This is a genomic window from Methylobacterium sp. 2A (assembly GCF_009806555.1).
GTDB lineage: Bacteria > Pseudomonadota > Alphaproteobacteria > Rhizobiales > Beijerinckiaceae > Methylobacterium.
On sequence record NZ_VUOK01000034.1, the window covers coordinates 57,672 to 246,059 of the forward strand.

Sequence of the window (188,388 nt, forward strand, 5' to 3'; positions counted from 1 at the left end):
CGGCGGCCGGGCGCTCGCCAAGGACGTGCGCGCCAAGTACCTGAACTCGCCGGAGACCCCGCTCTTCCACAAGGGCCGGACGCTCTACAACCTCCACGGTGCCCGCAAGGCGGCGCACGAGCGCGGCTCGATCATCGCGGTGGAGGGCTACGTCGACGTCATCGCCATGACGCTCGCGGGCCATCCCGAGACGGTGGCGCCCCTCGGGACGGCCCTCACCGAGGACCAGCTCGGCCTGCTCTGGCGCCACGCCGACGAGCCGATCCTGTGCTTCGACGGCGACAAGGCCGGCCAGCGCGCGGCCTTCCGGGCGCTGGACCTCGCGCTGCCGCTCGTGACGGCGGAGAAATCAGTCCGCTTCGCCGCATTTCCGGCCGGTCAGGATCCGGACGATCTCTACCGCTCAGGCGGCGCAGACCGGATCCACGAGATAGTTCAGAATGCCATAAGCTTCTTCGACGTGCTCATCGCGAAGGCACTGTTCAGCAACGCCCGGGAAACGCCTGAGCAAAAGGCGCGCTTCGCTCAGGATGTCCGCGCCGACATCGAAAAGATCAACGACCGCGATCTGAAATTTTCATACCATCAAGAACTTCGGGAGCGTCTAAAGGCTCTCAATAGCTCGCCGACCGCCGCCGGTTGGAAGGGGCAGCCACGCGATCGTCGGCAGTCCCAACCGAGTCGCACGTTCATTCGTGAAAAACCAAGCGTCTCGGTCACGGCTTCGGTTGGGTTCACGGGTGCTGCTTCGATACGCGAAGCACTGATCGTCGGCACGCTGCTGGTTCAGCCCGAGATGCTCGCCGACTTTGCCGAGGAGATCGCCGAGCTCGACTTCGAGGATCCGGATGCCAAGGCGCTCCTGTCGGTTCTGCTCGCCTGCGCGGCCGAGGACGAGCGTACGGATCCGGACGTGTTGCAGAACCGCATCACTCGCGCCGGACTGAGCGCCGCCGCAGAGCGCATCCTGGCCCTGGCCCGCTCGCGGGACCGCAATACCGTCGCCCCACATGCCGATCCCGCGCAGCGCGCAGACGCGCTCAGACAGGCGATGATCTTGCACCGGCAGGCAGGAGCGCTACATAGCGAACTTCGCGAAGCACGGCAGGCGTTTGAGAACGATCCGACCGATGCCGGTTGGGCATGGCTCTGCGAAGTGAAGGCGAGGCTGGACACCGTCATCGCCGCCGAGGCTGAGGCCGACTTGCCGGTGTCGAGCGACTCGACGGCCGCCTGACGGCTGTGTCATGGCGGTATGGCTGGCGGTGGCGATGGGGAGCGGCCCGCCATAGTTAACAATCGGTCAAGCCTCAGGCTTGCATACGGATACCGACGACTCAAGGCGACGGAGCGATCCGGCGCCGATCCCGTACCGCGGTGCCGCTGGCGTGGACCGGCCTCTCAAGGGCCTCCGCAGCGCGCCGCCCACGAAACAATAGGCTGATCATGGCGACGAAGGCAACGGAACGGGACGAGACGGACGCTGCCCCCGAGCAGCAGACCGACGGGCCGCTCCTCGACCTGACGGATGCTTCGGTCAAGCGGATGGTGAAGCTCGCCAAGAAGCGCGGCTACGTGACCTACGAGGAGGTCAACGAGGTGCTGCCCGAGGGCCAGTCCGATCCGGACCAGCTCGAGGACGTGCTGTCGCAGCTCTCCGAGATGGGCATCAACGTCGTCGAGGCCGAGGAGACCGACGAGGCGGCCGCCGGCGAGAAGGGCGCCGAGGGCGAGGAGGAGGAGGCCGAGGGCGGCGAGGTCGCCGAGGTCGCGCCGACGCGCGCCGTCGCGGTCGCCACCACCACCAAGGAGCCGACCGACCGCACCGACGATCCCGTGCGGATGTACCTGCGCGAGATGGGCTCGGTGGAGCTCCTGTCCCGTGAGGGCGAGATCGCGATCGCCAAGCGGATCGAGGCCGGCCGCGAGGCGATGATCGCGGGCCTCTGCGAGAGCCCGCTGACCTTCCAGGCGATCATCATCTGGCGCGACGAGCTCGTCGAGGGCAAGGTCCTCCTGCGCGACATCATCGATCTGGAGGCGACCTACGCCGGGCCGGACGGCAAGAACGCGCCGCAACTCGCCGAGGGCGAGGAATCCGAGGACGGCGAGCCGCCGGCGCCCCCCGAGGGCGGCGACGACGAGGACGACCTGGAGAACAACGTCTCGCTCGCCGCCATGGAGGCGGAGATCAAGCCGCGCGTGCTGGAGACCTTCGACTCCATCGCGGCGAATTACCGGAAGCTGCGCAAGCTCCAGACCGAGGGGACGGAGCGCAAGGCCGCCGGCACGCAGAACACCCCCGCCCAGGACCAGAAGCAGGCCGAGCTGAAGGACATCGTCGTCGCCGACGTGAAGTCCCTCTCGCTCAACAACAACCGCATCGAGGCGCTGGTCGGCCAGCTCTACTCGATCAACAAGCAGCTGATCGGCCACGAGGGCCGGCTGATGCGCTTCGCCGAGAGCCACGGCGTCGCCCGCGACGAGTTCCTGCGCCACTATCAGGGCTACGAGCTCGATCCGAACTGGATGGAGCGCGTCGGCACGCTCGGCGGCAAGGGCTGGAAGAACCTCGTCGAGAAGGGCTCGCGGCAAGTCGCTGAGCTGCGCGCGCAGATCCTCGACCTCGCCTCCGAGACGGGCCTGGAGATCGGCGAGTACCGCCGCATCGTCAACATGGTCCAGAAGGGCGAGCGCGAGGCGAGGCAGGCCAAGAAGGAGATGATCGAGGCGAACCTGCGCCTCGTGATCTCGATCGCCAAGAAGTACACGAACCGCGGCCTGCAGTTCCTGGACCTGATCCAGGAGGGGAACATCGGCCTGATGAAGGCCGTGGACAAGTTCGAGTACCGCCGCGGCTACAAGTTCTCGACCTACGCCACGTGGTGGATCCGGCAGGCGATCACCCGCTCGATCGCCGATCAGGCGCGCACGATCCGCATCCCGGTGCACATGATCGAGACGATCAACAAGATCGTCAGGACCTCGCGCCAGATGCTGCACGAGATCGGGCGCGAGCCGACCCCGGAGGAGCTGGCCGAGAAGCTGGCCATGCCGCTGGAGAAGGTGCGCAAGGTGCTCAAGATCGCCAAGGAGCCGATCTCCCTCGAAACGCCGATCGGCGACGAGGAGGACAGCCACCTCGGCGACTTCATCGAGGACAAGAACGTCGTCCTGCCGATCGACGCGGCGATCCAGAGCAATCTTCGCGAAACGACGACGCGCGTCCTCGCGTCTCTGACCCCGCGCGAAGAACGCGTGCTGCGCATGCGCTTCGGCATCGGCATGAACACCGACCACACCCTCGAGGAGGTCGGCCAGCAATTCTCGGTGACCCGCGAGCGCATCCGCCAGATCGAGGCGAAGGCGCTGCGCAAGCTGAAGCACCCCTCGCGCAGCCGGAAGCTGAGGAGCTTCCTGGACAACTGAGCCCCCGCCGCGGCACGGACCGCGGCGCTCCCCCGTCGACCGCGTTGCCACGGTGCTGCGCGGCATCCAGTCTGGCGCCATGCTCGAACGCCGCCCGCCAACGCCCGGTCTGCCGACGGCCTTCGCGGACGGCACCGAGGCCGATGACGTCCCCTTCGGCGCGATCCAGCCCTCCGTGGGCATCCGCGACTGGCTGCTCGGCGAGGCGGCCCGGATGCCGAACGCCGAGGACATGCTGGCCGGCCTCGCCGAGCGGCTGATCGCGATCGGCGTGCCGGTGGACCGCGCCTCCACGGCGATCGACACCCTGCACTCGGAATATGCCGGCGTCGGCCGGATCTGGACCCGGGGCGGCGGCACCACGGTCCGGCTGTTCCCGCACGGCGCCCGCGCGACGGACGCCTACCTGAACAGCCCGTTCCACACGGTCCACGAGACCGGGGAATGGCTGATCCTCGACCTCGCCGAGACCCCGGACGATGCCTATGCGATCATCCCGGACCTGAAGGCCTGCGGCTACACCGCCTATGTCGTGGCGCCCTTGTTCTTCACCAACGGCACCAAGAACGGCATCACCTTCGCGACCCGGGCTCCAGGGGGGTTCCGCGACGACGACATCGCGATCCTGCGCTTCGTCATGCCGGCGCTCGCGGCCGTGATGGAGATGCGCGTCCTCAACAAGCAGCTCGACCACGTGCTGCGGCTCTATGTCGGCGACGAGCCCCACCGCGCGATCCTGGCGGGCGACATCCGCCGCGGGCAGGTGACGCGGATCCGCTCGGCGATCCTGTTCGCCGACATGCGCGACTACACCCGCACCTCCGCCGATATGACGCCCGAGGAGGCAGTGGGCCTGCTCAACGTGTTTTTCGACTGCCTCGTGCCGCCGATCGAGCGGGAGGGCGGCGAGGTGCTGAAGTATCTGGGCGACGGGCTGCTGGCGATCTTCCGCGAATCCGGCGACGATCTCGGTGGCGCCGCCAAGGGCGCGCTCACGGCGGCCCAGCTCGCCCTGGAGGCCCTCGACGAGGCCAATGCCCTGCATCAGTTCCCGGTGCCGGTCGCGGCCGGCATCGCGCTCCATCACGGCGAGGCCGCCTACGGCAATGTCGGCTCGGGCGCCCGGCTCGATTTCACGGTGATCGGCCGCGACGTGAATCTCGCGAGCCGGCTAGCCCAGCTCAACCGCATCCTGGGCGAGCCGCTGCTGATGTCGAAGCCGTTCGTCGATTTCCTCTGGGGGGACCCGATCCCCCTCGGCGAGCATCCGCTCGACGGTTTCCGGGAGCCGATGGCGGTGTTCCGGCCGAAGTTCTTGCGGCCACGCAAACCCAGCTGACTGTGTCGCCGGTGGGCAGGGCTCTACGCGCTCAATCGCTCCCATTCCGGCGCGAACGCCGAACTGTAGGGGGCTTGCTGCAAGCCCCAGACCGGATCGATCATCTTCTCCGTCACCTCCCGGGCCAGGATGCCGGCGCGGGAAAAGACGTCTCTCGGGACATTGCGGCGCCCCAGGATCTTCAGGCAGGCGTATCCGCACGCGCCATACTGGCCGATGTGGTAGGCGTTGACGGCGAACTCATCGAGCAATCCATATTCGTAGACCCACGGATTCAACGATATGCCCTCGCTCGGGAGCTCAAGCTCCAGGCCCGCCTCGGCATAGCGATAGCCCTCCGCGAAGCGCTTCCGTTCCCTGCAATAGCGGCTGGCCCCGTGGCGCGCTTCCGCCCGCGCCGGAAGGACGTGGATGGCCTGCTCGTAGAGAGGCAGCACCGTGTCGGCGGGCTCACCCACGCGCTCCGCGTTGACGGCGGCCATGAGCAGATTGAAATAGACTTCCTCATCCCAGCCGCCCAGATCGGCCCGCTTCAGAAAGCAATCAAACGCCTTCCGGTATTCGCCGGCCGCATCGTAGGTGATCCCGAGATACATCGTGTACCGCGCGATCATGAAGCGATCGGTCTCGACCGCCAGCGCTTGTTCGAGAACGGCGATGTCGCGTGCATTCGCCGTCTTGTCGCGATGGCGCGCGCCGTCCTCGCCCCGGCGCATCGCGAGAGGAAGGATCGGCGTCTCGTCGATGTCGGGGCAGGAGAGGAACTCGTGCAGGACGCCCCGATACCGCCAGTTCTTCCGGCTGCTGACGAGCTGGTTGCGCCAGTATCGCGTCTGCGCGTCGATGATCTCGAACCGGTAGCCGGGCTCGCGCAACTTCGGCATCGTGAAGCCGTCCGGAATGATCAGCTCGTCATCGGCGTCGATGATCAGCACGTAATCCGCGTGGCGCCGCGCGAGCTTCAGGGCCTCGTTCCGGTTCGTGGCGAAATCCACCCAGGGCCGCTCCTTGAGGGCGCCCGGCAGATCGGCCATCGCCGTGCGGATGATGTCCTGCGTCCCGTCCGTGGATCCGGTATCCACGATGATCCAGTGATCGATGATCGGGCGGACCGAATCCAGACACCGGCGGATAACGTGGGCCTCGTTCTTGACGATCATCGACAAACAGATCGAAGAGCCAGTTTTCTTCGCCATCGAACCGCCCTGAACGGCAAATTTGAATTTTCAGTCGCAACCACCACCGCGCATAGCACGACTCATCGACCGCGAAAAGAGATCCGATAAGCTCATATGTCCTGATAATATACTTGAACACTTAAGTTCAAATACCCGGCCAGGTCTGTCGATCGACATATAACGTGAGAAACATCTTTTCTCTTCGATCCCGTCGCGGGCGCCTTCGGGCAATCTTCACGCCGACGCAGATCGGAAGATGCGGGGCGGACAGGCTTCGAAGCCGCTCAGCCCCGGAGCGTCATCGTGCGGCCGGACACGCTGAAATCGCGCAGGCGCCCGAGGAACGACATCCCCAGCAGGCTGGTCGAGAGGAGCCCCCGCGGGATCACCACGGCCTCCACGTCGCGCACCGTGATCGAGCCGATCTGCATGACCGCAATCCGGATCGGCGCGACCCGAACCCGCCCGTTGGCCGTGTTCCAGACGCGCGTGAAGTCCGTCGGACCAACCCGGATCCCGATCCGTGCGGCGTCCTCCTCGGAGAAGGCGCAGGCGCTCGCACCGGTATCGACCATCATCGACAGCGAACGGCCATCCAGCAGCGCGCTGACGAAGAAGTGGCCGTTGCGGCCCGCCTGCAGCGCCACGCCCGCGGTCGCGCCGGCTGCGGCAACCGGCTCCGCCTGTGGCGCGATGAGCAGGGCGGCCGGGGCCGGTCGCTGGCCCTGACGCAACTTCTGGACGGCCGTCACCCCCACGAAACCCAGCGTGCAGACGAGCAGGATGGTGCGCACGCGGATTCATGTCCGAGTTCGGGCTGCCGATGGGCCGATGACACCGCGGACCCATGAAGGGATCGTGCGCGGCCATCGACGGGCCGATCCTGAGCTCGCCCATTCCGCTCGGCTTGGTGTCCAGACCGTGACTGCGGCCCACCACTTTTCCCGCGAACGGCGCTGATGGACTCGCCGCGGGGTTGACCGGCGTCCCTCGGGCGACCAAATCTGTGTCCGTTCCAGGGAGATCCCCGGCAAGGGGCTGAGAAACCGCTGGCACGTCCGTCAGGACCTGCGGCGCGGAAATCCTTCGAACCTGATCCGGCTCATACCGGCGTAGGGATTGGACCTCGGCCGCCCGCAGGGCAGGCCACAGCTTCTCACCGAAGCCTCCGGCCCGATCTCCACGTTGGAACCCTGTGGAGAGACGCGTGTCCCTGGACCGCCCCCCGTCACCGATCGGACAACGCCGCGGCCCCGCGGTGACGATCGCGCAGGCCCCTTGTCCTGAACGCTCCGACATCGCGATCGTCGGCGGCGGGCTGATCGGCCTGTCGATCGCGTGGCGGCTTGCCCGCGCGGGCCGCTCCGTCACCGTGCTGGAGCGCGAGACGATCGGCGCGGGGGCGAGCCTCGCGGCCACCGGCATGCTGGCGCCGGCCGCCGAGCACGAGCCGGGCTCCGATCCGCTGCTGCCGCTCGCCCTCGACTCGCTCCGGCGCTGGCCGGCCTTCCGCGATGCGCTGGAGGCCGAGTCCGGCCGGTCGATCGATTACCGGGCGGACGGCACGCTGGTGCTGGCGATCGGCCGCGACGAGGTCGAGCGCCTGCGCTTCCGCTACGATCTCCAGCGCCGTTCCGGGCTCGACGCGGCCTGGCTGCCGGGCAGCGAGGTCCGGCGCCTGGAGCCGGGCCTGCGCCCCTCGGTCACCGCCGGAATCCAGTGCCCGCTGGATCATCAGGTCGATCCGTGCCGCGTGATGGCCGCCCTGGCAGAGGCCTGCCGACGCGCCGGCGTCACCCTGATCGAGCACGCCCCGGTCAGTGCCCTCGACTGGTCGGGGGGCCGCGTCGCGGGCCTGCGCGTTGGCGAGCACGCCATCGCGGCCGGGACCGTGATCCTGGCCACCGGCGCCTGGAGCGGGGAGGGGGGCCTGCTCCCCGAGACGCTATCGCTGCCGGTGCGGCCCCTGAAGGGCCAATCGCTCGCCCTGCGCACCACCGCCCGGACCGGCACGCTTGCCCGGATGGTCTGGACCGAGCAGGTCCACATGGCGCCGAAGAGCGACGGCCAGCTCATCGTCGGCGCCACCGTGGAAGATTGCGGCTTCCGACCCGGCATCACCGCGGGCGGCCTCTACGCGCTGCTCGAAGGCGCGCGCCGGGTGCTGCCCGGGATCGAAGAGATGGAGGTGGCCTCCGTGTGGAGCGGCTACCGGCCGACCTCGGACGACGACGCGCCGATCATCGACACGCTGGCCCCCGGGCTCGTCGCCGCCACGGGCCATCACCGCAACGGCTATCTGCTCGCCCCCGCGACCGCCGACGCCGTGGCCGAACTGGTGACCGCGGGCGCCTTGCCGGAGGTGGCCCGCCCCTTCACCCGGGCGCGGTTCGCGCAGGTCCAGCCCCGGAGGGCCATGGCATGAAGCTCTTCATCAACGGCGAGCCGCGCGAGCGCGACGCCGAGACCGTGGACGCCCTGTTCCGCCAGGAGGCGGAGGAGGGGGGCATCGAGAGCCCGCAGGGCGTCGCCATCGCGCTGAACGGCCGGGTGCTGCGCCGCCGGGACTGGGGCGAGACCCCGGTCGCCGAGGGCGACCGCGTCGAGATCGTCCGCGCCATGCAGGGAGGTTGAGCATGGATCACACCGTCACGCCGCTGCGCCCCGAGACGGGGGCCGACAGCTTCACGATCGCCGGGGTGAGCCTGTCCTCCCGGCTGTTCATCGGCACCGCCGGCTATCCCACGCAGGCGATCATGCGCGACGCCGTCGCGGCGAGCGGGGCCGAGGTGGTGACCGCCTCGATCCGCCGGGTCTCGCTCCAGGGCCACGGCTCCGACACGGTGACGCTGCTGAAGGGCAAGCGCTTCCTGCCGAACACCGCCGGCTGCGAGACCGCCCGCGACGCGATCATGACCGCCGAACTCGCCCGCGAGGCGCTGGAGACCAACTGGATCAAGGTGGAGGTGATCGGCGACCGCGAGACGCTGTACCCGGACGTGACCGAGCTGATCGAGGCCTGCCGCCACCTCGTGGACGACGGCTTCGTGGTCCTGCCCTATTGCAACGACGACCCGATCGTCTGTCAGCGCCTGGAAGACCTCGGCTGCGCCGCCGTGATGCCGATGGGGTCGCTGATCGGCTCCGGGATGGGCGTGGCGAATCCCGCCAATCTCGAACTGATCTGCCGCCGGGCCACGGTGCCGGTGGTGGTCGATGCCGGGATCGGCACCGCCTCGGACGCGGTGATCGCCATGGAGCTCGGCGCCTCCGCCTGCCTGATCAACACCGCGGTGGCCAAGGCCGATGATCCCATCCGCATGGCCCGCGCCATGGGCCGGGCGGTCGAGGCGGGACGCGACGCGTATCTGGCGGGGCGCATCCCGCGCCGCGGCCGGGCCGAGCCGTCGAGCCCGCAGCTCGGCCTCGTCGGCTCGTGAGGGCGCTGCCGTCGCCGCTGCTGGCGGTGACGGACCGGCACGGCCACGCGCGGCCGCTGGCCGAGACCGTGCAGGCGATCCTGGACGGCGGCGGTCGCTGGATCTGGTTCCGCGATCGCGACCTGGAGCCGGAGGCGCGGCTTCGCCTGGGTGAGGCCGTGGCGGCGCGCGTGCGGGGCGCGGGCGGAATCCTGACGGTCGGCGGCGACGTGGCCCTGGCTCGGGCGCTCGGCGCCGACGGGGTGCATCTCGGCGGCGGATCGGGGCCGGAGGCGATCGCAGCGGCGCGGGACGCGCTGGGGGCGAAGGTACTGATCGGGGTGTCGGCCCATGCGCCGCAGGAGGTCGCGCAGGCCGCGGCGGCCGGCGCCGATTACGTGACGCTGAGCCCGATCTTTCCGACGGCGAGCAAGCCGGGCTACGGGCCGGCGCTCGGTCCCGAGGGCATCGTCGCCGCACGGACGGTCGGCCTTCCCCTGGTGGCGCTCGGCGGAGTCGGATCCGACACGGTCGCTGAATGCCGGGGGGCCGGGGCGGCGGCCGTCGCCATCATGGGCGGCTTAATGCGGGACGGCGACCCGGCTGGCGCCGCGCGGGCTCTGCTGAAGGCCTTTGAGGAAAAAATACCGTGCCATCTGCTGCGGCCTGTGCGTACGGCGTGAAGCATTCCACCCCGCCGCTCCTCCCAAGAGTCCCACGGCGGCCGTAGCGTCGCTCCGCTGGCGTCGAACCACCTCGCCAAGACGCGGAAAAAAGGCCTTCATCCCGACATGAGTCGGAAAGACGCTTCGCGGCGGCCCAATCGAACCGCCTTCGGCTGGCACTGGCTGGCGCGCGCCCTGGCCCTGCGCCGAGGCAAGGCGATCCGCCTGATACTTGCCATCGCGGCCGGCTACGGCGCCGGTCTGGTCTTCCCAATCGCCACACAGCGGATCGTCGATGCTGTTGTGGCCGGCCGGGTCGATCTGTACCTCTTCGGCCTCGGTGTTCTGGCCGTCCTATCGATCGGCCTGGAAGTGGCGCTATTCTCCCTGCGCCAGATTCTCATCATCGATCTGGCCGTATTTCTCGATAGAAGGATCTCACATCGGGTTTTCATCCATCTGATGCGCGTGCGGATCGACGAGACGGCCTTCCAATCCGGTCAGGTCTTGAACCACTTCCAGCAGATCACGAAGATCCGCGACTTCATCCTGTTCCAGTTGCCGAACACGGTCATCGATGCCGGAGGCGCACTCGTTTCCCTGGGCCTCGTACTGGCCTACGATCCGATCGTCGGCTTCGCTCTGCTCGCCGCGCTGCCGGCCCTCATCCTGGTATCGGGCAACCGAATGATGGGTATCCGCAGCACGGCGCGGGCCTTCTACGACGCCTTGAGCGTCCGCGACGGGACGCTCGCCGAGACCGTCACTGGGTTGGCGACGGTGAAGGCACTGGCCCTTGAGGGTCCGCGCTTCCGACGCTGGAGCAGCGTCACGGATGGTGCGCTGAAAGAACTCCACACGCTGATGAACCGGCAGCGCCGTTTCAGTGAGCGGACTCAGCCCTTCTCACGCGCCATGACGCTCCTCGTGATCGGTGTCGGCTGCTGGCGTATCTACGGCGGTCACCTGACCGTCGGAGAATTCTTCGCGATCCAAGTGGTCTCGGCCCGGATCACTGCACCGCTCATGAGCAGCGCCGATATCCTGCGCATGACACAGGAGGTGAGCGTCGCCCTGCGCCAGATCGGCGGGTTCCTCGACCTACCGCGCGAGCGTGCGGCTCGGATCCCGCCGCTCCGCCATATCAGCCCAGGCGGCATCCGGTTTATCGATGTCTCGCTGACCTATCCGAACGCCGCGCGCCCGGCCCTTCAGAGTGTGAGCATCACGCTGCCCGAGCGTGGCATCGTGGCGATCGTCGGCCGCAACGGCTCCGGCAAGTCGACCCTGCTGCGCATCTTGCTCGGCCTGCAGCGCGGTTACACCGGCCGCGTCGAGGTCGGCGGGGCGGATCTTCGGGACTACGATCCGCGCTGGCTCCGCGGCCGGATCGGCACGGTCGATCAGGACACGGTGCTCTTCTCCGGAAACGTGCGCGACAATCTGGCGGCCGGGCATTCGGATCCCGACGCGCTCGATGCGGCCCTGCGATTCGCGGGCGTGCGCGACCTCGTCGACAGCCTGCCGGACGGGCTGGCGACCGACCTCGGCGAGGGGGGCCGAACCCTGTCGGGCGGCCAGCGCCAGCGCCTCTCCGTCGCCCGCGCGGTGGTCCGCGACCCTCCGATCGCGCTGCTCGATGAACCGACGGCCTTCCTCGACCCGGAGGCCGCGCTGGCGCTGGAGCGGAACCTGATCGCCTGGGGCCGGAACCGCCTGCTGATCCTGGTAACCCACCATCTCGCGGCGGCGCGCCAGGCCGATCGCATCCTGGTGCTGGACGCGGGCCGCCTCGTCGGCGCGGGCGCGCACGAGGAGTTGCTGAGGACGGTGCCGGTCTACGCCAAGCTCTGGGCGGATTACGATCGCAGCCGGAGCCAAGATGCGGTGACGGCCTGAGCGCTACTTCTCCGAAGGCCCATAGGGCGGCCGCGGGATCGCCCGGTGTGCGGCCCGGAGCGCCGCCGACCAGCGCTCGCGCAGGTCGTGAAAATAGCCCTCGCCGGCCTCGATCCGGTGGTTCACCTCCGTGGTGAGGGCGTTCCGGCGGGCCACCGCGATGTCGATCGGCAGGCCGACCCCCAAGTTCGACCGCATGGTCGAATCCATCGAGACGAGGCTCACCTTCAGGGCGTCGTACAGGTCGGTCCGGTAGGTCACCGCCCGGTCGAGGATCGGCTTGCCGTATTTGTGCTCGCCGATCTGGAGGAACGGAGCATCCATGCTGCACTCGATGAAGTTGCCGGCCGAGTAGATCAGGTACAGCCGCATCTCACCGGTGCCGATCTGGCCGCCGAACAGCAGCGAGATCGAGAAGCGGATGTTGGCCGCCTCGAACCCGTCCTTCTCGATCATCCGGACCCGGCGGATCGCCCGGCCGATGAGCTGCGCCGCCTGGAACATGGTCGGCGCCTCGACCAGCCGCTGGGGCGGCTCGTCCCCCTCGCCGGGGACGCCCTCCTGCAGCAGGCTCAGCACCGATTGGGTGATCGACAGGTTGCCGGCCGAGGCCAGCATCATCACCCGCTCGCCCGGCACGTTGAAGTGGTGGAGCTTGCGATAGGTCGAGATGTCGTCGAGCCCCGCATTGGTGCGGGTATCGGCGACCATCACCAGCCCCTCCTCGACAAGCACACCGACGCAGTAGGTCATCGTCTTCGGGCTCTCGTGCGGCCGGGGCCGGTGTCGCGGGAATCAGGACTGGATCGCGGCCCTGCCTTGCTCGACGCGAAGCTTCACGTCCAGTGTCTCGGTGCCGCCGCCGGTGCGGCTGCCGCGGATCGGCGCGGCGCCGAGATAGTCGAGACCCGTGGCGACGCGGATGTAGCTGTCGGACGGGCTCATGCCGAAGCACGGGTCGAACGCGACCCATCCGAGATCCGGCACCAAGGCCTCGGCCCAGCCGTGCGGCGCCTCGACCGCGGCCTCGCCGTCGTCCCGGGCGCGGTAGCCCGCCACGTAGCGCGCCGGGATGCCGATATGCCGCGCCGCCGCGATGAAGACGTGCGTCAGGTCCTGGCAGATGCCCCGCCCGGCCTCGAATGCCTTTCCGGCCGGGACGGCGTTCGCGGCCGGACCGGGCTCGAACGCCACCGCCTCGGGGACGGCACCCATCAGCCGATGGAGCAGGGCAAGCGGCGCGCCGTCGCCCTCCGTGGCGATGCGCTCGGCGAAGATGTGCAGGTCGGGGCTCGCCGCACAGAGGTCCGTGTCGCGCAGGTAGAAGGGATCCGGCAGGCGCTCGACCGTGCCGCGCACGACGCCCTGGGTGTCCTCGGTATCGACCGCACCGGTGACGCGGATGATCAGGGCTTCGGCCGGCTCGTCCGGGGTGAACCAGTGGACGATGTTGCCGAACCCGTCCTCCCGCGCGGTCAGCCGCCCGTCGACCGTGGTGTCGATCCGCCAGTTCCGGACATACTGCCCGTCATGGTCCCGGGGCGTCATGCGCAGGACCTGCACGAGCCCGCGGGCGGGCTGCTCGTAGGTGTAGATGGTCTCGTGGACCACGCGGATGCGCATGCGCCGTCCTGTCCGTCTCGTTCAGCCGACCAGATACTGCTTGGCGATGGCCTCGCCCACCCTGTTGTTCTCGGCGATGAACGCCTCGACGAACTCGTGCAGGCCGGAAGCGAAGACCCGGTCGATATCCTCGCCCTCGAGCTTGGCCAGCATGTTGCCCGCGAGCCGCTGGCTCGGCCCCCGGCGGCCATAGGCATCGGCGATCAGGTCGAGATACTCGACGATCACGCCGTAGCAATTGGCGAAGGAGCGCGGCATCTGCTTGTTGAGCATCAGGAGATCCGCCACCAGCAGGGGCTTCACGCTCTCCCGATACACCCAGTGATAGGCGTTGAAGGCCGAGACCTCGCGCAGGATCGTGGTCCATTGGAAGTAGTCGAGGCTGCCGCCGATCGTCTCGTCGTGGGGCAGCAGGATCTGGTACTTCACGTCGAGGATGCGGGCGGTGTTGTCGGCCCGCTCGATCGCGGTGCCGAGCCGCGTGAACCAGAACGCGTCGTTGCGCAGCATCGTCCGGAAGGCCGAGCCGTCGAAGGTCAGCGAGACGGTCTTCACCCAGTCGAGGAAGCGGCCGAACTCGTCGCGGTTGAGCTCCTTGCCGGCATAGTTGCGCAGCTCCAGCCACGCGCCGTTGATCGCGTCCCACATCTCGGTGGTGAGCGCCGTGCGCACCGAGCGGGCATTCTCGCGGGCCGCCTCGATGCAGGAGCGGATCGAGGACGGGTTGTGCGGGCTGAAGGCCAGGAAATCGCAGACCGTGTCGGCGTTGACCGCGCTGTAATGGGTGCGGAACGCCTCCGGATCGCCCGCCGAGGCGAGGGCGGAGTCCCACTCGTTGCCCTCGCCGCCGCCGTAGCTCGTCGGCAGCGAGGCGAAGCGGTGCGCCGCGTCGAGGATGCGGGCGACGAAATCGGCCCGCTCGACGTAGCGCGAGAGCCAGAAGAGGTTGTCGGCGGTCCTGGAAAGCATCGGTCTTCAGCCAAGTCGTGCGGACCACGATGTCCGCGCCTCGGAACGTCCGGATGGCGTGGGGCTCAGGCGTCGAGCACCCAGGTGTCCTTCGTACCACCGCCCTGGCTGGAATTGACCACCAGGGAGCCCTCCTTCAGCGCCACCCGGGTCAGCCCGCCCGGCACGATGCGGATCTGGTCGGCGCCGCACAGCACGAAGGGCCGCAGATCCACGTGCCGGGGCGCGACCCCGGAGGCCACGAAGGTCGGGCAGGTGGAGAGCGAGAGGGTCGGCTGGGCGATGAAGCCGTCCGGGGCGTGCTTGAGCTTCCTGGCGAAATCATCGAGCTCGCGCTTGCTGGCATGCGGCCCGACCAGCATGCCGTAGCCGCCCGAGCCGTTGACCTCCTTCACGACCAGTTCGGAGAGGTTGTCCATCACGTACGCGAAGGCGTCCTTCTCGCGGCAGCGATAGGTCGGCACGTTGTGCAGGATCGGCTCCTCGCCGGTGAAGAATTTCACGATCTCCGGCATGTAGCTGTAGACCGCCTTGTCGTCCGAGATGCCGGTGCCGACCGCGTTGGCCAGGGTCACGGAGCCGCGCTCGTAGGCGTTCATCAGGCCGGGCACGCCGAGCACGGAATCCGGCCGGAAGACCAGCGGATCCAGGAAGTCGTCGTCGAGGCGGCGGTAGATCACGTCGACCTTCCGCGGACCCTCGGTGGTGCGCATGTAGACCACGTCGTCCCGGGTGAAGAGGTCGGAGGCCTCCACCAGCTCGACGCCGAGCTTGTCGGCCAGGAACGAGTGCTCGTAGAAGGCCGAGTTGTAGCGCCCGGGCGTCAGCAGCACGACCGTGGGGTCGCGGGTCGCCGAGCCCGGTGCGAGGCTGCGGAGCGTGGCGAGCAGCGCGTCGGGATAATTCTCCACCGGAGCGACCCGGTGCTTGGAGAACAGGTCCGGGAACAGGCGCAGCATCACCTCCCGGTTCTCAAGCATGTAGGAGACGCCCGACGGAATGCGGGCATTGTCCTCCAAGACAAAGAAATCGTTCTCGCCGGTGCGCACGATATCGATGCCGGCGATGTGGACGTAGAGGTCGTGCGGCACCCGGAACGAGCGCATCTCCATACGGTAATGGGCGTTCCGATAGACGAGGTCGGCCGGGATGATGCCGGCCTTGATGCATTCCTGGGCGCCGTAGACGTCCTTCAGGAACAGGTTGATGGCGGTGACCCGCTGCTTCAGCCCGCGCTCGAGGAACGACCATTCCGGCTTGGTGATCACCCGCGGGATGATGTCGAACGGGATCAGGCGCTCGGTCGATTCGTTGTCGCCGTAGACCGCGAAGGTGATGCCGATCCGGCGGAACAGCAATTCGGCCTGGCTGCGGCGGGTGTTGAAATGCTCCGGCGGCGTCGCGTCCAGCCACGCCTTGAGCTGGCCATAGGCGTCGCGGACGGCGGCCGGATCGGCGGCGCCAATGCCGTGCCCGTTCATCTCGTCGAAGGCCGTCACCGCCATCTCGCTCCTCCCGTACGCTCCCGCTTCTGAGGCAAGAGGCGCGCCATTCCGCCATGGCTATAGCCGCGGGCGATAACGCTCAAGGCGGCCGAAGGATCAGATCAGCTTCAGACCTTTCAGGCTGGCATGTCCGTTTCGTCCCAGGATGACATGATCGTGTACGACGATCTTGAGCGGGGTCAGGACCGTCACGATCTCGCGGGTCATCGCCACGTCGGCGGAGGAGGGTGTCGGGTCGCCGGACGGGTGGTTGTGGGCCAGGATGATGGCGGTCGCCGAGAGCTCCAGCGCGCGCCGGGCGACCTCCCGGGGATAGACCGGCGTGTGATCGACCGTGCCGCGCCCCTGCACCTCGTCGGCGATGAGGTGGTTGCGCTTGTCGAGGAACAGGATCCGGAATTCCTCCCGCGGCGCGAAGGCCATGGTGGCGCGCAGGTATTCGTGCAGCGCTCCCCACGAGGTGAGCAGTTCGCGCTCGCGGATCGCCCCGCGGGCGAGGCGCCGCCCGGCCGCCTCGATGACCTTGAGGTCCGAGGCCACGCCGGCGCTCACGCCCGGCACTTCCATCAGCCGCGCCGGCTCCGCACTCAAGACCTCCGCGAAGCTGCCGAACCGGGCGACCAGCGCTTTCGCCAGCGGCTTCACATCCCGCCGGGGAATCGCGCGGAACAGGACCAGTTCCAGCAGCTCGTAATCCGGCAGGGCGTCACCCGCCGCCGCGAACTTTTCCCGAAGGCGGTCGCGGTGGCCGTGATAGTGCGGCGTTTCCTTGGCGAGCGCGGCCGTCTCGGCGCTGTCGGCGAAAAGCCCCGCCTCGGCGTCGTCCGGCGGCGGCGCCATGGGCGTTCAGGCGGCTGGGTTGACGGGCTGGTGCAGCCCCTTCGGCGAGATCGTGAAGATCTCCACGCCCGTCTCGGTCACCGCCACCGTGTGCTCGAACTGCGCCGAGAGCGACCGGTCGCGGGTCACCGCCGTCCAGCCGTCGCCCAGCACCTTCACGGCCGGACGGCCGAGATTGATCATCGGCTCCACGGTGAAGAACTGGCCCGGCTTGAACGGCACGTCGTAGCTCGCCTCGACGTAGTGCAGGATCGTCGGCGCGTCGTGATAGGTGCGGCCGAGGCCATGGCCGCAGAAATCCCGCACCACCGAGCAGCGCTCACCCTCCGCGTAGGCCTGGATCGCCCGGCCGATATCGTTGGTGGAACCGCCGGGCTTCACCGCCGCGATGCCGCGCATCAGCGCCTCGTAGGTGATCTCGCACAGGCGCTGCGCCTTGCGGGGCACCTCGCCGACATAGGCCATCCGGCTCGTATCCCCGTGCCAGCCGTCGAGGATCAGGCAGATATCGAGGTTGACGATGTCGCCCTCGCGCAGCGGCTTGTCGTTGGGGATGCCGTGGCAGACCACGTGATTGATCGAGGTGCAGATCGACTTCGGATAGCCGCGATAGAGCAGCGAGGCCGGATAGGCGCCGTGGTCCATGGCGAATTCGTAGGCGAGCTTGTCCAGCGCCTCGGTGGTGACGCCGGGCTGCGTCGCCTCCATGAGCAGATCGAGGGCCTCGGCCGTGAGGCGCCCCGCGCGGCGCATGCCTTCAAAATCCTCCGGGCCGTGGATCGGGGGCTCGGGGGCGCGGCGCGTCCCCTGCGCGGTGGCCTGTTCCTGCTGCATGGGCGTGACTTTTCGCGGGCGTCATCAATCGGGTGTGCGACGTATGTACGGTGCGCGGCGCGGCAGGCCAAGCGGCGTCCCACGGACGGTTGGGCGAGGCTTGCGCCGGCCGCGGGGCTGGCGGCATAAGCGGCCGCGAGGCGCCCGGGGGCGCGCGGGCAGATTCGCCGCGCGGTCGGTTGCGGGTCAGGCGAGGGCCGGATGGCAGGCAAGGCGGTACCCCACTTCCACAACGAGCCGGGCGTCCCGGTGGTCGCCGTGGGGGTGAAGGAGTTCATGTGCATCGGCGCATTGCCGCCGTTCGACCATCCGCATGTCTTCCTCGACATGGGCGCGGATACCGAGATCATCTGCCAGTACTGCTCGACGCTCTACCGCTACCGCGCCGGGCTGAAGCCGGATCAGGCCGATCCCCAGGCCTGCGTCTGGCAGGACGACGCCAAGCTCGCCGCGGAGTAGGCGCGCCGGCCGTGTCGTCCGAGAATCGAGCCCTGCGGATCGGAATCGTCGGGGCCGGGATCGGCGGCCTGACGGCGGCCCTGGCGCTGTCCGATGCCGGCCATGCCGTCACGGTGATCGAGCGCCGCACCGGCTTCAGCGAGGTCGGGGCCGGGATCCAGATCTCGCCCAACGCGTCCCGCGTGCTGGCCGCCCTCGGCCTCTCGACGGCCCTGCGCCGGGCCGCGAGCGAGCCGCCGGGCGTCGCGGTGCGTGCCCTGGACAGTGGCCGCAGCCTCGGCGGCGTCGCCCTCGGCGCCGAAGCGCGGGCGCGGTTCGGCGCCCCCTACTACGTGATTCATCGGGCCGACCTGCAGACCCTCCTGCTCGATGCCCTGCGCGGGCGGCCCGCGATCCGCCTGATGATGGGCCGCACCGCCACGGGCTTTACCGAGACGGACGATGAGATCCGGGTCGCCGCCGAGAGCGCCGGGGGCATGCAGGACCTGGCCTTCGATCTGCTGATCGGGGCCGACGGGCTGCGCTCGCGCTTGCGCGGCCGGTTCGATTCGGCGCCGCTCCGGCCGAGCCATGCGGCGGCGTGGCGGGCGCTGGTTCCGATCGATGCCGCGCCGGAGCCCCTGCGCGGCCCCGCGACGGGCCTGTGGCTCGGCCGGAACCGACACGTGGTGCATTATCCGGTGCGGGACGGCCAGTTCCTCAACGTCGTTGCGGTCGTGCCCGAGGCGGTGGGTGACGAGGACTGGGGCCGTCTCGGCGAGCCCGCCGTGCTGCGGAAGTTTTTTCGCACCTGCGCCGAACCGCTGCGCGAGCTTCTGGGCGTGCCCGATTCCTGGCTGGTCTGGTCGCTGGCCGACCGGGCAGCGGCACGGCCGCTCGCCCGCGGGCGAATCGCCCTGCTCGGGGACGCGGCACATCCGGTCCTGCCCTACCTCGCGCAGGGGGCCGCGCTCGCCATCGAGGATGCCGCGGTGCTGACGCACGTCCTCGCGGCCCATCCAGGCGTACCGGCGGCGCTCGCCGCCTACGCGGCGGAGCGGTCGGCCCGCGTGCGGCGCGTGCAGAAGGCCGCCCGCGCCAACGGCCGCACCTACCACGCGCGGGGCCTCATGGCGCTCGCCCGCAACGCGGTGATGACCCGGCTCGGGCCGGACGGCATGCGCGACCGCTATGCCTGGCTCTACGGCTGGACGCCCCCGGCTTGATCGCGGGGGCGTGCGCCGCTACCGAGGGCCACGGAGCCGCGCCCTCCATTTCGCCGAACCGGTACCCACTTCGGCGGAGGGCGCTCATGCGGACGTGGCGGAACCGGTAGACGCACGAGACTTAAAATCTTGCGGCCGCAAGGCCGTGCGGGTTCGAGTCCCGCCGTCCGCACCAGAGCTGCGCAGCGGTCCTCATATGGACCATTCGCGGTGGTTCGCGCTCGATCTCGATCGGCAAGCCGAAGCATGTTGCGCGGATGCCGAAGCTGCGCTCATAAAGAAGCATGGCGAGCGACGCACCAACGCCCGAGAACAATCTGATCCTGCGTCAGATGAACGGCATGCGCCGGGACATGGTCGCCGTGTCGGAGACGAACGCGCGCGTGGTCGAGCTGCTTGGGCGCATGAATATGCGGCTCGACGAGATGTCCGAGCGCTTCGACGGAGCCTTCTCCCGCATTGATCGCCGCATTCAAGACCTGCACGGCGACGTGATCTTGATGGAAAATCGTGTCCTCGATGCGATCACGGAGGTTCGAAACCTCAGAATTCGTATCGACGAAGACCGCCCCGAAGCCGCCTTCGCGGGACCGGCTGACTCACGATCGTAGAGCCCCGCCCTGACGAGGCGGCGGCCTTCCGTGTGGATGCGCTGAATCGAACCCACGCGTTCGTTCGAAAACCTCTTCGCGACGCCGCGACATCGCCGATCCCTCGCATTTGAGCGATCACCGCAACACAACCGCAGCCTGAGTCCGGCACAATCATCGGCCGGAGGTACCGCATGATCGACGCCCTTCAGACCGCCTTTACAGGCATGGCCCGCGCCACCGACCGCCTCGACACGGCCGCCCAGACCGTCGCATCCGCCGGCGCCCCCGTCTCCGGCACCACACTGGAGCCCGCCGCGCAGGTGGACCTGTCCGGCGCCGCCGTCGAATTGCTCGGCGCCAAATCCGCCTTCGCGCTGAACGCCGCCGTGGCGCGGACCGCCGACCGGATGACCGGCCAGCTCCTCGACATCAACGCCTGAGCGCCGGCAGCGCCAAGGCGGCCAGGATCGCGGCCGCCACGAACAGCAGCGCAACCCCCACGGCGCGGTAGGCGATGACGCCCACCAGCCCGCCCGCGAGGAACGATCCGACCGTCAGCAGGTGGAGGTGCAGCCGCACCGGATCGTGGCGCTTCAGCGGGACCTGATCGGGCGCGCCGCGGTCGAGCCAGCGCGCCAGCTCGATGCCGATATCGGTGACCATCCCGGTGACATGCGTGGTGCGCACCCGGGCCTCGGAGATCTTGGTCACCGCCGCGTTCTGCAGGCCCATCGTGAAGCTCAGGCCCAGAACCAGGGCGTGGCCCCGGATCGGCTCAGCGAGCGGTAGCGCCACGAGCCCGAGGATGACGAGGCAGAACGCCTCCGCGCAGACGCTGTAGGCGTGGGAGCCCTGAACCGAACTGCGGCGGCGGTACCGGATCAGCAGCGTCGAGGTGGCGGAGCCGAGGACGAACAGCAGGACGAGCAGCAGCGCCTCGCCGGCCAGCGCGAAGTCGCCGGTGCCGGTCCGGTCTGAGATCGCCGAGACGTTGCCGGTCATGTTCGAGGCGTAGAGGCCGACCGCGTAGAACCCCGCTGTGTTCAGCGCGCCGGCCACCGCGGCCAGGGACAGGCCGAGCTTCCGGTCGGCTTCGGGGGTACGGGTTACGCCTTCGTGGACCAGCATCGAATCGTCTTACTGCGCGGGTGCTGAACCGACGGTTCACGCCCTGCGCGTCCGGCCCTGGCTTCGCATCGGCCGAGAACGCTTGCGAGGGCCAGGTGTGCTTGCGAGGGCAAACGAGCGCTTGCGAGAGCGCTTTAGAGCGGTTTCCGACCGCGCTGCAATCGGGAACCGCGCCAAGACTTTGTCGGTATGCGCGGCCTGTCGCGGGACCGGAGAGGCGACCGCCCTCAGGCGCCGCCCACCGGGCCCGCGCTCGACTCACCAGCCGTAATAGGCGCGGCGGTAGCCGTAGCCGCGGTCTCCACCGTCCCAGTCATGATGCCAGTGACGGTCGTAGCCGACCGGCACCCGCTCGTAGGTGACGGTCCGGCGGGTGGCGTAGACCGGCACGTCCTCCTCGTAGACGCGGTAGGCCGGCGCCGGTCGCACCACCACGGGGGCCGGCGCGTAACCGTAGCCGCCATAGCCGTAATCATACCCGTAGGCGGGCGCCGCATGGGCCTGGGTCGCGGCGCCGATCAGGGCGCCGGCCGCGAGGCCGCCGATGATGCCGGCCGCGATGGCGCCGCCGCGCGCCTCCGCGGCCGAAGAGGCCAGAGTGCCCGCGCCGATCAGCGCGGCGGCCGAAAGCAAAGCGAAGCGTTTCATGACCTGCCTCCGAATGAAGCGGGCGGTTCGAACCGTCCCGGATCATGAAACAGATCATGTCACCGCCGCGCTGCATCAAGCCTGAACTGCGTTTGCAGCAACCGTTCAGCTTGCAGGACTATGCCCGGACTCGGGCGCCCCGCGGATGTAGCCCCGGGAGATCAGGCGACTGCGCTCGCGGGTCCGCCGCTCGGCCTCCATCAGATCAGACAGCGCGTCGGCGATCGCGCAGCGGAGCGCGATCCCGGCATCGCCGCCCGCGAACCCGAGATAGGCGCTGCTGATCGCCTCGACGGGACAGGCGTGATCGTCGCGCACGGCATCGGCTGCAATCCGCATCGTGTTCTCCTCCTCGCGCTGGGAACGGAAAGAGAACAAGCCATAAAGGTTAACGCTTCGTCAACGCGCCCGCAGCGGCTCCATTCGGAGCCGCCATAGCCTGTGGACAACGGGGTTTTGCCTCCCCGAGCGCTGTGGATAAGCCGGCTTACTCCGGCAGACGGGGCAGGGGTTGGCCATCCTTGGGAATCGGATAGCGGGCCGCGTTCAACTCCATGGCCAGCAGCGTGTAGTAGCCCGAGATCGCCGCGAGATCGACGAGCGCCGGCTTGCCGAACCGGGCCTCGGCGCGGGCGAAGGTCGCGTCCGAGACGCGCTTCGTGTCCTGCAACTCGGCGGTGAAGTCGTACACGATGGTCTCGTCATCGCTCATCCGGGCGGGGCGGCGTCCGTCGCGGATCGCCGCGATGATGTCGGCCGCGATCCCCGCCTTCTCGGCGATCGGGGCGTGGACATACCATTCGTAATCCTGGGTCCAGCGCCTTGCGGTCATCAGGATCACCAGCTCCGACAGGGTGGTGCCGATCTTCGGCTTGAAGCGCAGGTAGTCGCCCATCGAGCGCGCGAGCGTCATGACCTCCGGCGAGTACATCAGCGGCTCGAACGGCCCGAAGGGGGGCTTGCCCCGGGCCTGCGCGAAGGATTCGGCCGCCTGCTTCTGCTCGGGCGAGTAGTCCTGCGGCGGGATCGTCGGCAGCCTGTCCTGCGCGCGGGCAGCGCCCAGCGCGAAGGGCAGGGCGGCCAGGGCCAGGACGGTCCGGCGAAAACGCATCGTTTCACTCCCGATTATTTTTAATACGCCCGAACTACGCGTTTGGCCGGCGCGCAGGCCAGTGTCCGCGGGTTCAATCGGTATCGAACGCGGCTCAGCGTCACCGGAAGGCTGGACTGTTGCGCGCGGCGCCGCTCCGCGCCATCAGCGGCACCGATGCCCGATCCCCAGACCGCATTGCCGATCGAGGCGGCGCTCCCCGCCCTGCGCGAAGCCCTTGCCGGACGGAACGCCGCCGTGCTGGTGGCCCCGCCGGGGGCCGGCAAGACCACGCGCGTGCCGCTCGATCTCTTGGACGCGCCGTGGCTCGACAGTCGAAAAATCATCCTGCTGGAGCCCCGCCGGCTCGCGGCCCGGGCCGCCGCCGCCCGGATGGCGCAGACGCTCGGCGAGCCGGTCGGCGGCACGGTCGGCCTGCGCGTGCGGCTCGGCTCGAAGATCACGGCCCGGACGCGGATCGAGGTGGTGACCGAGGGCGTGTTCACGCGGATGATCCTCGACGATCCGGAACTCGCCGGCATCGGCGCGGTGCTGTTCGACGAGTTCCACGAGCGCTCCCTCGACGCCGATCTCGGCCTCGCCCTGGCGCTCGACGCGCAGGGCGGCCTGCGGGAGGATCTGCGCCTGCTCGTCATGTCGGCGACCCTCGACGGCGCCCGGGTGGCCCGGCTGATGGGCGACGCGCCGGTGGTCGCCTCGGAGGGCCGCGCCTTCCCGGTGGAGACCCGCCACGTCGAGCGTGACCCGAATCGCCGGATCGAGGAGGCCGTGGCCGAAGTGACGCTGCGCGCCCTCCGGGCGGATCCGGGCTCGGTGCTGGTGTTCCTGCCCGGACAGGCGGAGATCCGCCGGACTGCCGATCTGCTGGCCGAGCGCCTCGATCCCGGCGTGGTGCTCGCCCCTCTCTACGGCGCCCTCCCGCCTGCCGAGCAGGACCGGGCCGTCGCCCCGGCGCCGCCCGGGACCCGCAAGGTGGTGCTGGCCACCAGCATCGCCGAGACCTCGCTGACCATCGAGGGCGTCCGGATCGTGGTCGATTCCGGACTCGCCCGGGTGCCGGTCTACGAGCCCGGCCTCGGCCTGACGCGGTTTGTCACGGCGCGCGCCTCGCGGGCCTCCGTCGATCAGCGGCGGGGCCGCGCCGGCCGGACGGAGCCGGGCATCTGCTGGCGGCTCTGGTCCGAGGCCGCCACCAACGCGCTTGAACAATTCTCGCGGCCCGAGATCCTTTCGGCGGATCTGGCGGGCCTGCTCCTCGATTGCGCCGCCTGGGGCGTGGCCGATCCGAAAAAACTCGCCTTCCTGGACCCGCCGCCGGCCCCCGCTCTGGCGGAGGCCCGCACGCTGCTGGACGAACTCGGCGCCCTCGATCCGGACGGTCGGCTCACCGAGACGGGCGCCCGCCTGCGCGCCCTGCCGCTGCCGCCGCGGCTCGCCCGGATGGTGACGGTCGCGGCCAGCTCCGGCGAAGCCCGGGCCGCCGCCGACCTCGCGGCCGTGCTGGTCGAACGCGGGCTCGGCGGTGACGATGTCGATCTCGATACGCGCGTCGAGCGGTTCCGCCGCGACCGGGGCGGCCGGTCCGCGGACATGCGCCGGCTCGCCGAGGGTTGGGCGCGGATCGCGGGCGGCGGCCCGGATGCCGGGCCGGTTCCGGCCGGCCGGCTCCTGGCGCTCGCCTATCCGGACCGCGTGGCGCGGGCGCGGGGCCGCGACGGCGAGTTCGTGATGGCGAGCGGGCGCGCCGGCCGCCTCGACCCGACGAGCGCGCTTGCCCGGGCAACCCATCTGGTCGTCGCCGACCTCGTCGGTTCTGCCGGCAACGCCCGCATCCTGGCCGCGGCGGCGATCGACGGCCCGACCATCGAGGCGCTGTTCGCCGACAGGATCGAATCGCGCACCGAGATCACCTTCGATCCGCAGGCCGCCGCCCTCCGAGCCCGGGCCGTCCGGCGGCTCGGAGCCGTCAATCTCGGTGCGCGGCCCCTGCCGGTCCCGAGCGACCTGGAGAGCGCAACGATCCTGGCCCAGGGCATCGCGGGCCTCGGGCTCGACCGGCTGCCCTGGACGCCCGCCCTGACGCAATGGCGTGCCCGAGTGCGCTTCCTGCATGCGGCGGAGGGCGAGGCCTGGCCCGATCTCTCGGACGCTGCGCTGGCCGAGACGGTGGATGCGTGGCTCGCGCCATCCCTCGTCGGGCGCACGTCGCTCGCTTCGGTCACCGCCGACGACCTCGCGGGCGCTCTCCAGGGCCTGCTGCCCTGGGACCTGCGCGCCCGGCTCGACGCGGAGGCGCCGACCCACGTGGAGGTGCCCACCGGCTCGCGCATCGCGGTGGATTACGCCGCCGACGAGCCGGCCCTCTCGGTGCGGGTGCAGGAGCTGTTCGGCCTTGACCGCCATCCCCGGGCCGGCGGCCGGCCGCTCGTCCTGCACCTGCTGTCGCCGGCCCAGCGGCCGATCCAGATCACCCGCGACCTTCCGGGCTTCTGGCGCGGATCCTGGGCGGCGGTGCGCGCCGAGATGCGCGGGCGCTATCCCCGCCATCCCTGGCCGGAGGACCCGGTCGCCGAGGCGCCGACGCGCCGGGCCAAGCCGCGGGGAACCTGACAGCAGATTCTGGTTTGCAACGCCGCGAGAGCCACGGACGGTACAATGACCCCGGACACCGACTCCTTCGACCCGAACGACGCCGGCTGGGAGCCCGTCATCGACGAGGGCTTCATCGCCCATGTCGGCCCGCTGCACCGCCGCGCCTCCGACGGCGCCTACGCGTTCCGGGCCGAGCAGAAGCACGCCAACCTGATCGGCGTGGTCCATGGCGGCATGCTGATGAGCTTCGCCGACCGCGCACTCGGCGAGACGGCCATGCGGGCAGCCGACGGCGCCAATTGCGTGACGATCCAGCTCGAGATGAAGTTCATCGATGTCGGCCGGCTCGGGGACTGGATCGGCATCCGCCCACAGGTGGTCAAGCGGACCGGATCGCTCGTGTTCATGCGCGGCGACCTGCGGGCGGGAGGCCGGCTGGTGGCCTCGGCGGACGGGGTGTGGAAGATCCTCCGGCGCCGGCCCGGTTGACGCGAACAGGATATTCATCCCAGGATCGGAACGGATTCGCGCGGTGTTCTCGTGCGGACGCGACCTGGGGGGATCGCATGCGTCAGATGGAAACAGACCAACCCGAATATGCGGCGTCACGCGGGTTTGCTCCACCTTCACGCCGTTCGGTCCTTGCCGGGGTCGGCGCCATCCTTGGCTCGGCCGGTCTGGCCGCCGCGGATCCCGTGCCACCCAGCACGATCACAAACCCGCCGCGCGACTTCCGCCCCGGCGCCGCCCCCACCACCTACTTCACCGATCCCGACGTGCTCGCGGTCGATCCCGCCTTCGAGGCCTACATCGTGCCCAATAGCGCGATCCGCCGCCTCTGGACCGGGGCGCTCTGGGCCGAGGGCCCGGCCTGGAGCGCGGTCGGCCGGTTCCTGATCTGGAGCGACATCCCCAACAACCGTCAGCTGCGCTGGCTGGAGGAGGACGGGCACGTCTCCACCTTCCGGGCGCCCAGCAACAATGCGAACGGCAACAGCTTCGACTGGCAGGGGCGCCAACTCTCCTGCGAGCATGCCGGCCGACGCGTCGTCCGCTACGAGCTCGACGGCTCCGCGACGGTGCTGGCCGACCGCTTCGAGGGCAAGCCGCTCAACTCGCCGAACGACGTGGTCCAGCACGTCGACGGCTCGTACTGGTTCACCGATCCGCCCTATGGCGGCCAGCTCTACGAGGGCCTGCCGGACGAGGCGGGCGGCCCCTCGAACCCGAAGGGCCATCTCAACCCGCGCCTCGGGCAGCCGGCCGGAATCGTGACGGCGCGGCGGGAGCTGCCGAATGCGGTCTACCGAATCGACCCCTCGGGCCGGATCGACCGGATCCTCACGGACGAGCAGGTGCCGGACCCGAACGGCCTGTGCTTCTCGCCCGACCACCGCATCCTCTACGTGTGCTCGACCGGCAAGGGTCCGGGCGATTCCGGCCCGGGCGGCAAGGGCGAGATCTACGCGTTCGATGTCGCCGAGGGCGGCAAGCTCTCGAACCGGCGCCTGTTCGCGGATTGCGTGGTGGACGGCATCAAGTGCGGGCCGGATGGGTTGCGGGCCGATGTCGACGGCAATGTCTGGGCGTCGAGCAATGCGGGCCGGGCGGTCGGCTACAACGGCGTCACGGTCTGGAGCCCCGCGGGCAAGCTGATCGGTCGGATCCGCCTGCCGGAAGTCTGCGGCAACATCACCTTCGGCGGCCCGAAGCGGAACCGCCTGTTCATGGCGGCCAGCCAGTCGCTCTACGCGGTGACGGTGAACACGCAAGGGGCCGGGCCAGCATGAGGCTCTGACGGCCGCATCCACACTCACGTCGGGTTGGTCGGGTACCCGCCATGGCTGTCGGGCCGCGGGGACGCTATCTGTAGCGGGCATGAGCGAGGATTCCGCCGACCCGACCCTGAACCGCCTCAGCGCCGCCCTCGGGGATCTGCCGACCCGGGGGCCGCCGCCGGTGGAGCGCTGGAACCCGCCCTATTGCGGCGCGATCGACATGCGCATCGCTGCGGACGGGACGTGGTATCACAATGGCACGCCGATCCGCCGGCCGAAGCTCGTCCGGCTGTTCTCCAGCATCCTGCGGCGCGAGCCGGACGGGCGCATCGTGCTGGTCACGCCGGTGGAATGCGTCGGCATCACCGTCGAGGACGCGCCCTTCGTGGCGGTCGAGATGGCGGTGGACGGGTCCGGACAGGACAGGCGCATCAGCTTCCGGACCAATGTCGACGATCTCGTCCCGGTCGATGCGGAACATACCCTGCGCTTCGAGGAAGCGGCGGACGGCGCGTTGAAGCCCTATCTCCATGTCCGCGGTGGCCTCTGGGCGCTCGTTTCCCGGGCGCTCACCTACGACCTCGTGGATCTGGCCGAGGAGGAAACCCTCGACGGAGAAACCTGGCTCGGTCTCTGGGCCGGCGGCCTGTTCCACCCGATCGCGCCGGCCGCCGCCGCGTGAGCGACGCCATCGCCGATTTCCTCGCCCGCGCCTCAGCGGGCCTGTCGCCGAACCCGCCCGGGCCGGACGATCCGACCTCGAACCCACGCGGCGACCACAGCCTCGATCCGGACGGTTCGGCGGTGATCCCGCCGCCGCCGCACAGGCGGGCCGCCGTGCTTGTGCCGGTGGTGTTCCGGCCGGAAGGGCCGACCCTGATCCTGACGCAGCGGGCCGCAAACCTGCGCGACCATTCCGGTCAGGTCGCGCTGCCGGGGGGCAAGATCGACCCGTCCGACCCGGATCCCGCCGCCGCGGCCCTGCGCGAGGCCGACGAGGAGATCGGCCTGGACCCGGCTTCGGTGCGTCTCGTCGGCTATCTCGATCCTTACCTGTCGGGGACCGGCTTCCTGGTCACGCCGGTGATCGGCCTCGTGGCGCCGCAGGCGACGTTCCGTCCGAATCCCGCCGAGGTGGCCGACCTGTTCGAGGTGCCGCTGCCGGTGCTGATGGACCAGGAGCGCTACCGCCTGCGCTCGCGGGTTTGGCAGGGGCGGACCCGCTACTTCTACGCCCTGACCTTCGGCGAGCGGCTGATCTGGGGCGTCACGGCCGGGATCCTGAACAATCTCCGCGAGCGGCTCTATCCGGATACCGATCCGGACCGGGTCCGCCGCTCGGCCGGGTAGGTGCGAATCGCCATGCTGCGTCGCGTCCTCGAAGAGTTCGGCCTCTTCCTCATCCCCTTCGCGCTGTTCCTCGTCTACCTCGTGCTGGCGGGACGCAATCCGCTGCGCCGAATCCATTGGGACGCCCATCTCTTCCGCCTCGTGCTCGCCGGATTGACCCTCGTGATCGCGACCCTCGTCTACGAAGGCCTGTTTTCCGAGCGCCGCGCCGGCGGCTACGTGCCGACCCATATGGAGAACGGCCGCCTCGTCCCGGGCGGCTTCCGGTGAGGCGGGATCTCGATCCGGGCGGCCTGACGGCGCTGCTCGACCGTCCGGGCGTGCGCCAGGCGTTCGCGGCCCTGGACGAGCCGGGCGCCGAAACCCGCCTGATCGGCGGCTGCGTCCGCGATGCCCTGCTCGGCATCGCCGCCGCCGATATCGACCTCGCCACGACGCTGGTGCCGGAGGCCGTCCTGGCGCGCGCCCGCACGGCGGGGCTCAAGGCGGTGCCGACCGGAATCGAACACGGCACGATCACCCTGATCACCGGGGACGGGCCGATCGAGGTCACCACGCTGCGCGAGGATGTCGAGACCGACGGACGCCACGCCGTCGTCCGGTTCGGCAGCGATTTCGCCAGGGATGCGGAGCGCCGCGACTTCACGGTCAATGCCCTGTCGCTCGATCGCGCCGGCCACCTGCACGACACCGTCAGCGGTCTGGCGGATCTGGAGCACGGGCGGGTGCGCTTCATCGGCGATCCCGCGACCCGGATCCGGGAGGATGCGCTCCGAATCCTGCGCTTCTTCCGCTTCCACGCGCGCTTCGGGAGCGGCGCGCCTGACCCGGAGGCGCTCGCCGCCTGCGTAGCCGCGCGGGACAGCCTCGGCCGGCTCTCGCGGGAGCGCATTCGCGACGAGTTCTTGAAGCTTCTGGCGGCGACCGGCGGCCCGGCGATGATCTCGATCGTGAGCGCGACGGGCCTGCTCCAGCGGATCACCGGCGGCGTCGGGGAACTCGGACGGCTTGAACGCGCCGCCCAGGCGGACCTGCCGCCCGTGATGCGGCTCGCGGCGCTGGCGGTCGGCGCGCGGCACGATGCAGATCGCCTGCGCGACCGGCTCCGGCTGTCGAACCAGGAGCACGGCCGCCTCACCGCCTATGCCGACGCGCTGGCGGCCCTGCACGGCCGGGCGACGGTCGATGCGTCCGCAGCCCGGTCTCTCGCGGCCGAGCACGGCCTGCCATCGCTGACGGAAGCGCTGGCGATCCTGGCGGGCGAGCCACGGCCCAACGTCACGGACAGGGCGCGTCAGGAATTGCTGGCCTTGGGCGGCGAGGGCGGCGCCCCATCTTTCCCGCTCGCGGGGGCCGATCTGGTCGCCGCAGGGATCCCGCCGGGCCCGGCCATCGGACGCGCTCTGGCGGCGGCGCGCCGCCTGTGGCTGGAGCGCGGCTGTCCGACCGGGGCGGAGAAGCGCGCGGCCCTGTTGAAACACGCGCTGGACCACGCCTACACAGCTGAGTAACCAGTAAAGTCTGGGTTTCCAAAGGGCCACGCCCTTTGGCGGGTTCTCAGGGCAGCGCCCTGAGCTGTTGTCCAGGGCTCTGCCCTGGACCCGCGAAAGGTTTCGACCGTTCGAAACCATGCCTTGATCAATTGAAGCGGCGCCGGCGCTCGTTCGTGCGCGTCAAACGCTCTCAGAGCTTCAGCAGCGCCTTGGTCTCTTGCAGCTGAACGATCTGACCGTTCAGCTCCTCGCGCTTCTGAAGATCCTCGGTGGCGTCGCGCTGCATCTCGACCGCCTCGATATCCCGGTCGAGGGATTCGTGCGTCAGCTCCTCGATCGGAGCGGCGCGCTCGGCCAGCACGGTCACGGCGGTCGGGCCGATATCCGCGAAGCCGCCGCGGACATAGATCCGCTTGCCGCTGCCCTGGCTCTCGGTGACGACGATCACGCCGACCCGGAGCGAGGTCAGCACGGGCGCGTGGCCCGGCATCACGGTCATCTCGCCCTCGGTGCCGGGCAGCTGAACGGCGGTCACCTCGCCGGAATACAGCGTCCGCTCGGGGCCGACGAAATCGAAGTGGAAGGTGGCCATCTCAGGACGATCCGGGATCCGCAACAGGCTCTCCTCCCCCTTGCGGGGAGGAGATGGAGGTGGGGGTGGTGCAGGATCGAGCGCAGCGGTTCCTTCTGCGCCACCCCCACCCCCGGCCCCTCCCCGCAAGGGGGAGGGGAGGGAGGGCGCAGTCTTACGCGGCCTTGAGCTTCTTGGCCTTCTCCTGGGCCTCCTCGATGGTGCCGACCATGTAGAAGGCCGCCTCCGGGAGGTCGTCGTAGTCGCCGTTCACCAGGCCCTTGAAGCCCTTGATGGTGTCTTCCAGCGCGACCTGCTTGCCCGGCGAGCCGGTGAACACCTCGGCCACCGAGAAGGGCTGCGAGAAGAAGCGCTCGATCTTGCGGGCGCGGGCGACCGTCAGCTTGTCCTCCTCGGACAGCTCGTCCATGCCCAGGATCGCGATGATGTCCTGGAGCGCCTTGTAGCGCTGCAGGGTCTGCTGGACGCGGCGGGCGACGTCGTAATGCTCCTCACCGAGGATCGCCGGCGAGAGCATGCGCGAGGTCGAGTCCAGCGGATCCACCGCCGGGTAGATGCCTTTCTCGGCGATCGAGCGCGACAGCACGGTCGTGGCGTCGAGGTGGGCGAAGGAGGCGGCCGGGGCCGGATCGGTCAGATCGTCGGCCGGCACGTAGATCGCCTGCACCGAGGTGATCGAGCCCTTGGTCGTGGTGGTGATGCGCTCCTGCAGGGCGCCCATGTCGGTGGCCAGCGTCGGCTGGTAGCCCACCGCCGAGGGGATGCGGCCGAGAAGCGCCGACACCTCGGAGCCCGCCTGCGTGAAGCGGAAGATGTTGTCGACGAAGAACAGCACGTCCTGACCGTCGTCGCGGAACTGCTCGGCGATCGTCAGGCCGGTGAGCGCGACGCGCGAGCGGGCACCGGGCGACTCGTTCATCTGGCCGTAGACCAGGGCGCACTTCGAACCCTCGGCGGAGCCGTGCTCCTTCGGGTCGACGTTCACCTTGGACTCGATCATCTCGTGGTAGAGGTCGTTGCCCTCGCGGGTGCGCTCACCCACGCCGGCGAAGACCGAGTAGCCCGAGTGCACCTTCGCGATGTTGTTGATCAGCTCCATGATCAGCACGGTCTTGCCGACGCCGGCGCCACCGAACAGGCCGATCTTGCCGCCCTTGGCGTAGGGGGCGAGCAGGTCGACCACCTTGATGCCGGTGACGAGAATCTGCGCCTCGGTCGACTGCTCGGCATAGGAGGGGGCCGGCTGGTGGATGGCGCGGAAGGTGGTGGCCTGGACCGGGCCGGCCTCGTCGATCGGCTCACCGATGACGTTCATGATGCGGCCGAGCGTGTTCATGCCGACCGGAACCTTGATCGGCTCGCCGGTGTCGGTGCATTCCTGGCCGCGGGTCAGGCCCTCGGACGTGTCCATGGCGATGCAGCGGACGGTGTTCTCGCCGAGCTGCTGGGCCACCTCGAGGACGAGGCGGGCGCCGTTGTTCCTGGTCTCGAGTGCGTTCAGGATCTCGGGCAGATGGCCCTCGAACTGCACGTCGACCACGGGGCCGATGACCTGGGTGATCTTGCCGACCTTGTTGGAGCCGGTGCCGGGGAGTGCGGTGTTCGCCATCGTGTCCTCGCTGTCGGTGCCAGCGCGCGGCGCGCGGGCGGTATCTTCAAAAACCGGATCGGGCTCAAGCGTCTCTCAGATCGAGCCGGACTTCGACACGGGCCATCCGCTCATCGAAGCGATCCATGCGGCCGTTCATGGTCGCGACCTGCATCTCGACGGCCGTCAGTCGCGCCTTCACGTCCCTCAGATCGAGACGCACCTCGGAGACGTCATGCCGCAGAGCACGCAGATGCTCCGAGACCAGGTTCTCAACCTCTGTCGTCATCGTCCGACGCCTCCAGCGCCCCCTTATCACAGAGCCTCGGCGCCCGAGATGATCTCGATGAGTTCCTTGGTGATCATGGCCTGACGCGTCCGGTTGTAGATCAGCGTCTGCTTCTTGATCATCTCGCCCGCGTTGCGGGTCGCCGAGTCCATGGCGCTCATGCGCGCGCCCTGCTCGGAGGCGGCGTTCTCCAAGAGCGCCCGGTAGATCTGCACCGTCAGGTTCTTCGGCAGCAGCGTCTCCAGGATCGCCTCCTCGGAGGGCTCGAATTCCAGGGCGGCGTTGCCGGCGGTCGCCTTCGCGGTCGTGTCGGCCGCGGGCAGCTCGGCCGGGATGAGGCGCTGCGCGGTCGGGATCTGCGAGATGACCGAGCGGAACTCGGAATAGAACAGGGTCGCGACGTCGAACTCACCGGCCTCGAAGCGGGTGAGGATCTTGTCGGCGATCTCGGCGGCGAAGGGATAATCCACCGGCCGGTTCCCGCGGATATCCATGCTCTCGACGATCTGGTCGCGATACTGCCGGCGCAGCATGTCGAGACCCTTCTTGCCGACCGTCATGATCTTGACGGTCTTGCCCTCGGCGGTCAGCTTCTGCGCGTATTCGCGCACGGCAAGGCGGACGATCGAGGAATTGAAGGCACCGGCAAGGCCGCGGTCGCCGGTGCAGACCACCAGCAGGTGCGTCTGCTCGGAGCCCGTTCCCGACAGCAGCTTAGGCGCGCCGACGCCGCCCACGAGGTTGCCGGCGAGATTGCCCAGCACCGCCGACATCTTCTCGGCATAGGGGCGGCCCGCCTCGGCGGCCATCTGCGCCCGGCGCAGCTTGGCGGCGGCGACCATCTGCATGGCCTTGGTGATCTTCTGCGTCGCCTTCACCGAGGTGATGCGGTTGCGCAGATCCTTCAAACTCGCCATCGGGTGAGGTCCAGGTCCATTTGAAAGGGCCTCTCCTCGCCCTTGCGGGGAGGAGCCGGAGGTGGGGGTGGCTCAGGATGGAGCGGTACGGTGCCTCCTGCACCACCCCCACCCCTAACCCCTCCCCACCTAGATCGAGCTCGCCCGATCTAGGCAAGCCCGGTCCTGATCCCGGGCAAGCCCGAGATCAGCGGGGAGGGGACTTGGATCAGGCGATCGACTTGGCGACGCTCTCGACGACGCTCTTCAGCTTGCCGGCATTCTCGTCCGACAGGTCCTTGGAGGCGGCGATGGAGTCGAGCAGGTCCTTGTGCCGCGAGCGGAGCGTGCTGAGCAGCGCGTCCTCGAACGGGCGGACCTTGCTGACCGGGAGCTTGTCCAGGTAGCCGTTCACGCCGGCGTAGATCACCGCGACCTGCTCTTCCATCTTCAGCGGCGAGAATTGCGGCTGCTTCAGGAGCTCGGTGAGCCGCGAGCCGCGGTTCAGCAGGGCCTGGGTCGAGGCGTCGAGGTCGGAGCCGAACTGTGCGAAGGCCGCCATCTCGCGGTACTGCGCCAGCTCACCCTTGATCTTGCCGGCGACCTTCTTCATCGCCTTGGTCTGGGCGGAGGAGCCCACCCGCGACACCGAGAGGCCGACATTCACCGCCGGGCGCACGCCCTGGTAGAACAGATCGGTCTCAAGGAAGATCTGGCCATCGGTGATCGAGATCACGTTGGTCGGGATGTAGGCCGAGACGTCGTTGGCCTGGGTCTCGATGACCGGAAGCGCGGTCAGCGAGCCGGCGCCGGCCGCGTCGCCCATCTTGGCGGCGCGCTCCAGCAGGCGGCTGTGCAGGTAGAACACGTCGCCCGGGTAAGCCTCGCGACCCGGCGGGCGGCGCAGCAGCAGCGACATCTGGCGGTAGGCCACGGCCTGCTTGGACAGATCGTCGTACACGATCACGGCGTGCATGCCGTTGTCGCGGAAATACTCGCCCATGGCGCAGCCGGCGAACGGCGCGATGAACTGCATCGGCGCGGCGTCCGAGGCGGTAGCGGCGATGACGATGGAGTATTCCAGGGCGCCCTGGTCCTCCAGCACCTTCACGAACTGGGCCACCGTCGAGCGCTTCTGACCGATCGCGACGTAGATGCAGTAGAGCTTGGCCTTCTCGTCACCGCCGGCGACGTGGCCCGGCTTCTGGTTCAGGATCGTGTCGAGGGCGATGGCGGTCTTGCCGGTCTGGCGGTCGCCGATGATCAGCTCGCGCTGGCCGCGGCCCACCGGGATCAGGGCGTCGATCGCCTTCAGGCCGGTCGCCATCGGCTCGTGCACCGACTTGCGCGGGATGATGCCCGGCGCCTTCACGTCGACGCGGCGGCGCTCGGTGAACTGGATCGGGCCCTTGCCGTCGATCGGGTTGCCGAGGCCGTCGACCACGCGGCCGAGCAGGCCCTTGCCGACCGGCACATCCACGATGGCGCCGGTGCGCTTGACGGTCTGGCCTTCCTTGATCTCGCGGTCGGACCCGAAGATCACGATGCCGACATTGTCCTGCTCGAGGTTCAGGGCCATGCCGCGCACGCCCGACTCGAACTCGACCATCTCGCCGGCCTGGACGTTGTCGAGGCCGTAGGCGCGGGCGATGCCGTCGCCGACGGACAGGACCTGCCCGACCTCGGAAACTTCGGCCTCTTCGCCGAAGTTCTTGATCTGCTCTTTCAGGATCGCGGAGATCTCGGCGGCGCGGATGTCCATACTCGGGCCTCTGTCGCTGATGCGTCTATAAGTGTTCGGGTCGGATGGGGGCGCTTACGGCGCGGCCCGCATCGCGAGGCGGATACCGTTGAGCTTGGTCCGGAGGGAGGCGTCGACCATGCGCGAGCCCATCTTCACGACGAGGCCGCCGATCAGGCTCGGATCGACCACGAGGTCGACGTCGACCTCGGCCTTGGCGATATCGCGGAGCGACGCCTTGATCTCCTCGATCACGGCGTCGGAGGGCTTCTCGGCCACCCGCACCTCGGCGCGCACGATGCCCTTCGAGTCCTGCACCAGGGCGCGGAAGGCGGCGATCATGTCGGGCAGGGCGAACAGCCGGCGGTTCGAGGCCGCCAGCCGGATGAAGTTGCCGGCAAGGCCGCCGATCCCGGCCTTGTCGAGCACGGCGCCGATGGCGGCTTCCTGCTCCTCGGCGCTGAAGACCGGGCTGCGGACGAGGCGGCGGAGATCCGCGCTCTCCTTCAACAGCGTATCGAATTGATTGAGGGATTCGGCGACCGCGTCGACCTGGCGCTCGTCGCGCGCGAGCTCGAACAGGGCGGAAGCGTACCGGCCCGCCACGCCTGCGACCAGGGGACCAGCCTCGGAACCGTTCTGCGCCACCCGTCGCTCTCTTCTCTGGTTGCCCGCCCGTTCCGCGCGCTCCGGCGGGGAGCGCGGTGCGAGACCGTTCGGGACGTGGGATCGCGCCGACGGGGGACAGGGTCGAGAACCGTCCTATCGGCGCGGCGACCGCCTAGCATGTCAGCATGGCCGCGCGCAACACGGACAGACGCGTCCGCTGCGCGATAGGACGGCAGAAATGTGACGCGGCGCGTCGTTCAGCAGGCCAGCCGGTCGCAGCGCCGCACGCTGGCGATCATCTTCGCCATGGCGCGGGCGCCGGGATGGCCGAGGATGCCGCTGTTGCCGAGTACGTAGGACGGGGTGGCGTAAAGCCCGAGATCGGCGGCCATCCGCATCTGGCTCTTGAGCGCTGCGCGGACCTCCTCGCTGTCGGCGATCTCCTCCAGCTCGGCCTGCGGGATCCCGAGGGCGGACGCGGCCGTCAGCGCGCCCGGCCCGTCGATGCGGCCGGGCTTGCCGAGCAGCGTCTGGTAAAAGCCCCAGGCGGCCTGCGCGCCGAGCCGGCGCTGGACCGCCAGCATCACCTTGGCGGCCTGGGCCGATTGCGGCGACAGGATCGGGTTGTGGACAAGGCCGATCCGCAGTTCTGAATCGCTGTCGTGCAGCGCCACCACGTCGGCGGCGGCCTTCCGGCAGAACGGGCAGTTGAAGTCGAAGAATTCGTAGAGCGTGGTCCCGGCATCCCGCGGCCCGGCATAGGTGACGCCGCGCAGGGCGGGGATCTGGCCGGTGATCTCACCGGGCAGGATCGAGTTGGCGACCGCCTTGCCGTCGTCGCCGTTGACCGCGACGCGCTGGCCGTAGGACTGCGCGGTCGCGCCGCCCAAACCTGAACCCAGCGCGGCGCCAGCGGCTGCGAGGAGAAGACGTCGGGAAACCAGCATGGGACTTGTCCGGGGCATCGCGGCTTCACCCGGTCCTTGCCGGGGGCCTGAGCGAAACCAGCGGCTCGCGTCGGATTCATGGCCGATCGGCGTGAACGCGGCCCTACCGCAGACCCTTGGGCCGATCGCCGGTCGCCCAGGCCAGGGCCTGGTCCAGGCGGTCGTTGCCCCAGAACAATTCGCCATCGTCGGCCAGGAAGGTCGGCGCCCCGTAGATGCCGCGGGAGCGCGCTTCCTCGACGCTGACCCGCAGCTTGGTCTTGTTGGCCTCCGCGGCGGCGGCACGCACCGTCTGCGTCCCGTCGAGTCCGAGCGAATCGAGGATCTCGGCGACGGCCGCGGGCTCCGCGATGGAGCGGCCCTCGGCGAAGCTCGCTTTGAACACCGCCTTGGAGAACGGCACCAGCCAGTCCTGGTCCTGGCCGAGAACGGCGACGCGGACGGCGCTGAGGCTGTTCTGCGGGAATTGCGCGGGCTTGGTCAGCGGCGGCAGCCCGAGGCGCGCGGCCTCGCGCTCGACGTCCCGCCACATGTTCTTGCCCTTGGCCGGGTAGAGGTTGAACGGCGACGTGGTCCAACCCTGGGACGCGAAGAGGGGCCCGACCAGGAACGGCCGCCACCGCACCGCCACATCGGCCTCCGCGGCGGCCGCCTCGACGCGCATCGCCGCGAGGTACGAATAGGTCGAGGCGAATTCGTACCAGAACTCCAGAATCGGCTGGCGCGCCATAGACTTCGCTTCTCCGAATGCACTCTCGCGGCGGTGTTCACAGGCAACGCCCGCGCCGTTTCTTCCACGCCCGCAAGGCCGCCGTGAGGCGAAACGCGGCCGATCCTTCGGCAAAGGCTACGCGCCACGCGGCACGCCGGTTGCAGGCCAATCCCACCCGCGATAAGCGGCACAGGCCCCATCCCAGTTCCGGAAGCCGCATGTCCGTTCCCGCGAAAAGCCCCGTGAAGAAGGTCGTGCTGGCCTATTCCGGCGGGCTCGACACATCGATCATCCTGAAGTGGCTGCAGACCACCTATGGCTGCGAGGTCGTGACCTTCACGGCCGATCTCGGCCAGGGCGAGGAGTTGGAGCCGGCCCGGCGCAAGGCCGAACTGCTCGGCATCAAGCCCAAGAACATCTACATCGAGGATCTGCGCGAGGAATTCGTCCGCGACTACGTTTTCCCGATGTTCCGGGCCAACGCCGTCTATGAGGGCGTGTACCTGCTCGGCACCTCGATCGCCCGGCCGCTGATCGCCAAGAAGCAGATCGAGATCGCCGAGAAGGTCGGGGCCGACGCGGTGTGCCACGGCGCCACCGGCAAGGGCAACGATCAGGTCCGGTTCGAACTCGGCTACTACGCCTTGAAGCCGGACGTCACAGTGATCGCCCCCTGGCGCGAATGGGACCTGCGCTCCCGCGAGCAGCTCATCGCCTTCGCCGAGCAGCACCAGATCCCGATCGCCAAGGACAAGCGGGGCGAGAGCCCGTTCTCGGTGGACGCCAACCTCCTGCATGCCTCCTCGGAGGGCAAGGTGCTGGAGGATCCGGCGGTCGAGGTGCCGGATTACGTCTACTCGCGCACCCTCTCCCCCGAGGAGGCGCCCGACCAGCCGACGATCATCACGATCGGCTTCGAGTGCGGCGACGCGGTCTCGATCGACGGTGAAAAACTGTCCCCCGCGAGCCTTCTGGCCAAGCTCAACGAATTGGGCCGGGCCAACGGCATCGGCCGGCTCGATCTCGTGGAGAACCGCTTCGTCGGCATGAAGAGCCGCGGCATGTACGAGACGCCGGGCGGCACGATCCTGCTGCCGGCCCATCGCGCCATCGAGTCGATCACCCTCGACCGCGGCGCTGCGCACCTCAAAGACCAGCTGATGCCGCAATACGCGGAGCTGATCTACAATGGCTTCTGGTTCTCGCCGGAACGCGAGATGATCCAGGCTTTGATCGACAAGAGCCAGGAGAAGGTCACCGGCACGGTGCGGCTGAAGCTCTACAAGGGCGGCGTCCACGTGATCGGCCGCGAGAGCCCGCACTCGCTCTACGACCAGGACCTCGTGACCTTCGAGGAGGGCGCGGTCGCCTACGATCACCGGGACGCGGCGGGCTTCATCAAGCTCAACGCGCTCCGGCTGCGGACCCTGGCGCAGCGCAAGAAGCGCGAGGGCTGACGCCTCAGGCCGGCTCCCAGAGCCCGGACGCTTCCGAGCGCCGGAAGTCGCCCGGCCCGAGATCGGCATACCGCAAAAAAATCTGAAGCGCCGGCTGCATCTCGCGGTGCAGCCGGATCCGGTGGGTCTCCCCGTCCTCGTCGTCGTTGGCGGCCGCCTCCGGCACCGCCGCGAGATGGCGGGCGATCGCGGCGGTGTAGGTCGCCCCGTCGCCATAGGGCTGCGCCGGGTCCACCCGCGGCACGTTCCCGGCGGGGTCCCAGCCGTAAGCGAGATGCGGGATCAGCGCGAGGTGCTCCGGGGTCACCGCGAAGGTGATGTGCTCCGGCGTCTCGCCGGTCTGGGCATCCCGGAAGACGTCGCCGACCGTGCCGTGGTCGAGCTTGGCCAGGCCGTTGTGATACTGGTAGCGGCCGGGTTTCAGCTGCGCGTTGTGGGCGAAGACCGCGAGCCCCTGCTCCAGGGACCGGTGCTCCTCCTCGGCGCCCTCGTCGTCGCCGGTGACGTTGGCGATGTCGCCGTCCCGGTCGAGGCTGCCATAGGGCGCCTCCGGATGGATGGTCGGCGCGCCCGGCTCGCCGCCGCCCCAGGCTACGACCATCCGGCGGATCAGCGCGATTCGCTCCAGGGTCAGGTCGTAGACGGCGTCGCTCATGAGGTGTCGGCTCGGGTCTCGTGCTTCTGAGGCCCGTCTTACAGAGGCGTCGGCGAACCCGCTACCGGCGCAGGCACCCCGTCAGCCCCTCCACCTGACCCATCATCGCCAGGATCCGTGCGGCGCGGCGGCGCACGCCGGGGGAGGGGCGGCCGGCGCTGCGGGTGATCGGATTCGGCAGGACGGCGGCCAGAAGCGCCGCCTCATTGCGCGTCAGCCGGCTCGCATCCTTGCCGAACCAGTGCCGGCTCGCGGCCTGGGCGCCGTAGATCCCGTCGCCCCACTCGGCGACGTTCAGATAAATCTCCATCATGCGCCGCTTGCCCCAGAGCGTATCGAGGGCGAGCGCCAGCGGGATCTCGATCGCCTTGCGGATGTAGGAGCGGCCGGGCCACAGGAAGACGTTCTTCACCGTCTGCATCGCCAGGGTCGAGGCGCCGCGGCTCGGCGAATCCTCGTCCTCCACCACCTCGCGGATGGCCCCGAAATCGACGCCGTGATCGAGGCAGAAGCGCTGATCCTCGGAGGCGATCACCGCGAGCGGCAGGGCGGCCGCGATGCCGGAGAGCGGCACCGGATCGCGGCTCACCGGCTGAAGCGTCAACCACCGGCCCAGCATCAGGGTCGACGGCGGCATCACCGCGCTATAGACGAGCGCCAGACCCAGTACGAGGATGAAACCGAGGGCGGGGAGCAGCAACAGCATCCCCACGAGCCGCCGGACCGGACGAGGGCGCCGCGGGCGCGCGCGCGGGAGATCGCGTTCCGCCGCCTCCCCCATGCGTCCGACCCCGCTCACCGTGATTTCGTTCCCGTACAACTGACACGCGATTGGTTTTCGCAAGGCCAGGACCGGACGTAGCGCTCGATGACCACGACCTCCTCAACGCAGGCACCGACCGGTTCGGTCAAGGCTGGCACGCCCGCCATCGAGTTTACCCACAGGTTGACCGAGGTCGCCGGGACGGTCGAGACCTTCCTGGTCGAGCGCCTCGGCCCGGAGGTCGGCCCCGGCGAGATCGCCCGGCCGGCGCGCCTGATGGAGGCGATGCGGCACGCGGTGCTGGGCGGTGGCAAGCGTCTGCGGCCGTTCCTCGCGATCGAAACCGCCCGGATGCTCGGCGGCTCGGAGGCGGCGGCGCTCGCGGCCGGCGCCGGGGTCGAGCTGGTGCATTGCTACAGCCTCGTCCACGACGACCTCCCCGCCATGGACGACGACGACATGCGCCGCGGCAAGCCGACGGTCCACAAGGCCTATGACGAGGCGACCGCCATCCTGGTCGGCGACGCCCTGCAGACGCTGGCCTTCGAGATCGTGGCCGATCCGACCTGGCAGCCCGACGCGCGGATCCGGGCCGACCTCGTGCTCGGCCTCGCCCGAGCCTCGGGCCTCGGCGGCATGGTCGGCGGCCAGCTCCTCGACCTCACCGCCGAGGGCCGGTTCGGCGCGGCCACCATGGACGTGGACGACACCCTGCGGATGCAGGCGATGAAGACCGGGGCGATCCTGGCCTTCTCGGTGGAGGCCGGCGCGATCGTGGGCGGTGCCGATAAGGACCAGCGCGCTTCCCTGCTGCGATACGGCCTCGCCCTGGGTCAGGCCTTCCAGATCGCCGACGACATCCTCGACCGGGAGGCTTCCCCGGAGGCGATGGGCAAGGCCACCGGCAAGGACAAGGACGCCGGCAAGGCCACGCTCGTCGACCGCCTCGGCATCGACGGGGCGCGGGCGGAATGCGACCGCCTCGTAGGCGTCTGCGAGGATGCGGTCGGCGCCTGGGGGGAGAAAGCGCGGATCCTGCGGGATGCCGCCCGGTTCACGGTGGCGCGCAAGACGTAAGCGATCGCCCTCATTAGGCCCTGGCGGCCGATCACGATCGGACGCTCGACAGCTACCAGGGGCATCGATGATGAAGCAGGGGGCGATGGCAGAAAGCCGGAGCGTGCGCCAACTGACCGATCGCTGGAAGCAGGATCGGGAGTACAAGGCCGCCTACGACGACCTCGACGGCGAGTTTACCCTGGCCAAGGAAATGATCCTGGCGCGGACCAGGGGTCATCTGTTTCAGATGCAGCTCGCGGAAAAGATGGGCATCAGCCAGCACAAGCCCGAAGTCCGGACTCACAGGCAGCGCAACAGCGATCGGCAGACTTAGCCCCCGGTTGACTGGAGCGTCAGGTCTTGCGCGCCGCGCAAACGGATCACGTCATGGTTTCGAAAGGTCGAGACCTTTCGCGGGTCCAGGGCAGAGCCCTGGCGAATATCTCAGGGCTCTGCCCTGAGCACCCGCCAAAGGGCTGAACCCTTTGGAAACACGGAATCACCGTGAGAGCGGCGCCGGCCGGGCCGGCGCCCGCCCGATCAGGCCTTGTTCTTGTTGTAGACGTCGAGGCAGACGGCGGCGAGCAGGACCACGCCCTTGATCACCTGCTGGTAATCGACGCCGATGCCCATGATCGACATGCCGTTGTTCATCACCCCGATGATGAACGCGCCGATCACCACGCCCGAGACCTTGCCGATGCCGCCGGAGGCCGAGGCGCCGCCGATGAAGCAGGCCGCGATCACGTCGAGCTCGAAGCCCACGCCGGCCTTCGGGGTCGCGGTGTTGAGCCGGGCGGCGAAGATCATGCCGGCGAGGCCCGCCAGCGCGCCCATATTGGCGAAGGTCAGGAAGGTGAGCCGCTCGGTCCGAATGCCGGAGAGCCGGGCCGCCTTGATGTTGCCGCCCAGCGCATAGATCCGCCGGCCGATCGTCGTCCGGGTCGTGACGAAGCTGTAGAGCATCACCAGCACGAACATCACGAGCAGCACGTTCGGCAGGCCACGGTAATTGCTCATCTGGTACGCGAAGGCGAGGATCACGATGGCGGCCACGCCGTTGCGGAAGATGAACGACGCCCAGGATTCGACCTCGCCGCCGTTGCGGACCCGCGCGGCGCGGCGGCGCCAGTTCAGGCCGACGAAGGTCGAGGCCAGGCCGAGCGCGATCAGCAGCGCGGTCCAGGGGCCGGCGAAGTTAACGAGGAAGCCCTTGGCGAGGAGCTGGAACACCTCCGGGAACGGGCCGATCGAGGCGCCCTGGAGGAGGGCCAGCGTCATGCCGCGGAACACCAGCATGCCGGCCAGGGTGACGATGAAGCTCGGGATGCCGAGATAGGCCACGAAATAGCCCTGCAGCCCGCCGATGGCGGCGCCGACCGTGAGGCAGATCACCGTGGCGGTGAACGGATCGAAGCCGAACCGCACCATCAGCAGGGCCGCGAGCGCCCCCACGAAGCCGACGACCGAGCCGATCGACAGGTCGATATGGCCCGCCACGATGATCAGCAGCATTCCCAGCGCCATCACCACGACGTAGCTGTTCTGCAGGATGAGGTTGGTGAGGTTCAGCGGCTGGAACAGCACGCCGCCGGTCGTATACTCGAAGAACAGGGTGATCACCGCCAGCGCGAAGACCAGCCCGTAGTCGCGCAGATGCGTCATCGGCAGGAAGCCGCGCCGGGCGCGCGGCGCGGGAGCAGACATGGAACTCGACAGTCCTTCGGTCGCGGGGATCATGGGCTTGCTCGCTGGGCTATCACTCATCCGTTCAGGTCCTTGGAGCGCATGATCGCGCGCATGATCGCTTCCTGGCTCGCCTCTTCGCGCTGGAACTCGCCGACGAAGCGCCCCTCGTTCATCACGTAGATCCGGTCGCAGAGGCCGAGCAGCTCGGGCATCTCGGACGAGATCACCAGCACGCCCCGGCCTTCATCCGCCAACTCGTTGATGATGCTGTAGATCTCGTACTTGGCACCGACATCGATGCCGCGCGTCGGCTCATCCAGGATCAGCACCTTGGGCTCCGTGAACAGCCACTTGCTCAGCACGACCTTCTGCTGGTTGCCGCCCGAGAGGTTCACGGTCTGCTGCGCCACACCGAAGGAGCGGATCCGCATCTTGCTCCGGTAGCCGCTCGCGACCCGGTGCTCGGCGTCCTCGTCGATCACCGCGGCCTTGGAGACGCCCGGAAGGTTGGCCAGCGTCGTGTTCTTGGCGATGTCCTCGCCCAGGACGAGGCCGAGTTGCTTGCGGTCCTCGGTGACGTAGGCGATGCCGGCGGCGATCGCCTTGTCGATGGTCGAGACGTCGACCTCCGCGCCGTCGATCCGGACGGTGCCGCGGATGCCCTGCCCGTAGGAGCGCCCGAAGATGCTCATGGCGAGCTCGGTCCGGCCCGAACCCATCAGGCCAGCGATCCCGACGATCTCGCCCCGGCGCACGGTCAGGTTGACCCCGCGCACCACCGTCCGGTCGGGATGAATCGGGTGGTGGACGGTCCAGTCGCGCACGTCCATCAGCAGGTCGCCGATCTTCGGCTCGCGCGTGGGATAGCGATTCGCCAGCGTGCGCCCGACCATGCCGCGGATGATCCGGTCCTCGTCCACCGCCTCGCGCCGGCAATCCATCGTCTCGACGGTGGTGCCGTCGCGTAGCACCGTGATCCGGTCGGCGACCTTCGAGATCTCGTTCAGCTTGTGCGAGATCAGGATCGACGCGATACCCTGGTCCTTGAAGCGCAGGAGCAGCCGCAGCAGCGCCTCGCTGTCGGTCTCGCTCAAGGACGCGGTCGGCTCGTCGAGGATGAGCAGCTTGACCTTCTTGGACAGCGCCTTGGCGATCTCCACGAGCTGCTGCTTGCCGACGCCCAGATGCGTCACCAGCGTGTCGGGGCTTTCATTGAGCCCTACGGTGGCGAGCAATTCGCGCGACCGGGCGTAGACCCGGTCCTGATCGATGATCCCGAACCGGGCCGGCTCGTTGCCCAGGAAGATATTCTCGGCGATCGACAGGAACGGCACCAGCGCCAGTTCCTGGTGGATGATCACGATGCCGAGGCGCTCGCTGTCCGAGATGTCCCGGAAATGGCCGGGGCGCCCCTCGTAGACGATCTCGCCCTCGTAGGAGCCGTGCGGATAGACGCCGCTCAACACCTTCATGAGCGTCGACTTGCCGGCGCCGTTCTCGCCGACCAGGGCGTGGATCTCGGCGGGCGCGACGGCCAGATTGACGTCGTTGAGGGCTTTGACGCCGGGGAACGACTTGGAAATCCCCCGCATTTCGAGGACGGGCTGCATGCGACCCCTTCCGGACCAATCTTCATAGCGGGACCCGCGCCGACGGAAGGCCGGCGCGGGATCGAAGGGGCCGGCAACCGGCCCCGCTGCCCTCACTTCAGCTGGTCGGGGGTGTAGTAGCCCGAATCGACCAGGACCGGCTTCCAGTTGTCCTTGGTGACGATGACTGGCGTCAGCAGGTAGGACGGGACGACCTTCTTGCCGTTGTTGTAGGTCTTGGTGTCGTTGACTTCGGGCTGCTTGCCGGATTCGATGGCGTCGATCATCGCCACCGTGACCTTCGCGAGCTCGCGGGTGTCCTTGAAGATCGTCGCGGTCTGCTCGCCCGCGATGATCGACTTGACCGATTGCAGCTCGGCGTCCTGGCCGCTGACCACGGGCAGCTTCTGATTGCCGGAGCCGTAGCCGACGCTCTTCACCGACGAGATGATGGCCGTGGAGATGCCGTCATAGGGCGAGAGCACCGCATCGAGGCGCGCGTTGCCGTAATAGGCCGAGAGCAGGTTATCCATCCGCGCCTGGGCGGTGGCCGGGTCCCAGCGCAGGGTGGAGACCTTGTCCATGCCGAACTGGCCCGACCGCACCACGAGCTTCTTCGCGTCGATATACGGCTTCAGCACCGACATCGCGCCGTCGTAGAAAAAGTATGCGTTATTGTCGTCGGGCGAACCGCCGAACAGCTCGATGTTGAACGGACCCTTGCCGTCCTTGAGGCCCAGCGCGTCGACGATCGAGGTCGCCTGCTGCACGCCGACCTTGAAGTTGTCGAACGTGGCGTAATAGTCGACGTTCGGCGTGCCCTTGATCAGGCGGTCGTAGGCGATGACCTTGACGCCGCGCTCGGCCGCCTTCGACAGCACGTCGCCGAGGGTGGTCCCGTCGATCGAGGCGACCACCAGGAGCTTCACGCCCTTGGTGAGCATGTTCTCGATCTGGGCGAGCTGGGTCGGGATATCGTCGTCGGCGTATTGCAGGTCCGGCTTGTAGCCCTTGGCCTGAAGCAATCTCACGATGTTGTTGCCGTCGTCGATCCAGCGCTGCGACGACTTCGTGGGCATTGCCACCCCGATCGGATCACCGCTCGCGGCCTGCGCCGACGACAGGGCGCCGCCCAGGAGCGCGGCGCCGAAAATCAGCTTGCGTACAATATGCTTGGCGAACATGACTCCCCCATTGTCTTATCGGGCGGCGGCATAAGGACTTTTGCGCCTGCCGCCACCGCGTTTCATCATCGTCGGCCGATCGTTCGAAACGTGCCCGATTTCCATCAAGCAGAATCTGGGCGCGCATCGGCAATATCTGGCTCAAATCTTTGAACCGGACAGAGATCGCCTTCTGATGTGCTGATTTGTTCGAACGCGCGCAGCGATCGGGTGCGGGATCACCGCGAAGTCGTCGCCGAGGCGGCGGAATTCCTCTCCCAGCGTGGGATCGGGTTCAACCCCGTCCGTTCTTCGTTGCGAAATTTGTATGAGTTATAGAACGGGACGTCAATCGTGTGTTTCCGCCCGCGCCGCGCCGCTCCCGGACATGCACAGCAAAGAACGAAAGGTCGGCGCCGGTCGTCCGGGTCAGCCGCGGCCGACGAACGGCATCTTGGTGGCCATGATGGTCATGAACTGCACGTTGGCGTCGAGCGGCAGGCTCGCCATGGTGAGCACCGCCTGGCCGACATGGGCGGGGTCCATCACCGCCTCGGCCCGCAGCGAGCCGTCCGCCTGGGGCACCCCGGCCTTCATCTTGCCGCCCATGGGCGTGTCGGCGTTGCCGATATCGATCTGCCCGCAGGCGATGTCGTAGGCGCGGCCGTCGAGCGAGGTCGCCTTGGTCAGACCCGTCACCGCGTGCTTGGTCGCCGTGTAGGCGATCGAGTTCGGCCGGGGGGCGTGCGCCGAGATCGAGCCGTTGTTGATGATCCGGCCACCGCGGGGCTCCTGGTCGCGCATGATCCGGAAGGCGTGCTGCGTGCACAGGAACAGGGCGGTCAGGTTGGTGTCGACCACCTGTCGCCACGTCTCGAGCGGCAGATCCTCCAGGGGCACCGCCGGCGCGCCGATCCCGGCATTGTTGAACAGGAGGTCGAGGCGGCCGTATTGCGCCTTGGCGCGGGCGAACAGATTGGCGATCGAACCGGGATCGGTGACGTCGGTGGGGACCACGAGCGACCGGTCGGCGCCGATCTCGGCCGCCACCTCTTCGAGGGGACCCGGCCGCCGGCCCGACAGCACGACACGCCACCCGGCCCCGGCGAGCGCCAGGGCAGCGGCCCGTCCGACTCCCGTCCCGGCCCCGGTCACGATCGCGATCCGATTTGCCGCCGCCATGCGCTCCTCCCGGCTTTCGTTCCCCGGCGTTTACCGGAAGCCCCATACGGCGCGAAGGGATCGGCGTTTCAGATGCGGCGCGCGGTCACGCGGGCAGCGCACTGGAAGGTCCGCGCTATGTTGGCGCAGGGCGTGGTCGAGGGAGGGCCTGAGACGATGCGGCGGCGGTGGACGACAGGGCCTGCTGGCGGCGGGACGGTGCGGATTTGAGCGCGCCCGAGATCCCGTTCCTGGCCGGGCTCGATCCGGCGGCCGTCGAGGCAGTCCGCGCCCGCATGGAGCCGGTGGCGGTGCCGGCGGGAAAAATCCTGTTCGAGCAGGGCGCGACGGGGGACGCGCTCTACACCCTGGTGTCGGGCGTGGTCGGTGTCTCGGCCCGCGACCATACCGGCCGGCCTACCCGCATCGCGCGCCTGCGGCCGCCGGAGATTTTCGGGGAGATGGCGCTCCTGTCGGACGCCCCCCGGGCGGCGACCGTGATCGCCCTGCGCGACGCGCACCTGCTGAAGCTCACCCGTGACGCCTTCGAGGCGGTGATCGCCGAGCATCCGCAGACGCTCCTCTACCTCGCCCGCATGCTCGCCGACCGCCTGCGCCACATCTATGACGGCTACTCGGTGCATCACGCCCCGCGGATCTTCACGATCCTGTCGGTGACGGACGGCCCCGACCCGGCGCATCTCGCCCGCCGGCTCGCGGCCGCCTTCGACGCCCTGCTGCCCGGCGAGACCGGCTGCCTGACGGACTGGCCGGACGGCGCCGACGAGGCGTGGTTCCAGGCCTTCGAGGCGCGGCACGCCCGCACGATCTTCGCGGCCCGGCAGATCGATTGTCCGTGGTGCCGCCAGAGCCAGCGCCGGGGCGACCACGTGCTGCTTCTGGCCGAGCCCGGCGCGCCGCCACGGCCCGGGGCGGCGGAGTATCTGGAGCGGATTCGCTCCGACTGGATCCGCATGGACCTCGTCGTCCGCCAGGATCCCGCGGCGCGGCGCCCGAAGCCGCTGCACCCGGCGGTCGCCGCGCTGCCGGCGAACCTCCGGATCCAGCTCCGCGACGGCCGGGAGGCGGACCTGCACCGGCTCGCCCGGCTCGTCAGCGGCGCCGCGCGCGGCCTCGTGCTCGGCGGCGGCGGCGCCCGAGGGCTCGCCCATCTCGGCGTCCTGAAGGCCCTCGACGAGGTGTCGTGCGCCCCCGATTTCGTCGGCGGCACCAGCATGGGAGCGATCATCGCGGCGGGCCTCGCCATGGGCTGGAGCCTCCATGAGATCGAGGCGCAGACCGAGGCGTTCTTCGCCACCGACAACCCGCTCAACGACTACACGCTGCCGCTCCACGCCCTGACCCGGGGCGCCAAGGTCGATGCCGGCCTCGCCGTGCGCTACGGCGGCGCGCGCATCGAGGATCTGTGGCTGCCGTTCTTCTGCGTCTCGTCGAACCTCACCACCGGCAACACGATGGTCCATCGCTCGGGCGACCTGGCGCAGGCCCTGCGCGCCAGCATCGCGATTCCCGGATTGCTGCCGCCGGTGCTGTGCGACGAAGGCGTGCTGGTCGATGGCGGCATGATGAACAACTTGCCCGCCGACGTCGCCGCCGACCTGGAACGCGGCCCCGTGCTGGCGGTCGATGTCGGCAGCGACCGGGCCTTCCAGGACATGCCCACGCGCGGCTGGACCGGCCGCCTCGTGCGCAAGCTGATCGGCTCGCCGCTTGCGATGCCGGGGCTGGCGCCGCTGCTGCTGCGCGCCGCCACGGTCTCGAGCGACGCGCAGAGCCTGATGGCGGCGGCCCACGCCACAGCCGTGCTCAAGCCCCAGCTCTCGGGCATCGACCTGCGGGCGTGGTCGCGGTTCCGCGAATCGGCCGAACTCGGATATCGCGAGACCCGCGCCAGCCTGGAGGCGGGTGCCCTCGCACGCTGGCTGGACCCGGTGCGCTGAGATGTCCGCGTGCGGCGGCACACAACGCCTGCGTGTGCCCCTGTAACCCCGGCCTCCCGACGCCGATTTCTCCGGCAGTGTCGCCTTCGGAGTTCATCGCCGTGACCCATCCCGCCATGATTCAATCCACCCGGACCCCATCCGCCGCCGATCCGGCCCGGGGCCTGCTGGAAGGTGCGGCGTTCGTCCTGCTCTGTCTGTGGACCCGGACCGCACCGGACCGCCTGCGCGATCAGCTCTCGCCAGAAGCCGGCGCCTGCACCACCTTGGGCTTCTGACGGCAAGAGGTGCCGCGCCCGGGTGGAGCAGCGATGCAAATGGACGTTGCGGGCGTGACCTTTCGGCGGATCGCGCTGCCGGATCTCGGCCTCCATGTGGCCGAGGCCGGCCCTGATTCCGGCGTGCCGACCATCCTGCTGCACGGCTTCCCCGAGTTCTGGTACGGCTGGCGCCACCAGATCGGCCCGCTCGCCGCTTCGGGCCTGCGGGTCGTCGCGCCGGATCAGCGCGGCTACGGCCTCAGCGACAAGCCTGACGGCCTCGACGCCTATCACCTCGACCGTCTGGCCGGCGACGTGATCGCGCTCGCCGATTCCTGCGGCTTCCCCACGGTGCGGCTCGTGGGCCACGATTGGGGCGGCCTCGTCGCATGGTGGGCGGCAAGCCTCTATCCGGAGCGGATCGAGCGGCTCGCGATCCTGAACGCGCCGCATCCCGGCATCGTCGGTGATTACATGCGGCACCATCCGGGCCAATGGCTGCGCAGCACCTATGTCGGGCTGTTCCAGATCCCCGGCCTGCCGGAACGCCTGCTCACCGCGGATCGCTGCCGGGTCCTGCGGCGGGCGCTCACCACCACCAGCCGGCCCGGCGCCTTCGCGGCCGCCGATCTCGACCGCTACGTCGCGGCCTGGCTTCAGCCCGGCGCGATGACCGGCATGCTGAACTGGTACCGGGCCCTGGTGCGGCTCCCACGGGCAAATCCGCCGCGGGTCCGGATGCCCACCCTGATCCTCTGGGGCCGGCAGGATACCGCCCTGCAGGCCGGCCTGGCCGAGGCGAGCCTTACCCTCTGCGATGACGGCCGGATCCGCTGGTACGATCACGCCAGCCACTGGCTCGCGCATGAGGAACCGGACGCAGTGAATGCGGATCTCATCGACTTCCTCGCCTGAATCCGCCGCCGTGATCCGCGCCGCGAAATTGCATTGACGAGCTGACTTCGCTTTACAGTTATCATAAGTCGACGCGGAACCCGTTCGCAGCACGCGCCGCGTAGCTCCTCAATCCACGCTCGGGCCGGGATTTACGACCCAGCATTCTGCACTGAACCGGAACCTTCCGATCCGGACCTGTTTAGGAGAGGGCTCCTGGGAGCGGATCGGAGATACGGAACAATGTCTTTTCGCACATTGCTGACCGCGGGCTTGCTCGCCGGCGGACTCGTGGCCGGCGCTTCGGCCGCGCAGGCAGCCCCCGCAATGCCGCAGACCGGGCTTGCCGGCGGCCTGGTCGAGACCGTCGCGATGCATCACCACCACCGGATGCATCGCCACCATTCCACCCGGCACGAGCGCCGGATGCGCCGCCTCAACACGATGCGCCATGGCAACCCGAACGCGCGCAACCCGTCGCGGCCCGGCTACCAGCAGCAGCTCGGCAACACCACGGGCGGCCCCCGGTCCTGAGCACCGGCCCCAAGGGCGCGTCGGCTCAACGGCCCGCCCCATCCACCGCCGTCGCGGCTTCTCCCCAGCCGCGGCGGCACGCGATCCTGATTCGCGGAGCGCGCTCTGCTAAGAGGCGCCATGGCCCGAACCGCCGTCCGCCCCGCCGACCCGCCGTCCAGCCCAGGCCTCGATCCGGCCGGCGCCACGCCCATGATGGCGCAGTACATCGAGATCAAGGCGGCCAATCCCGACTGCCTGCTCTTCTACCGGATGGGCGACTTCTACGAGCTGTTCTTCGAGGATGCCGAGATCGCCTCCCGGGCGCTGGGCATCGTCCTGACCAAGCGCGGCAAGCATGCGGGCAGCGAGATCCCGATGTGCGGCGTGCCGGTCGAGCGCTCCGACGACTACCTCAACCGCCTGATCGCCCTCGGCCATCGGGTCGCGGTGTGCGAGCAGACCGAGGATCCGGCCGAGGCCAAGAAGCGCGGCCCGAAATCGGTGGTGCGCCGGGAGGTCGTGCGCCTCGTCACCCCCGGCACGATCACCGAGGACCGGCTCCTCGATCCGGCCCAGGCCAACCTTCTCCTGGCGATCGGCCGCCGCAAGACGGGGGAGGGGGCGGTCGCCTACGGGCTCGCCGCGGTCGACATCTCGACCGGTCGCTTCTCACTCAGCGAAGTCGCGGGCGGCGACCTCGCCGGCGCCATCGCCCGCCACGATCCGCGCGAGATCGTCCTGTCCGAGGCGATCCACGCCGATCCCGCGCTGGCGCGGATCTGGCAGGAGAGCCGGGCCGCCATCGTCCCTTTGGCGCAGGCCGAGTTGGAGCCCGCCGCCGCCGAGCGGCGCATCCGCGAACAGTACGGCGTCTCGACCCTGGAGGGGTTCGGCCAGTTCACCCGGGCCGAGATCGCGGCGGCCGGGGCGGCGCTCCTCTACATCGCCCGCACCCAGCTCGCGGCCCGGCCGACCCTCGCGGTCCCGACCCGCGAGGATGCCGGCGCGACGCTCGCCATCGACGCGGCCACCCGGGCGAACCTCGAACTCACCCGCACCCTGTCGGGGGAGCGCACGGGAAGCCTGCTCGCCACGATCGACCGCACCGTGACGGCGAACGGCGCGCGGCTGCTCGCCGAGCACCTCGCGGGCCCGCTGACCAACCTCGACGCCATCGCCCGCCGGCACGCCGCCGTGGCGCATCTCGCGGAGAATGGTCCGCTCCGCACCGGCCTGCGCGATGCGCTCGCCCGGGCGCCCGACCTCGCCCGAGCCCTATCCCGCACCGGCCTCGGCCGCGCCGGGCCGCGGGACCTCGCCGCCATCCGGGAGGGTCTGGCGGTCGCAGCCGATCTCGGCGCGCGCCTGTCCGCCATCCCGGACCTGCCGGAGGATCTTGCGCGCCTCGCCGACCATCTGGCCGAGGCCGACGCCGGGCTGATCGCGACTTTAGCGGCGGCGCTCGCCGACGAGCTTCCCTTGAGCCGGCGCGATGGCGGCTTCGTGCGCGCGGGATATCATCCGGAGATCGACGAGGCCCGCACGCTCGGTCAGGATTCCCGCAAGGTCATCGCCGCCCTCCAGACGCGCTACGCCGAGCAGACCGGCTGCCGGACCCTGCGCATCAAGCACAACAACCTGCTGGGCTATTTCATCGAGGTTCCGCAATCCGTCGGCGAGGCCTGCCTCAAGGGGCTGCAGAGCGAGTTCGTCCACCGCCAGACCATGGTGGACGCCATGCGCTTCACCAGCGTCGAGTTGGGAGGGCTCGAATCCAAGATCTCGGGGGCGGCCGACCGAGCGCTGGCCCTCGAAGCGGCCGTGTTCGACGACCTCGCCGCGCGCGTGCTCGCGCAGGCCGACAGCATCGCCGAAGTCGCGGAGGCGCTGGCCGACCTCGACGTGGCGGCGAGCCACGCGGAACTCGCGGTCGAGCTCGACTGGCGCCGGCCGATCGTCGACGATTCGCTCAGCTTCGTCGTGGTGGGCGGGCGCCATCCGGTGGTCGAGGCGGCACTTCGCCGGGCGGGCGAGCCGTTCATCGCCAACGATTGCGACCTATCGGGCGATACGCGGGGCCGGATCCGGCTGATCACCGGCCCCAACATGGGCGGCAAGTCGACCTTCCTGCGCCAGAACGCGCTGATCGCGGTGCTCGCCCAGATGGGCGCCTTCGTACCGGCGGCAGAGGCGCGGATCGGCCGGGTCGACCGGCTTTTTTCCCGCGTCGGCGCCGCCGACGACCTCGCCCGGGGACAGTCGACCTTCATGGTCGAGATGGTCGAGACCGCCGCGATCCTCAATCAGGCGACCCGCCGCTCGCTGGTGATCCTCGACGAGATCGGCCGCGGCACCGCGACCTTCGACGGGTTGTCGATCGCCTGGGCCTGCCTGGAGCACCTGCACGAGGTGAATGCCTGCCGGGCTTTGTTCGCCACCCATTTCCACGAGCTGACCGCTTTGGGCGACCGGCTCGCCCGGCTGGAGAACGCGACCCTCAAGGTCGCCGAGCACCGGGACGGCGTCGTGTTCCTGCACGAAGTGGTGCCCGGTGTGGCCGAGCGCAGCTACGGGTTGCAGGTGGCGCGGCTCGCCGGGCTGCCCGGCAGCGTCGTGACCCGGGCCGGGGCGATCCTCAAGAGCCTGGAGAAGGCCGAGCGCGGTCGGCCCGCCCGCGCCCGGATCGACGACCTGCCGCTCTTCGCCGCCCTCGCGCCCCCCCCGCCGCCGGAGCCGCCCCCCGAGGATCCCCTCGGCGCGCTGCTCGACGCCATCGATCCGGACGCGCTGACGCCCCGGGAGGCGCTGGACGCGCTCTATCGGTTGAAGCGCGAGCGGGCGGGGAGGGCGTGAGGGTCGATGACCGAGGAAGGCTCGGGCTGCGCCGGGCCTCTCCCTCCCCCGTTACGCGCGCAGATTCACACATCTTGGTCGGAAAACAGACGCGATCGGCACCGCCGCTCTCCCTCCCCCCTTTGCGGGAGAGGGGAACCCGGCTTCAGGACGAGGCGAGGCCTTCACGCCGCGTAGAGCTTGATTCTGCACCGTCGATCCCCTCTCCCGACCCCCTTCGGGGGCCACCCTCCCCCGCAGAGGGGGGAGGGGAGAGCCGCCTTCGCCCCTCAAAGGGAGATGTGTAAACCCGCAGTCCGCAGAGGGGGGGAGGGCGTGTCGCAGAGACGGCCTGTCAAAAAACTCACCCCGGCGCCGGCAAGAACCCGTCCGGGCAGGCTTCCCCGCTGCGGCCGGCGCGGCGGTCGGCCACGTAGTCGAGGGTGCTGGCCACCACCCGCTCCGAATAGGGTTTGGCGATCACCCCGATGGCGCCCGCGAAATCCGTCGGGATGCGCTTGGCGTTGGCGGTCATGAACACCACGGTGGTGCGCCGGTCCTCCGAAAGCGCCCTTGCGACCTCAATGCCGGTCGGCCCGTCCACCAGGTGAACATCCACAAGGGCGACATCGGGCGCCATGGAGCGGCCGAGCGCGATCGCCTCGGCTGAGGTGCCCGCGATGCCGACCGTGACATGGCCCAGATCGTCCAGCAGGCACTCGAGCTCCAGGGCGATCAGCGCCTCGTCCTCGACCACGAGGATGCGCAGCGCGGAATCCGCGGCGGCGTTCCCGGTCCCCATGCCTTCTCCGTTCTTCGGCGTCTCTGACGCGCCTGATCAGGAGCGTGAAGTGTCCGTGCAGAATTCTCAAGCCGCGGGCTGTAGCGGGATGTCGATCTCCACGGACGTGCCCGGCCCGCCATCCCTCCAGGCGATGGTGCCGCGCATCTGCCGCACGACCATCTCCACGAGGTTGCGCCCGAAGCCCGCCGGATTCGGCGGCGCTGCGCCGAGGCCGATCCCATCGTCCTGAATCGTGAGATGCATCCCGCATTCGGTGCGTCGGGCCGCGATCGAGACGCGGCCCTCCCGCGCGTCCGGGAAGGCGTGGCGCAGGGCGTTGGCGGTGAGTTCGTGGATCAGCAGGGCGAGCGGCGCGGCCATCGCGGCCGCCACCGCGATCGGCTCCACGTCGGCCTCGATCCGATGCCGTTCCGGGTCCAGCCCGGCATTCATGTCGGCCAGGAACTCGGCCGCGAAGTCGCCGAGGTTGAAATGCGCGCAGTCGCCCTCCGAATAGAGCAGGCGGTGGGCGGTCGAGAGGGCCCCGATCCGTTCCGCCATGCCCTGAAGCGCGTCGCGCGCCTCGCCCTCCGGGGTGCGGCGGGCCTTCAGCAGCATCAGCGAGGAGATCACCTGCAGGTTGTTCTTCACCCGGTGATCGACCTCGTGCAGCAGCGCGGTCTTCTGTTCCAGCGCCGCGCTCAGGGCGTGCGTGCGGGCATCGACGAGGCGCTCCAGCTCGTCGTTGGTGCCGCGCATCGTGACTTCGCGCTGGTGTGTGTGGGTCATGTCCGCCTGGGCGGCGTAGTAGAATGCCACACCCTGCGCGTCGCTCACCGGCGTGATCGTCATCGCGTTCCAGAAGGGCGTGCCGTCCTTCCGGTAATTCAGCAGCTCGACGGAGAGCGGTTCGGCCGCCTGGATGGCCGCGCGGATCCGCGCGACCGTGGCGCGGTCCGTGGCCGGCCCCTGCAACATGCGGCAATTGCGCCCGACGATCTCCGCGGCCTCGTAGCCGGTGGCCTGAAGGAAGGCTTCATTGGCCCAGGCGACCGGATTGTCGGGCGCGCGGGCATCCGTGATCACCATCGGCGACGGGCTGCGCGCAAAGGCATCGACCAGCGTCGCGGGGGGGAGAGCGGGATCCGATCGGGCACTCACCGCATCATTCCACATTCTGCAACGCGACGCGTCTGCTCAACTCCTTCACATCCCGATCCACCGGGCGTGGATATTCCGTTAAGCAAGCTTCGATCAAGATCGAGCGGAACCGCATCACAATCCAGCGAGCACCAGCGCGGCGCACCTTTGCCACGATTTCGCGGGATCAAGGCCAGGAAGGCTCAGGAGTTCCATGCCATGGGCAACCAGCCACAGGCTTTGCGCCGTTTCCGGCTCCGCGACATCGTGGAGGACCGGCGTATCGTCCTGATGCTCGCGCTCGGATTCTCGTCGGGCCTGCCCCTGCTTCTGGTGCTCGGGACCTTCACGCTGCGGCTCGCCTTCTCGGATATCGACGTGCGCGCCATCGGGCTGTTCAGCTACGTTGCGCTGCCCTATTCGCTGAAGTTCCTCTGGGCGCCGGCCATCGACCGGCTCAACGTGCCGGTCCTGGGCGCGCGGCTGGGCCGCCGCCGCGCCTGGATGGTGACGACGCAGGCCGCCGTCGCCCTGTGCCTGACGCTGATGGCCTTCTCCGATCCGAAGACCCACCTCGCGCTCCTCGGCCTCGGGGCCTTCCTCGTCGCGTTCTGCGCGGCGAGCCAGGACGTGGTCATCGATGGCTGGCGCATCGACGCCGCCGGCAGCGACTTCCAGGGCATCCTGGCGGCGACTTCGAACCTCGGCTACCGGCTCGGCCTGATCACCGCGGGCGCCGGCGCGCTGTTCATCGCCGCCTCCGGCGGCTGGATGCTGGCCTACCTGATCATGGCCGCGCTCATGCTGGTCGGCATGGTGGCCGCACTGCTGGCGCCGGCCTTCGACACAGCTCGGGTGGCCGTGGCCGAAACGGCGGGTCATTCCCGGCTCTGGTCGATGCGCCGCGCCGTGCTGGAGCCGCTGACCGAGCTGCACGGCCGCTTCGGGGCGGCCCTCTGGGGCATCCTGCTGCTCGTGGCGCTCTACCGGCTGCCCGACTTCCTGTCCGGCGTGATGGCGAGCCCGCTCTACCGGACGCTCGGCTTCGACCTGAAGGAGATCGCCACCGTCACCAAGCTCTACGGCATCTGGGTCGGCATCGCCGGAGGCTTCGCGGGGGGATGGGCACTGGCGCGGCTCGGGCTGTTCCCGACGCTGCTGCTCGGCGCCTTCCTGGCCGCCGCCTCGCACCTCGCCTTCGCGTGGCTCTCGGCCGGCGCCCCCGAGATCTGGCGCCTGACGGTCGCCATCTCGATCGAGAATTTCTGCGGCTCCTTCGCCGGCATCGTGCTCATCGCCTACATGTCGAGCCTCACCAGCCCGGCCTATGCGGCGACGCAATACGCCCTGTTCTCCTCGCTCTACGCATTGCCGGGCAAGCTGATCGCGGGCGCCTCCGGCTTCATCGTGCAGGCGATCGGCTATCCCGCCTTCTTCGTGCTGACATCGCTCATCGGCATCCCGGTGCTGGCGCTGTGCCTCGCCGTGGGCCGTCGGGGCGACGGAACGAACGCGGAGGCGGCGCCAGCGATTGCGCTCGTCCAGGGCCCGAACCCGGCGGGGAACCGCGTGGCGGGCGCAGAACTTCCTTCCACGGCGCGCGCCCCGGGGGCCGCGTGACCGGAACCGATCCGGGGATCCTTGGATGACCACGACCGACATCACCCGCGCCGACTCGACGCTGCCGACGGTGACCCAGGAGGCGATGCTCAGCGACGCGGATCTCGCCGCGCTGCGCCGGGCCGTGCAGACGCTGGAGCGGCCGAGTCTCGCCGCCCGCCTGTCCGCGGCCGCGGGGGCGCCGCTCGACATCATCGGGCGCTCGCTGCCGGCGCCCGTGACCGAGGTGGTGAGCCGCAGCACCGAGGCCGCCATGCGCGGCGCCCTCCGGGTCGCCCTGGCGACGCTGCCCCGCACGGAACTCGCGCCGGCGACGGCGGGCGAGGCCCTCGGCACGGCGACCGCCAAGGCGGAGAGCCGCCTCACGCGGCTTCTCGGCTCGGGCGACGCCAAGCACAAGGCCTTCGCGGCGCTCTCCGGCGCCCTCGGCGGCGCGTTCGGCCTCTCGACCCTGGCGGTCGAGCTTCCGGTCTCGACCACGCTGATGCTGCGCTCGATCGCCGAGATCGCCCGCGAGGAGGGCGAGGATCTGGAGACGCCCGAGGGCGCGCTCGCCTGCGTTCAGGTCTTCGCCCTCGGCGGCCGGGCGGCAGCCGCCACGGAAGCCGGAGCGGCGCTCACAGAGAGCGGTTACTTCGCGGTCCGCGCGGCCCTGGCCAAGACCCTGGCGGAAGCGGCGCGCTACGCCGGCAGTAAGACCCTCCTCGATCAATCGGCCCCCGCGCTGATCCGCTTCACCGCGCAGATCGCCGCCCGGTTCGGCCTGGTCGTGTCGCAGAAGGTCGCCGCGCAGGCGGTGCCGATCCTCGGGGCGTTCGGAGGCGCGGCCGTCAACACCGCCTTCATGAACCATTTCCAGGCGACGGCGCGGGCCCATTTCACGGTCCGGCGGCTGGAACGGGCCTACGGGGCGGTCGCCGTGCGGGCCGCCTACGAGGTCGAGAAGGCGGCCCTCGGCATCAGTTGATAAGCCGGCTCATGTTCGGTCAGGATCGCCCGCTTGCGCGTCGCGCGGATGAGCGGAGTTGGTCGTGATCGGCAACGGCGAGATGGTGGCGCGGCTGGCGCTGGCGGCCCTGTTCGGCAGCGTGATCGGCCTGGAACGCGAGCGGCTGCTCTGGGCGGCGGGCCTGCGGACCCACATGCTGGTCTGCGTCGGCTCGTGCCTGATCATGCTGGTCTCGACCTTCGGCTTCGGCGACGTGCTGGGCACCGATCACGTCGTGCTCGACCCGTCCCGAATCGCCGCGCAGGTGGTGTCGGGGATCGGCTTCCTCGGCGCGGGCACGATCCTGCTGCGCGGCGAGGTGGTGAAGGGCCTCACCACGGCGGCGAGCCTCTGGGGCGTGGCGGCAATCGGGCTCGCGGTGGGCAGCGGGCTCTACGTGCCGGCCCTGGCGACGACCGCGCTCGTGGTCGGCATCCTGGCGGGCGTGAAGCCCTTCGAGGAACGCTGGCGCGACCGGATGCGGGCGCAGACGCTTCGGTTGACCGTGCGCCGGGGTGCGTTGTCCCTCGACCGGTTGCACGACGTGACCGGCGAGCGTGCCTCTCGGGTCCGGAGCTTCGTTCTCCGCCCGGGTGCCGATCCGGAGGTGGAGGAAGTCGCCATCACCTTCGTGCGCCTGTCGCGGACCAGCGTCGCCGACATCGCGGCGAAGCTGCGGGCATTGCCCGACATCCTCGAGGTCGAGGAGGGAGAGGCCTGACGAGGCCGGCACTGCCGCGCCCGTTTCGGCCGTGCCGAGGATTGATCACGCCGATACCGAGATCGTCTCGGGTCCCGCCAGTTCAGTTCCTCCCGGGCGATGGATGTTTTCGCAGCAATGTCGATGTCAGCTCAATATTTGTCGCACTCAACTAATACTAGTTTGATCAAAACTGCGTAATTTCAGAGCATCGTGCCCAACATGTAACAAATTTGCATCTTTTTAGTCGTTGACATGGCCGATTTAAGCCAATCATATTTGTATCTCGGCGAAAGATTATTGCCTTACGGCAAATATTGAGACCTGCTTAACATGTCAAGTTTGACCCTATCGGATATCGTGGGCAGCTCCGCCGAGACGCTCAAGAGGAATGCCGCCGGCAATCTAAGTTTCATCAGATCGATCGCGCAGCGCATGAAGCTTCTGGCGCTCAACGCGCTGATCGAGGCGGCGCATGCCGGTGAGAAGGGCGCCGGCTTCTCGATCGTCGCGCAGGAGGTCCGGACGGTATCGGCGGAGGTCGATCGCGTGGCCTCCGCGCTGGGCCTCAACCTGAGTTCCGAGATCGACCAGCTGACCGACGCGGTCGGGCGCCTCGCCGAGGAGACCCGGGCGGCCCGGTGCGTCGACCTCGCCCTGAACGCGGTCGAGCTGATCGACCGAAATCTCTACGAGCGCACCTGCGACGTCCGCTGGTGGGCAACCGATGCCGCCGTCGTATCCTGTGGCGCGGACCCGAGCGCGGCGGCCGTCGCCTACGCCACGGAGCGCCTGGGCGTGATCCTGTCCGCCTACACGGTCTACCTGGACCTGTGGCTGTGCGACCTCGACGGCCGCGTCCTCGCCAACGGCCGGCCGGAGACCTACCCGGGCGTGGTCGGCTCGCAGATCGGAGACGAGCCCTGGTTTCGGCAGGCGCGCGCTCTGCCGAACGGCGACGCCTTCTCGGTCGCCGACATCCGCAACGAGCCGCATCTCGGCGGTGCGCAGGTGGCGACCTACTGTGCGAGCGTGCGCGCCGAGGGCCGCGCCGACGGCCCCGCGCTCGGCGTGCTGGCCATCCACTTCGACTGGCAGCCTCAGGCCCGGGCGATCGTGCAGGGCATCCGCCTCGGCCCGGGCGAGCGCGAACGGACGCGGGTCATGCTCCTCGACGCCAGGGACCGGGTGATCGCCTGCTCGAACGGGGGCGGCGACCTGACCGAGGTGTTCCGGCTGCGCACCGAGGGCCGGCCGCATGGCCACTACCGGGACGGCGCCGGCCATCTCGTCGCCTTCCACGAGACGCCGGGCTACGAAACCTATCGCGGGCTGGGCTGGCGCGGGGTGATCGCGCAGCGGATCGGCGAGGGCTGGACGCGATGACCGATCGGGTTATCGCCCCGTGACCGGCAGTCGCCGTCCGGGATGATGCCTCAGGCGCCCCCGACCCCTTCACCGTCCAGGAACAGGCGATAGGCCGGGTTCTCGGTCTCGTCGGTGGCCGGGTAGCCCAGCGCCTCGATGACCGCGTCGAACCGCGCCCGCTCGCCCGGCGGGACCGCGATGCCGGCGAGCACGCGGCCGTAATCGGCGCCGTGGTTGCGGTAGTGGAACAGCGTGATGTCGAAGTCCGGCCCCAGCGCGTCGAGGAACTTCATCAGCGCGCCGGGTCGTTCCGGGAACTGGAAGCGGAACAGCCGCTCGTGCGCGACGCCCACGGCCCGGCCGCCGACCATATAGCGGACATGGACCTTGGCCATCTCGTTGTCGCTCATGTCGAGCACGCGGTAGCCGGCCTCGCGCAGGGATCCGATCAGCGCCTGCTTCTCGCGCCTGCCGCCGGTCAGGTTGATGCCGACGAAGATCTGCGCCTCGTTGCCCGGGGCGTGGCGGTAATTGAACTCCGTGATGGCGCGCGGCCCCAGGGCGTTGATGAAGGCCCGGTAGGCGCCCGGCCGCTCGGGGATCGTCACGCCGATCAGGACTTCGCGCTGCTCGCCGATTTCGGCCCGCTCGGCGATGTGGCGCAGGCGGTCGAAGTTGAGGTTGGCCCCCGACGAGATCGCGATCAGCGTGCCGTCGCCGCCCTCGCGCTCGGCGTAGAGCTTGGCACCGGCCAGACTCAGCGCGCCGGAGGGCTCCGACACGGCCCGCGTGTCGTCGAAGATATCCTTGACCGCCGCGCACATGGCGTCGGTATCGACCGTGATGACCCCGTCGAGGTGCTCGCGGCAGAGCCGGAAGGTCTCCTCGCCGGCCTGCCGCACCGCGACGCCGTCGGCGAAGAGGCCGACCGTGGGCAGGCTGACGCGGGTATCGGCCGCGAGCGCCGCGGCCATGCAGGCTGCGTCCTCCGGCTCGACGCCGATCACCTTCGTGCCGGGCCGCAGGTACTTCACGAAGGTGGCGATGCCGGCAGCGAGCCCCCCGCCTCCGACCGGCACGAAGATCGCCTCGATCGGGCCGGTATGCTGCTCCAGGATCTCCTTGCCGATCGTACCCTGGCCGGCGATCACGTCCGGATCGTCGAACGGGTGCAGGAAGGTCAGGCCCTGCTCGGCTTCGAGGGTCTTCGCCTGCGCCAGCGCCTCGTCGAAGGCGTCGCCGTGCAGCACGACCTCGGCCCCGCGGGCCCGGCAGGCATCGACCTTGATCGACGGGGTGGTGCGCGGCATCACGATCACCGCCCGCGCCCCGAGCTTCGCGGCGGCGAGGGCGACGCCCTGGGCATGATTGCCCGCCGAGGCGCAGACCACACCGCGGGCGATCTGGTCCGGACTCAGGCCCGACATCTTGTTGTAGGCGCCGCGCAGCTTGAACGAGAAGACCGGCTGGAGATCCTCGCGCTTGAGCAGCACCGGCCGGCCGAGCCGCTCTGTCAGGCGCGGCATCGGATCGAGCGGGCTCTCGATCGCCACGTCGTAGACGCGGGCGGTGAGGATCTTGCGGATGTAGTCGGTGGCCATGGCGCCGAGATAGCCCTTCGTGGGTCGAGATGCGAGCACTCCGGCACATGGATCACGCGGTGCACCCTCCCGGATCGAGCCACGCGCGAGCCCTGTTCCTCAACGCCGCGCAAAGCTAAGATTCTCATCCGATCCGGGTCGCCCGATGCGCGCTAAGCCCAGCCTGATCGCCCTGCTCGCGCTGACCGTTGCCGCCTTCGGGGCGGAAAGACAGATCCGCGACATCGTCCCGATCCCGCTCCAGGATGGGATTAACCGTGTCCCGAATGCGACGGCGGACGGCCGCACGGCGACCATCGTCCGAGCTTGGCGGGAGAACGGTAACGCGCACAGCTATCACGTCCATCTCGTGCTTCTGCCGCAACCCGGTGAGACAGAGGCTGGCCTTGTCGCCATCGAGGACAGAGCCTGCGGCCTCACCGACAGCTTAGCCGACACGCCCTTCGACAGTGAGCGGGTGCAGCGCAGCATCCGGTTGGCCCGCGCCCGAATCGAGGGCGCACCAGCCGTCATCCTGATTGAGGCGATCCTTCAGGCGGGATCAGCCCTAAGCGTGAGCGAGCCGAAGCCGGCCGAGATCCGGATCTACGGGCTGGAAAGTCCCGGGATCGACGCGGGTACCACGCGGGACGTCTTCAGGATCATCCACCGAGATGCTCCTGCCGGCCGGTTCTGCAACGCAGACAAGGCGCTCGAACAACTCCTCGGTCTGCCACTGCCCGCCGATTATCTGGGGAGCACGCGCTCCGACGGCTGTTGAAGGCCCAGGATGGCGTCACAGGGAAGGCGACATGCCGGGCCGCAAGCCTGTTCAGGCCAGGTGGCGCGTCCAATCCTGTCGGCCGTGCAGAACGCGAACGATCAGGATGCCGTCCTCATGCTCGATGTAGGCGACGATGTGCGCGCGATAGGGATACAGCCGCACCGGCCGGACGAATTCATCGCGCAGACGGGCTATCTGCGGCCTTTCTTCGAAAAGTGAGAACAGGGCCCTCAGTCCAGCGAGATAGCGTTCGGCATGCTCGCTTCCGAACTTGGCGACACCGGCCATGTAGATCTCGACGAGATCCAGATCGGCCCGCCGCGTCGTCCGGATCGTCACGGGCGCTGTGCGGCCCGCATGCGCGCCCGGGCCTCGGCGAGAACGTCATCCAATGACGACGTGCTGATGCCGCTGTCGAACCCCTCGGTGATCAGCGGCTGCAGCTGCGCGAGACCGTCGCTCCGCTCCTGATCCCGGCGGATTAGGTCGCGGACGTAATCGCCGACACTGCCGTAGCGGCCACTCGCGGCCTGGGCTTCGACCCAGTCCTTCATGGCTTCGGACAACGATACGTTCATGCTCGTCATGTCGAACGGCCTTCCGCTTCAGGGAAGATGGCAAAGATTCTCGAACGTTGCCAGTGAGAGGCCCTCGCCGAGGCAGCATCAGATCCCGCTTGGGTCAGCCCACCCGCTCCACCAGCGCGGCCACCCACACCAGCAGCGCCGCCACCTGCGCCATGAAGGTTCCCGCCGAGGCGAGATCCTTGACCCGGCCGATCATCGGGTGATGGCTCGGATGGACGTGGTCGCAGAGCTTCTCGACGGCCGTGTTCAGGAACTCGGCGGCCAGCATCAGCAGCAGGCTCACCATCAGGGCGACGCGCACCCACAGGGTCGCGCCGAGGAGCAGCGCGACCGGCACGCCCACCGCCAGCAGAACCAGCTCCTGCCGGACCGCCCGCTCGGTGCGCGCCCCGTGGCGCAGGCCGCGCCAGGAATTGAGGAAGGCGAGGACCAGGGCGTTCATCAGGCCGCCCCCTCGGGCACGGACCGGCTGATCCACTTCGCCAGCAGCGGGCCGGTGAGCAGCACCACGAACAGGCGCAGGGTCTGCACCGCCAGCACGAAGGAGACGTCGGCCTTCGAGCCGACCGCGATGATGGCGACCGAATCGAGCCCGCCAGGGCTCGTGGCGAGCACCGCGGTGAGCAGATCGATCGGCAGCAGCAGGGTCAGCCCCCAGCCCCAGGCGGCGCACAGCGCGATCACCGAAGAGGTCGCCACCAGGATCCCCGGGAGCGCCGTGACGGTCAGGCGCAGGGTCTCGCGGGTGAAGCGCAGGCCGACATAGATGCCGATGCAAGCATAGGCGAGTTCGAGGATCGGTACCGGCAGGGCCATCCGGACGAGGCCGGTGGCGTGGAGGAGGCTCCCCAGCACCATCGGGCCGATCTGGGCGCCCGCCGGCACCCGCAGCGCGAGGGCCGCGCCGGCACCGATCACCGCCACCGCGAGAGTCGCCAGGAGCGAGAGCGGCTCGATCGCCTCGGCGACGCCGGACGCACCGGCGGCAGCCGGATTCTCCATCAGGAACCGGGCCGCGAGCGACGCCGAGAACACGACCGCGGCGACCCGCACGTACTGCATGAAGGCCACGAGCCGCGGGTCCGCGCCGAAATCCTCGGCCATCGCCACCATGGCGGAGGCGCCGCCCGGCGAGGAACCCCAGGCGGCGGTGGTCCCGGGCAGCACCCGCAGGCGGGTGAGCACCCACCCGACGACGCCGCTGACCGCCACGGTCACCAGGACGACGGCGACGATGAGCGGGCCGTCCTCCAGCAGGGTCTGGGCGATCTGCCCGGTGACGGCGTGGGCCACGAGGCAGCCGATCATCGCCTGGGCGGCGTTGAAAGCCGGTCGCGGCACGTGGAGCCGCGATCCGCCGACGCCGAACGCGATCGCCCCGATCATCGGCCCGAGCAGCAGCGCCGCCGGGAAATGCGCACGCATCAGGCCGTACGAGATGGCGACGGAGACGGCGGCAAGGGCGGCCCAGAGGCCGAGGGTGCGCAAGGACGGCAAGGCGATCGCGGGAGGAGGCGCCCGCGTGGGAGATCGGGCTTCGGCCGCGCGCTACACTGGAATATTGGCCCTGTCACGGCAAAGATTCGGCGCCACGGCGGAGATTCGGCACGACGGCCCCACCGGATATCAGGGTTCGGAGGATTGGGTCGTGCCGTCGCGACAGGCGGCGGTGCCGGGCGGCGCATGCGCCCGGAAGAAGGCAGCCAAGCGCGACAGGCCGGGGGCACGGGGATCGCTGGACCGCCAAGCCAGCGCGATAGTGCGGCCCGGGGCGTCGACATCGAAGGCCCGGGTCACGGTCAGGCCGCTCGGATCAGGCCCGGCCGGGACCGCGAGGGCGGGCAGCAGCGTGTAGCCGGCGCCGGCCGCCACCATCGAGCGGAGGGTCTCCAGGCTCGTGGCATGACGGCCGGCCGAGGAGCCGGCTCCACAGGCCGCGATCGCCTGATCACGCAGGCAATTGCCCTCGTCGAGGAGCAGGAGGTCCGGCCCGGCGATCTCGGTGGCCGAAAGGGCGCCGCCGCGGGCGAGGGCGTGTTCGGCCGGGCAGGCGAGCCAAAAGGGTTCGATGAACAGGGGCGCCACGGTCAGCCCGTGCTGGGGCACCGGTAGCGAGACCAGGGCGGCGTCGATCCGCCCGTCCCGCAGGCCTTCGACGATGTCGGCGGTCCGCGATTCCTGCAGCGAGAGCGTCAGCAGGGGATATTCCTCGCGCAGCGGCCGCAGCACCAGCGGGAAGAAGTAAGGGCCCAGGGTCTGGATCGCCGCGAGGATCAGGCGTCCGGTCAGCGGTGAGCCGCGCCCCTCGCTGGCGAGCGTCAGCAGGCGCTGCGCCTCCGCCAGGACCACCCGGGCCTGCCGCACGATCACCTGACCGGCCTCGGTGAGCAGGATGCGGCGATTCGAGCGCTCGAACAAGACGAGGCCCAGCGCGGTTTCCAGTTTGCGGACCTGCACGCTGAGCGTCGGCTGGCTGATGTTGCACCGCTCCGCGGCCCGCCCGAAGTGACCTTCGTCGGCGACCGCAACGACATATTCCAGATCGCGGAGCGAGAGACCCGAGAGATTCATAGACAAGGTCTATCACAAAGTTTGCGACGATGCATTTGCCTCGGGGTCACGCTGGGGTCATAACCTTTCACGAGAACGGTTCCAGGTTGCCCTGGTGACAGCCGAGAGCCTTCTGCACGGAGAAACGGAACCCATGAGCGATCAACGTCCAATCTTGACCACCCGCCAGGGCCATCCGGTCCGCGACAACCAGAACACCCGCACGGTCGGCGAGCGCGGCCCCGCGACGCTCGAGAACTACCAGTTCATCGAGAAGATCACGCACTTTGACCGCGAGCGGATCCCGGAGCGCGTCGTCCACGCCCGCGGCGCCGGCGCCCACGGTTGGTTCGAGGCTTACGGCAAGATCGGCGACGAGCCCGCCTCCAAGTACACCCGCGCCCGGGTGCTGAACGAGACCGGCGTGAGGACGCCGATGTTCGTGCGCTTCTCCACCGTCGCCGGCGCCAAGGAGAGCCCGGAGACCGAGCGCGACCCGCGCGGCTTCGCGGTGAAGTTCAAGACCGTCGACGGCAACTGGGACCTCGTGGGCAACAACCTCAAGGTCTTCTTCATCCGCGACGCGATCAAGTTCCCCGACATGATCCACGCGTTCAAGCCGGACCCGGTGACGAACCGCCAGGAGGCGTGGCGCTTCTTCGACTTCGTGGCCCAGCACCCCGAGTCGATCCACATGGTGACCTGGCTGAAGTCCCCGTGGGGCATCCCGGCCAATTACCGCGAGATGGAAGGCTCGGGCGTCAACACCTACAAGCTGGTCAACGACCAGGGCGAGGCGGTGCTCTGCAAGTTCCACTGGATCCCGAAGCAGGGCGTGCGGAACCTGACCTCGAGCCAAGCGTCCGAGATCCAGGGGAAGGATGTCGGCCACGCGACCCGCGACCTCTACGACAACATCAAGGCCGGCAACTTCCCCGAGTGGGAATTCGCCGTGCAGATCATGCCGGACGGTCCGAACGATCACCTGTCCTTCGACCCGCTGGACGACACGAAGCTGTGGCCCGTGGACCAGTTCCCGCTGCGGCCCTGCGGCCGGATGGTTCTCGATCGCGTGCCGGACAACTTCTTCGCTGAGGTCGAGCAGTCGGCTTTCGGCACCGGCGTGCTGGTCGACGGCATCGACTTCTCGGACGACAAGATGCTGCAGGGCCGGACGCTGTCCTACTCGGACACGCAGCGCTACCGGGTTGGTCCCAATTACCTGCAGCTGCCGATCAACGCGCCGCAGCCCGGCGTGAAGGTGTACTCGAACCAGCGGGACGGACAGATGACCTACATGGTCGACGGCACCGGCCCGAACAAGCACATCAACTACGAGCCGAGCACCCTGGCCGAGGGTCTGCGCGAGGCGCCCAAGCCCGCCAAGGAATACCATCAGCGGGTGGAGGGCCGCCTGGGCCGCTACCAGACTTCGCGGACCGAGGACGACTACACCCAGGCCGGCGAGCGCTATCGCTCGTTCCAGGACTGGGAGCGCGAGGATCTGATCGCCAACCTCGTGGCCGACATGAAGCAGTGCCCGGAGCCGATCCAGCTGCGGATGGTCTGGCACTTCTGGCACGCCGACGAGGATTACGGCCGCCGCGTCGCCGAGGGCGCCGGGATCGATCTGGAGAAGGCCAAGGCCCTGCCGCCGCTGCCGGGCCGCGCCGCCCCGGGCAAGCGCCTGCAGACCGAGACCTACTCGGACGGCTCGCAGGCCCAGCGGGTCGCTGCGGAATAAGTCTCTCCCGTTAGCCGACCGACCAGAGGTCCCGCGAGCTCCCGCTCGCGGGACCTTTTCTTTGGAAAGGACGCTGCAGACGGGACGGCTGTTCTCTCGCCGCAACGCGCCTTCAAGGGCAGCGGCGCCGCACGTAGCCCTTGCCGATGAAGGTCTGCGTCCGCGGATCGTAGGTCCTGAACCGCCGCGCGCAGGCCGCGATGGCGGCGGAATCGTCCGTCACCACTTCCGTCTCGACCGGCACCTCGACCGGGGCCACGTAGATCGGCGGCGTGTAGATGGTGTCGTCGTAATACCAAGGGTCGCCGTAAGCCCCGAACACTCCGCCGAGACCCAGACCGAGCCCGAAACCGCCCAATCCATAGCCATAGCGATAGCCCCAATAGCCGCGGTGCCAGTGACGATGGGCGTAGAGAGGCCGGCCCACGAAACCGGGTCGGCCAAAGCCGCCACCGGGCTCAACGCCGGGCCGAACGGGCCCGAGCGGGCGGCCCCAGGCGCCGACCCGCGGCCCGATCGCACCAGCATGGAATCCGCCCCCGAACCCGCGCGCCTCCGCTCCGGTCGTGGTCAGAGCGAGGGCGAACAGTGCAGCGGACGCGAGTCGACGTCCGGGCCTAGCAATGCGTGCCATCTGGATCCCCAACGTGCAGGCCGATCCATCGGTCGGCCGATGTGAAGAGACTTCTCGCAAACGTGCGCGCTCTTCGTTCCCGATCAAGCATAGGCCGTCCGGGAATCTTTGTCAGTCCTGCGAGCGCATACCGCCCGGATTGGAACGAGGCATGATCCGATTCGATATGCCCTATGCAAAATCAAATCTCATTTCTGATTCAGTCATACTTGTTTTTCGGATTTGAGCAGCTCGCTATCCAGAACCAACATGGATGACACCGACATCAGATCGCCGCGCGCGACTCTGCCGGACCATTGCGACGGTCAGCCGGGGCTCGCATGATGCGAGCACAGACGAGGTTGAAGCCTGAACTTGGGGAGAACGGCATGGCAGCGCTCCTCCGTCACGACGCGAAGCCCGATGCGGTGATCGGCGGAATGCGCGTCACCTATCTCGCGCGCAGTGATGCGACCGCCGACGCGATCGGCATCTATCGGGTCGAGATGGACCCGCGCACGCCTGGGGCCGGGCTGCACCGGCACGCCCGGTTGACCGAGACCTTCGCGGTCGAGGCAGGCTCCCTCGCCCTGCACCTCGACGGCACCGACATCGATCTCGGGCCCGGCGATTTCACCCTGGTCCAACCCGGCCGGCCGCACGCCTTCGCCAACCGCGGCGACCAGCCGGTCCGGTTCACCCTGAGCTTCACGCCGGCGCTCGCCCGGGAGGGATTCTTCGAGGGCTTGGCGAATCTCGCCGCCGCGGGGCGCCTGTCGGATGCCGCGGCGATGGAACACCTGATGCTGCGCTACGATCAGGAGCCGCTGGCCGGGTTCGATGGCTGGAGCGGGCTCAGCGGCTGAGCGGCCGGTCTGCGGACCTCCGGTTCCGCCGCGCTGACCTTGCGGTCGCGGCCGGCCGCGAGGCCGATCAGGATCGCGGCGGCGGTGATCCCGACGAACAGGGTGCCGGGAATGCCCCACCCCCCGGTCGCCTCGTGGGCAAGCCCGAACGCGAGAGGACCCAGGCAGGCCCCCGCATAGCCGATGCCCTGCGCCATGGCGGACAGGCCGGCGGCGCTCGCCGCATCCGCCGCGCGGAGCACGATCAGGGTGAGCCCGAGTCCGAAGCAGCCGCCGATCCCGAAACCCAGCGCGCAGGCGGCCGGGACGCGCAGGGACTCCGCCCCGAAGGCGAGGACCAGGAAGGCGAACGCGGTCAGGCCCGGGATCACGACGATCCAGACGCGCTGGTCGCGGGCGCGGGCGGCCAGCGTGGCGGTGATGAGGGCCCCGGGTGCCTGGACCAAAGTCGTCAGCGAGGCGAACAGGCCGGCATCGAGCGGCGTCAGACCGCGCCCCTGCAGCAGCAGCGGCAGCCAGCCGAACAGGATGTAGGCGAGCGACGATTGCAGCCCCATGAAGCCCGTCACCCACCACGCGACGGGGTTGCGCAGCAGCCGCCCGGCCGAGGGCGCCGACCGCGCGCTCGGCCGGCGGGCGAACGGAACCCAGAGCAGACCGGCGATGAGTGCCGGCAGCGCCCAGATGGCCAGGGCGGACGGCCACCCGCCGCCGAGGGCGTGCTCGACCGGCACCGACGCGCCTGCCCCCGCCGCGGCGCCGAGGCAGAGCGTCATGGTGTAGAGCCCGGTCATCAGGCCGCCGCTGCCGGGAAAATCGCGCTTGACCAGGGCGGGCAGCAGCACGTTGTCGAGACCGATGCCGATGGCGGCGAGCGCCGTCCCGACAAAGAGCGGGACGAGGCCCCCGAGGCCGCGTAGCATCAACCCGGCCGCGAGAACGGTGGTGCCGGCGAGCACCGCCAGATCGGCCCCGATCCGCCGGATCAGCGGCGCCGCCAGCGCACAGGCGATGCCGAGGCACAGGACCGGCAGCGTCGTGAGGATCGCGGCGCCGCCCGCGCCGAGGCCGGTCCCGTCCCGGATGGTCGCCAGCAGGGGGCCGACCGTGCTGAGCGCCGGCCGCAGGTTGAATGCGACCAGCATCAACGCGAGGGCGAGGCGGATGCGGCGCGATCCGACGTGTTCCGCCCTCACGTCCGCCGACCCGCCGTGACTGCTCCGACGAGGCAGACGGCCAGCATCACCGCGAAGGCCGCGTCGCCAAACCGGCCGTACAGGGTGCCGCCGACGATGCGCGCGGGAAGGTCGGAATCGAGCCAGGTCTCCTGATCGAGGGATGTCTCGGCGACGATGCGGCCATGCGAGTCGATCACCGCGGAGATCCCGGTATTGGCGTCGCGCACCAGGGGCAGCCCCTCCTCGACGGCGCGCAGGCGCGCCTGGGCGAGGTGCTGGCGAGGCCCCGGCGTGTCGCCGAACCACGCGTCGTTGGTGACGTTCAGGATCAACCCCGGCGGGCGGGAAGCGGGCGCGGCGTGGCCGGCGGGCAGGATCGCACCGGGAAAGATCGCCTCGTAGCAGATCGTGGCCGCCACCGGCGGCAGGCCGGGCACCGCCAGGATTCTTTGGGCGGCGCGCGCGCCGGCCGAGAATCCGCCGGGGATCGCCACGAACTGGCGCAGGCCCAGCGCCCTCAGGGCGGCGTCGAGGGGTCCGGGCAGGTATTCGCCGAACGGGACGAGGTGGACCTTGTCGTAGCTGTCGGAAATCACGCCGTCAGGCCCGATCACCATGATGGCGTTGAAGTAGCGCAGGCGCTCGCCCGGCAGCGGCTCCTCGGCCCGGGCCGCGCCGGTCACGAGGTGCTGGCCCGGCTTCAGGCCGGCCGCCACCTTGGCCAGGGCAGCGGGATCGCGCTGGATCAGGAACGGGAAGGCGGATTCCGGCCAGATGATGTGGGTCGGCTCGGACTCGCCGGCCTCGACCGGGCGCTGGCTCAGCTCAATGTAGCGATCGACGATATCGGCGCGGTTCTCGGGCCTGAACTTGGCGTCCTGCGGCAGGTTCGGCTGGACGAGGCGCAGGCGGACGCCCGCCACCACCGGGTCGGGCGGTCCCAGGCGCTCGGCGCCGAAGAGCGCCATGCCGGCGAGCAGGATCGCGGCGGCCGCGCTCGGCCCGAACCGGCTGCGCGGGGTCGCGCCGGTGGCGAGCGTCGCGGGGGCGGCGCAGATCAGGATCGCCAGAACGGTCAGGCCATAGAGGCCGATGTCCGCGGCCCCTTGCATCAGCCAAAGGTTCTGGGCGAGCGCCATGCCGAGGGTGTTCCACGGGAAGCCCGTGAACAGGTGGCCACGCAGCCACTCCGCGGCACCGACCCCGAAGGCGAGGGCGGCGATCCGCCCCGGTCCCCGGCGCCAGAGCAGGCCAGCGGCGCCGAAACCCGCCCCGTAGAACAGGCCGAGCCCGAACGGCAGGCCGACGACGCCGAGCGGAAGCGCCCAGAGGAACTCGTCGGCCTCCACCAGGAAAGCCTGGCCCAGCCACCACAGGCCGGCGGTGAGATAGCCGAAGCCCCAGGCCCAGCCGATCAGGAAGCCTAGCCAGATGCGCCGCAGGGCAGGGCGGTCCGCGGCAGCGCCGTCCATGAGCCAGACCGCAACGCACAGCGAGACGATCAGGGGCGGCAGGATACCGTAGGGCGGCATGGCAAGCGCGCCGAGCGCCCCGGCGAGCCACGCCAAGCCGAGGCGGCGCCAGCCGGTCAGACCCGCGATGGCCCGGACGACGCCCGGCATCGGGCCGCGCAGCGGCGCACCCGGCACCGCGGAAGCCCGGGCGTAGCCCTCCGCCACGCGCGTCACGCCGGGACCGTCACGGATGGGGCGTCTCGGCGGCCGGTGGATTGGAGGGTGGCGGCAGGGCAAGCGGCACGACGCTGCCGATCCGCGCCGCGCCCTTGTGGAAGCGCAGCCGCTTCAGGCGGCGGGGATCCGCGTCGAGCACCTCGAATTCGAGGTCGCCCGGGCCGACGATCAGTTCACCCCGTGAGGGAACCCGCCCGGCCAGGGTCACGATCATGCCGCCCAGCGTGTCGATCTCCTCGGCCATCTCACCGACCGCCGCGGCCAGATCGACGCCGGTCGCCTCGGACACCTCGGCGAGCGGCGTGCGGGCGTCGGCCACGAAGACCTCGCCTTCGCCGTCGACCCGCTGGACGTAATTGGCCTCCGCGACATCGTGCTCGTCCTCGATGTCGCCGACCACCACCTCGATCAGGTCCTCAATGGAGATCAGCCCGTCGGTGCCGCCATACTCGTCGATCACCAGCGCCATGTGGGTGCGCGTCGCCTGCATCCGCACCAGCAGGTCGATCGCCGGCATGGAGGGCGGCACGAACAGCACCGGGCGCTGGATGCGCGCCGCCGCCAGGGTGGTGGTCAGGTCGACCTTGCCGAGGTCGAGGCTGCGCGGAAGCCGCGGCGCCGGACGCCGGACCCGCGGTGCGGCCGCCGGCTCGGCCGCGCCGTCGACCGCCGGTTCAGCAGGCTTGGCCGCCGGCACGCTGCGCCGGGTCGGCTCGGCCTTGGCGGCGATGTGGTCCACGAGATCGCGGATGTGGACCATGCCGCGGGGATCGTCGAGGGTCTCGCCGTAGACCGGCAGGCGGGAATGGCCCGCGGTGCGGAACAGCTTGAGCAGGTCGCCGAGGCTCGTCTCGTTGGACACGGCGACGATGTCGGCCCGGGGGATCATCACGTCGTCGACCCGCACCTTGTGCAGGCCCAGCACGTTCTTGAGCATCACGCGCTCGAGCGGAGACAATCCGCTCTCGCCGGCATCCGGCTCGGCCAGCGCCTCCTCAAGTCCCTCGCGCAGCGAATCGCGCGGCTTGAGATGGAGCGCCTGGAGCAGGCGGTCGTACCAGGGCTCCCGGTTCTGGGACTCGCCCTCGGTGGAACTGGGCGCGGCCAGGGCCGCGCCGCGACTTCGATCGTTGCTCATGTCTCTCGGGTCTGGGGTCGCTCGGGCGTCGCGCGCTCAGGCATAAGGATCCGGGATGCCGAGGGTCGCGAGGGCCGCGACCTCGAGGGATTCCATGGCCTCGGCCTCGGCCTCGCCGGTCTCGTGGTCCTGACCGAGACAATGCAGGGTGCCATGGACGAGGAGGTGGGCGAGGTGATTCTGGAGCGGCTTCGACTGCTCGGCACTCTCGCGCACCAGGGTCTCGTACGCAAGGACCACGTCGCCGAGCGGCGTCGCGACCTGCGCATGCCGCGGCTGCGGGGCGGCCGGGAACGACAGGACGTTGGTGGGCTTGTCCTTCCCGCGCCACGTCCTGTTCAGCTCCTGAACGGCGGCATCGTCCGTCAGCAGGACGCTGACCTCGACGGGGCCGTCGGGCTTCTCGGGGGCGATGGCGAGCCCGGCCTCCACGGCGCGGATGACGAGGGCTTCGAGGCCGGGAATCGCGGTTTCCCAGCGCTCATCCTCGACGGCGAGGTCGATCTCGTGGGGCATGCTCACGCCAGAGGCCGGCGCCGGGGGTTCGGGTTCCGGTCGGCCTCGCCCGCGCCGTGGGCGGCCGATTCGTAGGCGGTGACGATCCGGCGCACGAGGTCGTGGCGAACCACGTCGACGTCCCTGAACCGCACGTGGCCGATCCCCTCGACGCCCTCCAGCACGCTCACCGCCTCCACAAGACCGGACTTCTGGCCCGGCGGAAGGTCGATCTGGCTCGGATCGCCCGTGATGATCATGCGCGAGCCCTCGCCCAGTCGGGTGAGGAACATCTTCATCTGCATGGAGGTGGTGTTCTGCGCCTCGTCGAGCAGCACCACCGCGTTGGTGAGCGTCCGCCCGCGCATGAAGGCCAGCGGCGCGATTTCGATCGTGCCGGTCTGCAACCCGCGGTCGACGTGGCGCGCCTCCATGAAGTCGTAGAGGGCGTCGTAAATCGGGCGCAGATAGGGATCGACCTTCTCGCGCATGTCGCCCGGCAGGAAGCCCAGGCGCTCGCCGGCCTCGACGGCGGGGCGCGACAGGATCAGCCGCTCGGCATGGCCCTGCTCCAGGAGCGAGACCGCGTGGCCGACGGCGAGCCAGGTCTTGCCGGTGCCGGCCGGCCCCTCGGCGAAGACCAGCTCGTTGGTGCGCAGCAGCTTGATGTATTCGTCCTGCGCCGGGTTGCGCGCCCGCACGGCCCCGCGCTTGCGGGTGGCGATCTGCTCGAAATGCGGCTTGTCGGCCTCAGCCGCGATCGTCTCGGCCGGGAACAGGGTCGCCTGCGCGGTCGCCTCGCGGATGGCGCCGTCGACATCGCCGAGCGTCAGGGTGCTGCCGCCGGTCCGCACCCGGGCGTAGAGCTTCTGAAAAACCCGCCGGGCCTTCTCGGCGGCATCGGGCGAGCCCTTGATGACGAGGTGGTTGCCGAGCGCCGTCGCGGTGACATCCAGCCGGCGCTCGATATGGGCGACGTTCTGGTCGTATTGGCCGAAGACGAGGCTCGCGAGACGGTTGTCGTCGAAGGTCAGCGGCACCTCGACCGCCTCGTCCTGCCCGGCCGGGCGAGCCGGTCCGCGCCCCTTCAGGGCGCCGCGCGCGCCCGCCCCGTCCGCCGCGCTCAAGCCGCCATCCTCGTCATGGTCCTCACGCTGCCGCAGCCTCCGGCATGAGCTGCCCGAACAGGCTGTTGGCCCCGGCCTCGGTGATCCGCACCGGCACCACGGTTCCGATATGGTGAGGCGCGGCGTCGAACTGCACGGCCAGCAGGTGCGGCGTCTTGCCCGCGACCTGTCCGGGATGCCGGCCGGGCTTCTCCACCAGCACGTCGAACACCCGGCCCTCGGCCGCCCGCTGATAAGCGTGGCGCTGGCTGTCGAGGAGCGTCTGGAGCTCGGCGAGACGCGCCGCCATCACGGGCTCCGGCACCTGATCGGTACGGTCGGCCGCCGGGGTACCGGGGCGGGGGCTGTACTTGAACGAGAAGGCGCTCTCGAACCCGACGTCGCGCACCAGCCGCAGAGTCTCGGCGAAATCGGCGTCGGTCTCGCCGGGGAAGCCGACGATGAAGTCGGAGGACAGGGCGATGTCGGGCCGGGCCGCGCGGACGCGATCGATCAGGCGCCGGTACTGGTCGCCGGTGTGCTTGCGGTTCATGGCGGCCAGAATCCGGTCCGAACCCGACTGCACCGGCAGGTGCAGGTAGGGCATCAGGGCCGGCACCTCGGCATGCGCCCGGATCAGCGCGTCGTCGAAATCGTTCGGATGGCTCGTCGTGTAGCGGATCCGCGCGATTCCCGGAATCTTTGCCACGGCCCGCACCAGTTCGGCGAGGCCGACCGGCGCGCCGTCCGCGCCCGCGCCGTGATAGGCGTTGACGTTCTGGCCGATGAGCGTGACCTCGCGGACGCCCCCTTCGGCGAGCTTCTCGGCCTCGGCCAGCACCGCCGCCACGGGCCGCGAGACCTCGGTGCCGCGGGTATAGGGCACCACGCAGAAGGCGCAGAACTTGTCGCAGCCCTCCTGCACGGTCAGGAAGGCCGAGGCGCCGAGGGTGCGGCGCCGGGGCAGGTGGTCGAACTTGTCCTCGATCGGAAATTCGGTGTCGACGACCCGACGCTCGCGGGAGCGGGCCAGGAGGTCCGGCAGGCGGTGGTAGCTCTGCGGGCCGACCACCACGTCGACCGCGGGCTGGCGCGCCTGGATCTCGGCGCCCTCGGCCTGGGCGACGCAGCCGGCCACGACGATGCGCGTGTCGAGGCCTTGCGCCTTGCGCTCACCCTTGAGCACGCGCAGGCGGCCGAGTTCGGAATAGACCTTCTCGGCGGCCTTCTCGCGGATGTGGCAGGTGTTGAGGACGACAACATCCGCGTCCTCGACCGAATCGGTCGGCGCGTAGCCCTCGGCACCCAGGACGTCGGCCATGCGGGCCGCGTCGTAGGCGTTCATCTGGCACCCGTAGGATTTGACGTAGGCCTTCTTCAACGCGCGCCGTCCCGAACCATCCGCTGATCGTTGCACCCGCCCCGCAGGGCCCGGCATCCGGCCTGTAGCACGGATCGCGCGGTCCGTCGCGGCGCCTGAAACGCGACCGGCCGCCCGAGGGGCGGCCGGCCATTCGATGGGGCTGTGGGATCAGCCTCAGTGAGCCACAGGCGCCGCCGCCGGCAGGTCGATGACCATGTGCTGGAAGAACGGCACGTAGGCCTGGAGCATCACGTAGCAGCCGACCAGGCAGGCGAGCGCGATCGAGTGCCAGAAGACGAAGCGCAGGATCTTGCCCTCCTGGCCGAAATAGCCGGTGGCCGTGGAGGCGACGACGATCGACTGCGCGTCGATCATCTTGCCCATCACGCCGCCCGACGAATTCGCGGCCGCCATCAGCACGCCCGGGAGGCCGAGCTGCTCGGAGGTGATCCTCTGAAGGCCGCCGAACAGGACGTTCGAGGCCGTGTCCGATCCGGTGAGCGCGACGCCGAGCCAGCCGAGCAGCGTCCCGAAGAACGGGTAGAGGATCCCGGTGCCCGCGAAGGCGAGGCCGAGGGTGGCGTCGACGCCTGCGTAGCGGGTGAGAACGCCGAGCGCGAGCATCGCCGAGATGGTGATGAGCGAGTAGCGCAGGGCCCAGATGGTCTCGACATAGGCGGTCACGAGCCGCACCGGCGAGAAGCGCATGATCAGGCCGGAGATGATCGCGGCGATCAGCACGCCCGTGCCGGTGAACGACATGTAGGTGAACAGGAAGACCGCGCCCTCGGGGGCGGGCTTCGGCACCACCGGGGGCACCTTCATGATGACGTTGTGCAGGCCCGGCACCTCATACTTCCAGGTGAAGAGCGGGTTGACGATGCCCTTGAACCAGCCGGTCCCCCAGACGGCGACGATCACCGACAGGACGATCCACGGCACCCAGGCCATCAGGATCTCGCCCTGCGAGGCCGTGCGGGCGCCGACATGGACCGGGGGCGCGCCGGGCACGCCGGCGCCGAGCGCCACCGGGCGCGGACCGGCGACGGCGAGCGACGGATCGTGGCCGCGCAGAGCGGGCGACGACCAGATCTCGCTGGGCTGCCAGACCTTCAGGAACAGCACCAGGGCGAGCATCGAAGCGAGCGAGGCGCCGATATCGACGATCCACGGGTTCACGAAGTTGGAGATCAGGAACTGCGCGACCGCGAAGGTCGCGCCGCAGACCAGGATCGGCGGCCACACCCGGATCATGCCGCGGAAGCCCGCGAACACCCAGATCAGCCAGAACGGCACGAGCAGCGAGAACAGCGGCAGCTGCCGGCCGATCATCGCGCCGAGGATCTCGGGCGGGTAGCCGGTCACCGAGGCCAGACCCTGGATCGGCGCGCCGAGCGCCCCGAAGGCCACCGGCGCGGTGTTGGCGATCAGCGACAGGCCGGAGGCCGCGAGCGGCGAGAAGCCGAGGCCGATCAGGATCGCGCCCGTGACGGCAACCGGGGTGCCGAAGCCGCCCGCGCCCTCGAAGAAGGCGCCGAACGCGAAGGCCACGAGGAGCAGCTGCAAGCGCCGGTCGGCCGTGATGCCGGCCACCGATTGCTGCAGGATCGCGAACCAGCCCTTCTCCACCGTCAGGCGGTAGAGGAAGATGACGTTGAGAATGATCCAGCCGATCGGGAAAAAGCCCGTGACCATCCCGAGGATCGCCGCCCGGCCGGCAAGTCCGGCGGGCATGCCGAAGCCCGCGATGGCGACCAGAAGAGCGAGGCCGAGGGCGATGACGGCCGCGAGATGGGCCTTCACCCGCCCGCTGGCGATCATGGCGAGCAATGCGATGACCGGCACTGCGGCGGCGAGCGTCGAGAGCCACGGGCTCCCGAACGGGTCGTAAACCTGATTCCAGGTTTGCACGGGGCGTCCTCCAGAAATCCCGCCTGTTACGGGTTGCGGCCTAGCTAGCAGAGCGCCTTGGCTGGCTCAATGCACTGCATCATGCATTCCAGCGGCCTTTTCTACGGATCAACTTGCATGCGATCCGGTCGATCGCGCGCGTCGCCGAATCCGGGCGGTCTTCAGACAGCCGCGACTTCCGGGTCGTGGAGGTCGAGACCCGGACGCGCCGGGCTCACGCTGACCGGAGACGCATGGCCGCCCATGCCGACACCGCGCAGGGCGGCGCGGACCTCGGCCTCCGCGGCGGCGGTCGCGACCTTCCGGTCAGTGGCCGCCTCGAAGGCGATGGGCGCGCCCCAGGCCACGTGCACGTCGATCGGGCCGCCCTGCACGAAGGCGGCGAGGTGCGGGGCCAATTCCATGTCGCCGTACCACGCGATTTCCGATCGTTCGGAGCGGGTTACCGGCAGGCCGTTGCGCCGGGGATACGCGATGGCGAGCGGCTGGAGGCGCACGCGGCCTTGGGCCGCCTCGGCCTGCAGCGCCGCCCGGGCCGCGCCCACCAGGGAGGAGCGGAACGGCAGGAGCCGCGTGCCGTCGCCGGTCGTGCCCTCGGCGAACAGCACCACGAGTTCGCCCTCGGCGAGGCGACGCCCCATGGCCGCGCTCACCGTGGCGGTCGCGCCCCGGCGCTGCCGGTCGATGTAGATGGTCCGCTGCAAGCCCGCGAGGGCGCCGATGACCGGCCAGCCGGCGATCTCGGATTTCGCCACGAAGGAGAGCGGCCGCAGCGAGCCGATGGCGATGATGTCGAGCCACGAGACGTGGTTGGCGAGAACAAGGGCCGCCTCGCCCGGGGCCGGGGGCGTGCCGCTCTGCGTCACCCGAATCCCGAACAGCCACAGGAAGACCCGGTGGAACAGAATGGGCGCCAGGGTCGCACGGCGGCCGAGCACGCGCAGCGCCATCCAGTGCGGCGGCGCCAGCACCGCGAAGGCGAGGGCCAGGGTCGCGAGGCGGCAAGCGAGGCCGAAGCGGCTCACGGCGTCAGAGGTCGGCGCTCATCGTCAGCGCGGTCGCCCGGCTGCCGTCGGCCTTGAGGTAGTAGCCGGTGCGCGCGCCGACCTGCCGGAAGCCGTTGCGGGCGTAGAGGCGCAGGGCCGGCGCGTTGCCCTCATCGACTTCCAGATGGACCCGGGCGATCCCGGCCAATGCGAGGCTCGACAGGTGCTCGCGCAGCAGCTTGCGGCTGTGCCCGCCGCCCCGCAGAGCCGGGGACAGCACCACGGTCAGGATCTCGGCCTCGTCGGCGGCGCGGCGCGAGAGCACGAAGCCGTGGAGCGTGCCTGCGCGCCACAGGGCATGCGCCTGCGTCGAGCGCTCGCAGAGCAGGCGCTCGAATTCATGGGCCTCCCAGGGTCGCGCGAAGGCGGTGGCATGCAGGCGGGCGAGGCTGGGAGCCTGCGACGCGTCGGTGAGCGGCGCCACGTAGGGCTCGGGGGTCAGCGCGTCCCACCACGCGGTCCACCATTCGAAAGGCCAGAAGGGAATGGGCCGCGTCATTGCCGGGCGATCCGCGCATGGTCCTGGGGCCGCGCGTCGGGCCCGCGCAGGTAGAGCGGCCGGGGCAGGGCCTGTTCGGGATCGGCCAGCAGCCCGAGGGAGGCGACGGATGCGATATCCGGCCCCGTGACGCGGCTGATGCGGGTACTGACGCCGCGCTCGGCCAAAGCCGCCGCCAGGGCTGGCGAACCGGAGCCGGCGAGCAGCACGGGACCCGCTCCGGCCAGACGGTCGGCCACCGCCGCGACGGGCAGGTGCGCCGGCGCGATGCCGTCACCCCTCGGGTTGAGAACCTGGACGTAGATCGCACCGTGACGGGCATCGATCGCCGCAGCGAGCGAGCCCTCGATCGTCTCGGACAGGAGATGGGCCAGCAGAGCCGAGAGGGTGCCGACGCCGACCACCGGCTTGGCCGTGGCGAGCCCGATCGCGCGGGCGGCCGACAGGCCGACACGCAGCCCCGTATAGCTGCCGGGCCCCACCGTGACGGCGATCCGGTCGATGGCCTCGAAGCCGCCTTCGACGCGGGCCATGACCCGCTCGATCAGCGGCAGAAGGGACTCGGCATGCCCGCGCGCCATGGGCAGCGATTCGGCGGAGATCGGCGTCTCGTCACCCTCCGCCATGACGCAGGCGGCGCAGGTGTCCAGCGCTGTGTCGATGGCCAGGATACGCACGCCCACTCCCGCATGCCGGTCCTCACCGGCCGTCGCCTCCCTGCGCCCGCGCAGGACGCGAAGAGTCGGGATCGATAGAGCAAAACGGCCGTCCCGTCAGCGCCGCAGCGGCCGGCCGTCCCCATCGGCGGCGGAGTGTTGCCGGCTTGCGCCGGTTGCCGGCTTGCGCCGCTCCGTCCTTGGCGACCGCCCGGGGACTCTCAGGCGGCGCGGACGGTTTCGAGGAACCGACGGATCTCGTCATTCAACTGTTCGGACTGGCGCGACAGCTCCGAGGCCGAAGCCAGCACCTCCTCGGCGGCGTGGCCGGTCCCCGCCGAGGCCTCGGCCACGCCGCCGATATTGCGCGTCACCTCGTCCGTGCCGTCGGCAGCCTGGGCGACGTTGCGAACGATCTCCTGGGTCGCCGCACCCTGCTGTTCCACCGCCGCGGCGATCGAACTCGCCACGCCGTTGATCTCGCGGATCCGGCCGGTGATCGTGCGGATCGCCCCCTCCGCGTCGCCGGTCCGGCCCTGAATCTGGCCGATCTGGCCGGTGATCGTCTCGGTGGCCTTGGCGGTCTGGAGGGCCAGTTCCTTGACCTCGCTCGCCACGACGGCGAAGCCCCGCCCCGCCTCGCCGGCCCGGGCCGCTTCGATGGTGGCGTTGAGCGCCAGCAGGTTCGTCTGGCCCGCGATGGTCGAGATCATGTCGATGACGTCGCCGATCGTCGTCACGGCGGTACTGAGCTCGTGCATGAGCGCGGCGGTCTGATCGGCCTCGTCCACCGCCTGTCGGGCGAGATCGGACGAGCCCTCGACCTGCCGGCCGATCTCGGCGATCGAACTGCCGAGTTCCTCGGCGGCGGCCGCGACGGTGTTGACGTTGCTGGCCGCCTCCTCGGCGGCGGCCGCGACGGCCGTGGATTGCCGGGCGGTCAGCGTCACGGTCTCGCTCAAGCCCTGCGCGGTGGCGCGCAACGCCGTGGCGGAGGACGAGACCCGGCCGACGATGCCGACCACCGCCGCCTCGAAACGGTCGGCCAGCTCGGACTGGACGCGCCGCCGCTCGCCGGCCGCAGCCTCGTCGGCTCGGCGCTTGATCTCGGCCTCCTCGGCGGCCTTCGCGGTCATGAAGGCCTTGATGGCTTCGACCGCCCGGCCCACCGCGCCGATCTCGTCGCCGCGGCGCGCCTCGGCGATCTCGGCATCGATCGCGCCCTGCGCCATCCTTTCCAGAACGGCGACGAGGCGCTTGAGCGGGCCGGTGATCCCGATCGTCGAGACCACCAGGGCGCAGATCAAGCCGACCAGGACCCCGAGCACGCCGAAGCCGATCAGACTGTAGCGGGTGGCGGCGGTCTGGGCGGACAGATCGCTGGAGCGCTGGTACATGCTGGCTTCGATGGCGTTCCCGAGCCGTGTCCCCTCGGTCCCGAGCTCCGCGAAGATCGGATCGACCCCCACATGCGCCCGCTCCAGCGCCTCGCTTCTCCGGCCTGCGAGGACGAGGCCGCGCACGGCAGAGGCCTGCTCGACGAAGCGCGTGGTGCGATCCCGCTGCGCCTGGACCTGCTCGGCGAAGGCCGGCACCTGCCGGGCGATCTCGGCCAGCGTCTCGTCCGTCTGCGCGACCGCGGTCTGGAACGCCGCCGCGGTCTGCCGGACCTGCTCCGGATCGGTCTCGGCGAGCATCCGGTAGAGCAGGTAGGTCAGCGTGTTGTGCAGGCGGTTGCTGCGCCGGACGTTCGAGACGGCCTTGGCGTCGCGCGCGACCATGGTGCGGTAGGTGGCATCGACCATCGCTATCCGGTCCTGAGCGAACCAGATGCAGCTTCCGACGATCGCCGCGATGATCAGGTTGATCGAGAGCAGCTTCGTCAGGATTCTCGTGCGCGCCAGCAAGCTCATGCGAATCTCCGGGACCCGCGCATACCGAAGATCCGGATGGTGGCGGCAGTCAATCCGCCCGATCGCAAATGATCTTGATGATCATGCGACGGTGAAACTCTGGACACGCCACCGGAAAAGCGCGGAAATCAGAACCTATGATCCAGATCCCGGCTCGAAATCGCCTCAAAGCTGTCCGTGATCAACACTCCTTGTCGTGCTCCAGCACATCGCCGGGGAACGGGCTCCGCGCACGCTGAGAGTAACGCGCTCGATCGGCGGCGGAGGGCGCCCGCGCGGCATATGTCTTCGTTCCCCTTCGCGGGAGGGGAAGAGCCGCGGGGCCACCCCCGCGCGATCTTCAACGGAGCGATGCGAACACCGCCACGGCCGTGGGCGAAACCCCGCGGCGCGCGGCGTGCCCCGGGTCCGATCTTCAGATCGCCTGGACTTCCCGGATCTCCGGCAGGAAGTGCCGGAACAGGTTCTGCACCCCGTGCCGCAGGGTCGCGGTGGAGGACGGGCAGCCCGAACAGGCGCCCTTCATCTCCAGATAGACCACACCTTCCTTGTAGCCGCGGAAGGTGATGTCGCCGCCGTCCCCGGCCACGGCCGGGCGCACGCGCGTCTCGAGCAGATCCTTGATGGTGACGACCGTGTCGTGATCCGCCTCATCGTAGAACTCGTCGCCGGGCTCGATCGCGTCGTGGCCCCCCTCGGCCATCACCGGCGCGCCGGACTGGAAATGCTCCATGATCGCGCCGAGCACGGCCGGCTTCACCTGCGCCCAGTCGGAGCCGTCCTCGGCCTTGGTGATGGAGATGAAGTCGTGTCCGAAGTACACGTTGGATACGCCCGGCACCGCGAACAGCGCCGAGGCCAGGGGCGAGCGGGTCGCGGCCTCGGCATCCTTCGCCTCGAAGGTGGACTCGGGAAGGACCACGCGTCCGGGCAGGAACTTCAAGGTCGACGGATTCGGCGTGGCTTCGGTCTGGATGAACATGCTGGCATAACTCCGCTGCGCCGGTTCAAGGCCGGCCGGGACATGCGCCCCCGGGCGCGTCCGTTCATGTGGACCGACCATCGGAATTTCTCAACCTGTGCGGCTTCGCGCGAGAGTGGACATTCCAGCCGGCGCGACCGAGGACGGGCGCGTTCAGGAGGCAGAGGAGCCGACGGTGACCGTGACCGGGGATGAGATGCGCGCGCAGGACATGCTCAAGGACCTGCGCGAGACCCAGACGAAGCTGGAGGAGGCCCGGGCCGAAATCGCCGCGCTCAAGGTTCTGCTCGCCCTGCGCACGCGCCAGCACGATCAGGCTTGGCAGGCCGCACGACGCGCCGCCCGGGAATGCGAAGTCGCGCCGGCCCCGACGGACGCCGCGGGAAGCGCGGGCGCGGCGCACGCTGAGGCGATCGCCCGCGCGGAGGCACGCACCGATGCCGTCCGGGTCGTACTGGGCGCCGTCCTGGCGAGCCTGCGCATCTGGGGTCTGGACCGGCGCCGGTTCCAGAGGCTCGTCATCCAGGCCGGCCGCGATGCACCGGTGGCGGGACCCGGTGCCGAGCGCCATGCGATTTTCCTCGCCGAGGCGCGGCGCATTCTGGGGCGCACCGAATAGCCGGGCCTCGTGACCGCAGCCGCCGAGCGACGCCGGTCGCGTCAGCGCGTCGCGACGCATGACGGCCGCCCGATGCAGCGCCACCGGCGGCGGTCCGCGCGCCCGATCGGCAGGGTTAACTGCCTCTTAACCAGGGCCTCCCATCGTCGATCGCAGGACGGACAGCGAGAGGTCAACGGCATGCAGATCAGCGAACACCACGTGCGTGAATGCGCCTATTTCATCTGGGAGAACGAGGGCCGCGTTCACGGTCAGGCCGCAGCGCACTGGCTGCGCGCCGAAGCGACGTTGCGCGCCAACGCCACGCTGGCAGCCGCGGCGGTGACCGAGGCGGCCCCGGCCCGGAAGGCTGCCGCCCCGGCGAAGGCTGCCGCACCGAAGGCCGCGGCGACCAAGGTTGCGAAGGCTGCTCCGAAGGCGGCTGCCACGCCGGCGGCACCGAAGCCCGCCCCCGTCAAGGCTGCCGCGAAGCCGGCTGCCCCGAAGCCCGTCCGGGCCTCCAAGACTGCGGTCACGGTCGGCTTGGCCGCCAAGGCGAAGCCCGTCCGCACCCCGGCCGCGATGCACTGACGCGCACCGCCGCCGACACGTTTCAGAAGCCCGCCCCCAGGCCGGGGGCGGGCTTCTGCCGTTCCGGCGCCTCGCGCAGGGAACAGGCCCGCCATCGCCCCGTTGACGAGGCTGAAGCGGGCCGCCCTGCGCCGCGACGAGGCTGGCATGCGCGCTGTGATCTTCGATATCGACGGGACTCTGATCGACAGTGTCGATCTGCACGCCCGGGCTTGGGTGGAGGCCTTCGCGCATTTCGGCATCCAAACGGACCAGAGCGCGGTTCGCAGTCAGATCGGAAAGGGCGGCGACGAGCTGATGCCGGTCTTCCTGACGCGGGAGCGGATCGAACGGGACGGCGCGGCGCTCGAGGCGTTCCGGTCGGACCTGTTCAAGCGGAAGTACCTGCCTGAGGTGCGCCCTTTTCCGGGTGTCCGCCCCCTGTTCGAGCGGATCCGCGCGGATGGCCTCACGATCGCGCTGGCCTCCTCGGGCAAGCGGTCCGAGGTCGAGCGCTACACCGACATCCTGAAGATCGGCGATCTGGTCGATGTCGCCACCAGTTCGGACGACGCGGACCGCTCGAAACCACATCCCGACATCTTCAAGGCTGCCCTGGCGAAGCTCGACAGCAAGCCGTCCGACACGGTTCATGCGGTCGGGGACACGCCCTACGATGCCGAGGCCGCGGGCAAGGCGGGCGTGCCGACCCTCGGCCTGCTCTGCGGCGGCTTTCCGGAAGCCGACCTTTCCGCAGCGGGCTGCGTGGCGATCTTCCGCGACCCGCAGGATCTGCTGGACGGGTTCGACCGATCACCCCTGGCGCAGCGGTAAGAGCCGTTCAGGCAAGGGATATCGGGGGCGCCGGCCGCGATATCCCCATGTTTCGCACCACGTGTTGCAGTGCGGTGACGGGTCGTGATGCCGGCTACGGAAAAACGCGAAAGGGGCTGGTGCGGCTCGGGCAAAAGGCGTAGCGAGCCGCCGCCCCAACTTGGATCCTTTCGAAGGACGAGCGCCGCTGATGCCTCAGACCCATCAGGCCCAACCGGCATCGCGTTTCGTTCCGGTCGCCAAATCGCTGCCGGAACAGATCGCCGAGGCCGTCGAATGCCGGTCGACCCCGCTCAGTCACCTGCTGCGCCTCATGGCGGCCCTGCAGGCCGAAGGCGGAAACGAAGCCCTGCGCCTGCGCCTGAGGGCCCGGATCGGAGCGCCGCTCGACGCCTGACCGGCGCGGGCTGACCTGTCAGGATCACCGACGGCGCCGCTTGTGCCGCCGGTTCGCCGGCCGGGCCGGTTGCGCGGATTGGCCCAGCCGCGCCATGCAGGCATAGTAGATCTGCTTGCCGACCTCCTCGAGTTCCAGACCCTGCGGATTGGGGGCCGCAAAGACCTTCGCCTTGGCTTCCAGGCGACAGGCCGCGTCCTCGGGGCTGCGGATCGGAGGTTCGGCATGGGCCGGGCCCAGGGCCAGCAGGAGGCCGATCAGCGTTCCGGACGTTCCACCTGCGGGAAAACGCCGTCTCGCCCAAGCGTGCGCCATTCGGATCGCAGTCCTCACCCGACTCTGACGGGGAGATAGAGCGTTTCACCCCGCGGTGAACCGTTCGAGACGACGTGTCTGGCCTCCGTCACGGCACGATCCACAGGCACCGCCCGGCGCCCGCGATCGTCATGCACTCGTAGGGCGCGCCGCCGATCAAAGCCCGCTGCTCAACAGAACCGATCGTCTGTCGGTCGATACTGCGGCAGCCAGTCTCACCCGCCGCGCGGCCCGAGCCCGGCGTCGCGTCGATCCGACGGGCGGCCAACAGGGTGTCGCAGGCGATCGCCGTCGCGCGATCCTGGGCGATGGCGGATCCCGTCCAGACGGCTGCGGAAAGGATCACCAGACCGGTTCGGAACATCATCGCGCGACCTCGCCCCGTCAGCCGCACGGACAGGGCTGAGCCACAGACCGTCGCCAACGCCGGATACGGCGCGCGGGTTTCCGGGCAGAGGCCTTACATGCGACGACGCCCGCCGGGGGGCGGGCGTCGTTCCGTCGTGACGAATGAACGAACGTCGCGTCCGCTCAGCGCTTGACCTTCACCTTGGCCTTGCGCGCGGCGTAACGGGCATCGCGCTGGGCCTTCTTGGCAGCGAGTTCGGCGGACTTGCGCTCCTGCGCGGCGGCGAGCTCGGCGGCTTCGCGGGCGAGCTGGGCCGCCAGTTCCGCTTCCTCGCGCTGACGCTTCTCCTCGGCGGCCTTCAGCTCCGCGGCGATGCGCGCGGCCTCCCGTTCCCGGGCCCGCTCCTCGCGCGCCTTGGCGATCTCGGCCCGGGCCTTGGCCTTGGCGATCACTTCCGGATCGTCGGCCGCGGGTCGCGCCTTGAACTTGGCCAGCAGGGCGGCCTTGGCATTCTGAGAGTTTTGGCGGCGGTCGTCGAAATTTCTGTAGTCGAATGCGCTCATCTGGCCTTTCTCAGTTCGGTATGTTGGGCGTCTTGCAGGAACATCCGGCTATGCCGGCAAGGGACCTCGATCTGCAGATTCCGACGCCGTCCCCGGACCCCAGAACCGTGCCGACCCATCGGCGAAACCGATGGTTCGACCCGAGCGCTCGGTGTGCGCCGGAGCGCTCGGGTCGAACCAAGGTTTGAAAAACGGTAAGCCCTTACCCGGAGCTCCGTCGGAGATGCAATCGTTGGAGCACGCTCAACCCGTCGACGCAGCGACAATCCACATCGTCTCTGTAAGAGTTTCATCCGGCGGTGCAGAAAAACATCAAACGACGGCCGCGGTGAGTAGATCACCGGGAGAAGGCCAAGAGCGTGTCTCGCCGGTCAGAGATATGTCGCGCGCAACGCGGTGGCAAGGTGGCCGACCTGGACTGACCGTATAGCCGGGGATGCACGCAGGCGCGCAGCGATGCGGTCCATCGAGAGACGTGGTCAACGCCCCTCATGGTCGAAGATCTGCAAAAACGGACACATTCAACATTCGCAACCCTGATTTGCGTCCATCACAATTTAGATCTTAAGGTGATTCGGCCGGCGTCCCAGAATCTTCGGCTCTCCTCGACACCAGGCGCTCGGCCGTCGGGGCGGTGGCTCCGGATCGGGCAGCCTATGAACCGTGCCGCGAGGCCCTACAGGATACCGCGCGCGCAGGTCGGCGCCGCCTTGCACAATAAACGGGCACTCCACCGGCGGAATCGAACCGGTGGCATGAGGCCTGATTTTTGAATCCCGATTGCCCATTCCGCGCAGACGAGAGGATCGCAATGGCCGAAACCGCCCCCGTGTTCGAGCCCGAGCCCTACATCACCGCCACTGCGCCGCTCCTCGGCCTCGCGATCGACGCGGCGTGGACCAGCTCGGTCGCGGCCAATCTGCGCGTTCTCGCAGCGGCGGCGGCTCTGCTCGCCGAATCCCCGCTGCCCGAACTGGTCGAAGCGGCACCACGATTCGAAGCATGAGCGCGTTGCCGACGGGTGCGGCCTCGATCGCCGCCGCGGTCGCGGATCGGCGCTGCAGCGCGCGCAGCGTGATCACGCAAACCCTCGAACGGATCGAACGGGCGGATGGCCGCGTCAACGCCTTCACGGACGTGCTCGCCACGCGCGCCCTGGCCCGGGCCGACGCCCTCGACGCCGCTCTCCGAGAGGGCGCTGCGTCGCGCCCGCTCGCCGGCGTGCCCTTCGCGGTCAAGAACCTGATCGATATCGAAGGCCTGCCCACCCGGGCGGGCGCGAAGATCAACCGCGAACATCCCCCGGCCCGGCGGGACGGTGCGCTCGTGCGGCGACTCGAAGCGGCCGGGGCGATCCTCGTCGGCGGCCTCAACATGGGCGAATACGCCTACGACTTCACCGGCGAGAACGTCCACGACGGGGACGCCCACAATCCGCATGCCCTGGATCACATGACCGGCGGCTCGTCCGGCGGGTCCGGCGCCGCGCTCGCCGCCGGGATGGTGCCGCTGACGCTGGGCTCGGACACGAATGGCTCGATCCGGGTGCCCGCCGCCTTCTGCGGCTGCTTCGGGCTGAAGCCGACCTATGGGCGGCTCAGCCGGGCCGGAAGTTTTCCGTTCGTCGGCAGCCTCGACCATCTCGGCCCCCTGGCGCGCAGCGTCACCGATCTGACCCTGGCCTACGACGCCATGCAGGGTCCCGACCCGGATGATCCCGTGGCGACGACCCGCGCGCCGGAGCCGGTCCTGCCGGGCCTGGACTGCGGCATCGGCGGCCTGCGGATCGCGGTGGCGGGCGGCTATTTTGCCCGGGGCGGCGATCCGGACGCCTTCGCGGCGGTGGCGCGCGTCGCGGAGGCGCTCGGCGCTCAACGGACCGTCGAGCTGCCGGAGGCCCACCGCGCCCGGGCGGCCGCCTACCTCATCACCGCCGCCGAGGGCGCGACGCTGCACCTCGACCGTCTGCGCACCCGGCCAGGGGATTTCGACCCGGCGGTGCGGGACCGGCTGATCGCCGGCGCGATGATCCCGGCGCCCTTCGTCGAGCGGGCGCAGCGCTTCCGCCGCTGGTATCGCGACGCGGTGCTCGACCTGTTCGGCAGCGTCGACGTGATCCTGGCGCCCGCCACGCCCTGCCGGGCGCCGAAGGGCGGCCAGACCCACTTCGTCCTCGACGGCGTGAGCCTGCCGGTGCGCGCCAATATCGGCGTGTTCACGCAGCCGATCTCGTTCATCGGCCTGCCGGTGGTCGCCGCGCCGGTCTGGCTCGATGACGGGCTGCCGCTGGGGGTCCAGGTGATCGCCGCGCCCTGGCGGGAGGATCTCGCCCTGCGCGTCGCCCGCCACCTCGAACGGACCGGCATCTGCACGGCGCGCGTCGCGGAGCTGACCTGATGGTGATCGACGATCCCGCCGTGAAGGCCGAGGTCGAGGCCGCGTTCCGGGCCTACGAGACGGCGCTCACCACCAACGACGTCCCGACCCTGGAGGCCTTGTTCCGGGACGATCCGCGGACCATCCGGTACGGCATCGGCGAGAACCTCTACGGGATGGACGCGATCCGCGCCTTCCGCCGCGCCCGCTCGCCTGCGGGCCTGGAGCGCACCCTGGCGCAGACGCAGATCACCACCTACGGGCGAGACTTCGCAACCGCGATGACGCTGTTCACCCGCGCCACCGCCCCCGGAAAGATCGGCCGCCAGAGCCAGACCTGGATGCGCTTCCCCGACGGCTGGCGGGTGGTGGCCGCGCATGTGAGCCTGATCGACGCCGAATAGCGCTGCGCAGCTCTCTCAAGGTCTTAGGGGAGACGGACGGCATCGCATGGGGCCGGTTCCACGCGCGGCCCCTTTCCCGGGCGCATGCAGCGCCAGCGGAATGCGACCCGGGAGCCAGCACAAGACTCCGCGAAGCGTCGATCTGCTGCAACCTGTGCCGCTGGCGCGGCACTTCTTGTGCTGGGTCCCGGATCAGGTTCCGCTGACGCTCCACCTGTCCGGGAAAGGGCGCGTCAGGTGCCCAGATGTTCGGCCCTATACCTCGGAAGGGCTGGGCCAGCGCGGGTCGCGGGGCGACTGGCCGCCGGCTTGCATACGGTCGAGCGTATGCCGAGCCCGACTGGCCCGGACCCACGCGAGTACCCGATCCAAGATGTTGTCCCGTTTGAGAAAATTCGGCGCCCGTGCGGCGCTGGCCGGCGCCCTGGCGCTCTCCGCGAGCTCTGCCGCCCGCGCGCAGGGGACGCTGCGGATCGGCATGACCGCCTCCGACATTCCGCTGACCACCGGCCAGACCGACAATGGCGGCGAGGGCATGCGCTTCCTCGGCTACACGGTCTATGACGGGCTCATCAATTGGGACCTGTCGAGCGCGGAACTGGCCTCCGACCTCGTGCCGGGTCTCGCCACCAGCTGGAGCGTCGATCCGAACGACAAGACCAAGTGGACCTTCAAGCTCCGGCCCGGCGTGAAATTCCACGACGGCTCGGACTTCACCGCCGACGCGGTGGTCTGGAACCTCGACAAGCTCCTGAAGTCGGACGCGCCGCAATACGATCCGCGCCAGTCGGCGCAGGGCAAGACCCGCATCCCGGCGGTGGCGAGCTACCGGGCGGTCGATCCGATGACCGTCGAGATCACCACCAAGGCCCCCGACGCGACGCTGCCCTACCAGATCGCCTGGATCATGATGTCGTCGCCGGCCCAATGGGAGAAGGTCGGCAAATCCTGGGACGCCTTCGCCAAGCAGCCTTCGGGCACCGGCCCGTGGAAGCTGACCCTGTTCGCCCCGCGCGAACGCGCCGAGATGGTCCCGTTCAAGGAATACTGGGACAAGGACCGGGTGCCGAAGCTCGACAAGCTCGTGCTGATCCCGCTGCCGGAAGCCAATGCCCGCACCGCCGCGCTCCGCTCCGGGCAGGTGGACTGGATCGAGGCGCCCGCACCCGACTCGGTGGAATCGCTCAAGAGCGCCGGCTTCACCATCGTCACCAACGCCTATCCGCATAACTGGACGTGGCACCTGTCGCGGGTCGAGGGCTCGCCCTGGAACGACATCCGGGTGCGCAAGGCGGCGAACCTCGCCATCGACCGCGAGGGGCTGAAGGAGTTGCTCGGCGGCCTCGCCATCCCCGCCAAGGGCTTCATGCCGCCCGGCCACCAATGGTTCGGCCATCCGACCTTCGACATCAAGTACGATCCGGAGGCCGCCAAGAAGCTGCTCGCGGAAGCCGGCTACAGCCCGGCCAAGCCCCTGAAGCTGAAGGTCGCGATCTCGGCCTCGGGCTCGGGCCAGATGCAGCCGCTGCCGATGAACGAGTTCATCCAGCAGAACCTCGCCGATGTGGGCATCCAGGTCGATTACGAGGTGGTCGAGTGGAACACGCTGATCAACATCTGGCGGGCCGGCGCCAAGGCCGACATCTCCCGCGGCGTCTCGGCGATCAACTACTCGTACTTCATCCAGGACCCGTTCACCGGCTTCATCCGCCACCTGCAGTGCAACCTCGCCCCGCCGAACGGCACGAACTGGGGTTATTACTGCGACCCGGCGATGGACAAGCTGTTCGATCAGGTCCGCAACACCTTCGACAAGGCCGAGCAGACGAAGGTGCTGCAGAAGATCCACGAGAAGTACGTTGACGACGCGCTGTTCGTCATGATCACCCACGACGTGAACCCGCGGGCGATGAGCCCGAAGGTGAAGGGCTTCGTCCAGGCGCAGAACTGGTTCCAGGACTTTTCGAAGATCACCATCGCGACGGCAGCGCGGTAGCGCCGCAACCTTAACCCTCCCCCCTCTGCGGGGGAGGGTGCCCCGCGCATGCGGGGCGGGAGAGGGGAGCCCGGGTTCAGGAAAGAGCGGAGCAGGTTTGAAGGCCAGCGGCCCATCCTGCACCGTCGCTCCCCTCTCCCGACCCCCTTCGGGGGCCACCCTCCCCCGCAGAGGGGGGAGGGGGTTCAGCGGCGACGACATCGTATTCGATCACAAGGCCAATGATGCTCCTCTACACCCTCAAACGACTGGTCTACGCGACGCCCGTGGCGTTCGGAGTCAGCGTGGTCTGCTTTCTCCTGGTCCACCTCGCGCCGGGCGATCCGCTGAGCGCGATCCTGCCGGTCGACGCCACCCAGTCCATGATCGACGAGATGCGCGCCGCCTACGGCTTCGATAAGCCGCTGCCGGTCCAGTACCTGATCTGGCTCTGGCACGTGCTGCACGGCGATCTCGGCATCTCGATCGCCACCGGCCGTCCGGTGCTCGGCGAGGTCAGCCGCGCGGTGGTGAATTCGCTGATCCTCGCCGCGGTGGCGACCGTGATCGGCTTCACCTTCGGTACGCTGTTCGGCTTCGTGGCGGGCTATCACCGCAACTCGCTGGCCGACCGGGCGGCCTCGGCCCTCTCGGTCTTCGGGGTGAGCGTGCCCCATTACTGGCTCGGCATGGTGCTGGTGATCGTGTTCTCGGCCACCCTCGGCTGGCTGCCGCCCACCGGCGCCGGGCCGGACGGCTCCGGCAACTGGCGGCCCGATTTCGACCACCTGCGCTACCTGATCCTGCCGGCGGTCACGATGTCGGTGATCCCGATGGGAATCATCGCCCGCACGGTCCGGGCGCTGGTGGCCGACATCCTGTCTCAGGACTTCGTCGAGGCCCTGCGCGCCAAGGGCATGGATGAGCGCGGCGTGTTCCGGCACGTGGTCCGCAACGCCGCCCCGACCGCGCTCGCCATCATGGGCCTGCAGCTCGGCTACCTGCTCGGCGGCTCGATCCTGGTCGAGACCGTGTTCGCGTGGCCGGGCACCGGCTTCCTCCTCAACGCCGCGATCTTCCAGCGCGACCTGCCCCTGCTCCAGGGCTCGATCCTCGTGCTGGCGATGTTCTTCGTGCTCCTCAACCTCCTGGTGGACGTGATGCAGACCGCCCTCGACCCGCGCATCGAGCGCGCCTGAGCCGGAGCCCGATCATGACAGCTCCCGTCACCGCGGCCTCCGTCGCCCTCGACGGCGGCGTGCTCGCCGCCGAGGACGCCGCCCACGGCGCTGAGGCCGCCTTCGTCCCCTCGCGCGGCTTCTGGGGCCATGTCGGCCACCGGCTGGTGCGCGATCCCGTCGCCATGGGCGCGGGCGCCGTGATCCTGCTGGTCGTGCTGATCGCGATCCTGTCGCCCTGGATCACCCCGATGGATCCCTACAAGGGCTCCATGCTGCGCCGGCTCAAGCATGTCGGCGACGCCACCTACTGGCTCGGCTCCGACGAACTCGGCCGCGACATGATCAGCCGGCTGATGCTGGGCTCGCGGCTGTCGCTGTTCATCGGCGTCACCCCGGTGCTGATCGCCTTCGTGATCGGCTCCGGCATCGGGATCCTGGCCGGCTATGTCGGCGGCTGGACCAACACGATCCTGATGCGCACCATCGACGTGTTTTTTGCGTTTCCCTCCGTCCTTCTCGCGATCGCATTGTCGGGGGCGCTCGGCGCCGGCATCTTCAATTCGATCGTGTCGCTGACCTGCGTGTTCGTGCCCCAGATCGCCCGGGTGGCCGAGAGCGTCACCACGGGCATCCGCCGCCGCGACTACATCGACGCCGCCAAGCTCTCGGGGGCCTCGGCGCTGACGATCATGCGCGTGCAGGTGCTCGGCAACGTGGTCGGCCCGATCTTCGTCTATTCGACCAGCCTGATCTCGGTCTCGATGATCCTGGCCTCGGGCCTCTCGTTCCTCGGCCTCGGCGTCCGGCCGCCGGAGCCGGAGTGGGGCCTGATGCTCAACACCCTGCGCACCGCGATCTACGTCAATCCGGTCGTCGCCGCGCTTCCGGGCGTGTGCATCTTCATCGTCTCGATCGCCTTCAACCTGTTCTCGGACGGCCTGCGCGCCGCCATGGAGATTCGCCAGTGAGCGTCATCCCGGACGCCCCCGACCCGTTCGCCCGCGACCGCGGCGGACCCGCCCAGCCGCTCCTGTCGGTCTCAGGGCTGATCAAGCACTTCCCGGTCCGCAAGGCCGGGGGCAAGAAACAGGTGGTGCGCGCCGTCGACGGCGTCGATTTCGACGTCCTGAAGGGCGAGACGCTGGGCATCGTCGGCGAATCCGGCTGCGGCAAGTCCACCACCGCCAAGCTGCTGATGGGCCTGATCGCGCGCGATTCCGGCCAGATGCTCTACGACGGCCAGGCGATCGGCGAGCGCGCCATGCCGTGGCGGTCCTATCGCCGTCAGGTCCAGATGGTGTTCCAGGACAGCTACGCGTCGCTCAACCCGCGCATGACGGTGGAGCAGTCGATCGCCTTCGGCCCGAAGGTCAACGGCGTTCCGGGCCGGGAGGCGGTGGAGCGCGCCCGCGCTCTGCTGGCGCGGGTCGGCCTGGAGCCGAAGCGCTTCGCCGGCCGCTACCCGCACGAGATCTCCGGCGGCCAGCGCCAGCGGGTCAACATCGCCCGGTCCCTCGCCCTGGAGCCGCGGCTGGTGCTCCTCGACGAGGCGGTCTCCGCGCTCGACAAGTCGGTAGAGGCACAGGTTCTGAACCTCCTCCTCGACCTCAAGGCCGAGTTCGGCCTGACCTACATCTTCATCAGCCACGACCTGAACGTCGTGCGCTTCATCTCCGACCGGGTGATGGTGATGTATCTCGGCCGCGTCTCCGAGATCGGACCGTCCGACACGGTGCTCGACGCGCCGGCCCATCCCTATACCGAAGCGCTGCTCGCCTCGATGCCGTCCCTCGATCCCGACAACCGCACGCAGGCCGCGCTGTTGCAGGGCGACCCGCCGAACCCGATCGATCCGCCCCCGGGCTGCCGCTTCCACCCGCGCTGCGCCCTCGCGGAGGGTGTCTGCGCCGGGACCGAGCCGCCGCTCGACGCCATCCGGCCGCTGCACCGGGTCGCCTGCCTCGCCCGGCAGCCCGGCTCCGGCCATTCCGCGGCGCCCGCAGAGGCGCTCGCCGCATGAGCACGAAGCTGTCATCCTCTGAACCCGCCGTCACCCTCAAGGACCTGCGCGTCGCCTTCGGCAAGGTGCAGGTGGTCGACGGCGTCGACCTGACTCTGGAGCGCGGGCAGGCGCTGGCGCTGATCGGTGAATCCGGTTCCGGCAAGAGCGTCACGCTCCGCGCGATCCTGCGCCTGTTTCCGGAAGGGCGCAGCCGGATCGAGGGCACGATCCGGGCGGCCGGCCAGGACGTGCAGGCCCTGACCAAGCGCCAGCTCGCCAATTTCCGCGGCGGCGACGTCTCGATGATCTTCCAGGAGCCGCTTCTGGCCTTCGACCCGGTCTACACGGTCGGCCGGCAGATCACCGAGGCGATCCTGCGCCACGAGACCATCTCCAAGGACGAGGCCCGCAAGCGGGCGCTTGCCCTGTTCGAGCGGGTGCGGATCCCGAGCCCGGAGCGGCGCCTCGACAACTACCCGCACGAGATGTCGGGCGGCATGCGCCAGCGCGCCATGATCGCCCTGGCGCTGGCCTGCCGGCCGCAGGTTCTCCTCGCCGACGAGCCGACCACGGCGCTCGACGCCACGGTTCAGATCCAAGTCCTGCTGCTGCTGCGCGAGTTGCAACGCGACCTCGGCCTGTCGATCGTCATCGTCACGCACGATCTCGGCGCGGCCGTTGAGGTCGCCGACCGGATCGCCGTGATGTACGCGGGCAAGATCGTCGAGACCGGCACCGCCCATCAGGTGGTTCTCAACCCGCACCATCCCTACACGATCGGCCTGCTGCGCAGCCGGGCCGAGGGTGCGCTCGCCAAGGGCTCCCGGCTCCAGACCATCCCGGGCAGCCCGCCCGATCTCGCCAACCGGCCGCCGGGCTGCCCGTTCGCACCGCGCTGCTTCCTGGCGGAAGAACGCTGCCGCCGGGAGATGCCGCCGGTCGCCGAGATCGGCCCCGGCCACCGCGTCGCCTGCTGGCGGACCGAGGAGGCCTCGGCCGCCTATCGCGCCGGCCCGACGCCGGTGCGCGCCGCCGAGCCGATCCCGGCCTGACCTCGACGCCCCCGCGCGAAGTCTTTATCCGGCTACGGGCGGTCCGGTGGTGGGCCGCCCGGGCGTGACGATGAGCCGACCCTCTTCCGAGATCCTGCTGGTCCCGCGGGGCGAGGCCGGCCACTTCCTGCCGGCCGCGCTCGGCTGGATGGGCGCGCCGATCACCGTCACGGCCGATCCGGGCGCGGCGCGCCACGCGCTCTGCCTGCCGGTGCTCGACTTCGTCCGCCTCGGCTTCCCGGAGGCGAACGGGCGGCTCGATCTCCTCACCGCGGGAGATGTCGAGAACCTGCGCACCGGGCGCGCGGCGCTGCTCCTCGATCTCTCGAACGAGGGCCCGGGCCTGCACGCCCCGACCTTCGAGGCGCTCCACCGCAACCTCGATGGGCTCGGCATCCCCCGGGGCCGGGTCGTCCTCGTGTCCCAGAACCGGCTGCTGCGCCTGGATTACGAGCGGCTCTACGGCGAGGGCTTACGCTTCTGGACCTTCGAGTTCTTCCCGCTCCAGGTCGCCCTCTGGCTCGACGCGGAAGCCGGCCCGCGCCTCTTCCCGGAGCACCCGCTGGATCGCATCGGCTACGCGCCCTTCGCCCGGACCACGGGTCCGGCCCGCTTCCTGTGCCAGAACGCGGCCCTGCGCTGGCACCGGGTGCTGCTCTATCGCTGGTTCCAGCTCAACGGCCTGGACCGCGACGGCCTGATCTCCTTCCACGGAATCGGCACCGACAACCCGAAGGCGGGCGGCATCAACGTCTTCCACCGGCCGCCGGAGATCGAGGCCGCGTTCGGGCCGATGCTCGCCGATATCGAGACCTGGATTCCCCGCCAGGCCCAGCGCATCGACGCCGATCAGGGCACCGACATGGTGTTGACCCTGGATACGCAGGCCTATGGGGAGTGCGACCTGACGGTGATCTCGGAGACCGATTTCTTCGAGCCCGGCGTGGAGCGGATCACGGAGAAATCCCTAAAGGCCGCCGCGATCGGTCTGCCCTTCGTGACGGTCGGCGCCCCGCGCGCCGTGGCGCGGCTCTCGGAATTGGGGTTCCACACCTTCGAGGGCCTGATCGACCACGCCTACGACCCGATCGCCGACCCGATCGAGCGCCTGCCGCAGGTGTTTCGCGCGATCGCGCGGGCCTGGGCCGACTGCAAGGCGGATCGCCCGGCCTGGCACCGCCGGGCGCGGGAGCAGGCCGAGGCGAACGTCGCCCATGCGCGGAGCGGGCTCCTGCGGCAGCTCGACCGCGTGATGGTCGCGCCCCTCGTCGCCCGGCTGGCCCGGTTCGCCGAGACCGGCGCGATCGTGCCCTGAACGGGCTGTTGGCGTCTCACAGGATCTGACGCAGCGTCTCCGCCCTGCGCCGCACCGCCGGCGCGATCGCCCGCTCCGGCACGCCCGCACGTTAGGCCGAGTGCGCGACCGCCGAGGTCCCGGCCCGCCACGGAGCGGGCTCGGGCTCGTCGGATCGAGGCCGACGGGCAGCGGCAGTGGAGCCCGGGCCATGCCCGGGCCAAGTCGGACCGGTCCAGTCGGATATTTGTGGATTGGACCTTCCCTCCGGTCCACCGACCGGTCAAGCATCCTGGGCAGACAGCGCGCCTCGGCGCTGCCCGACAGGAACGAGGCCCGTGTACCAGCCGCCGCGCGTCATCGAGGATACCGCGTGGTCGCGGCGCCAGATCGCGGATCTCACCGCGCTTCGGGAAGGATCGCGGGCCGCGCCGTGGGCGGTGTCCGACGCGCCGGAGGCGTTCGTGGCGGCGCAGGTTCAGGCGCTGATCGGCGTCGAGATCCCGATCACACGGATCGAGGGGAAGTGGAAGATGAGCCGGAACAGGCCCGAGCCCGACCGGGCCGGCGTGATCGTGGGCTTCCGGGCCGCGGGCGAGGCGGAACTCGCCGATCTCATCGCCGAGCGGGGGCGGCCATGAGCGCGCGGCTCAACGCATTCGGCCAGCCGATCGGGCCGGCGCTCCCGGACTGGACCCCGCGGCCGCAGCCGCCGCGGACGCCCATGGAGGGCCGTACCTGCCGGGTCGTGCCCCTCGACGCCGAAGCCCACACGGCCGGCCTGTTCGCGGCCTACAGCGCAGCGCCCGACCGGCGCGATTGGACTTATCTGCCCGATGAGATGCCCGAGAGCGCGGCGGCGTTTCGCGAACGCCTCGAAGGCCGGGCGGCGAGCCGGGATCCCCTGTTCCACGCGATCCTCGACCGCGAAAGCGGCGACCCCGTGGGAATCGCCTCGTATCTGCGGATCGATCCGGCCAACGGTGTGATCGAGGTCGGGCACCTCCATTTCGGCCCGCGCCTGCAGCGCAGCCCGGCCTCGACCGAGGCCATGGCGCTGATGATGTCCCGCGCCTTCGACGAACTCGGCTACCGTCGCTACGAGTGGAAATGCGACAGCCTCAACGCCCCGTCCCGGGCCGCGGCCCTGCGCCTGGGCTTCACCTTCGAGGGCCTCTTTCGCAACGCCGTGGTGGTGAAGGGGCGCTCGCGCGACACGGCGTGGTTCTCGATCACCGATGCGGAATGGCCGCGGGTGCGCGCCGGCTTCGAAGCGTGGCTCGATCCGGCGAATTTCGACGCGGAGGGACGCCAGCGGCGCGGGCTCGCGGAGCTGCGCGCCGCGGCGGGTTGAGGCGAGGCGATTCGGCCCACGAACGCTGTGTCACCGGTGGGAAAATCCCAATCGGCTCCAGCTTGAGAGCGGCGCGCACCGCAACGCAGACCGTTCTCGACACATGACGAAAATAATAATATCCTTGCTCCACTTGGCGGTTAGTAGCCGGCGCGCGAAAAACTTTACCTTTGCTTGCGCAGCTCTGGCAGATTAATCTGCCATCGACAGGGAATACGGGGCATGCGCTTGCTCAATGTCTCTCTCCGAACGAATCTCTTCGCGGTTGTGGGGTTTCTCGGCCTCGCGCTCATCGCCGATGTCACCGCGCGAGTCTGGAACGCCTGGGAGGTTGTGGCCGCTTCGGAAATCGCCAAGCGCGATGCCGTTGTGGACAAGGCTGTCCTGAAGGCGTTGCAGGCCATTCGGTTGGAGCGGAGCAACAGCCTCTCCAGCCTCAAGGGGAGCGCCGCGGAGGCCCGGACACTTGTGGAGCGGATCGCCACCCTCCGCTCGGCCGTCGATGTGGCGATGCGGGAGATCGGTGTGCAGGCGGCCGGGTTCACCGACCCCGATCTCACGAAGGCCGTGGCCGAAACACAAGTCGATTACCGGGCGCTCGTCGCGCTGCGTCCGGAGATCGACCACGCGTTGACCCAGACGGAAGGCCGAGACCCGACGTTGGCGCAGCGCTGGGCGACGCAGGCGGACCGCACGCTGGCGACGCTCGATCGTCTCTCGGTCGCCCTGGGAGAGCGGATCCAGCGGATCGCGCCCGAAACCAGCTCGCTCATCGCGATCAAGAATGCGGCTTGGCGTGCCCGCGCCACAGTCGGCTCGGCCTACGCCACGCTCACCCAGGCGGTCGCCAGCCGTAAGCCCCTCTCGGCGACCGATGCGGAGACCATGGCGGCTAACCTGGGCAAGGCCGACGCCTTCTGGTCTTCCGTTCAGGAACACCTTCACCAGCCGGACGTGTCGGACGTGGTCCGGCAGAACGCTGCCGTCGCGCAGGCGACCATGTTCTCCCCCGAGAATGCCACATTCAGGCATGCGGTTCGCGAGGGTCTCATCAGCGGAGCGATCCCGATTTCCCTGACCGATCTCCAGGTCGACAACGGCGTCCGCCAGGGTACGGTCCTGACCGTTGCGACGAGTGCGATGGATCAGGTCGTGGCGGCGACGGAAGGCGCGGTCGAACGAGCGCGGCGGATCATGACGTCGATGTCGGCCGTCATCGGGGCGGCGCTGCTCGTGGTCTTGAGCGGCCTGGCGATCACGCAGTTCCGCGTCATCAGGCCACTCGCCGCCATGCAGGCGACGATGTCCAGGCTCGGCGGCGGTGATCTGGACGTCCGGATCCCGAGCTTGAACCGGCGGGACGAGATCGGCGCGATGGCGGCGGCCGTGCAGGTGTTCAAGGACAACCTGATCCGCACCCATGCCCTGGAGGCCGAGACCGCCGAGGCGCGGCTCGCCGCCGAGGCGCAGCGCAAGGCGGGCATGCGCCAGATGGCCGACGGCTTCGAGCAGGCGGTGGGCGGCATCATCGGCCTCGTCTCGGCCTCCGCCACCGAGCTGCAGGCCACTGCCGAGACCATGAGCGCCACCGCCACCCAGACCGCCGACCAGTCGACCACGGTCGCGGCCGCCGCCGAGGAGGCGTCCTCCAACGTCAACACCGTGGCGGCCGCCGCCGAGGAGCTCGGTTCGTCGGTGCAGGAGATCGGACGACAGGTTCACAGCTCGGCCGAGCTGACCCGACGCGCCGTGGGCGAGGTCGACCGGACGGGGGCGCTGGTGCAGGAGCTGAGTGCCGCCGTGGCGCGCATCGGCGACGTGGTCGGGCTGATCTCGTCGATCGCCGGCCAGACCAACCTGCTGGCGCTCAACGCCACGATCGAGGCGGCGCGCGCGGGCGCAGCCGGCCGCGGCTTCGCGGTGGTCGCGTCCGAGGTCAAGGCCCTCGCCGAGCAGACCGCCAAGGCGACCGAGGAGATCACCAGCCAGATCGCCCGCGTCCAGGACTCGACCGGGCAGGCCGTGAGCGCGATCGGGTCCATCACGGCGCGAATTCAGGAGATCAGCGGCGTGGCGGCGAGTATCGCGGCGGCCGTGGAGGAGCAGGGGGCGGCGACGCAGGAGATCGTCCGCAACGTGACCCAGGCGGCGCAGGGCACCGGCGCGGTGACCAGCACCATCGTGGGGGTGGCGGGGGCCGCCGAGGAGACCGGGGCGGCCTCCGCCCAGGTGCTCGGAGCGGCCTCCGACCTGTCGCGCCAGTCGGAGCACCTATCCGCCGAGGTCGAGCGCTTCCTGGCAACCGTCCGGGCCGCGTGACGCCGCCCGACAGGATCTCGGCCCCATTTCAAGCATCCAGGTTCCGCCTGATCCCTCGCCCCGGAGAATGGGGCCGACCGCCCATTATCCAGGGAACCGGGTCCTCAACCCCGCCCGGCCGGCCCGGCACCCAGAAACGCCTCCGCGCTGCGCAAACTCAGCGCCATGATGGTGAGCGCCGGGTTCGCGGCGAGCGAGCTCGGGAAGGTGGAGCCGTCGCAGATCCACAGGTTGTCGATGTCGAAGCTGCGGCCCTGCGGATCGACCACGGCGCTCGTCCCGTCGCGCCCCATCCGGCAGGTGCCGAGCGTGTGGGCGACGCGCTCCAGCACCCAGATATCCTCGGCGCCGGCCTCCTCCCACAGGCCGCGCATCACCTGCGTGGCGTGGGCGTTGAGGCGGGTCTCGTTGGTGCTGTAGCCGAAGTCGATCCGGGCCTTGCGCATCCCGTTTGCGTCGGTCTCGTCCGCGAGCGTCAGCACGTTGGCGTCACAGGGCAGGGTCTCGCCGTTGATGCCGATGCCGGCGAGGTTGTTGTAGCGGTCGAGATAGTCGAGGAGCGGCTGGCCCCACAGGCCGCGTCCGCGCGCCACGGCATTCCCGAAGGTCACCGGCACGACGCCGAGACTCTGGATCAGGTAGCCGCCGGCGAAATCCGCGCCCGGTCGGATGAAATCCTCGGTGATGAGCGACGAGGGATAGCCCCGGTTCATCCGCACCGCGTGCGGGAAGGTGCCCCAGACCTGGGTCGCGACGTGGCCCATGTAGTTCCGGCCGATCTGGTCGCTGGAATTGGCCAGCCCGCAATGCAGCAGGAGCCGCGGCGTCTCGACGGCGCCGGCGCACAGGAAGACGTTGGCGCAGCGCTGGCGCCGGTTCTGGCCGCCCTGCCGGTAGATTACGGCGGTGATCCGCCCGTCGCCGCCGCGCTCCAGGCCGTGCACGAAGGCCTCGGCCCGGATCTCCGCACCGTGGGCGAGCGCGAGCGGCAGGTAGGTGACGTCCATGCTGGCCTTGGCGCCGTTGCGGCAGCCCTGGTGGCAGAAGCCGCAATTGATGCAGGCGCCCCGGTGGGGGCCGGCCTCGGACGGGAAGTCCCGCGAGACCACGGCGGCGGGCGCGTCGGCCCAGCGGATGCCGCGGGCGTCGCAGGCGCGGGCCATGATCTGCGCCGGGCCGTTGCGCGGCACCGGGGACAGGGGATAGCGTCGGTCTGCGTCCCACGGATAGCTCTGCGCCCCCGAGACGCCGAGGAAGCGCTCGATGCGCTCGTAGTAGGGCAGCAGATCCGCGTAGGTGAGGGGCCAGTCGACGCCTTCGCCGCTCTCCGTGTGGAGCCGCAGATCGCGGGCATCGGCCCGGGGCACGAAGGCGCCCCAGTGCAGTGTCGAGCCGCCGACGCCGGTGCCGCTGTTGTTGCCGCCAAAAGCCTCCGGCGTCGAGCCGCCGCTGAGGCGCTCATCCGTCCAGTAGATCTCGTCGGCCAGGGTCTCGTCGAAGGCGAAGCGCTCGGGTGTGAAGTTCGGCCCGGCCTCCAGGGCCACGACCTTCAGACCCGCCGCGGCGAGGCGCGCGAGGAGCGGCGCGCCGCCCGCCCCGGTTCCGACGATCACCGCATCCACGACCTCGTCCTCGCGAAAACTCCGCATGCCCGCGAGGTTCATCGTGCCAGCTCCCCGTGCGACGGTCGCGGTTCCCAGGGCTCCGGCGCGTCGAGCCCGACGGCGTGGAAGCCGGGCAGGTCCGTGGCGATCGCGTCCGGCCGGTCGCCGCCAGCCCCGATGCCCGAGAAGCCGATCCGCGCCAGGGCCGCGGGATGGCCGAGCCAGAGCCGGGCCGCGTCGCCGCGCAGGTCCTCGAACCAGAAGCGCATCCGGTCGGCATCGAGCCGGCCGCCAAGGGCTTCGGGAACGGTCAGGGCGCCGGTCTGGCACAGGGTCAGCAGCGCATCCTGATTGTCGGGATCGAGGGCAACGAACGGGCGGTGCCGCGCCGCGCGCGCCGCGGCGTCGAGGGTGCGCAGGCCGGCGCGGTAGGCCTCCGGGTCGGCCGGCAGGGCGGAGAAGCGCCAGCCGTCGCCCTGTCCGGCGGCGAGGCGGCGGTCGATCCGGGCAGCGAGATCGAGGCCGGATACGGGCAGCACCCGGGCGAGGGCGGCCCGGAGGATCGCGAGTTCCACCGGATCGAGGGCTTGCGGCCGATAGGCGGGATCGTCCGGCTCGGCGCGCGCGTCGAGGGCTTCGCGCAAGCGGCTGTTGACCCGCTCGGACGCGATGAGCGCCGCATAGGCGGGCGGGACCGCGGGCGGCCCGTCGATCGCGGCCTCTTCGTGGCCTGCGACGTGCTCGCGCACCAATCCGGCCAGAAGGTCGGGGCGCTCCAGCGGCAGGATATGGCCGACGCCGTCGACGGTGACGCGGCGATGCCGCGCGAGATGGGGCGCCATCAGGGCCTGCTGGGCGTCGGGGCCGAGATCGCCATCCTCCGAGCCCGCCAGGATCAAGGCGGGCGTGCGCAGGACACTGACGCGGCGGCACCAATCCTCGCGGGCGCCGGACTCGAGCCAGGCCTTCCAGGCCGCGGGTGAGGCCCGGAGCACGTCGGCCACCGCGCCGGCCTCGGTCCCGGCATCGAGATCCGAGCCGACATTGGCGCGGATGAAATCCAGGGCCTCCCGTTGGCGCGTCTCCGGATCCGCGTCGATCCAGGCGCGCATCTTCGTCCGGCGCTCCTCCGGGATCGGCTCCGGGCTCGGCGGTGAGCCGGAGATCAGGATGAGATGCGTCAATCCCCGAAGGCCCGGGTCGCCGTCTTCGGCCCGGCGCGCCAGGGCGAGCGCCACCTTGGCGCCCATGCTGTGACCGGCGATCGCGAAGGCGGCGGGCGCGCGGGCGCGGATCGCCGCGGCGACGTGATCGGCCATCGCGTCGACCGAGAAGCCGGATTCACCCGCTGCCTCGCCAAAGCCCGGCAAGTCTACGGGCAGGCAAGTCAAAACGCCGTCGAGCGCCCGGGCGAGCAACGCCCAGCTGCGGGCACTTCCGCCGAGAAAGTGCAGGCAGAACAGGTTTTCAGGTTCGGACATCGCGGAGACATCGCGCGGACTTGAAATGCTTCAAGCGTACGAGACGCCGCACGGCCGAACTCTTCTCCCGACACCCCTAGGCCGCGTTGCCGCGGCGTGCGATCACCGCCGCCGGAGGACGTCATGACCGCGGATCTCGACCTCGCCTGGCGGGTGGAGGAGGCCTGTCTCAACGCCTGGCCGAGCCCACGCCAGATCCTGGTGGACGGGTACCTGCTGCGCGCCGCGGGCGGCCGGTCGAAGCGGCAGAACTCGGTCAATCCCATGCGCCGGAGCGGCGCTCCCGAGCCCGCCATCGCGGCGGCTTGCGCGCTCTACGCCAGCCTCGGCCAGCGCCCGATCTTCCGGATCCCGGCCATCGCGCCGCAGATGAAGCCGTTCCTGCGGTCCGGCGCCTACGCGGTCGTCGACGAGACCTGCACCCTGTACCGCCCCCTCGACGACGTGCCGGTGGAGCCCGACCCCTCCGTCACGGTCGCGACGGCGCCCGGCGCGGACTGGCTGGCGCTGCGCGACGCGGTGAACCGCGCCGACGCAGCCGCCGCGCGGGTGTTCCGCGACACGGTCGCCGCGCTGATCCTGCCGCGGGTCTTCGCGAGCGCGGTCGCGGAGGACGGGATCGGCGCCATCGCGTTCGGCGTGCTCGACCGCGATGTGCTGGTGATCGAATCGGTGGCGACCCCCGAGCCCCTGCGGGGTCGCGGCCTTGCCCGGCGCGCCGTCGGGGCGCTGCTCCGGTGGAGCCGGGCGCAGGGCGCTGAGGCCGCCTGCCTGCAGGTCGTGGCGGAGAACACGCCGGCCCGGGCGCTGTACCGCAGCCTCGGCTTCGCGCGCGAATTGTAGCGCTACCATTACCGGGTCGGGCCGGAGCCGGGCTGAAGAGTCGCCCGCCAATCCCATTCATAAGCCGAAGAGGGCAGGCTCTGAGGGCAGCCCTTTTAAGGTGTTTGGGCTAGCTGCGAAAATCGCAAGTCGTGGCTCTAACATCCTGAAAGAGCACCGCCTTTTCCCCTCCCCCTTGTGGGGAGGGGCCGGGGGTGGGGGTGGTGCAGGATGAGGCGCAGCGGTGCCGTCTGCACCACCCCCACCTCCAACTCCTCCCCACAAGGGGGAGGAGAGTGCGCTTGGCCCCTGTCTCGTTGCTTCCGCAAACACCTTAAAAGGGCTGGCTCTGAGGGCTCGGTCCCGTTCAGGCGTCGAACAGGGAGCGCTGCCCCGCCGGTGCAGCCGGCTTGGCACTGCGCCGGTCCGCAGGGCGGGCGGCCGGTCGCGGGCCTCCCTGGCGTCCGGTCCGGGTGGCCGGGGCCGGCTCCAGCCCACCCTCCGGCACCGCCGCGACGGTTCCGTCCGAGAATTGCAGGCTGAGGCGGGCGGCGGCGGCGGCCTCGGCGGCGCGGCGCACCGGCAGGCCGGCGGCATCCCGCACCAGCACGTAGCCCCGTTCGAGCACCGCGTGGTAGCTGAGCGAGCCCAGCAGCCCGGCCAATCCTGCGAGACGATCGCGCCGCCGCTCGATCCCGCGGGCGCCCGCCTGCACGAGGCGGTCGGAGAGGGCGAGCAGCCGGTCGGCCCGGCGAGCCTGAAGCGCCCGGGCCCGCTCCAGGCTCGCCTCGCGGGCGACGACGAGGCGGCGACCGAGCTGGACCAGCGCCTCGCCCTTGCGCTGCACGTCGTTGCGCAGGGCGTGGAGCGGCCGGTGGTCGATCCGCGCCAGCCGCGCGCGGGCATTGGCCAGCGCCACGTCGGGCGAGCGCCGCGCCATCCGGTCGAGCAGGAGTTGCAGCCGAGCCCGGTGGCGGCTCGCGCCCGCAGCGAGCGCCGGGGCGAGGCGAGCCTCGGCGAGGTCGAGCCGCTGGCGCTTGGCCGCCAGAAGCGCGTCGGCGCTCGGCAGCGCCCGCCCCAGCGCCCGCAGATCCGCCCGGTCGCGCTCGATCCGGCGCCCGACCGCACCGATCGCCCGAGCGGAGAGATCCGCAACCGTTGCGATCAGGTCGGCGCGCACCGGCACCGCCATCTCGGCGGCGCCCGTGGGGGTCGGGGCGCGGCGGTCGGAGACGTAGTCGATCAGCGTGGTATCGGTCTCGTGGCCCACCGCCGAGATCAGCGGGATCGCGCTCTCGAAGGCGGCGCGGACGACGCATTCCTCGTTGAAGGCCCAGAGATCCTCGATCGAGCCGCCGCCGCGGGCGACGATCAGCACGTCCGGGCGCGGGATCGGGCCGCCGGGCTTCAGGGCGTTGAATCCGCGGATCGCGGCGGCGACTTCTTCGGCCGCACCATCCCCCTGGACTCGCACCGGCCAGACCAGGACCGGGCGCGGGAACCGATCCTCCAGCCGGTGGAGGATGTCGCGGATCACGGCGCCGGTGGGCGAGGTGACGACCCCGACGACGCGCGGCAGGTAGGGGATCGCCCGCTTGTGCTCGGGCGCGAACAGCCCCTCGGCGGCGAGTTGCTTCTTGCGCTCCTCCAACAGGGCCATCCAGGCGCCGAGGCCCGCCGGCTCCAGGCTCTCGACCACGATCTGGTACGAGGATTTGCCCGCGAAGGTGGTGATGCGGCCGGTGGCGATCACCTCCAGCCCCTCCTGCGGCCGCTGGCGCAGGCGCCCGAACACGCCCTTCCAGACCACTGCGTCGATGCGGGCCTGCCCGTCCTTCAGGGAGAAGTAGGCGTGACCCGAGCCGTGCTGGCCGCGATAGCCTGAGATCTCGCCGCGCAGGCGCACATGGCCGAACGCGTCCTCGAGGGTCCGCTTCAGCGCGCCTGCGAGGTCGCCCACCGTCCATTCCGGCTGGTTGGCAGTGAGCACGCTGGTCGGCGGGATATCGGCCGCTGGCGGGGCGGCGGGGCGCGGGGGCGGGACGAGGGGCATGGAAGGAGGCTAAAGCATGAGGCCTGGAAGAGGAAACCGGATTTCCACCTTCATTGCGGCTGCGGTTGATCGGCGCTCACCGGAAGTCCCGAGCCCAATCCCGGCCGCCAGAGAAGATGCGCAGGATCACCACACATTCCTCTTCGACCGCGAAGGCATGGTGACGCAGCGGCCGGCGTCGTCGCCTCGGCGATCGTGTCGTAGGTCCAGTCGAGATCGTCACCCGCGGCGGGCGCGCAGGAGTGGCGCCGCCGCTTCAAGCGCCATCCCGCATCCGCGCTTTGAGACGCGGGCGCATCCGCTCGGCCGTATCCTACGCCGAGATCAGGCGCTCGGGATGGGCCTTCATCGCGTCGTAGGTCGCGACCACCTCCTCGCGGAGCCATCGTTCGACGGCAGCGTCCCGCTCTTGAAGTGCGTGCAACCCAGCCCGCGCCACCTCACTCGCGCTCGCGAACGAGCCGGCTTTCACTTGAGTATCGATGAACGCAGACTGCTCTGCCGGCAGACTGAAGATCCGCTTCTCGGTCGCCGCCATGTCGGCTCCTGCGCAGCGCCGGTATGAACTTTCCATAGCGCATTCCGAAGCGGCAGCACGGGATGCGTCCGCTCAAGGAAGCGTCTACTCCACCGCCAGCTCGCGCGGCGCATCCGAGATCGCCACCGGCGGCACCAGCAGCGACAGGAGCAGGGTCAGCACCGCCACCGCGAACACCGTCCAGAACGTCCCGTGGAGCGCGTGCTGGAGCCCCACCCGGATCGCCTCGCCGCCGGGGCCGAGGCTCGCGGGATCGTCGAGCAAGCGCCGGAGTTCATCGGAACTGACCGTAGGCCCGCTCGGCGGGTGCGCGAGCCGGTAGTTCAGCACGGCGCCGAGCGCGGTGGCGCCGAGCGTCGAGCCGAGGTTGCGCGCGAAGAGGTTCGAGGCGGTCGCCGCCCCGCGCTGCGCCCAGGCGACACTGTCCTGAATGATCACGATGGCGGCGGTGGACAGGAAGCCCATGCCGAGACCCATCACGACCGAGCCGGCCGCCGCCACGGCGGGCGAGGTCGAGGGGCCGAGGATGACGAAGGCGGTGGCCCCGAGTGGCAGCAGGGTCGCGCCGACCAGCAGAATCGGGCGCAGGCCGAAGCGGACGAAGCTGCGCGCCGCCGTGGTGGCGCCGATCGGCCAGCCGAGCACCATCAGGGTCAGGGTCAGGCCCGCGATCAGCGGCGATTGCTGCAGCACGCCCTGGACGTACATCGGCAGGAAGGCCGTGAGCCCGATCACCGTCATGCCGGACAGGAGCGTCGCCGTGTTGGCGGCGGCGATCGGGCGCTGCACCCACAGGCGGATGTCGAGCATCGGATCGGGGGCGCGGCGCTCCTGGAGCACGAACAGGATCGCGGCGACCACGAAGGCCACACCCGGCCAGAGCGCCGCCGCGGCCGAATCGCCCGCCTCGGTCAGCGCGATCATCAGCGCCGCGATGGCGGCGGTGAACAGGCCCGCGCCGATCACGTCGATCCGGCGGCTGCGGCGCTCCACGCCCTCGTGCAGGTAGCGCAGGAAAAGGCAGGCCGCGATCAGGCCGATCGGCAGGTTGATCCAGAAGATCCAGGGCCAGCTCAGGTGGCCGATGATCAGCCCGCCGACCAGCGGTCCGGCCACGGAGGAGATGCCCCAGACGCTGGCGAGATAGCCCTGGATCCGGCCGCGCTCCCGCGCGGAATAGAGGTCGCCGACCACCGTCAGGCTCACCGGCTGGATCGCCCCGGCGCCGACGCCCTGGACGAGCCGGAACAGGACCAGCGAGGGCATCGACCACGCGAGGCCGCAGAGCAGCGAGCCGAGGAGGAACACCGCGATGCCGAACAGCAGCACCGGCCGGCGGCCATAGAGGTCGGACAGCTTGCCGAACACAACCGTGGTGGCGGTCTGCGTCAGCAGGAAGGAGGCGAACACCCAGGCGTAGAGGTGGAGGTCGCCGAGCTGCCCGGCGATCTGCGGCATCGCGGTCGAGACGATCGTGGCCTCGATCGCGATCATAAACATCGCCGCCATCACCGCGGCGAGGACCAGCGGGCGGCGCGTCTCAGGGGGAGTCGGCATGCGAGCGATCTAGGCCGGACGCATGCTGCAACCCAGCGCCGTCGTGCGCCGACCGGCTGGCCGTTGCGAGGTCCGTGCGGGAGCGCACATGGATAGCGCGCGCGACCCGCCGTCGACGCATGGACCGGCCGTAGCCCTGTTCCGCCGGCATGGGTCACGCCGGCGGCCGAGAGCGTCAGGCCTCGCTGTTCGCGTCGAGGTCGCGCCCCCGCGTCTCCGGCAGCAGGAAGGCCGCGACCGTCCCGATCAGGCTGAAGGCCGCGAGGTAATAGGCGGGCGCGAGGCGGTCGCCGGTCTCGGCGATCAGCCGGTTCACCACGTAGTTGGTGCTGCCCCCGAATACCGAAACGGCGACCGCGTAGACGATCGACAGGCCGGCGCTGCGCACCGCCCGGGGCAGCGCCTCCGGGATGCCGACGATCACCGCGGCGGCGTTGATCGATGACAGCGCCGAGAGCAGGAACGTGATTGCGTAGACGCTCGCGGCGCTCGGCGCCTTCACCACCCAGGCGAAGGCGGGGACGGTCAGGATCAGGATCAGCGCCCGCGGCCAGATCATGACGGGCCGCCGCCCGATCCGGTCGGCCAGCCAGCCGCCCAGGAGCGGGAAGACCACCGAGGCGAGCCCCAGCGCGATCGGCACCGCGGTCGCGGCGGTCTCGCTCAGGCCGAGCGTCGCGCCGGCATAGACCGGCATGTTGGTGCCGATCGCGTTCGACACGGTCGAGGCGGAGATCACCAGGAAGGTCAGACCGAGGAGACGACCGTGTTCCCGCAGGAGCCGCCCCACCACGGCGAGGGTCGAGGCGGCGGCGTTCGGATCCTCCTCGGCGCCCGCCGTCTCCGGCAGGTGGCTGCGGATGACGAGGCCGATCGGCACGACGCCGAGGCCGAGCACGAACATCAGCCGCCAGCCCCAGGCGTTCATCGCCTGATCACCGAAGACGAGCGCAAGGGTGGTGGCCACGATGCCGGCGAACAGGGACGCGCAGCCCTGGCTGGCGATCTGCCAGCTCGTCACGAAGCCGCGCCGGTCGGGAGGCGCGGCCTCCAGCAGATAGGCGGTCGACGGGCCGACCTCGCCGCCAAGCGCCAGCCCCTGGATAAGCCGCCCGGCGATGACGATCACCTGCGCCCAGCCGCCGATCGCCGCGTAGGGCGGGCAGGCCGCGAGCATCAGCATGCCCAAAGCCATCAGCGCGATCGTGATCAGCATCGCGGGCTTGCGCCCGGCCCGATCCGCGAAGGCGCCGATCAGGGCCCCGCCGATCGGCCGCATCACGTAGCCGATGCCGAACAGCGCCAGCGACGCGAGCAGACTCTGGGTCGGGTCGGTCGCGGGAAAGAACGCCGCGCCGATCGGCTTGGCGAAGAAGGCGTAGACCGTGAAATCGTAGAACTCGAGGGCGTTGCCCAGCACGACGGCGCTGACAGCCTTCCGGTCCAGCGCCGGGTGTGCGGCGCCGGGATGGGTTGGGGTCCGGGCGTCCATCACCGCGCCCCGTCGCCCGGGTGCACGCCAGGGCTCTTGGCGATCCCGCCGGCGACCGGCTCCGCGCCGTCCGCCACCGCAGCGTCGTATCCGGCGAGCCAGAGCGCGCGGGCCTGCGTGCCCTCGGCGTAGGGGCAGGCCTCCCGGGCCAAGCCCTTGGCGGGGGCGGCGCGGCCGAGGGCCTGGGCGTCGAGGTCGTTCGGGGGTGAATCCATCGTGGCGCTGATCCTGATCGCACGCGTTCGCCGCGATGTAGGGCACGCCCCCGGACGCGCCGCAATCAATGAAGGATCGGATCGTCCGGTCTCGGCAGCGTGACGGCTTCGCTGAACGGGAATTCCAGCACCACCTCGCCCGCGGCGTCGGCGACGATCAGGCAGGCCGTCATGAGCCGGGCCTGATCCCGGCGCTCGTGCAGGGCGGCGCGGATCGTGTGGCGCGCCTTCTCCCACGCCTCATCCGGATCGCGCAGCTCGACACCGGTCGGGTCGGTGATCAGGTCGTCCCCGATCTGGGTGTGGAAGAAATAGCGCGGCATGGTCCCGTCACCTGCGAGAACGAGCCCCGAAGCGGGGCACGGCGCTCAGGTGGTGATCGGCGCCAGCGGCGGCACGCCCGGACGCGTGGCTCAGCCGTTGGCCGACCGCGGCTCCCCGGATGCCGGGACCGGCCGCAGGGTGCGCACCTGGGCAGAGCCGGAGCCTGTGCGATGATGCTTCTCCATCATCATCAGCGGCCGCAACTCGGGCTCCGCGAAATCGAGCAATCTGGCGTTGCGCCAGCGCGGCTTCCCGGCGCCACGGCCGAACCACCGGGGGCGCTCCTCCTCGACCAGCAGCACGAGCCGGCCCGTCCAGGATCTCCGGAACCAGAAGCGCCCGGTCAGCGACATAGTCCGGTTCCTTCACACAGAGCGCGTGCCGCACAGGCCACTAGCCGTGCAGATTTCAACGGCTCCTCTCAATACCGGATTTGGCCGAAGATGTCTTGGCAGATCGGCCTGAAGAGCGGGCGGACCACCACTGTCCACAGGCGCCTGCCGGAAGCCGGTGCGCCGGTCGCCCTACCGCACGAAGTGGCAGGCGATGAACAGCATCACCACGAGCCAGACCAGACCCGAGACACCGTACACGAAACCGCGGAGGAAGGCTGATTCCAGGGCGGCATGCGCGGATCCGCGATCGTCCCGCGGCCGCAGGCGCTCAAGCGGGGACACGCGCCTGGAGGGTGTGGCTGCCAGCAGGCGCGTCAGGCTTTCCGGGAGCGGTCGTTCGTCGGTCTGCACGGTGCCTGAAACCTACGAGGCGCGCTGACCGGGCGACAAGGCCGCATGGCGCCGCATCCGCAGGGGCGATCCGCCGGCGCGGCTTCCATGTGCCGCAGGGAGCCAACACCTTGACGAGGGGTTGAGGCTAACGGCGGCCGAGCGCGGTCGCCGTCACGCCGACAGACCGCCGCGCTCGCGAGGCTGGACCGTTGCGCCTTGGCTGTAACTTCAATTAGACCTATTCCAGGCAGGTGCGTTCTGCCGACAGTGCTGCCGCGGCGGCGGCCAACAGGAGGAAATCCATGCGTTCACTCGTTCTCGGCGCCGTCCTCGCCGTCCTGATCCCGCTCTCTGCGCAGGCCCAGGAGGCCGGAGACGCGGCCGCAGGCGAGAAGGCGTTCGCCCCCTGCAAGGCCTGCCACAACTTCCAGAAGAACGGCGTCGGTCCGGACCTCAAGGGCGTGGTGGGCCGCAAGGCGGGCACCTACGAGGGCTACAACTACTCGGCCGCGCTGAAGAATTCCGGCATCACCTGGGATGAGGCCAACCTGCACGAGTGGCTGAAGAACCCCAAGGCGAAGGTGCCGGGCACCAAGATGATCTTCCAGGGCTATTCGGACGACAAGAAGATCAACGACGTGATCGCCTACCTCAAGACGCAGTCCTGAGTTCGCACCCCACACGGCAAGGCCCAGGGGTGGCCGAAAGGCCGCCTCCGGGCCCATGCCGGCATGTCCAAGAGCCTCTCACGAAGCTCGCCTGTGCTGTCGCGGCCTGAGCGAGAACGCCCGGGGCCCGGAAGTTTGTCGGGCGCTCTTATTCCGCGATCAGGCCGGCCTGAAGCCCCATCCTCAGCGTGACGAGGTCGTGCAGCAGGGTCTTCCGGCCCTCGTTATCGAGGCCGGTCAGGCCACCCGCCTCTTCGGGGATGCAGGCGAGGACATCGCGCAGCTTCGCGCCGGCCGGCGTGAGGAAGATGCTGACCTGACGCTCATCGACCCGATCCCGGGCCCGCCGCACCCGGCCCGAGGCTTCGAGGCGCTTCAGCAGCGGCGTCAGCGTGCCGGAATCGAGGAAGAGGCGGTTGCCGATCTCCTTGACCGAGAGTCCGTCCTGCTCCCACAGCACCAGCAGCACGAGATATTGCGGATAGGTCAGTTCGTAACGGCCGAGCAGGGCGCGGTACGCGCGCCCGAACGCATGCGCTGCGGCGTAGACGGCAAAGCACAGTTGATTGTCGAGACGCTGCCGCTCCTGCCGCGTGGGCTCGTCGACGGTCGGGTGATCCGCCTGATTCGGTGCAGCGCCGCTCTGCAGAGCAGTCGGGCCTGGCATGGGTATGATCTCTCTCTGGAAAAAGCGGGCTCACCTACCGGTATGGCGCTGGCTCACTCTTAAGGCAGTTCTGCATACAAGAACAATCGGCGCCGTCGGCGGAGCGCAGACCGCAAAGCTGCAGGTTGGGGGTCACCCGTCCATCAGCGGGTGCAGATCCCGTACCATCGCCTTCAGGCGCTCATCGAGCACGTGGGTGTAGATCTGCGTCGTCGAGATGTCGGCGTGGCCGAGCAATTCCTGGACGATGCGCAGATCGGCCCCGTTCTGCAGCAGATGACTGGCGAAGGCATGACGCAGCACGTGGGGGCTCACCCGGTCCGGCCGCAACCCGGCCTCCAGCGCCACGGCCTTTAAGTCGCGGGCGAAGGCCTGCCGCGTCAGGTGGCCGCTGTCGCTGTCGGCGGGGAAGAGCCACGCGCTCTCCTCCGGCACCGCGGCGAGGTGCGCCGCCATGGCGGCGCGGGCCGCTTCGGTCAGCGGGACGAGCCGCTCGCGGCCGCCCTTGCCCTTGATGAACAGGTAGCGCTCCCGGGTCGCGCCCGCGGCGCGGGGGAGGGCGACCAGTTCCGAGACGCGCAGGCCCGTGGCGTAGAGCAGTTCGAGCAGGCACATCATGCGACGCGCCCGCCGGGCCGGCCCGGGCGCCTGCTCGGCGCCGGCCGCCGCCTGCGCGACACCCAGCAGGCGGTCGACCTCGGCCACCGACAGGATTTTTGGCAGCACCCGGCCCCGGCGCGGCCCCGAGACCGCCACGCTCGGATCGGCCTCGGCGAGCCCTTCGGCGTACAGGAACCTGTGGAAGCCGCGCACGCAGGACAGGCGCCGCGCCGCCGACGAGGCCTTCAGCCCGCGCGTCTCCAGATCGGCCAGGAAGGCGCGCAGCGTCCCGGCCTCCACGTCATCGAGGTCGATCCCGGCGCGGGCGAGATAGGCGAGGTAATCGTCGAGGTCGCGCCGGTAGGCCGCCAGGGTGTTGGCGCCGGCCCCGCGCTCGGCGGCCAGCATGTCGAGATAATCGGCGACATCCGCGTGGGGCGCACGATCGCTGTCGCCACCTTCGCGCGCGCTCAACGATTGCCCGGCTGCAGCTTCGAGGCGGGAATGGTCACGCTCATCTCCCGCGGCGTCGGCTGAACGAAATTCGCCAGCGCGAACATCGCCGCGAAGACGAGACCCGCCAGGATCGCGAGGGTGGCGAAGAAACGGAACAGGGTCGGCACGTCGGTCGAACCTCGGGGGACGGTACGGGCGGCGGGGAGGCGCGTGGGCGGCGGCTTTCTCCCAACCGACGCGGGTGCCCGGTTTCGAACACGCCATCAAGGCGCTGACAAGGCCCACGACGACACAGCGATGCGTTTCGCTGGCCGCTTGAATCGCGCTAAGAGCCTGCCGCAGGATGGGGGATCGCCCGGCGCCGTGCGCCCGGTGCGACGGCGCGATCGTGGGGGCGCCGGTTCGAAGCGGTGCAACGGATAGTGGAAGCGGCGGTACACGGGGCGATGCAGGAGCCGGTGAGCGAGGCGGAGGGTGGCGAACCGATCGAGGCACGGCTGCGCCGGGCGCTCGGCCTGCGCTCGATCGTGCTCGTGGGGCTGATGGGGGCGGGCAAGAGCACCGTGGGCCGGCGCCTTGCGAGCCGCCTCGGGCTGATCTTCAAGGATGCCGATATCGAGATCGAGGCGGCGGCCGGCCTGACGATCCCCGACATTTTCGCCATCTACGGCGAGCCGAGTTTTCGTGATGGCGAGGAGCGCGTGATCTCGCGCCTGCTGCGGGCCGGTCCCCTGGTGCTGGCCACCGGCGGCGGCGCCTACCTGCGCGAAGCCACGCGCCAGCGCGTTGCGGAATCCGCGGTCTCGGTCTGGCTGAAGGCCGATCTCGATGTCCTGATGCGGCGGGTGCGCAAGCGCGGCAACCGGCCGCTCCTCCAGACGGAAGATCCCGAGGCGACGATGCGCGACCTGATGGAGGTCCGCCACCCGGTCTACGCGGCGGCCGACGTGATGGTGATCTCGCGGGAGGTCTCGCACGACCGGGTCGTGCAGGATGTCTTGGAGGCGCTGGACGCCCACCTCAACGGCGAGCGCTCCATCTCGGTGGCGGCGCAGTAGAAGCGAATGAGCCTGCCCGTGACCGAAACTCTGACCGTCCACGTCCCCCTCGACGGCGGCCGCGCCTACGACATCCGGATCGGCCGCGGCCTGATCGATGCGGCGGGCGACGCGGTGGCCGCGCTCGGCGGCCGCCGGGCCGCGATCGTCACGGACGAGACCGTCGGGGCGCTCTATGCCGGCCGCCTGCGCGAGAGCCTGGAACGGGCCGGCCTTCAGGCGGGCGTGGTGACGGTGGCGCCCGGCGAGGGCTCGAAATCCTACGCGGGCTACGCCGCGGTCTGCGACGGCCTGCTCGGCCTCAAGGTGGAGCGCGGGGACCTCGTGGTGGCGCTGGGCGGCGGCGTGGTCGGCGACCTCGCGGGCTTCGCGGCTGCAACCCTGCGGCGCGGCGTGCGCTTCGTGCAGGTGCCGACCAGCCTGCTCGCGCAGGTCGATTCCTCGGTCGGCGGCAAGACCGGCATCAATGCGCCGCTCGGCAAGAACCTGATCGGCGCGTTCCATCAGCCCCGCCTCGTGCTGGCCGATACCGCGACCCTCGATACCCTGTCCGAGCGCGAGATGCGCGCCGGCTATGCCGAAGTCGCCAAGTACGGGCTGATCGCCGATGCCGGCTTCTTCGACTGGTGCGAGGCCAACTGGCGCGGGATTTTTTCCGGCGGTCCCGAGCGCGAGGCGGCGGTGGCGTCCTGCTGCCGGGCCAAGGCCGCGGTGGTGACCCGGGACGAGCGCGAGGACGGCGAACGGGCGCTGCTCAATCTCGGCCACACCTTCGGGCACGCCCTGGAACGCCTGACCGGCTACGACCCGGCGCGGCTGGTCCATGGGGAGGGCGTGGCGATCGGCTTGGCGCTGGCCTTCCGCTTCTCGACCCGGCTCGGCCTGTGCGCCGGCCAGGAGGCGGGCCGGGTCGCCAATCACCTGGCGCTCGCCGGCCTGCCGACCCGCCTGCAGGCGGTCCCGGGCGGGTGTGGCGGCGCCGAGGCGATCGTGGACGCGATGGCGCAGGACAAGAAGGTCCGCGACGGCGCGCTGACCTTCATCCTCGCCCGCGGGATCGGGCAGAGCTTCATCGCGCCGGGGGTGGACCGGGCCGAGGTGATGGCCTTCCTGCGCGACGAACTCGCCGCGGATGCCATCGCGTGATCGCGATCGGGCGCGGCTCCGGCCTTGCCTAAAGCAGGTCGGGCGGCTATGAGCCTGCCACGTCCGACGCGGTCGATCGCGCGCCGGGCATGGCCCTCATAGGGGCCCGGGCCGCAATAGCTCAGCTGGTAGAGCACCTCATTCGTAATGAGGGGGTCGGGGGTTCGAATCCCTCTTGCGGCACCACTTCTTCCCCAACCTCCATCGGGCGCCACTCTGGTCGGATACACCGCCCCTCGGGTATGCGGGTCGTGAGGCCCTGCGCGTCGAAGAATTCGAGAAGCGGCATCGTCAGATTGCGCCCGATGCCGGCCGCCTCACGGAACCGCCCCACGGTGAGAAGCCTCTCCGGATGGTCCGCCGCCACCGCCCGCGCGACCCCGGCGAGGATCGCCGGCGGGACGTGGTAACCCTTCGAGATCCGGCCCAGCCATCCGATGCGGCCGCCCTTGTCGAGGAGCGGGCGCAGCTCCTCCGGATCACGCCCGAGTTGCTCGGCAAGGAGGACGAGGCGCGGCTGGTCACGCCCGGCCGCCTCCAGCATGGCCCGGATTGCGGCGTAGAGCGCGGCGTCCGCCGGGCTCAGGCGGGCAACGTGGCCGGCCCGCTGAAACAGCCGGTTGCTGCGCGCGATCAGCTTCTCCTGGAGCAGTTGGTCGAGGACGACGGAAAGGACCGGGCGGTCCGGGCCCGGCATCTGGGTGGCGATCTCCTCCGCGAGGAGGCCGGGATTGTCGGGCGCATCGGCATGCGTTTGGTCGAGAGCGGCAAGCACGTGCGCGGTCACCGTTCGGATCCGTTCGCCCGCAAAGGCGCTCCGTGATCCCGCAATCCCGATCACAACGCCCCCAGATCCGCCGACAGGGCCTCAACGGCGTCAAGCGGACGGTTCCGGCAGCGCGCGAAGCGCGCCACGATCGTCCGGCGTATCGAGGGCGTCGAGGATCGCCCGGCGTCCCGGAGCCCAGGCGTGGCGCCGCGGCCCGGCGGCGTTGAACGGCTCGCCATCCTGATAGACGGTTTCCCGCATCCTGAGTTCGAGGGTCTCCCCGTCGAGCCACCGCCAGGATTCCGCAAGGCTCGGCTGGCCGATCCCGTCGTGATCGACGCGGTTGGCCTCCTCCATCGTGTTCCAGGTGATCGACAGCCAATTGACCGGTGACGGATCGACCACCGTCACCGTGTTGTGGGGCCCCCAGGTCTTGCCTCCAGGATCACCGGTCGCTTGCGCGTCCATGCCTTCCCCTTGATCCGCCGTCCGCGTCGCGCGGGCGCCGTCCAGCTCCGGATGAGCCGGATAGGACAAAGCTAGCGCGCAATGGCATTGCCCGCGATCGAACACGCCTGGGCAACGAGAAGGGGACGATCACATCGTATCACGCTGTCGCCAACGACGGAGCAGACTGGACGGGGCCGAACTCAGGCTTGCGCAGACTACCGCACTCACATCGGGAAAATAGAACAGGCGGAAATTTTCGTTCAGGATTCCAGATGGCCGAACTCAAATCATATTTCTCAAAAATAAATGTCGTTTACTATAAATATGCACCGTAGTACTATTGTAATACTAATATTTTTGAGTTGTATATCAAAAATATTGATATGCGCCTGGTGCAATCAGCCAGTGTCATCCGAAGACGACATTTACATTTCAATGCTTATTCACCGGCACAAAACAAGACTGCAATCGTCAATGGACTCAGAGTCAAAAATGATCTAGCGATCGAAGATAACCTTTCGACAAACCGTGAGATCGACGATTTCCAAAGCCATGCTTGTTACGCGGGGCGAAGTTTCTCCGGATCCATCCACCAGCCGGCATATTCCTGGTCGGACGCCGATCGTGATTGTCCTCGGCATGCATCGAAGCGGCACCTCATTGTGTTCGCAGGTGCTCAGCCTCTTGGGCGTGGATATGGCCGACGAGGTCGGGCAACATCCGAGCAATGAGGCGGGACACTGGGAGCGCTGGGAAGTTGTGGCGCTCCATGATCGTGTTCTGCAGATCCTTGGTCGGGATTACTGGTCCGAAGCACATGACTTTCCGCTGCCGGGCGGCTGGTGGGCGCAGCCCGAAATCCGCGCCATCCAACGCGAACTCGAGGACTTCATCCGGACCCGAATGCGACCGGGGCATCCGTTCGGCTTCAAGGACCCGAGGACGGCGCGGCTCCTCCCGCTCTGGACCCCGATCTTTCGCGCCCTGAACCTCGATCCGCGGTTCGTGTTCTGCGTGCGAAGCCCATCCCAGGTGGCGCGCTCGTTGAATGACCGCGATGGCCTCCCTCTTCCGACCGGCGAATATCGGTGGGCGGTCTACAACACGGAATGCTGGCGCAACCTGCGCACTGAGCCCTGCACCATCGTCTACGACTCGTGGTTCACCGACCGGGACCAGACGCTGGATCGTCTCGTCACCTTCCTCTCCGACGTGGTTGACGTGGATCGGGCCTTGATTGCGCAGGCTCTCGAAACGCGGATCGATCGGTCGCTCCGCCACGATGGGCTGGTACCGACGAGCGCCCGGCAACCGGCGCTACGCTATCTCTACGAGTTGCTGGGCCGGCCGGACAAGAACTCCGAGACTCACGCCGCCATTGCCCGGTTCGTCGAGCAGTTCGGCGCCTTCCAGCAGCTGCTCCCCTTCGAGAAATCGGTGAAAGCCGCCGCGGAGCGCGAAGCCGGTCAAAGGGCAGCGGAAGAGCGCGTCCGGGCGCTTGAGGCCGTGCAGGCCCAGCAGGCTGCTGAACTGGACATCCTTCGGGCCTCCTTGGACCAAGCGAGGCATGAGGTGCAAATGGCTCGCCAAGAGAGCGAGTCCTGGCGCGCGGAGTACGATGCCGCTGTGCAGGCGCGGGACGGCGCGATCGCGGAGGCCGAGCGCCACGCCGGAGACGCCGAAGCCGCGCGCCGCGACTGCGAGTCCTGGCGCGCGCAATACGAGACGGCCGTGCAGGCGCGGGATGGCGCGATCGCGGAGGCCGAGCGCCACGCCGGAGACGCCGAAGCAGCGCGCCGCGACTGCGAGTCCTGGCGCGCGCAATACGAGACGGCCGTGCAGGCGCGGGACGGCGCGATCGCGGAGGCCGAGCGCCATGCCAGAGACGCCGAAGCAGCGCGCCGCGACTGCGAGGCGCAGGGCGTGCGGCACATCGTGGCGATCAGCGAAGCCGAAGCAGAGATCCGACGCCACCGCGACGCTCATGCGGACCTCCAGCAATGGACAGCGGCCTTCCAGAACGGGATCGCGTCCTCGTGGAGTTGGCGTCTGACCCGACCGCTGCGGTGGCTGGGATTTGCCCGCGCCGTCCTTCCTCCACACCCGGACCAGACCGACCGCTGACGGCGTTCCAACGCCCGGGATTGGCGGGCATGCGTGAGGGCTCTGGTTCGGGATGCACCGGCAACAACAGGCTTGAGGTCAATTGAGCAAGACGATCCGATGGCAGGCCTACGCGCCGCGTGAGGCGCGCTGGGCACAACTCGGTCAGCGGCCGGCAATCGCTTGGCTGACCGGCTTACCGGGGTCGGGCAAGACCACGATCAGCGATGCGGTGGATCGCGAACTGGCCGCGCAGGGTCGGCATGTCTGCGTGCTCGACGGCGACAATCTGCGCCACGGACTCTGCAGCGATCTCGGATTCAGCGCTGCAGACCGGGCCGAGAATGTCCGTCGGACCGCCGAAGTCGCCCGGCTGATGGCGGAGGCGGGGCTCGTGGTCATCGTGTCCCTGATCTCCCCGTTCCGCACGGATCGGGCGCGAGCACGAGAAATCGCCGGTGCCCTGCCGTTCCTGGAGGTCTACGTCGATACGTCCATCGCCGTGTGCGAGACCCGCGATCCGAAGGGCCTGTACGCGCGGGCGCGGGCCGGAGAGATCTCGACCTTCACCGGCGTGTCGGCGCCTTATGAAATTCCAACGGTGCCGGATCTGGTCTTGCAAACGCAGGGGCTGACCGTCGCAGAGTCGGCGGCCCCCCTGTGCGCGAGGCTGATGCAGCTCAGCGCAGACACGTGATCAGCGGAGCGCTCTATCCGGGATATCCCGAAGGCTGACGGCGCGGGCCTGAGAAAGAGCTTGGGGCCGCACTGGCCGAAGGCGACGATCTGCTCGCTCAAACCATCGCCAGCACCGCCGCGATCACCGCGACGCCGACGGCGAGCCAGGCCGCGTAATCGCCGATCAGGCCGCTGTGCAGGATCTCCAGGGCGCGCGTCGGTGCCGATTGGGTGGCCCGGACCGGCCGAACCACGAAGGCCGGCAAGTGCTTGCGGAACAGTCCGTAGCCGGCCCCCGCCAGGGCCGCCGCCACCGAGACCCAGGGCAGCCAGCCCGGTCCCTCGGCCAGGGAACCGCCCTCCGGCCGGTGCATGAAGGCCGACACCGCCCGCGGAAGACCGTGCGCGATGAGGCTTGCCGGGAGCGCGACATCCACCGCAAGCAGCACGCAGCAGGGCGCCAGCATCAGCCAGAGCGGCCGGTTGGCCTTCTCGCGCTCGTCCGCGCTCGGCGCCCCGGCCTCGTCGCCGGGATCGGGGCCGAGCCCCAGGAAGATGCGGCCCGCCGCCCGCAGCACCGCCGCCCCGGTCAGCGCGGCGCCGATCGCCGTGGCGGCGAGCGCGATGCCGTGCCCCTGCTGCGACAGCGCGCCCTGGACGAGCCGCGTGCCCTGGTCGAGGGTGCCGAGGGGCAGGCCGCAGAGCAGAAGACCGGCCAGCGCCATGGCGATGCCGGCGGGCCAGATTCCCCGCCCGAGGCCGCGCAGGGCGATCTCGTCGATGCTCGCCTGGGTGGCGAGCAGGATGCCGGCGATCATGAACAGGGCGCCCTTCACCAGCCCGTGGCCGACCACGTAGACCAGCATCCCGCCGGTCCCGCCGATCGAGAGGGCGCCGAGGCCGGTCAGCATGATCCCGGCATGGGAGATCGTCGAGAAGGCGAGCATCCGCTTGAGATGGCGCTGCAGCAGGGCCATCCAGCCGCCGAGCAGCGCCGTGACGCTGCCGAGGCCGATCAGGAGCATCGGCAGGGCGCCCTGGACCTGATCGGAGCCGCCGAACACGACGGCGCTGACCTTCGCGAGGCCGAACAGCCCGAGGGAGACCATCGAGCCGGAAAAGATCACCGAGACCGGACTCGGCGCCACCGCGTGGGCGTCGGCGAGCCAGAACTGGAACGGCACGATCGCGCCCTTGATCATCAGGGCCGCCGCCACGAGGCAGAACGCCCCGGCCACCACGGGATTTCGGCCGCCTTGAGCGACGGCCGCCGCGATCCCGTCGAAGTCGAGCGTGCCGGTCTGCGCGTAGATCAACCCGATGCCGCCGAGCATCAGGAAACCCGCGAGGCTGTTGACCACCGTGAAGTTGATGGCCCCCGACAGCGACGATTCCGCAAGGTGATAGGCCGTCAGCGCGAAGGCCGCGACGCTCATCACCTCGAACCACACGAACAGGTTGAACATGTCCCGGGTGAAGCAGAACCCGACCATGGCGGCCAGGAACAGCAGCATCAGGATGTGGAAGTGGCCGTGGGTGCGGTCGAAGAAGCCCCAGGCGAACACGAAGGTCAGGGCGTAGAGCAGGCCGATGAAGGCCGCGATCCAGCCGCTCGCCGCATCGACCGAGAAGCCGATCCCGAGATGGACGCCGTCCCGCGGCTCCCAGCCGCCGAACCAGTAGACGAGGGGCCCGTCGGCGGCCTGCACGGCGATCACGGCGGACAGGAACGCGACGGCGAGCGCGGCGAGCATCGCCAGGATATCGGGGACGCGGCCCGGCAGCAGATGCGCGGTCGCCAGCAGCGCGGCGCAGACCACGAGCGGGATGGCGACCGGAAGCGGGAGGAGGGCGGTCACGGGGCCTGCTGCCCGCCTTCGGAGACCCGGCTCGAACCCTGGTCGCGGCCGGACTTGCCGCCGGCCCGCATCGGCCGGAGCTTTTCCGGATCCAGACTGCCGCCGCGCTTGTAGGCCTGGACCGTCAGGACGAGGAGCAGGGCGGTCAGCGTCGCGCCGACCACGATGTCGGTGAGCACCAGGGCCTGCATCACGGGATCGACCGCCGGCGTGCCCGGTGGGTGATCATAAAAAATCGGCGCGATGCTGCCCCAGCGATACCCGAGGCCCAGAAGCAGCACGTAGGTGGCCGCTTGGCAGACGCCGAGGCAGCCGACGAGATGGATGAAGTTGCGGCTCGTGGCGATGCCGTAGAGGCCGACGCCGAACAGCCACGCGGCGACCGCGTAGGGCAGGACACTGGTGACCGCACTCACGCGGATTCCTCCCCGGGCTCGTCGGGTTCCTCGGCTTCGCGGGTCTCCTCCATGAATTCGAGGAAGAGCTGCGTGAAGCCGCCCGTCACCGCCAGGGCCACGCCGACATTCTCGACCAGCATCAGGCCGCCGGAGAACAGGTCGCGAAACGTGCCGAGCGGCAGGATGTTCTGCATGAAGGCGGCGCCCACGAGCATCGGCGCCAGACCGCACAGGGCGAAGAGGAGCGCGCCCCCGCCCTCCAGCGCGTCGAGCCAGTGGCTGTGGATCGCGTCGCGCCAGCCGGAATAGCCCTCGCCGAGGTAGATCAGCAGAGTCCCGGAGGCGAGGATCACGCCGCCCTGAAAGCCGCCGCCGGGCGTGACGGTCGCATGCAGCACCACGTAGAGGCCGAACAGGCAGGTGAGCGGTCCGGCGATCCGGCAGGCCAGCACCGTCGCCTCCGAGCGCGGGATCACCGCGCGGCCGGGCCGGCGCATGGCGCGCTCGGTGTTGCCCTCGCCGCGGCGGCCACGCAGCAGCACCACCGTGCCGGTGATGGCGGCGAGCAGCATGAATTCCTCGCCCAAAGTGTCGAGGCCGCGCAGGTCGAAGTTGATCGCGCTCACCATGTTGGCGACGTGCCGCGCCTCCGGGGTGATCGCGTTGATGCGCTCACCATACTGGGCGATGGTAGCCCCGAAGGCGGGCAGCCCCGCGATCACCGAGGCGGCGCAGGGCAGCAGGATCAGGCCCGAGAGCGCCAATAGCGCGATGCGGATGCGCGGGCTCACGAATCCTCTCCCGGCGCTTGCGTGCGCACCGCCATCAGCGCCACGAGGAAAAGGAGCGGCACCGCGGCCGAGCCAACCGCCAGCTCAGACAGGGCGACATCCGGGGCCTGGAGGGCGTCGAACAGGATCGTCAGGACGAGACCGTTGATCGCGATGGCGAAGACCTGCCGGGTGGGGTCGCGCACCAGGACCACGGCGGTGCCGGAGAGCGCCGTGAACAGGAACAGCAGCGGCAGGATCACGCTCATGCCGAGCGCCCCTCGCGCATCAGCACGGCCCGGCCGGAGACGTGCGACAGCACCGCGGCCCAGCCTAAGAACACCACCATCATCACCAGGATCTTGAGCGAGCGCCCGGAGAAGCCGTCGGACAGGAAGGCCGCCACGGTCACGAGGCCGGAGGCCGCGACGTTGAGGAAGGCGAGCGCGTGCAGCCGGTCGAGCGCCCGGGGCAGGCGCCACAGGGCGAGCGCGGCGAGCCACGTCACCGCCACGGCGAGCGCGAGCAGGATGCCGATCGCGACGCTCATATCCAGCGCTCCAGGAAGACCGCGAGCAGCATCGTGCCGGGCAGGTTGAGCAGGACCAGGGTGAGGGCGAGATCGGTGAGCGAGGATTGGTCGGTGGCGAAGGCCAGGAGCGTCAGGATCAGCACCGTCACGCTGCCGGCGAGCTGGTAGGCGGCGAAGCGCTGGCCAGGCCGGCCGCGCCACGCCAGGGCGGCCGCGAGGGCGAGCGGCGGCAGCAGCGCCAGGATGGCGGCCGTCCAGATCGTCATCGCGCCTCCCCCTCCAGCGCGTGCGTCGTCACGGTGCCGTGCGCGCGATCCAGCGACAGCACGTAGCTGTCCGGGGCGAGGGAGGCGGCGAGGAGCCCGACGGCCCGCGTGGCCGGGGCGATCGCCCCGTCGGGCCGTGCCCAGGGGATCGCGGCGGCGCTCTGCTCCTGCGTCGCGCCGCCACCGGCGCGCCCGAACACCGCCCGTGCCAGATGAAACCCGACCCGCATTGTCTGCCGGGCCATGCCGAGGATGGCGGGGCCGAGCGGCCGAAGCGATGCGCGGTCGAACCGGAAGCGGACGCCGCCGCGCCGTACCACGACCCACCACCAGGCCGTGCCCAGGGTCGCGCAGACGACCATGGCGATGCCCTCGTTCACGCTCACGGAGCCGGCGAAGACCATATAGGTGACGGCCAGCAGCACCCAGATCGCGACGGCATCGCGTGTCGATCGCTCCTTGATCCCGCTGATCGGTCCTAGCCGCATCGATCCTGACCGGAAGACACCGTTGAAAGCGTAGCCATTTGCCTGACCGACCCAAACGGGTTCGAAGCATGGGCGTTCCCGGAACCCGGGGACACGCCTTCGTGTAAGCACAGCGTGATGGCGGACGGTTCCGCGGACGAGGGCGCATCATGAAGGCCGAGATCCTGTCGATCCGCGTCCTCCACGAGGGATGGAACCGGTTCGGCCTCGCGCAGGTGCGCCTGCACGACGGATCCGTCGCGGAGCGGGCGATCGAGGATCACGGCCATTCGGTCGGGATCCTGCCCTACGATCCCGAGCGGCGGGTGGCGACTCTGGTGCGCGAGCTGCGGGTGCCGGCCCTGTTCGCCGCCGGCGAGCAGGTGCAGCTGGAAGCGCCGGCCGGCCTGATCGACGACGGCAGCCCGGAGGAGAATGCCCGCCGCGAGGTCCTGGAAGAGGTCGGCCTGCGCCTGCACAGCCTGGACTTCGTCGGCGCCGCCTATTCCTGCGCGAGCCTGACCACCGAGAAGATCCACCTCTACCTCGCCGCCTACGACCGGGCGGACCGGGCCGAGGCGGGCGGCGGGGCCGAGGGCGAGCACGAGAATATCCGGATCGTCGAGATGCCGCTCGCCGACCTCGCCGCCATGGCCGACCGGGCCGAACTCACCGACCTGAAGACGCTGACCCTCGTCCTGGCCCTGCGCCTCCGCCACCCGGAACTTTTCCGGGCGTGAGAATGCGCCCTCGCCTCTTCGCGCGGTGGTTGCTAACCGTCGTCGTGCTCGCCGGGGTCGCGTGGATCGCCTTCCACCTGCGCTGACCGCCCGCGGGCTTGCGTTTCAGGGATCGATACCATGAGCGATGACGCCGGACAGGACGAACCGCACGGGCTCGACCGCGGCCTGACCAATTACGGCGACCGCGATTTCGCCCGCTACCTGCGCCGGTCCTTCGCGCGCTCGATGGGCATCTCGGTCGAGCTGCTCAACAAGCCGGTGGTCGGCATCGCCATGACGCCCTCGGGCTTCAACAATTGCCACCGGGGCATGCCCGAGCTGGTGGAGGCGGTCTCCCGCGGCGTGCTGGCGGCCGGCGCCCTGCCGCGGCCGTTCCCGACCGTGTCGCTCGGCGAGGTTTTCCTCAACCCGACCAGCATGATGTACCGCAACCTGATGGCCATGGATACGGAGGAGATGATCCAGGCCCAGCCGATGGACGCGGTCGTGCTGATCGGCGGCTGCGACAAGACGGTGCCGGCGCAGCTCATGGGCGCAGCCTCGGCCGGGCTGCCGGCGATCCAGCTGGTGACCGGCCCGATGTCGACCGGCCGCCATCGGGGCCAGCGGCTCGGCGCCTGCACGGATTGCCGGGGTTTTTGGGCCAAGTACCGGGCCGGAACCGTCGACGCGGAAGAAATCGCCGAGGTCGAGGGCCGGCTCTCGGTCACCGCCGGCACCTGCGCGGTGATGGGGACGGCCTCCACCATGGCGTGCATTGCCGAGGCGCTCGGCATGTCGCTGCCCGGCACGGCCGCGATCCCGGCCGTCCATTCCGACCGGCTGGTCGCCGCCGAGGAGACCGGCCGCACGGCGGTGCGGCTGATCCAATCGAAGATCGCGCCGTCCCAGGTCATCACGCAGAAGTCGGTCGAGAATGCCATCCGGGTGCTGATGGCGGTCTCGGGCTCGACCAACGCCATCGTCCACCTCACCGCCATCGCGGGGCGGCTCGGCATCCGCATCCCGTACGAACGCTTCAACCAGATCTCGGACGAGACGCCGGTTCTGGTCGATCTGAAGCCCGTGGGCGAGGGCTACATGGAGGATTTCCATGCCGCCGGCGGCATGGGCGCGCTGCTGCGCGAATTGCGGCCGCTCCTCCACCTCGACACCATCGACGTAGAGGGCCGCACCCTGGCCGAGCGCCTCGACCAGCCCGCGGGCTGGGTCGACCGGTCGGTGATCCGCGCCTTCGACAATCCGGTCTCGCCGCTCGGCGGGCTGGTGGCGCTCACCGGCAACCTCGCCCCCGAAGGCGCGATCTTCAAGCGGGCGGCGGCGACGCCGGCGCTGTTCGAATCCGAGGGCCGGGCGGTGGTGTTCACCGGCCTGGAGGATCTGAGCCGGCGGATCGACGATCCGGACCTCGACGTGGCGCCGGGCGACGTGCTGGTGCTGCAGAATGCCGGCCCGCACGCAGCCGGCATGCCGGAGGCCGGCTATCTGCCGATCCCCAAAAAGCTCGCCCGGGCGGGGGTGAAGGACATGGTCCGCATCTCGGACGCGCGGATGTCCGGCACGGCCTTCGGCTCGATCGTGCTGCACATCGCCCCGGAATCCGCGATCGGCGGTCCGCTGGCCGCGGTACGCGACGGCGACCGGATCCGGCTGTCGATCCGGGACAAACGGATCGACCTGCTGGTCGAGGAGCAGGAGATCGCCCGCCGCCTCGCCGACCACCGGCCGCCGCCGGCCCCGAGCCGGGGCTACAAGGCCCTCTACCGCCGCACCGTCACGCAGGCGCCGGAGGGCTGCGACTTCGACTTCCTGATGGGTGAGGGGCGCGACGGCTGACCGGCAGGCTTGATCGCCCGGCCCGCCGGGGCCATCGTCGGGCAAAGACTCGGGAGGTCACCGGATGACGCGCGCCTGTATCGTGGGCTGGGCCCATACCCCCTTCGGCAAGCTGGAGGAGCCGGATGTCGAGGGGCTGATCGCTCGGGTGACCGGCGAGGCGCTGGCCCATGCCGGCGTGGAGGACGCGCAGGTCGACGGCCTCTACGTCGGCTCCATGAACACCGGCTTCTCGAAGCAGGGTTTCGAGGGGTCCCTCGTCGCCGTGAACCGGCCGGGCCTCGCCCACGCGCCGGCGACCCATCTGGAGAATGCCTGCGCCACCGGCTCGGCGGCGCTCTACGCGGCCCTCGACTTCGTGGACAGCGGCCGGGGCCGCATCGCCCTGGTGATCGGGGCCGAGAAGATGACGGCCAAGACGGTGGCCGAGACCGGCGACATCCTGCTCGGCGCCTCCTACCGGAAGGAGGAGGCCGAGATCGAGGGCGGCTTCGCGGGCGTGTTCGGGCGGATCGCGGCGGGCTACTTCCAGCGCTATGGCGACCGCAGCGAGGAGCTGGCCCGGATCGCCGCCAAGAACCACCGGAACGGCGTCGCCAACCCCTACGCGCAGCTGCGCAAGGATCTCGGCTTCGACTTCTGCAACCGGGTCTCTGACAAGAACCCCTACGTGGCCGCCCCCCTGCGGCGCACGGACTGCTCGCTGATCTCGGACGGGGCGGCGGCGCTCGTGGTGGCCGATGCCGAGACCGCCGAGGGGCTGGAGCGGGCGATCGGTTTCCGCGCCCGGGCCCATGTCAACGACATCCTGCCGCTCTCCCGCCGCGACCCGACGGAATTCAAGGGCGCGCGGATGGCCTGGGACAAGGCGCGGGCGCAGGCCGGCATCGGCAACGAGGACCTGTCGTTCGTGGAGACCCACGACTGCTTCACCATCGCCGAGCTGATCGAGTACGAGGCGATGGGCCTCGCAGCCCCGGGCGAGGGGTATCGCGTGGTGCGCGAGGGTCTGGCCGAGAAGGGCGGGCGGCTGCCGATCAACCCGTCCGGCGGGCTGAAGGCCAAGGGGCATCCCGTGGGGGCCACCGGCGTGTCGATGCACGTGATGGCCTGCCTGCAGCTGATGGGCGAGGCGGGGGAGATGCAGGTGCCGGGTGCCGAGCTCGCCGGGATCTTCAACATGGGCGGCGCGGCGGTGGCCAATTACGTGTCGGTCCTGGAGCGGCGGCGCTGATTTAGACCGACGCGCCCGCCTCTCTCCCTCCCCCCTCTGCGGGGGAGGGGGAGCATCGCGACTCACTCGCGCACAGCATGACCGCTGACGCCTCTCCTCAGTCGAGCTTATCCAGCGCCTGCTTCAGGTCCGCGATCAGATCCGCCTCGTTCTCCAGCCCGATCGACAGCCGGACGGTCTCCGGTCCCACCAGCGCCGCCGCCTTCTCGTGCTCCGGCAATTGACGGTGCGTGGTCGAGGACGGGTGGATTGCCAGCGACTTGATCTCGCCGATGTTCACGAGGTGCGAGATCAGCTCCAGCCCGGCGATGAACTTCAACGCCGCCGGCTCGCCGCCCTTGAGCGCGAAGGTGAAGATCGAGCCCGGCCCGTCCGGCGCGTAGCGGCGCGCCAGTTCCTCCCCGGGCTGGCCGGGCAGCAGCGGGTAGCTCACCCATTCCACCGCCGGGTGCTCCTTGAGGAAGGCTGCCACGGCCCGGGCATTGGCGCAGTGCCGCTCCATCCGCAGCGGCAGGGTCTCGATCCCCATCAGCGTCAGGAAGGCGTTCATCGGCGACAGGCCGGGGCCGAGGTCGCGCAGGCCGAAGAACCGGCAGGCTGCCGCGAAGGGCGTCTCCGGGAAGGCCTGGGTCAGCACCAGATCGTCGTAGTCCGGCCAGGGCTCGGTGATCAGGTTGTAGCCCCCGGCCTTCGCCCAATCGAAGGTGCCGGCATCGCAGATCACGCCGCCGATGGTCTGGCCGGAGCCGCTCAGGAATTTCGAGGTGGAGTGCCAGACGATGTCGGCGCCGTGCTCGATCGGCCGGATCAGCGCCGGCGACGCCAGGGTGTTGTCCACGACGAGCGGCAAACCATGGCGGCGGGCCACCGCGGCGATCCCCTCGATGTCCACCACCGAGGCGCAGGGATTCACGATCGACTCGCAGAAGATGGCCCGGCAATCCGGCGTGAGCGCCGCCTCGAAATCCTCCGGGGCCATGCCGCGGGCGAAGCGGGGCTTCAGGTCGTAGCGCCCGTCGAGGCGGCGCATCAGGCCGAGCGACCCGCCGAACAGGCGCGGAGACGCGACATAGGCGTCGCCGCTCTTCATCAGCGTCATCAGGACCAGCTGCATGGCGGATTGCCCGGAGGCGACCGCCACCCCTGCCTTCGCGCCCTCCAGGTCGGCGATGCGGCGCTCCAGCGCGGCCACCGTCGGGTTCGAGCCGCGGGAGTACGAGAAGCCGGTGCGGCGGCCCGCGAAGATGTCGGCGGCCTGCTCGGTCGAGTCGAAGACGAAGCCGTTCGTGAAGTAGATCGGCTGGACCCGCGCGCCGGTGGCCGGGTCCGGTGCGGCACCGGCATGGATCGCCCGGGTCGCGAAACGGTGCTGTCGCGTCGTATCCGTCATGGCTCTCGGTCGGCGGTTCGGGGCCTGGATCCTCGGTGAGCCCGGACGGACCGGCGCGTCAGGCCGCGCGCTGGATGAAGGCGCGGAGCGTCCGGACCAGGGTGGTCGGCTCGTAGGGCTTTGGGATGAACCGGGCCCCCTCCGGCATGTCGTTCGGACCGGGCGTGCCCATGCCGGAGACCACCAGGACGGGGATCGCCGGCCAGCGATGCGCCACCAGCCGGGCGAGGGCGAAGCCGTCCATCGAACCCTGCGGCATGTCGACGTCGGTCATCAGGACACCGACATCGTCGCGGTTCTCCAGCACCTTCAGCGCCTTGTCGGCGTGGCTCGCCTCCACCACCGTGAAGCCCGCATCCGCCAGGGTGTCGGCGGCCTCCATGAGAAGGAGACCGTCATCTTCGACCAGGAGCACCACGGGAGGGTCGGACGGGCTTTCTGACATCAGACCTGCGGAGGTGCGTCGTGGATTGCGATGCCCGCGCCCTATTCCCCCGGGACGTTCCCCGTCAAGGCAGCAGGGCAGCACTGCGTCAGGCTGCCTCCTCGCGCTTGCCGAGGCGCTTGTCGAGGTAGGTGTCCACCGTCTGCGTCAGCTCCTCGACCTTGCCGTCGAAGAAGTGGTTGGCGCCCTCGACCACCTGATGCTCGATGACGACGCCCTTCTGCACCTTCACCTTCTCGATGACCGGCATGACCTCGCGGGCCGGAGCGACCCGGTCCTCGGAGCCGTGCACGAACAGGCCGGAGGACGGGCAGGGCGCCAGGAAGGTGAAGTCGAAGCGGTTGGCCATCGCGGCGATCGAGATGAAGCCCTCGATCTCGGGGCGGCGCATCAGCAGCTGCATGCCGATCCACGAGCCGAACGACACGCCCGCGATCCAGCAGGACTTCGCCTCCGGGTTGACCGACTGCACCCAGTCCAGGGCCGCCGCGGCATCCGACAGCTCGCCCGAACCGTGATCGAATGAGCCCTGGCTGCGCCCGACCCCGCGGAAATTGAAACGCAGGGCTGCGAAGCCGCGATTGGCGAAGGTGTAGAAAAGATTGTACACAATCTGATTGTTCATCGTGCCCCCGAACTGCGGGTGCGGGTGCAGGATGATCGCGATGGGCGCGCCGCGCTTCTTGGGGGCCTGATAGCGGCCTTCCAGGCGGCCGGCGGGGCCGGTGAAGATGACTTCGGGCATGATTCGCTACTCACTTTCGCATTCGCCTACCGCGCCCGCGGCGCCGAGCGCAGGCAGCCTTGACTCAATGCGGGAGCACCATAAAAGCGGTCTTAGAACAGTTCTAGGCGATTAGAATTGTTCTAAAAAAGGCCGCTCGATGCGTCGCACGGGCTGCCTGAGCCGATCCTGCCGGTCGGCGGGCCTCGATCAATCGGCGGCCCTTAGCACGTCGGACCGGTCGGAAGGCAAGGAATTGTGGGGCGCCGCAGACAAGGATCGCACGGAACGCCGATGAGCCGGGCACGCGCCTATCTCGATTACAACGCCACCGCGCCAGTCCGCCCGACCGTCGCGGACGCGGTAACGCGTGCGCTGCTGCTCCCCGGCAATCCGTCCTCGATCCACGCGGAGGGGCGCGCCGCCCGGGCCGCCCTGGAGGCCGCCCGCGTCGAGGTCGCCGCCCTGGTGGGCGCCCGGCCGGAACAGGTGATCTTCACCAGCGGCGGGACCGAGGCGGCGAACGCGGTCCTGTCGGGCGAGCTGCGCGGCCGGGGCCTGCCGGCTCCGACCCGTCTCCTTCACTCCGCGACCGAGCATCCCTGCGTCGCGGCGGGCCACCGGTTCCCGGACGCGGCCGTGGATCGGCTGCCGGTGAGCGGTGACGGTGTCATCGACCTCGCCGCCCTGGAGGCCCGCCTCGCCACCCTGGCGGACGAGACCGTGCTGCTCTCGGTCCACGCCGCCAACAACGAGACCGGCGCCGTGCAGCCGCTTTCCGAGGTGGCGGCCCTGGCGCGGGGGCATGGTCGCGCGCTGGTGCACAGCGACGCGGTGCAGGCGGCCGGCAAGATCCCCCTCGACATGGCGGCGCTCGGCCTCGACGCGCTCACCCTGTCGGGCCACAAGTTCGCGGCGCCGAAGGGCGTCGGCGCCCTGGTGCTGGCCGACGACGTCAGCCTGGACAGCGCGTTCCTGCGGGGCGGCGGCCAGGAGCGGCGGCAGCGCTGCGGCACCGAATGCCTGCCGGCCATCGTCGGCATGGGCGAGGCGGCCCGGGCCGCCCGTGCCGCGCTGGATGGGGAGCAGGCGCGACTGTCCGCCCTGCGCGACCGGATCGAACAGGGCGTGCGGGCGCGGGCACCCGATGCCGTGATCTTCGCGGCCGGGGCGCCGCGCTTGCCCAACACCCTGCATTTCTCGGTCCCGGGGCTCGACGCCCCGGCGGCCGTGATCGCCCTCGACCTCGCCGGCGTGGCGGTGTCGTCGGGTTCGGCCTGCTCGTCGGGCAAGGTCGCGCGCTCGGCGACGCTGGCCGCGATGGGCGTGGACGCGGACCTCGCCGGGGGGGCGCTGCGCGTCAGCCTCGGCTGGAACACGGTGGACGAGGAGGTGGCATGCTTCCTCGACGCCTTCGAACGGGTCTTGCAGACCCTATATAGACGGCGAGGCCAGGCGGCCTGAGCGCCGCACCCCCGCTTTCCGACAGACGCTTCCCGGCCCTTGACGCCGGAGATGCCCAGGAGACGCTGATGCCTGCCGTGCAGGAAACCATCGATCGGGTCCGCTCGATCGACCTCGACCAGTACAAGTACGGGTTCGAGACCACGATCGAGATGGAGAAGTCCGAGAAGGGCATCTCCGAGGATGTCATCCGCTTCATCTCGGCCAAGAAGGACGAGCCCGCGTGGCTGCTGGAATGGCGCCTCGACGCCTACCGGCGCTGGCTGACCATGAGGGAGCCGGATTGGGCGCGGGTCTCGTACGACAAGGTCGATTACAACGACATCTACTACTACGCCGCCCCGAAGCGGCAGAGCCCGGAATCGCTCGACGAGATCGATCCCGAGATCCTGAAGACCTACGAGAAGCTCGGCATCCCGCTGCGTGAGGTGGAGGTGCTGGAAGGCATCGCCCCGGAGCGCCGCGTCGCGGTCGATGCGGTGTTCGACTCGGTCTCGGTCGCCACCACCTTCAAGAAGGAGCTGGAGAAGGCCGGCGTGATCTTCATGCCGATTTCCGAGGCCGTGCGCGAGCATCCCGAACTGGTGCAGAAGTACCTCGGCTCGGTCGTGCCGGTGACCGACAACTTCTTCGCGACGCTGAATTCGGCTGTCTTCTCGGACGGGTCGTTCGTCTACATCCCGCCGGGCGTGCGCTGCCCGATGGAGCTGTCGACCTATTTCCGCATCAACGAGCGCGACACCGGGCAGTTCGAGCGCACGCTGATCATCGCCGACAAGGGCTCCTACGTCTCGTATCTCGAGGGCTGCACCGCCCCGAAGCGCGACGACAATCAGCTCCACGCCGCCGTGGTCGAGCTCGTCGCCCTTGAGGATGCCGAGATCAAGTACTCGACGGTCCAGAACTGGTACCCGGGCGACAACGAGGGCAAGGGTGGCATCTACAACTTCGTGACGAAGCGTGGCGATTGCCGCGGCGCCCGCTCGAAGATCTCGTGGACGCAGGTCGAGACCGGCTCGGCGATCACGTGGAAGTACCCGTCCTGCATCCTGCGCGGCGACGATTCCCGCGGCGAGTTCTACTCGATCGCGGTGTCGAACGGCATGCAGCAGGTCGATTCCGGCACCAAGATGATTCATTTGGGACGGAACACGACCAGCCGGATCATTTCCAAGGGCATCTCGGCCGGCCGCTCGCAGAATACCTACCGGGGCCTCGTCTCGGCCCACAAGAAGGCCAAGGGCGCGCGCAACTTCACGAACTGCGACTCTTTGCTGATCGGCGACCAGTGCGGCGCGCACACGGTGCCCTACATCGAGTCGAAGAACGCCTCGGCGGTGTTCGAGCACGAGGCGACGACCTCGAAGATCTCCGAGGAGCAGAAGTTCTACTGCCAGCAGCGCGGCCTCTCCGAGGAGGAGGCGACCGCGCTCATCGTCAACGGCTTCGTCCGGGACGTGCTGCAGCAGCTGCCCATGGAGTTCGCCGTCGAGGCGCAGAAGCTGATCTCGATCAGCCTGGAAGGCTCGGTGGGCTGAGCCGACGGCCATGACCTATGCGTTCGATACCCTCAAGTTCACGCAGCGGCTGGAACAGGTCGGTGTCGGACGCGAACAGGCCGTGGCGCATGCGGAACTCGCGCGGGACATGATCCTTGCCGATACCGCAACCAAAGCGGATCTCGCGGAGCTGAAGAAGGATCTTGAGTCTTCGCTACGCGAACTCGAACTGCGCATGACAGTGAAGATCGGCGCCATCGTGGGCGCGGCCGTCGCCGTCATTGCGGCCCTTCAGAAATTCCTTTGACGGCTTCGGCCGCTCAAGACGTGGAAGTTTGGGACTACCGAAACATGCTGGAAATCAAGAACCTCGTCGTCCAGATTGAGGACAACCGCATCCTCAACGGCCTCGACCTCACCGTGAAGGACGGCGAGGTCGCCGCCATCATGGGCCCGAACGGCTCGGGCAAGTCGACGCTCTCCTACGTCATCGCCGGCAAGCAGGACTACGAGGTCCTCGACGGCGAGATCCTGCTCGACGGTCACAACCTGCTGGAGATGGAGGCGGACGAGCGCGCCGCGGCCGGCGTGTTCCTGGCCTTCCAGTACCCGCTGGAGATCCCCGGCGTCGGCACGATGACCTTCCTCAAGGCCTGCCTCAACGCCCAGCGCAAGGCCCGCGGCGAGGGCGAGATCTCGACCCCCGACTTCATCCGCGCGGTCAACGCGGCCGCGGACCGGCTGGAGATCAACAAGGACATGCTCAAGCGTGCCCTGAACGTCGGTTTCTCCGGCGGCGAGAAGAAGCGCATGGAGATCCTCCAGATGGCGCTGCTGGAGCCGAAGTTCTGCGTGCTCGACGAGACCGATTCCGGCCTCGACATCGATGCCCTGCGCATCGTCTCCGAGGGCGTGAACGCGCTGCGCGACAAGGGCCGCTCGTTCCTCGTCATCACCCACTACCAGCGCCTGCTGAACCACATCGTGCCGGACGTGGTGCACGTCATGTCCAAGGGCCGGATCGTGAAGACCGGCGGCAAGGAACTCGCCCTGGAGCTCGAAGCCTCCGGCTACGCCGAGTACCGCACCAGCGAGGCCGCCTGAGCCATGGCCGACGTCACCAACCTCCGCTCCCCCGCCGAGGCCGGCCTGTCGAAGCTGTTCGAGACGGCCCGGAAGAGCTTCGCCAGCGAGACGGCGATCGCCCGCGAGGAGGCGTTCCGCTTCTTCGAGGCGACCGGGCTGCCGAGCCGCCGGGTCGAGGCGTTCAAGTATACGGACTTGCGCGCCGCGATCTCCGAAGCCGCGCCGCCTGCCGAGGCGCCGAGCCTCGACGCGGCCAAGGCAGCCGTTGCGCAAGCGAAGGGTTTTTCAGGCCTCGAGGCCGCGCGCCTGACCTTCGTGAACGGCCATCTCGTCCGCGAATTGTCGGACCTCGACAAGATCCCGGCCGGCATCTGCGTGGTCCCGCTCAACGATGCGCTGAGCCAGGGTGACGACGCCCTGAAGCAGCTCGCCCCCGTGCCCCAGGCCCGGGAGAATCCGGTCTATCAGCTCAACACCGCCTTCCTGGCGGACGGTGCAGTCATCCGGGTCGCTCCGGGTGCGAAGCCGGAGCAGCCGATTCACCTGCGCTTCGTCGGCACCGGCGACACGCCGTTCTCCACGGCGACCCGCGTGCTGGTCCAGCTCGGTGAGGGCGCGGAGCTCAGCCTGCTGGAGAGCCACGAAGGTCCGGACGGCCTCACCTGCCAGCCGAACGACGCCCTCGACGTGGTGGTCGGCCCCAAGGCCGCCTTCCGGCACGCCCGCCTGAACAAGGAGGGCGATGCCGCCATTGCGCTCTCGACCCTGTCGCTGAAGGTCGAGGCCGAGGGTCAGGTCGAGACCGTGAACCTCGTGACCGGGGCCGTGCTGTCGCGGCACCAGATCTACGTCCACGTCGCGGGCGAAGACACCAACGTCGTGGTCAACGGCGCCGCCATGCTGCGCAAGGGCCAGCTCGCCGACTCGACGCTGCTCGCCGACCACGCTGCGGTCGGCGGCGTCGGTCGCGAGCAGTTCAAGACGGTGATCGACGGCGACGCCACCGGCGTGTTCCAGGGCAAGATCATCGTCCGTCAGGTCGCGCAGAAGACCGACGGCAAGATGAAGTCCGACTGCCTCCTCCTCACCGATGAGGGGCAGATGATGAACAAGCCGGAGCTGGAGATCTTCGCCGACGACGTCGCCTGCGGCCACGGCGCCACCTGCGGCGCGCCGGACGAGGATCTTCTGTTCTACCTGATGGCCCGCGGCCTGCCGCGTGCGACCGCCGAGAGCCTGCTGGTCCAGGCCTTCGTGGGCGAGGCGGTGGAAACGGTCACGCATGAGGGCGCGCGTGACGCCCTGATCGGCGAGATCGAGGCTTGGCTGAAGGCGCGGGGCTAGCGGCCTTCATTCGCGACGCACCCTCTCCTCCCCCTTGCGGGGAAGAGACGGAGGTGGGGGTGGTTCAGACGGCACCGGGACGCTCGATCCTGCACCACCCCCACCCCTAGCCCCTCCCCACAAGGGGGAGGGAATTCCGTCCTTCCGCAAGGGGGGCGCTCCGTGAGTGAAAAGCGATGACCGCACCCGTCCTCACCCCCACCTACGACGTCGAGGAGATCCGGAAGGATTTCCCGATCCTGGGCCAGCAGGTCTACGGCAAAAAGCTCGTTTACCTCGACAACGCCGCCTCGGCGCAGAAGCCGCGCCACGTGATCGACGCCATGGTCTCCTGCATGGAGACCGGCTACGCCAACGTCCATCGCGGCCTGCACTATATGGCGAATGCCGCGACCGAGGGCTTCGAGGGCGCACGCGAGACCACGCGCCAGTTCCTCAACGCCGCCTCGACCGACGAGATCATCTTCACCCGCAACGCCACCGAGGCCTACAACCTCGTGGCCTCGTCGATGGGCTGGGGCGGGCTGATCGGGGAGGGGGACGAGATCATCCTCTCGATCATGGAGCACCATTCCAACATCGTGCCCTGGCACTTCCTGCGCGAGCGCCGCGGCGCCGTGATCAAGTGGGCGCCGGTGGACGACGAGGGGAACTTCCTGGTCGAAGAGTACGAGAAGCTGTTCTCAGCCCGCACCAAGATGGTGGCGATCACCCACATGTCGAACGTGCTCGGCACGGTGACGCCCGCCGCCGAGATCGTGCGCATCGCCCACGCCCACGGTGTGCCGGTCCTGCTCGACGGTGCCCAAAGTGCGGTCCACACGCCCGTCGATGTCCGCGCCCTCGATTGCGACTTCTTCGTCTTCACTGGCCACAAGGTCTACGGCCCGACCGGGATCGGCGTGCTCTACGGCAAGAAGGAATGGCTGGACCGGCTGCCCCCCTATCAGGGCGGCGGCGAGATGATCCGCACCGTGAGCGAGGGTGCGATCACCTACAACGACCCGCCGCACAAGTTCGAGGCCGGCACCCCGGCGATCATCGAGGCGGTGGGTCTCGGGGCGGCGCTCGAATACATGATGACTCTCGGGCGCGACGCGATCGCCGCCCACGAGGCGAAGCTCACCGCCTACGCGCAGGAGCGGCTCGGCGCGATGAACGCCCTGCGCCTGATCGGCACGGCGCCGGGCAAGGGCGGCGTGATCGCGTTCGAGATGAAGGGGGCGCATGCCCACGACATCGCGACCGTGATCGACCGCCAGGGCGTGGCGGTGCGGGCCGGGACCCATTGCGCCATGCCGCTGCTCAACCGCTTCGGCGTCACCTCGACCTGCCGCGCCTCGTTCGGCCTGTACAACACGACGGCCGAGATCGATGCCCTTGCCGAAGCGCTCGCCAAGGCAGAAATGCTGTTCACCTGATACTGGGATGAGGCTGGGCCTGCCCACGCGGGCCTGGGGAGAGTGAAGCGATGACCACCGACGCCACCATCACGGGCGGCATGAACGCCCCCGAAGTCGCCGGCGACTCCGCGATCCCGCAGGCAGAGCTGGACCGCCTGACCGATGACATCGTGGCGGCGCTCAAGACCGTCTACGATCCCGAGATCCCGGCCGACATCTACGAGCTCGGGCTGATCTACAAGGTCGATATCGGCGACGACCGGAAGGTCGCGATCGACATGACGCTGACGGCCCCGGGCTGCCCCGTGGCGGGCGAGATGCCCGGCTGGGTCGAGAACGCGGTGAGCGCCGTGCCGGGCGTCCAGTCCTGTTCGGTGACCATGGTGTTCGATCCGCCGTGGGATCAGAGCCGCATGTCGGACGAGGCCCGCGTCGCCCTCGACATGTGGTAGCCGGCAGCTCAGGGCGCGCTGCACCCGGGCTCGAAGGCGATTGCCTCATAGATGTCGGCGAGTGCGAGGCGCGCGCCGATCACGGGCAGATCGATGATCTCGGTCACAGCCTCATAGGACTCCGCCTCCCAGGCCTCACCCGTGCGGCGGTACAGCAGCACGCTCGAAAACCGGGTCTCTACCGGCAGGATGCCGCGTAGGGTCGGGTGCCGCCGGTACTCGTCGAGCTTGCGGAACCGGTCGACGCTGCTGGTGGACGGTGACAGAACCTCCACCACGAGGCGGGGCGCGCGGCTCTCATAGCTGTCGCGCACGAGTTCGCCGCATTCCACCGTGACATCCGGACGCCGGAGCGTCGCGCTGCTCGTCCGCAGGGCGATGTCGTCGGTGGTCGGACGGCAGCCCGTGCCCCGGAGCTGCTGATGCAGGGTCGCGATGATGTTGACGGTGACCCGATCGTGCTGGGCACTCGCCCCGGTCATCATCTTGACGTGCGGCACCGGCACGCCATCGACGAGCTCGTAGAGCCCGTCCTGACCGAGTTGCCACGCGAAGAATTCCTCCGGCGTCATGCGCCGCAATGCGGGGTCGGCCATGGCTTCGGCTCATCGGCGTCCGATCGTCGGGCTGATGCTCGGGATCGCAGGACGCGTTCGCGGAACGATATCGTGCCTCGGCCTCGGGACAAGGTTCGATCGCGGCGGGCCGGCCCTCGCTGCGACGGCGCCTGAAGCTCCGCACAGCGGATTGTGGCGATCTCCGGAGCCGTTAAGGGCGCGCTAACCATGCGGGCGCAGATCGGGACTGGCCGCTGCCGCGCGGTCTCCCCGTCAGAATGCTCGGTGAAATTGGATGGCTTCGGGCTACGTGATTGCAGCCTTGCTGGAGGCTGCAGGGCTGATCGGTCTCGCGCTCGCTCTTGTGAAACTCCGGGCCGAACGGGAGGCGAAGGCCGCCGAGTTGCGGAGTTTTCTCCGGTCCGGCCAGAGCATTTCCACCGCATCCGATACGACCGGCTCACATCGCCGAACCGTCTTCGGATCCCGTGTCACCACGATCCCCTATGCGGAAGAGACCGGTCGCGCAGAGCCGGCCTGCGAGTCGGCGGCCCGTGCCGCCCTTCGGCGCGCCATTGCGCGCGGCGGCCAGCGGTTCCACACCGAACACGCCCTGCCGATCAGCGCAGGATGATGTCGAGGCCGCTGCCGAAGAGCACGACGGCGCTGAGCGTCAGCATGAACTTCAGATCTTCGAGACGGGCGCTCATGGTCTTTCCTCTCAGAAGGGCGGCCGCATCGCCGCTTGGCCCACGCATTACCAACGCATTAACGGAATTTCCGCGAGTCCTTTCAGCTTCCGTTAGGGAGTTACGAGCGCGTTCCATTCAGTAAGGTTAGTCGACCGTTAAGGCCGCGCCCGACCCGTCAAGGCGTTGTACCCTGGCAGACGCGGCCCGGCGGTGCGGCGGAGCACCGGCGCATTCTCCCAGGGAGATCGGGGCCATGGACCAGGATCGGACCGGCGTCTCCGCCAGGATGGTCGATTGGCTGTTTCGGGATCGCACCACCGGTGCGCTGACCGTCGCGCAATGGCCCAATCTGCCGCTCTGGCTGTTCGGTGGCCTCTCCCTGGGCGCATGGGCCGCCCGGGTGAACCCGCCCTTGGCCCAGTGGTTGTCCCTCGGCGCCGACCTTGCTCTCGCGTGGTGGGCCCTCGATGAACTGATCCGGGGGGTGAATCCCTGGCGCAGGTTCCTCGGGGCGGGAACCCTGATCGGTCTCGCGGCGCTCATCACGCTGCGGCGAGCGGAATGAACTGATTTTGATTGATCGGCGCCGCGCGCAGTCGGTCGATGACTGAATTGTTCGGCCCCGAGGGGTCGGCTCATCCTGCGCGCGGCCCCCATCACCCCAACTCCGCTGTTTTTCGCGGGATTCGACACCTAACGGTAGGTTGCACCGCCCGCGAATATGTGGATGGTCGCGCCGGGCGTCGGCGCGTGCGTCCGATCGAGGGTTGGTGTTGAACGTATCATGACGGACGCAGGGGTATTCGATCCCGGGACCGACACATCCTCCGCCGACGAGCGGGTGCGACTGCTTGGACAGATTGCAGAGGCGTTGCAGATTCCCGTCTCGACCTTCCACGGCAGGGGGGACGCGAAGGCGATGCCCCGCGGGCCGGCGGCCTCGGAATGCGCGGCGCTCCTGGCGGCCTTCGCGCGGATCGATGACCCGGATCGGCGCAAGGAATGCCTCGCGCTCGTCGAGCGGTTCGGCAGCCTGTAAAGGCCCGCATGCCCGGCCGTGCGCCGGCGCACACAGGTTCGGTCCAGACCGGGCGCGCAGCGTGCTATAGGCCCGTCCCAGCGGCGCCCGTCGCTTACCGTAGCGCAGCCGGTGCTCACCGCCGGCCCGGGCTTGCTCTCGCTCCCTTCAGGCTCTGATGCCGATCATATCCATCTCGCAGCTCTCGAAGACCTACACGTCCGGCTTCACGGCCCTGCGCGGCATCGACCTCGCCATCGAGCCCGGGGAGATCTTCGCGCTGCTCGGCCCGAACGGAGCCGGCAAATCGACCCTGATCAACATCGTCTGCGGCATCGTCACGCCGAGTTCCGGCACGGTCCTGGTCGACGGCCACGACATCGCCAGGGACTACCGGGCCGCGCGCCGGACCATCGGGCTCGTGCCGCAGGAACTCACCACCGACGCGTTCGAGACGGTGCTGAACACGGTGAGCTTCTCCCGCGGCCTGTTCGGGCTGCGGCCGGATCCCGGCCATATCGAGCGGATCCTGCGGGCGCTCTCCCTCTGGGACAAGCGCGACAGCCGGCTGATGACCCTCTCGGGCGGGATGAAGCGCCGGGTGCTGATCGCCAAGGCCCTGTCGCACGAGCCGCGCGTGCTGTTCCTCGACGAGCCGACCGCGGGCGTCGACGTGGAGCTGCGCCAGGACATGTGGCGCCTCGTGCGCGCTTTGCGCCAGCAGGGCGTCACCGTCATCCTCACCACCCACTACATCGAGGAAGCCGAGGAGATGGCCGACCGCATCGGCGTGATCCGCCGGGGCGAGATCATCCTGGTGGAGGAGAAGGCCGCGCTGATGCGCAAGCTCGGGCGCAAGCAGCTCACCCTGCATCTCCAGCAGCCGATCACGGCGGTTCCGCCGGAGCTCGAGGATTACGGGCTGGCCTTGGCCGGCGACGGGCGCGAGCTGGTCTATACCTACGACACACGGGCCGAGCGCACCGGCATCACCGGCCTGCTCACCGGGCTCGCCGCTTCGGGCATCCGGTTCAACGACCTCCACACCGAGCAGAGCTCGCTGGAGGACATCTTCGTGGGCCTCGTGCGCGAGGACGGAGCACGGGCATGAGCAGCGCCATGACCATGAACTGGCCGGCGGTCCGGGCGATCTACCGGTTCGAGATGGGCCGGTTCTGGCGCACCGCCGGGCAGAGCATCCTGGCTCCGGTGATCTCGACCACTTTGTACTTCGTGGTGTTCGGCGCCGCGATCGGCTCGCGGGTCTCGGCGGTCGACGGCGTTCCCTACGGGCTGTTCATCGTGCCCGGGCTGATCATGCTCTCGCTGCTGACCCAGAGCATCTCCAACGCCTCGTTCGGCATCTACTTCCCGCGCTTCGCCGGCACGATCTACGAGATTCTCTCGGCACCGATCTCGCCCCTGGAGGTGGTGCTGGGCTTCGTCGGCGCGGCGGCCTCCAAGTCGATCCTGATCGGCCTGATCATCCTGGCGACCTCGGCTTTGTTCGTGCCGTTGCGGATCGACCATCCCTTCTGGATGATCGGCTTCCTGCTGCTCACCGCCGTGACCTTCAGCCTGTTCGGCTTCGTGATCGGATTGTGGGCGGACGGGTTCGAGAAGCTGCAGCTCGTCCCGCTCCTCGTGGTCACGCCGCTGACCTTCCTGGGCGGCAGCTTCTACGCCATCGGCATGCTGCCGCCGTTCTGGCACGCGGTGAGCCTGCTCAACCCGGTCGTGTATCTGATCAGCGGCTTCCGCTGGGCGTTCTTCGGCAAGGCGGACGTGAACATCGCGATCAGCCTCGGGATGACCGCGCTGTGTCTCGTGATCTGCCTCGGCCTCGTGACCTACATCTTCCGGACGGGCTACCGGCTGAAGAGCTGAGACCTCACGGTTGCGCCGCCAGGAAGGCCAGCACGCCATCCCGGTGCGGCTTGGCGCCGACCGCGGTGGAGTGGTCCTTGCCCTCGATCTCGAGCGCCCGCGCATCCGGGATCAGGGCGGCGAGCGCCGGCCCGGACCCCGCCACCGTATCGAGAGTCCCGACCGAGACCAGCACCGGCACCTCGATCTGTCCGAGTTCCGCACGGCTGAGCGTCTGGCGGGAGCCGCGCATGCAGGCGGCGAGCGCCCGCAGATCGCTCCGCGTCTGCTCGGCGAAGATGCGGAAGGCTGCGGCCGTCGGGTTCGGCGCGGGCGTCCCGGCCGGCGCCTCGAGCGCCTCGGCGATGCCCGAGGGCAGCCCCTTGCCTTCGACGAGGTGCATGCCGAGGCCGCCGATCAGCGCGGAACGCACCCGGTCGGCGTGATCCAGGGCGATGTGGGCCGTGATCCGCCCGCCCATCGAGTAGCCCATCACGTGGGCGCGCTCGATGCCGAGATGGTCGAGCAGCCGGATCGCGTCGCCGGCCATCGCCTCGGAGCTGTAGGCGGCCGGATCGTAAAGCTTCTCGCTCTCACCGTGGCCGCGATTGTCCAGGGCGATCACCCGGTAGCCGGCCTGGGTCAGCGCCTTCACCCACTGGGTGTTGACCCAGTTGACTGCATGGTTCGACGCGAAGCCGTGGATCAGCAGGATCGGCTTGCCCGCCGACTGACTGTCCCCTGCCGCCGGCGGGACGTCGATATAGGATATCCGCACACCGTCGGACTTGAAGGATTCCATGCCGGGCAACCCATGCTCCTCACGCTCCGCCATCGCTTAGACCACGCGGGCTCGCCGGGGCAACGCATCGCGATTGGCTTGCCCCTTGGGGCATCGGCTGGCAAACCGCGCCGGTCATGACGGACACGCAGCCCTACGGCACATACGAACCCACCGGTCTGGTGGCGGCGATCACCCGCCGCACGAACCGGATCCCGGCCGGATCCTGGTACGGGCGGCGCCTCGCCCTGTTCCTGCGCCGGATCGCGATCTCGCAACTCGGGGGCAAGCCCCTCGATGTCACCCGATACGGGGCGCGGATGCGGCTGCACCCGTACAACAACAATTGTGAGAAGAAGGTGCTGTTCACGCCGCAATTCTTCGATCCCGAAGAGCGCGCGCTTCTTCAGGAACGCCTGCCGAAGGACTGCGTCTTCCTCGACATCGGTGCCAATATCGGCGCCTATGCCCTGTGCGTGGCCGCCTTCTCGGGCCCCGCGGCCCGGATCGTTGCGGTGGAACCGCAGCCCGATGTGTTCAACCGCCTGAGCTACAACATCGCCCAGAACCCGTTCCACACGGTCAAGGCGGTCGCCTGCGCGGTGGCCGACAAGGCCGGCGAGCTGACCCTGTTCATCGATCCCCGCAACAGGGGCGAATCGAGCCTGCGCATCGTCGGCACCAACGAGGGTGCCCGGATCATCGTCCCGGCCGTGACGCTGATGGATCTGCTGCGCAGCGAGGGCCTGACGCGGGTGGACGCGGTCAAGCTCGACGTGGAAGGCGCCGAGGACCTGATCCTGGAGCCGTTCCTGCGCGAGGCTCCGGATGCGCTCCTGCCGCGCATCCTGCTGATCGAGAACGGCACCGGCCAGTGGCAGATCGATCTGCCGAAGCACCTGGAGAGCTATGGCTATCGCGAGATCGCACGCACCCGGCTGAATTTGATGTTCGAGCGCCCCGCCGTCAGGACGGCGTGACAGGTCGTGCCGCGGCCGATCAGGCCCAGCGGCGCGAGTCGAGATGCGTGTCGGCGTAGATGTCGGCGAGCGCGCAGATGGGGCCGAGGTCGCCGAGCACCAGCGCATCGTCCGGCCCGGTCAGGGTCATCGACGCCCAGGATCCGGCCGCGCCCCTCTCGTGCAGCGTCGCCGCCAGCCGGTCCTGATCGGCGATCACGATGAAACGGTTGTGCGGGTGCGCGCGGTAAAAGCCGAGTTTCGCCTCAAGGATCCTGCCGCGGTCGCTTGCCGACGGCACTTCCATCACGAGGTAGAAGCGATCCGCAAAAGTCCGTTCCGTGTCGGTCACCGCATCGATGACCGTCACCTCGGGCTCCGGCCGATAGCGGGAGGCATCGAACACCTCGATGCCGACCTCCCGATCGGCGCGCCATGCGGGCCGAAGGCGGCGGAGTACTGCATTCAGATGCCGCTCAAAATTGCTTGCGATCCGCTGATGCGCGATCCGTGGGGCGGCCGATTGCACCGCAAGGCCCTCGATCAGTTCCCATCGCTCGTCGGCCGGGCGCGCGTCGAGGAAGGCGCGGAATGCGGCGACATCGTAGAGACGATTCTCGAGCTGTGCAGCGTCGGCCATCGGGCTTGCTCGGATCCGCGGCGATTCCGCCTCCGTGCTAACATATCCGCGGGGAACGAGCCAAGAATCGGGTCACGGCGGCGTCACCACCGGGATTTCCCCCACGATCGCAACGCCCGCCGGCTCGACCGCGCAGCGATAGGCGCGCACCGCCACGCCCGCGGCCCGCGCCTCGCGAAACGCCCGGTCGAAGGCCGGATCGATGTCGCGGGCGACGTCGAACGCCTCCGCGTGCATCTGCACGACGATGACGACCAGCGCCCTTCCGCCTTCGGCGACCACCTGGGCGAGGTCGCGCATGTGACGGGCGCTACGGGCGGCCGTGCAGTCCGGAAATTCCGCGAGGCCGGCCCGGCGCATCAGGTGGCAGTTCTTGACCTCGACGTGGCATGGACCCTCACTGCCGCTACCGCTCGCCACGAAATCGACCCGGCTCGCCTGCGCGTAGCGGACCTCCGGCTTCAGCACGTCGTATCCGGCGAGCGCCGGGATCGCACCGTCGCGAAAAGCCTCCGCCACCAGGGCATTCGGGCGCAGGGTGTTGAGGCCGACCCATTGCGCACCGCCGGGGAGATCCGCTTCGACCAGTTCCCAGGTCAGCGGCAGCTTGCGGGTCGGGTTGGCCGAACGGGAGAGCAGCACCCGCGCGCCCGGCGTGTTCAGGCCGAGCATCGCCCCCGGATTGGGGCAATGCGCGGTGACGAGCCCCTCCGCGGTCTCGATATCGGCCAGGAAACGCTTGTAGCGTCGGACCAGCCGTCCCGGCAGGAGCGGCGCGGCGAACTGCATGGCATCCTCGGCATTGTCGTAGTCGGGCGAGCGTGTCGCGCTATCTGCCCGCGCGAACCACCCGACGCCAGAGACCCATGGACCAGCCCTCCGAATCCGTCACCGCCGCCATCCTCGTGATCGGCGATGAGATCCTCTCGGGTCGCACCAAGGACAAGAACATCGGCACCATCGCGGATTTCCTCACCGCGGCCGGGATCGATCTGCGCGAGGTGCGGATCGTGCCGGACGAGCCCGATATGATCGTCGAGGCGGTGAACGCCCTGCGCGCCCGCTACACCTACCTGTTCACCACCGGCGGGATCGGCCCGACCCACGACGACATCACGGCGGATTGCGTCGCCCGGGCCTTCGGGGTCGGGATCGACGTCGACGAGCGCGCCCGGGCCATGCTGCTGGAGCGGCACAAGCCGGAGGACCTGAACGAGGCGCGCCTGCGCATGGCCCGGATCCCCTTCGGCGCCGACCTGATCGCCAACCCGGTCTCGAAGGCGCCGGGCTTCCGGATCGGCAACGTCCACGTGATGGCCGGCGTGCCCAGCATCATGCAGGCCATGCTCGATTCGATCGCCCCGACCTTGAAGGGCGGTGCGGCGATGCTCTCCGAGACGATCGAGGCGAAGGGCCTGCCGGAAGGCACTTACGCCGGCGACCTCGGCGCGATCGCCAAGGAGCGGCCGAAGGTCTCGATCGGATCCTATCCGGCGATGACGCCGGAGGGTTTTCGCAATCGGATCGTGGTGCGCAGCCGGGATCCCGAGGCGCTCGCCGAGGCACGCAGCGCCGTCGAAGCGCTGCTGGCGCGGCTGTCAGCCTGATCGATCGTCTGACACCCGACGGGAATGGGTTGCGTAGCGGAGTTGGGCGGATGGTTCGGGACAAGGACAAGCGGGCCGATCCGGAGGCCCGCCGCGACGAGTTGTTGAAGGAGGTCTCCGAGATCGGCCGGCCGGATGCCTATGTGCTGCACGAGGTCATCCGCCTGGAAGGCGACGAGGAACTGCGGCGCCACGGCCTCGCGCTGTTCCTCTCGGCCTTCGCGGCGGGGTTGAGCATCGCCCTGTCGCTGATCGTGCCGGGCGTCCTGCGCAGCCACCTGCCGGAGACCGATTGGGCGAAGATCGTGAGCTCGATGGGCTACGCGGTCGGGTTCCTGGTCGTGGTCCTCGGGCGGCAGCAGCTCTTTACCGAGAATACGATCACGCCGGTCCTGCCCCTTCTGCACGATCGCTCGGTGAAGACGGCGGTCCGGGTCGTCCGGCTCTGGGCGATCGTCCTGTCCGGCAACATCCTGGGGACGCTCGCCATCGCCGCGGTGGTGGCCCATTCGGGCGCCTTCGAGCCGCCGGTGCTCAAGGCCTTCGCGGAGATCAGCCACGACGCCATCGCGCACGACTTCTGGGCGACGTTCGTGAAGGCGGTCTTCGCCGGCTGGATGATCGCCCTGATGGTGTGGTTCCTGCCCGCCACCGCCAGCGCCGCGCCCTTCGTGATCCTGCTGATGACGTGGCTGGTCGCGCTCTGCAGCCTCGCGCATATCGTGGCCGGCTCGGTGGAGGCCTTCTACCTCGTGGTCACGGGCGCCGCCTCGATGAGCGATTACGGCCAGAAGTTCTTCCTGCCCACGCTGCTCGGCAACACCTTCGGCGGCGCCGCCCTGGTGGCGGTGCTCAATTACGGGCAGGTCGCGCCCGAGGTGGAAGAGACCAAGGCAGTCGAGGGTGAGCGGCCGGATTGAGGCAGGCCGCTCAATCGAGCCGCACCGGCGGGCTGATCAGGTGATCGAGATCGTCGAGCAGCCACGTTATGGTCCCGCGCACGGGCCCCAACAGGCCGATCTGGTGCTGGCGGTACAGCAGGTCGTGGGTCAGCCGGGCGGAGAGCCCGTTCAGCCGGCCGCCGCCGAAGGTGTAGCGGCCCAGCGTTCCCCAGCCGTTGAAATCGGCCAGCGAGACGAGGGCGCCCTTCTCGACGTAATGGAACGGGGGGAGTCGGGCGGCCACCGCGTCGCCGCCGGCCAGCGCCTGCCCGAGATGGCGGACGAGGTGCTGCGCCTGCTGCCGCGCGGCCTGGGCCGTCGCCGGGACCGTCTTGCCGCTCTGCGGATCGGCGAGGCCGGCGCAGTCGCCGAGCGCGATGATCGCCGGATCGCGGGTCGTGCGCAGGTCCGGGCCGACGACGAGCTGCCCGGTCCGTGACCGCTCCAGCCCGTCGAGGCCGGCGAGCACGTCCGGCGCCTTCACGCCGGCCGCCCAGACCTTCAGGCCGGCGGCGATGCGGCTCCCATCCTTCAGGGTGAAACCCGTCGCGTCGGCCGCAGTCACCATCGCGCCGGTCTTCACCGCGACGGCGAGGTCCGACAGGGTACGGGCCGCGGCGCGCGAGACCCGCTCCGGGAAGGCAGGAAGCAGGCGCGGCCCGCTCTCGATCAGGGTGAGGCGCAGGCGCTGCGGCAGGTCCGGCGAGCCGTAGGCCGAGAGCAGATCGATCGCGTGCTTCAACTCGGCGGCGAGTTCGACGCCGGTCGCGCCCCCACCCACGATCGCGATCTCCAGCGTGCCGCCGCGATCGAGCCGCGCCAGGAGATGGCACCGGAGCTGCTCGTGAAAATGCTCGGCCTCGGTCAGGTCATCGATGGTGAGGCAGTGCTCGGCGACGCCCGGCGTGCCGAAATCGTTGGCCCGGCTGCCGATGGCGAGAATCAACAGGTCATAGGCGAGGTCGATCTCCGGCCGTCCCTCGGCGGCTTCGACGGCGAGCGTCACGCGCTTGGCGTCGCGATCGACTCCCGCCAGGGCGCCCGGCTGGAATCGGAAGCCGTTGCGGCACCCTTGCGCGAAAAAATCGACCTTCTGCCGGTCGGCCCGGGCGGTACCGGCCGCGAAGGTGTGCAGCATCGGCTTCCAGACGTGGGACAGGCTGCGGTCGGCGAGGACCACATCGGCGCGGCCGCCGCGTCCGAGGCTCGTGGCCACCTCAATGCCGGCGACCCCGCCGCCGACGATCACGATCCGCGCTGCCCTTGCCATGCCGTCCCCATGCCCACTCCGCGTCGGGAACGTCTGTCAGGGCATCGTCGTTCGCCGCCGCGAACACGGATGCAGCGCATCTTTGCGAGCGTAACGAAGCAATCTAGCAGCGCCACGCGGATCCAGGTCGAGCCGCCCTCCGGGTCGCTTCGCTGCGCTCGCGATGACGGGGCGGCCGAACATGAAAAAAGCCGCCCGGAGGCGGCTTTTCGATGCGGTGTCGGGAAGGATCAGGAGCGCAGGCGGGTCCGGACCTCGCCGAGGCTCGCGCGGATCAGGCCCTGCGCGGCCTCGCCCTGCATGCGCTCGCGCAGGATCGTCTCCGACACCTTCACGGCAGCCTCGGCGGCGGCGGCGCGGACCTGGGCCTCGGCCTGGGCCTCGGCCTGGGCGATCTTGGTTTCGGCGGCCTTGGTGCGGCGAGCCAGGAAGTCGTCGAGCTTGCGGTGACCCTCCTCGGCGGCCCGCTGGGCCTCCTCGCGGGCGCTGGCGACGATCGCCTCGGCCTCCTTCTCGGCCTCGGCGCGGCGGCGCTTGTAGTCGGCCAGCACGGCGGCCGCCTCCTCACGCAGGCGCTTGGCCTCGTCGAGTTCGCTGCGCACGCGCTTGGCGCGGCCGTCCAGGCCCTTGGTCATCGCCGAGAAGCCGCCGACCTTCCAGGCGATGGCCATGAAGATCACGAACGCGACGGCGACCCAGAATTCGGCTTCGAGCAGCATCGTTGGGGTCCCGTCTAGTGTGCGGTGGCGTCGAGGGCGCGGTCGAGGGTGGCCCGGTCGGGGGCCTGACCCGTCAGGCGCTCGACGATCGCTGAAGCCGCCTCGCCCGCGATGGAGCGGACATTGCCCATGGCGGCCTCGGTCCGCTGGCGGATCGTCGCCTCGGAGGCGGCGAGCTTGCCGTTCAGCTCTTCCTCGAGCGCCTTGCGCTTGGTCTCAGCCTCGGCGGCCAGTTCGTTCCGGGTGGTCTGCGCGATGTCGCGCGCCTTGCCCTGGGCGTCACGCAGGGCGGTCTCGAAGGCGACGCCCGCGGCATCGGCCTCGGCCTTCATCGCCTGCGCCTGATCGAGGTCCGCGCGCAGCCGCTCGGCGCGGGCGTGCAGGATCGACTGGATGCGCGGCAGCGCGATCTTGTCCATCAGATAGTAGAGGAGGCCGAAGGCCAGGGCGAGCCAGATCAGCTGCGCCAGGAAGCCGGAGCTCTCGAAGGGCGGGAAGGCGCCGGTATGCGCTTCCGGATGCTCGACATGGCCCGGCACGATCTGCGTGTCGGCGCCCGGAGGCGGCGTGGTGAGGGGATTGGGCTGCGCCATGGGACCGCTACACTGACACCGTTCGCTGAGGCCACCGCGGGGCGGTGACGGACGAAGGCGGGCGCCCCGTCACGGAGCGCCCACCGATTGACCGGGAGGCGGTGGCCTCCAGCGCCGATCAGACGGCGAAGAGCAGCAGCAGCGCGATCAGCAGCGAGAAGATGCCGAGCGCCTCGGTGAGGGCGAAGCCCAGGAGCAGGGTGGCGCGCTGCCCGTCGGCGGCGGACGGGTTGCGAAGGGCGCCGGCGAGGAACTGACCGAACAGGTTGCCGAGGCCGATGCCCGCACCCGCCATGCCGAGGCAGGCGAGGCCGGCGCCGATGTACTTCGCAGCGACGGGATCCATGATAACTCCTGAGGTCTCTTCAGATCGAAACGTGCTTTGACGTTTGCGGCGGGTGGAGCCGGCCGGATTAGTGGCCGGGGTGAAGGGCGTCGTTGAGGTAGATCGCCGTCAGCGTCGCGAAGACGTAGGCCTGAAGCGCCGCAACGAGGAACTCGAGAGCGGTCAGCGCGATCGTCAGGAACAGCGGGAGCGGCGATAGCACGCTCCAGGCGCCCGCGAGAAGAAGCTGGACCACGAAGAACGCGAAGATCTTCATCGCGATGTGGCCGGCCAGCATGTTGGCGAAGAGACGGACCGACAGGCTGATCGGGCGCGAGATGAACGAGATGATCTCGATCGGCACCAGAATCGCCAAGAGCGGCTTCGGCACGCCCGACGGCACGAACAGGCCGAAGAAGTGGGTCCCGTGCTTCATCACGCCGAAGATCACCACGGTGGAGATCACCAGCGCGGCGAGTCCGAAGGTGACGATCAGGTGGCTCGTCACCGCGAAGGCGTAGGGGATCATCCCGAACAGGTTCAGGATCAGCACGAACATGAACAGGGAGAAGACCAGCGGCATGAAGCGCTTGCCGCCGTCGCCGGTCGCCTGGTGCAGCGTATCGGCGATGAATTCGTAGAAGATCTCGGCGAGCGACTGCATCCGGCCCGGCACGATCGAGCGCGAGGATGTCGCCACGATGGTGATCAGCGCAATCACGCCGACGGCGGCGAACATGTACAGGGCGGATTGGGTGAACGCGAGCTGCTGATGGCCGATATGGCCGAGCGACACGAGCGGCTTCAGCTCGAACTGCTCGATCGGGTCGATCGTGACCGCCATTCCGCTCCCGCCCTTCTTGTCCGACGCACCGGCTCAGGCCGGCCGCCTCGATTGTCACCAACCGGCGCGCCTTATGGCTCCTGCCGGTCGCGCCGCTCCGGACGCGCGCCGGAGAAACCCGACACCCGCATCACGTTGTAGACCCCCGCGACGAACCCGAGCATCAGAAGGACGATCAGGCCCCAGGGTTTGGTCCCGAAGACATGATCGACGATCCAGCCGAGTATGCCCCCCGCGATCACGCCGGCGACGAACTCGGTCGAGAGCGTCATGGCCTGACCCAGCGAGGATGACCCGTTGGTCCGAGGGCGCGTGGAAGGATCGGCAGCAGCCTGCGGCCGCTTCCGTTCGATCTGCGTCTCGAGACGTCTGAGCCTCGCGGAGAGTTCGCTGTCCGTCGGCGCCCCCTCGGTCCCGTTCCCGTCCCTCGCGTCGTCGCCGTTCACGGCTCAAAACTCACAGGGCGGGAGGATCCGAAACCAGCTGGACGCCCCCAGCAAGCGGGCGCACCATAGTTTCGCCTATCTTGAGTGTCAAGGCAAAGCCCATACACGGCAAACCATTGATACTACTATGGTATTTCAGCCTCGGCCGCTTCTCCTGCGTGGCGCTTCGCACGAGCGGCGGCCGGACGCTCAGGCACCGATGAGCGGCTTGATCACCTTCTCCATGCCCTCGACCGTCATCTCGCCGGTATAGCGCTCGCCGTTGATGAAGAAGGTCGGCGTGGAATCGACCTTGAACGTGTCGAGCCCGCGCTGCTTCACGGCGTTGACGGCGCTGTAGACCTTCTGGTCCTTCAGGCAGGCCTCGAAGGTCTGCTTGGTGTAGCCGGCCTGCCGCAGCATCTGCTCAAGGGCATCCACCGGCTTCGGCGTGAAGGCCCAGGCCGGCTGCTGGTCGAACAGAAGGTCGGTGATCGGGTAATACTTGGAATCGCCCTCGCAGCGCGCCAGCATGAAGGCCGCGGTGGCGAGCGGATCGAGGGGGAACTCGCGCAGCGTGAACCGCACCTTGCCGGTGTCGATGTACCGCTCCTTGAGCGTCGGCCAGGTGGTGCGGTGGAAGGCGGCGCAGTGCGAGCAGGTCATCGAGGCGTACTCGATGATCGTGCACTTGGCATCCGCCGGCCCGAGCCAGACGTCGCCGAGCGGGCCCGGCTGCAGCAGCGCGGCCATCTCGGCATTCTGCGCCTGGGCGCCGCGGGACAGGTAGGGCAGGGCGAGGCCGGCGCCGAGGGCGAGGCCGGAGAACTTGAGAGCGTCGCGTCGCGTCGTCATCGGGCAGGCTCCGCCGAATACATCAGGTTTGGCGTCGCATGCCGGTACTCGGGCGCGACCGTCCTGGCAAGGCGACCGAATCGCCCCGGTCAGCGGTCCGGGCGGGTGGCGACAGCCGCGGTGCCGAGGCGGTCGAGGGCGGCGCGCAGGCCGTCATCGGCGATGCCCGCGACCGCCTTCTGCACCTCCATGGCCCGTGCAGGATCGACGCGGGTGCGTCGCGCCTGCGTGCCGCCCCGGCCGACCCGATCCTGTTGCAGGACGATCCGCGACACGCAGGCCCATCCGTAATGGGCGTTGATCCGCTGGATCACCACCGGGGCGAGGTGCTGCAACTCGATGGCGAACACCCCCTCGACACGCACGACCAGCGTGCCCGAATCCGGTGTCTCGGAATCCTTGCGGCGGCGCTTCGGCCATTCGAGCTTCGACGGCCGGCAGTAGCGGGCCAGCCGTTCGCCGACGATCTCCGGCCATGCGGCCAGGATGTCGGTGGAGGCGAAGCCCTGCGCCGCGAAGGCCGGGCCGATGCAACCCTCGATCAGTTCGGCCAGCGGTTTGACGCGCGCCATGGTGGTCCCGGCCCTGTGGATCCCGCGAAGGTAGCGCAGGATGGTTGACGAAGGGAGGACGCCGCCGCGCTTTCGGCGCCCTATGATCGCCGCCGGCCTCCGGCTATGCAGCGGGCTCCCTGTCGACCCGATCATGCCGCCCCGCACAGCCACGGATCATCAAGCCGGCCCCGGACCGCGCGCCGACGACCTGCTCGCCTGGTACGACCGGCACCGGCGCGTCCTGCCGTGGCGGGCGCTCGCCGGTGAGGTGCCCGATCCCTACCGGGTCTGGCTCTCCGAGGTGATGCTGCAGCAGACCACGATCGCGGCGGTCCGGCCGTATTTCGAGCGGTTTCTCACCCGCTTCCCCGACGTGTTCGCCCTGGCCGAAGCCCCCGAGGAGGCCGTGATGGCGGCCTGGGCCGGTCTCGGCTACTATTCCCGCGCGCGCAACCTGCATGCCTGCGCGAAGGCGGTCGCGGCGGCCGGCGGGCGCTTCCCCGACACGGCCGAGGGCCTGCGCAAGCTCCCGGGCATCGGCACCTACACGGCGGGCGCGATCGCGGCGATCGCGTTCGACCGGCCCGAGGCCGCCGTGGACGGCAATGTCGAGCGGGTGCTGAGCCGGGCTTACGCGGTTGACGCACCGCTGCCGGGGAGCCGGCCGGAGATCCGCCGCCTGACGCAGGCGCTGGTTCCGGCGGAACGGCCCGGCGATTTCGCCCAGGCGCTGATGGATCTCGGCGCCACGATCTGCACGCCCAAGCGTCCGGCCTGCGCCCTGTGCCCCTGGATGTCGCCCTGCCGCGCCCGGGCGCTCGGCACGCAGGAGACGTTTCCGCGCAAGATCAAGGTGGCCAAGGGGGCACTCCGGCGCGGCGCGGTGTTCGTGGCGATCCGCAGCGGCGACGAGGCGGTGCTGCTGCGGACGCGGGAACCGGAGGGTCTGCTCGGCAACATGGCCGAACCACCGGGCAGCGCCTGGGAGCCGGATTACGATGTCGCCGGTGCCCTGCTGGACGCGCCCCTCGACGCCCGCTGGAAGCGGCTCCCGGGACTCGTCCGCCACGGCTTCACGCATTTTCCGCTGGAGCTGACGGTGTTCGCGGCCCGCGTGGCCCTCTCGACGCCGGCACCGGCGGGCATGCGCTTCACCCCGCGCGCCGCCCTCGACGAGGAGCCGCTGCCCGGCCTGATGCGCAAGGTGCTGGCCCACGCCTTCGATCCGAAGCCGGAGCAAGAGAAGAAGCCGCGCGGGCGCCCGAAGAAGGAGCCGCCGCCGATGCCGCTGCTGGCGGCGATGGAGGCGCCGGTCTCGATGCCGGATCCCGAGCCGCGCCCGCGCATCCGGGCCGTGCCGAAGCCGCAGCCGAAGCCGGCCCCCACGCCGCCACCGGACGCGGACGATTTTCCGGACGATGAGCCCGAGGCCCCGCCGGCCGCGCCGCGCCGGCGGGGCACGGCGCGGCGGCGCTAGGAGAGGCCGGGTTTCCAAAGGGCTCAGCCCTTTGGTGGGGTTCGGGGCGAAGTCCCGAGGTGTTCGCAGGGCTCTGCCCTGCACCCGCCAAAGGGCTGAGCCCTTTGGGATCCCAGGACCGGGGAAAGAACGGTTCAGCCGTTCGCCATCGCCTGCCGCAGGCCGGCCCGGTAGGTGTCGATCACCACCGGCTTGCCGCCGCGCTCGACATGCCAGAAGGTCCAGCCGTTGCAGGCCGGCAGGCCCTGGACCAGGGCGCCGATCTTGTGGATCGAGCCGATCACCAGACCATTGTCGAGCTGCCCGTCGGGCCGCACCGTGGCGCGGAAGCGGCGGCGCTCGTCGGTCACGGTCTCGCCGGGGCGGATGTGCCCCGCTTCGATCACCGACAGGAACGGCACCCGCGGCTCGGCGCGCTTGGTCGGCGCCACCATCAGGGCCGCCTTCGACAGGGGCTCCACGGCAGCGATCCGCGCGCGGGCCGCCTCGGCGTAGACCGTCTCGCGCTCGATGCCGATGAAGCGGCGGCCGAGGCGCTTGGCGACGGCGCCGGTGGTGCCGGTGCCGAAGAACGGATCGAGCACCACGTCGCCGGGATTGGTCGCCGCGAGCAGCGTCCGGGCGAGCAGGGCCTCGGGCTTCTGGGTCGGGTGGACCTTTTGGCCCGCGGCATCCTTCAGCCGCTCCTCGCCGGTGCAGAGCGGGATGAACCAGTCCGAGCGCATCTGGAGGTCTTCGTTCCCCCCTTTGAGCGCCTCATAATGGAAGGTGTAGCCCTTCGACTCCGCCGAGCGCGAGGCCCAGATCAGGGTCTCGTGGGCGTTGGTGAAGCGCTTCCCGCGAAAATTCGGCATCGGGTTGGCCTTGCGCCAGACGATGTCGTTGAGAATCCAGTAACCGAGATCCTGCAACGCGCTCCCGACCCGGAAGATGTTGTGGTACGACCCGATCACCCAGAGGGTCGCGTTCGGCTTCATCACGCGGCGGCAGGCAGCCAGCCAGTCCCGCGTGAAGGCGTCGTAGGCCTCGAAGGTCGCGAACTTGTCCCAGGCGTCGTCGACGGCATCGACGCGGCTCTGGTCCGGGCGCAGCAGGCCGGCTTCGCCGAGCTGCAGGTTGTAGGGCGGGTCGGCGAACACGCAGTCGACGCTCGACGCCGGCAGGGCGTTCATGGCCGCGATACAATCCCCGACCAGCACTTGGTCGAGGGGCAGGGGACGCTGGGCGGGTACGAGACCCATCCGTGGCGCCGACGCGGGCCGCCCGGCACGCGAGACCTGTTTCCGGGCGACGACGTCGGCAGCCACGGTACGCGGGGAAGCCATGGCAAACACCGGTTACGCGACTGACCGGCAGACCATGCCCCCGATAGGGTAAAGGCCGCGTTTTCGATTTTTGCCGGAACGCGTCCCGTTCTGGGGCTGCAGTTTTTGCCGGGTTCGGAACCCGCAGATCCCGGACACGTTAAGGAATTCTGACTGGCCTGCGCGGTGTGGCGATGGGCTGCCCCCGCAGGCGCACCGAGCCGGTCCCAGGCGCAGGCCGCGTCAGCGCCACGTGTACCTGACGGCTGGACAGAAGATCGCGCCGCGTCCGCATCCATCGGCGCCCCCCCGGGGCGCTCCTGTCCTGGATCCTGTGGATGATCGAGCGCCTAAGCTTGACGGCGCGCCTCCACCTCAGCGGGATGCTGGGTCACACCCAGCGCAAGGCTTAGGACTATGCGCTTATCCGCGCGTGTTTCGGCCTCGCCTTGCGAAAAACTTGCGTAATTCTATCTTCGACTTGCCGGCCAGTATTCCGAAGCACGGCCGGCAACGCGCCGCAACAATTCCGCATGTAATCAGATTCGGACGCGAAAAATTCGGACGCAATGCAACCGCGGCCGCAATTGAAGACCCGCCTTATTCCGGCCGATTTCCGAAACGACTGGCGCCGTCCCGAAAAAACAAGGGAATGCGCAAAGAATGACGTTTGGTTTCGGTAAGCTCGTTGTGTCGCTTGGAATGCTGTCCACCATCATCGGAACGAGCCTCCCGGCCGCCGCCCAGAGCGGAGCGGCCTCCTGGTACGGGAGCGGCCATCGCACCGCGAACGGTGAGCGTTTCAACCCCAACGGTCTGACCGCCGCCCATCGCAGCCTGCCGTTCGGCACCCGCGTCCGCGTCGAGAACAAGCGGACCGGCCGCTCGGTCATCGTTCGCATCAACGATCGCGGGCCGTTCGTGCGCGGCCGCATCATCGATCTGTCGCGCGGCTCCGCCCGCGCCCTGGGCATGGGCGGCACGACCTACGTGTCGCTGCAGGTCGTAAACTAAACCGGACCCCGTTCCGCACGGGCGCACCACGCGCCGGACCGCTCCCCTCCCGAGAGGCGGGGCGGCCCCCGGGCGTTGTCTGGGGCGGCCCGAGGCCCCATCTGCTGCCGGGTTCAGCCCGGATCAGCCTTCCATGCCCAAGCCCCTCATCGTCGACATCCCGCACGACCTCGGCCGCGACGAGGCCAAGCGGCGCCTGGAGCACGGCACCGAACAGGCCCGGGCCTTCCTCGCCAAGAGCGGCATCGCGGTGGACCAGCTCGCCTGGACCGGCGACCGGCTCGATTTCGGCGTCTCCGCCATGGCCCAGAAGGTCGCCGGCACGATCGATGTCGGCGCCGAGAGCGTGCGGCTCGAAGTGAAGCTGCCGTTCCTGCTCGCCCTGTTCGCCGAGAAGATCCAGAAGGTGGCCAGCAAGGAGGGCAATCTCCTGCTGACCAAGAAGTAGCGGCCCGGAACCGGACCGGCCGGGCCTTGTTTCCGCCCGAACGACGTCGGTTCGCCCATTCGGTCGGCGACGTCGGTCTCGCGGAGGATAGCGATGCCCGATCTCACCCTCGCCGATCCGGGACAGGTCCCCGAGGTGCCGCCGCAGCCCGGTCCGGCACCGGACCAGCCCTACGAGCCGCCGCAGGCGCCGACCCAGCCGCCGGGACCGGAGATCCCGGGCGACACCCCGGCCGAGGCGCCAGGCATCCAGCCGCCGGAGATCCCCGTCAACGATCCGGGCGCACCGGAGATCAGCCCGCCAACGGGGCCGGCGAACCCGGTCGCCTGACAGGGGAGCGGGCGCGCGGGTTTGAACGGTGAGCCGCGCGCTGCCATAAGCCGGCCATGGCCGCTCCCCCGCTCCTGACTCTCCAAGACGTCGCGCTGACCTTCGGCGGCACCCCGCTGATCACGCGCGCCGAGATCGCCATCGCCCCGGGCGAGCGCACCTGCCTCGTCGGGCGCAACGGCTCCGGCAAATCGACCCTGATGAAGATCGCCGCCGGCCTGGTCGAGCCCGATAAGGGCCGCCGGTTCGTGCAGCCCGGCACGACGATCCGCTACCTCGCGCAGGAGCCGGACTTTTCCGGCTTCGCCACCACGCTGGATTTCGTGGAAGCCGGCCTGCCGCCGGGAGAATCGACTCACCGCGCCCGCTACCTGCTCGAAAGCCTCGGCCTCACGGGCGAGGAGGACCCCAAAAAGCTTTCTGGCGGGGAGGGGCGGCGCACCGCGCTCGCGCAGGCCCTGGCCCCCGAGCCCGACGTTCTGCTCCTCGACGAGCCCACCAACCATCTCGACCTGCCGGCGATCGAGTGGCTCGAATCCGAGCTGAAGGGCACCCGCGCCGCCCTCGTGCTGATCAGCCACGACCGGCGCTTCCTCTCGGCCCTGTCGCGGGCCACGATCTGGCTCGACCGGGGCGAGACCCGCCGGATCGACCAGGGTTTTTCCGGCTTCGAGGCGTGGCGCGACGCCTTCTTCGAGGAGGAGGAGCGCGACCAGCACAAGCTCGACCGCAAGATCGCTGCCGAGGAGCACTGGCTGCGCTACGGCGTCACCGCCCGGCGCAAGCGCAACGTCCGCCGCCTCGGCAACCTGCACGAACTCCGAAAAAACCGCCGCGAGGTCCGCCGCCCGGTCGGCAGCGTCAGCATGCAGGCCTCGGACGCGGAATCCTCCGGCAGCCTCGTGGTCGAGGCCCGCGACATCGCGAAATCCTACGGGGAGCGGAAGATCGTGGACGGCCTGTCGCTGCGGGTGATGCGCGGCGACCGGCTCGGCATCGTCGGGGCCAACGGCGCCGGCAAGTCGACGCTGATCAACCTGCTGATGGGCCGGCTCGAACCGGATTCCGGGCAGGTGGTGCTCGGCACCAACCTGATGCCGGTGGTGCTCGATCAGGCCCGGGCCGTGCTGGAGCCCGGCATGACCGTCACCGACGTGCTCACCGGCGGCCGGGGCGACAGCGTCACGGTGAACGGCCAGAGCCGCCACGTGATCGGCTATCTCAAGGACTTCCTGTTCACCCCCGAGCAGGCCCGCACGCCGGTCTCGGTGCTGTCGGGCGGCGAGCGCAACCGGCTGCTGATCGCCCGCGCGCTGGCGCAGCCGGCCAACCTCCTCGTTCTCGACGAGCCGACCAACGACCTCGACCTCGAAACCCTCGACCTGCTCCAGGAAATGCTCGGCGACTACCAGGGCACGCTGATCCTGGTGAGCCACGACCGCGACTTCCTCGATCGGGTGGTCGGCAGCGTGCTCGTCTCGGAGGGCGCCGGCCGCTGGGTCGAGTATGCCGGCGGCTACAGCGACATGCTGCTCCAGCGCGGGCAGGGGGTCGAGGCCCGCACGGTCGCACCGAAGGCCAAGGAGCCGCGCCTACGGTCCGCGGCCGCGGCGCCGCAGCCGGCGTCCAAGCCCAAGCTCGGCTTCAACGAGCAGCACGAGTTGAAGACGCTGCCGGCCAAGATGCAGAAGCTGGAGGCGGCGATCGGCCAGCTCAAGACGATCCTGGCCGACCCCGACCTCTACGCCCGCGATCCCGCCCGGTTCGACAGGGCCTCGACCATGCTGGCCCAGGCCGAGACCGAGCTGTCCCAGGCGGAGGACCGCTGGCTGGAGCTGGAGATGCTGCAGGCGGGGTGAGCGCCGCCTGCACCTGCGAGACCGACCGGAGACCGCATGACCGCCTACCAGACCCTCGAACAGCGCTTCGCGCGCCTCGCCGCCCTCGAAGGCGCCGCCGGGATTCTCGGCTGGGACGCGCAGACCCTGATGCCGGACGGCGCCGCGTCGGCGCGGGGCGATCAGCTGGCGATCCTGCGCGGCCTCGCCCACGCGATGCTGACCGAGCCCGAGGCGGCCGCGGAACTCGACGCCGCCGAGCGGGAAGATGTCCGCGACTCCTGGGCCGCCGCCAACCTGCGCGAGATGCGCCGGGCGCAGGCCCACGCCACCGCGGTGCCGCGCGATCTGGTCGAGGCGAGTTCCCGGGCGGTGTCCCGCTCCGAGATGGTCTGGCGCGAGGCGCGCCGCGACGCCGACTTCGCCAAGCTGGAGCCGCACCTCGCCGAGGTGCTGCGGCTCCAGCGCGAGATCGGTCAGGCCAAGGGCGCGGCCCTCGGACTCGACCCCTACGACGCGCTGCTCGACAGCTACGATCCCGGCATGCGCCGGGCCACGATCGACCCGCTGTTCTCGGATCTGACCAGCTGGCTGCCGGAGCTGATCGCCCGCGCCCGGGAGATTCAGGCGTCGCGGCCGGCGCCGCTGCCGCTCACCGGCCCGTTCGACGTGGACGTGCAGCGCAAGCTCGGCCTTCGGCTCATGGAAGCGGTGGGGTTCGATTTCACCCGCGGCCGGCTCGACATCAGCCTCCACCCGTTCTGCGGCGGCGCCACCGATGACGTGCGCATCACCACCCGCTACGACGCGGCCGATTTCGGCCGGGCCCTGATGGGCGTGCTGCACGAGACGGGCCATGCCCTCTACGAGCAGGGCCGTCCGGAATCCTGGCGCAACCAGCCGGTCGGCGCGGCCCGCGGCATGAGCCTGCACGAGAGCCAGTCGCTCATCGTCGAGATGCAGGCCTGCCGGAGCCGGGACTTCTTCGCCTTCCTGGCGCCGCTGCTGCGGGAGGCGTTCGGGCGGTCGGGCCCGGAATGGTCGCCGGAGAACCTGCACGCCCTCAACACCCGGGTCGCGCCGGGCTTCATCCGGGTCGATGCCGACGAGGCGACCTATCCGGCGCACATCCTGCTGCGCTACCGGCTGGAGACCGCGATGATCGCGGGCGACCTCGCGGTGCGGGATCTGCCGGGCGCCTTCAACGACGGCATGCGGGAGCTTCTGGGTCTCACCGTACCGGACGACCGGGTCGGCTGCCTGCAGGACATCCACTGGCCGAGCGGCGCCTTCGGCTATTTCCCGACCTACACGCTGGGTGCGCTCGCGGCGGCGCAGCTGTTCCGGGCCGCCCGGGCGGCGGAGCCGGCGCTGCCGGGCTGTCTGGCGGAGGGCGATTTCGCGCCGCTGCGGCGCTGGCTGCGCGCGAACGTGCACGAGGTCGGCAGCCTGCTCGACACCGACGCGCTGCTGACCCGCGCCACCGGCGCGCCTCTCGGCACCGCGGCGTTCCGGGCGCATCTGGAGGCGCGGTATCTCGGGGGGTGATCGGGGCGAGGGCGAGCCCTTTTAAAGTGTTTGGTCGGAGACCCGAGACGGGGCGTGGAGCCGGTCTGCACGGCCCTTTCCCGGGCGCATGCAGCGAAAGCGGAATGCGACCCGGGATCCGGCATCAGACGTCGCGCAGCGTCGATCTGGATCGACCTGTGCCGCAGGCGCGGCGCTTTGTGTGCTGGATCCCGGATCAGGTTCCGCTGTCGCTCCACCTGTCCGGGAAAGGGGCGCCCGTCATGAGCCAGGGAGCGCCGACCCCATGTCGCGCGCAAAGAGAATGGCGCGCACGCCGCGGAACACCTTGAAAGGGCTGGGGCGAGGGCCTGCGGGCTCCACCCGTCACCCATGTCGCCGAACGGCCGGCGCCGTTCTCCGCAGCCCGAAAACGGACGGGAGACGCCGCGGGTCGCCGCTGACCGCGCTTGAGCCGGCCCCCGCCGCCGGCCTAAGAGCCAGCCTCGTCACGCCGGCTCTTCCCCGGGAGAGGCGTGCCTTCCGAACGCGCCACGATCCCTCCAAGCTCCGATGTCAGGCTTCAGCTTCATCCACGCGGCGGACCTGCATCTCGGCAGCCCGCTCTCGGGCCTCGCGAACCGCGATGCGGATCTCGCGCGGCGCCTCGCGACGGCCGGGCGGCAGGCCTTCGAGGATCTGGTCACCCAGGCGATCGAGCGGTCGGTGGCCTTCGTGGTCGTGGCGGGCGACGTCTACGACGGGGACTGGGCCGACAACACGATCGGCCTGTTCTTCGCCCGGCAGGTGGGCCGCCTCGACCGCGCCGGCATCCCGACGATCCTGGTCCGCGGCAACCACGACGCGGAGAGCGTGATCACCCGCGCGATCACCCTGCCATCCTCGGTCCACGTCTTCCCGGCCAACCGCGCCGGCACCCACCGGATCGAAGCCCTGCGCGTCGCCCTGCACGGCCGCAGCTTCCAGGCCCGCGCCGTCGAGGAGAATCTGTCGCTGACTTATCCGGCGGCCCTGCCGGGCTGGTTCAACCTCGGGATCCTGCATACCTCCTGCACCGGCCACGCCGCCCACGAGACCTACGCGCCCTGCTCGGTCGCCGACCTTGCGGCCAGGGGCTACGATTACTGGGCGCTCGGTCATATCCACGAATATGCCGAGCTGTCCCAGGATCCCTGGATCGTGTTCCCCGGCAATCTCCAGGGCCGGAGCATCCGCGAATGCGGCGAGAAGGGCGCCGTCCTCGTGGAGGTGGCCGACGGCCGCGTGACCGGCCTGACCCGCCTCGCCCTCGACCGCGCCCGGTTCGAGCGGGTCGCGGTGGATCTCGCCGACGCCCCCGATACCCGCGCGGCGGTCGAAGCTGCGGAGGCGGCCCTGCGCCCGCTTGCGGGTCTCGCGGCGAGCCGGCTCGTTCTGGTCCGTGTCCATCTCACCGGCACCACGAAGGCCCACGACGCCCTGGCGGCCGACCGGGAATCGGTGACGGCCGAGATCCAGGCCGCCGCCCACCGGCTGCACGAGGATCTCTGGCTCGAACGCCTCAAGATCGAGACGCGCCGGCCGCCCGCTCCGCTCGACTCATCCGGCGCCGCGATCGACCCGGCCGCCCTGCTCGCCGACCTCGACCGCGATCCGGAGTTCCGCATCAGGGCCAAGGCCGCGCTGGCGGAGATCGGCGGCCGGATGCCCGCCGCAGTCGCCGCCGAGGGAGATCTGGAGGCCGAGTTCGATGCGCTGTGCGCCGAGGCCGAGGCGCTGATCCTCGGCCGCCTCACCGGCCGGCACTGCTGAGTGGATCGAGAGCCCCGATGCGTCTGATCCACCTCGCCCTGGAGCGCTACGGCGCCTTCACGGACCGCGCGATCGCCTTCCGGCCGGATGCGCGCCTGCACGTGGTGCTGGGCGCCAACGAGGCCGGCAAGAGCACGGCGCTCGCAGCCGTCACCGACCTGCTGTTCGGCTTCGGGAAATCCACCCCTTACGCCTTCCAGCACGATATGCCGCAGCTGCGCCTCGGCGCGGAGATCGCCGCCGCGGACGGCCGCCGGCTGAGCTTCCGCCGCCGGAAGGGCAACGCCCGCACCCTCATCGACGCCTCCGACGCGCCGATGCCCGACGATGCCCTGGCGCCGTTCCTCGGCGGCATCTCGCGGACCGTGTTCTGCCGTGCCTTCGGCCTCGACGCGGCGAGCCTGCGGGCCGGCGGGCGCGAGATGGTGGATGTCGAGGGCGAGGTGGGCGCGAGCCTGTTCGCGGCGGGCTCGGGCCTGCGCGGGCTCACGGAGCTGCAATCCGCTCTGGACAAGGAGGCGGACGATATCTTCGCCCCGCGCCAAGCCAAGCACCGGACCTTCTATCAGGCCCTGGAGCGCCACGAGACCGCCCGCCGGGCGATCCGCGACACCAGCCTGCGCTCCGGCGACTGGCGCGCCCTGAACGACGCGATCGCCGCCGCGGCCCAGCAACTCGACACCCTCCGGGCCGAACAGAAGAACCTCGCGGTCGCGCGTGCGCGCCTGGAGCGGCTCAAGCGGGTCCGGCCGCTGCTCGGCGAGATCGACGCGCTGGAGCAGCGTATCGCGATCGAGGACGGCCTGATCGACGCAGATCCGGCCTGGATCGAGCGGCTCGGCGCCGCCCTCGAACAATGCCGCCTCGCGGATGTCGAGGCCGAGCGTGCCGAATCCGCTCTCGCCCGCGCGCGCGCCGAGGCGGAGGCGGTGCCGGTCGAGCCGGGGCTGACGCTCCGGGCCGACGCGATCCTGGCGGCCTTCAGCGGCACCAGGGAATTCGAGAAGGGCGGCACCGACCTGCCGCGGATCGAGGGCGATGCCCACAAGGTCGGCCTGGATCTCGAACGGCTGCGCGCCCGGATCGGCGTCGCCGACCTCGCGGCCCTGGAGGCGAGTCAGCCGAGCGACGCCGCCCGGGCGCGGATCGAGCGCCTGATCCGCGAACACAGGACCCTGGCGGCCGCCGAGGATCAGCTCGCCCGCGACCATGCGTCGGCGCTCGCCGAGCGCGACCGGCTGGCCGGGGAGATCGAGGCGGCGGGTGCCACCCGCGACCCGGCCCCGCTCCGCGAGGCGCTGAAGCCGCTCGCGCGCCTGCGTGAGCGGATCGAGGCGCATGCCACTCTGGATGCCACGATCCGGCGGGAGACGGCGCTGCTGCGCAATCAGACCGCCCGGCTCGTGCCGCCGGTCGCCGACGGTGCCGCCCTCGTGCGGATGCCCCTGCCGTCGCCCGAGACGGTGGCGGCCTACCGCACCCTCCTCGACGGCAAGGCCCGCGAGCGCGAGCGGGCCGTGGACCTGCGCGACGCGGCCCGGCGGCAGGCCGCCGCCACCCGGGATCGGCTGCGCGAGCGCGAGGCCGAGCGGCCGATCGCGACGTGGGAGCGGGTCGAGGCGTCTCGCGCGACGCGCGACGCGGCCTTCGCGCCGCTCCGTGACGCCCTGGCGGCAGGGCGGCCCGTCGAGCCCGCATCCATCGCCGCCTACGAGCGCGCGCTCCTCGACGCCGACCGCCTCGCCGACGAGCGCGCGGGCGATGCCGCCCGGGTCGCCGCGCATGCGGCCGACCGCGACCGCCTCGCCGCCGAGGAGGCGGAGCTGGCGGCTGCCGAAGACGGTCTGGCGGGGATCGCCGCCGAGATCGCCGAGGGTGAGGCCGCGTGGCGGGAGGCGTGGCGGGCGGCCGGCATCGTCCCCGGATCACCGGCCGAGATGGCGGCTTGGCTCGGCGAGGTCGAGAGCCTGATCGAGGCCGAGCAGCGTCTCGCCGATCAGCGGATCGAGCGGGACCGGGTCTCGGCGGCCATCGAGGCCGCCCGGGCACCCATCGCCGATCTCTGGACCCGTGCCGGCCTGGAGCCGGAGCCCGGTCTCGACCTCGGGACATGCCTGGAACGGTTCGAGGCGCGGGTCGCCACCCTGACGAGCCGATGGGAGGCGAGCCTGCAGACCGGCGGCCTGCTGCACGCCGCGCGCGCCGCGGTCGAGCGGCTGGAGGCGGCCCGCACGGAGGCGGAGGGCCGCCGGTCCGCATGGCAATCCGAATGGCTCGGCGCGCTCCAGCCCCTCGGCCTCGACGCCGCGTCCCGGCCCGAGGAGGCCGAGAGCGCCCTGGAAGCGTGGCGTGCGGTGCCCGACCGGCTCACCGAGCGGGCAGCCCTGGAGCGGCGCGCCGCCGGCATCCGGCGCGACCGGGAGGCGTTCCGGGTGAACGCGGCCGCCCTGGTCGAGGCGCTCGCGCCCGATCTCGCCGAGGAGAGCCCCACCGCGGCGGTGCGCGCCCTGCACGCCCGCCTCGTCGCCGCGCAGGCCCGCGAGGCCCGCCGGGCCGAGCTCGACCGCCGGTTGGACGAGGCCGCCGCGGCGAGCCGCGCCGCCACCGACGGGCAAGCGACGGCGTGCGCGGCCCTGAGCCGCCACGTCGCCGCGGCGATGCCGGATTGCGCCGAGGCGCCGATGCCTGAGATCGAGGCGCTGTTCGGCCGGCTTCGCGCCCGGGAGACGCTGCGGGCCGACCTGTTTCGCCTGCGCGGCAACCTCGCGGGGGCGGCGGACGGGCTGCCGGAGACCGATCTGCGCGCCGGCCTCGAGGCTCTGTCCCCGGAGGCGATCGAGGCCGAGCTGGCGCGGCTCGCCCTGGAGGCCGAGGAGCAGGAGGAGCGCGGCCGGGTGATCTTCGCCGACCGGGACCGGGCCGAGCGGCGCCGGGCGGAGCTCGAAGGCGGGACCGGGGCCGAGCTGGCGCTCGCCGAGCGCAAGGCCGCCGAGGCCGATCTCCAGGGGGCGGCCCGGTCCTGGGCGGTGCTGCGCCTCGCCGGGCTGATGCTCGGTCAGGCGGTGGCCCGGCACCGGGCCGGGCAGCAGGACCCCCTGGTGGCGCGCGCCGGGGCGCTGTTCCGGTCCCTCACCGGCGGCGCCTTCTCGGGCCTCGCGCAGACCTTCGATCAGGACGACACCCCGAAGCTCGCCGGGCAGCGCACGGGCGGCGGTCAGGTGGGGATCGAGGGCATGAGCGAGGGCACCCGCGATCAGCTCTATCTCGCCCTGCGGCTCGCCTATCTTGAGGATTACGCTGCGCGCGCCGAGCCCGCGCCGTTCATCGGCGACGACCTGTTCTCGACCTTCGACGAGGCCCGCACCGGGTTCGGTCTGGACGCGCTCGCGGAGATCGGCGCCGCAGTGCAGCCGATCCTGTTCACCCACCACCGCCACGTCGCCGACATCGCCCGGGCGCGGCTCGGGGAGGCGGTCGATATCGTGGCGCTGTAGCGACGGGAGCGAGGCTCTTTGACAGCCCCCGGCACGCGGCGAACGCGGCATCATCGCCCCCGCCTCCCATGAACGCCCGGGCTCCACGCGCGTTACAGCCGGGCGGTGGCGGGAGCGCCGCGCGGTGAGGTACGAATCCGGCCCGATGACCATCGCTGCACGCCCGGGCCGCCGCGGCCCGACCCCGGTCCCGTACCCGCCGCTCCGTCAGGCGGAAGCGGCCCACCCACCCTTCAAGATCGTGAGCTGGAATCTCCTGCGGCGCACCGGCGCGGCCGTCGACGACGTCGCCGCCCTGGTGGCGCAGGAGAAGCCGGATCTTCTGCTGATGCAGGAGGCGACCCGCGCCATCGGGTTCCTGCTGGACCGGATCGGCGGCCACTACGCCTGGGCCCCCCTGCCGGGGCGGATCCACGGGCTCGCCATGTGGAGCCCGAAGCCTTGGCCGGCGCCGCCGCGGGTGATCGCGCTGCCCTCCGGCGCCCTGGTGCACCGGGTCTGCCAGATCCTCGACCTCGGCACGTTCGGCGTGGCCAATGTCCACCTGTCGCACGGGCAGATGCTGAACCGGCGCCAGCTCCGCCGGATCGTCGCGGAGCTGCCCCCGCGCGCCGCCGTGCTCGGCGACTACAACATCGTCGGCCCCGCCATGATTCCGGGCTTTCGCGATGTCGGTCCCCGCCGGCCGACCCATGCGATGGTCGAGGTACTGCCCCTGCGCCTCGACCGCTGCCTCGCCCGCGGCCTGATCTGCCACGCGCACGCGGTGCTGCCGCGGGGGCCCTCCGATCATCGGCCGATCGTCGTGCATCTCGGGCCGGCGCCCGAGGCGCACGCGCCCGCCCGCTTCAAAGGTATGGCAGCAGCAGTCGCACGCCTGCGTCGCGCAGACGGACGGGGAGGGGGCGCGCGGCGAGTTCCTCCCGGCTGAGCCGCGACCCCATCTTGCCGCGCATGAACCGGTCGAGTTCGGCGGCGAGATCCTTGTCGATGACCTCGACGTTCAGCTCGAAGTTCAGCCGGAAGCTGCGCATGTCCCAGTTCGCGCTGCCGACGAAGCACCAGATGTCGTCCACCACCATCACCTTGGAGTGGTCGAAGGGAGGCTCGTCGAGCCAGACCCGGACGCCGGCCCGGAGCAGCGGATCGAGATGGGCCCGGGTCGCCCAGTCGATGAAATGGTGGTCGCTGACCCGCGGGATGATCACGTCGACGGTGATGCCACGCGTCGCGGCCTGGGCGAGGGCACCGGTGACGAGCTCGTCCGGCAGGAAGTAGGGGGTCACGAACCGGACGGTCTTCCGCGCGCAGGCGAGCGCCTGGAGGATGACCTGCTCGATCTTCTCCACGTCGGCATCCGGGCCGGAGGTCACCGCCCGGGCGACGCTGTTCCCGGTCGGTTCGAGATCGACGAACCACGGCGGACCGTCGAGGTTCTCGCCGGCCACGAAGGCCCAATCGGCCGCGAAGGCGGCGGCCAGCTGCTCGACCACGGGGCCGGTCAGCCGGTAATGGGTGTCGCGGATCGGATGCGCGGGCTTCAGCGTGACGCGGTTCGCGTGCCAGATGTTCAGCCCGCCCGTGAAGGCGATGCGCCCGTCGACGATCAGCAGCTTCTTGTGCGAGCGGAGATTGAGGAACGGCATCCGCCAGGGCAGGGCCGAGTGCATGAACAGGGCCGCCGGCACGCCGGCCGCCGTCAGGCGGTGATAGACGGGCGCCCGGAAGTAGCCGCCGCCGATCCCGTCGATGATGACGCGCACCTCCACGCCGCGGCTCTGCGCCTCCACCAGGGCGTCGCAGAACTCCCGGCCGGTGGGATCGTCGCGAAAAATGTAGCTCGACAGGCCGATGCTGGCCTTGGCCTCCCGGATGGCCGCCAGCATGGCCGGATAGCCAGCATCGCCGTTGCGGAACATCTGGACGGTGTTGCCCGCGAAGGCCGGCAGGCCGGTGATCCGCCGGATCGCCCGGTCGAGGGGCCAGAGCGCCTCCGGCACCACCGCATCGTCGGTATCGGGCAGATGCGTGGGGTCGGACAGCTTGGTCCGAAGGCGCCGGGCCCGGCGCGAGACGCGGTTGATGCCGAAGGTCAGATAGAGCGCCGTGCCGAAGATCGGCGACAGCCATGCGAGACCGATCCAGCCCACCGCGACGCTGACGCGCCGCTTGCGCAGCAGGGCATGCAGGGTGACGCCGATGGCTAGGGCGAAGCCGAACAGGGCCTCCACGTCCGCGCGCATCAGGGCGGTCGATTGAAGCCATCGCGTAAGCGCGTTTTCCAAGGTCTCGGCATCCGGTTCGCTGGTTATGGCGCCGGATATAGCCGAAGGATCAGCGGCAGCGCGGATTAATCCGCGGCCCTTACTCCGCGATCTTGGCCGGATGGGCGAGGCTGGCCGCGACCGGGCGCTCGCAGCGATAGGGCCCGCTCCCGTCGAGCGCCGCGTACAGGACGCGGCCGCCGGACTGGATGCAGCGCGCCTTCGCCTCGGCGTAGGGCCGGTGGAAGCTCCAGATGGTGATCATCGGCCCCACCGTGGCGAGGCAGACGCCGCCGAATACCACGGCGGCGGCCCAGGTCGCGCCGTTGCGATCCGGACGCGGCGGACGGGGCGGCGGCATCGCGCCGTAGAAGGCCAGCGTCAGACCGAACAGGTCGATGGTGCTCATCAGCCGTTCCGCGTTGAGGGCGCCGGGTTCAGCATACCCGCGCGCATCCACGATCCTAGGGCAGGACGCCGCCAGAACCTACGCGCGCGGCGCCGATCGAACCTGCGTCCTATCGCGCCATACTGACCGGGATCACGGCTCCCAGCGGGGCGGGCGCTTGCCCAGGAAGGCGTCGATGCCCTCCTGCGCGTCGGCCATCATCATGTTCCGGACCATGACGTCGGCCGTGTACGCATAGGCCTCCTCCAGGCCCATCTCGATCTGCCGGCCGAACGCCTCCTTGCCAATCGCCAGGACGCGCCGGGCCTTGCCGGCGATGCGGGACGCCAGGGCGCCGACCGCACCGTCGAGCTCCGCCTCCGGCACGACGCGGTTGACGAGGCCGATCCGCAAAGCCTCTCGGGCATCGATCGGCTCGCCGACCAGGAGCATCTCCAGCGCGGCCTTGCGCGAGACGGCGCGCGACAGGGCGACCATCGGGGTCGAGCAGAACAGGCCGATCTGCACCCCTGGCGTGGCGAAGCGCGCCGTCTCGGTGCAGACCGCAAGATCGCAGGTGGCGACGAGCTGGCAGCCGGCCGCGGTGGCGATGCCGTGGACCCGGGCGATCACCGGCTGCGGCAGGCGCGTGAGGCTCAGCATCAGCCGGGCGCAGGTGCGGAACACCGCCTCCGTCGCCGCCCGGGACGGGTCGGCGCGCATCTCCTTGAGATCGTGCCCGGCGCAGAAGGCCGCGCCGGCCCCCTCCAGGACCACGACCCGCACCGCCGGATCGTCGCGGATCGCGGCGAGTTCGTCGTGGAGAGCGCCCATAAGAGCCATCGACAGGGCGTTGCGGGCCTGCGGGCGGTTCAGCGTCAGGGTCGCGACGCCGCCGGCATCCTTGCGCAGCAGGATCGGAGCCTGCGGATCGGGCGCGACGGGCGGGACCGGCGCGATGGCGGCTTTCATGAGACGTCTCCCGATGCCCGGCGCACCTTTCGCGGCGCCAGATTTCGTCCCAGGGTAGCATGCGGGCCGGCGGGCTGCGACGCCGGCGCGGCAGATCCGCGAAAGCTTGAGACACGCATGCGTGCCATTGGGGCGGCGGACCGGGCTTCACGGCCGCACGATGCGACGGGGGATGTTCATGATGGTGTTGCCGTTCATCGGCTTCGCGGGGAGCGCGGCCGCGATTCTCACCGGGTGGCGGCGCACCGCCATCGGCTTGTGGCTCGCGGCACTGATCGGCACGCTCGCGCTGTTCGCGGGCCACGCCACGTCGACGCTCAACCTCGATTTCTAAGCGAATTGCCCGCCATGACGCTCCTTCACGCCCGCACGCTCAACACCCTCGGATTGCTGGGCTGCTGCGCGATCCTGCTGGTGGCCTTCGGCTATCAGGTCGCGCTCGGCGAGCTGCCGTGTCCGCTCTGCCTCCTGCAGCGGGCGGCGTTCGCGGCTTCGGGCATCGGCTTCGCGCTCAGCGTCCGGTTCGGCCCGCGGCCGTCCCATTATGGGCTCGCGATCCTGGGCGCGCTGGCGGGTGCGGCCATCGCGGCGCGGCAGGTCGCCCTGCACCTCGTGCCCGGCACCGGCGGCTACGGCTCGACGCTGTTCGGCCTTCACTTCTACACGCTGGCGCTGATCGCCTTCGTGGCGCTGATCGGAGCGGTGGCCGTGCTCCTCCTGATCGCCGCGCCCGGCCGGGCCGCCCCCCTGGCTGGAGAGGGCGCCGGAATCTTCGGGACGGCCTGCCTTCTGCTGTTCCTCGGGGTCATCCTCGCCAATGCCGTCTCGACGGCGGCGGAATGCGGCACCGGCCTCTGTCCGGACGATCCCACGCGCTACGAGGCGCTCGAGGCGTGGCTGAAGCGGTAGTCGCGTTTCGGATGAGCGCGGCGCGGGCCGCGCCTCAGGCCAGCTCGGCGAGAGCCAGATCGAGACTCGCGAAATCGGCCCCCGGGCCGTTCCACCACAATGCCGGGTAGGTCGCGAGGCGGCCCATCACCTCCGCATAGGCATCCGCGAGATGCGTGTCGGCGATGACCAGGGCGGCTCCGGCCAGCCCCTCGGCCAGCGCAGCGCCGCGGCGGCCGGCGGGGCAGATCACGCGCAGGCCGAGACGGCTCAGGCCGAGACGCATGGCCTCCGCCTGCCCGAAATCCTGCACCAGGAGCGCGACGGCATCGCCCGCCCGAAGACCTTCGCCCCAGGCCCAGCGGGCCACGCGGTGCGGACAGAGTGCGGCGGCAGGAGCCGGCTCGGTGCGCCGTGCGCTGGTGCCGGGAAGACGCCCCTCGGCGGCGCGGGACGCCGGAGCGGGCAGGGGTGCGACAGTGGATTCGAGGCCGAACATGCGATGCAGACCGCCTGGATCTGGACAAACCGTGGTGTCTGGCGTGACGCGAGCCGGTTAACACTCTGTCTCACCGCACGGCGCCGCAGGAACAGGAGTCGCTTTTCGGCCGTTGTAACGCCCTTCACTCCGCCTATGACCAACAACCCGTGAAGACCGGACGGTGTTTTGTCGTCAAATTCGGTCGCAGTGGCGCGGGGTGCGGCTCGGCCTATGTCGCTGCTGCCGGAGCGGCTCCGAGAAGCCGCCGTCATCGAGGAAACACGCCCGCATGCGCCACGCTGTCCTGCCTGCCGCCCTGATCGCCGCCCTGATCGCCGCCGCCCCTCCGGCGCAGGCACAGATCCGCAACGCCCCGGGCCCGCGGGCTCTGGAATTCGCCGCCTACATCTTCGCGGCCTCCAACGTCTGCGGCTATCGGATCGGCAGCGACCCGTTCGAGGGACTTCTGGCGAAGCAGAACGTGCGGATCGCGGACGTTCAGCCCCGCGGACCCTTCGGCAACCGCGTGCAGACGATGTTCACGCTGATGTCGAACCAGATGCAGCAGAACCGCGATCAGGCCTGTCTCGCGGTGGCGGGCGAGTACGGGCCGGAGGGCACCATCGCCAAGAACGTGCTGCTGCCGGCGGGTCAGGATCCCGGCGCGCCCGCCAAGCCGCAGTGATCGGCGCGTCGAGGTCTAGCCCAGCCGCCACTCGATCGGCTGGCCCCCGTGCTCGGCAAGCCAGCGGTTGGCCCGGCCGAACGGGTCCGAGCCCGGAAAGTCGCGGGCCCGGTTGAGCGGGGAGGGGTGTCCGCTCTCGAACACGCCGTGACGGGTCCGATCGATCAGCGGCGCCCGGGCGCGGGCCTGGGCGCCCCAGAGCAGGAACGCGGCGGGCTCCGGGCGCGCCGAGACCGCGGCCACCGCCTCGTCGGTCAGCCGCGCCCAGCCGAACCGCAGATGCGCCCCGGCCTTGCCGGCCTCGACCGTCAGCGCACTGTTGAGGAGCAGAACCCCCTGACGGGCCCAGGCCGTGAGGTCGCCGCCCGCCGCGCGGTCGGACCCTGCCTCGGCGAGGATCACCTTCAGAGAGGCGGGCAGGCGGCCCGATCCCACGAACGAGAAGGCGAGCCCGTTGGCGTCGCCCGGGGTCGGATAGGGGTCCTGTCCGAGAATCACGGCGCGCACCGCCGGCAGGGGCGTCTCCGTCAGGGCGCGGAAGATCCGGTCCGGGGCCGGCAGCACGCGGGCACCCGCCGCGATGCGGGCATCGACCCGGGCCGCCGCGGCCTCGGCGCCGCCGTCCGCGAAAAACGGCAGCGCCAGCCAGGGTGAACCGGAGGCGCGGAAGGCCGTAAGGGCATCGGCCACGGGTGTCGCGGTCAATCGGATCTCCAGTTTCTTTCCGGCGCCAGGATCCTCGGCCGTGGTTGCGGCGCGCCGCCCACCGTGTTCAGGGACGGAAGTCGTGCGTACGGCTCCGGTGTGGCATGTCGCATGCGGCCTTCGCCGGGCGGCATTGTAACCCTACATGGAAACGCGCCCGATGGGGTTAAGCCTCCGGTCGGCCCCAGCACATGCGGGGCCGCCGGGTATCTGTAGCCAGAGGAAGGACTCGGCGCAGGGCGCCGGAACGCTGCCATGAACGAACGCGTCGAACCCGCCGCAGCACTGGCGAATGGCCGTCCCCTCGCCCCGCGCCGCCCCGCGGCCGATACCCTGCCGGCCGACCACCCGAAGGTGGCCTGGGGGCGCGTCGGCGTCCTGCTGATGAACCTCGGCACGCCGGAGGGCACCAGCTACTGGCCGATGCGCCGGTATCTGAAGGAGTTCCTGTCGGACCGGCGGGTCATCGAGGTGCCGCGGCTGATCTGGTGGCCGCTCCTCAACCTGATCATCCTGACCAAGCGCCCGGGGCCGAAGGGCCGCGACTATGCCAGCGTCTGGAACAATGCGCTGAACGAGGGGCCGTTGAAGACCATCACCCGCGGCCAGTGCGAGCGCCTCCAGGCCGCGATGGGCGATTCGGTCGTGGTCGACTGGGCGATGCGCTACGGCAAGCCGGAGGTCGCCGGCCGCATCCAGGCGTTGCTCGACCAGGGCTGCGACCGCATCCTGCTGGTGCCGCTCTATCCGCAATACGCCGCCGCGACCTCGGCCACCGCCTGCGACCAGGCGTTCCGCGCCCTGCTGGACATGCGCTGGCAGCCGACGGTGCGCGTCTCGCCGCCCTACCACGACGATCCGGTCTACATCGCCGCCATGGCCGATTCGATCCGGGCGGGGCTGGCCAAGCTCGATTTCGAGCCGGAGGTGATCCTCACCTCGTTCCACGGCGTGCCGCGGAGCTACCTGCTCAAGGGCGACCCCTACCATTGCCAGTGCCACAAGACCGGCCGGCTGATCCGCGAGGCGCTCGGCCTGCCGCCGGAGCGGATGCGGGTGACCTTCCAGTCGCGCTTCGGCAACGAGGAATGGCTCAAGCCCTACACGGACGAGACCGTGACGGCGCTCGCCAAATCCGGCGTGAAGCGCATGGCGATCGTGGCCCCGGGCTTCACGGCCGATTGCCTGGAGACCCTGGAGGAGCTCGACGGCGAGAACCGCCACTATTTCGAGGAGAATGGCGGCGAGCGCTTCGCCTACATCCCCTGCCTGAACGACAGCGATCTCGGCATGAAGGTCATCGAGCACGTGGTGCGCCGGGAACTTCAGGGCTGGATCTGAGAATACGGTCCGGGCGCTTGCTGTGCCGCCCGGACCGCCTATTCTGTTCCTAAGCCGGGCAGCTCCTCGACTCGGCGCTGGAGGATCCCATGGCGTTCTTCATCGGCATCGCGTGCCCCTGGCTGCTGGTCGCCGTGCTCGACCGGATCGCCGAAGGCCGCCGGACTGACGAGCTGGCCGCGCTCGGCGTGACGCCGCGATCCGCGCCGGCGCAGTCGAGCTATCTCGTGCCCGACCGGCCCTACTGACGGGCGCGCCTCGACGAGCGCGGCACGAGGCTGCGCTTTCCGGTGATCGATCTCGACAGGTATCGATAACCCTGTAGCGATCCGCTCCATCAGGAGGACGCAAGGATCCGTGGCGATCTCGGGGAGCGGCTGGTCGCGACCGGCCGGTACACGTCGGAGAACGAGGTGCTGCGGGAAGGCGTCCGCCTGATCCGCGACCGGGAGGCGGACCTCGCCACGGTGGATCAATCGATCGCGACTGGCCTCGCTCAGGCTCAGGGCGGGCGGACCAAGTCTGCGGAAGAGGTTTTCGACCGGCCGGCGCTTCAGTATCGCGCCCTGATCGGCGGGACAGAATGCTCGTCCGTTTCGCGGATTCGGCGGAAGACGATTTAGAATCGCTCGGCGACTTTATTGCGCAGGATGAACCCGAGCGCGCCCTCAGTTTCGTGCCGGAATTGCGGGTGGCATGCTTGGCGCGTGCCGATTTCCCCGAGCGCTTTCCGCTGGTTCCCCGCTACGAAGACCGCGGCGTCCGCCGCCATGGGCAGGGTGATTACCCGATCGTCTACAGGGCAGAGGCCAATCAGGTCGTCATCCTGCACATACGGCGTGGCACAGCGGATCATGCCACACGCCTATTCCCATCCTGATCGGACGGAACGGTCCGACCGTCACCGCACCCGGATCAGGGCTTTTTCGTCTCCGGCGCAGGCTGCGCCGCCTCGGCGGGCGCATCGGGGCGCACGATCTTCGCCTCCGCGCGCAGCTTCAGGATCAGGTCCTGCTGCGCCTTGCGGATCAGGTGCTGGTCGATCTGGTCCTTGAGTTCGTCGAAGGTCGGCTGCGGCTTGGTGCGCTTCTCCTCGACCTTGATGACGTGCCAGCCGAACTGGGTCTTCACCGGGTCCGAGACCTGCCCGGCCTTCATCGCGAAGGCGGCGTTGGCGAAGTCCGGAACCATCCGCTCCTTGGTGAACCAGCCGAGATCGCCGCCCTCGGCCTTCGAGCCCGGATCCTTCGAGGTCTCGGCCGCGACCTTGGCGAAATCCTCGCCGCCCTTGATCCGCGCCGCGATCTTCTTGGCGTCGGCCTCGTTGTCCACGAGGATGTGGCGCGCGTGCACCTCCTCCTCGGGCTTCATCAGCTTGACGGTCTGATCGTAGATCGCGTGCTCGGCTTCCGGCGTGACGGCGCGCTTGGCCTCCTGCTCCAGGTAGTCGTCGAGCAGCAGCTTGTCGCGGAAATAGGCGAGCTTGCGCTTGAAATCCGGGGTGTCGCCGATCTTGGCGGCCTCGGCCGCCTGCGCGCCGACCCGCAGGTCGACCATGTAGTCCACGAGCAGGTTCTTCTTCTGCGCGTCGTCGACGCCCGGCAGCGACAAAGCCGGGTCGTCGGCCGCGATGGCGAGGTCGCCCTGCGTGATCGGCTTGCCGTTGACGCTCGCCACCACCGAATCGGGCCCCGCCGGGGCGGCGGAGGTCGCGGCCGTCGTGTTCGCGGCGGGTGTCGTGGCGGGAGCCGGCGCTTTCTGCGGCGCCTGGGCCAGCGCGAGACCCGGCAGCGCGATCAGGACGGCGAGCGCGCTGACGCGCCGGAGCAGGGCGGTGTGGGGCATCGGGCGAAGTCCTCGGCTGACGTCTCGTGGCCGCTCCGGATCGGGCCGGGCGGCGGGCCGCGGCACAGGTGGCCCGCGTCGCGCGAGAAGGCAAGCGCGGCGGTTCCGCCGCTGGCGGAACCGTGACCGCACCGGCCGGCGTTGAGGGCTGCCCCTTTCAGGTGCACCGGGCGATGTTTACCTCTATAAGCCCGGCCAACTCCGCCCAGGCCGGCCCGTCACGCTCATGCGTGGGCGGGCTCGCGCGTCCGCAGGTCCACGATGCTCGGCTCGATCGCCAAGAAGATTTTCGGCTCCTCCAACGACCGGCGCGTCAAGGGCTACCGCCCCCGCGTGGCGCAGATCAACGCGCTGGAACCGGAGATTCAGGCCCTGTCGGACGAGGCCCTGCGCGCCCGCACCGACATGCTGAAGGCCGAGCTCGCCGCCGGCAAGAGCCTCGACGACATCCTCGTGCCGGCCTTCGCGACGGTGCGCGAGGCGGCCAAGCGCGTCTTCGGCCAGCGCCACTTCGACGTGCAGCTGATCGGCGGCATGGTGCTGCACGAGGGCGGCATCGCCGAGATGAAGACCGGCGAGGGCAAGACCCTGGTGGCGACGCTGCCGGTCTATCTCAACGCCCTGGAGGGCAAGGGCGTCCACGTCGTCACCGTGAACGACTATCTCGCCTCGCGCGACGCCGAGTGGATGGGTCAGGTCTACCGGTTCCTGGGCCTCTCGGTCGGCACCATCGTCCACGGGCTCGACGACGCGCAGCGCAAGGACGCCTATGCCTGCGACATCACCTACGGCACCAACAACGAGTACGGGTTCGACTATCTGCGCGACAACATGAAGTACGAGATGTCCCAGCTGGCGCAGCGGGGGCACAATTTCGCGATCGTCGACGAGGTGGATTCGATCCTGATCGACGAGGCGCGCACGCCGCTGATCATCTCGGGTCCCGTGGACGACCGATCGGAACTCTATGTCGCGGTCGATGCGCTGATGCCGCGGCTGCGCAGGGAATTCTACGACCTCGACGAGAAGCAGCGCACCGTCTCGCTCACCGAAGAGGGCAACGAGTTCATCGAGGAGGCGATGCGCGAGGCCGGCCTCCTCAAGGAGGGCGACCTCTACGACGCCCACAACGTGACGCTCGTCCACCACGTGAACCAGGCCCTGCGCGCCCACACGCTGTTCACCCGGGACAAGGACTACATCGTCAAGAACGACGAGGTGGTGATCATCGACGAGTTCACCGGCCGCATGATGCAGGGACGGCGCTACTCGGAGGGGCTCCATCAGGCGCTCGAAGCCAAGGAGCGGGTGACGATCCAGCCCGAGAACCAGACGCTCGCCTCGATCACCTTCCAGAATTATTTCCGCCTCTACAAGAAGCTCGCCGGCATGACCGGCACGGCCTCGACCGAGGCCGACGAGTTCGCCGAGATCTACAAGCTCGACGTGGTCGACATTCCGACCAACAAGGAGGTCGAGCGCGTCGACGAGGACGACGAGGTCTACCGCACGGTGGCTGAGAAGTACGACGGCATCATCGCGGAGATCGACAAGGCGCATAGCCGCCATCAGCCGATCCTGGTCGGCACCGGCTCGATCGAGAAGTCCGAGCACCTTGCCGAACTGCTCAAGAAGGCCGGCTACAGCCTGCTCGACTACTCGGATCCCAACGCGCTGACCGACGTCTACGCCGCCGCCCGCGAGGGCCGGGTGACCAAGCGCTTCGCCGTGCTCAATGCCCGGTTCCACGAGCAGGAGGCCTACATCGTGGCCGAGGCCGGCGTGCCGGGCGCGATCACCATCGCCACCAACATGGCCGGCCGCGGCACCGACATCAAACTCGGCGGCAATGTCGAGATGCGGGTCGAGAAGGAACTGGCCGGCGTCCCCGAGGGACCGGAGCGCGACGCCCAGATCGAGGCCATCAAGGCCGAGATCGCCGAGAACCGCGCCAAGGTCCTGGCCTCCGGCGAGAAGGCGGATCCGGAGGCGGGCCGCAAGAAGGACCTGCCCGGCGGCCTCTACATCATCGGCACCGAGCGCCACGAGAGCCGGCGGATCGACAACCAGCTGCGCGGCCGCTCGGGCCGCCAGGGCGATCCCGGCCGCTCGAAATTCTACCTGTCGCTTCAGGACGACCTGATGCGGATCTTCGGCTCCGACCGCATGGACGGGATGCTGCAGAAGCTCGGCCTCGAGCAGGGCGAGGCGATCATCCATCCCTGGATCAACAAGGCGATCGAGAAGGCGCAGCAGAAGGTCGAGGCGCGCAACTTCGACATGCGCAAGAACGTGCTCAAATACGACAACGTCATGAACGACCAGCGCAAGGTCGTGTTCGAGCAGCGCCGGGACTTCATGGCCCAGGAGAGCGTCCGCGAGACCGTGGACGAGATGCGCGAGGGCGTGATCGACGACCTCGTCGCCCGACACATCCCGGAGAACGCCTACGCCGAGCAGTGGGACGTGGCCGGCCTGCGCGAACAGGTGCGGGAGATCCTCAACCTCGACGTTCCGGTGGAGGACTGGGCCAAGGAAGAGGGCATCGCCGACGAGGAGATGCGCGAGCGCCTGCTCAAGGCCGCCGAGGAGGCCTATGCGGCCCGGACCGAGAAGAACGGCGCCGAAGTCACCGCCTATATCGAGAAGCAGGTGCTGCTCCAGACCCTGGACCACCTGTGGCGCGAGCACCTCGTGACCCTCGACCACCTGCGGCAGGTGATCGGCTGGCGCGGCTTCGCCCAGCGCGATCCGCTGAACGAGTACAAGTCCGAGGCCTTCGACCTGTTCAATGGCCTCGTCACCGCCCTGCGCGAGCAGGTCACCGCGCAGCTCTCGCGGGTCGAGATCATGTTCCAGGAGCCGCAGGCCGAGTTCCCGGCCGGCGGTCCGGCCCTGCCGCCGATGTTCGCCCAGCACCTCGATCCGGTCACCGGCGAGAACGAGATGGACTTTGCCGGCCAGGGCTCCGGCAGCGACGGCGGCGCCGGGCCGGCCTACGGCTTCGCCGCCCAGGGCCTCACCGCGGACGGCGCGGTGCTGGAGCGCGACCCGCAGGACGCCGCCACCTGGGGCCGCGTCGGCCGCAACGAGCCGTGCCCCTGCGGCTCGGGGAAGAAATACAAGCACTGCCACGGCAGCCTGCAGGCCTGAGGCCGCGATGGCTGCCCGGGCGGTCTTCATCGCGGGGGCCGGCACCGAGATCGGCAAGACCTACGTCACTGTGGCGCTGACCCGGCGCCTGCGGGCGCAGGGTCGGCCGGTGCGGACCGTGAAGCCGCTGGCGAGCGGCGTCCCGCCGCTGAGCGATCCCGGTTTCGCCGAGAGCGACACCGCCCGGCTCCTCGACGCGCAGGGTATCGCCCTCGACGGCGAGGCCGTGGAAGCCTGTTCGCCCTGGCGCTTCTCCGCGCCCCTGTCGCCCGATCAGGCGGCCGTGCTGGAGGGCCGATCCCTCGATCTGGCCGACCTCGTCGGCTGGTGCCGGGCCCAGATCGCCGTCACGACGGGAACGCTGCTGGTCGAGGGGGTCGGCGGCCTGATGAGCCCGGTCACCGAGGCGGCGACCGGCCTCGATTGGCTCCGGGCGCTGGATGTTCCGGCGCTGCTGGTATCCGGAAGTTACCTGGGGGCGATCAGCCACACGCTCACGGCCTGCGAGACCTTACGCCGTTACGATGTGCGGCTGCGTGCCGTGGTCGTCAGCGAGAGCGTCGGCGCGCCGGCCCCGGCCAGCACCGTGGCCACGTCGATCGCCCGCCATGCCGGCGCGGAGGTGTTCTGCCTGAGGCGCGGCGAGGCCTGCCCCGAGGCCTTGGCGGCGCTGATCTGAAGCCGACCAACCCTTTCCCGGACAGGCGGAGCGACAGCGGAATCTGATCCGGAGCCCGCGTACGAAACGCCGCACAAGCGACACCAAATGTGGACGCTGCGCGTCGTCCCGTGCCGGCACCCGGGTCGCATTCCGCTGGCGCGGCCTGCGGCCCGGGAAGAGGTCGGTGCCGAGCCGGCGGACACCGCGCGGCGTTCCAAGACTTATACCCTCAAGTCCGCGTGTGAAGCCGGCCTCTCGGGCGCCTTCCGCTGCGCCGTCGCTGGACGGACAAGGTCGGGCTGCTAACTGTCGGGCAATGTCGACACGCCCAGGTCCGGGCAGGTTCGTGTGGGAGCCGGTGCGTTGAGTCAGTCCCTCGCCCCCGCCGCGGCGACCGGTGCCGAGACCGATGCCGAAGGCAGTGCGTCCGCGCCCAGTCGCCTTCGCCCGGCCCTCGTCCTCGGCGCGCTGGGTGTCGTCTACGGCGACATCGGCACGAGCCCGCTCTACGCGTTCAAGGATGCGGTTAAGGCCGCAACCAGCGGCGGCGCCTCGGTGCCGGCGGCCGCCACCGGCGCGGTGTCGCTGATCCTGTGGTCGCTGATCCTGATCGTCTCGCTCAAATACGCGGTGCTGATCCTGCGCGCCGACAACCGCGGCGAGGGCGGCATCGTGGCCATGCTGGCTTTGCTCGGCGCCCGGCAGGCGCGTCCCGGCAGCTGGAAGGCGTTGCTCCTCGTGGTCGGGCTGGTCGGGGCGGCGTTGCTCTACGGCGACGGGGCGATCACGCCGGCGATCTCGGTGCTCTCGGCGATCGAGGGCCTGAAGGTCGACGCGCCGTCGCTCGGACCCTACGTGGTGCCGATCACGCTGGTGATCCTCGTCGGGCTGTTCCTCGTCCAGCACAAGGGCGTGGCCGCCATCGGCCGCGTGTTCGGGCCCGTCATGCTGGTCTGGTTCGCGGTGCTCGGCCTGCTCGGGCTCCTCGGGACCCTGCATACGCCGCAGATCCTCGCGGCGGCCAACCCGTTCCGCGCCTTCGACTTCATGCTTCACGCGGGCGTGCATGTCAGCTTCGCCATGCTGGGCGCGGCGTTCCTGGCGGTGACCGGCGGCGAGGCGATGTATGCCGATCTCGGCCATTTCGGCGCCCTGCCGATCCGGCTCGCGTGGTTCGCCCTGGTCCTGCCGGCGCTGGTGCTCAACTATTTCGGCCAGGGCGCGCTGCTGATCTCCGCCCCCGACGCCCTGGAGAACCCGTTCTTCCGCCTGTGCCCCGACTGGGGGCATTATCCGCTGGTCGGCCTCGCCACGATGGCGACAGTCATCGCCTCGCAGGCGATCATCTCGGGCGTGTTCTCGCTGACCCAGCAATCGGTGCAGCTCGGCTTCCTGCCGGCGATGCGCATCGTGCAGACGGCGCGCGACGAGCGCGGCCAGATCTACGTCCCGATGGTCAACTGGCTACTGGCCCTCGCCACCCTCGTGGCCGTGGTGATGTTCGGCTCCTCCGACGCGCTGGCGGGCGCCTACGGCATCGCGGTGTCGATGCTGATGGGCATCACCACTTTGCTCGCCGCGCTGATCGCGCTCCGCTGGGGCTACAATCCGGTCCTGGTCTTCGCGGTGAACGGCTTCTTCCTCGCCATCGATCTGGTCTTCTTCGCCGCCAACAGCGTGAAGATCCTGGAGGGCGGCTGGTTTCCCCTGGTGCTGGCCGGCGCGGTCGCGCTGATGATGCTGACCTGGAAGAAGGGCAACGAACTCGTAGAGGAGGCACGGGCCGCCCTGCGGCAGCCGGAGGACATCTTCCTCGCCGGGCTCCAGCACCGCGACCTGCTGCGCCTGCCGGGGACGGCAGCCTTCCTGTCGGCGGCCGAGCACGGGATCCCGCTCCACCTCTCGCGCTTCGTCGAGCGCAACCACGCCCTGATGGAGCGCATCCTGATCATCACGGCGCTCTACGAGGAGACGCCGACCGTCCCGCGGGAGCAGCGGGCGCACGTGACGATTCTGGCGCCGGGTTTCTACCGGGTGATCCTGCGCTACGGTTTCATGGAGGAGGCCTCGATCCTCGAAGGCTTGGCCTGCGCGGTCGAATCGCGCCACCTGCCGCCGCATGTCCTCGACGACATGACCGTCTTCGTCGGCCACGAGACGATCATCCCGAAGGACGACGCGCGCGGCATGGCCCCCTGGCGGGAGGGCCTGTTCGCCTTCATGCAGCGCAACGCCGAGCGCACCGGTGCCTTCTTCGGCGTCCCGACCCGCCAGGTCGTGGAGGTCGGGACCGAGATCGAGATCTGAGGACATCTGCGGCCGCGCTGGGAGCGGCTTTCCATAGCCGGGGCACCGAAACGTGTGATCCGACCCCCGATTCACGCGGAACCCCAGCGCGCCCGCCTCGTTCCGCCCCGACGCAGGCGCCGCGCCGTCCGGGCGCACGCCGGATCGGAGGGACACGATGAACAGGGATCATCTCGAAGGCGGTCTCCGCCACCTGCGCGGCCGGGCCAAGACGGCCGCGGGCGCGGTCCGCGGCAATCCGGGCCGCCAGCTCGACGGCGCCTACGAGCAGGCCGCCGGCGCCGCGCAATACGCCTATGGCGAGGCCCGGGACGCGGTGCGCGACCTGCGCCACGGCAGCGAACAGCTCGTCGAGGAGGGGCGCACCCGGTTCCGCGAGGTCAGCGCGCGCGGGCGGGAACTCGCCGACGAGGCCCTCGACCGCGGGCAACACTACCGCGACCGTGCCGTCCATCACGGCCGCCACCTCGCGGCGCACGCGGACGAGAACCGCGGCGCGCCCCTCGCCCTGGTGGCCGCCGTCGCGTTCGCGGTCGGCTGGCTGGCCCGCCCGACCCGCTGACCGATCGAAAACCCTTCCGGCACGGGGCGGCTCGATGGCCGCCCCGGTGCTTAGAACGTATAAAGACATCTTTATGTCTTGATTGCTTCGTGGCCCGCGAGGTGGTAGAGGCTCGCGCCGAACCCCACCGCGAACACGGAGCCGTCGACACATGGCCAAGGATTACATCGTCAAGGACATCGGGCTGGCCGATTACGGCCGCAAGGAGATCTCGATCGCCGAGACGGAGATGCCGGGCCTGATGGCGGTCCGCGCGGAGTACGGCGCGGCGCAGCCCCTGAAGGGCGCCAAGATCGCCGGCTCGCTCCACATGACGATCCAGACCGCGGTGCTGATCGAGACCCTGAAGGCGCTCGGCGCCGACATCCGCTGGGTCTCCTGCAACATCTACTCGACCCAGGACCACGCCGCCGCCGCGATCGCGGCCGCCGGCATCCCGGTCTTCGCCGTGAAGGGCGAGACCCTGGCGGAGTACTGGGACTACACTTCGCGCCTGTTCGACTGGCATGACGGCGGCATGCCGAACATGATCCTCGACGACGGCGGCGACGCCACCATGTTCGTCCATCTCGGCCTGCGCGCCGAGAACGGCGACACCGCCTTCCTCGACAAGCCGTCGAGCGAGGAGGAGGAGGTGTTCTTCGCGCTCCTGAAGCGGAAGCTCGCCGAGAAGCCGAAGGGCTGGTTCGCCGGCCTCGCCGACAGCATCAAGGGCGTCTCCGAGGAGACCACCACGGGCGTCCACCGCCTCTACGTGCTGGCCAAGGAGGGCAAGCTGCTCTTCCCGGCGATCAACGTGAACGACTCGGTCACCAAGTCGAAGTTCGACAACCTCTACGGCTGCAAGGAGTCGCTGGTCGACGGCATCCGCCGCGGCACCGACGTGATGATGGCTGGCAAGGTCGCGATGGTGGCGGGCTTCGGCGATGTCGGCAAGGGCTCGGCCGCGTCCCTGCGCAATGCCGGCTGCCGCGTGCTCGTGTCGGAAATCGACCCGATCTGCGCGCTCCAGGCCGCCATGGAGGGCTACGAGGTCGTGACCATGGAGGATGCCGCGCCGCGCGCCGACATCTTCGTCACCGCCACGGGCAACAAGGACATCATCACCATCGACCACATGCGGGCGATGAAGGATCGGGCGATCGTCTGCAACATCGGCCACTTCGACAACGAGATCCAGGTCGCCGGCCTGAAGAACCTGAAGTGGAACAACATCAAGCCGCAGGTCGACGAGATCGAGTTCGCCGATGGCCACCGCATCATCCTCCTGTCGGAGGGGCGGCTGGTGAACCTCGGCAACGCCACCGGCCACCCGTCCTTCGTGATGTCGGCCTCGTTCACCAACCAGACGCTGGCGCAGATCGAGCTGTGGTCCAACCCGGGCAAGTACCAGAAGCAGGTCTACACCCTGCCGAAGGCGCTCGACGAGAAGGTCGCGGCCCTGCACCTGGAAAAGATCGGCGTGAAGCTCTCGAAGCTCCGCCCCGATCAGGCCGCCTATATCGGCGTCTCCGAGAGCGGCCCGTTCAAGCCCGAGCACTACCGCTACTGACGTCGGGACGGCGCGGCGACGCGCCGAACCACCGGTTGCAGATTCGGTGAGCCGCGGCGGTCCTTTCGCCTTCGACCCGCATTCCCTTCGAGGCCCGGCGCACTGCGTCGGGCCTTCTCGTTTGTCAAGCCGTGTATGCGCGTTCGAACTGTGTCTTCTGTGTGTCGTTAACGACTGATTATGCGCGTCGATCAAAAGCCACGCTTCGTTCCCCTTCCGGGCGGATTCCTACGCACGGTAGAGTGCCGGCGAATCTTTGATCGATGGGGCCGCGCCGGTTCGGGAGAACCGCCGTGGGGACGGTGCGTTCTGCGCCGCGCGATGGCGCGCGCCGCTCGCATCACCGTCGAGGGCAGCGACGGGGGCGGGGCAAACCATGGGTGTCGGTCGGGCGACCCACATTCGAATCTGCGTGGGTGCGCTCGCCCTCACCACGGCCAGCGCGGCACTGGCTGAACTCGCTGATGTGCCGACGGCGCATTCCGCGCGCGAGATCCACAGCGTGGCCGCGCTGGCGATCTTCGGCGGTCTGGCCGCCTTCGCGGTCATCCTGTCGCTGCTCCATCTCTACGAGCGCAATCGCTGGACCCGGCGCGAGCGCGAGCTCGCCGCAGCCCTCGATGTCCTGCGCGGCGCGCACGACCGCGCCGAGATGCTGCTCAACGCCGAGCGCCAGATCATCGTCACCTGGGACCGGCGCAGCGAACCGGTCGTGGAGGGCGACATCAGCCTCGCGATCCACGGGGAGCGCCCGGTCTCGGGCTATGCCCGCCGCGTCCTGGCCTTCGGCACGTGGCTCGTCGCCGCGGACGCGACCGCGGTCGAAAGCGCCGTGGAGACCCTGCGGGCGCGCGGCACCGGCTTCACGCTGAGCCTGCGGACGCAGAATGGCCGCAGCATCGAGGCGCATGGGCAGGCGGTGGCCGGCCGGGCGCTCCTGCGGCTGCGCGAGACCAGCCAGGAGCGCAGCGAGATCGCCGACCTGCGCGCCACCCTGGACGAGACCCGCCGGGGGCTCTCGGCCCTGTCCGGGCTCCTCGACGCGATCCCGCAGCCGGTCTGGCGGCGCACCCGCGAGGGCGGCCTGAGCTGGGTCAACGCCGCCTATGTCAGCGCCGTCGAGGCGGAGAGCCGCGAGGCCGCCCTCGATGCCGGGCTGGAGCTGTTCGACCGCCCCGCCCGGGAGACCATCGCCCGCGAGGAGGCGGCCCGCGCCGCCGGCCTGACCCGGAGCCTGCCGCGGCTTTCCGCCATCGTGGCCGGCAGCCGGCGCATGCTCGATGTGTTCGAGACCAGCCTCGACACCGGCCGGGTCGGCATCGCCATCGACGTGTCGGAGCTGGAGAGCGTCCGCGCCGACCTGCAGCGGCAGATGAACGCCAATGTCCGCACCCTCGACCAGCTACCGACCGCGGTGGCGATGTTCGACGTCTCGCAGCGGCTGATCTTCCACAACGCCGCCTATCGCCAGCTTTGGGACCTCGACCAGGCCTTCCTGGACAGCCGCCCCTCGGATGGCGAGATCCTCGATCACCTGCGCGCGCAGCGGAAGCTCGAAGAGCATGCCGATTTCCGGGGCTGGAAGCAGGGCGTGCTCGCCGCCTACCGCGCCGCCGAGGCCAACCAGACGTGGTGGTACCTGCCCGACGGCCGGACGCTGCGCGTGGTCGCCGACCCGAACCCGCAGGGCGGCCTGACCTATCTGTTCGACGACGTTTCCGACCATCTGAACGCGGAATCCCGCTACAATGCCCTGCGCCGCCTGCAGGCCGAGACCCTCGACACCCTGGCCGAGCCCGTCGCGGTGTTCGGGGCCGACGGAAGGCTGACGCTCGCCAACCGCGCCTTCCTCACGGTCTGGCGGCTCGACCCCGCCATGGTGGAGGAGCGCCCGCACGTCGATGCCGTCATCGCGGCCTGTCGGGAACTGGCCCCCGCGGAGGAGCCGTGGCTCGACATCCGCGACGCCGTGGTCGGCCTCGAATCCCGGACGGCCCGCTCGTGCCGGCTGGAGGTGGCGGACGGCTCCGTGCTGGACTGCGCCGCCCAACCGCTGCCGGAGGGCGCGACGCTCCTGACACTGATCGACATCACCGCCAGCGTGAACGTCGAGCGGGCGCTCACCGAGAAGAACGACGCCCTGGTGAAGGCCGCGCAGCTGCGCGACACCTTCGTGCACCATGTCTCCTATGAGCTGCGTTCGCCGCTCACCAACATCATCGGCTTCACGCAGCTCCTGGGCGACGAGACGGTCGGCGCCCTCAACGAGCGGCAGCGGGAATACGCCGACCACATCATGCGCTCCTCGGCGGCGCTGCTCGTCATCATCAACGACATCCTCGACCTCGCCTCGATCGATGCCGGCTCGCTGGAGCTTCAGCGGGAGGAGGTGGACGTTCAGGCCACCGTCGAGGCGGCCGTGCGCGGGATCGAGGACCGGCTCGCCGAATCGCGGATCACCCTCTCCCTCGACGTGCCCGAGGATATCGGCAGCGTGCATGCCGACGGGAAGCGCGTCCGCCAGATCCTGTTCAACCTGCTCTCGAATGCCGTCGGTTTCTCGGAGGCGGGGCAGCGCGTGGAGGTCCATGCCCGACGCGACGGCCCGGAACTCCATCTGAGCGTGCGGGATTACGGGCGCGGCATGCCCCCCGAGATCGCCGATTCGGTGTTCAACCGGTTCGAGAGCCATACCCTCGGCACGCGGCATCGGGGGGTCGGCCTCGGCCTGTCGATCGTCCGCTCCTTCGTGGAGTTGCACGGGGGCCGGGTCCATCTGGAGACGGCGCCCGGCCAGGGAACCTGCGTGACCTGCACCTTTCCGCTCGATCCGACCGCCCGGTCCCGGCGCGAACCGATCCTCGACGTCCGGCCGCCGGCGCCCCCGGCCACGGCCGCGCGCAAGCCCGGGCTGGCGCTGCATTAGGCGGTCCGCCGGGCGCAAAAGCCGGCGCCGGCGCAACCGTCAGGCTTGATTCTTCGGCCTGCGCCGCGCAGCAGGGGGCATGTCCAAACAGGATCGCTCCGGCTGGGCCGTCTTCGGCATCGGCGACTTCCGGCTGTTCGGCGCCGCCCGCTTCCTCACGGGCCTCGCCTACCAGATGCAGGCGGTGGCGATCGGCTGGTTCGTCTACGACCTGACCCATTCCGCCCTGGCGCTCGGCCTCGTCGGCCTCGCGGGCTTCCTGCCGGCGGTCGTCTGCGCACTGATCACCGGCCATGTCGCGGATGCCTACGACCGCCGCCTCGTCGGTGCCGGGGCCTTCGCGCTCCAGAGCGTGGCGAGCTTCGGCCTGCTGGCCTGCGCCCTGTCGGGCGTCCACGTCGTCTGGCCGATCTACGCCCTGGTGATCCTCGTGGGCACCGCCCGGGCCTTCGCCAACCCGGCCCTCCAGGCCCTGTTGCCGACCCTGGTGCCGGCGAACCAGTTCAGCTCGGCCATCGCGTGGAACGCCTCCCTCTGGCAGAGCGCCTCGGTGATGGGGCCGGCGCTCGGCGGCTTCCTCTACGCCCTCGGGCCGGCGGTGGTGTTCGGCGGGGCGGGGGCGAGCTTCACCCTGGCGAGCCTGCTCACGGCGCTGATCCGCTTCCGGTCGGCATCCGTCAGCGAGCGGCCGCCGGTCACCTGGGCGGCCCTCTCGGCGGGGATCGCCTATATCCGCTCGCAGCCGGTGGTGCTGGGCGCGATCAGCCTCGACCTGTTCACCGTCCTCCTCGGCGGCGCCACGGCTTTGCTGCCGATCTATGCCGGGGCGGTGCTGCATGTCGGCCCCCTCGGGCTCGGGGCTTTGCGCAGCATGCCGGCCTTAGGCGCCGTCGCCATGGCGGTGCTGCTGGCGAACGTCCCCCTCCGGCGCCATGCCGGCCTGCGCATGCTCCGGGCCGCGGCGGTCTTCGGCGCTGCCACAATCGTCTTCGGCCTCTCGACCTCGCTGCCCCTGTCGATGGCCTGCCTGTTCGTCACCGGGGCCGCCGACATGATCTCGGTCTATGTCCGCCAGACCTTCGTGCAGGGCGAGACGCCGGATGCGATGCGCGGCCGGGTCTCGGCGGTGAACACGGTGTTCATCGGCGCCTCGAACGAACTCGGCGAATTCGAATCCGGGGTCTTGGCCGCCGCGATCGGGGCGGTCCCGGCGGTGGTGGTCGGAGGCGCCGCGACGGTCGGGGTTGCGCTACTGTGGGGCAGGCTGTTTCCGGCGCTCAGGGACCGCGACCGGTTGATGGTGCAGGGATAGTCAATCCTGCACGAGAGGTCCCCCCGCCATACCCAGGAACAAGGGGGCAGGACCGGATTATCCAAATTGCGCCGCAAAACGCATCCGGCATGGATAAATGCTTGTCCATCAGCCGTTTATGGCACATAGCCGCCGCGTCCCGGCATAGGGGCCTTCGGCATGGCCTATCTGGAATTGGACGACGAGCAGGCGCGCCAGCTCATCAACGCCGAACAGGTCTTCGATGCCTACCGCGCGGCGCGATCGACCCTGCGCGATCGCTTCACAGGCTCAATGGCCTGGAAATCCGTCGATGGTCGAAGCTACCTCTATCGGAACAAGAAAGGCGTCTGGAAATCGCTCGGCCCGCGGTCGGCTGAGACCGAAGCGCTGCACCAACGTTTCATCGAGGGGCGTGAGCGAGCCCGCGAGCGCAGTTCTTCGCTCGCGCGTCGGCTAGAGCTATTCCCGCAGACGTTGCGACGGATCAGCGTTTGCGGCGTTGACGGATGAAGGAGCCGGCGATGCCATCACCTTTATCAGTCGATCTGCGCGAGCGCGTTGTCGCGGCCGTGACCGAGGGCGCCTCCTTCCATCGGGCGGCGGCCCGGTTCGGTGTGAGCGTATCGAGCGCCAGCCGCTGGTCGGCGCGGTTCGCGCAGGAAGGTCACGTCGCACCCACCCCCACGCACAGCAGCGATCGCCTCCCGACCATCGAGGCCCAGGCCGATCTGATCCTGTCCACCTGCGAGGCCCGGCCCGAGATCTTCTTGCGCGAGTTGCGCGACGTCCTGGCCGCGCGGGGCGTAACCACCAGCACGAGCGGGCTGTCGCGCTTCTTCGCCCGCCACGGCATCACCCG

The 188,388-nt window shown here is 69.7% G+C and carries 193 protein-coding genes, 2 tRNA genes and 1 riboswitch (1 of these 196 cut by a window edge); of the genes, 102 read left to right on the forward strand and 93 right to left on the reverse strand.

Annotation, left to right across the window (positions count from 1 at the left end; genetic code table 11):
- The 3 genes from dnaG to FVE89_RS16485 all read left to right on the forward strand — a co-directional run.
- A protein-coding gene (gene dnaG, locus FVE89_RS16475) for a DNA primase (protein ID WP_160535036.1) crosses the window boundary here: on the forward strand, positions 1-1,237 show its 3' portion. The gene continues 644 nt to the left of window position 1, outside the view; only the last 1,237 of its 1,881 coding nucleotides appear in the window; the start codon falls outside the window, past its left edge; it ends in the stop codon at positions 1,235-1,237.
- A 209-nt stretch (positions 1,238-1,446) separates the two neighbouring features.
- A complete protein-coding gene (gene rpoD / locus FVE89_RS16480; protein ID WP_160535037.1) occupies positions 1,447-3,429 on the forward strand; it encodes an RNA polymerase sigma factor RpoD in 1,983 nt (660 codons plus the stop codon).
- A 79-nt stretch (positions 3,430-3,508) separates the two neighbouring features.
- Complete coding sequence (locus tag FVE89_RS16485) at positions 3,509-4,768, forward strand: adenylate/guanylate cyclase domain-containing protein (protein ID WP_160535038.1); 1,260 nt, start codon at positions 3,509-3,511, stop codon at positions 4,766-4,768.
- Between the two features lie 23 nt (positions 4,769-4,791).
- Here the strand turns inward: FVE89_RS16485 and FVE89_RS16490 are convergent, their stop codons facing one another.
- A complete protein-coding gene (locus tag FVE89_RS16490; protein ID WP_342389928.1) occupies positions 4,792-5,964 on the reverse strand; it encodes a glycosyltransferase in 1,173 nt (390 codons plus the stop codon).
- Positions 5,965-6,230: 266 nt separating this feature from the next.
- Positions 6,231-6,740 carry a TIGR02281 family clan AA aspartic protease gene (locus tag FVE89_RS16495; protein ID WP_342389929.1) on the reverse strand — a complete coding sequence of 170 codons (510 nt, stop codon included), beginning with the start codon at positions 6,738-6,740 and terminating at the stop codon, positions 6,231-6,233.
- 214 nt (positions 6,741-6,954) lie between these two features.
- A riboswitch (TPP riboswitch) is annotated at positions 6,955-7,083 on the forward strand.
- Between the two features lie 70 nt (positions 7,084-7,153).
- Here FVE89_RS16495 and thiO point away from each other — a divergent pair.
- From thiO to FVE89_RS16520, 5 genes are all read left to right on the forward strand, one after another.
- Positions 7,154-8,371 carry a glycine oxidase ThiO gene (gene thiO / locus FVE89_RS16500; RefSeq protein ID WP_160535040.1) on the forward strand — a complete coding sequence of 406 codons (1,218 nt, stop codon included), beginning with the start codon at positions 7,154-7,156 and terminating at the stop codon, positions 8,369-8,371.
- The gene (thiS, locus tag FVE89_RS16505) at positions 8,368-8,580 is read left to right on the forward strand and encodes a sulfur carrier protein ThiS (protein ID WP_160535041.1); all 213 of its coding nucleotides are present in this window, start codon (positions 8,368-8,370) and stop codon (positions 8,578-8,580) included. The genes thiO and thiS overlap by 4 nt, the downstream gene beginning before the upstream one ends.
- 2 nt (positions 8,581-8,582) lie before the next feature.
- A complete protein-coding gene (locus tag FVE89_RS16510) occupies positions 8,583-9,386 on the forward strand; it encodes a thiazole synthase (protein WP_160535042.1) in 804 nt (267 codons plus the stop codon).
- Positions 9,383-10,048: a thiamine phosphate synthase gene (locus FVE89_RS16515; protein WP_160535043.1), complete on the forward strand. Its 666-nt coding sequence runs from the start codon at positions 9,383-9,385 to the stop codon at positions 10,046-10,048. The genes FVE89_RS16510 and FVE89_RS16515 overlap by 4 nt, the downstream gene beginning before the upstream one ends.
- Before the next feature lie 108 nt (positions 10,049-10,156).
- Complete coding sequence (locus FVE89_RS16520; RefSeq protein ID WP_160535044.1) at positions 10,157-11,929, forward strand: ATP-binding cassette domain-containing protein; 1,773 nt, start codon at positions 10,157-10,159, stop codon at positions 11,927-11,929.
- Positions 11,930-11,932: 3 nt separating this feature from the next.
- On the opposite strand, the gene FVE89_RS16525 is transcribed toward FVE89_RS16520, so the two are convergent.
- The 6 genes from FVE89_RS16525 to map form a co-directional block, all read right to left on the reverse strand.
- Positions 11,933-12,682, reverse strand: a complete 750-nt coding sequence (locus FVE89_RS16525; protein ID WP_160535045.1) for a peptidase — start codon at positions 12,680-12,682, stop codon at positions 11,933-11,935.
- Between the two features lie 42 nt (positions 12,683-12,724).
- Positions 12,725-13,552, reverse strand: coding sequence for a transglutaminase family protein (locus FVE89_RS16530; RefSeq protein ID WP_160535046.1), 828 nt, complete (start codon positions 13,550-13,552; stop codon positions 12,725-12,727).
- Between the two features lie 21 nt (positions 13,553-13,573).
- Complete coding sequence (locus tag FVE89_RS16535; RefSeq protein WP_160535047.1) at positions 13,574-14,521, reverse strand: alpha-E domain-containing protein; 948 nt, start codon at positions 14,519-14,521, stop codon at positions 13,574-13,576.
- A 65-nt stretch (positions 14,522-14,586) separates the two neighbouring features.
- A complete protein-coding gene (locus FVE89_RS16540; protein WP_160535048.1) occupies positions 14,587-16,026 on the reverse strand; it encodes a circularly permuted type 2 ATP-grasp protein in 1,440 nt (479 codons plus the stop codon).
- Positions 16,027-16,122: 96 nt separating this feature from the next.
- The gene (radC, locus tag FVE89_RS16545; RefSeq protein ID WP_160535049.1) at positions 16,123-16,866 is read right to left on the reverse strand and encodes a DNA repair protein RadC; all 744 of its coding nucleotides are present in this window, start codon (positions 16,864-16,866) and stop codon (positions 16,123-16,125) included.
- A 6-nt stretch (positions 16,867-16,872) separates the two neighbouring features.
- On the reverse strand, positions 16,873-17,700 hold the full coding sequence (gene map, locus FVE89_RS16550; protein ID WP_160535050.1) for a type I methionyl aminopeptidase: 828 nt from the start codon (positions 17,698-17,700) through the stop codon (positions 16,873-16,875).
- Between the two features lie 201 nt (positions 17,701-17,901).
- Here map and FVE89_RS16555 point away from each other — a divergent pair, with 201 nt between their 5' ends.
- From FVE89_RS16555 to FVE89_RS16575, 5 genes are all read left to right on the forward strand, one after another.
- Positions 17,902-18,159 carry a zinc-finger domain-containing protein gene (locus FVE89_RS16555; protein WP_160535051.1) on the forward strand — a complete coding sequence of 86 codons (258 nt, stop codon included), beginning with the start codon at positions 17,902-17,904 and terminating at the stop codon, positions 18,157-18,159.
- A gap of 11 nt (positions 18,160-18,170) precedes the next feature.
- On the forward strand, positions 18,171-19,364 hold the full coding sequence (locus FVE89_RS16560) for an FAD-dependent monooxygenase (protein WP_160535052.1): 1,194 nt from the start codon (positions 18,171-18,173) through the stop codon (positions 19,362-19,364).
- 88 nt (positions 19,365-19,452) lie between these two features.
- Positions 19,453-19,539 (forward strand) — tRNA-Leu (locus tag FVE89_RS16565).
- A gap of 109 nt (positions 19,540-19,648) precedes the next feature.
- A complete protein-coding gene (locus tag FVE89_RS16570; RefSeq protein WP_160535053.1) occupies positions 19,649-19,975 on the forward strand; it encodes a hypothetical protein in 327 nt (108 codons plus the stop codon).
- Between the two features lie 173 nt (positions 19,976-20,148).
- Positions 20,149-20,397, forward strand: a complete 249-nt coding sequence (locus FVE89_RS16575; protein ID WP_160535054.1) for a flagellar protein — start codon at positions 20,149-20,151, stop codon at positions 20,395-20,397.
- Here FVE89_RS16575 and FVE89_RS16580 read toward each other — a convergent pair.
- From FVE89_RS16580 to FVE89_RS16595, 4 genes are all read right to left on the reverse strand, one after another.
- Positions 20,387-21,085, reverse strand: coding sequence for a YoaK family protein (locus FVE89_RS16580; RefSeq protein WP_160535055.1), 699 nt, complete (start codon positions 21,083-21,085; stop codon positions 20,387-20,389). The two genes, FVE89_RS16575 and FVE89_RS16580, sit on opposite strands and share 11 nt — an antisense overlap.
- A gap of 258 nt (positions 21,086-21,343) precedes the next feature.
- Entirely contained in the window at positions 21,344-21,733 is a 390-nt protein-coding gene (locus tag FVE89_RS16585) for a hypothetical protein (protein ID WP_160535056.1), read from the reverse strand.
- Between the two features lie 105 nt (positions 21,734-21,838).
- Positions 21,839-22,072, reverse strand: a complete 234-nt coding sequence (locus FVE89_RS16590; protein ID WP_160535057.1) for a hypothetical protein — start codon at positions 22,070-22,072, stop codon at positions 21,839-21,841.
- 148 nt (positions 22,073-22,220) lie between these two features.
- Positions 22,221-22,844: a carboxymuconolactone decarboxylase family protein gene (locus FVE89_RS16595; protein ID WP_160535058.1), complete on the reverse strand. Its 624-nt coding sequence runs from the start codon at positions 22,842-22,844 to the stop codon at positions 22,221-22,223.
- A 156-nt stretch (positions 22,845-23,000) separates the two neighbouring features.
- Between FVE89_RS16595 and hrpB the strand changes: the two genes are divergently transcribed.
- The 7 genes from hrpB to FVE89_RS16630 all read left to right on the forward strand — a co-directional run bounded on the left by hrpB (position 23,001) and on the right by FVE89_RS16630 (position 30,075).
- A complete protein-coding gene (gene hrpB / locus FVE89_RS16600; RefSeq protein ID WP_160535059.1) occupies positions 23,001-25,454 on the forward strand; it encodes an ATP-dependent helicase HrpB in 2,454 nt (817 codons plus the stop codon).
- A gap of 45 nt (positions 25,455-25,499) precedes the next feature.
- Complete coding sequence (locus tag FVE89_RS16605) at positions 25,500-25,925, forward strand: PaaI family thioesterase (protein ID WP_160535060.1); 426 nt, start codon at positions 25,500-25,502, stop codon at positions 25,923-25,925.
- A gap of 77 nt (positions 25,926-26,002) precedes the next feature.
- Complete coding sequence (locus FVE89_RS16610) at positions 26,003-27,226, forward strand: SMP-30/gluconolactonase/LRE family protein (RefSeq protein WP_160535061.1); 1,224 nt, start codon at positions 26,003-26,005, stop codon at positions 27,224-27,226.
- 88 nt (positions 27,227-27,314) lie between these two features.
- Positions 27,315-27,896, forward strand: coding sequence for a DUF1285 domain-containing protein (locus FVE89_RS16615; protein WP_160535062.1), 582 nt, complete (start codon positions 27,315-27,317; stop codon positions 27,894-27,896).
- Positions 27,893-28,564 carry a CoA pyrophosphatase gene (locus FVE89_RS16620; protein WP_160535063.1) on the forward strand — a complete coding sequence of 224 codons (672 nt, stop codon included), beginning with the start codon at positions 27,893-27,895 and terminating at the stop codon, positions 28,562-28,564. The genes FVE89_RS16615 and FVE89_RS16620 overlap by 4 nt, the downstream gene beginning before the upstream one ends.
- 12 nt (positions 28,565-28,576) lie before the next feature.
- Entirely contained in the window at positions 28,577-28,834 is a 258-nt protein-coding gene (locus FVE89_RS16625; protein ID WP_160535064.1) for a DUF6111 family protein, read from the forward strand.
- A complete protein-coding gene (locus FVE89_RS16630; protein WP_160535065.1) occupies positions 28,831-30,075 on the forward strand; it encodes a CCA tRNA nucleotidyltransferase in 1,245 nt (414 codons plus the stop codon). The genes FVE89_RS16625 and FVE89_RS16630 overlap by 4 nt, the downstream gene beginning before the upstream one ends.
- Positions 30,076-30,247: 172 nt before the next feature.
- Here the strand turns inward: FVE89_RS16630 and FVE89_RS16635 are convergent, their stop codons facing one another.
- The 8 genes from FVE89_RS16635 to FVE89_RS16670 form a co-directional block, all read right to left on the reverse strand.
- Complete coding sequence (locus tag FVE89_RS16635) at positions 30,248-30,649, reverse strand: F0F1 ATP synthase subunit epsilon (protein WP_039893282.1); 402 nt, start codon at positions 30,647-30,649, stop codon at positions 30,248-30,250.
- A gap of 154 nt (positions 30,650-30,803) precedes the next feature.
- On the reverse strand, positions 30,804-32,258 hold the full coding sequence (atpD, locus tag FVE89_RS16640; RefSeq protein WP_160535066.1) for a F0F1 ATP synthase subunit beta: 1,455 nt from the start codon (positions 32,256-32,258) through the stop codon (positions 30,804-30,806).
- Between the two features lie 64 nt (positions 32,259-32,322).
- Complete coding sequence (locus FVE89_RS16645; protein ID WP_160535067.1) at positions 32,323-32,526, reverse strand: hypothetical protein; 204 nt, start codon at positions 32,524-32,526, stop codon at positions 32,323-32,325.
- 26 nt (positions 32,527-32,552) lie between these two features.
- Complete coding sequence (locus tag FVE89_RS16650) at positions 32,553-33,443, reverse strand: F0F1 ATP synthase subunit gamma (protein WP_160535068.1); 891 nt, start codon at positions 33,441-33,443, stop codon at positions 32,553-32,555.
- Positions 33,444-33,651: 208 nt separating this feature from the next.
- Positions 33,652-35,184, reverse strand: coding sequence for a F0F1 ATP synthase subunit alpha (atpA, locus tag FVE89_RS16655; RefSeq protein ID WP_160535069.1), 1,533 nt, complete (start codon positions 35,182-35,184; stop codon positions 33,652-33,654).
- A 54-nt stretch (positions 35,185-35,238) separates the two neighbouring features.
- Positions 35,239-35,811: a F0F1 ATP synthase subunit delta gene (locus tag FVE89_RS16660; protein WP_160535070.1), complete on the reverse strand. Its 573-nt coding sequence runs from the start codon at positions 35,809-35,811 to the stop codon at positions 35,239-35,241.
- 218 nt (positions 35,812-36,029) lie between these two features.
- Complete coding sequence (locus tag FVE89_RS16665; RefSeq protein ID WP_246730897.1) at positions 36,030-36,719, reverse strand: DsbA family protein; 690 nt, start codon at positions 36,717-36,719, stop codon at positions 36,030-36,032.
- Between the two features lie 103 nt (positions 36,720-36,822).
- Positions 36,823-37,449: a 2-hydroxychromene-2-carboxylate isomerase gene (locus FVE89_RS16670; protein WP_160535072.1), complete on the reverse strand. Its 627-nt coding sequence runs from the start codon at positions 37,447-37,449 to the stop codon at positions 36,823-36,825.
- A 200-nt stretch (positions 37,450-37,649) separates the two neighbouring features.
- On the opposite strand from FVE89_RS16670, the gene FVE89_RS16675 reads away from it, so the two are divergent.
- Positions 37,650-38,888 (forward strand): argininosuccinate synthase, encoded by a 1,239-nt coding sequence (locus FVE89_RS16675; protein WP_160535073.1) that lies wholly within the window; start codon positions 37,650-37,652, stop codon positions 38,886-38,888.
- Positions 38,889-38,892: 4 nt separating this feature from the next.
- Here FVE89_RS16675 and FVE89_RS16680 read toward each other — a convergent pair whose 3' ends face one another.
- Both FVE89_RS16680 and mtgA read right to left on the reverse strand, forming a co-directional pair.
- Positions 38,893-39,543, reverse strand: coding sequence for a hypothetical protein (locus FVE89_RS16680; protein WP_160535074.1), 651 nt, complete (start codon positions 39,541-39,543; stop codon positions 38,893-38,895).
- 61 nt (positions 39,544-39,604) lie between these two features.
- Positions 39,605-40,249, reverse strand: coding sequence for a monofunctional biosynthetic peptidoglycan transglycosylase (gene mtgA / locus FVE89_RS16685; protein ID WP_246730912.1), 645 nt, complete (start codon positions 40,247-40,249; stop codon positions 39,605-39,607).
- A 162-nt stretch (positions 40,250-40,411) separates the two neighbouring features.
- On the opposite strand from mtgA, the gene FVE89_RS16690 reads away from it, so the two are divergent.
- Positions 40,412-41,383 (forward strand): polyprenyl synthetase family protein, encoded by a 972-nt coding sequence (locus FVE89_RS16690; RefSeq protein WP_160535075.1) that lies wholly within the window; start codon positions 40,412-40,414, stop codon positions 41,381-41,383.
- Between the two features lie 67 nt (positions 41,384-41,450).
- Positions 41,451-41,699, forward strand: coding sequence for a hypothetical protein (locus FVE89_RS16695; protein WP_160535076.1), 249 nt, complete (start codon positions 41,451-41,453; stop codon positions 41,697-41,699).
- Positions 41,700-41,905: 206 nt separating this feature from the next.
- On the opposite strand, the gene mmsB is transcribed toward FVE89_RS16695, so the two are convergent.
- The 4 genes from mmsB to FVE89_RS16715 form a co-directional block, all read right to left on the reverse strand.
- Complete coding sequence (mmsB, locus tag FVE89_RS16700) at positions 41,906-43,072, reverse strand: multiple monosaccharide ABC transporter permease (protein ID WP_246730937.1); 1,167 nt, start codon at positions 43,070-43,072, stop codon at positions 41,906-41,908.
- 56 nt (positions 43,073-43,128) lie between these two features.
- The gene (mmsA, locus tag FVE89_RS16705) at positions 43,129-44,664 is read right to left on the reverse strand and encodes a multiple monosaccharide ABC transporter ATP-binding protein (protein ID WP_160535078.1); all 1,536 of its coding nucleotides are present in this window, start codon (positions 44,662-44,664) and stop codon (positions 43,129-43,131) included.
- Positions 44,665-44,756: 92 nt separating this feature from the next.
- Positions 44,757-45,827, reverse strand: coding sequence for a multiple monosaccharide ABC transporter substrate-binding protein (chvE, locus tag FVE89_RS16710; RefSeq protein WP_160535079.1), 1,071 nt, complete (start codon positions 45,825-45,827; stop codon positions 44,757-44,759).
- A 408-nt stretch (positions 45,828-46,235) separates the two neighbouring features.
- Entirely contained in the window at positions 46,236-46,988 is a 753-nt protein-coding gene (locus tag FVE89_RS16715) for an SDR family oxidoreductase (RefSeq protein ID WP_160535080.1), read from the reverse strand.
- Between the two features lie 206 nt (positions 46,989-47,194).
- On the opposite strand from FVE89_RS16715, the gene FVE89_RS16720 reads away from it, so the two are divergent.
- From FVE89_RS16720 to mutS, 5 genes are all read left to right on the forward strand, one after another.
- Positions 47,195-48,928, forward strand: coding sequence for a patatin-like phospholipase family protein (locus FVE89_RS16720; RefSeq protein WP_160535081.1), 1,734 nt, complete (start codon positions 47,195-47,197; stop codon positions 48,926-48,928).
- Between the two features lie 101 nt (positions 48,929-49,029).
- A complete protein-coding gene (locus FVE89_RS30555; RefSeq protein ID WP_210254060.1) occupies positions 49,030-49,206 on the forward strand; it encodes a hypothetical protein in 177 nt (58 codons plus the stop codon).
- A gap of 39 nt (positions 49,207-49,245) precedes the next feature.
- Positions 49,246-50,103, forward strand: coding sequence for an alpha/beta hydrolase (locus tag FVE89_RS16725; RefSeq protein WP_160535208.1), 858 nt, complete (start codon positions 49,246-49,248; stop codon positions 50,101-50,103).
- A 222-nt stretch (positions 50,104-50,325) separates the two neighbouring features.
- Positions 50,326-50,616, forward strand: coding sequence for a hypothetical protein (locus FVE89_RS16730; protein ID WP_160535082.1), 291 nt, complete (start codon positions 50,326-50,328; stop codon positions 50,614-50,616).
- Positions 50,617-50,736: 120 nt separating this feature from the next.
- Positions 50,737-53,451 carry a DNA mismatch repair protein MutS gene (gene mutS / locus FVE89_RS16735; protein WP_160535083.1) on the forward strand — a complete coding sequence of 905 codons (2,715 nt, stop codon included), beginning with the start codon at positions 50,737-50,739 and terminating at the stop codon, positions 53,449-53,451.
- A 343-nt stretch (positions 53,452-53,794) separates the two neighbouring features.
- Here mutS and FVE89_RS16740 read toward each other — a convergent pair whose 3' ends face one another.
- Both FVE89_RS16740 and FVE89_RS16745 read right to left on the reverse strand, forming a co-directional pair.
- Positions 53,795-54,232: a response regulator gene (locus tag FVE89_RS16740; RefSeq protein WP_160535084.1), complete on the reverse strand. Its 438-nt coding sequence runs from the start codon at positions 54,230-54,232 to the stop codon at positions 53,795-53,797.
- 66 nt (positions 54,233-54,298) lie between these two features.
- The gene (locus FVE89_RS16745; protein ID WP_342389933.1) at positions 54,299-55,375 is read right to left on the reverse strand and encodes a histidine kinase dimerization/phosphoacceptor domain -containing protein; all 1,077 of its coding nucleotides are present in this window, start codon (positions 55,373-55,375) and stop codon (positions 54,299-54,301) included.
- Positions 55,376-55,573: 198 nt separating this feature from the next.
- Here FVE89_RS16745 and FVE89_RS16750 point away from each other — a divergent pair, with 198 nt between their 5' ends.
- The 4 genes from FVE89_RS16750 to FVE89_RS16765 all read left to right on the forward strand — a co-directional run bounded on the left by FVE89_RS16750 (position 55,574) and on the right by FVE89_RS16765 (position 60,048).
- A complete protein-coding gene (locus FVE89_RS16750; RefSeq protein WP_160535086.1) occupies positions 55,574-56,974 on the forward strand; it encodes an AmpG family muropeptide MFS transporter in 1,401 nt (466 codons plus the stop codon).
- 25 nt (positions 56,975-56,999) lie between these two features.
- Positions 57,000-57,941 (forward strand): EcsC family protein, encoded by a 942-nt coding sequence (locus FVE89_RS16755; protein ID WP_160535087.1) that lies wholly within the window; start codon positions 57,000-57,002, stop codon positions 57,939-57,941.
- A gap of 64 nt (positions 57,942-58,005) precedes the next feature.
- On the forward strand, positions 58,006-58,683 hold the full coding sequence (locus FVE89_RS16760; RefSeq protein WP_342389934.1) for an MgtC/SapB family protein: 678 nt from the start codon (positions 58,006-58,008) through the stop codon (positions 58,681-58,683).
- Between the two features lie 312 nt (positions 58,684-58,995).
- Positions 58,996-60,048 (forward strand): methyl-accepting chemotaxis protein, encoded by a 1,053-nt coding sequence (locus tag FVE89_RS16765; protein ID WP_160535088.1) that lies wholly within the window; start codon positions 58,996-58,998, stop codon positions 60,046-60,048.
- Positions 60,049-60,098: 50 nt separating this feature from the next.
- Here FVE89_RS16765 and ilvA read toward each other — a convergent pair whose 3' ends face one another.
- On the reverse strand, positions 60,099-61,631 hold the full coding sequence (gene ilvA / locus FVE89_RS16770) for a threonine ammonia-lyase, biosynthetic (protein ID WP_160535089.1): 1,533 nt from the start codon (positions 61,629-61,631) through the stop codon (positions 60,099-60,101).
- Between the two features lie 145 nt (positions 61,632-61,776).
- On the opposite strand from ilvA, the gene FVE89_RS16775 reads away from it, so the two are divergent.
- Positions 61,777-62,391 carry a hypothetical protein gene (locus FVE89_RS16775; RefSeq protein WP_160535090.1) on the forward strand — a complete coding sequence of 205 codons (615 nt, stop codon included), beginning with the start codon at positions 61,777-61,779 and terminating at the stop codon, positions 62,389-62,391.
- A 51-nt stretch (positions 62,392-62,442) separates the two neighbouring features.
- Here FVE89_RS16775 and FVE89_RS16780 read toward each other — a convergent pair whose 3' ends face one another.
- The 5 genes from FVE89_RS16780 to FVE89_RS16800 form a co-directional block, all read right to left on the reverse strand.
- The gene (locus FVE89_RS16780) at positions 62,443-62,733 is read right to left on the reverse strand and encodes a type II toxin-antitoxin system RelE/ParE family toxin (RefSeq protein WP_160535091.1); all 291 of its coding nucleotides are present in this window, start codon (positions 62,731-62,733) and stop codon (positions 62,443-62,445) included.
- Complete coding sequence (locus tag FVE89_RS16785) at positions 62,730-62,981, reverse strand: type II toxin-antitoxin system ParD family antitoxin (RefSeq protein WP_160535092.1); 252 nt, start codon at positions 62,979-62,981, stop codon at positions 62,730-62,732. The genes FVE89_RS16780 and FVE89_RS16785 overlap by 4 nt, the downstream gene beginning before the upstream one ends.
- A 94-nt stretch (positions 62,982-63,075) precedes the next feature.
- Entirely contained in the window at positions 63,076-63,423 is a 348-nt protein-coding gene (locus FVE89_RS16790) for a diacylglycerol kinase (protein WP_160535093.1), read from the reverse strand.
- Complete coding sequence (locus FVE89_RS16795) at positions 63,423-64,478, reverse strand: AbrB family transcriptional regulator (RefSeq protein WP_160535094.1); 1,056 nt, start codon at positions 64,476-64,478, stop codon at positions 63,423-63,425. Before FVE89_RS16795 ends, FVE89_RS16790 begins: the two co-directional genes overlap by 1 nt.
- 129 nt (positions 64,479-64,607) lie before the next feature.
- Complete coding sequence (locus FVE89_RS16800; RefSeq protein ID WP_160535095.1) at positions 64,608-65,552, reverse strand: LysR substrate-binding domain-containing protein; 945 nt, start codon at positions 65,550-65,552, stop codon at positions 64,608-64,610.
- A gap of 133 nt (positions 65,553-65,685) precedes the next feature.
- On the opposite strand from FVE89_RS16800, the gene FVE89_RS16805 reads away from it, so the two are divergent.
- Positions 65,686-67,275 carry a catalase gene (locus FVE89_RS16805; RefSeq protein WP_160535096.1) on the forward strand — a complete coding sequence of 530 codons (1,590 nt, stop codon included), beginning with the start codon at positions 65,686-65,688 and terminating at the stop codon, positions 67,273-67,275.
- 112 nt (positions 67,276-67,387) lie between these two features.
- Here the strand turns inward: FVE89_RS16805 and FVE89_RS31685 are convergent, their stop codons facing one another.
- Complete coding sequence (locus FVE89_RS31685; RefSeq protein WP_246730915.1) at positions 67,388-67,702, reverse strand: BA14K family protein; 315 nt, start codon at positions 67,700-67,702, stop codon at positions 67,388-67,390.
- Between the two features lie 575 nt (positions 67,703-68,277).
- Between FVE89_RS31685 and FVE89_RS16815 the strand changes: the two genes are divergently transcribed.
- Entirely contained in the window at positions 68,278-68,754 is a 477-nt protein-coding gene (locus FVE89_RS16815) for a cupin domain-containing protein (protein ID WP_160535098.1), read from the forward strand.
- Here the strand turns inward: FVE89_RS16815 and FVE89_RS16820 are convergent.
- The 12 genes from FVE89_RS16820 to FVE89_RS16875 form a co-directional block, all read right to left on the reverse strand.
- Positions 68,706-69,899, reverse strand: a complete 1,194-nt coding sequence (locus FVE89_RS16820) for an MFS transporter (RefSeq protein WP_160535210.1) — start codon at positions 69,897-69,899, stop codon at positions 68,706-68,708. The genes FVE89_RS16815 and FVE89_RS16820 overlap by 49 nt on opposite strands.
- Positions 69,900-69,946: 47 nt before the next feature.
- On the reverse strand, positions 69,947-71,554 hold the full coding sequence (lnt, locus tag FVE89_RS16825) for an apolipoprotein N-acyltransferase (RefSeq protein WP_160535211.1): 1,608 nt from the start codon (positions 71,552-71,554) through the stop codon (positions 69,947-69,949).
- Positions 71,555-71,630: 76 nt separating this feature from the next.
- Entirely contained in the window at positions 71,631-72,761 is a 1,131-nt protein-coding gene (locus tag FVE89_RS16830; protein ID WP_160535099.1) for a hemolysin family protein, read from the reverse strand.
- Between the two features lie 36 nt (positions 72,762-72,797).
- Entirely contained in the window at positions 72,798-73,277 is a 480-nt protein-coding gene (ybeY, locus tag FVE89_RS16835) for an rRNA maturation RNase YbeY (RefSeq protein WP_160535100.1), read from the reverse strand.
- Between the two features lie 2 nt (positions 73,278-73,279).
- On the reverse strand, positions 73,280-74,347 hold the full coding sequence (locus FVE89_RS16840) for a PhoH family protein (protein ID WP_246730940.1): 1,068 nt from the start codon (positions 74,345-74,347) through the stop codon (positions 73,280-73,282).
- 58 nt (positions 74,348-74,405) lie between these two features.
- On the reverse strand, positions 74,406-75,743 hold the full coding sequence (gene miaB, locus FVE89_RS16845) for a tRNA (N6-isopentenyl adenosine(37)-C2)-methylthiotransferase MiaB (protein ID WP_160535102.1): 1,338 nt from the start codon (positions 75,741-75,743) through the stop codon (positions 74,406-74,408).
- 156 nt (positions 75,744-75,899) lie between these two features.
- Positions 75,900-77,636: an L-lactate permease gene (locus FVE89_RS16850; protein ID WP_160535103.1), complete on the reverse strand. Its 1,737-nt coding sequence runs from the start codon at positions 77,634-77,636 to the stop codon at positions 75,900-75,902.
- Between the two features lie 161 nt (positions 77,637-77,797).
- The gene (locus FVE89_RS16855) at positions 77,798-78,661 is read right to left on the reverse strand and encodes a lysophospholipid acyltransferase family protein (protein WP_160535104.1); all 864 of its coding nucleotides are present in this window, start codon (positions 78,659-78,661) and stop codon (positions 77,798-77,800) included.
- 4 nt (positions 78,662-78,665) lie between these two features.
- Complete coding sequence (locus FVE89_RS16860) at positions 78,666-79,181, reverse strand: GNAT family N-acetyltransferase (RefSeq protein WP_160535105.1); 516 nt, start codon at positions 79,179-79,181, stop codon at positions 78,666-78,668.
- Positions 79,178-79,858: a tRNA (adenosine(37)-N6)-threonylcarbamoyltransferase complex dimerization subunit type 1 TsaB gene (gene tsaB / locus FVE89_RS16865; RefSeq protein WP_160535106.1), complete on the reverse strand. Its 681-nt coding sequence runs from the start codon at positions 79,856-79,858 to the stop codon at positions 79,178-79,180. The genes FVE89_RS16860 and tsaB overlap by 4 nt, the downstream gene beginning before the upstream one ends.
- A gap of 200 nt (positions 79,859-80,058) precedes the next feature.
- Positions 80,059-81,750, reverse strand: a complete 1,692-nt coding sequence (locus FVE89_RS16870; RefSeq protein WP_160535107.1) for a HAMP domain-containing methyl-accepting chemotaxis protein — start codon at positions 81,748-81,750, stop codon at positions 80,059-80,061.
- 415 nt (positions 81,751-82,165) lie between these two features.
- Positions 82,166-82,732, reverse strand: a complete 567-nt coding sequence (locus FVE89_RS16875) for a NifU family protein (RefSeq protein ID WP_160535108.1) — start codon at positions 82,730-82,732, stop codon at positions 82,166-82,168.
- Between the two features lie 175 nt (positions 82,733-82,907).
- Between FVE89_RS16875 and FVE89_RS16880 the strand changes: the two genes are divergently transcribed.
- The 4 genes from FVE89_RS16880 to FVE89_RS16895 all read left to right on the forward strand — a co-directional run bounded on the left by FVE89_RS16880 (position 82,908) and on the right by FVE89_RS16895 (position 85,131).
- Positions 82,908-83,351, forward strand: coding sequence for an atp-dependent helicase (locus FVE89_RS16880; RefSeq protein WP_342389937.1), 444 nt, complete (start codon positions 82,908-82,910; stop codon positions 83,349-83,351).
- A gap of 180 nt (positions 83,352-83,531) precedes the next feature.
- A complete protein-coding gene (locus FVE89_RS16885; protein WP_160535109.1) occupies positions 83,532-83,921 on the forward strand; it encodes a DUF2934 domain-containing protein in 390 nt (129 codons plus the stop codon).
- A gap of 147 nt (positions 83,922-84,068) precedes the next feature.
- On the forward strand, positions 84,069-84,734 hold the full coding sequence (locus tag FVE89_RS16890; RefSeq protein ID WP_160535110.1) for an HAD family hydrolase: 666 nt from the start codon (positions 84,069-84,071) through the stop codon (positions 84,732-84,734).
- 190 nt (positions 84,735-84,924) lie between these two features.
- Positions 84,925-85,131 (forward strand): hypothetical protein, encoded by a 207-nt coding sequence (locus FVE89_RS16895; RefSeq protein ID WP_160535213.1) that lies wholly within the window; start codon positions 84,925-84,927, stop codon positions 85,129-85,131.
- A gap of 24 nt (positions 85,132-85,155) precedes the next feature.
- Here FVE89_RS16895 and FVE89_RS16900 read toward each other — a convergent pair whose 3' ends face one another.
- The 3 genes from FVE89_RS16900 to FVE89_RS16910 all read right to left on the reverse strand — a co-directional run bounded on the left by FVE89_RS16900 (position 85,156) and on the right by FVE89_RS16910 (position 86,358).
- Entirely contained in the window at positions 85,156-85,446 is a 291-nt protein-coding gene (locus tag FVE89_RS16900) for a hypothetical protein (RefSeq protein ID WP_246730917.1), read from the reverse strand.
- 88 nt (positions 85,447-85,534) lie between these two features.
- Positions 85,535-85,840, reverse strand: coding sequence for a hypothetical protein (locus tag FVE89_RS16905; protein ID WP_342389938.1), 306 nt, complete (start codon positions 85,838-85,840; stop codon positions 85,535-85,537).
- A 137-nt stretch (positions 85,841-85,977) separates the two neighbouring features.
- On the reverse strand, positions 85,978-86,358 hold the full coding sequence (locus FVE89_RS16910) for a DUF6481 family protein (RefSeq protein WP_160535111.1): 381 nt from the start codon (positions 86,356-86,358) through the stop codon (positions 85,978-85,980).
- Between the two features lie 811 nt (positions 86,359-87,169).
- Between FVE89_RS16910 and FVE89_RS16915 the strand changes: the two genes are divergently transcribed.
- From FVE89_RS16915 to FVE89_RS16970, 12 genes are all read left to right on the forward strand, one after another.
- Positions 87,170-87,364, forward strand: a complete 195-nt coding sequence (locus tag FVE89_RS16915; protein WP_160535112.1) for an AtzG-like protein — start codon at positions 87,170-87,172, stop codon at positions 87,362-87,364.
- The gene (locus FVE89_RS16920; RefSeq protein WP_160535113.1) at positions 87,361-88,755 is read left to right on the forward strand and encodes an AtzE family amidohydrolase; all 1,395 of its coding nucleotides are present in this window, start codon (positions 87,361-87,363) and stop codon (positions 88,753-88,755) included. Before FVE89_RS16915 ends, FVE89_RS16920 begins: the two co-directional genes overlap by 4 nt.
- Positions 88,755-89,138: an oxalurate catabolism protein HpxZ gene (hpxZ, locus tag FVE89_RS16925; protein WP_160535114.1), complete on the forward strand. Its 384-nt coding sequence runs from the start codon at positions 88,755-88,757 to the stop codon at positions 89,136-89,138. Before FVE89_RS16920 ends, hpxZ begins: the two co-directional genes overlap by 1 nt.
- 373 nt (positions 89,139-89,511) lie before the next feature.
- Positions 89,512-91,134, forward strand: a complete 1,623-nt coding sequence (locus tag FVE89_RS16930) for an ABC transporter substrate-binding protein (protein WP_160535115.1) — start codon at positions 89,512-89,514, stop codon at positions 91,132-91,134.
- 224 nt (positions 91,135-91,358) lie between these two features.
- Positions 91,359-92,312, forward strand: coding sequence for an ABC transporter permease (locus tag FVE89_RS16935; protein ID WP_160535116.1), 954 nt, complete (start codon positions 91,359-91,361; stop codon positions 92,310-92,312).
- A gap of 14 nt (positions 92,313-92,326) precedes the next feature.
- Entirely contained in the window at positions 92,327-93,262 is a 936-nt protein-coding gene (locus FVE89_RS16940) for an ABC transporter permease (protein WP_160535117.1), read from the forward strand.
- Positions 93,259-94,314, forward strand: coding sequence for an ABC transporter ATP-binding protein (locus FVE89_RS16945; protein ID WP_160535118.1), 1,056 nt, complete (start codon positions 93,259-93,261; stop codon positions 94,312-94,314). Before FVE89_RS16940 ends, FVE89_RS16945 begins: the two co-directional genes overlap by 4 nt.
- Complete coding sequence (locus FVE89_RS16950; protein ID WP_160535119.1) at positions 94,311-95,348, forward strand: ABC transporter ATP-binding protein; 1,038 nt, start codon at positions 94,311-94,313, stop codon at positions 95,346-95,348. Before FVE89_RS16945 ends, FVE89_RS16950 begins: the two co-directional genes overlap by 4 nt.
- A 70-nt stretch (positions 95,349-95,418) precedes the next feature.
- Positions 95,419-96,663, forward strand: a complete 1,245-nt coding sequence (locus FVE89_RS16955) for a hypothetical protein (RefSeq protein WP_160535120.1) — start codon at positions 95,419-95,421, stop codon at positions 96,661-96,663.
- Between the two features lie 317 nt (positions 96,664-96,980).
- On the forward strand, positions 96,981-97,283 hold the full coding sequence (locus FVE89_RS16960) for an FMN-binding negative transcriptional regulator (RefSeq protein WP_342389939.1): 303 nt from the start codon (positions 96,981-96,983) through the stop codon (positions 97,281-97,283).
- Positions 97,280-97,996: a GNAT family protein gene (locus FVE89_RS16965; RefSeq protein WP_160535122.1), complete on the forward strand. Its 717-nt coding sequence runs from the start codon at positions 97,280-97,282 to the stop codon at positions 97,994-97,996. The genes FVE89_RS16960 and FVE89_RS16965 overlap by 4 nt, the downstream gene beginning before the upstream one ends.
- Before the next feature lie 222 nt (positions 97,997-98,218).
- Positions 98,219-100,315 carry a HAMP domain-containing methyl-accepting chemotaxis protein gene (locus tag FVE89_RS16970; RefSeq protein ID WP_160535123.1) on the forward strand — a complete coding sequence of 699 codons (2,097 nt, stop codon included), beginning with the start codon at positions 98,219-98,221 and terminating at the stop codon, positions 100,313-100,315.
- Positions 100,316-100,419: 104 nt separating this feature from the next.
- Here the strand turns inward: FVE89_RS16970 and FVE89_RS16975 are convergent, their stop codons facing one another.
- On the reverse strand, positions 100,420-101,979 hold the full coding sequence (locus FVE89_RS16975) for a GMC family oxidoreductase (protein WP_160535124.1): 1,560 nt from the start codon (positions 101,977-101,979) through the stop codon (positions 100,420-100,422).
- Positions 101,976-103,400: an alpha/beta hydrolase gene (locus FVE89_RS16980; RefSeq protein WP_160535125.1), complete on the reverse strand. Its 1,425-nt coding sequence runs from the start codon at positions 103,398-103,400 to the stop codon at positions 101,976-101,978. The genes FVE89_RS16975 and FVE89_RS16980 overlap by 4 nt, the downstream gene beginning before the upstream one ends.
- Positions 103,401-103,523: 123 nt before the next feature.
- Here FVE89_RS16980 and FVE89_RS16985 point away from each other — a divergent pair, with 123 nt between their 5' ends.
- A complete protein-coding gene (locus FVE89_RS16985) occupies positions 103,524-104,243 on the forward strand; it encodes a GNAT family N-acetyltransferase (RefSeq protein ID WP_160535126.1) in 720 nt (239 codons plus the stop codon).
- 346 nt (positions 104,244-104,589) lie between these two features.
- Here the strand turns inward: FVE89_RS16985 and xseA are convergent, their stop codons facing one another.
- From xseA to FVE89_RS17025, 8 genes are all read right to left on the reverse strand, one after another.
- The gene (gene xseA / locus FVE89_RS16990; RefSeq protein WP_160535127.1) at positions 104,590-106,275 is read right to left on the reverse strand and encodes an exodeoxyribonuclease VII large subunit; all 1,686 of its coding nucleotides are present in this window, start codon (positions 106,273-106,275) and stop codon (positions 104,590-104,592) included.
- A gap of 313 nt (positions 106,276-106,588) precedes the next feature.
- Positions 106,589-106,813 carry a type II toxin-antitoxin system ParD family antitoxin gene (locus FVE89_RS16995; protein WP_160535128.1) on the reverse strand — a complete coding sequence of 75 codons (225 nt, stop codon included), beginning with the start codon at positions 106,811-106,813 and terminating at the stop codon, positions 106,589-106,591.
- An 84-nt stretch (positions 106,814-106,897) separates the two neighbouring features.
- Positions 106,898-108,370, reverse strand: a complete 1,473-nt coding sequence (locus FVE89_RS17000; RefSeq protein ID WP_160535129.1) for an MDR family MFS transporter — start codon at positions 108,368-108,370, stop codon at positions 106,898-106,900.
- Between the two features lie 175 nt (positions 108,371-108,545).
- The gene (locus FVE89_RS17005) at positions 108,546-109,862 is read right to left on the reverse strand and encodes an MFS transporter (protein WP_160535130.1); all 1,317 of its coding nucleotides are present in this window, start codon (positions 109,860-109,862) and stop codon (positions 108,546-108,548) included.
- Positions 109,862-110,077, reverse strand: coding sequence for an Rmf/CrpP family protein (locus tag FVE89_RS17010; protein ID WP_160535131.1), 216 nt, complete (start codon positions 110,075-110,077; stop codon positions 109,862-109,864). Before FVE89_RS17010 ends, FVE89_RS17005 begins: the two co-directional genes overlap by 1 nt.
- A gap of 65 nt (positions 110,078-110,142) precedes the next feature.
- Positions 110,143-110,400 (reverse strand): hypothetical protein, encoded by a 258-nt coding sequence (locus FVE89_RS17015; RefSeq protein ID WP_160535132.1) that lies wholly within the window; start codon positions 110,398-110,400, stop codon positions 110,143-110,145.
- A gap of 90 nt (positions 110,401-110,490) precedes the next feature.
- Positions 110,491-110,754 carry a hypothetical protein gene (locus FVE89_RS17020; protein ID WP_160535133.1) on the reverse strand — a complete coding sequence of 88 codons (264 nt, stop codon included), beginning with the start codon at positions 110,752-110,754 and terminating at the stop codon, positions 110,491-110,493.
- Positions 110,755-110,925: 171 nt separating this feature from the next.
- Positions 110,926-111,147 carry a hypothetical protein gene (locus FVE89_RS17025; protein WP_160535134.1) on the reverse strand — a complete coding sequence of 74 codons (222 nt, stop codon included), beginning with the start codon at positions 111,145-111,147 and terminating at the stop codon, positions 110,926-110,928.
- 284 nt (positions 111,148-111,431) lie between these two features.
- Here FVE89_RS17025 and FVE89_RS17030 point away from each other — a divergent pair, with 284 nt between their 5' ends.
- The gene (locus FVE89_RS17030; protein WP_160535135.1) at positions 111,432-111,797 is read left to right on the forward strand and encodes a cytochrome c family protein; all 366 of its coding nucleotides are present in this window, start codon (positions 111,432-111,434) and stop codon (positions 111,795-111,797) included.
- 148 nt (positions 111,798-111,945) lie between these two features.
- Here FVE89_RS17030 and FVE89_RS17035 read toward each other — a convergent pair whose 3' ends face one another.
- The 3 genes from FVE89_RS17035 to FVE89_RS17045 form a co-directional block, all read right to left on the reverse strand.
- Entirely contained in the window at positions 111,946-112,464 is a 519-nt protein-coding gene (locus FVE89_RS17035) for a MarR family transcriptional regulator (RefSeq protein WP_160535136.1), read from the reverse strand.
- Between the two features lie 132 nt (positions 112,465-112,596).
- Complete coding sequence (locus tag FVE89_RS17040; RefSeq protein WP_160535137.1) at positions 112,597-113,538, reverse strand: site-specific tyrosine recombinase XerD; 942 nt, start codon at positions 113,536-113,538, stop codon at positions 112,597-112,599.
- On the reverse strand, positions 113,535-113,687 hold the full coding sequence (locus tag FVE89_RS17045) for a histidine kinase (protein ID WP_160535138.1): 153 nt from the start codon (positions 113,685-113,687) through the stop codon (positions 113,535-113,537). Before FVE89_RS17045 ends, FVE89_RS17040 begins: the two co-directional genes overlap by 4 nt.
- A gap of 279 nt (positions 113,688-113,966) precedes the next feature.
- Between FVE89_RS17045 and FVE89_RS17050 the strand changes: the two genes are divergently transcribed.
- The 4 genes from FVE89_RS17050 (at position 113,967) to FVE89_RS31220 (ending at position 116,547) form a co-directional block, all read left to right on the forward strand.
- Positions 113,967-114,578: a shikimate kinase gene (locus FVE89_RS17050; protein WP_160535216.1), complete on the forward strand. Its 612-nt coding sequence runs from the start codon at positions 113,967-113,969 to the stop codon at positions 114,576-114,578.
- A gap of 6 nt (positions 114,579-114,584) precedes the next feature.
- Entirely contained in the window at positions 114,585-115,724 is a 1,140-nt protein-coding gene (gene aroB, locus FVE89_RS17055; protein WP_160535139.1) for a 3-dehydroquinate synthase, read from the forward strand.
- 110 nt (positions 115,725-115,834) lie between these two features.
- Positions 115,835-115,910: transfer RNA gene (locus FVE89_RS17060), tRNA-Thr, on the forward strand.
- 304 nt (positions 115,911-116,214) lie between these two features.
- The gene (locus FVE89_RS31220) at positions 116,215-116,547 is read left to right on the forward strand and encodes a hypothetical protein (RefSeq protein WP_246730920.1); all 333 of its coding nucleotides are present in this window, start codon (positions 116,215-116,217) and stop codon (positions 116,545-116,547) included.
- A 54-nt stretch (positions 116,548-116,601) separates the two neighbouring features.
- Here FVE89_RS31220 and FVE89_RS17070 read toward each other — a convergent pair whose 3' ends face one another.
- Positions 116,602-116,961 (reverse strand): hypothetical protein, encoded by a 360-nt coding sequence (locus FVE89_RS17070; RefSeq protein WP_246730921.1) that lies wholly within the window; start codon positions 116,959-116,961, stop codon positions 116,602-116,604.
- 606 nt (positions 116,962-117,567) lie between these two features.
- On the opposite strand from FVE89_RS17070, the gene FVE89_RS17075 reads away from it, so the two are divergent.
- Both FVE89_RS17075 and cysC read left to right on the forward strand, forming a co-directional pair.
- Entirely contained in the window at positions 117,568-119,067 is a 1,500-nt protein-coding gene (locus tag FVE89_RS17075; protein ID WP_160535140.1) for a hypothetical protein, read from the forward strand.
- A gap of 82 nt (positions 119,068-119,149) precedes the next feature.
- The gene (gene cysC / locus FVE89_RS17080; protein ID WP_160535141.1) at positions 119,150-119,743 is read left to right on the forward strand and encodes an adenylyl-sulfate kinase; all 594 of its coding nucleotides are present in this window, start codon (positions 119,150-119,152) and stop codon (positions 119,741-119,743) included.
- Positions 119,744-119,840: 97 nt separating this feature from the next.
- Here the strand turns inward: cysC and FVE89_RS17085 are convergent, their stop codons facing one another.
- The 7 genes from FVE89_RS17085 to FVE89_RS17115 are packed head-to-tail and all read right to left on the reverse strand — an operon-like array spanning position 119,841 to position 124,037.
- A complete protein-coding gene (locus tag FVE89_RS17085) occupies positions 119,841-121,583 on the reverse strand; it encodes a proton-conducting transporter membrane subunit (protein ID WP_160535142.1) in 1,743 nt (580 codons plus the stop codon).
- Positions 121,580-121,999 carry a cation:proton antiporter subunit C gene (locus FVE89_RS17090; RefSeq protein WP_160535143.1) on the reverse strand — a complete coding sequence of 140 codons (420 nt, stop codon included), beginning with the start codon at positions 121,997-121,999 and terminating at the stop codon, positions 121,580-121,582. The genes FVE89_RS17085 and FVE89_RS17090 overlap by 4 nt, the downstream gene beginning before the upstream one ends.
- Positions 121,996-122,772, reverse strand: a complete 777-nt coding sequence (locus FVE89_RS17095) for an MnhB domain-containing protein (protein ID WP_160535144.1) — start codon at positions 122,770-122,772, stop codon at positions 121,996-121,998. The genes FVE89_RS17090 and FVE89_RS17095 overlap by 4 nt, the downstream gene beginning before the upstream one ends.
- Complete coding sequence (locus FVE89_RS17100) at positions 122,769-123,020, reverse strand: DUF4040 domain-containing protein (RefSeq protein WP_160535145.1); 252 nt, start codon at positions 123,018-123,020, stop codon at positions 122,769-122,771. Before FVE89_RS17100 ends, FVE89_RS17095 begins: the two co-directional genes overlap by 4 nt.
- A complete protein-coding gene (locus tag FVE89_RS17105; RefSeq protein ID WP_160535146.1) occupies positions 123,017-123,301 on the reverse strand; it encodes a monovalent cation/H(+) antiporter subunit G in 285 nt (94 codons plus the stop codon). The genes FVE89_RS17100 and FVE89_RS17105 overlap by 4 nt, the downstream gene beginning before the upstream one ends.
- Positions 123,298-123,549: a monovalent cation/H+ antiporter complex subunit F gene (locus FVE89_RS17110; RefSeq protein ID WP_160535147.1), complete on the reverse strand. Its 252-nt coding sequence runs from the start codon at positions 123,547-123,549 to the stop codon at positions 123,298-123,300. Before FVE89_RS17110 ends, FVE89_RS17105 begins: the two co-directional genes overlap by 4 nt.
- Positions 123,546-124,037 carry a hypothetical protein gene (locus tag FVE89_RS17115; RefSeq protein ID WP_160535148.1) on the reverse strand — a complete coding sequence of 164 codons (492 nt, stop codon included), beginning with the start codon at positions 124,035-124,037 and terminating at the stop codon, positions 123,546-123,548. The genes FVE89_RS17110 and FVE89_RS17115 overlap by 4 nt, the downstream gene beginning before the upstream one ends.
- Before the next feature lie 149 nt (positions 124,038-124,186).
- Here FVE89_RS17115 and FVE89_RS17120 point away from each other — a divergent pair, with 149 nt between their 5' ends.
- From FVE89_RS17120 to FVE89_RS17130, 3 genes are all read left to right on the forward strand, one after another.
- Entirely contained in the window at positions 124,187-124,756 is a 570-nt protein-coding gene (locus FVE89_RS17120) for an NUDIX hydrolase (protein WP_160535149.1), read from the forward strand.
- Positions 124,757-124,876: 120 nt separating this feature from the next.
- Positions 124,877-126,595 carry an IlvD/Edd family dehydratase gene (locus FVE89_RS17125; RefSeq protein WP_160535150.1) on the forward strand — a complete coding sequence of 573 codons (1,719 nt, stop codon included), beginning with the start codon at positions 124,877-124,879 and terminating at the stop codon, positions 126,593-126,595.
- 64 nt (positions 126,596-126,659) lie between these two features.
- The gene (locus FVE89_RS17130) at positions 126,660-127,829 is read left to right on the forward strand and encodes an acetyl-CoA acetyltransferase (RefSeq protein ID WP_160535151.1); all 1,170 of its coding nucleotides are present in this window, start codon (positions 126,660-126,662) and stop codon (positions 127,827-127,829) included.
- Between the two features lie 97 nt (positions 127,830-127,926).
- Here FVE89_RS17130 and FVE89_RS17135 read toward each other — a convergent pair whose 3' ends face one another.
- The 3 genes from FVE89_RS17135 to FVE89_RS17145 form a co-directional block, all read right to left on the reverse strand.
- Positions 127,927-129,219 carry an O-acetylhomoserine aminocarboxypropyltransferase/cysteine synthase family protein gene (locus tag FVE89_RS17135; protein ID WP_160535152.1) on the reverse strand — a complete coding sequence of 431 codons (1,293 nt, stop codon included), beginning with the start codon at positions 129,217-129,219 and terminating at the stop codon, positions 127,927-127,929.
- A 58-nt stretch (positions 129,220-129,277) separates the two neighbouring features.
- The gene (locus FVE89_RS17140) at positions 129,278-129,664 is read right to left on the reverse strand and encodes a response regulator (RefSeq protein ID WP_160535153.1); all 387 of its coding nucleotides are present in this window, start codon (positions 129,662-129,664) and stop codon (positions 129,278-129,280) included.
- Between the two features lie 88 nt (positions 129,665-129,752).
- Positions 129,753-130,409, reverse strand: a complete 657-nt coding sequence (locus FVE89_RS17145; protein WP_160535154.1) for an alpha/beta hydrolase — start codon at positions 130,407-130,409, stop codon at positions 129,753-129,755.
- Between the two features lie 273 nt (positions 130,410-130,682).
- Between FVE89_RS17145 and FVE89_RS17150 the strand changes: the two genes are divergently transcribed.
- The 7 genes from FVE89_RS17150 to FVE89_RS17180 all read left to right on the forward strand — a co-directional run bounded on the left by FVE89_RS17150 (position 130,683) and on the right by FVE89_RS17180 (position 137,636).
- The gene (locus FVE89_RS17150; RefSeq protein WP_160535155.1) at positions 130,683-131,852 is read left to right on the forward strand and encodes a cysteine desulfurase family protein; all 1,170 of its coding nucleotides are present in this window, start codon (positions 130,683-130,685) and stop codon (positions 131,850-131,852) included.
- A gap of 68 nt (positions 131,853-131,920) precedes the next feature.
- The gene (gene sufB, locus FVE89_RS17155) at positions 131,921-133,390 is read left to right on the forward strand and encodes a Fe-S cluster assembly protein SufB (protein ID WP_160535156.1); all 1,470 of its coding nucleotides are present in this window, start codon (positions 131,921-131,923) and stop codon (positions 133,388-133,390) included.
- Between the two features lie 10 nt (positions 133,391-133,400).
- On the forward strand, positions 133,401-133,658 hold the full coding sequence (locus FVE89_RS17160) for a hypothetical protein (RefSeq protein WP_160535157.1): 258 nt from the start codon (positions 133,401-133,403) through the stop codon (positions 133,656-133,658).
- Between the two features lie 44 nt (positions 133,659-133,702).
- Positions 133,703-134,455 carry a Fe-S cluster assembly ATPase SufC gene (sufC, locus tag FVE89_RS17165; protein WP_160535158.1) on the forward strand — a complete coding sequence of 251 codons (753 nt, stop codon included), beginning with the start codon at positions 133,703-133,705 and terminating at the stop codon, positions 134,453-134,455.
- Positions 134,456-134,458: 3 nt separating this feature from the next.
- Positions 134,459-135,781, forward strand: a complete 1,323-nt coding sequence (locus tag FVE89_RS17170) for a SufD family Fe-S cluster assembly protein (protein WP_160535159.1) — start codon at positions 134,459-134,461, stop codon at positions 135,779-135,781.
- Between the two features lie 176 nt (positions 135,782-135,957).
- The gene (locus FVE89_RS17175; protein ID WP_160535160.1) at positions 135,958-137,202 is read left to right on the forward strand and encodes a cysteine desulfurase; all 1,245 of its coding nucleotides are present in this window, start codon (positions 135,958-135,960) and stop codon (positions 137,200-137,202) included.
- A gap of 50 nt (positions 137,203-137,252) precedes the next feature.
- Positions 137,253-137,636: an SUF system Fe-S cluster assembly protein gene (locus tag FVE89_RS17180; protein ID WP_160535161.1), complete on the forward strand. Its 384-nt coding sequence runs from the start codon at positions 137,253-137,255 to the stop codon at positions 137,634-137,636.
- Between the two features lie 8 nt (positions 137,637-137,644).
- Here FVE89_RS17180 and FVE89_RS17185 read toward each other — a convergent pair whose 3' ends face one another.
- Entirely contained in the window at positions 137,645-138,232 is a 588-nt protein-coding gene (locus FVE89_RS17185; protein ID WP_160535162.1) for a Uma2 family endonuclease, read from the reverse strand.
- Between the two features lie 256 nt (positions 138,233-138,488).
- Here FVE89_RS17185 and FVE89_RS17190 point away from each other — a divergent pair, with 256 nt between their 5' ends.
- The 5 genes from FVE89_RS17190 (at position 138,489) to FVE89_RS17210 (ending at position 141,790) form a co-directional block, all read left to right on the forward strand.
- Positions 138,489-138,827, forward strand: a complete 339-nt coding sequence (locus FVE89_RS17190) for a hypothetical protein (protein ID WP_160535163.1) — start codon at positions 138,489-138,491, stop codon at positions 138,825-138,827.
- A gap of 311 nt (positions 138,828-139,138) precedes the next feature.
- A complete protein-coding gene (locus FVE89_RS17195) occupies positions 139,139-139,450 on the forward strand; it encodes a hypothetical protein (RefSeq protein WP_160535164.1) in 312 nt (103 codons plus the stop codon).
- Positions 139,451-139,669: 219 nt separating this feature from the next.
- Positions 139,670-139,924 (forward strand): hypothetical protein, encoded by a 255-nt coding sequence (locus tag FVE89_RS17200; RefSeq protein WP_160535165.1) that lies wholly within the window; start codon positions 139,670-139,672, stop codon positions 139,922-139,924.
- Positions 139,925-140,078: 154 nt separating this feature from the next.
- Positions 140,079-141,014, forward strand: coding sequence for an ABC transporter ATP-binding protein (locus FVE89_RS17205; protein WP_160535218.1), 936 nt, complete (start codon positions 140,079-140,081; stop codon positions 141,012-141,014).
- A gap of 14 nt (positions 141,015-141,028) precedes the next feature.
- On the forward strand, positions 141,029-141,790 hold the full coding sequence (locus tag FVE89_RS17210; protein WP_160535217.1) for an ABC transporter permease: 762 nt from the start codon (positions 141,029-141,031) through the stop codon (positions 141,788-141,790).
- A 4-nt stretch (positions 141,791-141,794) separates the two neighbouring features.
- Here the strand turns inward: FVE89_RS17210 and FVE89_RS17215 are convergent, their stop codons facing one another.
- The gene (locus FVE89_RS17215) at positions 141,795-142,571 is read right to left on the reverse strand and encodes an alpha/beta hydrolase (RefSeq protein WP_160535166.1); all 777 of its coding nucleotides are present in this window, start codon (positions 142,569-142,571) and stop codon (positions 141,795-141,797) included.
- A gap of 116 nt (positions 142,572-142,687) precedes the next feature.
- Here FVE89_RS17215 and FVE89_RS17220 point away from each other — a divergent pair, with 116 nt between their 5' ends.
- Complete coding sequence (locus tag FVE89_RS17220) at positions 142,688-143,530, forward strand: FkbM family methyltransferase (RefSeq protein ID WP_160535167.1); 843 nt, start codon at positions 142,688-142,690, stop codon at positions 143,528-143,530.
- Positions 143,531-143,549: 19 nt separating this feature from the next.
- Here the strand turns inward: FVE89_RS17220 and FVE89_RS17225 are convergent, their stop codons facing one another.
- Positions 143,550-144,149: a Uma2 family endonuclease gene (locus tag FVE89_RS17225; protein WP_160535168.1), complete on the reverse strand. Its 600-nt coding sequence runs from the start codon at positions 144,147-144,149 to the stop codon at positions 143,550-143,552.
- 72 nt (positions 144,150-144,221) lie between these two features.
- The gene (gene sfsA / locus FVE89_RS17230; protein ID WP_160535169.1) at positions 144,222-144,938 is read right to left on the reverse strand and encodes a DNA/RNA nuclease SfsA; all 717 of its coding nucleotides are present in this window, start codon (positions 144,936-144,938) and stop codon (positions 144,222-144,224) included.
- A 77-nt stretch (positions 144,939-145,015) separates the two neighbouring features.
- Here sfsA and FVE89_RS17235 point away from each other — a divergent pair, with 77 nt between their 5' ends.
- Positions 145,016-145,756 carry a molybdopterin-binding protein gene (locus tag FVE89_RS17235; RefSeq protein WP_160535170.1) on the forward strand — a complete coding sequence of 247 codons (741 nt, stop codon included), beginning with the start codon at positions 145,016-145,018 and terminating at the stop codon, positions 145,754-145,756.
- 50 nt (positions 145,757-145,806) lie between these two features.
- Positions 145,807-146,676: a formate/nitrite transporter family protein gene (locus FVE89_RS17240; RefSeq protein WP_160535171.1), complete on the forward strand. Its 870-nt coding sequence runs from the start codon at positions 145,807-145,809 to the stop codon at positions 146,674-146,676.
- Between the two features lie 10 nt (positions 146,677-146,686).
- Here the strand turns inward: FVE89_RS17240 and FVE89_RS17245 are convergent, their stop codons facing one another.
- The 8 genes from FVE89_RS17245 to FVE89_RS17280 form a co-directional block, all read right to left on the reverse strand.
- The gene (locus FVE89_RS17245; protein WP_160535172.1) at positions 146,687-147,967 is read right to left on the reverse strand and encodes an NAD(P)/FAD-dependent oxidoreductase; all 1,281 of its coding nucleotides are present in this window, start codon (positions 147,965-147,967) and stop codon (positions 146,687-146,689) included.
- Positions 147,968-148,197: 230 nt separating this feature from the next.
- Positions 148,198-148,683, reverse strand: a complete 486-nt coding sequence (locus FVE89_RS17250) for an ATP F0F1 synthase subunit B (protein WP_202130888.1) — start codon at positions 148,681-148,683, stop codon at positions 148,198-148,200.
- A 17-nt stretch (positions 148,684-148,700) separates the two neighbouring features.
- Positions 148,701-149,279 carry a F0F1 ATP synthase subunit B' gene (locus FVE89_RS17255; protein WP_160535174.1) on the reverse strand — a complete coding sequence of 193 codons (579 nt, stop codon included), beginning with the start codon at positions 149,277-149,279 and terminating at the stop codon, positions 148,701-148,703.
- A gap of 118 nt (positions 149,280-149,397) precedes the next feature.
- Positions 149,398-149,625: a F0F1 ATP synthase subunit C gene (locus FVE89_RS17260; protein ID WP_007566773.1), complete on the reverse strand. Its 228-nt coding sequence runs from the start codon at positions 149,623-149,625 to the stop codon at positions 149,398-149,400.
- A gap of 67 nt (positions 149,626-149,692) precedes the next feature.
- Positions 149,693-150,448, reverse strand: a complete 756-nt coding sequence (locus FVE89_RS17265) for a F0F1 ATP synthase subunit A (RefSeq protein WP_160535175.1) — start codon at positions 150,446-150,448, stop codon at positions 149,693-149,695.
- Positions 150,449-150,519: 71 nt separating this feature from the next.
- A complete protein-coding gene (locus tag FVE89_RS31225) occupies positions 150,520-150,894 on the reverse strand; it encodes an AtpZ/AtpI family protein (protein WP_160535176.1) in 375 nt (124 codons plus the stop codon).
- Positions 150,895-151,083: 189 nt separating this feature from the next.
- Positions 151,084-151,728, reverse strand: a complete 645-nt coding sequence (locus FVE89_RS17275; protein WP_160535177.1) for a DsbA family protein — start codon at positions 151,726-151,728, stop codon at positions 151,084-151,086.
- An 89-nt stretch (positions 151,729-151,817) separates the two neighbouring features.
- Complete coding sequence (locus FVE89_RS17280) at positions 151,818-152,300, reverse strand: DciA family protein (protein ID WP_160535178.1); 483 nt, start codon at positions 152,298-152,300, stop codon at positions 151,818-151,820.
- A 133-nt stretch (positions 152,301-152,433) separates the two neighbouring features.
- Here FVE89_RS17280 and mutY point away from each other — a divergent pair, with 133 nt between their 5' ends.
- Positions 152,434-153,759 (forward strand): A/G-specific adenine glycosylase, encoded by a 1,326-nt coding sequence (mutY, locus tag FVE89_RS17285; protein ID WP_160535179.1) that lies wholly within the window; start codon positions 152,434-152,436, stop codon positions 153,757-153,759.
- 134 nt (positions 153,760-153,893) lie between these two features.
- Here mutY and FVE89_RS17290 read toward each other — a convergent pair whose 3' ends face one another.
- Positions 153,894-155,084, reverse strand: coding sequence for a site-specific DNA-methyltransferase (locus FVE89_RS17290; protein WP_281408984.1), 1,191 nt, complete (start codon positions 155,082-155,084; stop codon positions 153,894-153,896).
- A 642-nt stretch (positions 155,085-155,726) separates the two neighbouring features.
- Here FVE89_RS17290 and FVE89_RS17295 point away from each other — a divergent pair.
- The 8 genes from FVE89_RS17295 to FVE89_RS17330 all read left to right on the forward strand — a co-directional run bounded on the left by FVE89_RS17295 (position 155,727) and on the right by FVE89_RS17330 (position 166,436).
- The gene (locus FVE89_RS17295; RefSeq protein WP_160535181.1) at positions 155,727-156,077 is read left to right on the forward strand and encodes a septal ring lytic transglycosylase RlpA family protein; all 351 of its coding nucleotides are present in this window, start codon (positions 155,727-155,729) and stop codon (positions 156,075-156,077) included.
- Positions 156,078-156,210: 133 nt separating this feature from the next.
- Entirely contained in the window at positions 156,211-156,525 is a 315-nt protein-coding gene (locus tag FVE89_RS17300; protein WP_160535182.1) for a polyhydroxyalkanoic acid system family protein, read from the forward strand.
- 93 nt (positions 156,526-156,618) lie between these two features.
- The gene (locus tag FVE89_RS17305) at positions 156,619-156,855 is read left to right on the forward strand and encodes a hypothetical protein (RefSeq protein ID WP_160535183.1); all 237 of its coding nucleotides are present in this window, start codon (positions 156,619-156,621) and stop codon (positions 156,853-156,855) included.
- A 56-nt stretch (positions 156,856-156,911) separates the two neighbouring features.
- On the forward strand, positions 156,912-158,714 hold the full coding sequence (locus tag FVE89_RS17310; protein ID WP_160535184.1) for an ATP-binding cassette domain-containing protein: 1,803 nt from the start codon (positions 156,912-156,914) through the stop codon (positions 158,712-158,714).
- A gap of 36 nt (positions 158,715-158,750) precedes the next feature.
- Positions 158,751-160,241, forward strand: a complete 1,491-nt coding sequence (locus FVE89_RS17315; protein ID WP_160535185.1) for a carboxypeptidase M32 — start codon at positions 158,751-158,753, stop codon at positions 160,239-160,241.
- Positions 160,242-160,772: 531 nt separating this feature from the next.
- Positions 160,773-162,011: a DNA repair exonuclease gene (locus FVE89_RS17320; protein ID WP_160535186.1), complete on the forward strand. Its 1,239-nt coding sequence runs from the start codon at positions 160,773-160,775 to the stop codon at positions 162,009-162,011.
- Positions 162,012-162,028: 17 nt separating this feature from the next.
- Positions 162,029-165,505, forward strand: a complete 3,477-nt coding sequence (locus tag FVE89_RS17325) for a YhaN family protein (RefSeq protein WP_160535187.1) — start codon at positions 162,029-162,031, stop codon at positions 165,503-165,505.
- Positions 165,506-165,650: 145 nt separating this feature from the next.
- Entirely contained in the window at positions 165,651-166,436 is a 786-nt protein-coding gene (locus FVE89_RS17330; RefSeq protein ID WP_202130866.1) for an endonuclease/exonuclease/phosphatase family protein, read from the forward strand.
- Here the strand turns inward: FVE89_RS17330 and FVE89_RS17335 are convergent.
- The 3 genes from FVE89_RS17335 to FVE89_RS17345 form a co-directional block, all read right to left on the reverse strand.
- Positions 166,354-167,790, reverse strand: coding sequence for a phospholipase D-like domain-containing protein (locus FVE89_RS17335; protein WP_160535188.1), 1,437 nt, complete (start codon positions 167,788-167,790; stop codon positions 166,354-166,356). The genes FVE89_RS17330 and FVE89_RS17335 overlap by 83 nt on opposite strands.
- Before the next feature lie 79 nt (positions 167,791-167,869).
- A complete protein-coding gene (locus FVE89_RS17340; RefSeq protein WP_160535189.1) occupies positions 167,870-168,178 on the reverse strand; it encodes a hypothetical protein in 309 nt (102 codons plus the stop codon).
- A 132-nt stretch (positions 168,179-168,310) separates the two neighbouring features.
- On the reverse strand, positions 168,311-169,129 hold the full coding sequence (locus FVE89_RS17345) for an enoyl-CoA hydratase (protein ID WP_160535190.1): 819 nt from the start codon (positions 169,127-169,129) through the stop codon (positions 168,311-168,313).
- Between the two features lie 172 nt (positions 169,130-169,301).
- Here FVE89_RS17345 and FVE89_RS30565 point away from each other — a divergent pair, with 172 nt between their 5' ends.
- Together FVE89_RS30565 and FVE89_RS17350 are read left to right on the forward strand one after the other, a co-directional pair.
- Entirely contained in the window at positions 169,302-169,463 is a 162-nt protein-coding gene (locus FVE89_RS30565) for a DUF5993 family protein (RefSeq protein ID WP_210254061.1), read from the forward strand.
- Between the two features lie 14 nt (positions 169,464-169,477).
- Complete coding sequence (locus tag FVE89_RS17350; RefSeq protein ID WP_160535191.1) at positions 169,478-170,038, forward strand: disulfide bond formation protein B; 561 nt, start codon at positions 169,478-169,480, stop codon at positions 170,036-170,038.
- Between the two features lie 34 nt (positions 170,039-170,072).
- Here FVE89_RS17350 and FVE89_RS17355 read toward each other — a convergent pair whose 3' ends face one another.
- Positions 170,073-170,516 (reverse strand): AMP-dependent synthetase, encoded by a 444-nt coding sequence (locus tag FVE89_RS17355; protein ID WP_160535192.1) that lies wholly within the window; start codon positions 170,514-170,516, stop codon positions 170,073-170,075.
- Between the two features lie 271 nt (positions 170,517-170,787).
- Here FVE89_RS17355 and FVE89_RS17360 point away from each other — a divergent pair, with 271 nt between their 5' ends.
- Positions 170,788-171,183: a hypothetical protein gene (locus FVE89_RS17360; RefSeq protein WP_160535193.1), complete on the forward strand. Its 396-nt coding sequence runs from the start codon at positions 170,788-170,790 to the stop codon at positions 171,181-171,183.
- A gap of 15 nt (positions 171,184-171,198) precedes the next feature.
- On the opposite strand, the gene FVE89_RS17365 is transcribed toward FVE89_RS17360, so the two are convergent.
- Positions 171,199-171,888: a uracil-DNA glycosylase gene (locus FVE89_RS17365; protein WP_160535194.1), complete on the reverse strand. Its 690-nt coding sequence runs from the start codon at positions 171,886-171,888 to the stop codon at positions 171,199-171,201.
- A 255-nt stretch (positions 171,889-172,143) separates the two neighbouring features.
- Here FVE89_RS17365 and hemH point away from each other — a divergent pair, with 255 nt between their 5' ends.
- From hemH to FVE89_RS17380, 4 genes are all read left to right on the forward strand, one after another.
- A complete protein-coding gene (gene hemH, locus FVE89_RS17370) occupies positions 172,144-173,229 on the forward strand; it encodes a ferrochelatase (RefSeq protein WP_160535195.1) in 1,086 nt (361 codons plus the stop codon).
- A gap of 89 nt (positions 173,230-173,318) precedes the next feature.
- Complete coding sequence (locus tag FVE89_RS30570) at positions 173,319-173,477, forward strand: hypothetical protein (protein ID WP_202130867.1); 159 nt, start codon at positions 173,319-173,321, stop codon at positions 173,475-173,477.
- Positions 173,478-173,582: 105 nt separating this feature from the next.
- Positions 173,583-173,852, forward strand: a complete 270-nt coding sequence (locus tag FVE89_RS17375; protein ID WP_160535220.1) for a type II toxin-antitoxin system ParD family antitoxin — start codon at positions 173,583-173,585, stop codon at positions 173,850-173,852.
- Positions 173,813-174,109: a type II toxin-antitoxin system RelE/ParE family toxin gene (locus tag FVE89_RS17380; RefSeq protein WP_160535196.1), complete on the forward strand. Its 297-nt coding sequence runs from the start codon at positions 173,813-173,815 to the stop codon at positions 174,107-174,109. The genes FVE89_RS17375 and FVE89_RS17380 overlap by 40 nt, the downstream gene beginning before the upstream one ends.
- A gap of 35 nt (positions 174,110-174,144) precedes the next feature.
- Here FVE89_RS17380 and FVE89_RS17385 read toward each other — a convergent pair whose 3' ends face one another.
- Positions 174,145-175,074, reverse strand: a complete 930-nt coding sequence (locus FVE89_RS17385; RefSeq protein WP_160535197.1) for a peptidylprolyl isomerase — start codon at positions 175,072-175,074, stop codon at positions 174,145-174,147.
- A gap of 261 nt (positions 175,075-175,335) precedes the next feature.
- Here FVE89_RS17385 and secA point away from each other — a divergent pair, with 261 nt between their 5' ends.
- From secA to FVE89_RS17430, 9 genes are all read left to right on the forward strand, one after another.
- Positions 175,336-178,227, forward strand: a complete 2,892-nt coding sequence (gene secA / locus FVE89_RS17390; RefSeq protein ID WP_160535198.1) for a preprotein translocase subunit SecA — start codon at positions 175,336-175,338, stop codon at positions 178,225-178,227.
- Positions 178,228-178,234: 7 nt separating this feature from the next.
- Entirely contained in the window at positions 178,235-178,906 is a 672-nt protein-coding gene (gene bioD, locus FVE89_RS17395) for a dethiobiotin synthase (RefSeq protein ID WP_160535199.1), read from the forward strand.
- Positions 178,907-179,251: 345 nt separating this feature from the next.
- The gene (locus FVE89_RS17400; RefSeq protein ID WP_160535200.1) at positions 179,252-181,195 is read left to right on the forward strand and encodes a KUP/HAK/KT family potassium transporter; all 1,944 of its coding nucleotides are present in this window, start codon (positions 179,252-179,254) and stop codon (positions 181,193-181,195) included.
- Between the two features lie 157 nt (positions 181,196-181,352).
- Positions 181,353-181,757 carry a CsbD family protein gene (locus tag FVE89_RS17405; RefSeq protein WP_160535201.1) on the forward strand — a complete coding sequence of 135 codons (405 nt, stop codon included), beginning with the start codon at positions 181,353-181,355 and terminating at the stop codon, positions 181,755-181,757.
- A gap of 151 nt (positions 181,758-181,908) precedes the next feature.
- Positions 181,909-183,309, forward strand: a complete 1,401-nt coding sequence (ahcY, locus tag FVE89_RS17410; protein WP_160535202.1) for an adenosylhomocysteinase — start codon at positions 181,909-181,911, stop codon at positions 183,307-183,309.
- Positions 183,310-183,685: 376 nt separating this feature from the next.
- The gene (locus FVE89_RS17415; RefSeq protein WP_160535203.1) at positions 183,686-186,235 is read left to right on the forward strand and encodes a PAS domain-containing sensor histidine kinase; all 2,550 of its coding nucleotides are present in this window, start codon (positions 183,686-183,688) and stop codon (positions 186,233-186,235) included.
- A gap of 79 nt (positions 186,236-186,314) precedes the next feature.
- Positions 186,315-187,547, forward strand: a complete 1,233-nt coding sequence (locus FVE89_RS17420; protein WP_160535204.1) for an MFS transporter — start codon at positions 186,315-186,317, stop codon at positions 187,545-187,547.
- 159 nt (positions 187,548-187,706) lie between these two features.
- A complete protein-coding gene (locus tag FVE89_RS17425; RefSeq protein ID WP_202130868.1) occupies positions 187,707-188,039 on the forward strand; it encodes a hypothetical protein in 333 nt (110 codons plus the stop codon).
- Positions 188,040-188,050: 11 nt separating this feature from the next.
- Positions 188,051-188,388, forward strand: a 338-nt coding sequence (locus FVE89_RS17430; RefSeq protein ID WP_160535221.1) for a helix-turn-helix domain-containing protein, incomplete at its 3' end; no start/stop codon positions are given.

Bases quoted from the DNA above. Each gene is read 5' to 3' on its own strand.
- chvE (WP_160535079.1), bottom strand. From the start codon at position 45,827: ATGTTCGCCAAGCATATTGTACGCAAGCTGATTTTCGGCGCCGCGCTC.
- map (WP_160535050.1), bottom strand. From the start codon at position 17,700: ATGCAGCAGGAACAGGCCACCGCGCAGGGGACGCGCCGCGCCCCCGAG.
- FVE89_RS17315 (WP_160535185.1), top strand. From the start codon at position 158,751: ATGACCGCCTACCAGACCCTCGAACAGCGCTTCGCGCGCCTCGCCGCC.
- FVE89_RS16815 (WP_160535098.1), top strand. From the start codon at position 68,278: ATGGCAGCGCTCCTCCGTCACGACGCGAAGCCCGATGCGGTGATCGGC.
- FVE89_RS16650 (WP_160535068.1), bottom strand. From the start codon at position 33,443: ATGGCGAGTTTGAAGGATCTGCGCAACCGCATCACCTCGGTGAAGGCG.
- sufB (WP_160535156.1), top strand. From the start codon at position 131,921: ATGCCTGCCGTGCAGGAAACCATCGATCGGGTCCGCTCGATCGACCTC.
- FVE89_RS16580 (WP_160535055.1), bottom strand. From the start codon at position 21,085: ATGCTGGTCCACGAAGGCGTAACCCGTACCCCCGAAGCCGACCGGAAG.
- FVE89_RS17340 (WP_160535189.1), bottom strand. From the start codon at position 168,178: ATGAGCACCATCGACCTGTTCGGTCTGACGCTGGCCTTCTACGGCGCG.
- FVE89_RS16485 (WP_160535038.1), top strand. From the start codon at position 3,509: ATGCTCGAACGCCGCCCGCCAACGCCCGGTCTGCCGACGGCCTTCGCG.
- FVE89_RS16775 (WP_160535090.1), top strand. From the start codon at position 61,777: ATGCGCGCTAAGCCCAGCCTGATCGCCCTGCTCGCGCTGACCGTTGCC.
- FVE89_RS16830 (WP_160535099.1), bottom strand. From the start codon at position 72,761: ATGAGCAACGATCGAAGTCGCGGCGCGGCCCTGGCCGCGCCCAGTTCC.
- FVE89_RS17110 (WP_160535147.1), bottom strand. From the start codon at position 123,549: ATGACGATCTGGACGGCCGCCATCCTGGCGCTGCTGCCGCCGCTCGCC.
- FVE89_RS17245 (WP_160535172.1), bottom strand. From the start codon at position 147,967: ATGGCAAGGGCAGCGCGGATCGTGATCGTCGGCGGCGGGGTCGCCGGC.
- FVE89_RS17170 (WP_160535159.1), top strand. From the start codon at position 134,459: ATGGCCGACGTCACCAACCTCCGCTCCCCCGCCGAGGCCGGCCTGTCG.
- FVE89_RS16785 (WP_160535092.1), bottom strand. From the start codon at position 62,981: ATGACGAGCATGAACGTATCGTTGTCCGAAGCCATGAAGGACTGGGTC.
- FVE89_RS16690 (WP_160535075.1), top strand. From the start codon at position 40,412: ATGACCACGACCTCCTCAACGCAGGCACCGACCGGTTCGGTCAAGGCT.
- FVE89_RS16670 (WP_160535072.1), bottom strand. From the start codon at position 37,449: ATGGCGCGCCAGCCGATTCTGGAGTTCTGGTACGAATTCGCCTCGACC.
- FVE89_RS17425 (WP_202130868.1), top strand. From the start codon at position 187,707: ATGGCCTATCTGGAATTGGACGACGAGCAGGCGCGCCAGCTCATCAAC.
- FVE89_RS17005 (WP_160535130.1), bottom strand. From the start codon at position 109,862: ATGGACGCCCGGACCCCAACCCATCCCGGCGCCGCACACCCGGCGCTG.
- hrpB (WP_160535059.1), top strand. From the start codon at position 23,001: ATGCCCGATCCCCAGACCGCATTGCCGATCGAGGCGGCGCTCCCCGCC.
- FVE89_RS16595 (WP_160535058.1), bottom strand. From the start codon at position 22,844: ATGCGTTTTCGCCGGACCGTCCTGGCCCTGGCCGCCCTGCCCTTCGCG.
- FVE89_RS17100 (WP_160535145.1), bottom strand. From the start codon at position 123,020: ATGAGCGTGATCCTGCCGCTGCTGTTCCTGTTCACGGCGCTCTCCGGC.
- FVE89_RS17385 (WP_160535197.1), bottom strand. From the start codon at position 175,074: ATGCCCCACACCGCCCTGCTCCGGCGCGTCAGCGCGCTCGCCGTCCTG.
- FVE89_RS17275 (WP_160535177.1), bottom strand. From the start codon at position 151,728: ATGACGACGCGACGCGACGCTCTCAAGTTCTCCGGCCTCGCCCTCGGC.
- FVE89_RS17265 (WP_160535175.1), bottom strand. From the start codon at position 150,448: ATGGCGGTCACGATCGACCCGATCGAGCAGTTCGAGCTGAAGCCGCTC.
- FVE89_RS17135 (WP_160535152.1), bottom strand. From the start codon at position 129,219: ATGACGGATACGACGCGACAGCACCGTTTCGCGACCCGGGCGATCCAT.
- mmsA (WP_160535078.1), bottom strand. From the start codon at position 44,664: ATGCAGCCCGTCCTCGAAATGCGGGGGATTTCCAAGTCGTTCCCCGGC.
- FVE89_RS16970 (WP_160535123.1), top strand. From the start codon at position 98,219: ATGCGCTTGCTCAATGTCTCTCTCCGAACGAATCTCTTCGCGGTTGTG.
- FVE89_RS17240 (WP_160535171.1), top strand. From the start codon at position 145,807: ATGGTTCGGGACAAGGACAAGCGGGCCGATCCGGAGGCCCGCCGCGAC.
- FVE89_RS16675 (WP_160535073.1), top strand. From the start codon at position 37,650: ATGTCCGTTCCCGCGAAAAGCCCCGTGAAGAAGGTCGTGCTGGCCTAT.
- FVE89_RS16510 (WP_160535042.1), top strand. From the start codon at position 8,583: ATGGATCACACCGTCACGCCGCTGCGCCCCGAGACGGGGGCCGACAGC.
- FVE89_RS16725 (WP_160535208.1), top strand. From the start codon at position 49,246: ATGGACGTTGCGGGCGTGACCTTTCGGCGGATCGCGCTGCCGGATCTC.
- FVE89_RS16665 (WP_246730897.1), bottom strand. From the start codon at position 36,719: ATGCTGGTTTCCCGACGTCTTCTCCTCGCAGCCGCTGGCGCCGCGCTG.
- ybeY (WP_160535100.1), bottom strand. From the start codon at position 73,277: ATGCCCCACGAGATCGACCTCGCCGTCGAGGATGAGCGCTGGGAAACC.
- FVE89_RS30565 (WP_210254061.1), top strand. From the start codon at position 169,302: ATGTTCATGATGGTGTTGCCGTTCATCGGCTTCGCGGGGAGCGCGGCC.
- FVE89_RS17355 (WP_160535192.1), bottom strand. From the start codon at position 170,516: ATGTTCGGCCTCGAATCCACTGTCGCACCCCTGCCCGCTCCGGCGTCC.
- FVE89_RS17210 (WP_160535217.1), top strand. From the start codon at position 141,029: ATGAACTGGCCGGCGGTCCGGGCGATCTACCGGTTCGAGATGGGCCGG.
- FVE89_RS17035 (WP_160535136.1), bottom strand. From the start codon at position 112,464: ATGCCAGGCCCGACTGCTCTGCAGAGCGGCGCTGCACCGAATCAGGCG.
- aroB (WP_160535139.1), top strand. From the start codon at position 114,585: ATGAGCCTGCCCGTGACCGAAACTCTGACCGTCCACGTCCCCCTCGAC.
- FVE89_RS17305 (WP_160535183.1), top strand. From the start codon at position 156,619: ATGCCCGATCTCACCCTCGCCGATCCGGGACAGGTCCCCGAGGTGCCG.
- FVE89_RS17225 (WP_160535168.1), bottom strand. From the start codon at position 144,149: ATGGCCGACGCTGCACAGCTCGAGAATCGTCTCTACGATGTCGCCGCA.
- hpxZ (WP_160535114.1), top strand. From the start codon at position 88,755: ATGGTGATCGACGATCCCGCCGTGAAGGCCGAGGTCGAGGCCGCGTTC.
- FVE89_RS17190 (WP_160535163.1), top strand. From the start codon at position 138,489: ATGGCTTCGGGCTACGTGATTGCAGCCTTGCTGGAGGCTGCAGGGCTG.
- FVE89_RS16995 (WP_160535128.1), bottom strand. From the start codon at position 106,813: ATGGCGGCGACCGAGAAGCGGATCTTCAGTCTGCCGGCAGAGCAGTCT.
- FVE89_RS16535 (WP_160535047.1), bottom strand. From the start codon at position 14,521: ATGCTTTCCAGGACCGCCGACAACCTCTTCTGGCTCTCGCGCTACGTC.
- FVE89_RS16790 (WP_160535093.1), bottom strand. From the start codon at position 63,423: ATGAACGCCCTGGTCCTCGCCTTCCTCAATTCCTGGCGCGGCCTGCGC.
- atpA (WP_160535069.1), bottom strand. From the start codon at position 35,184: ATGGACATCCGCGCCGCCGAGATCTCCGCGATCCTGAAAGAGCAGATC.
- FVE89_RS17150 (WP_160535155.1), top strand. From the start codon at position 130,683: ATGAGCCGGGCACGCGCCTATCTCGATTACAACGCCACCGCGCCAGTC.
- FVE89_RS17115 (WP_160535148.1), bottom strand. From the start codon at position 124,037: ATGCGGCTAGGACCGATCAGCGGGATCAAGGAGCGATCGACACGCGAT.
- FVE89_RS17215 (WP_160535166.1), bottom strand. From the start codon at position 142,571: ATGGAATCCTTCAAGTCCGACGGTGTGCGGATATCCTATATCGACGTC.
- FVE89_RS17300 (WP_160535182.1), top strand. From the start codon at position 156,211: ATGCCCAAGCCCCTCATCGTCGACATCCCGCACGACCTCGGCCGCGAC.
- FVE89_RS17140 (WP_160535153.1), bottom strand. From the start codon at position 129,664: ATGTCAGAAAGCCCGTCCGACCCTCCCGTGGTGCTCCTGGTCGAAGAT.
- FVE89_RS17050 (WP_160535216.1), top strand. From the start codon at position 113,967: ATGCAGGAGCCGGTGAGCGAGGCGGAGGGTGGCGAACCGATCGAGGCA.
- FVE89_RS17380 (WP_160535196.1), top strand. From the start codon at position 173,813: ATGCTCGTCCGTTTCGCGGATTCGGCGGAAGACGATTTAGAATCGCTC.
- lnt (WP_160535211.1), bottom strand. From the start codon at position 71,554: ATGCCGGGCGTCGTCCGGGCCATCGCGGGTCTGACCGGCTGGCGCCGC.
- secA (WP_160535198.1), top strand. From the start codon at position 175,336: ATGCTCGGCTCGATCGCCAAGAAGATTTTCGGCTCCTCCAACGACCGG.
- FVE89_RS17010 (WP_160535131.1), bottom strand. From the start codon at position 110,077: ATGGATTCACCCCCGAACGACCTCGACGCCCAGGCCCTCGGCCGCGCC.
- sfsA (WP_160535169.1), bottom strand. From the start codon at position 144,938: ATGCAGTTCGCCGCGCCGCTCCTGCCGGGACGGCTGGTCCGACGCTAC.
- FVE89_RS17030 (WP_160535135.1), top strand. From the start codon at position 111,432: ATGCGTTCACTCGTTCTCGGCGCCGTCCTCGCCGTCCTGATCCCGCTC.
- FVE89_RS16915 (WP_160535112.1), top strand. From the start codon at position 87,170: ATGGCCGAAACCGCCCCCGTGTTCGAGCCCGAGCCCTACATCACCGCC.
- FVE89_RS17145 (WP_160535154.1), bottom strand. From the start codon at position 130,409: ATGCCCGAAGTCATCTTCACCGGCCCCGCCGGCCGCCTGGAAGGCCGC.
- ilvA (WP_160535089.1), bottom strand. From the start codon at position 61,631: ATGGCCACCGACTACATCCGCAAGATCCTCACCGCCCGCGTCTACGAC.
- FVE89_RS16895 (WP_160535213.1), top strand. From the start codon at position 84,925: ATGCCTCAGACCCATCAGGCCCAACCGGCATCGCGTTTCGTTCCGGTC.
- radC (WP_160535049.1), bottom strand. From the start codon at position 16,866: ATGGCGCCGCCGCCGGACGACGCCGAGGCGGGGCTTTTCGCCGACAGC.
- FVE89_RS17015 (WP_160535132.1), bottom strand. From the start codon at position 110,400: ATGCCGCGCTATTTCTTCCACACCCAGATCGGGGACGACCTGATCACC.
- FVE89_RS17070 (WP_246730921.1), bottom strand. From the start codon at position 116,961: ATGGACGCGCAAGCGACCGGTGATCCTGGAGGCAAGACCTGGGGGCCC.
- FVE89_RS16750 (WP_160535086.1), top strand. From the start codon at position 55,574: ATGGGCAACCAGCCACAGGCTTTGCGCCGTTTCCGGCTCCGCGACATC.
- ahcY (WP_160535202.1), top strand. From the start codon at position 181,909: ATGGCCAAGGATTACATCGTCAAGGACATCGGGCTGGCCGATTACGGC.
- FVE89_RS17310 (WP_160535184.1), top strand. From the start codon at position 156,912: ATGGCCGCTCCCCCGCTCCTGACTCTCCAAGACGTCGCGCTGACCTTC.
- FVE89_RS17160 (WP_160535157.1), top strand. From the start codon at position 133,401: ATGACCTATGCGTTCGATACCCTCAAGTTCACGCAGCGGCTGGAACAG.
- FVE89_RS16490 (WP_342389928.1), bottom strand. From the start codon at position 5,964: ATGGCGAAGAAAACTGGCTCTTCGATCTGTTTGTCGATGATCGTCAAG.
- thiS (WP_160535041.1), top strand. From the start codon at position 8,368: ATGAAGCTCTTCATCAACGGCGAGCCGCGCGAGCGCGACGCCGAGACC.
- FVE89_RS16930 (WP_160535115.1), top strand. From the start codon at position 89,512: ATGTTGTCCCGTTTGAGAAAATTCGGCGCCCGTGCGGCGCTGGCCGGC.
- FVE89_RS16870 (WP_160535107.1), bottom strand. From the start codon at position 81,750: ATGAGCTTGCTGGCGCGCACGAGAATCCTGACGAAGCTGCTCTCGATC.
- FVE89_RS16965 (WP_160535122.1), top strand. From the start codon at position 97,280: ATGAGCGCGCGGCTCAACGCATTCGGCCAGCCGATCGGGCCGGCGCTC.
- FVE89_RS16985 (WP_160535126.1), top strand. From the start codon at position 103,524: ATGACCGCGGATCTCGACCTCGCCTGGCGGGTGGAGGAGGCCTGTCTC.
- mutS (WP_160535083.1), top strand. From the start codon at position 50,737: ATGGCCCGAACCGCCGTCCGCCCCGCCGACCCGCCGTCCAGCCCAGGC.
- FVE89_RS17105 (WP_160535146.1), bottom strand. From the start codon at position 123,301: ATGAGCGTCGCGATCGGCATCCTGCTCGCGCTCGCCGTGGCGGTGACG.
- FVE89_RS16860 (WP_160535105.1), bottom strand. From the start codon at position 79,181: ATGACGCGGCCCATTCCCTTCTGGCCTTTCGAATGGTGGACCGCGTGG.
- FVE89_RS16635 (WP_039893282.1), bottom strand. From the start codon at position 30,649: ATGGCCACCTTCCACTTCGATTTCGTCGGCCCCGAGCGGACGCTGTAT.
- FVE89_RS16610 (WP_160535061.1), top strand. From the start codon at position 26,003: ATGCGTCAGATGGAAACAGACCAACCCGAATATGCGGCGTCACGCGGG.
- FVE89_RS16800 (WP_160535095.1), bottom strand. From the start codon at position 65,552: ATGAATCTCTCGGGTCTCTCGCTCCGCGATCTGGAATATGTCGTTGCG.
- FVE89_RS17330 (WP_202130866.1), top strand. From the start codon at position 165,651: ATGACCATCGCTGCACGCCCGGGCCGCCGCGGCCCGACCCCGGTCCCG.
- FVE89_RS16695 (WP_160535076.1), top strand. From the start codon at position 41,451: ATGATGAAGCAGGGGGCGATGGCAGAAAGCCGGAGCGTGCGCCAACTG.
- FVE89_RS16625 (WP_160535064.1), top strand. From the start codon at position 28,577: ATGCTGCGTCGCGTCCTCGAAGAGTTCGGCCTCTTCCTCATCCCCTTC.
- FVE89_RS17405 (WP_160535201.1), top strand. From the start codon at position 181,353: ATGAACAGGGATCATCTCGAAGGCGGTCTCCGCCACCTGCGCGGCCGG.
- mtgA (WP_246730912.1), bottom strand. From the start codon at position 40,249: ATGCTGTTGCTGCTCCCCGCCCTCGGTTTCATCCTCGTACTGGGTCTG.
- mmsB (WP_246730937.1), bottom strand. From the start codon at position 43,072: ATGTCTGCTCCCGCGCCGCGCGCCCGGCGCGGCTTCCTGCCGATGACG.
- FVE89_RS17360 (WP_160535193.1), top strand. From the start codon at position 170,788: ATGCGCCACGCTGTCCTGCCTGCCGCCCTGATCGCCGCCCTGATCGCC.
- xseA (WP_160535127.1), bottom strand. From the start codon at position 106,275: ATGCCCCTCGTCCCGCCCCCGCGCCCCGCCGCCCCGCCAGCGGCCGAT.
- FVE89_RS16940 (WP_160535117.1), top strand. From the start codon at position 92,327: ATGACAGCTCCCGTCACCGCGGCCTCCGTCGCCCTCGACGGCGGCGTG.
- FVE89_RS16525 (WP_160535045.1), bottom strand. From the start codon at position 12,682: ATGACCTACTGCGTCGGTGTGCTTGTCGAGGAGGGGCTGGTGATGGTC.
- FVE89_RS17185 (WP_160535162.1), bottom strand. From the start codon at position 138,232: ATGGCCGACCCCGCATTGCGGCGCATGACGCCGGAGGAATTCTTCGCG.
- FVE89_RS17295 (WP_160535181.1), top strand. From the start codon at position 155,727: ATGACGTTTGGTTTCGGTAAGCTCGTTGTGTCGCTTGGAATGCTGTCC.
- FVE89_RS16730 (WP_160535082.1), top strand. From the start codon at position 50,326: ATGTCTTTTCGCACATTGCTGACCGCGGGCTTGCTCGCCGGCGGACTC.
- FVE89_RS16540 (WP_160535048.1), bottom strand. From the start codon at position 16,026: ATGGCGGTGACGGCCTTCGACGAGATGAACGGGCACGGCATTGGCGCC.
- FVE89_RS17415 (WP_160535203.1), top strand. From the start codon at position 183,686: ATGGGTGTCGGTCGGGCGACCCACATTCGAATCTGCGTGGGTGCGCTC.
- FVE89_RS16575 (WP_160535054.1), top strand. From the start codon at position 20,149: ATGATCGACGCCCTTCAGACCGCCTTTACAGGCATGGCCCGCGCCACC.
- FVE89_RS16590 (WP_160535057.1), bottom strand. From the start codon at position 22,072: ATGCGGATTGCAGCCGATGCCGTGCGCGACGATCACGCCTGTCCCGTC.
- FVE89_RS16755 (WP_160535087.1), top strand. From the start codon at position 57,000: ATGACCACGACCGACATCACCCGCGCCGACTCGACGCTGCCGACGGTG.
- FVE89_RS16885 (WP_160535109.1), top strand. From the start codon at position 83,532: ATGCAGATCAGCGAACACCACGTGCGTGAATGCGCCTATTTCATCTGG.
- FVE89_RS16740 (WP_160535084.1), bottom strand. From the start codon at position 54,232: ATGGGGACCGGGAACGCCGCCGCGGATTCCGCGCTGCGCATCCTCGTG.
- FVE89_RS16715 (WP_160535080.1), bottom strand. From the start codon at position 46,988: ATGGCGGCGGCAAATCGGATCGCGATCGTGACCGGGGCCGGGACGGGA.
- FVE89_RS16585 (WP_160535056.1), bottom strand. From the start codon at position 21,733: ATGAAACGCTTCGCTTTGCTTTCGGCCGCCGCGCTGATCGGCGCGGGC.
- FVE89_RS17000 (WP_160535129.1), bottom strand. From the start codon at position 108,370: ATGCCGACTCCCCCTGAGACGCGCCGCCCGCTGGTCCTCGCCGCGGTG.
- FVE89_RS16890 (WP_160535110.1), top strand. From the start codon at position 84,069: ATGCGCGCTGTGATCTTCGATATCGACGGGACTCTGATCGACAGTGTC.
- FVE89_RS17220 (WP_160535167.1), top strand. From the start codon at position 142,688: ATGACGGACACGCAGCCCTACGGCACATACGAACCCACCGGTCTGGTG.
- FVE89_RS16920 (WP_160535113.1), top strand. From the start codon at position 87,361: ATGAGCGCGTTGCCGACGGGTGCGGCCTCGATCGCCGCCGCGGTCGCG.
- FVE89_RS16910 (WP_160535111.1), bottom strand. From the start codon at position 86,358: ATGAGCGCATTCGACTACAGAAATTTCGACGACCGCCGCCAAAACTCT.
- FVE89_RS17290 (WP_281408984.1), bottom strand. From the start codon at position 155,084: ATGGCTTCCCCGCGTACCGTGGCTGCCGACGTCGTCGCCCGGAAACAG.
- FVE89_RS30570 (WP_202130867.1), top strand. From the start codon at position 173,319: ATGGCGTTCTTCATCGGCATCGCGTGCCCCTGGCTGCTGGTCGCCGTG.
- FVE89_RS17235 (WP_160535170.1), top strand. From the start codon at position 145,016: ATGGACCAGCCCTCCGAATCCGTCACCGCCGCCATCCTCGTGATCGGC.
- FVE89_RS17260 (WP_007566773.1), bottom strand. From the start codon at position 149,625: ATGGATCCCGTCGCTGCGAAGTACATCGGCGCCGGCCTCGCCTGCCTC.
- FVE89_RS16530 (WP_160535046.1), bottom strand. From the start codon at position 13,552: ATGCGCATCCGCGTGGTCCACGAGACCATCTACACCTACGAGCAGCCC.
- FVE89_RS16765 (WP_160535088.1), top strand. From the start codon at position 58,996: ATGTCAAGTTTGACCCTATCGGATATCGTGGGCAGCTCCGCCGAGACG.
- FVE89_RS16645 (WP_160535067.1), bottom strand. From the start codon at position 32,526: ATGACGACAGAGGTTGAGAACCTGGTCTCGGAGCATCTGCGTGCTCTG.
- FVE89_RS16900 (WP_246730917.1), bottom strand. From the start codon at position 85,446: ATGGCGCACGCTTGGGCGAGACGGCGTTTTCCCGCAGGTGGAACGTCC.
- FVE89_RS16570 (WP_160535053.1), top strand. From the start codon at position 19,649: ATGGCGAGCGACGCACCAACGCCCGAGAACAATCTGATCCTGCGTCAG.
- FVE89_RS16950 (WP_160535119.1), top strand. From the start codon at position 94,311: ATGAGCACGAAGCTGTCATCCTCTGAACCCGCCGTCACCCTCAAGGAC.
- FVE89_RS17120 (WP_160535149.1), top strand. From the start codon at position 124,187: ATGAAGGCCGAGATCCTGTCGATCCGCGTCCTCCACGAGGGATGGAAC.
- FVE89_RS17320 (WP_160535186.1), top strand. From the start codon at position 160,773: ATGTCAGGCTTCAGCTTCATCCACGCGGCGGACCTGCATCTCGGCAGC.
- sufC (WP_160535158.1), top strand. From the start codon at position 133,703: ATGCTGGAAATCAAGAACCTCGTCGTCCAGATTGAGGACAACCGCATC.
- hemH (WP_160535195.1), top strand. From the start codon at position 172,144: ATGAACGAACGCGTCGAACCCGCCGCAGCACTGGCGAATGGCCGTCCC.
- FVE89_RS16615 (WP_160535062.1), top strand. From the start codon at position 27,315: ATGAGCGAGGATTCCGCCGACCCGACCCTGAACCGCCTCAGCGCCGCC.
- FVE89_RS17130 (WP_160535151.1), top strand. From the start codon at position 126,660: ATGACGCGCGCCTGTATCGTGGGCTGGGCCCATACCCCCTTCGGCAAG.
- FVE89_RS16935 (WP_160535116.1), top strand. From the start codon at position 91,359: ATGCTCCTCTACACCCTCAAACGACTGGTCTACGCGACGCCCGTGGCG.
- FVE89_RS17180 (WP_160535161.1), top strand. From the start codon at position 137,253: ATGACCACCGACGCCACCATCACGGGCGGCATGAACGCCCCCGAAGTC.
- FVE89_RS17325 (WP_160535187.1), top strand. From the start codon at position 162,029: ATGCGTCTGATCCACCTCGCCCTGGAGCGCTACGGCGCCTTCACGGAC.
- atpD (WP_160535066.1), bottom strand. From the start codon at position 32,258: ATGGCGAACACCGCACTCCCCGGCACCGGCTCCAACAAGGTCGGCAAG.
- FVE89_RS17195 (WP_160535164.1), top strand. From the start codon at position 139,139: ATGGACCAGGATCGGACCGGCGTCTCCGCCAGGATGGTCGATTGGCTG.
- FVE89_RS17420 (WP_160535204.1), top strand. From the start codon at position 186,315: ATGTCCAAACAGGATCGCTCCGGCTGGGCCGTCTTCGGCATCGGCGAC.
- FVE89_RS17125 (WP_160535150.1), top strand. From the start codon at position 124,877: ATGAGCGATGACGCCGGACAGGACGAACCGCACGGGCTCGACCGCGGC.
- FVE89_RS17200 (WP_160535165.1), top strand. From the start codon at position 139,670: ATGACGGACGCAGGGGTATTCGATCCCGGGACCGACACATCCTCCGCC.
- rpoD (WP_160535037.1), top strand. From the start codon at position 1,447: ATGGCGACGAAGGCAACGGAACGGGACGAGACGGACGCTGCCCCCGAG.
- bioD (WP_160535199.1), top strand. From the start codon at position 178,235: ATGGCTGCCCGGGCGGTCTTCATCGCGGGGGCCGGCACCGAGATCGGC.
- FVE89_RS16520 (WP_160535044.1), top strand. From the start codon at position 10,157: ATGAGTCGGAAAGACGCTTCGCGGCGGCCCAATCGAACCGCCTTCGGC.
- FVE89_RS16820 (WP_160535210.1), bottom strand. From the start codon at position 69,899: ATGCTGGTCGCATTCAACCTGCGGCCGGCGCTCAGCACGGTCGGCCCC.
- FVE89_RS17020 (WP_160535133.1), bottom strand. From the start codon at position 110,754: ATGTCGCTGACCGGGCGCTTCTGGTTCCGGAGATCCTGGACGGGCCGG.
- FVE89_RS16555 (WP_160535051.1), top strand. From the start codon at position 17,902: ATGGCAGGCAAGGCGGTACCCCACTTCCACAACGAGCCGGGCGTCCCG.
- mutY (WP_160535179.1), top strand. From the start codon at position 152,434: ATGCCGCCCCGCACAGCCACGGATCATCAAGCCGGCCCCGGACCGCGC.
- FVE89_RS16980 (WP_160535125.1), bottom strand. From the start codon at position 103,400: ATGTCCGAACCTGAAAACCTGTTCTGCCTGCACTTTCTCGGCGGAAGT.
- FVE89_RS16955 (WP_160535120.1), top strand. From the start codon at position 95,419: ATGAGCCGACCCTCTTCCGAGATCCTGCTGGTCCCGCGGGGCGAGGCC.
- FVE89_RS17280 (WP_160535178.1), bottom strand. From the start codon at position 152,300: ATGGCGCGCGTCAAACCGCTGGCCGAACTGATCGAGGGTTGCATCGGC.
- FVE89_RS16805 (WP_160535096.1), top strand. From the start codon at position 65,686: ATGAGCGATCAACGTCCAATCTTGACCACCCGCCAGGGCCATCCGGTC.
- FVE89_RS17345 (WP_160535190.1), bottom strand. From the start codon at position 169,129: ATGAAAGCCGCCATCGCGCCGGTCCCGCCCGTCGCGCCCGATCCGCAG.
- FVE89_RS16680 (WP_160535074.1), bottom strand. From the start codon at position 39,543: ATGAGCGACGCCGTCTACGACCTGACCCTGGAGCGAATCGCGCTGATC.
- FVE89_RS17255 (WP_160535174.1), bottom strand. From the start codon at position 149,279: ATGGCGCAGCCCAATCCCCTCACCACGCCGCCTCCGGGCGCCGACACG.
- FVE89_RS17175 (WP_160535160.1), top strand. From the start codon at position 135,958: ATGACCGCACCCGTCCTCACCCCCACCTACGACGTCGAGGAGATCCGG.
- FVE89_RS16875 (WP_160535108.1), bottom strand. From the start codon at position 82,732: ATGTTCATCCAGACCGAAGCCACGCCGAATCCGTCGACCTTGAAGTTC.
- FVE89_RS16605 (WP_160535060.1), top strand. From the start codon at position 25,500: ATGACCCCGGACACCGACTCCTTCGACCCGAACGACGCCGGCTGGGAG.
- FVE89_RS17350 (WP_160535191.1), top strand. From the start codon at position 169,478: ATGACGCTCCTTCACGCCCGCACGCTCAACACCCTCGGATTGCTGGGC.
- FVE89_RS16975 (WP_160535124.1), bottom strand. From the start codon at position 101,979: ATGAACCTCGCGGGCATGCGGAGTTTTCGCGAGGACGAGGTCGTGGAT.